General features: G+C 66.8%; 222 protein-coding genes, 7 tRNA genes and 1 riboswitch (2 of these 230 only partly in view). Of the genes, 136 read left to right on the top strand and 93 right to left on the bottom strand.

The features are described 5' to 3' along the window. The 5 genes in view from murQ to K8P10_RS14600 are tightly spaced (at most 55 nt apart) and all read right to left on the bottom strand, a layout consistent with a single transcriptional unit that may run on beyond the window. A protein-coding gene (murQ, locus tag K8P10_RS14620) for an N-acetylmuramic acid 6-phosphate etherase (protein ID WP_224779610.1) crosses the window boundary here: on the bottom strand, window positions 1–90 show its start. It extends 843 nt beyond the left edge of the window; the window shows 90 of its 933 coding nt (coding positions 1–90); it begins with the start codon at window positions 88–90; the stop codon falls past the left edge of the window. A 55-nt stretch (window positions 91–145) separates the two neighbouring features. Further along, entirely contained in the window at window positions 146–1168 is a 1023-nt protein-coding gene (locus K8P10_RS14615; protein WP_224779609.1) for an N-acetylglucosamine kinase, read from the bottom strand. Then, window positions 1165–2655: a sodium:solute symporter gene (locus K8P10_RS14610; protein ID WP_224779608.1), complete on the bottom strand. Its 1491-nt coding sequence runs from the start codon at window positions 2653–2655 to the stop codon at window positions 1165–1167. The genes K8P10_RS14615 and K8P10_RS14610 overlap by 4 nt, the downstream gene beginning before the upstream one ends. Before the next feature lie 45 nt (window positions 2656–2700). Beyond that, entirely contained in the window at window positions 2701–3867 is a 1167-nt protein-coding gene (locus K8P10_RS14605; protein ID WP_224779607.1) for an anhydro-N-acetylmuramic acid kinase, read from the bottom strand. Continuing rightward, window positions 3864–4586, bottom strand: a complete 723-nt coding sequence (locus tag K8P10_RS14600; RefSeq protein ID WP_224779606.1) for a GntR family transcriptional regulator — start codon at window positions 4584–4586, stop codon at window positions 3864–3866. Before K8P10_RS14600 ends, K8P10_RS14605 begins: the two co-directional genes overlap by 4 nt. A gap of 151 nt (window positions 4587–4737) precedes the next feature. On the opposite strand from K8P10_RS14600, the gene K8P10_RS14595 reads away from it, so the two are divergent. The 6 genes from K8P10_RS14595 to K8P10_RS14570 all read left to right on the top strand — a co-directional run bounded on the left by K8P10_RS14595 (window position 4738) and on the right by K8P10_RS14570 (window position 11744). Further along, window positions 4738–5709 carry an alpha/beta hydrolase gene (locus tag K8P10_RS14595; RefSeq protein WP_224779605.1) on the top strand — a complete coding sequence of 324 codons (972 nt, stop codon included), beginning with the start codon at window positions 4738–4740 and terminating at the stop codon, window positions 5707–5709. Next, the gene (locus K8P10_RS14590) at window positions 5706–7166 is read left to right on the top strand and encodes an alcohol acetyltransferase (RefSeq protein WP_224779604.1); all 1461 of its coding nucleotides are present in this window, start codon (window positions 5706–5708) and stop codon (window positions 7164–7166) included. Before K8P10_RS14595 ends, K8P10_RS14590 begins: the two co-directional genes overlap by 4 nt. After that, window positions 7163–7825, top strand: a complete 663-nt coding sequence (locus K8P10_RS14585) for a DUF6320 domain-containing protein (protein ID WP_224779603.1) — start codon at window positions 7163–7165, stop codon at window positions 7823–7825. The genes K8P10_RS14590 and K8P10_RS14585 overlap by 4 nt, the downstream gene beginning before the upstream one ends. Before the next feature lie 583 nt (window positions 7826–8408). Further along, window positions 8409–9464, top strand: a complete 1056-nt coding sequence (locus K8P10_RS14580; RefSeq protein WP_124091639.1) for a tyrosine-type recombinase/integrase — start codon at window positions 8409–8411, stop codon at window positions 9462–9464. Then, on the top strand, window positions 9454–9789 hold the full coding sequence (locus K8P10_RS14575) for a helix-turn-helix transcriptional regulator (protein ID WP_124091585.1): 336 nt from the start codon (window positions 9454–9456) through the stop codon (window positions 9787–9789). Before K8P10_RS14580 ends, K8P10_RS14575 begins: the two co-directional genes overlap by 11 nt. Before the next feature lie 683 nt (window positions 9790–10472). After that, window positions 10473–11744 carry a hypothetical protein gene (locus K8P10_RS14570; protein WP_224779602.1) on the top strand — a complete coding sequence of 424 codons (1272 nt, stop codon included), beginning with the start codon at window positions 10473–10475 and terminating at the stop codon, window positions 11742–11744. On the opposite strand, the gene K8P10_RS14565 is transcribed toward K8P10_RS14570, so the two are convergent. The 6 genes from K8P10_RS14565 to K8P10_RS14540 all read right to left on the bottom strand — a co-directional run bounded on the left by K8P10_RS14565 (window position 11745) and on the right by K8P10_RS14540 (window position 17720). After that, window positions 11745–12062: a hypothetical protein gene (locus K8P10_RS14565; protein WP_017884924.1), complete on the bottom strand. Its 318-nt coding sequence runs from the start codon at window positions 12060–12062 to the stop codon at window positions 11745–11747. It abuts the gene before it with no gap. Window positions 12063–12074: 12 nt separating this feature from the next. Continuing rightward, window positions 12075–14072 (bottom strand): cation-translocating P-type ATPase, encoded by a 1998-nt coding sequence (locus K8P10_RS14560; protein ID WP_224779601.1) that lies wholly within the window; start codon window positions 14070–14072, stop codon window positions 12075–12077. Continuing rightward, window positions 14030–14389, bottom strand: a complete 360-nt coding sequence (locus tag K8P10_RS14555; RefSeq protein ID WP_017884926.1) for a helix-turn-helix transcriptional regulator — start codon at window positions 14387–14389, stop codon at window positions 14030–14032. The genes K8P10_RS14560 and K8P10_RS14555 overlap by 43 nt, the downstream gene beginning before the upstream one ends. 430 nt (window positions 14390–14819) lie before the next feature. After that, window positions 14820–15140, bottom strand: coding sequence for a metal-sensitive transcriptional regulator (locus tag K8P10_RS14550; protein ID WP_031290213.1), 321 nt, complete (start codon window positions 15138–15140; stop codon window positions 14820–14822). A 23-nt stretch (window positions 15141–15163) separates the two neighbouring features. Further along, complete coding sequence (locus K8P10_RS14545) at window positions 15164–17386, bottom strand: heavy metal translocating P-type ATPase (protein ID WP_370631902.1); 2223 nt, start codon at window positions 17384–17386, stop codon at window positions 15164–15166. Window positions 17387–17459: 73 nt separating this feature from the next. After that, entirely contained in the window at window positions 17460–17720 is a 261-nt protein-coding gene (locus tag K8P10_RS14540; protein WP_031290215.1) for a YHS domain-containing protein, read from the bottom strand. 116 nt (window positions 17721–17836) lie between these two features. Here K8P10_RS14540 and K8P10_RS14535 point away from each other — a divergent pair, with 116 nt between their 5' ends. The 4 genes from K8P10_RS14535 (at window position 17837) to K8P10_RS14520 (ending at window position 20569) form a co-directional block, all read left to right on the top strand. Beyond that, the gene (locus K8P10_RS14535) at window positions 17837–18397 is read left to right on the top strand and encodes a DUF6153 family protein (protein ID WP_224779600.1); all 561 of its coding nucleotides are present in this window, start codon (window positions 17837–17839) and stop codon (window positions 18395–18397) included. Window positions 18398–18494: 97 nt separating this feature from the next. Beyond that, window positions 18495–19100, top strand: a complete 606-nt coding sequence (locus tag K8P10_RS14530) for a DUF305 domain-containing protein (protein WP_224779599.1) — start codon at window positions 18495–18497, stop codon at window positions 19098–19100. 153 nt (window positions 19101–19253) lie between these two features. After that, entirely contained in the window at window positions 19254–20093 is an 840-nt protein-coding gene (locus K8P10_RS14525; protein WP_224779598.1) for a F510_1955 family glycosylhydrolase, read from the top strand. Between the two features lie 299 nt (window positions 20094–20392). Continuing rightward, window positions 20393–20569 (top strand): hypothetical protein, encoded by a 177-nt coding sequence (locus K8P10_RS14520; RefSeq protein WP_224779597.1) that lies wholly within the window; start codon window positions 20393–20395, stop codon window positions 20567–20569. Window positions 20570–20850: 281 nt separating this feature from the next. On the opposite strand, the gene K8P10_RS14515 is transcribed toward K8P10_RS14520, so the two are convergent. Continuing rightward, window positions 20851–21000, bottom strand: coding sequence for a hypothetical protein (locus tag K8P10_RS14515; RefSeq protein WP_224779596.1), 150 nt, complete (start codon window positions 20998–21000; stop codon window positions 20851–20853). A gap of 430 nt (window positions 21001–21430) precedes the next feature. On the opposite strand from K8P10_RS14515, the gene K8P10_RS14510 reads away from it, so the two are divergent. Then, complete coding sequence (locus K8P10_RS14510; protein ID WP_224779595.1) at window positions 21431–22867, top strand: DUF4062 domain-containing protein; 1437 nt, start codon at window positions 21431–21433, stop codon at window positions 22865–22867. Window positions 22868–22884: 17 nt separating this feature from the next. Here the strand turns inward: K8P10_RS14510 and K8P10_RS15480 are convergent, their stop codons facing one another. The 3 genes from K8P10_RS15480 to K8P10_RS14495 all read right to left on the bottom strand — a co-directional run bounded on the left by K8P10_RS15480 (window position 22885) and on the right by K8P10_RS14495 (window position 26821). Continuing rightward, window positions 22885–23475, bottom strand: coding sequence for a metallophosphoesterase (locus K8P10_RS15480; protein WP_224781305.1), 591 nt, complete (start codon window positions 23473–23475; stop codon window positions 22885–22887). A 17-nt stretch (window positions 23476–23492) separates the two neighbouring features. Beyond that, window positions 23493–24275: a nucleotidyltransferase domain-containing protein gene (locus K8P10_RS14500; protein WP_224779594.1), complete on the bottom strand. Its 783-nt coding sequence runs from the start codon at window positions 24273–24275 to the stop codon at window positions 23493–23495. Between the two features lie 932 nt (window positions 24276–25207). Then, a complete protein-coding gene (locus K8P10_RS14495) occupies window positions 25208–26821 on the bottom strand; it encodes a molybdopterin-dependent oxidoreductase (RefSeq protein WP_224779593.1) in 1614 nt (537 codons plus the stop codon). Window positions 26822–27041: 220 nt separating this feature from the next. On the opposite strand from K8P10_RS14495, the gene K8P10_RS14490 reads away from it, so the two are divergent. Then, window positions 27042–27509 (top strand): SRPBCC domain-containing protein, encoded by a 468-nt coding sequence (locus tag K8P10_RS14490; RefSeq protein ID WP_224779592.1) that lies wholly within the window; start codon window positions 27042–27044, stop codon window positions 27507–27509. 41 nt (window positions 27510–27550) lie between these two features. On the opposite strand, the gene nucS is transcribed toward K8P10_RS14490, so the two are convergent. The 4 genes from nucS to K8P10_RS14470 form a co-directional block, all read right to left on the bottom strand. Next, complete coding sequence (gene nucS, locus K8P10_RS14485; protein WP_224779591.1) at window positions 27551–28243, bottom strand: endonuclease NucS; 693 nt, start codon at window positions 28241–28243, stop codon at window positions 27551–27553. Between the two features lie 63 nt (window positions 28244–28306). Beyond that, window positions 28307–28717: an ACT domain-containing protein gene (locus K8P10_RS14480; protein WP_224779590.1), complete on the bottom strand. Its 411-nt coding sequence runs from the start codon at window positions 28715–28717 to the stop codon at window positions 28307–28309. 101 nt (window positions 28718–28818) lie between these two features. Further along, window positions 28819–30078: an MFS transporter gene (locus K8P10_RS14475; protein WP_224779589.1), complete on the bottom strand. Its 1260-nt coding sequence runs from the start codon at window positions 30076–30078 to the stop codon at window positions 28819–28821. 24 nt (window positions 30079–30102) lie between these two features. After that, complete coding sequence (locus tag K8P10_RS14470; protein WP_224781304.1) at window positions 30103–31413, bottom strand: MATE family efflux transporter; 1311 nt, start codon at window positions 31411–31413, stop codon at window positions 30103–30105. Between the two features lie 103 nt (window positions 31414–31516). Here K8P10_RS14470 and K8P10_RS14465 point away from each other — a divergent pair, with 103 nt between their 5' ends. From K8P10_RS14465 to K8P10_RS14430, 8 genes are all read left to right on the top strand, one after another. Beyond that, window positions 31517–32161, top strand: a complete 645-nt coding sequence (locus K8P10_RS14465) for a CDP-alcohol phosphatidyltransferase family protein (RefSeq protein WP_224779588.1) — start codon at window positions 31517–31519, stop codon at window positions 32159–32161. Beyond that, window positions 32154–33101 (top strand): lysylphosphatidylglycerol synthase transmembrane domain-containing protein, encoded by a 948-nt coding sequence (locus K8P10_RS14460; protein ID WP_224779587.1) that lies wholly within the window; start codon window positions 32154–32156, stop codon window positions 33099–33101. Before K8P10_RS14465 ends, K8P10_RS14460 begins: the two co-directional genes overlap by 8 nt. A 1682-nt stretch (window positions 33102–34783) precedes the next feature. Further along, complete coding sequence (locus K8P10_RS14455; RefSeq protein WP_224779586.1) at window positions 34784–35428, top strand: GntR family transcriptional regulator; 645 nt, start codon at window positions 34784–34786, stop codon at window positions 35426–35428. Between the two features lie 141 nt (window positions 35429–35569). Then, window positions 35570–36385, top strand: coding sequence for a carbon-nitrogen family hydrolase (locus K8P10_RS14450; RefSeq protein WP_224779585.1), 816 nt, complete (start codon window positions 35570–35572; stop codon window positions 36383–36385). Beyond that, the gene (locus tag K8P10_RS14445; RefSeq protein ID WP_224779584.1) at window positions 36382–37053 is read left to right on the top strand and encodes a DUF2848 family protein; all 672 of its coding nucleotides are present in this window, start codon (window positions 36382–36384) and stop codon (window positions 37051–37053) included. Before K8P10_RS14450 ends, K8P10_RS14445 begins: the two co-directional genes overlap by 4 nt. Then, window positions 37050–38522 (top strand): 4-hydroxyphenylacetate 3-hydroxylase family protein, encoded by a 1473-nt coding sequence (locus K8P10_RS14440; RefSeq protein WP_224779583.1) that lies wholly within the window; start codon window positions 37050–37052, stop codon window positions 38520–38522. Before K8P10_RS14445 ends, K8P10_RS14440 begins: the two co-directional genes overlap by 4 nt. Before the next feature lie 3 nt (window positions 38523–38525). After that, window positions 38526–38891, top strand: a complete 366-nt coding sequence (locus K8P10_RS14435; protein WP_224779582.1) for a cupin domain-containing protein — start codon at window positions 38526–38528, stop codon at window positions 38889–38891. After that, the gene (locus K8P10_RS14430; protein WP_224779581.1) at window positions 38888–39445 is read left to right on the top strand and encodes a flavin reductase family protein; all 558 of its coding nucleotides are present in this window, start codon (window positions 38888–38890) and stop codon (window positions 39443–39445) included. Before K8P10_RS14435 ends, K8P10_RS14430 begins: the two co-directional genes overlap by 4 nt. A gap of 271 nt (window positions 39446–39716) precedes the next feature. Here K8P10_RS14430 and K8P10_RS14425 read toward each other — a convergent pair whose 3' ends face one another. Next, complete coding sequence (locus K8P10_RS14425) at window positions 39717–41072, bottom strand: MFS transporter (protein WP_224779580.1); 1356 nt, start codon at window positions 41070–41072, stop codon at window positions 39717–39719. Window positions 41073–41225: 153 nt separating this feature from the next. Here K8P10_RS14425 and K8P10_RS14420 point away from each other — a divergent pair, with 153 nt between their 5' ends. Further along, window positions 41226–43229 (top strand): M13 family metallopeptidase, encoded by a 2004-nt coding sequence (locus K8P10_RS14420; RefSeq protein ID WP_224779579.1) that lies wholly within the window; start codon window positions 41226–41228, stop codon window positions 43227–43229. A gap of 26 nt (window positions 43230–43255) precedes the next feature. Here the strand turns inward: K8P10_RS14420 and K8P10_RS14415 are convergent, their stop codons facing one another. From K8P10_RS14415 to K8P10_RS14400, 4 genes are all read right to left on the bottom strand, one after another. Beyond that, on the bottom strand, window positions 43256–44065 hold the full coding sequence (locus K8P10_RS14415) for a carbon-nitrogen hydrolase family protein (protein ID WP_224779578.1): 810 nt from the start codon (window positions 44063–44065) through the stop codon (window positions 43256–43258). A 79-nt stretch (window positions 44066–44144) separates the two neighbouring features. Continuing rightward, window positions 44145–45686, bottom strand: coding sequence for a bifunctional hydroxymethylpyrimidine kinase/phosphomethylpyrimidine kinase (locus K8P10_RS14410; protein ID WP_224779577.1), 1542 nt, complete (start codon window positions 45684–45686; stop codon window positions 44145–44147). Continuing rightward, a riboswitch (TPP riboswitch) is annotated at window positions 45677–45770 on the bottom strand. (Overlaps the previous gene by 10 nt.) Window positions 45771–45777: 7 nt before the next feature. Beyond that, entirely contained in the window at window positions 45778–46764 is a 987-nt protein-coding gene (locus K8P10_RS14405; protein ID WP_224779576.1) for a rhodanese-related sulfurtransferase, read from the bottom strand. A 78-nt stretch (window positions 46765–46842) separates the two neighbouring features. Beyond that, entirely contained in the window at window positions 46843–47631 is a 789-nt protein-coding gene (locus tag K8P10_RS14400; RefSeq protein WP_224779575.1) for a FadR/GntR family transcriptional regulator, read from the bottom strand. 140 nt (window positions 47632–47771) lie between these two features. On the opposite strand from K8P10_RS14400, the gene K8P10_RS14395 reads away from it, so the two are divergent. The 4 genes from K8P10_RS14395 (at window position 47772) to K8P10_RS14380 (ending at window position 50532) form a co-directional block, all read left to right on the top strand. Continuing rightward, entirely contained in the window at window positions 47772–48479 is a 708-nt protein-coding gene (locus K8P10_RS14395; protein WP_224779574.1) for a Pr6Pr family membrane protein, read from the top strand. Between the two features lie 307 nt (window positions 48480–48786). After that, window positions 48787–49290 (top strand): GyrI-like domain-containing protein, encoded by a 504-nt coding sequence (locus K8P10_RS14390; RefSeq protein ID WP_224779573.1) that lies wholly within the window; start codon window positions 48787–48789, stop codon window positions 49288–49290. Window positions 49291–49330: 40 nt separating this feature from the next. Then, window positions 49331–50152: a MerR family transcriptional regulator gene (locus K8P10_RS14385; RefSeq protein WP_224779572.1), complete on the top strand. Its 822-nt coding sequence runs from the start codon at window positions 49331–49333 to the stop codon at window positions 50150–50152. Next, window positions 50149–50532 (top strand): hypothetical protein, encoded by a 384-nt coding sequence (locus tag K8P10_RS14380; protein WP_224779571.1) that lies wholly within the window; start codon window positions 50149–50151, stop codon window positions 50530–50532. Before K8P10_RS14385 ends, K8P10_RS14380 begins: the two co-directional genes overlap by 4 nt. Before the next feature lie 220 nt (window positions 50533–50752). Here the strand turns inward: K8P10_RS14380 and K8P10_RS14375 are convergent, their stop codons facing one another. Then, on the bottom strand, window positions 50753–52186 hold the full coding sequence (locus K8P10_RS14375; RefSeq protein ID WP_224779570.1) for a rhodanese-like domain-containing protein: 1434 nt from the start codon (window positions 52184–52186) through the stop codon (window positions 50753–50755). 600 nt (window positions 52187–52786) lie between these two features. Here K8P10_RS14375 and K8P10_RS14365 point away from each other — a divergent pair. After that, complete coding sequence (locus K8P10_RS14365) at window positions 52787–53083, top strand: metal-sensitive transcriptional regulator (protein WP_224779568.1); 297 nt, start codon at window positions 52787–52789, stop codon at window positions 53081–53083. Between the two features lie 341 nt (window positions 53084–53424). Continuing rightward, on the top strand, window positions 53425–53985 hold the full coding sequence (locus K8P10_RS14360) for a YbhB/YbcL family Raf kinase inhibitor-like protein (RefSeq protein WP_224779567.1): 561 nt from the start codon (window positions 53425–53427) through the stop codon (window positions 53983–53985). A gap of 40 nt (window positions 53986–54025) precedes the next feature. Here K8P10_RS14360 and K8P10_RS14355 read toward each other — a convergent pair whose 3' ends face one another. Beyond that, on the bottom strand, window positions 54026–54475 hold the full coding sequence (locus tag K8P10_RS14355; protein ID WP_224779566.1) for an SIP domain-containing protein: 450 nt from the start codon (window positions 54473–54475) through the stop codon (window positions 54026–54028). Window positions 54476–54575: 100 nt separating this feature from the next. On the opposite strand from K8P10_RS14355, the gene K8P10_RS14350 reads away from it, so the two are divergent. The 4 genes from K8P10_RS14350 to K8P10_RS14335 all read left to right on the top strand — a co-directional run bounded on the left by K8P10_RS14350 (window position 54576) and on the right by K8P10_RS14335 (window position 58702). Beyond that, complete coding sequence (locus K8P10_RS14350) at window positions 54576–55442, top strand: serine hydrolase (protein WP_224779565.1); 867 nt, start codon at window positions 54576–54578, stop codon at window positions 55440–55442. A gap of 269 nt (window positions 55443–55711) precedes the next feature. Beyond that, window positions 55712–56722 carry an ABC transporter substrate-binding protein gene (locus K8P10_RS14345; protein ID WP_224779564.1) on the top strand — a complete coding sequence of 337 codons (1011 nt, stop codon included), beginning with the start codon at window positions 55712–55714 and terminating at the stop codon, window positions 56720–56722. Window positions 56723–56852: 130 nt separating this feature from the next. Then, window positions 56853–57911, top strand: a complete 1059-nt coding sequence (locus K8P10_RS14340) for an ABC transporter permease (protein ID WP_224779563.1) — start codon at window positions 56853–56855, stop codon at window positions 57909–57911. Continuing rightward, on the top strand, window positions 57911–58702 hold the full coding sequence (locus K8P10_RS14335; protein ID WP_224779562.1) for an ABC transporter ATP-binding protein: 792 nt from the start codon (window positions 57911–57913) through the stop codon (window positions 58700–58702). Before K8P10_RS14340 ends, K8P10_RS14335 begins: the two co-directional genes overlap by 1 nt. 9 nt (window positions 58703–58711) lie before the next feature. On the opposite strand, the gene K8P10_RS14330 is transcribed toward K8P10_RS14335, so the two are convergent. Further along, a complete protein-coding gene (locus K8P10_RS14330) occupies window positions 58712–59182 on the bottom strand; it encodes an Lrp/AsnC family transcriptional regulator (protein WP_224779561.1) in 471 nt (156 codons plus the stop codon). 181 nt (window positions 59183–59363) lie between these two features. On the opposite strand from K8P10_RS14330, the gene pdhA reads away from it, so the two are divergent. From pdhA to K8P10_RS14315, 3 genes are read left to right on the top strand one after another with little or no spacing between them, the layout of a single operon-like run. Continuing rightward, entirely contained in the window at window positions 59364–60437 is a 1074-nt protein-coding gene (gene pdhA / locus K8P10_RS14325) for a pyruvate dehydrogenase (acetyl-transferring) E1 component subunit alpha (RefSeq protein ID WP_224781303.1), read from the top strand. Next, entirely contained in the window at window positions 60434–61423 is a 990-nt protein-coding gene (locus tag K8P10_RS14320; protein ID WP_224779560.1) for an alpha-ketoacid dehydrogenase subunit beta, read from the top strand. The genes pdhA and K8P10_RS14320 overlap by 4 nt, the downstream gene beginning before the upstream one ends. Further along, complete coding sequence (locus K8P10_RS14315; RefSeq protein WP_224779559.1) at window positions 61420–62811, top strand: dihydrolipoamide acetyltransferase family protein; 1392 nt, start codon at window positions 61420–61422, stop codon at window positions 62809–62811. The genes K8P10_RS14320 and K8P10_RS14315 overlap by 4 nt, the downstream gene beginning before the upstream one ends. On the opposite strand, the gene K8P10_RS14310 is transcribed toward K8P10_RS14315, so the two are convergent. Next, window positions 62796–63431, bottom strand: coding sequence for a GNAT family N-acetyltransferase (locus K8P10_RS14310; protein ID WP_224779558.1), 636 nt, complete (start codon window positions 63429–63431; stop codon window positions 62796–62798). The two genes, K8P10_RS14315 and K8P10_RS14310, sit on opposite strands and share 16 nt — an antisense overlap. 175 nt (window positions 63432–63606) lie before the next feature. Beyond that, the gene (locus tag K8P10_RS14305; protein WP_224779557.1) at window positions 63607–64941 is read right to left on the bottom strand and encodes an MFS transporter; all 1335 of its coding nucleotides are present in this window, start codon (window positions 64939–64941) and stop codon (window positions 63607–63609) included. Window positions 64942–65124: 183 nt separating this feature from the next. Here K8P10_RS14305 and K8P10_RS14300 point away from each other — a divergent pair, with 183 nt between their 5' ends. Genes K8P10_RS14300 through paaZ form a run of 4 tightly spaced genes read left to right on the top strand, consistent with a single transcriptional unit; the run spans window position 65125 to window position 70037 of the window. After that, window positions 65125–66324, top strand: coding sequence for a thiolase family protein (locus tag K8P10_RS14300; RefSeq protein WP_224779556.1), 1200 nt, complete (start codon window positions 65125–65127; stop codon window positions 66322–66324). Between the two features lie 5 nt (window positions 66325–66329). Next, window positions 66330–67088, top strand: a complete 759-nt coding sequence (locus K8P10_RS14295) for an enoyl-CoA hydratase/isomerase family protein (RefSeq protein WP_224779555.1) — start codon at window positions 66330–66332, stop codon at window positions 67086–67088. After that, entirely contained in the window at window positions 67085–67942 is an 858-nt protein-coding gene (locus K8P10_RS14290; protein WP_224779554.1) for a 3-hydroxyacyl-CoA dehydrogenase family protein, read from the top strand. The genes K8P10_RS14295 and K8P10_RS14290 overlap by 4 nt, the downstream gene beginning before the upstream one ends. Before the next feature lie 55 nt (window positions 67943–67997). Further along, window positions 67998–70037 (top strand): phenylacetic acid degradation bifunctional protein PaaZ, encoded by a 2040-nt coding sequence (gene paaZ, locus K8P10_RS14285; protein ID WP_224779553.1) that lies wholly within the window; start codon window positions 67998–68000, stop codon window positions 70035–70037. Window positions 70038–70117: 80 nt separating this feature from the next. Here paaZ and K8P10_RS14280 read toward each other — a convergent pair whose 3' ends face one another. Further along, window positions 70118–71227 (bottom strand): IS30 family transposase, encoded by a 1110-nt coding sequence (locus tag K8P10_RS14280; protein WP_224778578.1) that lies wholly within the window; start codon window positions 71225–71227, stop codon window positions 70118–70120. Between the two features lie 471 nt (window positions 71228–71698). On the opposite strand from K8P10_RS14280, the gene K8P10_RS14275 reads away from it, so the two are divergent. Next, window positions 71699–71992, top strand: coding sequence for a hypothetical protein (locus K8P10_RS14275; protein WP_224779552.1), 294 nt, complete (start codon window positions 71699–71701; stop codon window positions 71990–71992). Here the strand turns inward: K8P10_RS14275 and K8P10_RS14270 are convergent. The 3 genes from K8P10_RS14270 to paaI form a co-directional block, all read right to left on the bottom strand. After that, entirely contained in the window at window positions 71967–72587 is a 621-nt protein-coding gene (locus K8P10_RS14270; RefSeq protein WP_224779551.1) for a TetR/AcrR family transcriptional regulator, read from the bottom strand. The genes K8P10_RS14275 and K8P10_RS14270 overlap by 26 nt on opposite strands. Before the next feature lie 64 nt (window positions 72588–72651). Beyond that, window positions 72652–73947 carry a phenylacetate--CoA ligase PaaK gene (gene paaK / locus K8P10_RS14265; protein ID WP_224781302.1) on the bottom strand — a complete coding sequence of 432 codons (1296 nt, stop codon included), beginning with the start codon at window positions 73945–73947 and terminating at the stop codon, window positions 72652–72654. A gap of 59 nt (window positions 73948–74006) precedes the next feature. Then, window positions 74007–74543 (bottom strand): hydroxyphenylacetyl-CoA thioesterase PaaI, encoded by a 537-nt coding sequence (paaI, locus tag K8P10_RS14260; RefSeq protein WP_370631898.1) that lies wholly within the window; start codon window positions 74541–74543, stop codon window positions 74007–74009. A 176-nt stretch (window positions 74544–74719) separates the two neighbouring features. On the opposite strand from paaI, the gene paaA reads away from it, so the two are divergent. The 9 genes from paaA to K8P10_RS14215 all read left to right on the top strand — a co-directional run bounded on the left by paaA (window position 74720) and on the right by K8P10_RS14215 (window position 83668). Further along, a complete protein-coding gene (paaA, locus tag K8P10_RS14255; protein ID WP_224779550.1) occupies window positions 74720–75694 on the top strand; it encodes a 1,2-phenylacetyl-CoA epoxidase subunit PaaA in 975 nt (324 codons plus the stop codon). A 46-nt stretch (window positions 75695–75740) separates the two neighbouring features. Then, window positions 75741–76046, top strand: a complete 306-nt coding sequence (paaB, locus tag K8P10_RS14250; RefSeq protein ID WP_224779549.1) for a 1,2-phenylacetyl-CoA epoxidase subunit PaaB — start codon at window positions 75741–75743, stop codon at window positions 76044–76046. Then, the gene (paaC, locus tag K8P10_RS14245) at window positions 76043–76885 is read left to right on the top strand and encodes a 1,2-phenylacetyl-CoA epoxidase subunit PaaC (protein ID WP_370631897.1); all 843 of its coding nucleotides are present in this window, start codon (window positions 76043–76045) and stop codon (window positions 76883–76885) included. The genes paaB and paaC overlap by 4 nt, the downstream gene beginning before the upstream one ends. After that, on the top strand, window positions 76879–77400 hold the full coding sequence (paaD, locus tag K8P10_RS14240) for a 1,2-phenylacetyl-CoA epoxidase subunit PaaD (RefSeq protein WP_370631896.1): 522 nt from the start codon (window positions 76879–76881) through the stop codon (window positions 77398–77400). Before paaC ends, paaD begins: the two co-directional genes overlap by 7 nt. Before the next feature lie 17 nt (window positions 77401–77417). Further along, window positions 77418–78530, top strand: coding sequence for a 1,2-phenylacetyl-CoA epoxidase subunit PaaE (gene paaE, locus K8P10_RS14235; protein ID WP_224779547.1), 1113 nt, complete (start codon window positions 77418–77420; stop codon window positions 78528–78530). A 37-nt stretch (window positions 78531–78567) separates the two neighbouring features. Then, window positions 78568–79338, top strand: a complete 771-nt coding sequence (locus K8P10_RS14230; protein WP_224779546.1) for an enoyl-CoA hydratase/isomerase family protein — start codon at window positions 78568–78570, stop codon at window positions 79336–79338. Then, window positions 79328–79750: a hotdog fold thioesterase gene (locus tag K8P10_RS14225; RefSeq protein ID WP_224779545.1), complete on the top strand. Its 423-nt coding sequence runs from the start codon at window positions 79328–79330 to the stop codon at window positions 79748–79750. The genes K8P10_RS14230 and K8P10_RS14225 overlap by 11 nt, the downstream gene beginning before the upstream one ends. A 50-nt stretch (window positions 79751–79800) precedes the next feature. Next, complete coding sequence (locus K8P10_RS14220; RefSeq protein ID WP_224779544.1) at window positions 79801–83508, top strand: proline dehydrogenase family protein; 3708 nt, start codon at window positions 79801–79803, stop codon at window positions 83506–83508. A 78-nt stretch (window positions 83509–83586) separates the two neighbouring features. Next, a tRNA-Tyr gene (locus K8P10_RS14215) sits at window positions 83587–83668 on the top strand. A gap of 52 nt (window positions 83669–83720) precedes the next feature. Here K8P10_RS14215 and K8P10_RS14210 read toward each other — a convergent pair. Both K8P10_RS14210 and K8P10_RS14205 read right to left on the bottom strand, forming a co-directional pair. Further along, window positions 83721–84497, bottom strand: coding sequence for an alpha/beta fold hydrolase (locus K8P10_RS14210; RefSeq protein ID WP_224779543.1), 777 nt, complete (start codon window positions 84495–84497; stop codon window positions 83721–83723). Between the two features lie 47 nt (window positions 84498–84544). Next, window positions 84545–84991 (bottom strand): DUF3592 domain-containing protein, encoded by a 447-nt coding sequence (locus tag K8P10_RS14205; protein WP_224779542.1) that lies wholly within the window; start codon window positions 84989–84991, stop codon window positions 84545–84547. 122 nt (window positions 84992–85113) lie between these two features. On the opposite strand from K8P10_RS14205, the gene K8P10_RS14200 reads away from it, so the two are divergent. After that, window positions 85114–85389, top strand: a complete 276-nt coding sequence (locus K8P10_RS14200; protein WP_224779541.1) for a hypothetical protein — start codon at window positions 85114–85116, stop codon at window positions 85387–85389. A gap of 30 nt (window positions 85390–85419) precedes the next feature. Here K8P10_RS14200 and K8P10_RS14195 read toward each other — a convergent pair whose 3' ends face one another. The 7 genes from K8P10_RS14195 to K8P10_RS14165 form a co-directional block, all read right to left on the bottom strand. Next, window positions 85420–85896 (bottom strand): BLUF domain-containing protein, encoded by a 477-nt coding sequence (locus tag K8P10_RS14195; RefSeq protein WP_224779540.1) that lies wholly within the window; start codon window positions 85894–85896, stop codon window positions 85420–85422. Window positions 85897–85911: 15 nt separating this feature from the next. Further along, entirely contained in the window at window positions 85912–86148 is a 237-nt protein-coding gene (locus tag K8P10_RS14190) for a hypothetical protein (protein WP_224779539.1), read from the bottom strand. Between the two features lie 132 nt (window positions 86149–86280). Further along, on the bottom strand, window positions 86281–86811 hold the full coding sequence (locus tag K8P10_RS14185; protein WP_305069233.1) for a GNAT family N-acetyltransferase: 531 nt from the start codon (window positions 86809–86811) through the stop codon (window positions 86281–86283). After that, window positions 86808–87125, bottom strand: a complete 318-nt coding sequence (locus tag K8P10_RS14180; protein ID WP_224779538.1) for a transcriptional regulator — start codon at window positions 87123–87125, stop codon at window positions 86808–86810. Before K8P10_RS14180 ends, K8P10_RS14185 begins: the two co-directional genes overlap by 4 nt. Then, window positions 87118–87576: a hypothetical protein gene (locus K8P10_RS14175; RefSeq protein WP_224779537.1), complete on the bottom strand. Its 459-nt coding sequence runs from the start codon at window positions 87574–87576 to the stop codon at window positions 87118–87120. The genes K8P10_RS14180 and K8P10_RS14175 overlap by 8 nt, the downstream gene beginning before the upstream one ends. A gap of 45 nt (window positions 87577–87621) precedes the next feature. Then, the gene (locus tag K8P10_RS14170; RefSeq protein WP_224779536.1) at window positions 87622–88410 is read right to left on the bottom strand and encodes an ABC transporter permease; all 789 of its coding nucleotides are present in this window, start codon (window positions 88408–88410) and stop codon (window positions 87622–87624) included. After that, window positions 88407–89186: an ABC transporter ATP-binding protein gene (locus tag K8P10_RS14165; RefSeq protein ID WP_224779535.1), complete on the bottom strand. Its 780-nt coding sequence runs from the start codon at window positions 89184–89186 to the stop codon at window positions 88407–88409. Before K8P10_RS14165 ends, K8P10_RS14170 begins: the two co-directional genes overlap by 4 nt. 111 nt (window positions 89187–89297) lie before the next feature. Between K8P10_RS14165 and K8P10_RS14160 the strand changes: the two genes are divergently transcribed. From K8P10_RS14160 to K8P10_RS14150, 3 genes are read left to right on the top strand one after another with little or no spacing between them, the layout of a single operon-like run. After that, window positions 89298–90437: a sensor histidine kinase gene (locus tag K8P10_RS14160; RefSeq protein WP_224779534.1), complete on the top strand. Its 1140-nt coding sequence runs from the start codon at window positions 89298–89300 to the stop codon at window positions 90435–90437. Next, complete coding sequence (locus K8P10_RS14155; RefSeq protein WP_224779533.1) at window positions 90434–91078, top strand: response regulator transcription factor; 645 nt, start codon at window positions 90434–90436, stop codon at window positions 91076–91078. The genes K8P10_RS14160 and K8P10_RS14155 overlap by 4 nt, the downstream gene beginning before the upstream one ends. Window positions 91079–91134: 56 nt before the next feature. Beyond that, complete coding sequence (locus K8P10_RS14150; RefSeq protein ID WP_224779532.1) at window positions 91135–91302, top strand: hypothetical protein; 168 nt, start codon at window positions 91135–91137, stop codon at window positions 91300–91302. Window positions 91303–91335: 33 nt separating this feature from the next. On the opposite strand, the gene K8P10_RS14145 is transcribed toward K8P10_RS14150, so the two are convergent. After that, window positions 91336–92049 (bottom strand): DUF1361 domain-containing protein, encoded by a 714-nt coding sequence (locus K8P10_RS14145; RefSeq protein WP_224779531.1) that lies wholly within the window; start codon window positions 92047–92049, stop codon window positions 91336–91338. 194 nt (window positions 92050–92243) lie between these two features. Here K8P10_RS14145 and K8P10_RS14140 point away from each other — a divergent pair, with 194 nt between their 5' ends. The 6 genes from K8P10_RS14140 to K8P10_RS14115 all read left to right on the top strand — a co-directional run bounded on the left by K8P10_RS14140 (window position 92244) and on the right by K8P10_RS14115 (window position 96947). Then, window positions 92244–92732, top strand: a complete 489-nt coding sequence (locus tag K8P10_RS14140) for a Dps family protein (RefSeq protein ID WP_224779530.1) — start codon at window positions 92244–92246, stop codon at window positions 92730–92732. A 782-nt stretch (window positions 92733–93514) separates the two neighbouring features. Continuing rightward, a complete protein-coding gene (locus K8P10_RS14135; RefSeq protein WP_224779529.1) occupies window positions 93515–94105 on the top strand; it encodes a hypothetical protein in 591 nt (196 codons plus the stop codon). A 221-nt stretch (window positions 94106–94326) separates the two neighbouring features. Continuing rightward, window positions 94327–94815 carry a YajQ family cyclic di-GMP-binding protein gene (locus tag K8P10_RS14130; protein WP_224779528.1) on the top strand — a complete coding sequence of 163 codons (489 nt, stop codon included), beginning with the start codon at window positions 94327–94329 and terminating at the stop codon, window positions 94813–94815. 85 nt (window positions 94816–94900) lie between these two features. Next, window positions 94901–95344, top strand: a complete 444-nt coding sequence (locus tag K8P10_RS14125; RefSeq protein ID WP_224779527.1) for a DUF3151 domain-containing protein — start codon at window positions 94901–94903, stop codon at window positions 95342–95344. Window position 95345: 1 nt separating this feature from the next. Then, window positions 95346–96632 carry an adenylosuccinate synthase gene (locus K8P10_RS14120; protein WP_224779526.1) on the top strand — a complete coding sequence of 429 codons (1287 nt, stop codon included), beginning with the start codon at window positions 95346–95348 and terminating at the stop codon, window positions 96630–96632. A gap of 9 nt (window positions 96633–96641) precedes the next feature. Beyond that, window positions 96642–96947, top strand: coding sequence for a chorismate mutase (locus K8P10_RS14115; protein ID WP_224779525.1), 306 nt, complete (start codon window positions 96642–96644; stop codon window positions 96945–96947). Between the two features lie 5 nt (window positions 96948–96952). Here K8P10_RS14115 and solA read toward each other — a convergent pair whose 3' ends face one another. Beyond that, entirely contained in the window at window positions 96953–98131 is a 1179-nt protein-coding gene (solA, locus tag K8P10_RS14110; protein WP_224779524.1) for an N-methyl-L-tryptophan oxidase, read from the bottom strand. A gap of 19 nt (window positions 98132–98150) precedes the next feature. After that, window positions 98151–98825 (bottom strand): HAD-IA family hydrolase, encoded by a 675-nt coding sequence (locus K8P10_RS14105; RefSeq protein ID WP_224779523.1) that lies wholly within the window; start codon window positions 98823–98825, stop codon window positions 98151–98153. A gap of 220 nt (window positions 98826–99045) precedes the next feature. Between K8P10_RS14105 and K8P10_RS14100 the strand changes: the two genes are divergently transcribed. Together K8P10_RS14100 and K8P10_RS14095 are read left to right on the top strand one after the other, a co-directional pair. Continuing rightward, window positions 99046–100116: a phosphotransferase gene (locus K8P10_RS14100; RefSeq protein ID WP_224779522.1), complete on the top strand. Its 1071-nt coding sequence runs from the start codon at window positions 99046–99048 to the stop codon at window positions 100114–100116. Window positions 100117–100182: 66 nt separating this feature from the next. Beyond that, window positions 100183–101523 carry an aspartate aminotransferase family protein gene (locus K8P10_RS14095; protein WP_224779521.1) on the top strand — a complete coding sequence of 447 codons (1341 nt, stop codon included), beginning with the start codon at window positions 100183–100185 and terminating at the stop codon, window positions 101521–101523. Here the strand turns inward: K8P10_RS14095 and K8P10_RS14090 are convergent. Together K8P10_RS14090 and K8P10_RS14085 are read right to left on the bottom strand one after the other, a co-directional pair. Next, window positions 101520–102641 carry a hypothetical protein gene (locus K8P10_RS14090; protein ID WP_224779520.1) on the bottom strand — a complete coding sequence of 374 codons (1122 nt, stop codon included), beginning with the start codon at window positions 102639–102641 and terminating at the stop codon, window positions 101520–101522. The two genes, K8P10_RS14095 and K8P10_RS14090, sit on opposite strands and share 4 nt — an antisense overlap. A gap of 47 nt (window positions 102642–102688) precedes the next feature. Continuing rightward, on the bottom strand, window positions 102689–102970 hold the full coding sequence (locus K8P10_RS14085; RefSeq protein WP_224779519.1) for a hypothetical protein: 282 nt from the start codon (window positions 102968–102970) through the stop codon (window positions 102689–102691). Window positions 102971–103236: 266 nt separating this feature from the next. Here K8P10_RS14085 and K8P10_RS14080 point away from each other — a divergent pair, with 266 nt between their 5' ends. Next, window positions 103237–104157, top strand: coding sequence for an ABC transporter ATP-binding protein (locus K8P10_RS14080; protein WP_224779518.1), 921 nt, complete (start codon window positions 103237–103239; stop codon window positions 104155–104157). 27 nt (window positions 104158–104184) lie between these two features. Further along, window positions 104185–105051 carry an ABC transporter permease gene (locus K8P10_RS14075; RefSeq protein ID WP_224779517.1) on the top strand — a complete coding sequence of 289 codons (867 nt, stop codon included), beginning with the start codon at window positions 104185–104187 and terminating at the stop codon, window positions 105049–105051. 3 nt (window positions 105052–105054) lie between these two features. Here K8P10_RS14075 and K8P10_RS14070 read toward each other — a convergent pair whose 3' ends face one another. Together K8P10_RS14070 and K8P10_RS14065 are read right to left on the bottom strand one after the other, a co-directional pair. Beyond that, window positions 105055–106041: a 3-methyladenine DNA glycosylase gene (locus K8P10_RS14070; protein WP_370631895.1), complete on the bottom strand. Its 987-nt coding sequence runs from the start codon at window positions 106039–106041 to the stop codon at window positions 105055–105057. Next, complete coding sequence (locus K8P10_RS14065) at window positions 106038–106415, bottom strand: RNA-binding S4 domain-containing protein (RefSeq protein ID WP_224779516.1); 378 nt, start codon at window positions 106413–106415, stop codon at window positions 106038–106040. The genes K8P10_RS14070 and K8P10_RS14065 overlap by 4 nt, the downstream gene beginning before the upstream one ends. Before the next feature lie 111 nt (window positions 106416–106526). Between K8P10_RS14065 and K8P10_RS14060 the strand changes: the two genes are divergently transcribed. The 7 genes from K8P10_RS14060 (at window position 106527) to K8P10_RS14030 (ending at window position 113561) form a co-directional block, all read left to right on the top strand. Then, window positions 106527–107168 carry a YigZ family protein gene (locus K8P10_RS14060; protein WP_224779515.1) on the top strand — a complete coding sequence of 214 codons (642 nt, stop codon included), beginning with the start codon at window positions 106527–106529 and terminating at the stop codon, window positions 107166–107168. A 149-nt stretch (window positions 107169–107317) separates the two neighbouring features. After that, on the top strand, window positions 107318–108799 hold the full coding sequence (locus K8P10_RS14055) for a sensor histidine kinase (RefSeq protein ID WP_224779514.1): 1482 nt from the start codon (window positions 107318–107320) through the stop codon (window positions 108797–108799). Next, entirely contained in the window at window positions 108796–109518 is a 723-nt protein-coding gene (locus K8P10_RS14050) for a response regulator transcription factor (RefSeq protein WP_224779513.1), read from the top strand. The genes K8P10_RS14055 and K8P10_RS14050 overlap by 4 nt, the downstream gene beginning before the upstream one ends. A 71-nt stretch (window positions 109519–109589) precedes the next feature. Then, window positions 109590–110756 carry a DNA polymerase III subunit delta' gene (locus K8P10_RS14045; RefSeq protein WP_224779512.1) on the top strand — a complete coding sequence of 389 codons (1167 nt, stop codon included), beginning with the start codon at window positions 109590–109592 and terminating at the stop codon, window positions 110754–110756. Continuing rightward, on the top strand, window positions 110753–112324 hold the full coding sequence (locus K8P10_RS14040; protein WP_224779511.1) for an alpha/beta hydrolase: 1572 nt from the start codon (window positions 110753–110755) through the stop codon (window positions 112322–112324). Before K8P10_RS14045 ends, K8P10_RS14040 begins: the two co-directional genes overlap by 4 nt. A gap of 177 nt (window positions 112325–112501) precedes the next feature. Continuing rightward, window positions 112502–112577, top strand: a tRNA-Thr gene (locus K8P10_RS14035). A gap of 81 nt (window positions 112578–112658) precedes the next feature. Next, window positions 112659–113561 (top strand): DUF817 domain-containing protein, encoded by a 903-nt coding sequence (locus tag K8P10_RS14030; protein ID WP_224779510.1) that lies wholly within the window; start codon window positions 112659–112661, stop codon window positions 113559–113561. On the opposite strand, the gene K8P10_RS14025 is transcribed toward K8P10_RS14030, so the two are convergent. Next, complete coding sequence (locus K8P10_RS14025) at window positions 113543–113932, bottom strand: MmcQ/YjbR family DNA-binding protein (RefSeq protein WP_224779509.1); 390 nt, start codon at window positions 113930–113932, stop codon at window positions 113543–113545. The genes K8P10_RS14030 and K8P10_RS14025 overlap by 19 nt on opposite strands. Window positions 113933–114021: 89 nt before the next feature. Here K8P10_RS14025 and K8P10_RS14020 point away from each other — a divergent pair, with 89 nt between their 5' ends. Next, on the top strand, window positions 114022–114456 hold the full coding sequence (locus K8P10_RS14020) for a hypothetical protein (protein WP_224779508.1): 435 nt from the start codon (window positions 114022–114024) through the stop codon (window positions 114454–114456). On the opposite strand, the gene K8P10_RS14015 is transcribed toward K8P10_RS14020, so the two are convergent. Then, window positions 114446–114667, bottom strand: coding sequence for a hypothetical protein (locus K8P10_RS14015; RefSeq protein WP_224779507.1), 222 nt, complete (start codon window positions 114665–114667; stop codon window positions 114446–114448). The genes K8P10_RS14020 and K8P10_RS14015 overlap by 11 nt on opposite strands. On the opposite strand from K8P10_RS14015, the gene K8P10_RS14010 reads away from it, so the two are divergent. Next, a complete protein-coding gene (locus K8P10_RS14010; RefSeq protein WP_224779506.1) occupies window positions 114660–115307 on the top strand; it encodes a thioredoxin domain-containing protein in 648 nt (215 codons plus the stop codon). The genes K8P10_RS14015 and K8P10_RS14010 overlap by 8 nt on opposite strands. Window positions 115308–115343: 36 nt before the next feature. Here K8P10_RS14010 and K8P10_RS14005 read toward each other — a convergent pair whose 3' ends face one another. Continuing rightward, window positions 115344–117635 (bottom strand): transglycosylase domain-containing protein, encoded by a 2292-nt coding sequence (locus K8P10_RS14005; protein WP_224779505.1) that lies wholly within the window; start codon window positions 117633–117635, stop codon window positions 115344–115346. A gap of 263 nt (window positions 117636–117898) precedes the next feature. On the opposite strand from K8P10_RS14005, the gene K8P10_RS14000 reads away from it, so the two are divergent. From K8P10_RS14000 to K8P10_RS13990, 3 genes are all read left to right on the top strand, one after another. Next, the gene (locus K8P10_RS14000; protein ID WP_224779504.1) at window positions 117899–118795 is read left to right on the top strand and encodes a hypothetical protein; all 897 of its coding nucleotides are present in this window, start codon (window positions 117899–117901) and stop codon (window positions 118793–118795) included. A gap of 38 nt (window positions 118796–118833) precedes the next feature. Beyond that, entirely contained in the window at window positions 118834–119181 is a 348-nt protein-coding gene (locus K8P10_RS13995; RefSeq protein WP_224779503.1) for a hypothetical protein, read from the top strand. Between the two features lie 128 nt (window positions 119182–119309). After that, a complete protein-coding gene (locus K8P10_RS13990; RefSeq protein WP_224779502.1) occupies window positions 119310–120686 on the top strand; it encodes an NAD-dependent succinate-semialdehyde dehydrogenase in 1377 nt (458 codons plus the stop codon). A gap of 126 nt (window positions 120687–120812) precedes the next feature. Here the strand turns inward: K8P10_RS13990 and aceB are convergent, their stop codons facing one another. Together aceB and aceA are read right to left on the bottom strand one after the other, a co-directional pair. Then, the gene (gene aceB, locus K8P10_RS13985) at window positions 120813–122492 is read right to left on the bottom strand and encodes a malate synthase A (protein WP_224779501.1); all 1680 of its coding nucleotides are present in this window, start codon (window positions 122490–122492) and stop codon (window positions 120813–120815) included. Window positions 122493–122546: 54 nt separating this feature from the next. Further along, the gene (aceA, locus tag K8P10_RS13980) at window positions 122547–123869 is read right to left on the bottom strand and encodes an isocitrate lyase (RefSeq protein ID WP_224779500.1); all 1323 of its coding nucleotides are present in this window, start codon (window positions 123867–123869) and stop codon (window positions 122547–122549) included. 98 nt (window positions 123870–123967) lie between these two features. On the opposite strand from aceA, the gene K8P10_RS13975 reads away from it, so the two are divergent. Together K8P10_RS13975 and K8P10_RS13970 are read left to right on the top strand one after the other, a co-directional pair. Then, window positions 123968–125461 carry an XRE family transcriptional regulator gene (locus K8P10_RS13975; protein ID WP_224779499.1) on the top strand — a complete coding sequence of 498 codons (1494 nt, stop codon included), beginning with the start codon at window positions 123968–123970 and terminating at the stop codon, window positions 125459–125461. Between the two features lie 37 nt (window positions 125462–125498). Then, entirely contained in the window at window positions 125499–126092 is a 594-nt protein-coding gene (locus tag K8P10_RS13970) for a short chain dehydrogenase (RefSeq protein WP_224779498.1), read from the top strand. A gap of 19 nt (window positions 126093–126111) precedes the next feature. Here the strand turns inward: K8P10_RS13970 and K8P10_RS13965 are convergent, their stop codons facing one another. After that, window positions 126112–127545, bottom strand: coding sequence for an L-lactate permease (locus K8P10_RS13965; protein ID WP_224779497.1), 1434 nt, complete (start codon window positions 127543–127545; stop codon window positions 126112–126114). Between the two features lie 86 nt (window positions 127546–127631). Between K8P10_RS13965 and K8P10_RS13960 the strand changes: the two genes are divergently transcribed. After that, window positions 127632–128069: an acyl-CoA thioesterase gene (locus K8P10_RS13960; RefSeq protein WP_224779496.1), complete on the top strand. Its 438-nt coding sequence runs from the start codon at window positions 127632–127634 to the stop codon at window positions 128067–128069. Here the strand turns inward: K8P10_RS13960 and K8P10_RS13955 are convergent. After that, complete coding sequence (locus tag K8P10_RS13955) at window positions 128066–128944, bottom strand: exodeoxyribonuclease III (protein WP_224779495.1); 879 nt, start codon at window positions 128942–128944, stop codon at window positions 128066–128068. The genes K8P10_RS13960 and K8P10_RS13955 overlap by 4 nt on opposite strands. Before the next feature lie 123 nt (window positions 128945–129067). On the opposite strand from K8P10_RS13955, the gene K8P10_RS13950 reads away from it, so the two are divergent. After that, window positions 129068–130180, top strand: coding sequence for a type I restriction endonuclease (locus K8P10_RS13950; protein WP_224779494.1), 1113 nt, complete (start codon window positions 129068–129070; stop codon window positions 130178–130180). Window positions 130181–130231: 51 nt separating this feature from the next. Here the strand turns inward: K8P10_RS13950 and K8P10_RS13945 are convergent, their stop codons facing one another. Beyond that, on the bottom strand, window positions 130232–130669 hold the full coding sequence (locus K8P10_RS13945) for a VOC family protein (RefSeq protein ID WP_224779493.1): 438 nt from the start codon (window positions 130667–130669) through the stop codon (window positions 130232–130234). 39 nt (window positions 130670–130708) lie between these two features. After that, window positions 130709–131506: an SGNH/GDSL hydrolase family protein gene (locus K8P10_RS13940; RefSeq protein ID WP_224779492.1), complete on the bottom strand. Its 798-nt coding sequence runs from the start codon at window positions 131504–131506 to the stop codon at window positions 130709–130711. A 112-nt stretch (window positions 131507–131618) separates the two neighbouring features. Between K8P10_RS13940 and K8P10_RS13935 the strand changes: the two genes are divergently transcribed. Then, the gene (locus tag K8P10_RS13935; protein WP_224779491.1) at window positions 131619–132902 is read left to right on the top strand and encodes a dicarboxylate/amino acid:cation symporter; all 1284 of its coding nucleotides are present in this window, start codon (window positions 131619–131621) and stop codon (window positions 132900–132902) included. A 9-nt stretch (window positions 132903–132911) separates the two neighbouring features. Here K8P10_RS13935 and K8P10_RS13930 read toward each other — a convergent pair whose 3' ends face one another. The 4 genes from K8P10_RS13930 to K8P10_RS13915 form a co-directional block, all read right to left on the bottom strand. Next, on the bottom strand, window positions 132912–133451 hold the full coding sequence (locus K8P10_RS13930; protein WP_224779490.1) for an apolipoprotein A1/A4/E family protein: 540 nt from the start codon (window positions 133449–133451) through the stop codon (window positions 132912–132914). A gap of 100 nt (window positions 133452–133551) precedes the next feature. Next, entirely contained in the window at window positions 133552–134286 is a 735-nt protein-coding gene (locus K8P10_RS13925) for a PIG-L deacetylase family protein (protein ID WP_224779489.1), read from the bottom strand. 42 nt (window positions 134287–134328) lie between these two features. Next, on the bottom strand, window positions 134329–135624 hold the full coding sequence (locus K8P10_RS13920; RefSeq protein WP_224779488.1) for a hypothetical protein: 1296 nt from the start codon (window positions 135622–135624) through the stop codon (window positions 134329–134331). Beyond that, window positions 135621–136463: an SDR family NAD(P)-dependent oxidoreductase gene (locus K8P10_RS13915; RefSeq protein WP_224779487.1), complete on the bottom strand. Its 843-nt coding sequence runs from the start codon at window positions 136461–136463 to the stop codon at window positions 135621–135623. Before K8P10_RS13915 ends, K8P10_RS13920 begins: the two co-directional genes overlap by 4 nt. 56 nt (window positions 136464–136519) lie before the next feature. Between K8P10_RS13915 and K8P10_RS13910 the strand changes: the two genes are divergently transcribed. The 9 genes from K8P10_RS13910 (at window position 136520) to K8P10_RS13870 (ending at window position 144718) form a co-directional block, all read left to right on the top strand. Further along, the gene (locus K8P10_RS13910; RefSeq protein WP_224779486.1) at window positions 136520–137074 is read left to right on the top strand and encodes a TetR/AcrR family transcriptional regulator; all 555 of its coding nucleotides are present in this window, start codon (window positions 136520–136522) and stop codon (window positions 137072–137074) included. A 176-nt stretch (window positions 137075–137250) separates the two neighbouring features. Next, window positions 137251–137487, top strand: a complete 237-nt coding sequence (rpmB, locus tag K8P10_RS13905) for a 50S ribosomal protein L28 (protein ID WP_224779485.1) — start codon at window positions 137251–137253, stop codon at window positions 137485–137487. After that, complete coding sequence (gene rpmG, locus K8P10_RS13900; protein ID WP_200114837.1) at window positions 137487–137654, top strand: 50S ribosomal protein L33; 168 nt, start codon at window positions 137487–137489, stop codon at window positions 137652–137654. Before rpmB ends, rpmG begins: the two co-directional genes overlap by 1 nt. A 2-nt stretch (window positions 137655–137656) precedes the next feature. Then, on the top strand, window positions 137657–137962 hold the full coding sequence (gene rpsN / locus K8P10_RS13895; protein WP_208236749.1) for a 30S ribosomal protein S14: 306 nt from the start codon (window positions 137657–137659) through the stop codon (window positions 137960–137962). A gap of 322 nt (window positions 137963–138284) precedes the next feature. Beyond that, entirely contained in the window at window positions 138285–139484 is a 1200-nt protein-coding gene (locus K8P10_RS13890) for a M24 family metallopeptidase (protein ID WP_224779484.1), read from the top strand. A gap of 3 nt (window positions 139485–139487) precedes the next feature. After that, complete coding sequence (locus K8P10_RS13885; RefSeq protein WP_224779483.1) at window positions 139488–140696, top strand: M20 family metallopeptidase; 1209 nt, start codon at window positions 139488–139490, stop codon at window positions 140694–140696. 55 nt (window positions 140697–140751) lie between these two features. Continuing rightward, on the top strand, window positions 140752–142182 hold the full coding sequence (locus K8P10_RS13880) for an MFS transporter (RefSeq protein ID WP_224779482.1): 1431 nt from the start codon (window positions 140752–140754) through the stop codon (window positions 142180–142182). 161 nt (window positions 142183–142343) lie between these two features. Further along, entirely contained in the window at window positions 142344–142622 is a 279-nt protein-coding gene (locus K8P10_RS13875; RefSeq protein WP_208236757.1) for an HU family DNA-binding protein, read from the top strand. A 119-nt stretch (window positions 142623–142741) separates the two neighbouring features. Next, window positions 142742–144718 (top strand): cytochrome c oxidase assembly protein, encoded by a 1977-nt coding sequence (locus tag K8P10_RS13870; RefSeq protein ID WP_224779481.1) that lies wholly within the window; start codon window positions 142742–142744, stop codon window positions 144716–144718. 44 nt (window positions 144719–144762) lie between these two features. Here the strand turns inward: K8P10_RS13870 and K8P10_RS13865 are convergent, their stop codons facing one another. From K8P10_RS13865 to K8P10_RS13845, 5 genes are all read right to left on the bottom strand, one after another. Beyond that, a complete protein-coding gene (locus K8P10_RS13865) occupies window positions 144763–145200 on the bottom strand; it encodes a DUF779 domain-containing protein (protein WP_224779480.1) in 438 nt (145 codons plus the stop codon). Continuing rightward, a complete protein-coding gene (locus tag K8P10_RS13860; protein ID WP_224779479.1) occupies window positions 145187–146710 on the bottom strand; it encodes an aldehyde dehydrogenase family protein in 1524 nt (507 codons plus the stop codon). Before K8P10_RS13860 ends, K8P10_RS13865 begins: the two co-directional genes overlap by 14 nt. A gap of 75 nt (window positions 146711–146785) precedes the next feature. Continuing rightward, complete coding sequence (locus K8P10_RS13855; RefSeq protein ID WP_224779478.1) at window positions 146786–148177, bottom strand: transcriptional regulator; 1392 nt, start codon at window positions 148175–148177, stop codon at window positions 146786–146788. Between the two features lie 67 nt (window positions 148178–148244). After that, window positions 148245–148850 (bottom strand): dCTP deaminase, encoded by a 606-nt coding sequence (dcd, locus tag K8P10_RS13850; RefSeq protein ID WP_224779477.1) that lies wholly within the window; start codon window positions 148848–148850, stop codon window positions 148245–148247. A gap of 9 nt (window positions 148851–148859) precedes the next feature. After that, entirely contained in the window at window positions 148860–149597 is a 738-nt protein-coding gene (locus K8P10_RS13845; protein ID WP_224779476.1) for a TetR/AcrR family transcriptional regulator, read from the bottom strand. Between the two features lie 83 nt (window positions 149598–149680). Between K8P10_RS13845 and K8P10_RS13840 the strand changes: the two genes are divergently transcribed. The 3 genes from K8P10_RS13840 to K8P10_RS13830 all read left to right on the top strand — a co-directional run bounded on the left by K8P10_RS13840 (window position 149681) and on the right by K8P10_RS13830 (window position 155502). Continuing rightward, window positions 149681–152473, top strand: coding sequence for an MMPL family transporter (locus tag K8P10_RS13840; protein ID WP_224779475.1), 2793 nt, complete (start codon window positions 149681–149683; stop codon window positions 152471–152473). Continuing rightward, window positions 152470–154464 (top strand): YhgE/Pip domain-containing protein, encoded by a 1995-nt coding sequence (locus K8P10_RS13835; RefSeq protein WP_224779474.1) that lies wholly within the window; start codon window positions 152470–152472, stop codon window positions 154462–154464. The genes K8P10_RS13840 and K8P10_RS13835 overlap by 4 nt, the downstream gene beginning before the upstream one ends. A 75-nt stretch (window positions 154465–154539) precedes the next feature. Continuing rightward, window positions 154540–155502 (top strand): quinone oxidoreductase, encoded by a 963-nt coding sequence (locus tag K8P10_RS13830; protein ID WP_224781297.1) that lies wholly within the window; start codon window positions 154540–154542, stop codon window positions 155500–155502. Between the two features lie 27 nt (window positions 155503–155529). On the opposite strand, the gene K8P10_RS13825 is transcribed toward K8P10_RS13830, so the two are convergent. Together K8P10_RS13825 and K8P10_RS13820 are read right to left on the bottom strand one after the other, a co-directional pair. Beyond that, complete coding sequence (locus tag K8P10_RS13825; protein WP_224779473.1) at window positions 155530–156579, bottom strand: biotin/lipoate A/B protein ligase family protein; 1050 nt, start codon at window positions 156577–156579, stop codon at window positions 155530–155532. A 50-nt stretch (window positions 156580–156629) separates the two neighbouring features. Beyond that, the gene (locus K8P10_RS13820) at window positions 156630–157484 is read right to left on the bottom strand and encodes an alpha/beta fold hydrolase (RefSeq protein ID WP_224779472.1); all 855 of its coding nucleotides are present in this window, start codon (window positions 157482–157484) and stop codon (window positions 156630–156632) included. Window positions 157485–157556: 72 nt separating this feature from the next. Here K8P10_RS13820 and K8P10_RS13815 point away from each other — a divergent pair, with 72 nt between their 5' ends. Next, window positions 157557–159191, top strand: a complete 1635-nt coding sequence (locus K8P10_RS13815; RefSeq protein ID WP_224779471.1) for an amidohydrolase — start codon at window positions 157557–157559, stop codon at window positions 159189–159191. Beyond that, complete coding sequence (locus K8P10_RS13810; protein ID WP_224779470.1) at window positions 159188–160564, top strand: APC family permease; 1377 nt, start codon at window positions 159188–159190, stop codon at window positions 160562–160564. The genes K8P10_RS13815 and K8P10_RS13810 overlap by 4 nt, the downstream gene beginning before the upstream one ends. A gap of 56 nt (window positions 160565–160620) precedes the next feature. Here the strand turns inward: K8P10_RS13810 and K8P10_RS13805 are convergent. From K8P10_RS13805 to K8P10_RS13795, 3 genes are all read right to left on the bottom strand, one after another. Further along, a tRNA-Gly gene (locus K8P10_RS13805) sits at window positions 160621–160694 on the bottom strand. Between the two features lie 68 nt (window positions 160695–160762). Then, window positions 160763–161539, bottom strand: a complete 777-nt coding sequence (locus tag K8P10_RS13800; protein ID WP_224779469.1) for an SDR family NAD(P)-dependent oxidoreductase — start codon at window positions 161537–161539, stop codon at window positions 160763–160765. A gap of 29 nt (window positions 161540–161568) precedes the next feature. Beyond that, window positions 161569–162837 carry a serine hydrolase domain-containing protein gene (locus K8P10_RS13795; protein ID WP_224779468.1) on the bottom strand — a complete coding sequence of 423 codons (1269 nt, stop codon included), beginning with the start codon at window positions 162835–162837 and terminating at the stop codon, window positions 161569–161571. Between the two features lie 102 nt (window positions 162838–162939). On the opposite strand from K8P10_RS13795, the gene K8P10_RS13785 reads away from it, so the two are divergent. Next, entirely contained in the window at window positions 162940–163956 is a 1017-nt protein-coding gene (locus K8P10_RS13785) for a biliverdin-producing heme oxygenase (protein ID WP_370631893.1), read from the top strand. A gap of 15 nt (window positions 163957–163971) precedes the next feature. Here the strand turns inward: K8P10_RS13785 and K8P10_RS13780 are convergent, their stop codons facing one another. Next, the gene (locus tag K8P10_RS13780) at window positions 163972–165252 is read right to left on the bottom strand and encodes an ATP-dependent RecD-like DNA helicase (RefSeq protein WP_224779467.1); all 1281 of its coding nucleotides are present in this window, start codon (window positions 165250–165252) and stop codon (window positions 163972–163974) included. A gap of 208 nt (window positions 165253–165460) precedes the next feature. Here K8P10_RS13780 and dnaK point away from each other — a divergent pair, with 208 nt between their 5' ends. The 5 genes from dnaK to K8P10_RS13755 are packed head-to-tail and all read left to right on the top strand — an operon-like array spanning window position 165461 to window position 170542. After that, window positions 165461–167308: a molecular chaperone DnaK gene (gene dnaK / locus K8P10_RS13775; RefSeq protein WP_224779466.1), complete on the top strand. Its 1848-nt coding sequence runs from the start codon at window positions 165461–165463 to the stop codon at window positions 167306–167308. A 2-nt stretch (window positions 167309–167310) separates the two neighbouring features. Next, entirely contained in the window at window positions 167311–167934 is a 624-nt protein-coding gene (locus tag K8P10_RS13770) for a nucleotide exchange factor GrpE (RefSeq protein ID WP_224779465.1), read from the top strand. Next, window positions 167927–168892 carry a DnaJ C-terminal domain-containing protein gene (locus tag K8P10_RS13765; protein WP_224779464.1) on the top strand — a complete coding sequence of 322 codons (966 nt, stop codon included), beginning with the start codon at window positions 167927–167929 and terminating at the stop codon, window positions 168890–168892. Before K8P10_RS13770 ends, K8P10_RS13765 begins: the two co-directional genes overlap by 8 nt. 56 nt (window positions 168893–168948) lie before the next feature. Further along, window positions 168949–169410: a heat shock protein transcriptional repressor HspR gene (locus K8P10_RS13760; RefSeq protein WP_224779463.1), complete on the top strand. Its 462-nt coding sequence runs from the start codon at window positions 168949–168951 to the stop codon at window positions 169408–169410. Next, window positions 169364–170542, top strand: a complete 1179-nt coding sequence (locus tag K8P10_RS13755) for a methyltransferase (protein ID WP_224779462.1) — start codon at window positions 169364–169366, stop codon at window positions 170540–170542. Before K8P10_RS13760 ends, K8P10_RS13755 begins: the two co-directional genes overlap by 47 nt. 2 nt (window positions 170543–170544) lie before the next feature. Here the strand turns inward: K8P10_RS13755 and K8P10_RS13750 are convergent, their stop codons facing one another. Continuing rightward, window positions 170545–171564, bottom strand: a complete 1020-nt coding sequence (locus tag K8P10_RS13750; RefSeq protein WP_224779461.1) for an NADP-dependent oxidoreductase — start codon at window positions 171562–171564, stop codon at window positions 170545–170547. Window positions 171565–171837: 273 nt separating this feature from the next. Then, window positions 171838–172146 (bottom strand): helix-turn-helix domain-containing protein, encoded by a 309-nt coding sequence (locus K8P10_RS13745; RefSeq protein WP_224779460.1) that lies wholly within the window; start codon window positions 172144–172146, stop codon window positions 171838–171840. 135 nt (window positions 172147–172281) lie between these two features. Here K8P10_RS13745 and K8P10_RS13740 point away from each other — a divergent pair, with 135 nt between their 5' ends. From K8P10_RS13740 to K8P10_RS13730, 3 genes are read left to right on the top strand one after another with little or no spacing between them, the layout of a single operon-like run. Continuing rightward, window positions 172282–173538, top strand: a complete 1257-nt coding sequence (locus K8P10_RS13740; protein ID WP_224779459.1) for an MFS transporter — start codon at window positions 172282–172284, stop codon at window positions 173536–173538. Between the two features lie 42 nt (window positions 173539–173580). Then, window positions 173581–174774: a glycosyltransferase gene (locus tag K8P10_RS13735; RefSeq protein ID WP_224779458.1), complete on the top strand. Its 1194-nt coding sequence runs from the start codon at window positions 173581–173583 to the stop codon at window positions 174772–174774. 2 nt (window positions 174775–174776) lie between these two features. Continuing rightward, a complete protein-coding gene (locus K8P10_RS13730; RefSeq protein ID WP_224779457.1) occupies window positions 174777–175907 on the top strand; it encodes a glycosyltransferase family 1 protein in 1131 nt (376 codons plus the stop codon). 11 nt (window positions 175908–175918) lie between these two features. Here K8P10_RS13730 and K8P10_RS13725 read toward each other — a convergent pair whose 3' ends face one another. Next, the gene (locus tag K8P10_RS13725) at window positions 175919–176551 is read right to left on the bottom strand and encodes a CHAP domain-containing protein (protein WP_224779456.1); all 633 of its coding nucleotides are present in this window, start codon (window positions 176549–176551) and stop codon (window positions 175919–175921) included. Between the two features lie 283 nt (window positions 176552–176834). Between K8P10_RS13725 and K8P10_RS13720 the strand changes: the two genes are divergently transcribed. Further along, window positions 176835–178319: a dicarboxylate/amino acid:cation symporter gene (locus K8P10_RS13720; RefSeq protein ID WP_224779455.1), complete on the top strand. Its 1485-nt coding sequence runs from the start codon at window positions 176835–176837 to the stop codon at window positions 178317–178319. Window positions 178320–178343: 24 nt separating this feature from the next. Here K8P10_RS13720 and K8P10_RS13715 read toward each other — a convergent pair whose 3' ends face one another. Both K8P10_RS13715 and K8P10_RS13710 read right to left on the bottom strand, forming a co-directional pair. Then, on the bottom strand, window positions 178344–178928 hold the full coding sequence (locus K8P10_RS13715; RefSeq protein WP_224779454.1) for an XRE family transcriptional regulator: 585 nt from the start codon (window positions 178926–178928) through the stop codon (window positions 178344–178346). Between the two features lie 61 nt (window positions 178929–178989). After that, on the bottom strand, window positions 178990–180054 hold the full coding sequence (locus K8P10_RS13710; protein ID WP_224779453.1) for a Ku protein: 1065 nt from the start codon (window positions 180052–180054) through the stop codon (window positions 178990–178992). Window positions 180055–180131: 77 nt separating this feature from the next. Here K8P10_RS13710 and K8P10_RS13705 point away from each other — a divergent pair, with 77 nt between their 5' ends. Further along, window positions 180132–182555, top strand: coding sequence for an ATP-dependent DNA ligase (locus K8P10_RS13705; protein ID WP_224779452.1), 2424 nt, complete (start codon window positions 180132–180134; stop codon window positions 182553–182555). 72 nt (window positions 182556–182627) lie between these two features. On the opposite strand, the gene K8P10_RS13700 is transcribed toward K8P10_RS13705, so the two are convergent. After that, window positions 182628–182715: transfer RNA gene (locus K8P10_RS13700), tRNA-Ser, on the bottom strand. A 96-nt stretch (window positions 182716–182811) separates the two neighbouring features. After that, window positions 182812–183288 (bottom strand): hypothetical protein, encoded by a 477-nt coding sequence (locus K8P10_RS13695; protein ID WP_224779451.1) that lies wholly within the window; start codon window positions 183286–183288, stop codon window positions 182812–182814. Window positions 183289–183407: 119 nt separating this feature from the next. Between K8P10_RS13695 and K8P10_RS13690 the strand changes: the two genes are divergently transcribed. The 4 genes from K8P10_RS13690 to K8P10_RS13675 all read left to right on the top strand — a co-directional run bounded on the left by K8P10_RS13690 (window position 183408) and on the right by K8P10_RS13675 (window position 186319). Next, window positions 183408–183479: transfer RNA gene (locus K8P10_RS13690), tRNA-Thr, on the top strand. Between the two features lie 34 nt (window positions 183480–183513). Continuing rightward, window positions 183514–183587 (top strand) — tRNA-Met (locus tag K8P10_RS13685). 203 nt (window positions 183588–183790) lie between these two features. Continuing rightward, the gene (locus K8P10_RS13680; RefSeq protein WP_224779450.1) at window positions 183791–185197 is read left to right on the top strand and encodes a glutamate decarboxylase; all 1407 of its coding nucleotides are present in this window, start codon (window positions 183791–183793) and stop codon (window positions 185195–185197) included. A 27-nt stretch (window positions 185198–185224) separates the two neighbouring features. Further along, window positions 185225–186319: a linear amide C-N hydrolase gene (locus K8P10_RS13675; protein WP_224779449.1), complete on the top strand. Its 1095-nt coding sequence runs from the start codon at window positions 185225–185227 to the stop codon at window positions 186317–186319. On the opposite strand, the gene K8P10_RS13670 is transcribed toward K8P10_RS13675, so the two are convergent. Beyond that, on the bottom strand, window positions 186285–186656 hold the full coding sequence (locus K8P10_RS13670) for a helix-turn-helix domain-containing protein (RefSeq protein WP_224779448.1): 372 nt from the start codon (window positions 186654–186656) through the stop codon (window positions 186285–186287). The two genes, K8P10_RS13675 and K8P10_RS13670, sit on opposite strands and share 35 nt — an antisense overlap. Window positions 186657–186759: 103 nt before the next feature. Here K8P10_RS13670 and K8P10_RS13665 point away from each other — a divergent pair, with 103 nt between their 5' ends. Continuing rightward, complete coding sequence (locus K8P10_RS13665; protein ID WP_224779447.1) at window positions 186760–187383, top strand: malonic semialdehyde reductase; 624 nt, start codon at window positions 186760–186762, stop codon at window positions 187381–187383. 55 nt (window positions 187384–187438) lie between these two features. Here K8P10_RS13665 and K8P10_RS13660 read toward each other — a convergent pair whose 3' ends face one another. Then, window positions 187439–187762, bottom strand: coding sequence for a hypothetical protein (locus tag K8P10_RS13660; protein WP_224779446.1), 324 nt, complete (start codon window positions 187760–187762; stop codon window positions 187439–187441). Between the two features lie 121 nt (window positions 187763–187883). Between K8P10_RS13660 and K8P10_RS13655 the strand changes: the two genes are divergently transcribed. Together K8P10_RS13655 and K8P10_RS13650 are read left to right on the top strand one after the other, a co-directional pair. After that, the gene (locus K8P10_RS13655) at window positions 187884–188315 is read left to right on the top strand and encodes a GNAT family acetyltransferase (protein WP_224779445.1); all 432 of its coding nucleotides are present in this window, start codon (window positions 187884–187886) and stop codon (window positions 188313–188315) included. A gap of 125 nt (window positions 188316–188440) precedes the next feature. Continuing rightward, window positions 188441–189742, top strand: a complete 1302-nt coding sequence (locus K8P10_RS13650) for a replication-associated recombination protein A (protein WP_224779444.1) — start codon at window positions 188441–188443, stop codon at window positions 189740–189742. A gap of 14 nt (window positions 189743–189756) precedes the next feature. Here the strand turns inward: K8P10_RS13650 and K8P10_RS13645 are convergent, their stop codons facing one another. Next, the gene (locus tag K8P10_RS13645) at window positions 189757–190221 is read right to left on the bottom strand and encodes a hypothetical protein (RefSeq protein WP_224779443.1); all 465 of its coding nucleotides are present in this window, start codon (window positions 190219–190221) and stop codon (window positions 189757–189759) included. A 229-nt stretch (window positions 190222–190450) separates the two neighbouring features. Here K8P10_RS13645 and K8P10_RS13640 point away from each other — a divergent pair, with 229 nt between their 5' ends. Continuing rightward, window positions 190451–191188, top strand: a complete 738-nt coding sequence (locus K8P10_RS13640; RefSeq protein WP_224779442.1) for a SurA N-terminal domain-containing protein — start codon at window positions 190451–190453, stop codon at window positions 191186–191188. Between the two features lie 4 nt (window positions 191189–191192). On the opposite strand, the gene K8P10_RS13635 is transcribed toward K8P10_RS13640, so the two are convergent. From K8P10_RS13635 to K8P10_RS13620, 4 genes are read right to left on the bottom strand one after another with little or no spacing between them, the layout of a single operon-like run. After that, the gene (locus tag K8P10_RS13635) at window positions 191193–192020 is read right to left on the bottom strand and encodes a glycosyltransferase family 2 protein (RefSeq protein ID WP_224779441.1); all 828 of its coding nucleotides are present in this window, start codon (window positions 192018–192020) and stop codon (window positions 191193–191195) included. Beyond that, window positions 192020–193054, bottom strand: a complete 1035-nt coding sequence (locus K8P10_RS13630) for a glycosyltransferase (RefSeq protein WP_224779440.1) — start codon at window positions 193052–193054, stop codon at window positions 192020–192022. The genes K8P10_RS13635 and K8P10_RS13630 overlap by 1 nt, the downstream gene beginning before the upstream one ends. Next, window positions 193051–194127 (bottom strand): glycosyltransferase family 4 protein, encoded by a 1077-nt coding sequence (locus K8P10_RS13625; RefSeq protein ID WP_224779439.1) that lies wholly within the window; start codon window positions 194125–194127, stop codon window positions 193051–193053. Before K8P10_RS13625 ends, K8P10_RS13630 begins: the two co-directional genes overlap by 4 nt. Further along, window positions 194124–195272 carry a glycosyltransferase gene (locus tag K8P10_RS13620; RefSeq protein ID WP_224779438.1) on the bottom strand — a complete coding sequence of 383 codons (1149 nt, stop codon included), beginning with the start codon at window positions 195270–195272 and terminating at the stop codon, window positions 194124–194126. Before K8P10_RS13620 ends, K8P10_RS13625 begins: the two co-directional genes overlap by 4 nt. Before the next feature lie 163 nt (window positions 195273–195435). Here K8P10_RS13620 and K8P10_RS13615 point away from each other — a divergent pair, with 163 nt between their 5' ends. Further along, window positions 195436–196542, top strand: coding sequence for a YbdK family carboxylate-amine ligase (locus K8P10_RS13615; protein WP_224779437.1), 1107 nt, complete (start codon window positions 195436–195438; stop codon window positions 196540–196542). On the opposite strand, the gene K8P10_RS13610 is transcribed toward K8P10_RS13615, so the two are convergent. Then, window positions 196532–197890, bottom strand: a complete 1359-nt coding sequence (locus K8P10_RS13610) for an 8-oxoguanine deaminase (protein WP_224779436.1) — start codon at window positions 197888–197890, stop codon at window positions 196532–196534. The genes K8P10_RS13615 and K8P10_RS13610 overlap by 11 nt on opposite strands. A 290-nt stretch (window positions 197891–198180) precedes the next feature. Between K8P10_RS13610 and K8P10_RS13605 the strand changes: the two genes are divergently transcribed. Further along, on the top strand, window positions 198181–199758 hold the full coding sequence (locus K8P10_RS13605; protein WP_224779435.1) for a nucleobase:cation symporter-2 family protein: 1578 nt from the start codon (window positions 198181–198183) through the stop codon (window positions 199756–199758). Between the two features lie 30 nt (window positions 199759–199788). On the opposite strand, the gene K8P10_RS13600 is transcribed toward K8P10_RS13605, so the two are convergent. Next, window positions 199789–200580 carry an IclR family transcriptional regulator gene (locus K8P10_RS13600; RefSeq protein WP_224779434.1) on the bottom strand — a complete coding sequence of 264 codons (792 nt, stop codon included), beginning with the start codon at window positions 200578–200580 and terminating at the stop codon, window positions 199789–199791. Between the two features lie 114 nt (window positions 200581–200694). On the opposite strand from K8P10_RS13600, the gene K8P10_RS13595 reads away from it, so the two are divergent. The 16 genes from K8P10_RS13595 to dctP all read left to right on the top strand — a co-directional run bounded on the left by K8P10_RS13595 (window position 200695) and on the right by dctP (window position 215150). Then, on the top strand, window positions 200695–201462 hold the full coding sequence (locus tag K8P10_RS13595; RefSeq protein ID WP_224779433.1) for an SDR family NAD(P)-dependent oxidoreductase: 768 nt from the start codon (window positions 200695–200697) through the stop codon (window positions 201460–201462). A 2-nt stretch (window positions 201463–201464) separates the two neighbouring features. After that, a complete protein-coding gene (locus K8P10_RS13590) occupies window positions 201465–202280 on the top strand; it encodes a sugar phosphate isomerase/epimerase (protein WP_224779432.1) in 816 nt (271 codons plus the stop codon). A 115-nt stretch (window positions 202281–202395) separates the two neighbouring features. Next, window positions 202396–203223 carry a 2-keto-4-pentenoate hydratase gene (locus K8P10_RS13585; protein ID WP_224779431.1) on the top strand — a complete coding sequence of 276 codons (828 nt, stop codon included), beginning with the start codon at window positions 202396–202398 and terminating at the stop codon, window positions 203221–203223. Then, on the top strand, window positions 203223–204155 hold the full coding sequence (locus K8P10_RS13580; RefSeq protein WP_224779430.1) for an acetaldehyde dehydrogenase (acetylating): 933 nt from the start codon (window positions 203223–203225) through the stop codon (window positions 204153–204155). Before K8P10_RS13585 ends, K8P10_RS13580 begins: the two co-directional genes overlap by 1 nt. After that, a complete protein-coding gene (gene dmpG / locus K8P10_RS13575; RefSeq protein ID WP_224779429.1) occupies window positions 204152–205213 on the top strand; it encodes a 4-hydroxy-2-oxovalerate aldolase in 1062 nt (353 codons plus the stop codon). The genes K8P10_RS13580 and dmpG overlap by 4 nt, the downstream gene beginning before the upstream one ends. Then, window positions 205210–205992: a 2-keto-4-pentenoate hydratase gene (locus tag K8P10_RS13570; protein WP_224779428.1), complete on the top strand. Its 783-nt coding sequence runs from the start codon at window positions 205210–205212 to the stop codon at window positions 205990–205992. Before dmpG ends, K8P10_RS13570 begins: the two co-directional genes overlap by 4 nt. A 25-nt stretch (window positions 205993–206017) precedes the next feature. Further along, on the top strand, window positions 206018–206485 hold the full coding sequence (locus K8P10_RS13565; protein WP_224779427.1) for a carboxymuconolactone decarboxylase family protein: 468 nt from the start codon (window positions 206018–206020) through the stop codon (window positions 206483–206485). Window positions 206486–206512: 27 nt separating this feature from the next. Beyond that, window positions 206513–207475: a VOC family protein gene (locus K8P10_RS13560; protein ID WP_224779426.1), complete on the top strand. Its 963-nt coding sequence runs from the start codon at window positions 206513–206515 to the stop codon at window positions 207473–207475. Between the two features lie 20 nt (window positions 207476–207495). After that, window positions 207496–208338 carry a sugar phosphate isomerase/epimerase gene (locus K8P10_RS13555; protein ID WP_224779425.1) on the top strand — a complete coding sequence of 281 codons (843 nt, stop codon included), beginning with the start codon at window positions 207496–207498 and terminating at the stop codon, window positions 208336–208338. A 105-nt stretch (window positions 208339–208443) separates the two neighbouring features. Further along, window positions 208444–209316, top strand: coding sequence for a shikimate dehydrogenase (locus K8P10_RS13550; protein ID WP_224779424.1), 873 nt, complete (start codon window positions 208444–208446; stop codon window positions 209314–209316). Between the two features lie 30 nt (window positions 209317–209346). Beyond that, on the top strand, window positions 209347–209826 hold the full coding sequence (aroQ, locus tag K8P10_RS13545; RefSeq protein WP_224779423.1) for a type II 3-dehydroquinate dehydratase: 480 nt from the start codon (window positions 209347–209349) through the stop codon (window positions 209824–209826). After that, the gene (locus tag K8P10_RS13540; RefSeq protein ID WP_224779422.1) at window positions 209823–210929 is read left to right on the top strand and encodes a Gfo/Idh/MocA family protein; all 1107 of its coding nucleotides are present in this window, start codon (window positions 209823–209825) and stop codon (window positions 210927–210929) included. Before aroQ ends, K8P10_RS13540 begins: the two co-directional genes overlap by 4 nt. After that, window positions 210926–211942 carry a Gfo/Idh/MocA family oxidoreductase gene (locus K8P10_RS13535; protein WP_224779421.1) on the top strand — a complete coding sequence of 339 codons (1017 nt, stop codon included), beginning with the start codon at window positions 210926–210928 and terminating at the stop codon, window positions 211940–211942. Before K8P10_RS13540 ends, K8P10_RS13535 begins: the two co-directional genes overlap by 4 nt. A 319-nt stretch (window positions 211943–212261) precedes the next feature. After that, entirely contained in the window at window positions 212262–212807 is a 546-nt protein-coding gene (locus tag K8P10_RS13530) for a TRAP transporter small permease (RefSeq protein ID WP_224779420.1), read from the top strand. A 2-nt stretch (window positions 212808–212809) separates the two neighbouring features. Further along, window positions 212810–214084 carry a TRAP transporter large permease gene (locus K8P10_RS13525; protein ID WP_224779419.1) on the top strand — a complete coding sequence of 425 codons (1275 nt, stop codon included), beginning with the start codon at window positions 212810–212812 and terminating at the stop codon, window positions 214082–214084. 91 nt (window positions 214085–214175) lie between these two features. Continuing rightward, complete coding sequence (gene dctP / locus K8P10_RS13520; protein WP_224779418.1) at window positions 214176–215150, top strand: TRAP transporter substrate-binding protein DctP; 975 nt, start codon at window positions 214176–214178, stop codon at window positions 215148–215150. A gap of 261 nt (window positions 215151–215411) precedes the next feature. Here the strand turns inward: dctP and K8P10_RS13515 are convergent. Beyond that, window positions 215412–215488, bottom strand: a tRNA-Arg gene (locus K8P10_RS13515). 100 nt (window positions 215489–215588) lie between these two features. On the opposite strand from K8P10_RS13515, the gene K8P10_RS13510 reads away from it, so the two are divergent. The 4 genes from K8P10_RS13510 (at window position 215589) to K8P10_RS13495 (ending at window position 222315) form a co-directional block, all read left to right on the top strand. After that, window positions 215589–216158 (top strand): adenine phosphoribosyltransferase, encoded by a 570-nt coding sequence (locus K8P10_RS13510; RefSeq protein ID WP_370631888.1) that lies wholly within the window; start codon window positions 215589–215591, stop codon window positions 216156–216158. A gap of 4 nt (window positions 216159–216162) precedes the next feature. Beyond that, window positions 216163–219270, top strand: a complete 3108-nt coding sequence (locus tag K8P10_RS13505; protein WP_224779417.1) for a DUF2207 domain-containing protein — start codon at window positions 216163–216165, stop codon at window positions 219268–219270. A gap of 5 nt (window positions 219271–219275) precedes the next feature. After that, complete coding sequence (locus K8P10_RS13500) at window positions 219276–221030, top strand: AMP-binding protein (RefSeq protein ID WP_224779416.1); 1755 nt, start codon at window positions 219276–219278, stop codon at window positions 221028–221030. 76 nt (window positions 221031–221106) lie between these two features. Next, window positions 221107–222315 carry a cobalamin-independent methionine synthase II family protein gene (locus tag K8P10_RS13495; protein ID WP_224779415.1) on the top strand — a complete coding sequence of 403 codons (1209 nt, stop codon included), beginning with the start codon at window positions 221107–221109 and terminating at the stop codon, window positions 222313–222315. On the opposite strand, the gene K8P10_RS13490 is transcribed toward K8P10_RS13495, so the two are convergent. After that, window positions 222312–223190, bottom strand: coding sequence for an IclR family transcriptional regulator (locus K8P10_RS13490; protein ID WP_224779414.1), 879 nt, complete (start codon window positions 223188–223190; stop codon window positions 222312–222314). The two genes, K8P10_RS13495 and K8P10_RS13490, sit on opposite strands and share 4 nt — an antisense overlap. A 110-nt stretch (window positions 223191–223300) precedes the next feature. Here K8P10_RS13490 and K8P10_RS13485 point away from each other — a divergent pair, with 110 nt between their 5' ends. Together K8P10_RS13485 and K8P10_RS13480 are read left to right on the top strand one after the other, a co-directional pair. Next, on the top strand, window positions 223301–224257 hold the full coding sequence (locus tag K8P10_RS13485; RefSeq protein ID WP_224779413.1) for a PDR/VanB family oxidoreductase: 957 nt from the start codon (window positions 223301–223303) through the stop codon (window positions 224255–224257). Window positions 224258–224289: 32 nt separating this feature from the next. Then, window positions 224290–225516 (top strand): cytochrome P450, encoded by a 1227-nt coding sequence (locus K8P10_RS13480; RefSeq protein ID WP_224779412.1) that lies wholly within the window; start codon window positions 224290–224292, stop codon window positions 225514–225516. Between the two features lie 18 nt (window positions 225517–225534). Here K8P10_RS13480 and K8P10_RS13475 read toward each other — a convergent pair whose 3' ends face one another. Next, window positions 225535–226485 (bottom strand): VOC family protein, encoded by a 951-nt coding sequence (locus tag K8P10_RS13475; protein WP_224779411.1) that lies wholly within the window; start codon window positions 226483–226485, stop codon window positions 225535–225537. After that, window positions 226482–226843, bottom strand: the 3' end of a protein-coding gene (locus K8P10_RS13470) for a 4-oxalomesaconate tautomerase (RefSeq protein WP_224779410.1). 766 nt of this gene lie beyond the right edge of the window; only the last 362 of its 1128 coding nucleotides appear in the window; the start codon falls outside the window, past its right edge; its stop codon occupies window positions 226482–226484. The genes K8P10_RS13475 and K8P10_RS13470 overlap by 4 nt, the downstream gene beginning before the upstream one ends.

Here is a 226843-nt window from a genome sequence, read left to right as displayed (position 1 = left end):
GAGGGTGTCGATGTGTGCGGTCATGGGGTTGCGTGCCTCCGTTGCGAGAGCACCGATCGCGGCACGCCCGCGTGGATCCTGGTGGTTCATGCTGCAGTCCTTTCGCAGTCGAGAAGTGATTGCCGATGCCCGCGGAGTGACTTGGTCATTCGCACGTCCACACCACACCAGTTTGCGCGCGTATGCGTTCGGCCGCGCCGAAAGCGGCGAGATGCAGCGACCCATCGAGCGGGTCGCCTGCGGCCTCGAGAATGCGAGCGTCGGGATCGTGGCGTTCGATCTCCTCGCGGAACCCGTCGATCAGCAGACTCCCCGCGCGGACAAGGCCACCAGTGAGCGCCACCGAGAGGTGATCGCCGTTCGGCAGATCCGGCGTCGCACCGGGCGCCCCGGGGAATCGGGCGCGCGCTGCGCTGATCGCGCTACGAGCGGCTTCGCGACCGGCGTCGCGCAGCAGTTCCGAGGCGGACCGGTCGCCGTCGCGGGCGACCGCAGCGATGTCTACCGCGAACTCGGCGAGGAGTCCGGCGCGATCTTCGCGCGTGTAGAACTGCGCAGGCCAAGTGGCGGGTGGCCCGAAACGACGCGCGGCAGCAGTCAGGAGTGCCTGTCCGCTCGGATCGACGCCGTCGTGGGCGCGCAGCGCGTGCGCGAGGGCGCGGCGCCCGAGCCAGGCTCCGCCGCCGCGGTCGCCGAACAGGTGGCCCCACCCGTCGGAGCGCGTCCACTCAGGAGCCCAGGTACCTTGCGCATCGGGCCCGGAGTGCGCAAGGGCGATGGCTCCGGTGCCGAGCGCCGTGATCGCACCGCCTCGGCCCCCGAGGGCACCGAGATGGGCGGTCACGGCATCGATCGCCGCGACCACGGGAATCCCGAGGCGCATCCGAAGTGCATCGAGCGCGGGTGCCGGATCCTCGGCCACAGAGGCGATGCCGGTCGACCCGATGCCGATGCCGAGGATCTCGCCGAAGTGATCCGGCCAGGCGTCGGCGGCGGATGCGATCAGCTCGTGCGCCACGCGCATGCCGGTGCTCCCGCCCGCACCGACGCCGATGCGCGGACCGGTGACTGTCGCATCGGCCGTCGCACGGCCGAGATCGTCGACCGAGCCGAGCGCCACACGGCTCCCGCTCCCGCCGATATCGACGCCCAGCACGTACCCGGTCACGAGGTGCTCACGCGTTCCCGCATGGCCGGAGCCGGGTGGCGCAAGGAGAGGAGGCCGCCGAGGACGCACGTGACGATGACGCCGAGCAGCGGGTACCACTGCCATGCGACCCAGACCTCGCCGGTCACGTACTTCTCCATGACGAAGAGGAACGCGTTGACTGCCACCGCCGCGGCGAACCCGACGTTGGCGTCGACTGCGTTCGCTCGTCGGTTGAAGATGCCGAAGATGAACGCGCCGAGCAGCCCCCCGTAGGTGATCCCGGCAATGCCGAGCGCGAGGATGACGATGCTGCCGGAATCGGATTCGAAGACCGTGGCGGGGAGAATGAAGGCGATCCCCCATCCGATCGTCGCCCAGCGTCCGACTCGGAAGCCCTGCTCGTCGGTCATCGGGGTGCGCTTCAGTCGAGCGTAGACATCGTTGACGGTGGAGGACGACAGTGCGGAGAGCGACGAGGAGAGCGTCGACATCGCTGCCGCGAGAATGCCGGCCAGCAGTAGCCCCGAGACGCCCGTTGGCAGGCCCTCGATGATGAAGAGCGGGAAGATCTCGTCGTCGCGGGTGAGGCCGAGTTCGGTCGGTGTGGCCTGGCCGTAGTAGGTCCAGAGTGCGAGACCCACGGCGAGGAAGATCGCGAACTGCACGAACACGATGAGTCCCGACCAGATCAGCGCCTTCTGCGCCTCGACCTTGGTGCGGCAGGACAGGAGGCGCTGCACGATGATCTGATCCGACCCGTGAGATGCCATGGCGAACACGGCGCCGCCGATGAAGGACGGGAGGAACGAGGCACTGGACGAAATCGGATTGCCCTCGAAGACGAAGAGGTTGGTCTTGCCTGCCTCAACCGCGTCGGTGACCCACCCACCGCCCACGGTCGCGGTGACGATGATGATCGCGAGGATGCCGCCGACGACGTAGAGCAGCATCTGTGCCACGTCGACCCACACGACGGCCTTGATGCCGCCGATGAAGGTGTACAAGATGGTGACGAGCGACAGCACGACGATGATGACGAAGTAGCTCGTGTGGATCCCGAAGCCGTCGAGGATGACCTTGAGCGGAATCGCGGCCGCGAGCACCCGCACCCCGTCGGCGAGGAGCCTGGTCACGAGGAAGGTGAGGCCGGCCGTTGTCTGCGTCGACTGCCCGAATCGCTTGCCGAGATAGGCGTACGCGGTGATCATCTCGCCGTCGTAATAGCGGGGCAGCATGAGGAACGCGACGATGACGCGGCCGAGAATGTAGCCGAAGCCCAACTGCAGGTAGTTCAGATCGCCGAGATAACTCATGACCGGGATGCCGATGACCGTGAGGGCGCTGGTCTCGGTGGCGACGATGGACAGGCAGACTGCCCACCAGGGGAGGGTGCGCCCACCGATGAAGTAGTCCTTGAGGTCTTTCTGCTTCCCGCTCAGGACCAATCCCAGCCACGCCGTTGCGACGAGATAGGCCACGATCACCAGGAGGTCGATGATCTGCATGGTGTCTCCTTCATTGAGAGTAATGGGGTGTGAAAGGCGGGGTGCTCACCGCAGTCGAAGTCGACTCGGACGTTCGCTGAGGGGCATTGGCAGGGTGAGCGGTGCAGCGCCGGGGCTGAGCCGTCCGGCGATGGTCGGACGCGTGGCGCCCGTGAGGCTCGGCTCGGTTCCGGCGAGACCGTGCCAGCTCAGCCAGCCGATCAGTGCCATGAGCAGTGCTTCCTTGCTGCCCTCGGAGAGTCCGAGAGCGAGATCGGTCGTCGTCAGTGTGACGTCGGTGCCGAGCGCTGTGTCGATGCGGTCCATCAGCACGGGGTTGCGGGTGCCGCCACCCGCGGCGATGACCGTACGCGCGCCGAAGCGGGTGCATGCCTCAGCAACGGTGCGCGCGGTGAGCTCGGTGACAGTGGCGAGCGCATCCCGCGGTGCGATGTCGTGACGCGCCAGGAAACCGTCCAGGTAGGTGCTGTGGAAGAGCTCTTTTCCGGTCGACTTGGGCGCCGGTCGTGCGTAATAGGGCTCTGCCAGCATTTCGTCGAGCAGCGCGGCGTCGATAGCGCCCTGTGCGGCCAGCGCGCCGTCGCGATCGTAGTGCAGTGCGTCGTCGGTGATGCGGCGAGCGAGGATATCGATCAGGGCGTTCGCGGGGCCCGTGTCGAATGCCACCGGAGCGAGGTTCGGGGAGATCACGGTGATGTTCGCGATCCCGCCGAGGTTGAGCATCGCGACGGGCGTATCGACGGCGCCGATGAGCATACGGTCGAGCATGCCGACGAGCGGGGCGCCTTGCCCGCCGGCTGCGATATCGCGTGCGCGAACATCGCTCAGCACCGGAGTGCCGGTGCGTTCGGCGATCCACGCAGGCTGGCCGAGCTGCAACGTCGAGGTGACCATTCCGTCCGCCACGTCGTGTCGCACCGTCTGGCCGTGGGAGACCACCAGATCGCATGTGACGCCGGCGTCGGCGATGAGGTCACGCAGACTCTCGGCGCAGCACCGGCCGAGGCGTGCGTCGACGCTGCTGACCAGAGAGAGCGGCACGTCGTCGGGCTCCAGCAGTCGGAGGATGTCGGCGCGGAGGGCGCGATCAAAGGGCACCTCCCGTTCGGCGAGCACCCGCGCCTCGAGCGTGTCACCGGAGTGAGTGAACTCGGCGATGACGAGATCGATCCCGTCCGCCGACGTGCCGGTCATGAGTCCCGCGATGATCATGCGTTGCCTCCTGGGGCATGCGGTGGCAGTGTCAACTCGGTGCGGATCTTGTAGCGGTCCCCGCGATACACCGACCGAACGAACTCGAAACGAACCCCGTCGGCTCCGCTCGATGTTCGCTCGAACAACAGTGCCGGAGAGAGTTCGGGTACGCCGAGTTCCACTGACTCTTCGGCGTTGATGAGCGTCGGCTCGATGGTCTGGGCGCTGTGCGCGAGACGAATATCGAACCGTTCGTGCAGGAGTTCGTAGAAGGACCGGTTCTCGAGGTCGGGCGCCGCGAGGCCTGGGACGAGGTCAGCGGGAACGGTGAGCTCCTCAAGAGCGATTGGCTCGTCGTCTGCCAGGCGGAGGCGGAGCACTGTGACGACCTCGGCATCCGTGTCGAGACGCAGTCGACGTGCGATGTGCTTGCCCGCGCGCGCGGTCTCGAATCCGAGCACGCGCGAGCCGGGACGCATGCCGCGCGCGAGCATGTCCGCTGTGAACGAGCTGGCGGCGAGCGGCTGATCGAGTTTCGGGCCGAGAGCGAAGACGCCGGCACCCTGGCGACGTCGCACGACACCCTGTGCGATGAGTTCGTCGATGGCGCGTCGCAGCGTCATGCGCGAGACGCCCAGTGATTCGGCGAGCTGGCGCTCCGGCGGGAACTGCTCGCCTGCGACCATGCTTTCGAGCCGGTCGAGCAGCTGATCTCGGATGGAATGGAACTTTGTCACCCCCCTATTGAGACACAGGAGTGCGTTCAGATCAAGACCATTGGTCTATTTTTGACTGGGGGGGGGCAGATGGTTGCCGCCCTGAACCGTCAGCCGCGGGCGCCTAAGCTGGGGTCATGGAACCGAGTGCCCACATCGTCCGGGCTCGCCCGTGAACCCCCTCATCCGCGCCGTCCTCAGCCTCTTCGCCGCGCCGCGGTTGAACATGCGTGAGGACTACCCGAAGGTGCGCCGGTTCCAGCGGCGCATGGCCGCGCGTCCGGTCTCGCGGTACCGCGTGTTCGACCGGCAGATCCTCTCGGAGGACGGCACGCACCGCATCCCGGTGCGCGTGTTCCAGCCGCGCGAGCGTCGTCGCGAAGAGGTGCTCCTCTTCTTCCACGGCGGCGGATGGGTGACTGGCGATATCGAGAGCTACACGCCCGCCTGCGCCGCGATGGCCGATCTCACCGGCTGCGTCGTCGCATCCGTCGACTACCGTCTCGCCCCCGAGCACCCGTTCCCTGCGGGGCTGCACGACTGCCTGAGGGTGGCTCAGGTCCTGCTCGACGATCCGCAGCGGGCCGGAATCGAGAACGCCGATCGGGTCGTCCTCGTGGGGGACTCAGCCGGAGGCAACCTCGCCGCAGTGGTCTCGCTGCGGCTGCGTGCGCTTGGGCACCCGGGCGCGAAGCGCCAGATCCTGCTCTACCCCGTCACGCACTGGGACCACGACCCGGCGACGTCCCCGTTCCCCTCGGTGCGCAACCACGGCGAGGACTACCGCCTCACGAACACCGAGGTGCAGGACTACCTGGAGCTCTACGTTCCCGACCCGGATGAGCGCCGTTCTCCGCTCGTGGCCCCGCTGATGGCGGAAGACCTGAGCGGGCAACCCGACACGCTGATGATCACCGCTGAGCTCGACCTGCTGCGTGATGAGGCAGAGGCCTACGCGCGCGCCTTGCAGGAGGCGGGGAACACGGTGCGCGTGCACCGGGTCTCCGGCGCCCTGCACGGTTTCATCGCGCTGCCGCGATTCTCTCGCGCGCTTCGCGACGCGTATGAGGTGATCAACGCGTTCCTCGACGAGGATCCCGTCGCCCGCAAGTCCGACACGGACGGGACGGAGTCGGCGGCGTGAACCGGGGGTCGTGGGTGCGGCTGGACAACGCGTCGAACGTGTTCCTCGCGGCGCGAAGCGACGTCGATCCCAAAGTCTTCCGCATCAGTGCCGAGATGGATCACGACGTCGATCCCGATGCGTTGCAGGTCGCCCTCGAAGCGACGTTCGACCGGTACCCCCTCTATCGCGCCGTGCTGCGGCGCGGGATCTTCTGGTACTACCTGCAGGACAGCGACCTCAGGCCACGGGTCGTCGCGGAGTCGCAGCACACCTGCGCCCCGATCTACCAGACCGACCGCCGCACCCTGCTCTTCCGCGTCGTCCACCACCGGAGACGGATCGCCCTCGAGGTCTTCCATGCGCTCTCCGACGGCACGGGGGCGCTCTGGTTCCTCACCGACCTCATCACGGCCTACGTGCGCCTCCGCCACCCCGAGGAGCATCCGGCGACGACCGAGCAGATCGGTGTCGCGTCCGTGACCCCGTTCGACCCGGGGCAGCTCGCCGGGCGGCGCCCCGACCCGGGGGCTGGCGATGACGACGCGCCACCGGACCCCGCGCAGGATCTCTCGGACGACAGCTTCGCACAGTACTTCAGATTGACCAGGAGGCAGCGTCGGGACGAGCGGCAGGCCGAACCGTTCCTCGATGCCGACCCGGCGCCGATCCCTCCCGAGCCGCGCGGCATCGGCCGCCTGGTGGGGGCATCGACCGGCCGCGTGCACCGCGTGCGCGGTACCCGAACGCCGGACAATCGGCCTCGCGCCGTCGAGCTCACGATGCCGGCGACTGAAGCCCTCGCGCTCGCCCGCGCCGAAGGGGTGTCGCTCACGGTGTACCTGACGGCGCTGTTCTTCGACTCCATCCGGCGCTCGACCGGCGATCTCGGGGCGGAGCGCACGCTCTCGGCATCGATTCCCGTGAACCTGCGTCAGTTCTTCCCGTCGACGTCGGCCCGCAACTTCTTCGCGACCGTCAGGGTGGAGCACACCTACGGCGATGGTCCCGAAGATCTCAGCACCGTCTGCCACGCCATCGACGCCCAGTTCCGTCCGCAGGTCACCCCCGAGGCGCTCCAGAGAAGACTGCGGCGGTTCGTGCGCTTCGAGCGGGCATTCGCGCTGCGTCTCGTGCCGAGGCCGCTCAAGGACCTCCTGCTCGGCCTCCTCAATCGCGCGAGCAACCGGGGGCTCACGGTGGCGGTGTCGAACCTCGGTCGCGTCGCCCTCCCCGAGACGGTGGACGCGCACGTCGAACGGATGCTGTTCCACGTCTCGGCCGTGCGACCGCAGTTCTGCGCGATCTCCCAAGCCGGGCAGCTCGTCGTGACGTTCACCTCTCCGTTCTCGGAGACGGGGTACATCCGGGAGTTCGCGCGGCGCCTCTCCGAGGGCGGCGTCGAGGTCAGCGTCGCGGCGGCCCGCGTGACGGAGCAGGAACTCTCCGGAGTGCGGGGTTCGGAGACGCGATCGTGAGCCGCTGCTCGGCGTGCGCCATCGGTGTCGAGGGAGAGTGGGCGCACTGCCCGCTCTGCGGTGAACCCGTGACGGGCGATGTGACGCCCAGCCCGCTCCCCGATGTTCCGCTGCAGTACTCGCGCCGTCGCGTGCTCACGGTGCTCTTCCTCGTGTCGCTCGGGGTGATCCTGGCGTCGTTCGTGGTGCAGCTGCTCCTCAGCCACGGGGATTCCGGTGTGGGCGTGCTCCGCTCCATCTGGCTCGGCGTCGCCGCCATGTGGCTCGTCGTACTGATGGCGGTGCGCAAACGCCGCAACGTCGCGAAGGGCACCCTCTACCTGCTGGTGCTCGTCGGGCTGGTGTGCGTCTACTGGGACTTCCTGACCGGCTGGCACGGCTGGGCGCTGACCTACGCCGTGCCGATCATGTGCGCCTTCGCGATCGTCGCCCTCGTGATCACTGTCAGGATCATGCGCACCGACATCGGCGAGTACATCGTCTACAGCGTCCTCACGGTGCTGCTCGGTCTCGCCCCGATCGTGTTCCTGGCTCTCGGGTGGGTGAGCACCGCGATCCCCTCGGTGATCTGCATCGCGCTCAGCGTGATGGCGCTGCCGTTGCACATCAGTCGTGCGCGCCACATCCGCCACGAGCTGGCGAAGCGCTTCCACCTTTAGGCGGGACCTGCCCTCAGAACAGGGTGTTCAGGCCGGGAACGATTGGCCGTGATTGTGCAACCTCAGTTGCCGCGGTTTCGTGCGGATTTGGTGGTTGCAAGCAGTGGGTGAGAATAGTCGCCAATCGGTGCTTCTGCGGACTCGCTGCTGACTGGGCCGCTAGCGCTTCTGGACAAGCTTCCTTCAGGGTTTGGGCGGTCGCACTTCGCCCCTTTGAGCCATGCCCGCGCGCAGCCGGACGTGAAGCGCAGCCCCGCCGGCGACCATGTGGCGATCGGTCACCGGGGGCGATGCGACCGATCACTGCAGACAGCGGTCGAGCAACTTCGAGCTGTGCGGGTCGAAGAGCGCGCGCGTTATGAACCCTCGCATGTTGCAGTGAATGCAACTGTTCACACTTGCAAACGACGTCTATTCACCAGAGAGGTGCGGATCTGCTCTGACCATAACAGCGAGATCTGGCGGATGCTGAGATCTGAGTTGACAGGGTGATGCACTGTCCCATACTTTGTTGCATCTAATGCAAGATTTTGGGGCTTCTCCAGCGGCGCTTCGGCTGATCACGTCAGCATCGAACGTCGCACTGGCGAACCCGGAAGCGCAGGTTTTCAGCGCGATGATCGATGGTTGGCGGAACCAGCAGCTGTCGCGCGGACTCCGTGAGCAGACGATACGGAACCGGACGGCGACGGTGACGCGGTTCCGTGATTTCGTGGACAAACCGCCATGGAGGTGGACGGTCGCGGATGTGGATGAGTTCACTGCTGAGTCCGGCGGTCGCACTCGGACGCTGTCGACGATGCGCGCCAACCATGGGTCTATCCGTGGGTTCTGTGATTACCTCACGAACCCGTTGTACGACTGGATGGAGATCTGCGATCGCGAGTTTGGGGAGGTCCCCTCGCAGGTGTGTCTGCCGTGGAACACGGTGGCGCATCGGTTCGAGTTTGAAGGCGATGGGAAGCGTCGCCCGTTCACATACGACGAGATTGAGCGCCTGTTTGACACGGCCGACGCTCGCGTCGAGCTGCTCGTGAGCTCCGGGAGAAAGGGTGCGCTCGGCGCGTTGCGGGATGCCCAGTTGCTGAAGACGGTCTACGCGTTCGGTCTGCGCCGCACTGAGGCGGTGATGCTCGATACCGTCGATTTGCACCACAACGCGAAGATGCGGCAGTGGGGGCGCTACGGCGCGGTTCACGTGCGATGGGCGAAGGCGGCGGGTGGTGGCGCGCCACGACGTCGCACGGTGCTGCTGGTGCCGGAGTTCGACTGGTGGGTGCCCGGAATGCAGCAATGGCTCGAGCAGGCCCGGGCCCGTTTCGCGCCCGGAGACCGCCTCGACGCGCTCTGGGTGACCGAGCGCCGTACGCGTCTGTCTGCTGGGTATCTCGACCGGAGGTTCGCAGAGCTGCGTGATGAAGCCGGCCTGTCGAAGGATCTGACGCTGCACAGCCTCCGGCATTCCTATGTCACGCACCTTCTGGAGTTCGGGTACGCCGATCGATTCGTCCAAGAGCAGGTCGGGCATATGCATGCCTCGACGACCTCGATCTACGCCTCCGTCAGTTCGGACTACAAGAACCGCGTGCTCGCCGAAGCGCTGAAGGCCCTCATCGAAGGAGAAGTTGATGACCGTTGAGCTCGACACCGGCTGGAATCTGCGCAGCGTGATGGCTTCGCGCGGGATCTTCCAGACCTCCAAGCTGAAGCCCCTGCTCGAAGAGCGCGGCATCGACCTGTCCCGGGAGCAGGTCTATCGGCTGGTGACTCAGCCGCCACAGCGGGTGCGTCTTGACGTGTTGGCGGCGTTGTGCGATGCACTGGAGTGCTCGCTCAACGATCTCGTGACGATCACTCGCCGGGAGGCCTTGGCCCCGGTGGCGGTGGGCGAGGAGGCGACACGGGGGTCGATCGGTGATCTCCGTCCTGTTCGCGCGGCGATTCGTCGGCCGCGTACGAAGTAGCCGCGGTGGCCAAGCCTCCGCAGCTGCCGCGAGTCGCTGAAGTCGTCGCTCTCGTCCACCCTCTCGTTCCCGAAATCTCTCGCGAGCGAATCGCTGAGATCGTGCATTCGGTTGCGCCAGTACCCCTCACGCAGCGGCTTCTTGAGCTCGCGCTGATCAAGCAGCCCGGAGTCCTGGAGGGGCAGCATGCGAACGTGCCGGTGACCGTTCAGGATCTGGCCCGCGCGCTGGTCGAAGAAGGGGCAAGCCGGGTGATGCTGCCGACGTGCGAGTCCTGCGGACGCGCGGTGAGAATGCCCCACAAGACGCCGGGCGGTGGTCGGCACTGCTCCCGATGCGAGCGGAACGCCCGGTCCGTCTCGTGCGCGTCCTGTGGCCGGGTCCGGCCCGTGCAGCGCACGATCGACGGACAGCGCTTTTGCCGTGACTGTTGGCGAGCCGACCCTCGATCGTTCGGCGACTGCTCGCGGTGCGGTCAGCATGCGACCATCATCGTCCGTCGCCCGGAACTGGTCTGTCTGGCCTGCTACACCGCACCGATCAAGACCTGTGGTCTCTGCGGAGAACCTGGCCGCGTCGCCTCCCACCTCGACGGACGACGAGTATGCGCGCGCTGCTACTACGCGATGCGCAGACCACAACCTTGTCCCGAGTGCGCGCGCAGGGTGTTCCTGACCGGCTTCATGAATGGCCAGATGGTCTGCGCCGACTGCGCGGGCACTCCGATCACGATGGCCTGCCCCGGATGCGGCTCGATCGAGGAGATCCGCAAACATCACCTCTGCGTCGAGTGCCGCCGGCCCGTCGCGATCCAGCAACTGCTCGCCGACGATGCGGGAGAGATCCGCGCGGACCTCCACCCCCTTGCTGACTATCTGCTCACGCACCATGGCAAGGCGGCGTCGCTCGAACGCTGGCTGCACAAGAGCAAGTGCGCGATGGTGCTCCGCGAGCTCGCGGACGGGACCCTGCCGCTCACCGCCGAGGCGATCATCACCCGAGCCCGGTCGGGACAGTCGGTCGCGTTCCTCCTCTCACTGCTGGTCCGTTCCGGCGTGCTGCCGGAGCTCGACGTCGAGGGCACGCGTTTCACCCACTGGCTCAACGACTGGCTCGATGGCATCGACCATCCCGAGGACCGGTTGATCTTGCGCCGATACTGCACCTGGGAGCTCCTCCGATCCACTCGGGCACTGCGCATCGCGTCCAGCCCTGCTTCCGGATTCCAGAGGCAACGGACTGCGCTGAAGTACTGCGCCGCGTTCCTCGGAGAGATCCGGTCGCACCAGGAGACGCTGGCGACGTTTCCGCAGCGCCTACTCGACGCGCATCTGACCGATTCGCCCAGCCAACGCGACGCGCTGGCACCGTTCACTCGCTGGCTGCGAAAGCACCGGTTGAGCACCCTTCGCGTCGAGTTTCGAGCCCATCGCCTCGAAGGGCGAGACTATGCCTCCGACCACCGATGGCAGATGGCCCGCAGGTTCCTGTCCGATGCCGACATGGACCCGAAGACCCGGGCCGCGGGTCTCCTCGTACTGCTCTACGGCATCCAGCTGACCCGCATCGTCACGATCACCCGGGCACAGGTCGATACGAGCTCGCAGCCCGTGACGCTCACCGTCGGAGCCGAGCCGATCAAGGTCCCAGAGATCCTCGGCGACGCCATCGTCGAGCTCGTCGATGCCACAAAGGGCCATCCTGAAGGATGGCTGTTCCCCGGCAGGAACCCAGGCCGCCACCTCACCCCGGGCCCACTGAGCCGTCGTCTTCGCGCCGAAGGCTTGCTTGCCGGGAGCGCCCGCACAACAGCGCTCATCGAACTCACACGGCAACTGCATCCCCGGATCGTCTCGGACCTCCTCGGCATCACGACGGCGTCCGCTGCCTCATGGTCACGTCTCGCCGGCGGTGAGTGGTCCGATTACCCGGCTCTTCGTTCCACCCGCGCCTGATCAAGCATCACCCGTCAGCGCTCGCCCGGAAATCGCCTCGCGCAACTGCTCGACGGTCGGAGACCCTCCCAGCCCGGCAGGGGTACTAAACACCCGGCAGGCGAGCCCGACCGGCGCGTGCTCGTCTGCGAAGGGATCGACCCCGTCGACGAGAACGGTCGGTGACCCGTGGAACCCGAGTCGCACAGCGTCCTCCGGGGTCTCGACCAACTGACGTGTGACGCGGACATCTGATCGGCCGTCGAGCAGCCCAGCAAGCCGACGATCGAGTATCTCCCAGTTCGGGCACCCGTCGAAGTATTGCAACGTAATCTCCATGACCAACTCCTCTCAGTTCCGACCCGCGTGGACCGCGACAGGTGAAGAAGGCGTTACCGACGACAGCGCGGGCGACTTGGCGCGCGCGGCGCGCAGGCCGTTAAGGATCACGATGACCTCAGCGATCTCGTGGACCAGGACGACGGCGGCCAGCCCCAGGACTCCGAACAGCGCGAGTGGGAGCAACGCGGTGATGATCAGCAACGACAGGAAGATGTTCTGGTTGATGATCCGCCGACACCGGCGGGCGTGGTCGAACGCCCGCGGAATGAGGCGCAGGTCGTGGCCCGTGAACGCGACATCGGCGGACTCGATCGCTGCGTCGGAACCGGTCGCTCCCATAGCGATGCCGATGTCCGCGGAGGCGAGGGCCGGGGCGTCGTTGATGCCGTCGCCAATCATCGCGACCGATCCCGCCTTCGACAGCTCACCGATTGCCGCTGCCTTGTCCTCGGGACGCAGCTCCGCACGCACATCCTTGATGCCAGCCTGTGCGGCGAGGGCGCGTGCGGTGCGGGCGTTGTCGCCGGTGAGCATGGTCATGTCGATGCCCTGATCCGCGAGCGTGCGGACGACTTCGGGAACTTCGGGGCGCAGTTCGTCGCGGACACCGATCGCCCCGACCGGGAATCCGTCCCGGTGGACGATCACGACGGTCATGCCCTGTTCCTCGAGACCCGCGACCCGGTCTCCGAGCTCCCCGGCGTCGAGCCAGCGGGGGCTGCCGACGGTGATTCTCGACCCGTCGACGGTGCCTTCGATGCCGTGCCCGGCCTTCTCGGTCACGTCTACAGCTGCCGCAATGCCCGGAGTCGCAGCGGTGATAGCGGAGGCGAGGGGATGCGTGCTGTGCTGTTCCAGCGCCGCCGCCCAGGCCAGCGCCTGTGTCTCGGTCACGCTGTTCGCGGTGAGGACGGCGGTGACCGCGGGCTCGTTGCAGGTGAGGGTGCCGGTCTTGTCGACGGCTACATGCCGGACCGTGCCGAAGCGCTCGAAGACGGCTCCGGATTTGATGATCACGCCGAACTTGCTCGCCGCGCCGATCGCGGCGACGACCGTCAGCGGAACAGAGATCGCCAGCGCACAGGGTGAGGCTGCGACTAGCACGACGAGTGCGCGGGTGATCCACATCTCCGGGTCGCCCAGCAGCGATCCGAGGATCGCGACGAGGGCGGCGAGGATCAGCACACCGGGCACCAGCGGGCGAGCGATCCGGTCCGCGAGACGAGCACGCTCGCCCTTCTCCGTCTGCGCCTGCTCCACCAGTTCGACGATCGTGGTTAGCGAGTTGTCGGTACCCGCCGCGGTCGTTTCGACCTCCAGTGCGCCGGCGCTGTTGATCGCGCCGGCCGACACCGCATCGCCGGGCTCGACCTCGACCGGGATCGATTCCCCGGTGATCGCCGAGGTGTCCAAGCTGGAGCGCCCCGCACGGACGATCCCGTCGGTCGCGATCCGCTCGCCCGGTCGGACCACCATGACCTGGCCGACCGTCAGCTCCTTCGCCTGAACCTGCACGGACACCCCGTCGCGCAGCACTGTCGCCGTCTCCGGCACCAGCTTCAGCAGCGCCCGCAGCCCTCCCCGGGCGCGGTCCATCGCCTTGTCCTCGAGGGCCTCTGCGATTGAGTATAGGAAGGCCAACGCTGCGGCCTCCTCGACGTAACCGAGAATGACCGCGCCGATCGCGCTGATCGTCATCAGCAGCCCGATCCCGAGCTTGCCCTTTAACAGCTTCCGGATCGCGCCAGGAGTGAACGTCGACGCGCCCAGCAACAGGCCGGCCCAGAACAGCACGAGCGCCGGGATCTCGAGGCCGGACCATTCAAGGATTAGACCGGTGAGGAATGCGACACCTGAAAAGACCGGCACCATGATGCCGCGGTCCTTCCACCAGGGTCGCCCCACCTCTTCATTCTCATCATCCGCCGCAGTAGCAGGCTCGTGTTCGCAGCCACACGCCGCGCTCACGCGTCCGCCCCCGTCCCGCAGCAGCAAGGTACCGTGCATGCTGAGTCCACGCAAGGTGCGTGCTCATCGACAGCCAGCGTCACGTCCACGAGGGAAACGAGCGCAGCAGCAAGGTGCGGATCTGCGATCTCGTAGCGAGTCTGGCGACCCTCAGGCTCAGCGACCACGACCCCGCAGTCGCGCAGGCAGGTGAGATGGTTAGACACGTTCGAGCGCGTCAGCTCCAACTCGCGCGAGAGCACGGCCGGGTAGCTCGGACCATCGAGCAACGTCATCAGGATCCGGGAACGCGTCGGATCCGCCATGGCACGGCCGAGCCGGTTCATGACGTCGAGGCGTGAAGCAATAGTCAGCACACGCTGAACTATACAGCACTGACTGATCAATCAGTGCTCCACCGCCAAGCGACACAGCACCCGATATCTGCTGAACACGCGATTCAACGATGCGGCTCGGCAGCGAGATCGCGACCCACAGTTGCGCCTCGATGCGTCAGCGTCTGGCATCCCGGCGGGTTCGAGCGGAAGAACTCGTCATCGAGCATTTTCGCCTGCTCTTCGGTAAGCGTCGTGCCTTGTGCGCGGAGAGGAAGATGCATGACAGTCAGCCTGCGCCAATCACGATGTTTCCCGACTCGGGGCGGCTGTGAATAGGTCGCAGCTCAACGAGGCGGCGTTTGGCACTGCGGACGCGCGCATGTATGAACGCCGCAGACGTTGTGACCTTTCGTGAAACAGGCAGTCAGAGCGTCGATCACAACCTCCGCGTGATTCCGCGGCTCTCACCTCACCGGACGAGGCGGCCGATGGCTTGAGATGCCTCTCGTATTTTCTCTTCGGCAGTGTCCCCGCCTGCGCGGACGGCGTCTGCGACGCAGTGGCGGAGGTGGTCTTCGAGGAGTCCGATGGCGACGCCTTGCAGGGCGCCGGTGAGTGCGGAGATCTGGGTGAGGATATCGATGCAGTATTGCTCGTCTTCGACCATGCGGTGCACGCCACGTGCTTGGCCTTCGATGCGTTTGAGTCGGGCGAGGTAGCGGGCTTTGTCGGTGATGTAGCCGTGCTCGCCGTGGTCACACGAAGCTGCAGGTTTAATGACGTCGGTCATCGTCTTCTCCTGATTCGTCATGGTCATCGGTCGAGGATGGCGCGAGTCGTGGTCTCAGGACGAAGGTCCAGGCGCCGCAACAGCTGCGCGTTGAGCGCGACGACGATCGTGGACAGCGACATGAGGACGGCGCCGACCGACATCGGCAGCACGAACCCGATAGGGGCGAGGGCACCGGCTGCGAGGGGGACGGAGATGAGGTTATAGCCCGCAGCCCACCAGAGGTTCTGTTTCATCTTTCGGTACGCGGCGCGGGACAGTTCGATTACCGAGAGCACGGAGCGGGGGTCGTCGCTGGCGAGGATGACGCCGGCCGAGGCGATCGCGACATCCGTGCCCGCGCCGATTGCGAGCCCGACGTCGGCTTGGGCGAGTGCGGGAGCGTCATTAACACCGTCGCCGACCATCGCGACTTTCCGACCTTCTCGCTGAAGCTCCTGGACCTTCGCGGCCTTGTCTTCTGGACGGACCCCGGCGAAGACCCGGTCGATGCCGAGATCTTGAGCGACGGCATGTGCGACGGCCTCTGCGTCTCCGGTGATCATGACCACTTGCACGCCGAGGACGTGGATCGCATCGACCGCTTCGCGCGACTCCGAACGCACCTCATCGGCGAGCTTCAACGCACCAATCACACGCCCGTCTTGAATGACGTGGAGGATGATGGCGCCGTCCGTGCGCCAGGCGTCGGCAATGGGGAGTTCGTCTGCGCCTTCCTCCGTGAGAAGGTGCGGTCCACCGACGCGGATGGTCGACCCGTCGACGGTTGCAGTGACGCCAACCGCGGGAGATGAGGTGAAGTCGCGACTTCCGGGCACCGTGAGCTTCTTCTCGGCAGCGGCACGGACAATCGCCTTCGCCAGGGGATGCTCACTGTCGACTTCCGCGGCGGCCGCCAGCGCAAGCACCTGATCCGCGTCGCCCCCGCCGGTGATCGATACTTCGGAGACGACAGGCTCGCCTTTCGTGAGAGTTCCGGTCTTGTCGAACAACACAGTGTCGACAGTGCGCATGCTCTCCAACGCCAGCCGGTCCTTGACGAGGACGCCACCGCGCGCGGCCCGCTCGGTCGCGATCGACACGACTAGCGGGATGGCCAGACCGAGCGCGTGGGGGCAAGCGATCACCAAGACGGTGATCGTGCGGATGACGGCGGCATCCGGGAATCCCACCAGGGTCCATACGAGCGCGGTGATGGCCGCAGATCCGAGTGCGAACCAGAACAGCCATCCGGCGGCGGTGTCGGCGAGTCGCTGGGCGCGGGACGAGGAGCTCTGCGCTTCGGTCACCAGGCGTTGGATGCCGGCGAGGGTGGTGTCATCACCGATCGCAGTGATCTCAACACGCAATCCCGAATCGGTGGCGACAGTGCCCGCTGTGACCGGATCACCGCTGCCGCGGGTGACCGTGCGAGATTCACCGGTGACCATGGACTCGTCCATCGACGCGCGTCCATCGACAATGCGCCCATCCGCGGGGACGCTGCCTCCGGGCCGAACGACGACAACATCGCCGACGACAAGGTCGGCGGGTGAGACGACAACGACCTCGCCATTCTCGACCCGTTCCGCCTCATCCGGGAGGAGAGCGGCCAGAGAGTCGAGGGCGGAGGTGGTCTGGGCGAGGGAGCGCATCTCGATCCAGTGACCGAGCAGCATGATGACGATGAGGAGCGCCAGCTCCCACCAGAAGTCGAGCTCGTGATGCAACATCCCTAGGGTCGCACCCCACGAGGCGAGGAATGCGACCGTGATTGCGAGGCCGATGAGGAGCATCATCCCGGGCTTTCGGGAGCGGATCTCGCTGACGGCGCCGACGAGGAACGGTTTCCCGCCCCAGACATACATCACCGTTCCCAGCACCGGAGACACCCACATGATCCCGGAGATGTCCGGGAGAGAATAGCCGAGGATCATCGAGAACATGCCCGACAGCGCAACGGTCGGGACCGCCAGGACGAGCATGATCCAGAACAACCGGCGGAACTGCCCGACATGGTCGCCGTGCCCCGCATGACCACCGTGCCCCTCGTGGGCCCCGTGAGTGTCGTGCCCTCCATCGGTGCCGTGCGCACCGTGAGACATCGTGTCGGGATGTGCATGATGCGAGGAGCCCGATGTCGCGGCATCGGCCACATCCGTATGGGCATGATGCGCCATCTCATGATGGGACTCGTGCTCCGCGGGTGTGTGGGACTCGTGATGTCCGTCGGTGTGTTTAACGCCGTCGTGGTGCGAGTTACTCATGGATCGATCCTCCTCGAAATAGTGACGCTAAACAGGGGTGTTTGGTAGCGAGTACCGCGGGGGTGGTGCGTGTTCAGGCGGCGGCAACGTACTTGGCGGGGTCCGCGTCGAAGCGGGGGCCGCATGCTGCGCAGCAGAAGTAGTAGCGGGCGCCCTCGTAGTCACGGAACAGGCCCGCGGCTTCTGCGTCTGCTTTGACGACGGTGCTGCCGACCATCACCGGGCATTCAGCGAGCTCGTCCGCGGATGGGGCGAGCAGATCCTTGCGCCCATCGGCCGCGACCGCCACGTGGCTGTTGTGGCTGCAGCAGGATCCAGCGGGGGAATCGGACATATTGTTTTCCTCTTTCAGGCTTGCGGCTCGACTCTGACACGTACAACCATATACCCCCCGAGGGTATTCCTGTAGAGTGAGCGGAACAGGCTTCACCATCATCGCGTGACGGTTTGGTGAGTGAGATCCGCTCATTGTGTCAGACCCATCACTCAACCGTCGGCGGTGGGCATCTCCCCAGGGTGTTCGTGAAGTTGGTGGTGTTAGCGTGGGAGAAGGAACGGAGGGCCGAGCATATGCAGATCACGCTACACATCGCGCGTCAGCAGCTATCGTTGCGTGCCCTGTTGCTGATCGCCGGTGCCGCACTCATGATCATGGTGGGGCTGCTTGGCATGCACACCTTCAGCGCCGACGTGGCAGGCCACGACGCCCACCATTCCGCGACAGCGTCAACAGCCCCCGAGCACTCCACCCCGATGGCGGCCACCTCTGACATCAGCGGCGCTATCGCGTGTGATGACACCTGTCTGATGGGAACCGGGCAAAGCCATTCGGACATGGTCACCGCGTGCGTCCTCGCATTGCTTGCAGCTCTTCTTCTGCTGGTTCGCCCGATGCTTCTGGAGCATCTCGGCCCGCCCCTGCGGGCGCTGGCGTCGTCTTTGCGGTTGCGGGCTGTGAGCATCCTGCCGCGCACACCCTCACTCATATTCCTTTCGATTAGTCGAACCTGATCGGTCATCGTCGGCATCTTGCCGACACCCCGGCGTCGCCCTCTGCGCGGCGCTGTGTCCACGACCCCTCATATCTACTCATTCGAAGGATCTACTCATGAAGAAGCTTCCCCTTGCCCTCGGTGCTGGCGTGTTCAGCCTCGCTCTCGTTCTCACCGGCTGCTCTGACGCATCCGCGCCGACAGGCGAGAACACTGCACCGTCGGACACCTCATCGACCGTCACGGCAAACGACGCCGATGAGATGTTCGTGACGATGATGATCCCGCATCACCAGCAGGCCATCGAGATGGCCGACATCGTTTTGGCGAAGGATGGACTCGACCCGGCCGTCGCGGAGCTCGCTCAGCAGATCAAGGATGCCCAAGGCCCGGAAATGGAGCGGATGCTCGGGTGGCTGGACGACTGGGGCGTCGAGTACGAACCCGACGACATGGGTGGCATGGACCACGGTTCAATGGACGACTCCGGCGACGGGATGATGTCCGAAGAAGACATGGCAACGCTGGAAGAGGCAGACGCGACGCAAGCGAGCCGCACCTTCCTCGAGCAGATGATCGTGCACCACGACGGCGCCGTGGATATGGCGCGCACTGCTCTCGAAGACGGTCAAAACCAGGACGTCCTTGACCTTGCCCAGCAGGTGATCGACGACCAGACCGCCGAGATCTCCACCATGCAGGACCTCCTCAACGAGCTCTGACGCACCCCGGGCGGGCCGACACTCGACACGACCCGCCCGGCCCCGTCGTAACCTCACACAGCAGGTCTCGACGCGAACCCCCTCTGCCGCGCACCCTACGACCCGTGATCTGCCGTCTCGTAGGGCCCTCTACTTACTTCTCTCGGAGCACCAATGAACCGCCTCCTGCCCCTGACCACGCTCACCGCACTCGCTCTCGTTATTACCGGATGCGCCAACACCCCAACCACCGAACCCGACGCTGCCACACCCCGTATCGAACATGTCCACGGCATCGCCGAAGACCCCCGCGGCACTGACCTGCTCGTCGCCACCCACAACGGCATCTACGCCGTCACCCCGGACGGGGAGGTCTCCGGCCCCATTGGCGGCCACGACTTCGACGCGATGGGATTCACCATCGCCGAAGACACCTTGTTCGCTTCCGGGCACCCCGGCCCCAAAACCGCCGCAGAACTCGGCGCCCCCAACCTCGGCATCATCCAAAGTGACGACTACGGCCAGACCTGGTCACCCGTCGCGCTCAACGGCAGCACCGATTTCCACGTCCTCACCGCCGGCCCCGACGGCACCCTCTACGGAATCGCGTCCAGCGACATCGAGCTCCTCATCAGCACCGACGGCGGCCACGAATGGACAGCAGGAGCATCGATCGGAGCGGCAGATCTCGTCGCCACGGACAACGGCATCTACGCCGCAGCCGAAGAAGGACTCCTGCGCAGCGACGACCACGGTATGACATTCATCCCCGTCGAGGGCGCGCCACTGTTATACATGCTCGACGCCCGCCCGGACGGCGTCCTCGTCGGCGTCGGCACGGACGGCGCTCTGTGGGAACAAGACGCCGACCAGACCTGGCAACGCCTCGAGGCCGTCGACGGTGCTGTTCAGGCCTTCGCCGCGATCGGCGATGAACGAATCGTTCTCGTCGACGATCGAGGCATCGTCGACATCATCGCAGATGACACCACCGTCCTCAGCCCCGCACGGTAGGCAACGCTTTACTCTTCGGATCGAGGCATCATGAAACAGCGAAAGAATCCTCTTAGCACCCCGGTGATCTTCATCACCGCCGCGACGATCGCCCTCATAGTCGTGGCGATCGCGAGCTACCTCGCTATCGGGGCGATGTTCCAATGACCCCCCACCTACACCCAGACGGGAGACCCACGGATTCATTGCGGCACCTCCGGCCTCTTGCTGACATCTCGCTGTCCCCGTCTGTAACGACATCGACGGTTCCACATAACGAACGGACGCACCGCCGGCTCGTGCGCCTGGGACGAGTGCTGTTGGTGCTCGGACCGGCGCTCATCATGAGCCACATCCTCAGCGATACACAGTTTGCTGGCGAGACCGCGGTGTGGACCTACACCCTGGCAAGCTACGACGTCGCTGTCGTCGTCACGATCATTGGAGCAGCACTCACCTGGCGAACCCCACCCGCCGAGCAGATGCGCAGCAGATGATCGAGCAGGCACTGGCCACTGCGATCCTCTGCGCCCGGTTATCGTCGTCGTCGTCATCTGGACTGGGGTCGGATAGTTCCCGAATTGTGCACTCTTGAACAATCGTCACTACCAGTAGAGATCATCGACAGACACTCCGCCTGCCCAGAGATCTCCTCCATCAACGAATCGTCTATCGGCGTTCGCGCCGCCGTCTCAGTGGGCCGAGTGCTGGCGGCGGACGGAGCACCGACGGCATCCGTCTTCGCGCTCGGCAAGAGCTGACGGTGAGGAGGTGATGGTCAGGCGTTGACCGTCACGAGTACCCGCTGCCATCCGCTCGAACCGTCGGGGGCAATCGGTGCGCGCTCCTCGATCTGGGTCTCGCCGTTCTTGTTGATGGCCCGCGCCTCGACGTAATGGGTTCCGGCGGTGGCCTCCCACGGCATCATCCGTTTGCTTGGGCTGCATCCGCGTTCGGAGAGGCAACCGCACGAGCCAAATTCGCTGCCGTCGGTCGCGGTGCTCGAGCCGTTGATCTCAAATCACGATCGAACCAGTAGGCTTGATAAGGCGGAATGCCTTCTGGCTCGTGTTACCAATGATCTTGACTTTCCGCGTCGGCGTCTCAGAATGTGGCAAACCAATCAAAGACATATTGCCCCTTCGTTCCAATGGGCCCGCAGACCGCCGAGCGATTGTTTTCTGTCCGAAGCTGTCACCGCAAAGACCCGGATCTGATGGTGGCGGAGAGTCACAGTGTCCGAAGTTAGACGCGATACCTCTTCCAACCAAGGTCAACCATTGCTCTCCCTTAGCTGGGGTTAGATACAGGCCAATTATGGATCGAGTTTGATTTTAGCTCGACGCTATCATCGGCTTGTGACCACCAAAGCACCGCTCCGAGTCTTTTTAGCATCGCCTGGAGACCTCATCGCTGAACGTGCGATTGTCCAAGAAGCTATCGATAGATACAACACATCACGTCGCCGTGAAGATGATCGACCTTATGAGTTGCTCGGCTGGGAGTCTAAGCGCGGCACTGCGGGACGGCCACAAGACGAAATAAACGAGCTTTTCGATCGCTCTGATTTTCTAATTGTCTTATTCAAGAGCTCTTGGGGAAGCGAGCCCGGAAGTCCTCTTGGGTACACATCCGGAACCGAGGAAGAGCTCTTCACTGGCTTACTCGAACTAGGCATCCATGAGCAACCCCTCAAAGATCTTTGGGTTGGATTTGTCGATCACCCGAGTCCCTCAAACGAGATCGAGGAGTTGAAAGCACAGCTGCAGAGAAGACATCCGTTACTCTATGAGTCGATTAAAGACGACCTCGATCTCGATCGTAAGCTGAGCGATCGGCTTGAAGGATGGCAAAAGACCGCTGGAACGAAGACACCACGATGGCTCGAACTACTTCCCCGATCGGGTCGAGACGTTCTCGGCGCAGCTCGGAAACGGCTCGAGGGGGAGAAATTGATCAAGTTGGGCCAAACTGGCCCCGGGCTTGAGCGACTTGAAGAGTCCTCCCGAATTGGGGGGCCGACCGAGCAACTTGCCTACTCGCGTGCTCTCGGGCGTCGGGGACAACTCGAGCACGCACTAAGAGTCGCGCGTGCAGCGATTCTGAAAATTCTAGATAATCCGATTGAGCTAAATTCGACGCTTGCAGGTGAGGCATTTCTAACGGAAGCTGGTCTTCTGCGAAGGCAGGGTTCGGATTTCGAAGCGATCAACCGATTAGGAACAATCTTGGGTGAGCTTGATGGCAAAGCCAGAGGTGCATGGAGAGTGAAATCTCGAATTCTTGACGAGCGCGGTTTGGCTAATCAGCGCCTTGGGAGGGTGACAGATGCCAGAGACGACTTCAGCGCCTCGCTTGAACTCCGGAGGGAGAATACCCGGAGTGTTGAAATCGCCCAGTCTCTCGTGAATCTTGTCCGCCTAGAAAGCCTGGAGAAGGATTTCCCAGCCGCTGACAACCATGCTGAAGCAATGCTCACTGTCCTCAAAGGGGCGGCGCCTTCGGATTTGCACGCCAACGCTTGGACGGCAGTCGCGCAGCTACGCCTGCGAGAGGGACGTGCCGCCGAGGGACTCCCGTATGCGCTTCAGGCTCTTCGGTTGAACGAGCAGACGGAGAATACTTCGGGCATTGCAAAGTCTCTCCTCGTGCTCACACAGTGTTCCCGCGAGGTCGGTGAGATTGGAAAAGCGCGGACTTACGCAAAACGATGCATCGAAGTGAATAATTCGATGTCGAACACTCACGGCGCGGGGCTTGCGCGTTGGCAGCTTGACCAATTGGATGCTAAATGATCAACTCGTTGAGTATCTCAACTGATCATTTTCCCGCTCGCGTCAACCTGGATATAGTCACGACTCGGCCACATAAACGCTGTGAGTCGCCCTGCCTGTTCAGAACTCCCACTTCCAGTATCAAGCTGTGCCGAATTGGTGGTGATTCTCGGCAGTTTCCCGACAGGAACGTGCGCACTGATTTGAAACCTTGACGCGTGTATCCCCGGAGGGACATGCTGAGCGACAACTTCGCCAGACTCCCAAACCGTCGGCATCTCGCGTAACGCGGATAGATGGTGGTGAGGCAGCTGACTGCGAAAATCGCTGAGCACGTCCGGACGGGCCTGGCGGCGAAGGTAGGACCGAATGGTAGTTGCCCCGCCCATTTTAAGGAATGGAGCGACGTTGCCTGTGTCCAAGGCGGACAGGAGTGCAGCCTCATGGTTCCCCGCCAGAAGAGTAGCCCTGCCTGACTGTCGACGTACCAGTAAAACCTCCAGCACATCAGCAGGAGAAGGCCCCTTGTTCACATAATCGCCGAGGAAGATTGTCCGGGAGATCTTCCGTTCGTCAAGGGCCGCAAGAAGACCCAAGAGCGCCTTCAAGTTGCCATGTATGTCGCCCACGAAGGCTAGTTGTCTCTTCACAGTAGGATCTTCTCCACTTCGGCGTAATCCGATCCTGAGCCGCTCGAACCGAGTGCCATGAAAGCCATTGACAACAAGTCACTATTGTTTCCCCATTCATTGACCACCGTAGCCTCGAGCGAACCATGTCCGTTAAGTGGAAACTCCCCGATCAGGTCTTGCAGTCGAAACAAGCAGTCGAGGTAGTCCTCATACGTCGCCTTCCGGTCTTGCCGGGAGGCGAGCAGACGCGTCAAGTTCTCATCGTCGTGGCGATTGGCTATTTCTCGCACCGAGAAGCAAGGGGAGCCATGAGCTATAGCCTTCGCGTATAAGGTGCTACGCAGTAGGTAGCGAGCTTGACGTGCGAGGCCCTGTTGGTACTTCGGCAGGTCGAGTTCGGGAGTTGTGAAGAGTTGCGACATTTCCAACACTCGTCGAAATAGTCGGTCAGTGTCGACCTGACCCATGCAACCCAGCGCTGCGGTCAGGCAACCGTCCTCGTCAAACAGAATTTTGCCATCGCGTTCGAGATGGGCCCCGAACAAGGTACCGGCACCGGTCTTAAGTTGATCAACGGTGTAAAAACTCAGACTAACTAAACCCGCATTGATTGTCGGCCGATGTGCTGCGGCTAGAGCAAGGAGGTCGAGATCCGACCCCTCCAAAGCGTCTCCTCGCGCACGGCTGCCGTAAACGACCATTCCACTGATAGATTCCGGTAAAGCAGGAAGGTCGTCAAGGATGGAGGCAGGTACGCCATGCAAGATAAGCGCGCGTATGAGATCTGGCCTGTTCACCCGTCCTAATCTAGACGTTGGGTCGTGGATTCAGGTCGTTTTCGGGTCAATGTTGACGGAACCGACGAGCCCCTCTGAGAGATGCGTCCGAGATCCCCAAAGATGTAACGTGTCTCGTCCACGACTCTCTCGGCGTGTGCACGTCTGCCCGACTTCATAGACCGAACATCAGGTTCGGAGCTACCTGAAGTTCTCCCGCCATACGTCGCAGGCACACGTAAGGACCTGCGTCGTGAGAGTGTGTTGCGAGGCGAGCTGGGCATCTCGATGACGCTACGTCTTCCAAGAAAGGCGCGAATTAGCAACACGGAGCGCGAACACGCAAGGCCGAACTTGCGACAACCAGATGCATTCTGCTTGTTGGACGATGGTTAGACGGCACCTAGCGCGACCATCCAAACCGTGATTGAAACTCTTCCAAGAGCGCTAGCCACCTGGTCCGCAGCGAGTCCGCAGGACCACCATTTAGCGCCGGTTTTCATCCCCTCCTTGCAACCGTCAGATCCGCATTAGACCGAGACAAGTGAGGATGTACAACCATGCTCATTCGGAGGAAGACACAACACGCTGTTCTGACTTCAGGTCGAATCCTGACGGGCCCTAATGAAAGGGGCTGCTGTAGGAATGGGTGAAAGGTTCGGTGCGGCGGCAAGGGCCAGGTTCTTGGTCATGATGATCTCGAATTCGACGGGCGTCAAAAGACTCAGACGAGCCTGCCTGAGTCGTTTCAGCGGGCCGAGCGCTGGCGGCGGACGGAGCACTGGCGGCATCAGTCTTCGCGCTGGGCGCGTTCACGTCGCTCCCGGAGAGCGGGACCTTCACCCGCCCGGGGGTCCAGTGCGCTGTCACTTCGTGGGACGGACCGCAACGCCGGCGTGATCATCGAAAGCGCCGTCCCCGCTCAGCAAGAGCTGACGGTGAGGAGGTGACGGTCAGGTGACCGTCACGAGTACCCGCTGCCATCCGCTCGACCCGTCGGGGGCAACCGGTGCGCGCTCCTCGATCTGAATCTCGCCGTTCTTGTTGATGGCCCGCACCTCGACGTAATGGGTTCCGGCGGTGGCCTCCCACGGCATCATCCACTGCACCCACGTGTCGGAGTTGATGGGATTCGAGAGGGTGGCGGACTGCCAGTCGCCGTCGTCGATCCTCACCTCGACGCGATCGATGCCGACGGTCTGGGCCCACGCGACGCCCGCAACGGCGACTGTGCCTGCCGCGACCGGCTCTCCGGTACGAGGCGTGTCGACGCGCGAGGCGAACTTGATGGGTGCCTGCGCGGAGTATCCGCGAGGTGTCCAGTACGCCTCGTCGGCGTCGAACGTCGTGACCTTCAGCTCGGTGACCCACTTGGTCGCCGAGACGTAGCCGTACAGGCCGGGCACGACCATGCGCACGGGGAAGCCGTGCTCAAGCGGCAGCGGCTCGCCGTTCATCGCGACAGCGAAGATCGCATCGAGCCCGTCGTCGGTGAGCGCTTCGAGCGGGGTCGATGCCGTGTATCCGTCGACGCTGCGCGAGAGCACCATGTCGGCTCCTGCTTGCGGTCCGGCCATCTCCAGAATGTCGCGGATGGGAACCCCCTGCCAGATCGCGTTGCCGACGAGCCCGCCGCCGACCTCGTTCGAGACGCACGTGAGCGTGACCGCATACTCGTCGAGCCCCATACCGACGAGGTCGTCGAAACTCAGCTCCACCCGCTCGCGGACCATCCCGTCGATCACGAGCCGCCATGTGCTGGGGTCGACCGTGGGCACCGTCAACGCCGTGTCGACGCGGTAGAAGTCGCCGTTGGGGGTGATGAGCGGTGACAGGCCATCGATCTCGAACTCGGCGCCGTCGGGGATCGTGACGGTCGTCCGCGGCGCAGGCAGTCGCAACTCGCGGCGGGCGGCGTCAATGGAGGCGCTCGTGGCGTTGAGCATGCGAGACCCGATACCGACAACCAGGGCCGCCAGGCCCACAGAGCCAGTGGCGATCAGGAACGACCGGCGGCCGACCTCGCCCGCTGCGGGAGTTTCGGCGTCAGGCGACTCGGTGTGAGTCTCGGAACTCGCGACCACGTCACCCGACCACACCCGCAGCCGGGTGATGAGCAGTATGAGCACGACGCAGCCGACGACGGTTCCCAGGACCGGCGGGGCCGCGGCGAGCACCGATGCACCGGCACGGGTGACGATCGCGGCGGTCGAGAGCCCTCCGGCGACGACAACGACGACGAGCCCGAACGGGCGCGCGAAGAACTGCAGGATGCCGCCGATCGCGGCTGCGATAGCGACCGCCAGACCGAGACTGCAGAGCAGCACGACCTTGTCGGCTTCACCGAAGGTTGCGATCGCGAACTCCTTGACCGGTTGCGGCACGATGTCGATCACGAACGACCCGACCGCGAGGATCGGGCTGCTCTCAGGGGCGACGAGCAAAGCGAGGAGTTCGGCGACGGCGAGGAACGCCGCAGCGCTCACGATGCCGGCGAGCGCGCTCCACAGTGCCCAGACCCAGCGGCGCTTCTTCGACTGGGTCGCTGGTGCGGTCGATTTCGCCATCGTCGTCGCCTCTCGATCGGTAGCTCAGTTATACCGTGCATAGTGTGTTCGTTGCCGAGCGCGCAACGGATGGGATTTCCGCCGCGCACGCTCTCCCGAGAACTCACCGACGTGGCGAGAGGGGATGCCGCGCGGTATACCGGCGCGCACGCAAGGCAGGTAGGTGATGATCCACCCTCAGAGCGTTGATCGATTGGTGCGCCGCTGCGAGACTACGACTATGGCTTCTCTTGATGTGGTGCAGCAGACAATCCATATTGAACGGCACATCGACTCTCCGATCTCCACTGTGTGGGGAGCGTATTCCGATGCCGGGTCTCGAAGCGAGTGGGGCGTGCCTGCCGGTGAAGCCATGGTCTATGAGCACGACGACCTGCGCTCCGGCGGTCAGGCGCGCCATCGCTGCGGGGATCCAGATAAGTTGCAGTTTCTCGTAGAGACCGACTACTTCTTCGTCTCGCCTTCCGAAGTGGTTGTTCAAAACGAGAGAACCTGGCTAGGTGACCAGCTGTTATCTGTGGCACTTATAACGTGGACCTTCGGCGGCTCTCATCGCGAGACAGTAGTCACGGTCACTGCGCAGGTGACGTCACTTGTGGGTCAAGAGATGCTCGATGGGACTCGAAACGGACACAACATTGCACTGGACCAGCTCGCCGAATTCTGCGGAAGCGATTCTCGAAAGTAGCTGGATTGACGCGCGCTCCTCCCGTGACCCAACCGAAAACCTCAGAACAGCGTGTTGTGGTCTTCCATGCCGCGCATCGCGTCGTAGTCGAGCACGAGGCAGCGGATCCCGCGATCTTCAGCGAGGGTGCGTGCCTGCGGCTTGATCTCCTGCGCCGCGAACACGCCCTGCACCGGTGCGAGGGCAGGATCGCGATTCATGAGCTCGAGGTAGCGGGTGAGCTGCTCGACGCCGTCGATGCCTCCGCGGCGTTTGATCTCGATCGCGACGGAGGCTCCGGAGGCGTCGCGGGCGAGAATGTCGACGGGTCCGATCGCCGTCATGTACTCGCGCCGCACGAGCTGGTGACCGTCGCCGACGAGTTCGATCTGGTCGGCGAGCAGCTCTTGCAGGTGCGCCTCGACGCCGTCCTTGATGAGGCCGGGGTCGACGCCGAGTTCGTGGGACGAATCGCTCATGATCTCGAAGAGCGAGACGACGAGCTTGTCGCCGGTCTTCGCGTGGACGACCTGCCACGCCTCCTCGATGCCGGCCTCGCGCTGCTCGTCGTCGAGCTCGAGCGTGGTCAGCGCACAGGGCGGGCTCATCCAGTTGAGCGGCTTGTACGACCCACCATCGGAATGCACGAGGACGCTGCCGTCGCTCTTCAGCATGAGCACGCGCTTCGCGCGGGGCAGGTGGGCGGAGAGCCTGCCGGCATAGTCGACGGAGCAATCAGCAACAACAATTCGCACCGGAACAGTCTAGCCGCGCGGACCTGCCCAGCCGTCAACACGTCCGGCCGGGCGCGCAGTCGATCAGGCCTCGTCGTCGATGATCGTGTGGCCCGCACCGGTCAGCGCCACCTGTGCTCGCTGAGCCTCAGCCCCTGGGACCATGAGGACATCCCCATCGAACGTGGACACGACGAACACCGGAGAACCGATGGCCGAGAGCGGGGAGACCAGTGACGTCACCACGCCCGTCATGCCGAAGGGGATGGGGCCGCCGGCGTAGAAGGCGACCCACGGTCCGTCCAACTCGGCGCCGCGAGGGGCTGCGCCCGATGAGCACACGATGGATATCTCCTGCGGGGTCCGCGTAACCGATACGAACGACCCCGCTGCGATGACCTCGCCCGCGAGCGCGTGCGCGTCTGATGATGGTGAAAAGCGGGCGATGACGTACTCGTCCGGGAGACGGTGCAGAATAACGGAGGAATCGGGCATGGAGTCACCCCTTGTACGGCGCGGAAGGCTCTGGCCGAGCCGCGAGAGTCGCGCCGTTCCACGATAGGGCATCCGCCCGGGTGCCCTGCTGCGCTGCTCGGTCAGGCGTCGTGCCGACCGTTGTCATCGGGACGACGCTCTGCCACATCGGCAACGGGTTCCCGCGCGACTCCGGCGAGCAGGGAACTCATCAGCGCGATCGCAGCGAGCAGCCAGAACGCGGTGAGCAGCCCGATGTGCTCGCCGAGAAAACCGAACGCCATTGGTCCGAGCAGCATCGCCGTGTACGCGATCGTGGAGACCGCTGCGACACTCTTGACGGCCGTGCGCGGGTTGTCCGCGGCAGCTGATATCGCGACCGGGAACCCGAGTCCGGCGCCCACGCCCCAGCACAGAGCGCCGAGCACGATGGACCACGACGCGGGGAGCAGGATCACAATGATCACCCCGATGGCGCAGAGGATCGCACCCCCGCGCAGCACCGTGACGCGGCCGAGCCTGGCGAGGATGAGCGAACCCGCGAGGCGGGTCGCGGTCATGGAGACGAAGAAGACGCCGAGGATCAGGGCCCCCGTCTCGTTCGCGACTCCGCGGCCGTCGACGAGTGCGAGCGGAAGCCAGTCCGCCGCAGTGCCCTCGGCGAGGCTCATCGCCATGGCGACGGAGCCGATGAGCAGGACGCGCGGGTCTTTCCACGGGACGTATGGACGCCGGGATCCGTCGGCGATGGCCACCGAAGCGGTATGCGCGGAGGGCGTGCGGTGATCCTCTTCGTTGCGGGGGACGAATCGGAGGGCCATCAGCAGTACCACGAGCACTGCCGCGAAGACCCCGGTGAGGTGCAGGGGCACCGCCACTGATCCAGCTTCGGCGAGCGCCCCGACGCCCATCGCGCTCACGGTGCCGAGGCTGAACCCCGCGTGGAAGAGCGGCAGACGCGGGCGTCCGAGGGCGCGCTCCGCAGCGGCTCCGCTCACGTTCATCGCGACGTCGCAGGTGCTCAGTGCGAAGCCGAAAACGAAGAGGACTGCCAGACCGGCCGGAACGGCTCCCGTCCAGATCACGCTGGAAGCCACCGGCATCGCCACCGCCTGTACGAGGGCCGCGGTCGTCATCGCCCGGCGTGGCCCCAGCCAGGCGACGGTGCGGCCGGCGAGGAGCAGCCCGACCGTCGAGCCGGCGGCAAGGCACAGGCCGTAGAAGCTCATCTCGAAGGTGCTCGCTCCGAGGTGATCGCGTACCGCAGGGAGGCGTGCAAGCCAGTTGCCGAAGCCGAACCCGATGGTGGTGAAGATGGCGAGGATCGCCCAGACCCACCGTTTGACGGCGGGGTCACCGGTACCGTTCGGGGTCGGGGTCAACGCGCGGGCTCCATGGTGCCAACTCTATCTGACCGGGCCTAGAACGATCCAGCGCCCTCCGTGTGCCCGCCATCCGAGCGTCAGGGCCCGCGCGGCCATGAAGACAAGAGCGAAGCCGGCGGTGAGCCCGACGAGAGCACCCGTTCCCGAGGGGACGATTGTCATGATGAGCCACAGTGCCGGCAGGTACACGGCGACGTTCACCAGGCTGGTCCAGGCGAGGTACCGAGCATCGCCCGCGCCCATGAGGATCCCGTCGAGCATGAACACGTAACCGGCCAGCGGCATCGATGCGCCGAGCACGATGAGAGCGGCCGGCAGGATCGCGAGTACGGATTCATCCGTCGTGAACACGCGCCCGATGAGCGGGCTTCCCGCGGCGAGCAGCAGGCCGAGTACGACCCCGAACGCGAGCCCCCAGAAGAGGATGCGGCGCACGATGAACCTCGCACGGTCCGCGTCGCGGGCGCCCAGCGCTTCGCCGACGAGCGCCTGCGCCGCGATCGCGAGCGCGTCGAGCGCGAACGCGGCGGTCGAGAAGATCGTGAAGACGACCTGATAACCGGCGGTTGCCGCGGTGCCGTGCGTGGCGGCGGCGGCAACCGTCGCGAGAACGGCACCGCGCAGGCCCGCGGTGCGGATGAAGAGCCACCAGCCGCTCCTGCCTGCGTAGCGCAGGCCGTCGCGGTGCGGGAGGAAGTCGGCACCGGCCTGACGCGAGTGACGGCCGATGACCACCAGGTAGGCGGCGACCATCCCCCACTGGGCGATGACGGTGCCCGTCGCGGCGCCCGCGACACCGAAACCGAGGCCGTAGATGAGGAGCCAGTTGAGCAGTGCGTTGGCCGTGAAGCCGACGCCCGCGACCATGAGCGGCGTCTTCGTGTCTTGCAGCCCGCGCAGGAGGCCGCTCGCGGCGAACACGAGCAGCATGGCGGGCAAGCCGGCGCTGGAGATGGCGAGATACGTGGCGGCATGCTCCGAGGTATCGCCCGCGGCGCCGAACGCCGAGACGAGCGGCGAGCTCGTCGCCCAGAGCGCGACCCCGAGCACGGCGCCGATCCCGAGCGCGAGCCACAGCCCGTCGATGCCCGCCTGCACGGCTCCCCGACGATCCCCGGCCCCCGAGCGCCTCGCGACGATCGGGGTTGTCGAGTACGCGAGGAAGACCATGAGACCCACGGCGGTCTGCAGGATCGCACTCGCGATCGCGAGACCCGCCAGCGGGGCCGCCCCGAGATGCCCGATCATCGCCGAATCGACGATGAGGAAAAGGGGTTCGGCGATCAACGCGCCGAGAGCCGGGACCGCGAGCCCTGCGATGCGACGATCCATGGTGCGCCTGCGACGGCGGGGATCTGCCCCTGAGCTCTGCGGTTCCACGTGGACCACGCTAGCGGGGTCCACGGACATTGGCGTGCCGCCTAGAGTGGGAGGCATGCCGACCGGAGCGCTCGACCATGGTGCGACCGTGATCGCGCTGGCGATCGCGGCCGGCCTGGTTCCTCCGCTTGTCGCCGCAGGTGCCCTCATGCGCCGGCGTCCGCGCTGCATCACGACCGCGGACTGGGTGACCTACTGCAGGGTGCTCCTCACCGGTGTCATCGCCTTCGGTGTCGTCTTCGTCTTCTCTGGCGCCTGGCCCGAGCGCACCTGGACGGTGGCGATCCTGGCGGGTCTTGCGCTGCTTCTCGATGCAGTGGACGGTCAGGTCGCCCGCCGTACCGGAACGGCGACGGCAGCAGGTGCGCGGTTCGACGTCGAAGCAGATGCCGCACTATTGCTCGTGCTTTCGGTTCTCGCCGCTCTGACCGTCGGGTGGTGGGTGCTCGCGATCGGACTGCTGCGATATGTCTTCGTGCTCGCCTGGTGGGTACGACCGCGGCTCCGGCGCAATCTTCCGTTCAGTCAGACGCGGCGCGTGATCGCTGCCATTCAAGGCATCGTGCTGCTCGCCATCATCGTGCCCGTCACTCCGGTTCCCGTCGCGATCGTCTGCGCGACTCTTGCCCTCGGGCTGCTCGTCTGGTCATTCGCTCGCGACATCGTGCGGCTCGAGCGTTCCGAGGTCGAGTATGCGTGACACGGTGGCCGGCGGCGACGGGACGAGGACATCAGGGAAACGCGGTTCCCGTCCCCGGTTGATCCTCATCGGCACCGCGCAGGTCGCCGTGACCGGCGGATTGCTGGCGCTCATCGTCGCGCGCTGGGGCGCTGCACCTTTTGTGCACGCCGTGGCCAGCGTCCCAGTATGGGCGTGGGTGTTCGGACTTCTGCTCGGGAGTCTCGGTGTGGTCGCTCAGGCACTGCGCTGGAGACTCGTGGCGCGTGAGCAGGGCATCCGGGTCTCCGTCGGGTCGGCGGTGGCGCGTTGCTGGCAGGCGGCATTCCTCAACAGCGTGCTCCCGGGTGGGCTCGTCGGTGATGCGCTGCGGGCAGCCGACGACAGTACCGATGCAACGGTGAACACCGGAAAACGAGCACTCGGGCGAGGGTTCGCGGCCGTCGCGGCCGAGCGACTCGCGGGCACTGCCGTGGTGTTCCTGGCGGCGGCGATTGCGCTCTGTACCCGGGTTCCGCTCGCTGCGACAGGGTGCGCACTCGTTGCCCTCGTCGCGGTCGCGGTGGCCTGGCGCTGGATTCGCCTGCTCCCGGCGCGGCATCTCACCGCGGTCGCGGCGCTCTCCGTGCTCGGCTGGGCATCTTTCCTCGGGGTGTTCGTCGTCGTCACCATGTCGCTTACCTCGGAAGTGTTGCCCGTGCAGACACCGGCGCTCGGCTCGATCGCCCTCGCAGGGATGTCGGTGCCCATCGGCATCGGGGGCTGGGGGACCCGTGAGGCGGCTGCGGGCTGGGGCTTCGCGCTCTTCGGGTACGACGCGGCTCTCGGCGTGGCGATCTCGATCGGCTACGGCGTTCTGGCGCTCGCCTCCACCCTTCCCGGCGCGGTGGTTCTCCTGCTGCGCTGGGTTCCGCGCCTGCGAGCGGCGCGTGAGGTCGGGGACCGGCGCTCCGAAAGCTGATTCTTGCCGTAGTGTCGCGCACCTAGCAGTCTGCGCGCGGCGGCATCTCGTGTGCGGAGAGTATGTGAGTCGCGAGTAGCCGTTCCCCGAAGTATGCATCGCAGCCGATGACCGAGAAAGCCAGATCCGGTTCGGATGCGAGAAACCATGACCTGTCGGTCGGCCAGAGGTAGCTGAGTTCAAGCGTCGGAGGCCCCGGCCAGTTTTCCTCTACTGATGAGAATAGCGCGTCCCGCAGAGAACCCGCGAGGAGGAAATAGGGTAGCCGCTCGTTCACCAGGTGTGCGGAAGGGTGCCCGAAACCGCGTGGTCCACTCGGGTTGTCGATGTCGGTGTATCCGCCGTAGAGCGCAAAGCAGCAAGTGAATGTCGGCGGGAACATCTCGAGAAGGAGATTCTCGAGTGACTGGGTTTGTACCTGAGAGAGTGGGGCGTCATTCGCATTCGAAGCCTGGAATGGCGGGTTTCCGCCAGGTATCGGACGTGTTCCCGGGTGTAGCAAGGCAATCTCGCGCGGGTAGCGCCGAGGCAAGAATGCATCGCCACTCGAGAGCTCGCTTCTCCTGAGCCAGGACGTGAACCAACTGCGATTCACCGGATCCATACTGTCGAACACAAGTCACATTATTGTACGGAATCAATAAATTAGGATAGGTTTCTAACAGGGGGGACTACCCGTTATGAACTGGAGAGTTCTGATGTCAACTTTCTCCCGAAACAGAGTTCTAGCCGCCGTGATGGCAGTGCTTCTGTCATCAACCGTATCTTTAACGGAGCATCGAGGCAGTAGCTCAATGACAAGCGATTTCACGCCGGAATTGACGAGCGACTCCTTTGATGAGGAAGCATTCGCTGTAATCGCTTTCAGTGAAAACGGGGTCGGGCCGCAGGCTTCGGCACCCATCCGCTGCCGCGGAGAATATGATTATCCGCATCCAGGCAAAAGTTCTCATCGAAGAGCGATAAATGCTCACATGAGTGTTTCTTGCAGAGGTGGAATGGCCGCACAAACAAGAATCCAGGCACAATCTCGAATGACTGATACTGCGGGGAGAATGGGACGCGTCAGCTCTCAATCGGGTCTGCAGAATGTCAAGGTCGGCGGCGACCTGAACTGCACCACGGATCGTCGGAACTACCGAGCTATGGCCGCTGTGAAGTTCACTTTTCCGGCTCAGTATGTTCCGCGCGTAATCACCGCGGGAGCGAAGAGCGTCGTGAGGTCTTTCCGGCTCAACTCCAATGGAATGTGTTGGTAGCTTATCCGGACTCGCGCGCTGCGGTGCAGTGAGCATCGGTTGCATTTCGGCGGGTTCCGAAGATGGCCCTGCGGGTTGCGCTCACGGCGCTCTAAAAACTGACGCTGGTCGCCGGCACATAGTCGAAGTGCGCAGACCGCGCAGGCGTCAGTTGAGGAGCTCTGTCGCTAGCAGCGGGCTGGTCGCGCTCGCCTCCACTCTTCCGGGAGGGTTGGTGCTCGTGGCGCGTGCCGCACCGCGGCTGCGAGCCGCGCGCGCTGCGTCTACGAGGCGACGCGGTCGAACTGTGGAAAGCGCGCAGAACGGGGAGTGATGTCGTGTGATGCCCACCGCTGAGGATGTGTAACGCGATGGAAACATGGTGTATACAGGGTGTGATGGCTGCGACACTTGAGTCGTCCGCTCAATGAACGAGGAGTTCCCATGGCAGATGAGATGCGAGTTGAGTCTGCCGCCCCGTCGGCTCCCGAGGTCGCTTACGAGTGGATCAAGCGGTACATCGTCGAGCTGCCGCGTGAGAAGGACGCGTTCTTGAACGAAGTATCTCTCGCCAAGGCGACCGAGACCTCGCGCACTCCCGTCCGAGAGGCACTGCTCCGTCTCGAGAGCGAGGGGATGCTCCGAAGGATCCCGCGCAAAGGGGCCTACGTGCCGCCGATCTCCGACGACGATGTTCGGGTCCTGATGGATGCCCGGTCGCTGGTCGAAACGTGGGCGGCGGATGTGGGAGGGGAAGCGATCCGAGCCGAAATGACCGGGTTGCGGCGCATCGTCGAGGAGCAACGGGCAGCGAGCGGTGACACAGCGCGCTTTATCGAACTCGACATCGAGTTTCACAGTCGCATGGTGCGGTTGGCGAGGAACCCTCTCTTGACGGAGTTCTACGATTCCCTCAGACAGCGCCAACTCCGCGTCGGAGTTCGGGCGGTTTCCCATGGAGCGGATCGACCCGGGGGTGTGCTGCGCGAGCATGCGGAGATCCTTGACGCGATCGAGCGGGGCGAAGGATCGGCCGCCGCAATCGAAGCGCATCTCCGGTCGACGCTTGTAGCGGCGATCGCCCCGTAGTCGACTCTCCGCTCGAGTGAGGCTGAAAGGCTCTGCCGGCTTCTTTCATGTAGACAGTCGGTATACAAGCAGTATAGGCTTCACCCAGACGGCGTCGACGCACGGTGCGGATCGCCGGAGGTATCAAGCAAAGGAGCAGAGATGACGCAGGTCGCGCTGGTGCAGGTCGCCAGCCCCGACGACGAGTCGCAGGCGGATCGCATCGATCGGGTGGAAGCGCTCCTGCGCGCCCATGCCGGACCCGAACTCTTCGTGCTTCCCGAGCTCTGGAGCGCGGGATACTTCAGCTTCGAAGATTACGAAGCACGAGCTGAAGCGCTCGACGGCCCGACGGTGAGTATGGCCCGCCGAGTGGCCAGAGATCTCGGTGCTGCGGTGCATCTCGGCAGCATCGTCGAACGTGATGCGGAAGGCCGGCTCCACAACACAGCCGTGCTCGTGAACCGTGAGGGCCAGGTGGCGCAGACCTACCGGAAGATCCACGTTTTCGGCTACCAGTCGCTCGAATCCCAGCTGCTGACTCCAGGCACGACCCTCAGCGTCGTCGAGAGCCCCGTCGGCTCCCTCGCGAGCACGACCTGCTACGACCTCCGGTTTCCCGGACTCTGGCAGGAGATCAGCAGGCGCGGTGCGGAAGCGGTCGTCGTGCCCGCGGCTTGGCCCGCTGCCCGCCGTGAGCACTGGCGTCTCCTCACCCAGGCGCGAGCGGTCGAGCACCAGGTCTGGATTATCGCGGTCAACGCGTGCGGGGTGCAGCACGGAGTGCAGCTCGGAGCATCGAGCCGCGTGATCGACCCGTCAGGCACCGTGCTCGGCGAGTGCGGAACCGATGAAGAGGTTCTCGTGGTCGACATCGACGAGAACCGCGTTGCCTCGGTCCGAGCGGAGTTCCCCGTCATCGGCGATCGTCTGGACGACTACACCACGATATCGAACGAGAGCGGAGCCGAACGATGAGCCTGACCTTCCGCGTCGCCGGGAGCGACGACACGATCACCTTGGGTCGGTTCACCGGCGTCGTCGCCGGGTACACCGGCCGAAACGTGGAGGCGGTGCAGCACCACATCGATGAGCTCGCGGCTATCGGCGTACCGCCGCCGCCCGAGGTGCCGATGTTCTACCCTGTCGACGCTGACACGGTCAGTACCGCGCCCGAGTTTGCCGATTCGGCGACGGCCCTCACCTCGGGTGAGATCGAACCCGTCTACATTCGGCATGACGGCGTGTACTACCTGGGTGTGGGGTCTGACCACACAGATCGCGACCTCGAGCGCACCGACATCGGCGATTCGAAGCGGGCGTGCCCGAAGCCGGTGGGAGAGACGGTGATCCGGATCGGCGACATCGCCGAGCTGGACCTCGACGCGGCTACCGCACGCTCGACCGTCGACGGTGATCAGTACCAGGAAGGCCGGCTCGACGGACTGCGCAGTCCAGCGGACGTCACCACCCGGCTGATCGATCGTCTCGAACTCGGAGACGGGGACTTCGTCTGCCTCGGCGGCACGTTACCCCTCATCGATGGAGGATTCCGCGCAGGAGCCGATTGGCACGTCGAAATCGAACTCGCCGATGGCACCCGCCTGACGCACGACTACCGGATGAAAGGACACGAAGCACGATGAGAACCGGACAGGAGTACCTGGACAGTCTGAATGACGGACGCTCGGTGATGCTCGACGGCGAGGTCGTTGAGAACGTCGGAGAGCATCCCGCGTTCGCCGGGATCAGAAAGACCATCGCCGAGCTCTACGACATCGCAGCTGACCCGGCGAACGACATGCAGTATCGCGCCGAGGAGATTGACGGCCCCGCGAATCTTGTGTTCTCGATTCCGCGCTCGCCCGAAGATCTCGCCGCACGGCGTCGTGCCGTCGAGCGATGGGCGAAGCACACGCACGGCTGGGTGGGCCGCAGCCCGGACCACGTCGGCAGCTTCTTCGCGGGCTTCGCGAGTCACCCCGAGGTGTTCGAAGGCGTCGAGGGCGATGACCGGGACTACGCCGGGAACATCCAGCGCTATTACGAGAAGATATTGCGTGAGAACCTGTACGTGACCTACGCGATCATTCCGCCGCAGATCTCCCGTGCCACCACGGCTTCGGGGTGGGAGGGCGACTTCCTGCAGGTCGGCGTCGTCCGCGAGACCGAAGAAGGCATCATCGTCCGCGGTTCGCAGATGCTCGCCACGGGCGGACCTGTCACCGATGAGGTGTTCGTCACCTGCATCAAGCCGCTCGGCCCCGACGATGAGGACTTCGCACTCAGCTTCGCCCTCCCGAGCTCGACGCCGGGCATGAAGATGTACTGCCGTCGTCCGTACGCATCGACGGCGACGAGCGACTTCGACTACCCGCTGACGTCACGCTACGACGAGCACGATGTGCTCATGGTGTTCGACGACGTGCTCGTGCCGTGGGACCGGGTGTTCATTAACCGGAACCTCGTCGCGCTGCGTCGCCAGTTCTTCGATACCGGTGCGCACGCGCTGGGCAACTGGCAGGCCCAGTCGCGGCTGACGATCAAGCTGAAGTTCATCGCCGCCGTCGCTCGGAAGGTGACCCAGGTCAACGGCACCGACAAGATCCCCGGCGTGCAGGAGAAGCTCGGCGAACTGGCGGCAGTGGTCTCCTCGGTGGAGTCCGCGCTGATCGCCGCTCAGGCGACTGCGGAGCCCGACCGCAACGGCGTGTACATTCCCGGACGCCGAGCGCTCTACGGCATCATGGGGCTGCAGTCGGAGACGTATCCCCGAGCCATCCAGATCCTGCGCGATCTCGTCGGCGGCGGTGTTATGCAGCTCCCGTCGAGCGTGAAGGATCTCCACAGCGACGTCACCCGAGGTGATGTCGAGCGCTACGTGCACTCGCCAGGCGTGCCGAGCGAGGAGCGGGTGAAGCTGTTCAAGCTCGCGTGGGACGTCATCGGTTCGGAGTTCGCCGGCCGCCACCAGCAGTACGAACTCTTCTACGCCGGTGCGCCGTTCGTGGTGAAGGGCGTGTACACCTACCGAAACTTCGGGTACGACGAGCTCGTAGCCGATCTGGATGAGTTCCTCGGCGGATACTCCGCCGACGATGAGAAGGAGGCGTAAGCCATGCCCAAGCCCGAGTACGAGTTCGGTCCCGTGGACGTTGTGCCCCACACCCCGTGCAATCCACCGATCGATGGCCTGTCCGAGCAGATCCTCGCGCGTGACAGCAACAGCGACGCCGTAACCCGCATCCTGACATTCGAGCCAGGCACTGACACCTCGCCGAACGGCGTGCTGACCCACGACTTCTGGGAGGAGGTCTTCATCTTCGAAGGGTCGTTCGTGGATCAGCGACTTGGCCGTGAGTTCAAGGCGGGCGACTGGGCCACCCGTCCTCCGGGAATGGAGCACGGACCGTGGAAGTCGGAGAACGGTGCCAAGATGTTCGAAGTGCGGTACTACTCCGCGGAGTCCCAGGAGCAGCCGTGAGCAGCCCGGAAACGGGGTCGCTGAGTAGCCGTCTCGGTGTGTGGGAGAACGCCCCGGAAGGGTCGGGGATGCGTCGAGCGATGGGGCGCTGGCTCACCGGTGTCGCCGTCGTGACGACCATCGATGAAGCGGGCGAGTATCACGGGGGAACCATCAGCTCGCTCCAGTCGATCAGCTTGGAGCCTCCGATCCTGATGCTCGCATTGAACTTCAACACGCGCACCGGTGAGGCGCTGCGTGAGAGCGGACGCTTCGGCATCTCGATCCTCGGGGGCAAGCAGGAGGCGATCGCTCGCCGGTTCGCGGTGCGCGGGGGCGAGCGCTTCGAGGGCGGCGAGTTCGAGGACACGCCGCAGGGGATCCCGGTGGTGCACGGCGCGCTCGCCCAGGCGGAGTGCTCCCTGTTCGAGCATCACGTCATCGGAGATCACGACGTCTACTTCGGCCAGGTGACGGCGTCCCGGCACCGGAGCGGCTCGCCCCTGGCTTTTCTCGGCGGACGTTTCGGCGACTTCCGTGACTTCGGTCACGAGGAGATGCCCTGGTCGTTCTGAACCTGTAATCTCAACGTCGGCTGCGGGCCTCGTCCATCTCGGGCGGGGCCCGCAGCCGTGTGCGCGGATGACCCCCGGGCGATGTCGGGCAACCTGCCAACCGACCTCCTTGCCGGCCCGCTAGAAGCGAGTGACCTGCATGGCGCACAGATTTCCGCATTGCGGGGACAGAGAGTAGTAGTGCCCCGCTGTGTCGCCAGGGCGCGTAGAAGGGGAGGGTGTGCGGTGCCGAGGCACCGCACACCCTCCCCTTGGGAGCGGAAGCCGGACCCTACTTCGAGAGGTCCACGTTCCGGGTCTCCTTCGAGATGAGCACCGAGATCAGGGAGATCGCCCCCATGACCGCGAGGTAGATGCCGATGGCGTACCCCGAACCGAACGCGTTGTAGAGCGCGAGCGCGACGATCGGTGACAGCGCGCCCGCGATCATCGAGGCGATGTTGTAGGCGACCGAGGTGCCGCTGTAGCGGACGCTGGTCGGGAACAACTCGGAGAAGAAGGCGCCGATCACCGAGCTGTATGCCGCGAAGATCAGCAACCCGCCCACGGCGGCGACGATGAAGCCCCAGAGCTCTGCCTGGTTCAGGAAGTAGAAGAAGCCGAACGCCCAGATCATGGTGGCGATCGAAGCTCCGATGAGCATGGGTCGCCGCCCGATCTTGTCGGCCCAGATGGCCATGATCGGAATGGTCAGCACGGCGACCCCCTGACCGATCATCACTCCGGCAAGTGCTTCTCCCCTCGCCTCGCCGAGGATTTCAGTCACGTAGGTGATGATGAACAGAGAATAGATGTAGAAGCCGGCGTTCTCGCCCATGCGCGATCCGATGGCGATGAGCGTGGGGCGCCAATGGTCGCGAAGCAGCTCGCCGAGGGGAAGTCGCCGCTTCGGGGCGGCTTCATGCTGCTTAGCCGCTTGCGAGGCCTTGAAGAGTGGCGTCTCCTCGACGTAGAGCCGGAGCACCAGTCCGATGAGCACGAGCACGGCTGACAGGCCGAAGGCGATCCGCCAGCCCCACGAGAGGAACGACTCCTCGGTCATCACCGCCGACAGGAGCGCGAGCACGCCCGCGGCCATCAGATTCCCGAGGGGCGGGCCGACGTTCGGGAACGACGTCCAGAACGCACGACGCGAGGACTCGTTCGCGTGCTCGCTGACGAGCAGCACAGCTCCGCCCCACTCGCCGCCGAGCGCGAAGCCCTGGATGAGTCGCATGAGCAGGAGCAGGATCGGTGCCCAAAGGCCGATACCGACCCACCCGCCCTGTGTCTCGAACGGCGGGATTACTGCGATGAGGGTGGTGGCGATTCCCATGAGGAGCAGGCTGGCGATGAGCGTCGCCCGCCGTCCAACGCGATCGCCGATGTGCCCGAGGACGATCGCGCCGAGAGGGCGTGCGACGAAGCCGGCGGCGAAGGTGCCGAGCGCGAGCATCGTGCTGACGATGGGGTCGCCGGTCGGGAAGTAGAGCTTGCTGAAGACGAGTGCCGCCGCGGTTCCGTAGAGGAAGAAGTCGTACCACTCGACCGCGGTGCCCGCGAGGCTCGAGAAGGCCACGGTGAAGATGTTGCTGTGCGTTTTTCGCTGCTTCGATGGCCGATCGGGGTATGCCGTAGCCGTGGTCATAGATATCTCCTCGTCGAGCTGTATTCCATCCAGAGCGATACCGCACTGTTGCCAATAGTGTATACAAGCAGTATTCGTGATGTCTACTGTTTGCTGACGCTTCCCGTCAGGTCGCACGGCCGTCCGGTCAGGGGCTCCCGGTAGGGTGTTCGCATGAGCTCAGCAGCGCCCACCTCAGGTATCGACAGCTCCGAACTCGACCCGGCCGTCCGGCCGCAGGACGACCTGTTCAGGCACGTGAACGGGAAGTGGATCGCGCGGACGAAGATTCCCGCCGACAAGGCGCGGTACGGGTCCTTCGCGGTCCTCGCCGAGAACGCCGAGGAGGCGGTCCGCGACATCATCACGGGAACGGATGCGCCCGCGCCCGGAGCCGGGGCGGAGACCGAGGCCGACAAGGTCGCCGCGCTCTACGCGAGCTTCATGGATACCGAGCGGATCGATGCGCTGGGTGCGCGTCCCATTGCTGACGACATTGCACGTGCGCTCGCCGTCACCTCGGTCGACGAGTTCGTGACCCTGGTCGGCGAGCTCGAGCGCGAGGGACTCGGCGGGTTCTTCGGCATGGGCGTCGACAACGATCCCGGCGACCCGAGCCGCTACATCGTCTTCGTCATGCAGGGCGGTATCGGGCTGCCCGACGAGTCCTACTTCCGCGAGGACCAATTCGCCGAGATCCGCGAGCAGTACCGCGCCCACATCGCGCGGATGCTGCAGCTCGTCGCCGCCGACACCGGATTGGATGCCGCGGAGACGGCCGATCCGGATCGCCTCGCCGAACTCGCCTACGACCTCGAGCGGCGGATCGCCGGGCACCACTGGGACAAGGTCGCGAGCCGGGACATCCAGAAGCTGTACAACCTGCGCACCTTCGTCGAGCTCCAGGAGCTCACCCCCGGACTGGACTGGAAGCGCTACCTGACGGCGCTCGGCGCTTCGGAGGACGCCTTCGCGGAGGTCGTCGCCGGTCAGCCCGACGCGCTCACCGGGCTCGCTTCGCTCCTCGTCGAGGAGGAGCTCGAGGCGTGGAAGGCCTGGCTCATCTGGCAGATCGTCCGTGGCGCCTCGGCACTCCTGTCGCAGGAGATCTCGCGTGCGAACTTCGAGTTCTACGGCACCGCGCTCACCGGTGCGACCGAGCAGCGCGCCCGCTGGCGCCGCGGCGTGTCCTTCGTCGAGGGATCGATGGGCGAGGCCGTCGGCCGCCTCTACGTCGGGCGCCACTTCGACGAGACGGCGAAGGCCACCATGGATGAACTCGTCGAGTACCTCATCGCCGCGTACCGCGAATCCATCGGCCAGCTGGACTGGATGGGCGACGCCACGAAGCAGCGCGCGCTCGAGAAGCTCGAGAAGTTCGTGCCAAAGATCGGGTACCCGGTGAAGTGGCGCGACTACTCGTCGCTGCAGGTCGACTCGGGGGACCTGCTCGGCAACTCGGCGCGGGTCGCCGAGTTCGAGCTGCGCCGCGAGCTCGACAAGGTCGGTAAGCCGATCGATCGCGACGAGTGGTTCATGACGCCTCAGACCGTCAACGCCTACTACAACCCCGGGTTCAACGAGATCGTGTTCCCTGCGGGGATCCTGCAGCCGCCGTTCTTCGACAAGCACGCCGACATGGCCGCGAACTACGGTGCGATCGGTGCCGTGATCGGGCACGAGATCGGCCACGGCTTCGACGACCAGGGGTCGCGATACGACGGCGACGGCAAGCTCACCGACTGGTGGACCGAGGAAGACCGAGCCGCGTTCGAGCAGCGCACCAAGTCCCTCATCGACCAGTACAACGCGCTCTCACCCGAGGGCGCCGACGGACAGACCGTCAACGGGGAGCTCACGATCGGCGAGAACATCGGTGACCTCGGCGGCATGGCAATCGCGTGGCGTGCGTACCAGCGCTCTCTGCATGGGGAAGAAGCACCCGTGATCGACGGGCTCACCGGCGCCGAGCGATTCTTCCTCTCCTGGGCCCAGGCCTGGCAGCAGGCGTCGCGGCCCGCCGAGACCGTGCGGCTGCTGACGATCGATCCGCACTCGCCGAACGAGTTCCGCTGCAACCAGATCGTGCGGAACCTCGACGCGTTCCACGAGACCTACGGCACGCAGCCGGGTGACGCCCTCTGGATGGACCCTGACGAGCGCGTCTCGATCTGGTAGACGACGCGCCGAACTCACCCGCAGGGTTACGCGGTGCGCGGTACGACCGTGAACCGCCGGTTCTCGAGGCTCGGGTTGGTCTTCCGCACGTCGGCGATGCGCTGAGGATCGATCCTGGCGCTCGCGACCGTCATCGCGCGCTCACCGGCAGCGGCGACCGTCACGCCCATCGGGTCGACGATCATGCTCTGCCCGGAGCAGCGCGGTGCGGTCTGCCCGCAGGCCGCGACATATACCGTGTTCTCGATCGCGCGGGCGCGCACGAGCGTGTCCCACTGCTGCTCCTTGAGCGGCCCGGCCATCCACGCGGCAGGGAGGACGATCACGTCGGCCCCCTGGTCGACGAGCCAGCGGCTCATCTCGGGGAAGCGCAGGTCGTAGCAGGTGGCAGCGCCGATACGGACCCCCTCCACATCGAAGACGAGCGGTGACTCGATGTTCGCCGGGATCACGGTGTCGGACTCGCGGAACCCGAACGCGTCGTACAGGTGGATCTTTCGGTACACGCCCGTGAGCTCGCCGGTCTTCGACAGGGCCACGAGGGTGTTGGACACTCGATCGTCGTCCGGGTCGGACTCGTTGATGCCCACGACAACAGCGATGCCGTGCTCGCGCGCCGAGTCGCGCAGCGCCGTGACGAACGGCCCATCGAGCGGCTCGGAGTGGTTCTGATCCGGCTGCGTCTTCTCGAAGTCGGCGTACATCGAGTACTCGGGCAGCACCACGAGGTGGCTCGTCGCAGCAGCTCGGGCGATGAGCTCCTGGCAGGATGCGAGGTTCTCCTCCACATCGGTCCCTGCGGCGAACTGGGCGACGGAGATGGTGGGGTCGGTCATGTCGAGGGTTCCTCTCGATCGACGGGGGTCGTGCAGGTCTCTCCCGATTATCCCGGGATGAGCGGAAAGTCGCACACCCCTACCGTGCGGGGAGCAGGCGTGATTGATCTGGTGTGACGTCCGAGGGCCCCGCGGCGATCCCCACCTGCCCGAAGAAGTCGTGCTCCCACCTGGCGGATGCGAGGAACGCCTGCCACATGCGCCCCCGAAGAGCCGGCCGGGCCTCTGACGCGAGCGTCGTCACGAGTGCGATGGCGGACTCGGTGTCCGCGGCGAAGGCCTGGTCGTCGTAGGTGGCGATCCACTCGGCGTAGGGGTGTTCGGGGTCGCGCGCGAACGCCCCGAGCTCGCCGCGGAAGAGCCGGGTGCCGATGTCGCTGTACATCCAGAAGCAGGGGAGCGCTGCCGCCGCGGCGACGGCGTACCCGTCCTCGCAGGATGCCACGAGGTGATTCGTGTACCCCGTCGTGATTGCGGATGCGGCTCCGATCGGAGCCCCGCCGAGACGGTCCCGGTGCAGTTCGAGCTCACCGATGAGGGCCCCCTGCGCCGCGTGTAGCCAGAATCGCTGCGCGGCGGGATCCGGAGCGAGGGTCGAGAGCCGCGCGAGCACCCGGGCGTATTCGCCGAGATAGATGGAGTCCTGCGCGACGTACTCCAGGAACGCGCTGCGCGGGAGGGTGCCCGCAGCCAGCCGGGTGATGAATGGCAGGGCGTCGGTCGTTGCACGAATGTCGGCGATGGCGTTCCACCACTCGGAGCGGATGTCGTCCGCGGTTCCCGCCGCCCCGTCGACGTCGCCGCGCCTCCAGAGACCGGCGAAGTGGTGAAGCGGACCGCTGCCGCGCCCGACGTCGAGGGTGTCCGATGCAGCGAGGCTCTCACGGAGCCAGATGCGAGCCTCCCCGATGGCCGCCGCCCAGTCGTCACCGCGGGCGATCCGAGTTGCGACGGCGGAGGAGAGGGAGCAGCCGGTGCCGTGGGAGTTGCGGGTGCGGATCCGCGTTCCCTCGAACGCCACGACCTCGCCCGCGGGGTCGACCAGTGCATCGGGCGACGCCGATCCTGCGAGATGACCGCCCTTCGCGAGCACCCGGACTCCGTGCAGAGCGGCGACGGCACCGGCCTGCTCCAGCATGGCGTCCCAGGACTCGGCGACGGGGCCGCCGGCGATGACCGCGAGTTCGGGGAGGTTCGGGGTGATGAGGTCGGCGAGAGGGAGGATTCGCTGGAGCGCGTCCTCCGCTTCGGTGCCGAGCAAGCGATCGCCGCTGGCCGCCACCATGACCGGGTCGATGACGACGACCGGCGGGCGGGTGCGCTCCAGCCAGTCGGCGACTGCTGTGATCACCTCGGGAGTACCGAGCATGCCGACCTTCACCGCGTCGATGCGCACGTCATCGGAGACCGCGTCGAGCTGCGCCGTCAGAAATGCGACGGGAGGAACATGCACCTCCCGCACCCCGCAGGTGTTCTGGGCGACGAGGGCGGTCACCGCCGCCATCCCGTAGCCGCCGTTCGCGGCGATGGCCTTCAGATCGGCCTGGATTCCGGCCCCGCCAGTCGGGTCGGTCCCGGCAATCGAGAGCACATTGACAACATCGACGTATGGTTCGCTCACTGCGACATCCCTCCGCTCGTCTCAACGAGATCAGGTTCGACGGGTGTGATCTCAGCCGCTGGTGCGGCACCCCGTGTCGTTGAGGGCGAGTCTAGCGCAGAGCGTTGGCCGCTGTCTCGGGGCTCGCGTCGGCGGCGCCACCGTGCTCGGTGCAGCGCTCGTCCCGGTGCTCAGGGCAGGCGACGAATCGGGCCCGGCAGGAGGGATCGGCGCAGTTCACGAGGGTGTTCGATCCGGATCCGCAGACCGCGCACCGCCCGACCACTTCGGCGGGGTCCCCCTCTTCGCCCCCGAAGTCGACGGTCTCGCGGCCGTCGAACACGGCGAGCGACCCGTGCCACAGCCCCTCGTTGCCGAACGCTTCGCCGTAGCGGACGATGCCGCCGTCCAGCTGGTACACCTCGGTGAAGCCGCGCTCGACCATCGCGGCGGAGAGGATCTCGCAGCGGATACCCCCGGTGCAGTAGGTGACGACCGGACGCCCTTTCAAATCGTCGAACGCACCGCTGTCGATCTCCTCGATGAACCCGTGCGTGCTGCTGACGGCGGGAACGACCGCGTTCTCGAAACGACCAACGGCGGCTTCGTACGCGTTGCGTCCGTCGAAGAACACGACGTCGTCACCCCGCTGCGCGACGAGGTCGTTCACCGCCTGCGGGCTGAGGTGCGTGCCGCCGCCCACCACGCCGTTCGCGTCCACCCGGGTTTCATCGGCGAGACCGAACGCCACCAACTCATCGCGCACCTTCACGCTGAGTCGAGGGAAGTCCCGCGAGCGGCGCCAGGGGGCGCGTCGGTCGACGCCGTGGAGCGGCTCAGCGGTGTCGTCGGCGAACCCGGTGCCGTCGCTCCACTTGAACTCGATCCCCGAGAAGGGGCCGTACTCGCGGGTGCGTCTTGCGTAGAGCTTGCACGCGTCGAGCTCGCCGCCTACGGTGCCATTGATGCCGTGGGGCGAGATGATGATGCGGCCCCGGAGCCCCAGCGACTCGCAGAGCTCACGCTGCCACAGCCGCACCGCCTCCGGGTCTGCCACCGGTGCGAACACGTAGTACAGCAGGATCTTCGACTCGCTCACCCGTCAATGGTATTCGCCCTGCCTCGGCACTTGCTCCGGCTCCCCGGCCGTGACGTCGACGGGTCAGTCGCCGACGGGTCAGGCGTCACTCAGCGCGTTCGCCGTGTGCTCGGAGGCGTTCGCGATGCGCTGCTGCTGCTCGGGGGTCCGGGCGAGCGGGGGCACCACTTCGTGTTCAGCGGTGACGATGACGACGTCGTGGTCGACGTGGTTGACCATCGCGTGGACGGCATCGATGAAGTCGCCGCTCTTGATGGCGTCGAGAATGAGGGCGTGATCCCGCTCCATTTCGGTGCCCGTGGCGACGTTCGCGAGCCGACCTCGGTGCTCGGGGGCGCGCAGCTGATCGTTGATGCCCGAGTAGAGAGAGGCGAGGAGTCGGTTCTTGGCCGCGTCGAAGATGAGACGGTGGAATCGGCTGCTGAACGCCGTGTCGGCGTCCTCGTTCACGAGTCCGAGCACCGGGCACCGGGTGCAGCCGAGCTCGGTGGCCGCCGCCTGCTCGAGTGCGGCGATGTCTTCATCGGTGCGGTGGAGTGCGGCCTGCTGTGCTGCCTCGACCTCGAGAGCTCGCCGGTAGCTCAGGATCTCCTCGAGCGTGAAGTCGGCGAGGTACTCGTTGAGCAGGGTGCTCGTCGGTGCGGACGAGCGCACGAACGTGCCGCGGCCCGGGAGCGTCTCGAGCATGCCGATGCTCGCGAGCGATCGCACGGCCTCGCGCACCGTCGAGCGGCCGACTCCGGTCTGCTCGGCCAGCTCGGGTTCGATCGGGATGCGCTCACCGACCGCCCACTCGCCCGTCGTGATCTTCCGTCGGAGGAACGCCAGAGTGGCGCGTGCCCGCTCAGATCCCGTGGTGATGGCCATCAACGCCTCCCGCTGCTCGTCGCCGAACCCCCAGTATAGGTCGCGCTCCCGACACTGCTCCTGGGGTTGCAGTATCGCGCTCAGGAAAGCAGGTGCGTCACAATGGCGGAATGTGCAGTCAGTCGAGCAGGGGTTGGTTCGTGGCATCCCGATGGTGGCATAGCGCGATCGCGGCCGTCATCCTGGCTGCCCTGGTGATCCAGCTGGTCCTAGTTTTCTCCGGTGGAGCGGACGCCAACTCCGGGGAGAGCGGTACAGCAGTGAGTATCCCGGTACGGCTGTGGCGCTTGTTCAGCTTCTTCACCATTGAAAGCAATATTGCCGTGCTGGTCGTGTGTCTGCTGATCGTCGCTCACCCGATGCGTCGCGGGATCTGGTGGGAAATAGCCCGATTGAACGCGCTGCTCGCGATCACGATCACCGGCATCGTCTACGCTGTCATCCTTGCGCCGCAACTCCAACTTTCCGGCTGGGCGCTCGCGGCGTCCATCGGGTTTCACTACATCTCGCCATGGGCGACCGTGGCCGGATGGCTGATCTTCGGGCCACGCCGACGCTTTCGCTGGTCGACCGTCGCCGGCGCGTTCGTCCTCCCGATCGCGTGGCTGGTCTACATCTTCACCCAGGGAGCGTTCACCGATTGGTATCCGTACCCATTCCTTGACGTCACCAAGATCGGCCTGGGAACGGCGCTACTGAACGCTGCGCTCGTCCTCGCGGTCGCTGCTGTGCTTGCACTGATCTACCGCCTCATCGACTCGAAGACGCCGAGTGCGCTTCACGACGCGCAGACAGGGGCCGCAGTTCCGTCGGTACCGTCCGATCGCAGCGGCACACCATCAGTGTGAACGGACATGCGCGCAGCTCAACGATGAGCCCACGGTAGCGCAAGCGCTACTCGTCGCCGAAGTCGATCGAGCGATTTCGCTTCCTGAGGCATGGGCGGTCAAGTCCGTGGGCGTCCCTGACGCAGCAGCGCCAGGATGAGGTACGAACCCAGCACCCATCGAAAGCGATCGTTTCCGGTCCATGCAGCGGAGTCAGTTGATCCGAATGAGGAGAGCGCTTGACCTTCCCCTTGAGGGAAGGCGTTCACTGGGTGTGAGTGTGACCAAGATCCCTCAAAAGCACACCGAAAGAAGGACGTGATCCCACATGACGCTCGATATCGCGATCGAAGATCGACAGGCAGTCCAGTACATCGGCGCTACTTTCAGCGCTCGCCCCTCGGAGTTCGGAGCTCCTGACGGCCCGAACGATGCGATCCCAAAGGTCTATCAGTGGCTGGAAGAGCACGGTATCGCGCCGCTCGGGGGCCCGCTCTACGTCCATCGGCACGTCGGGAGTTCCGATGACATCGTGGATCTCACCGTCGCAGTTCCGATCGCTGCCCCAGTAAAGCCCACCGATGGTCTTGTCCTCGGTGAGCTCCCGGCAGGCACCTATGTCATCGGTCATCACGTTGGCGCGCCCGACGCCATACCTGGAGCGCACGAGGAGATGAAGAAGTGGGCCGAAGAGCATGGGCATCGCCTCGATTGCCGAGAGGATGACAACGGGACACTGTGGACCGGTTACGCCGAGCACTTCCTCACCGATCCCTCGCAGGAACCGGACCCCACCAAGTGGGTCACCGATCTGCTTTTCAAGACAGTCTGAACGTTCTGATCCCTCGATAGGCTGTGCCACGAGGAGGGGCATGAGCGACCTGATGACGATTGGAGAGTTTGCAGCGTCAACATGGTTGTCGCCGAAAGCTCTCAGGCTCTATGACCAGAACGGGCTCCTCTCCCCGGACACCGTCGATCCTTCCAACGGCTACCGCAAGTACAGTCCCGCACAGATCGAGGTCGCACGTTTGGTGACCATGCTCCGGCGGATCGAAATGCCGCTCGAGCAGATCCGGGTCCTGCTGAGCTTGGCGGAAGACGAACGCGCCAGTTTTGTGGCGCGTTATCGTGAGGCTGAAGCTGAACAGCACGCACGGCGCCAATCTCTGGCTCGGTTCGTGGAGCATGCGGTCACACAAGGGTCTCTAGCCGGAGACGGCCAGCTCGGAGCTTCACGATTCGAGGTGTCGTTGCGAACCGTGCCGGAGTGCCCAGTCCTCGCATCAACCCGGCACACTTCCGCCCGGGACCTACCTGATGTCATTCGTTCTAGCGCGGCTCGACTCTTCCAACTCGCTGAGGGACGTGGCGGCGCGAGCGGTGGACCCTTCGTGATCTACCACGGACAAGTTGGCTGGGAGTCCGACGGACCCATCGAGGTCTGCGTGCCGCTGCACGACGCAACGCGCGCCCACCGAGTCGAGACTGAACACCTACAGCTGTTCACGCAAGTGCTCTCGGAGGACGTTCAGTTCCCGAGGATCCTCACCGCATTCGAGGCGGTCCAAGCACGTACACGCCAACTCGGTCTCTTACCCGCTGGACCGCCACGAGAGATCTACACACCAGACAATCGAAATTCGGTGCCACGGTGCGAGGTCGCGTTGCCGGTCACCACTGACGAGAGATGACCAAGCTCATGAAGACTGCCCTTCCCGCAGACTGCGGAAATGCCCCACGGATCACCATCGTCGGTGAATTCGTCACCAGCTGGGCCAAACGCGATACCGAGGCGATGCATGAATGGTTAGCTACCGACGCCGAGTGGAACGTCGTCGGACGGGGTGACGCCACCGAAGAGGACTCAGTTATCCCCTTCGTTTTGGATCACCTGCCCGACTATCTCGAAGTCACTTCGATCATCACACACGGACGACTTGCCTCCTGCGATGGCTTCATGAATGCTGGCTCACGACGGGTCCACTTCAGCCATGTGTTCAGGTTCGCAAGCACGTCGAAAACCGCCAGGATTAAGCAGGCTCGATCGTACATTCTCGAGAGCCCTGCCTGACTCTCAAGATCTACTCGGATTGAGTTGAGCAATGTCACGAGTGACCGCGCCGGAGAGCGCGCCGGAAACGAACGTTTTCGGTGCACTTATGAGGGCGCGAGCGACACCCCGAAATGTCGCGGATCTCGACCCACCGAAAGTGTCAACCGAAACCCATATGACCCGAAACCTGGCCCGTATCGTTTCCGGTTGCTCAGGGAGGGCATCAGACGCCGCGCTCCTATGCCGTGACGGACTTGTTGCCTATGGCGGTCGACCAGGCAAGGTAACTGCCGTTGAGTTCGGCGACGTCGTACCCGGCGTGGCGCAGTGCACTTGCCGCAACGCTGTTGCGGACTCCGCTTTGGCAGTAGGAAACGATCGTTCCGGCGTTTTTCGGTGGCAGCTGGTCCAGATGCCACATCACGCGGCCACCCGACAGTTGCGTCGCACCGGGAATGTGCCCATCGGCGTATTCGGTCTTGTTGCGTACGTCGAGTAGAACCGCACTGTCGAAGCCATCGAGTTCCTCGGGCTGGATGATCTTCGGGATTGCAAGCTCGAGTGTGTCGAGTGAGGTGATGAATCCTCGTACGCTGTCGATGCCGACGCGTACGAGGTGGTTACTGAACTCTTCCGCTTCTTCTCGGGAGGCTGCTAGCAGAACGAGTGGGCGGTTCTCGACTTCGGGGTTGTAGACCCATGCCCCAAAACTGGCGGCTTTCTCGACGCCCGGAATGTTGAGAGAACGTTCGACAGTCCCTCTATGGACTTCGGAGTTGTGGCGGGTGTCGACGAAGACGACAGCATTTTCCGCGAGGGCCTCGACGAGTTCCTCCGTGCGGTATTCATGAAGCGCCGGGGTCTTGCCGATAACAGCGGGGCCGACCTGGTTCTGCGTTTTCATGCGCCCGAAATATGCGTGGGCGTCAGGCTGACCGCTGAGTAGTTCATCAATGAAGCCCGGCTCGTCGTCGTTCTGCAGGTAGTTGCTCCACCACGAGAAATGGCGCTCGTAGCCGACCGTGGTGGCGGGGACCGCGCCGAGCGCCTTGCCGCATGCCGAGCCGGAACCGTGCGCGGGAAGCACCTGTACGTAGTCGGGCAGAGTGAGGAAGCGGTCGCGCAGGCTCGCGTACAGGTCTTTCGCCCCCTGGAACCGGGTGTCGATACCGCCAGCGGCTTCGTCGAGCAGGTCAGGGCGGCCGAGATCGCCGACGAACACGAAGTCTCCGGTGAGCATGAAGCCGGGCTCTGAGGTCAGCGCCCCATCTGTGATGAGGAAGGACAGATGCTCGGGGGTGTGCCCCGGCGTGTGCACCGCCTCGACGGTGATGTTGCCCAGGCGGATCAAGTGACCGTGCCTCATGCGTACGGCCGCACCCGCGGGCCCGTTGTCGAACTCTGTTCCATATGTCCAGTCGGGTCCACCCTCATCGGAGATGTAGATCGGCGCTGCGGTGCGGTGCGCGAGCTCACGGGTGCCGGAGAGATAGTCGGCATGGACGTGGGTCTCGGTGACACCGACGATGGTCATATTGTTCTTCTGGGCGAGTTCTAGATACACATCGATATCACGACGCGCGTCAACCACGATCGCCTTCCCATCGGCTTGGCAACCGATGAAGTAACTCGCCTGGGCAAGGTCCTCGTCATAGATGCGTTCCAACAGCATGATGTGTTCTCCTCTTGTTTCTCTCGGTGCACAGGGTGCTGCGCGAGATTCTTTTCGGCTCGTTGCTTGTGCACGTGGTCCATGTCGAGTTCGCAGACGTTCCGGATGAGCGTCGCGAGGTGTGGATCCGGCGGTGGCCCGGGGCCGGGAATGGCCCGGGCCGTGCGAAGACGAGGATGTCGTCGAGGGAGGCCGTCAGCGTCGGAATGGAGGTGATGCGAAAGTGAGCGGTGGCTCTTCCTGCGCCTTGGTCTCGACTCTGCCGAACGTTATACCGTGTCCTCCCGTTCCGGAGTGTGTTGTTCAGCGGCCGAAGAGGCGTGCGAAGAAGCCACTCCGATTTGCTTCGGCGGCGGCTGTTTCGCTTGCGGCGTGCTTGCCGTTGCACCATTCCGAGGACGGAACGCTTGCTTTCACCATGTCGACGTGCTGACCGCAGCCCGCCCAGGTGGTCTTGTGGCAAGTGCGGCACTTCACGGGTCGGCACATGTTGGGTCCTCTCGCTCCTGGTGTCCAAATACCCTGGGGGGTATTGTGAGGACAATATACCCCCGGGGGTACTATGGTTGTCAACCGCAGGCCAAGCGAAGAGGAGCCGGGATGAGCGTTGAAGAGCGGCATGAGACCGCAACCTACGGGCACGACCCGGAGGCTAAGCGGAAGGTTGTGAATCGGCTTCGTCGCGCGCAGGGTCAGCTGGCGGCGGTGATTGGAGCCATCGAGTCAGATGCCGACTGCCGTGAGGTGGTGCAGCAACTGGCCGCTGTTTCCAAGGCCCTTGATAGGGCCGGTTTCCTCGTCATCTCGTCCTCGCTGAAAGAGTGCCTGGCGAACCCGGACTCTGCAGATGCTCCAGGGCCTGATGAGCTTGAGAAGCTCTTCCTCTCGCTTGCTTGATCCATTTTCCTGGAGCGGCCAGTCTGATCATTTGTTTCGGGAATGAGGGAGAGTTGCGCGGAACTTCGAGTATGGGAGGAATCGCCGAGCCATCCGGAACGCGTCACTGTGCCCGGCGAGATGTCACGGAAGACCGTCGCGGTGGCCCTCCTGGATGAGCGAGCTCGGGGTCGTGCAGGTGCTCCTCTGCAGCCTGGTCGGCGGCGATCTCGAGATAGTGCGGCGGACACGGGCATTGCCGAGCGTGACTCCTCGAGGATCGACTGGCGGATAGACTGGCGCACTGGTGCTGTTCTGTCCCATTCCCTAGGCTGGGGTCACGCCACGACGAGGGAGCAGCGATGACGCAGGACCACCCAGCCCACGGACCGATCGATCCGTTCGCCGCGGTTCCCGACGCTCCGGCCTTCGAGCTGACGAGCACCGACATCGAGGATGGTGAGCCGCTTCCGGCGGAGGTCTACGCGACCGGTGCGGGTGGAGCGAATCGGTCTCCGCAGCTCTCCTGGTCGGGGTTTCCGGCTGAGACGCGCAGTTTCGCTGTGACGTGCTTCGACCCCGATGCACCCACCGGGTCCGGCTTCTGGCACTGGGCGGTCGCGAACATTCCCGCCGATGTCACGTCGCTGCCCTCGGGGGCGGGATCGCCGGGAGCGGAGGCACAACTACCCGAGGGGGCGCTCACGCTGCCGAACGAGTTGCGCGAACCCGCGTTCACGGGTGCCGCTCCGCCGGAGGGGACCGGTGTGCATCACTACTGGTTCGTGGTGCACGCGCTGAACGTCGAGCACCTGCATCTCGACCCGCAGTCGACTCCCGCTGTGCTGGGCTTCACGATGCGCGACGCCGTGATCGGTCGCGGAATCATCGTGGCGACCGGAGCGTTCGACGCCGCAGGGTGATGGAGCCGGCAGAGGCGGTCAGCGGCCGCCGAGCAGCGGCTCAGGCGTGCTCGTGGCCCGACCAGGCCTCGGTGAGCTCCCGCTCGACGCGCATCCAGAAGCTCTGCATGATGGAGCTGGATCGGGCCCCGGTCCAGATCATGCAGTGCTGGCCCGATTCGGGTTCTGCGCGGACCCACTCGTCGAGCCAGGCGTCGACCGCCGTGGCGAGCGCCTGGCCGCGGGGCACTCCGATTCCGGGTCGTGAGGAGCCGGCGAGCCCTTCGCGGCAGATCCAGGTCACGCTGACGCGGCGCGGGGTCTCGATGGTCTCGATCTGCATCGGGGCGAAGACCTCGATGAAGATCGTGCCGTAGCTGTTGGCGGGGAGCTCGGCGCACCAGGCGCGGATATCGTCGAGGTCGCTCGCGTCTCCGGCTGCGAGAATACAGTCGACGGTCTCGGGGGTGCCGAACGTCGAGATGCCGGTCGAGTGCTCACTGAATGCCACGACTCCATAATAGGCAAGCCTTACCTACGTCCGACGAAAACTCAGCCAATATTCAGGAAGTCGCGGCGGACGGCAGCGGCCATTGCGAGAGACTGCTGGGATGACTCGTGCGCAGGTTCTCAGAGACCGCATCGTCGAGCGAGTGCACGACACGGGCTTCGACGCCCACGGCCTCCAGGTGCACGTGGGCACCGACGTGGCGGAGCACCGGTGGACCCCCGACGTGCGCGAGGACATCCACTCGGCGGCGAAGGCCGTGTGCGTCCTGGCGGCCGGTATGGCGGCCGACGCCGGTCTCGTCTCCCTCGACGAGCCCGTCGCGGCGTGCTTCCCGGAAGCGCGCATGGGAGCCGGTGTCGAGCACGTCACGCTGCGGCGCTTGCTTTCGATGAGCAGCGGTATCGACTTGCCGTGGTCCGAGACCATGATGACCGACTGGCCCGATCTGGCGGTCGAGTTCCGCGGTCGGCGATCACGCGGTCGAGTGTTCCAGTACTCGAACGCGAGCACCTACACCGCGATGCGCGCGCTCGCGGAGCGGGTTGGGGACCCCGTGCGGTTTCTCGAGCCCCGACTGTTCGGTCCGCTCGGCATTGAGGGTGTCGTGTGGGATCGATGCCCGAACGGGTGGATCCTCGCAGGGGGCGGGCTCCACCTCCGCACCGCGGAACTCGCGAGCATCGGCCTGCTCATCCGCGATCGTGGCGTCTGGCGTGGCGAGCGCCTGATCTCAGCGAAGTGGATCGACGCCATGCACAGCGACTGGGTCCGTGCCGGCGAGTCCCCCGGGTACGACCGGTACGCGCTCGCGGGGTGGGGCGGGCCTGGAGACGCATGGCGGCTCCACGGCGCTCACGGGCAGCTCGTCATCTTCGCCGGGAACGCAGTGGTGACGCTCACGGCGCACGATCATTTCGGGGCGGATGCGATGGCCGAGTTCGTGGTCGAGGCGGCCGGGCAGCTCTGACGCCCGGATGGATGCCCGCGGTCGGTCCGGCGGTGTTCGCTGGACGATCGGGCACGAGAAGGCTCATGGACGCGACGATCGTTCGGTGAGCGGGGGTGCCAGAGCCGGTCTGGGCCCCGATCCGCAACCGTTCGATCACGATACGCGACGGGTGCAACGCCGGTAGGCTAGTCGCGTCTACGATGCTGAGTGACGTAGTTTCACAACGCGTTCGATTCGTACACCGTGGTACTCGCCGCGGTGATCCCTATGTTCGAAGGACATCATCCATGCGACAGACCTCGTTCCGCCGCCGCGCGCTCGCGCTCGTCGGCCTCTCCGCAGCTGCGGCCCTCACCCTGACCTCCTGCGCGAACGGCAACGATGCCGGCGACGAAGGCGCGGGCGGCGAGGGCGAGAGCTACAGCATTGGCATCAGCCAGTTCGCTCCGCACCCCGCGCTCGACGCCGCTTCCGAGGGCTTCAAGGCCGCCTTCGAAGAGGCCGGTCTCGAGGTCGAGTTCGACGAGCAGAACGCTCAGGGAGAGCAGGCGACCGCCGTCACCATCGCGGAGTCGTTCGCGAATGAGGACCTGGACCTCGCACTCGCGATCGCGACCCCGGCCGCGCAGGCGCTGGCGAGCTCCGTCTCGACCTACCCCGTCCTCTTCACCGCAGTGACCGACGCCGTCGAGGCCGATCTCGTCGATTCGAACGAGGAGCCCGGCGGCAACATCACCGGTACCAGCGACGCGGTGCCGCCGGAGGCGCTCGAGGGCCAGTTCGACCTCATCACCGAGATGGTGCCCGACGCGAAGAAGGTCGGCATCGTCTACGCCTCGGGCGAGGTCAACTCTGAGGTCCAGGTCGAGCAGGCGACGGAGGTCGCGGCGGATCGCGATCTCGAGATCGTGACGCAGACCGTCACCACCGCGAACGACATCGCGCAGGCCACCGAGGCGCTCGGCGATGTCGACGCGATCTACGTGCCGACCGACAACATGGTCGTGAACGGCATCGCTGCGCTCGTGCAGGTCGCCGAGCAGAAGCAGATCCCCGTGATCGCCGCTGAGGCCGGTACCGTCGAGGGCGGTGCGATCGCCACGATGGGCATCGACTACGAGGCGCTCGGCAAGCAGACCGGCGAGATGGCGATCGCGATCCTCGAGGGCGGCGACCCCGCCACCACCCCCGTCGAGATGGCGGCGACGCTCGCGAACACTGTGAACCCCGCTGCGGCGGAGCGCATGGGCGTCGAGATCCCCGACTCCGTCATGGAGGGTGCGGACGTCGTCGAGTAACCGCTCGGCGACTCCCGCTTGAAGTACTCGGCCGGTTCCCCGGCCCCGCGAGCCGCGGAGCCGGGGAACCGGTGGCCGAGCGGCGCCCAGGCGTCGCACTGCAGAAGGATGCGTGTAAGGAAATGACGTCATGATCGGCGCCCTCGAACTCGGAATCATCTACGGCGTCATGGCCTTGGGTGTCTACCTCACCTTCAAGGTGCTGAACTTCCCCGACCTCACGGTCGACGGCAGCTTCACCACCGGTGCCGCGGTGGCGGCGTCCATGATCACGCTCGGGCAGAACCCGTGGCTCGCCACACTGGCGGGTGGAGCCGCAGGCATCGTGGCCGGCATCATCACGGGTGTGCTCCACACCAAGGGCAAGATCGACGGGCTCCTGGCCGGGATCCTGACCATGATCGCGCTGTGGTCGGTGAACCTGCGCATTATGGGCACCACCAAAGAGGACGCCGTGAGCACGTCGAACCTGCCGCTCCTCCGTGCCGACACCGTCTTCACGCCCCTCGCCGATGCCGGCATCGCGCGCAGCTGGATGAGCATCGCCATCGTGGCGGTCGCCGTGATCATCGTGAAGCTCCTGGTCGACTGGTTCCTCTCGACGAATCAAGGCCTCGCCATCCAGGCCACGGGCGACAACGGCCCGATGATCCGCAGCTTCGGCGTCAGCACCGATCGCACCACGATCCTCACCCTGGCGCTCTCCAACGGTCTCGTCGCGCTCTGCGGCGCGCTCGTCGCCCAGTACCAGGGGTTCGCCGACATCAGCATGGGCATCGGCCTCATCCTCGTCGGCCTCGCATCGGTCATTCTCGGCCAGGCGGTCTTCGGCCAGAAGTTCATCTGGATTGCGAGCCTCGCGGCGGTGCTCGGCGCCGTGCTTTACCGCCTCATCATCTTCTTCGCCCTGCAGGTCGGTCTCGACCCGAACGACATGAAGTTCGTCACCGCCGTCCTTGTCGTCGCAGCCCTGCTGCTGCCGCGCTGGGGGTTCCTGAAACGCGTCCCCCGACTGCGGCGAGCAGCAGGCACAGTGGTCCTCGACCAGCCTGCGCCGGCGCTCGCGGCGGCTGACTCGGCCGCCGATGTCACCGGAATCGGTGACGAAGCGGGCGAGGGCCCCGATGCCGCACCGGCCGGAACCCCCGGATCCGCCCACCGCACCACGACTCAGCACCAGGGGGAGTAATGCTCGCCATCGACCAGATCTCCAAGACCTTCTTCCCCGGCACCGTGAACGAGCGCCGCGCGCTCGTCGAACTCGGTCTCCGGCTCGACGAGGGCGATTTCGTCACCGTCATCGGCTCGAACGGTGCCGGCAAGTCCACGCTGCTGAACGCGATCTCCGGGCGCTACACCGTCGACAGCGGACGCATCGAGATCGACGGCAAGCTCGTCAACCGGCTCAAGGAGTACCAGCGGGCGAAGTTCCTCGGCCGGGTGTTCCAGGATCCGATGGCGGGCACCGCACCCAGCCTCACGATCGAGCAGAACCTCGCCCTCGCCTCGCGTCGCGGTCAGTCGCGCGGTCTCGGCCCAAGTCTGTCGCGCGGCCAGCGCGAGGGCTTCAAAGAGCACCTGGCGACGCTCGAGCTCGGACTCGAGAACCGGTTGACCGCGAAGGTCGGACTGCTCTCCGGTGGTCAGCGCCAGGCGCTGTCGCTGCTCATGGCAGGGTTCACCAAGCCCCGGATCCTGCTCCTCGACGAGCACACCGCCGCCCTCGACCCGCAGCGTGCCGCGCTCGTCACCCAGCTCACCGAGCGCATCGTCTCGCAGGGAAATTTGACGACGCTCATGGTGACGCACAACATGGAGCAGGCGCTCGCCCTCGGCAACCGTCTCATCATGATGCACGAGGGGCGGATCGTCTTCGAGGCTGACGCCGAGCGGAAGCGCACGCTGACCGTGTCTGGCCTGCTCGACGAGTTCGCCAAGATCAAGGGGGCGACGCTCGACGACCGGGCGATGCTCGGGTAGGGCGCTTCCTCAGTCCTGTGCGGACTGCGAGCCGGACTCGAGGGGTGCGATGTTCGGGAAGTCCTCGAAGATGAGCAGGGTTCTCGTTCCCCGCACCGAGGGAATGGACTGGATCCGCTCCAGCACCACGCGGCGCAGGTCGCGGTTGTCGCGCGCCCGCACGAGCAGCATGACGTCGTACTCGCCTCCGACGAGGGCGATGTGCTCCACTTCGGGAATCTCGAGGAGACGATCGCGGGCGTCCTGCCAGTCGGCCTGGTCGACCGAGAGCGTGACGTAGGCGGACGAGTGCTTGCCCGCCAGTACGGGGTCGGTGCGCACCGTGAACGCGGAGATGACACCCTCCGCGACCAGTCGCTTGAACCGGGCGTGCGCACTCGCGCGCGAGATGAATACGGACTCCGCGAGCGTCGTCATCGATGCCCGGGCGTCGCGCTTCAGCACCTCGATGATCTTGAGGTCGATGTGATCCGGTTCCATGGTGCCCCTTCGCTCCAACACAACTGCGGGCGAGTTTGGACATCCGTTCGTCATCATCGCCGCAACGTACGTATTTGTACAGAGTATCAGTCGTCCGGCTGAACAGACGGCTTCTCGGCGGGCAGTATGGGAGCACATCATCTTCAAGGAGGAGGAGCGAGTGCTCAGCGCAGAATCGACGATGCTTCCACGCAGCGCCCCGGTGACGCTCATCGACGCGGAGGGTTCGTCCGTCGCCGACGACCGGTACCCCATGCCCGAGACCGACCGGCTCTCGGCCGCGTACGCCGCGCTCGTCGCAGGCCGTCGGATCAACGACCAGTGCAACGCTCTCGTCCGCCAGGGGCGTCTCGCCGTGTATCCATCGTCGAATGGGCAGGAAGCGTGCCAGGTCGCCGCGGCGCTCACGCTGGGGGAGCACGACTGGCTCTTCCCGACCTACCGTGATTCGGTTGCGATCATCACCCGCGGGGTCACCGCGGCGGGTGCTCTCGTGCTGCTTCGGGGCGACTGGCACTCGGGGTACGACCCGAACGAGTTCCGCGTAGCCCCTCAGGCGACACCGCTCGCGACGCAGCTGCTGCACGCAGTCGGGTTCGCGCACGCCGCGAAGCTGCGGGGGGAAGACACCGTCGTGCTGGCAATGTGCGGCGATGGAGCCACGAGCGAGGGCGATTTCCACGAGGCGATGAACTTCGCCGCCGTGTTCCACCTGCCGGTCGTGTTCTTCGTGCAGAACAACGAGTTCGCGATCTCGGTGCCGCTGTCGCGGCAGACGGCGGCTCCGTCTCTCGCGCACAAGGCGATCGGGTACGGCATGCCGGGGCAGCGGGTCGATGGCAATGACGTCGCCGCGCTGCTCTCGGTGCTCGACGCGGCCGTGGAGCGGGCACGTGCGGGCGAAGGGCCGAGCCTGGTCGAGGCGCACACCTATCGCATGCTTGCCCACACGAACGCCGATGACGACACGCGCTACCGCGAGCGAGCTGAGGTTGAGGCGTGGGTCGAGCGCGATCCGATCGTGCGGGTGCGCGCGTACCTGCGTCAGCAGGGGCGACTCGATGAGGCGCTCGAGAGCGAGGTCGCCGAGGCGGCCGAGCAGGTCGCCGGAGAGTTGCGGGCCGCGATGAACGCGGACGCCGACCTCGACCCCGAACAGCTGTTCTCGCACGTCTTCACCGAGCGCCCTGCCCAGCTCGACGCGCAGTGGGAACAGCTCCACGATGAACTCGATCGCACGGAGGCCGCATCATGAGCGTCGAGACGATGACGATGGCCGCGGCACTGAACCGTGCCCTCGCTGATGCCATCGAGGCGGACGATCGTGTCCTCGTCTTCGGTGAGGACGTCGGGGCGCTCGGCGGAGTGTTCCGGGTGACGGACGGACTGACGGAGCGCTTCGGCGAGACCAGGTGCTTCGATACTCCGCTCGCCGAATCGGGGATCGTCGGCACCGCCGTCGGCATGGCGATGAACGGCATGGTGCCGATCGTCGAGATGCAGTTCGACGCGTTCGCCCTGCCCGCGTTCGAGCAGATCGTGAGCCACGTCGCCAAGCTGGGCAACCGGACTCGCGGTGCGACCCGGCTGCCGATGGTGATCCGGATCCCCTTCGGTGGCGGGATCGGTGGGGTCGAGCACCACTGCGACTCCTCCGAGGCCTACTACGCCCACACGCCCGGTCTCACGGTCGTTTCGCCCGCGACACCGCAGGATGCCTATTCGCTGTTGCGCGCCGCCATCGCATCACCTGACCCGGTGGTCTTCATGGAGCCGAAGAAGCTGTACTGGTCGAAGGGTCCAGTCGACACGTCGGTCACGGCCGACCTGCGGCGTGCTGCCGTCGTGCGCGAGGGCACCGACGTCACCCTCATTGCGTACGGCCCGTCGGTTCCGATCGCGCTCGAGGCGGCCGAGGCGCTCGCGGAGGAGGGACGCAGTGCGCAGGTCGTCGACGTCCGCACGCTCACGCCCTTCGACGACGCGACGGTGACCGGAGCGGTCAGGGGCACCGGGCGCGCCGTGGTCATCGCCGAGGCGCCCGGGTTCGCCAGCGTCGCGTCGGAGATCCAAGCGCGCGTCTTCGAGCAGTGCTTCGAGTACCTGGAGGCGCCGGTCCGGCGCGTCACCGGGTTCGATACGCCGTTCGCGTCCCCGAAGTTCGAGCACTGGTACCTCCCCGACGTCGATCGTGTCCTCGACGCCGTCGACTCCCTCCACTTCGAGGAGGTCACCGCATGAGCGCCGCACAGATCTTCCACCTTCCCGACCTCGGCGAGGGCCTGACCGAGGCCACGCTCATGCGCTGGCTGGTCGCGGTGGGCGACGAAATCGCTGTCGACGCCCCGATCGCCGAGGTCGAGACGGCGAAGAGCGTGGTCGAGCTCCCGTCGCCGTTCGGCGGCGTCGTCACGGCGTTGCACGGCGCTGAGGGCGACACGATCAACACGGGGGCACCCGTACTCGAGGTCGGCGGGCAGGCCGCGGACGACAGTGCGCGAGGCTCGCACGCTGACCCGTCGGCACCCGCGGAGCACGAGGTGTACCGCGAGGAGGAGCGCGCCGGATCCGGCAACGTGCTCATCGGATACGGCACGGGCGCGGGACCGGCGAAGGGGCGCCGCAGGCGGCGAGGTGGGTCAGGGGCGGGGCTTCCGGCCGCCGCCACCCCGACGAGCTCGGCGGCACCCGTCGCTGCGGCCGTTGAGACCGTTGAGGATCGCCCCCGCACCGTGGCTGTACGCTCGCCGATCGTGCGCCGGCTCGCGCGCGAGCTCGGGATCGACCCCCGCGATGTCGACCCCACGGGAGCGGACGGAGCCGTGACGCGGGCCGACGTGCTGCGCGCTGCAGAGGCGCACACAGGGGCGGAGACCGCCGGTCGCGCCGAGATCCCGAACCCCGGAGGGTCGACGGCGCCGCACGGTCCGCTGGGCGTCCTGCGGACGGAGAAGTTCTCCCCGCTCAGAAAGGCGGTCAGCGCGAAACTCAGCCGCAGCCGCTCGGAGATTCCCGAAGCCACCGTCTGGGTCGATGCCGACATCACCGAGCTCTGGAAACTGCGGGGCAGAATGGCGAGTGGCGAGGACGAGCGTCCGCCGTCGTTCACCGCGCTCCTCGCGCGGTTCACGCTCCTCGCGCTCGAACGCTTTCCGCTGCTCGCCTCCCGAGTCGGCGAACGAGGCGATGAGCTGATCGTGTTCGACGGGGTCAATCTCGGGATCGCCGCCGACACCGCGCGGGGCCTGCTCGTCCCGGTGATCCCCCGAGCAGACACGATGCCGCTCGCGCGTCTCGACGCTGAACTGCGCACACTGGGAGCCGATGCAAGGTCGGGCAGGATCCCGCCCGAACGCCTCAACGGATCCACCTTCACCGTGAACAACTACGGGAGCCTCGGCGTGGACGGGTCCGCCGCGATAATCAACCACCCGGAGGTCGCGATCCTCGGCGCAGGCCGCGCGATCGAGCGCCCGTGGGTGGTCGGCGGCGAAATCGTGCCCCGCCGCATCGTGCAGCTCTCACTGGTCTTCGACCACCGCGTCTGCGACGGAGGCTACGCCGCCGGCTTCCTCCGGAGTGTCGTCGACCTGCTCGAGCAGCCGCTGAGCGCCTACTCGCGCGTGTGAGGGGAGGGCTGCAGGGGAGCGGCGTCACTCCCTTGCGCTGCCCGCCACTCCTCGGCGAGGAGCGCGTATCCCAGTCCGTCGACCCACCCGAGGTCGCGATGCAGGGACTCGCTCACAGTGTGGAGCTCGAGCCGCATCCCGAGGCGTTCCGCGAGCCGGCGTGACGGGGCGTTCGCCGCGAACATGTTCGCGGTGACGCGGCGGAGCCCGAGGTCGGTGAAACACAGTCGGATCGTTTCGCGGAGTGCCTCGGCTGCGTACCCCCGTCCCGACCAGTCGGGGTGCAGAGTCCAGCCGAGCTCCGCCTGCACCAGAGTCGCCTGGGTGGAGACCTCTCGTTGAGCCCAGCCATCCTCGATGCGCACCATGATGTCGCCGATCACGCGATCCTCGCGTGCGATGATCAGGTGATTGCCGTGGCGGGTGGCGAAGTTCGCATCCCAGTCGGCGCGATCCGCGGGGTGCCAGGAGGTCCAGCGTCCGACGTCTGCGAGTCGACGGTAGGCCCAGACAGCCGCTGCATCGGAGAGGTCGGCGCGGCGGAGGGTCAACCGCTCGGTGTGCACTGGCCAGGTGACGCGATCGAGCAGTGCATCGGGTGGAGCATCGGTCTCGGGCATGAGTCCAGTATCTCTGGAGCTGGTTCGCTCACTCGAGCTTCACCTGCTGATCGTCGGTGGTCAGGGATTGCGGGCTCGACCTTCACGGTGCGCTCGAAAACGACGATGCGCTCGCCCGGAACCGTGGTTCGGGACGAGCGCATCGTCGATTTCGAGGAGAACGTGAATCAGGTGCCTACTGCACCACGCCCATCACCTCGTTGGAGCGGGTGTTCAGTGCCACGCCCTTCGGTTCCTTCACGAGGGAGACGGCGATGAGCGAGATGATCGTGACGCCCAGGATGTAGAGGCCGATGGTCCACGACTGACCGGTCGCACTGAAGACGAGGTCGGCGATCAGCGGAGCGAAGGCGCCGCCGAAGATCGCGCCGATGGCGTAGCCGATCGAGACGCCCGAGTAACGGATGTCGGCGGGGAACATCTCGGCGTACAGCGCGGCCTGCGGTCCATACGAGAGTCCGAGGCCCACCGTCATGAGGAACAGTGCGAGGAAGTACATGACGATGTTGCCGGTGTCGATGAGGAACCACATCGGGATCGCCCAGATGCCGAGCAGCACGTAGCCGATCTGGAAGGTGCGCACGCGCCCGAGACGGTCGGAGATGATGCCGCCGAAGAGCGTGAAGATCAACCAGCCGAACGAGGCGAGCGTGGTGGCGAGCAGCACCGGCGGGCGGGCGAGGCCGAGGCCGCCGTCCGCTTCGGGGCGCGTCGCGTACGCCGAGAAGAACGCGATGAGCAGGTAGCCGGCCGCGTTGTTCGCGATGAAGATGAGTGCGGCGAGGATGACTTCCTTGGCGTGCTTGGAGAATAGCGTCTTGAGCGGCGCGGCCGACTCGCCCTTGCGCTGCTGCAGCTCCTTGAAGATCGGCGACTCCTCGACCGCGCGGCGGATCAGGTAGCCGACGGCGATGAGCACGATGGAGAACAGGAACGGGATGCGCCATCCCCATGCGAGGAACTGCTCCTCCGTCATGGCGGTCGTGATGACCCACATGGTGGCGGTGGCGAGGATCATGCCGACCGGAACGCCGATCTGGGGGTACGCGCCGAAGAGCCCGCGCTTGCCCTTCGGGGCGTGCTCGACCGACATGAGTGCGGCGCCGCCCCACTCGCCTCCGGCGGAGAAGCCCTGCAGCACGCGCAGCAGCACGAGCAGCACCGGTGCGGCGACACCGATCTGAGCGTAGGTCGGCAGCACGCCGATGAGTGCCGTGGCGAGGCCCATCATGATGAGCGTGAGCACCAGCATGCGCTTGCGGCCGATCCGGTCGCCGAGGTGGCCGGCGACGACAGCGCCGAGCGGGCGGAAGAGGAACGAGATGCCGAGAGATGCCCACGCGACGATCTGACCGACCGTCTCGCCCGCCGGCGCGAAGTAGAGCGTCGCGAAGACGGCGCCCGCGGCCTGTGCGTAGATGAAGAAGTCGTACCACTCGATCGAGGTGCCGACGAGGGTGCCGGCGAGGACCCTGCGCTCCTCGCGCTGGCGGACTGCGGTGTCTGACATGTGAACTCCGTCGTTCGTGAAACCAGTGCCGGCGACCCTGTGCCGACCGACCGTTCGGACAGTAAAGTACTGTACAGGCAGGAGCCGTTGCGCCACAATGGCACCGCGGCTATCGTGATATTGTTACCGAACGTTCAGTCACTAAATCAGCGCTGATCGGGTGCGACAGGGAGGTCTCAACCCATGACCGAAGCGTATCTCGTGGGCGGCGCCCGTACGGCCGTCGGCCGCTACGGCGGCGCCCTGGCGGGCGTACGACCCGACGACCTCGCAGCGATCGTCATCGCCGCAGCGGCAGACCGCGCAGGTGCTCCGAGAGACGCCTTCGACGAGGTGATCCTCGGGGCCGCGAACCAGGCTGGCGAGGACAACCGTAACGTAGCGCGGATGGCCGCCCTGCTCGGCGGCTTCCCGGACACCCTTCCCGGCTACACCGTCAACCGCCTCTGCGCCTCGGGCATGACGGCGGTTGCGAACGCGGGCCAGGCGATCCGGGCCGGAGACGCCGACCTCATTCTCGCGGGCGGCGTCGAATCGATGACCCGGGCGCCGTGGGTGCAGGCGAAACCCGGCAAGGCCTGGGCGAAGCCGGGAGACCAGTTCGACACCTCCATCGGATGGCGCTTCACGAACCCCGAGTTCCTTCGGCGCGAGAAGGCGACATTCTCCATGCCCGAGACGGCGGAGGAAGTGGCGCGCGTCGACGGCATCAGCCGTGAAGACGCGGACGCCTTCGCCGCAGAGAGTCATCGGCGCGCGCTCGCCGCCATCGAGGCCGGTCGATTCGCCGACGAGATCGTCGCGGTGGAGGCCCCGGCCGGGCGCGGCAAGACGGTGACCGTCGACACGGACGAGGGGCCTCGCCCGGGGACGACCGCCGAGGTGCTGGCGGGGCTGCGACCCGTGGTGGCGGGCGGCAGCGTCGTCACGGCGGGCAACTCTTCATCATTGAACGACGGGGCCAGCGCCGTGCTCGTCGCGAGTGAGCAGGCCATCGAGCGGCACGGGCTCACCCCGCGGGCGCGCATCGTCACCAGTGTCTCGGCGGCTCTCGCGCCGGAGATCATGGGTCTCGGTCCCGTTCCCGCGACGGAGCGGGCGCTCGAGCGCGCCGGGCTCGGCATCGACGACATCGGATCCGTCGAGATCAACGAAGCGTTCGCGACCCAGTCGCTCGCCTCGATCCGTCGACTCGGGCTCGACCCGGCACGCGTGAACGCCGACGGCGGAGCGATCGCGCTCGGCCATCCACTCGGATCCTCGGGGTCGCGCCTGCTCGTGACGCTGCTCGGACGTATGGAGCGCGAGGGATCCCGCTACGGGCTCGCGACGATGTGCGTGGGTGTCGGTCAGGGCACCGCGACGATCCTGGAACGGGTGTGATCGGAATGACGACGGAACAGACCGGACCGCTGCGCATCGAGGATCGCGGCACGCACATCCTCGCGACGCTGAACCGCCCCGAGAAGCGCAACGCGATCGATCAGGACCTCATCGACGCCCTCCACGAGCTCTGCGCCGACCTGGAGGCCGCGCCGCGCACCCTCATCATCCGCGGAGCGGGTGGCGACTTCGCGGCCGGGGCCGATATCGCGCAGCTGCGCGAACGCCGCGCCCCCGAGGCCAGGGAAGGCATCAACACCCGGGCCTTCATGCGCGTCCACGCACTCCCCATGCCCGTGATCGCGGTGCTCGACGGATACGCGCTGGGCGGCGGCGCCGAACTCGCCTATGCCGCAGACATCAGGATCGGCACGCCGACCCTCAAGATCGGCAACCCCGAGACCGGCCTCGGCATCATCGCCGCGGCAGGTGCCTCGTGGCGGCTCCGCGAACTCGTGGGGGAACCGCTGGCGGCGGAGATCCTGCTCGCCGGCCGGGTTCTCGACGCCGACGCCGCGCTCGCCGCGGGTCTCGTGACCCGTCTCGCCGACGACGGTAGCGCCGCGCTCGAGGCGGCCGAGCGGACCGCCGCGCGGATCGCGAAGCTCGACGCGGCGGCCGTGCAGGCCACCAAGCGCGTGCTTGCCGCACCGCGGGTCGCGCACCCCGAGATCGACCTCGCCGAGCAGGCGATCCTGTTCGAGAGCCCCGAGAAGGAGCGACGCATGACCGAATTTCTCGAGCGGAAGCAGGAACAGCGATGACCGAGACCGTACCCTCACGCGTCGGCGTGCTCGGCGGCGGCCGTATGGGCGCTGGTATCGCGCACGCGTTCCTGCTGGCCGGCGCATACGTTGTCGTGGTCGAACGCGACGTGGCTGCGGCTGAGGCGGCCCGCGAGCGCATCGAGAAGAGCATCGACGCGTCGATCGCCCGAGGCTTCGACGGCAGTGCGCCGCAGCTGAAGCAGGCGCTGACCGTGGCGACCGACCAGGGTGCATTCGGCGCGTGCCGGCTCGTGATCGAGGCGGTGCCCGAGTCGCTCGAACTGAAGCTCGAAGCGTTGCGCGAGATCGAGCGTCAACTGCCGCAGGACGCCGTGCTCGCCTCGAACACCTCGTCGATTCCGCTCGGGCGCCTCGCGGACGCGCTCGAGCGTCCCGAGCAGTTCATCGGTCTCCACTTCTTCAACCCCGTCCCCGCCTCCGCGCTCGTCGAGATCGTCGTCAGTGAGCACACCCACTCCGGCTTGCCCGACCGGGCCCGCACCTGGGTGGAGGCGCTCGGCAAGACGCCGATCACGGTCGCCGACGCGCCTGGCTTCGCCTCGAGCCGGCTCGGCGTCGCCCTCGCCCTCGAGGCCATGCGCATGGTGGAGCAGGGCGTGGCCAGCGCCCACGACATCGACCTCGCCATGGAGCTCGGCTATCGCCACCCGACCGGCCCCCTCCGCACGACCGACATCGTCGGGCTCGACGTGCGACTCGGCATCGCCGAGCAGCTCGAGCGCGAGCTCGGCGCGGGCTTCGCACCCCCGCAGATCCTCCGCGACATGGTCGCAGAGGGAAAGCTCGGCCGGAAGAGCGGCCGGGGCTTCTACGACTGGAACGACGCATGACCGCGGTGACACCGCATCCCGAACGCGGCGGAGCCGCACGACTGGAGGAATCCCGATGACGCGCACGCTGCAAAGCTATGTTCACGACTCCTGGTGGAGTCCCGCCGATGATGCCGAGGGCACCGAGGTGCGGGACGCTTCGACGGGCGAGGTCGTCGCACGCGTCTCGAGCGCGGGTCTGGACCTCGGCGCGGCGATGGAATTCGCCCGCACCACGGGGCAGGCGAGCCTGGGGGAGCTGACCTTCCACCAGCGCGCGGTGATCCTCAAGCAGCTCGCGCTGGCACTGACCGAGCGGAAGCGGGAGCTGTACGAGCTCTCCAGCCGCACGGGCGCCACGAAAGCCGACTCATGGGTCGACGTCGATGGCGGCATCGGAGTGCTGTTCACCTACTCGGGCAAGGGCCGTCGCGAACTGCCGAACTCCCGTGTGCAGCTCGACGGACCCGTCGAGGTGCTGGCGAAGGACGGTTCATTCCTCGGGCGGCATATTCGCACGACGCTGCCGGGCGTGGCCGTGCAGATCAACGCGTTCAACTTCCCGGTGTGGGGTGCGCTCGAGAAGTTCGCGCCGACGTTCCTCGCCGGCATGCCCACGATCGTGAAGCCCGCGACGCCGGGGGCCTACCTCGCCGAGCACATGGTGAGGATCATGGTCGAGTCGGGGCTGCTTCCGGCGGGATCGCTCCAGCTGGTATCGGGATCGGTCCGCGACGTCTTCGACCACGCGCGTCTCGGTGACATCGTCTCGTTCACCGGCTCAGCGTCCACGGCGGATCAGCTCCGCCGTCACGACGCCGTGCAGACGGGCGGCGTCCTCTTCAACGCTGAGACCGACTCGATCAACGCCTCTGTGCTCGGTCCTGACGCCGTCGAGGGAACGCCCGAGTTCGACGCGTACGTGCGCCAGCTCGTCTCCGAGATGACGTCGAAGGCGGGCCAGAAGTGCACCGCGATCCGACGCGCGATCGTTCCGGCCGAGTCGGCGGACGCCCTCGTCGCGGCCGTCGAGGCGCGTCTCGCCGAGAAGATTGTGGTCGGTGACCCGCGTGCGGAGGGCGTCACCATGGGGGCGCTCGCGTCTGCGGAACAGCGTGCCGAGGTCTTCCGCCAGGTGCAGCGGCTCGTGGAGGGCGGGGGGCGCATCGTGGTCGGAGAGGGCCAGGATCCTGCCGCGGAGGGCGCATTCGCCGAGCCGATGCTGCTCCGCTTCGACGACCCCGAGTCGCCGCGCGTGCACGACACCGAGGCGTTCGGACCGGTCTCGTCGGTGATCGCGTACGAGACTCCGGAGCAGGCCGCCGACCTCGTCGTGCGCGGCGGCGGATCGCTCGTCACCAGCGTCGCTTCGGCAGACGCGCAGTTCGTCGCCGACCTCACCCGCCGTACTGCTTCGGCCAACGGGCGTATCCTCGTGCTCGACCGTGTGGACGCGCGGAGCTCGACGGGCCACGGCTCACCCCTCCCTATGCTCGTTCACGGCGGCCCGGGTCGCGCCGGCGGCGGCGAAGAGCTCGGCGGGGTGCGCAGCGTGTTCCACTACATGCAGCGCACCGCGATCCAGGGCAGCCCCGAGATGCTCACCGCGATCACGGGCGTGTGGCATGCCGGTGCTGGGACGCGCGACGATCAGCACCCGTTCCGCAAGTCCCTTCAGGATCTCCGGATCGGCGATCAGGTCGTCTCCGAGGAGCGCGAGGTCACCCTCGACGACATTGCGCACTTCGCCGAGTTCACCGGCGACACGTTTTACGCGCACACCGACGAGGAAGCGGCGGCGGCGAATCCGTTCTTCCCCGGTCGCGTCGCGCACGGCTACCTGCTGCTCTCCTTCGCGGCTGGCCTCTTCGTCTCGCCCGCGCCCGGACCAGTCCTCGCGAACTACGGCCTCGAGTCGCTGCGGTTCATGACCCCGGTCTCGCCGGGGGACCGGATCCGCGTCGCACTGACCGCGAAGGAGATCATTCCCCGCGAGACGCACGACTACGGCGAGGTGCACTGGGACGCCGTGCTCACCAACCAGGAGGGCGAGACGGTCGCGACGTACGACGTGCTGACGCTCGTGTCGAAGACGCCGGAGATTCCGGCGGAGTAGGCGGGGTCGCCTGAGCTCGGGCTCGAGCCCCATGCACACCCCGCGAGTGAACACAGTTGGTTCTGAAGGAGTCGGCGGTTTCAGGGGGCTAGTGCAACACCGCTGATCAACTCGTCCAGCCTCTCACGCGGCGTGTAAAACCCCAACGTCTGACGCGGGCGACCGTTCAAGAGCTCCTGCACCTGGGCGATCTCCCCGTCACTGACACCATTGAAATTGGTTCCCTTGGGATAAAAATCACGGATCAACCCATTGAGGTTCTCGTTCGACCCCCGCTGCCAGGGCGAGTGCGGATCACAGAAAAACACCCGACACCCCGTCGCGACCGTGAACTCAGCATGCCGAGCCATCTCGACCCCCTGATCCCACGTCACCGTCTTGCGTAACTCCCCGGGCAACCCCTCGACCATCTCTTGCATCACCTGAACCACCGTGGCCGAGTCCCGCACCCCGGGAAGCCTGCCGATCAACGCGAACCGAGTCTGCCGCTCCACCAGCGTCACCAGTCCAGAGTTCCCCGGACCGACCACGAGATCCCCTTCCCAGTGCCCAGGAACTGCACGATCAGCAACCTCGGCAGGACGATCCAATAAGTGCGCCCCGTCCAACCACGGACGCCTCGTCCGCGCCGGCAGCTTGGACTGAGGGATGCGCCCGGTCCGTCCCGAACGGAGCGCTTTCTCGACAGTGAGTTCGTGCCGCAGGGCACCGGCGCCTTGCACGTACAGGGCTTGATAGATCGTTTCGTGCGACACCCACAACTCCGGACTATCGGGGAACTCGACCCGCAACCTGCCAGCGACCTGCTGCGGCGAACACTTCGCATTCAACCTATCGGCCACCAATGCTCGCAGGAACGTATCGTCGAGCTTTCTTGTTCGGGGAGATCTGCGCAGCAGCATCGTCCGATACTGGCTCGTCACAGCGTGATACCTAGAACCCCCGCTCCCAGCGTTCCCGTTCGGCAGGGGAGGGCGGGTCACTGGATGACGCCTCACCTCCCGAGACACTGTCGATACGTTCACTCCGAGATGCCGGGCAATCCGGCGATATGACCAGGCAGGTTCCATGCCGAGCGCGGTCTCGATGAACACCCGCTCTTCCAACCCCAGACGATGGTAAGCGCGCCCCGGGGAACGTTCCGCATCAGTAAGGTCTGCCCGGCGTGCATACCTGCGTGAGGTGTCCATGCCCGCTAGCCTGGCCCATTTCGTCACCGTGTTCCGGCTCATACCTCGCCCAGCAGCGACCGCTTCAATCGACCCGACGCGCACCACCTCGTTCAAGACAGCGGACCATGCCTCGTCCGAGTAGTTCCTCGGCACCCTTGCCATACACACCTCCATCAATGAAGGTGTTGCACTAGCCCCCTGAAACCGCCGTCCGATCTGGAACAAACTCCGTTCACTCGGCAGATACGCCTCACGGCTCTGCGTCTGCATTCGGCCCCGCGGACCCCCGCAATGGCGATGACGAAGCAGGTGACGGGCTTCGCCGGGTGGAAATCTCACGCCTACACTCGTGAGCAACCCCGGCGCAGCGCACTGATGTGTGACGGCCGAGGTTCATTTCTTCCCGGTCTTGAGCGAAACCCTCGGATCTGAACGAGGCGTCATCACAGGCGTCGCCCCAAACGCGTGCCTACGAAGTACTCTCAGAGCATGAGATTCTTGCGTGCAGTACTTTTCGTGCTCGCCACGCTGTTCACGATCAGTCTTGTCGCTCTCGGGGGGATCTCGGTAGTTAAGTTCTCCACTGAGGGGGAGAGGTTCGCCGGCTCCGAGTGGCTCGTCGGCCTGGGCTTCGGGGCGATGTGGGTGGCCCTCGCGTGTCCGGTACTCATCGCCCTGGTCGCAGTGGCGGTTGGCCTCCGGCGTCGTGCGGTGCGGACCGCAGCCGCAGCTCAACAGACGCGCGTGGCGGGTGCGATCAGCGGAAGTCGCGACTCTCGTTGACCCGCAGGCCCGAGCGAACGTAGGAGAGCACCGAGTCGGCGAGTGCCTCCGGTGTGACGGGCCCATCGGGCCGGTACCACTCGACGAGCGAGTTCACGAGCCCGAAGGTGAAGCGCGCTGCGAGCCCTGGGTCGAGATCGTCGCGCAGTGATCCCTCGTCGCGAGCGCGCGCGAAGGTCTCGCGCAGGCGGCTGGTGAGCGCGCGCCGCCGCTCCATCGAGCGCCGTTCGACATCGGAGTTGCCGTGCAGTCGGAGGAGCAGCGTCAAGTACTCGCGCCGCTCGCACGCGACGATCACGGCTTCCCTCACGATGAAGCGGATGCGCGAGACGGCGTCTCCCTCGCGAGCTTCGGCCTCATCGAAGACGCGCTCGAGCTCGCCGAGCGCGCGCTCCAGTGCGAGCTCGAGCATCTCCCCCTTGGATGAGAAGTGATGGTACACGGCGGACTTCGACAGGCCGAGGCGCTTGGCGATCATCTCGAGCGATGAGGCGTCGTAGCCGTGGTCGGTGAAGACCTCGACGATGACGGCGAGCATGCTGTTCTGGTCGTGGCCCGGCCGGCCGCGGCGCGGGGCGGGAGTGGTGTCGTTCACGTCCGGGTCCTCTCTCATGCGTCGCGCGGGCGTTCCGGCAGGGGAGCATTCCGCCGAGTACAAGCTACCGCAGGTCGTACAGCCGCTTCAGCTTGCCCTCAGAGCGGGGCAGCGATCCCGGTGCGACGATCTCGATGCCGAGCGTCGTGCCGACCCGCTCCTTCACGAGCGTGCAGAGCAGCTTGCCCGCGACCTCAGCCTCGGCGTGATCGACGTCCTCGCGGGGCTCGATCTTCACGGTGAGGTGGTCCATCGCGGCGTTCTTCGTGAGTTCCAGGATGAAGTGGCTGCTGAGCTCGGGGATCTCGAGCGCGATCTCTTCGATCTGCGTCGGGAAGAGGTTCACCCCGCGCAGGATGATCATGTCGTCGTTGCGCCCCGTGATCTTCGCGATTCGACGGTGCGACGGACGAGCGGACCCCGGGTGCAGCGATGTGAGGTCGCGGGTGCGGTATCGGATCATCGGGAACGCTTCTTTGGTGAGTGTCGTGAACACGAGCTCTCCGGTCGTGCCGTCGGGCACCTGGCGCAGGTCGTCGTCGATGATCTCGGGGAGGAAGTGGTCCTCCCAGATGTGGGGGCCGTCCTGCGTCTCCACGCACTCGTTGCCGACGCCTGGCCCCATGATCTCGGAGAGGCCGTAGATGTCGACGGCCTTGATGTCCATGCGTTCCTCGAGTTCGGCGCGCATCGCGTCGGTCCAGGGTTCCGCGCCGCAGATGGCGACCTTGAGGCTGGTCGTGCGGGGGTCGATGCCGGCCTGTTCGAACGCGTCCGCGAGGGTGAGCAGGTAGCTCGGGGTGCACATGATCGCGTCCGGCCGGAAGTCGGTGATGAGCTGGATCTGCTTCGCGGTCTGCCCGCCCGACATCGGGATCACGGTGCAGCCGAGTCGCTCGATCCCCGCGTGGACACCGAGTCCGCCCGTGAAGAGGCCGTACCCGTATGCGTTGTGCACCATCCACCCCGGGCGGACGCCCGAAGCGTAGAGGGACCGGGCGATGAGGTCTGCCCAGTTGTCGAGATCCTGCTCGGTGTAGCCGACGACGGTGAGGCGCCCCGTGGTGCCCGAAGAGGCGTGCACGCGTCGGACCTGGTCCATCGGCACGGCGAACAGGCCGAAGGGGTAGTGCTCGCGCAGGTCGCTCTTGGTGGTGAAGGGGAGCTTCTCGATGTCGGAGAGCTGCTGGATGTCCTCAGGCTTCACCCCGACCTCGTCGAACCGCTGCCGGTAGAAGGGGACGTTCTCGTATGCGTGACGCACCGTCCACTGCAGTCGCTGGAGCTGCAGTGTCTCGAGCTCCGCGCGACTCAGGCGCTCTTCGGGGTGGTAGCCCGTCTCCTCGGCTGTGGTCGTCATCGTTCGCTGTGCCTCTCTGCCGCTGCGCGTCGTGGTGGTCTCGGGGATGTCGATGATGCTCATGCGCCGGCCTCCGCTGCAGTGCTGTCGTCCGTGGGTGCGTCCGAGGGGATCGGGATCGGGCGGTTCGTCGCGAGCGATCGTCCGCGGAACTCCGCGACGACCTGCCCCTCCTGGTCGGCGACCGTCACGTCGTAGAGGCCGTTGCGGCCCGAGAGCCAGCGGCGCTCGGCAGTGGCGGTGAGGGTGTCGCCGGCGTGGCTCGCCCGCGTGAAGGTGACGTCGACGCCCGAGGCGACGACAGCTGTGTCGGCCTCGTTGCAGGCGTAGGCGAATGCCGTGTCGGCGAGGGTGAACACCATGCCGCCGTGTGTGATGCCGAAACCGTTGGCCATGTCGTCGCGGACGCGCATCGAGAGTACCGCCCGACCGCGCTCGAGCTCGTGGATCGTGATGCCGAACGCACGCTTGGTGTTGTCGGTGAGCAGCATCGCGGTCGCCGACCAGCTCGGATCGAGAGCGACTTCGTGCTCGATGCCCTCGCGGGTCTGCGTCGCGTCGGTGGCCTCTGCCTGCGTATTCGTCGGTGAATTCATGTGCGCTCCATTGCGTGCCATTTGGCCCTCGTCGGTTCCGGTCCGCGATTGCGGCCGAAGCGAAAAGCGGTATACTCACTGAATGGTCGGTAAGTAATTTCCCTCGTGAAGACTACCACCAAAAGACGGAAGAACAGCAAGACCGGATGCGCAAGTCTGACGCAAGGAGGCACCAGATGTCGATCACGGCGACCACCGAACCAGCCGAGCAGGCCGACCAGGCACACTTCGATGCGGTCATCGAAGCCGATCAGCGCATCGAACCGCGCGACTGGATGCCCGAGAAGTACCGTCGCACGCTGATCCGCCAGATCTCGCAGCACGCGCACTCGGAGATCATCGGCATGCAGCCCGAGGCGAACTGGATCACCCGCGCTCCCAGCTTGAAGCGCAAGGCGATCCTTACCGCGAAGGTGCAGGACGAGGCCGGGCACGGCCTCTATCTCTACGCGGCGGCCCAGACGCTCGGCATCACCCGCGAGGAGATGACGATGCAGCTCATCGAGGGGAGGGCCCGCTACTCCTCGATCTTCAACTACCACACGCCGACCTGGGCCGACATGGGCGCGATCGGCTGGCTCGTCGACGGTGCGGCGATCTGCAACCAGGTGCCCCTCTGTCGCGCATCCTACGGCCCGTACGGGCGCGCGATGGTGCGCATCTGCAAGGAGGAGTCGTTCCACCAGCGCCAGGGCTTCGAGATCTTGATGGAGCTCTCGAATGGCACCCCTGAGCAGAAGCAGATGGCGCAGGACGCGGTCGACCGCTGGTACTGGCCCGCCCTCATGATGTTCGGCCCGAGTGACGAGCACTCGCCGAACTCGGCGCAGTCGATGGCCTGGAAGATCAAGCGCTTCTCGAACGATGAACTGCGGAACCGGTTCGTCGGCATGTGCGTGCCGCAGTTCGAGGCGCTCGGTCTCGAGTGCCCCGACAAGGATCTCCGATTCGATGAGGAGACCGGCACCTGGATCACCGGCGAGATCGACTGGGACGAGTTCAACGCCGTCCTCGACGGGCGCGGCCCCGCGAACACGCAGCGGATCCGTCACCGGCGCGAAGCGCACGAGGCCGGAGCCTGGGTGCGCGAGGCCGCCGCGGAGTACGCGCGGAAGCAGCGCGAGCGCGATCAGCAGCCTCTCGCGGCGTAGGCCCGCCGCACACCGAGCACACGAACAGCAGACCAAGGAGACGACGATGTCGACACCCGGTGAGACCGGTACCGAGACCTGGCCCCTGTGGGAGGTCTTCGTCCGTGCAGGGCGCGGGCTCAGCCACGTGCACGTGGGGTCCCTCCACGCGCCCGACGAGGCGATGGCGCTGCGGAACGCCCGCGATCTGTACACCAGGCGCAATGAGGGCCTCTCGATCTGGGTCGTGCCCGCTGCGGCGATCACGACGAGCGACCCGGACTCGAAGGGCGTGTTCTTCGAGTCGCCCGCGGGCAAGAACTACCGCCACGCGATCTACTACACCCGCGCCGAGGGGGTGAAGCACCTGTGAGCGACACCCACCTCGATGACGTGCACGGCGATGTCCACGGCGATGTCAGCGTCGATGAACTGCAGCTCTCGGAAGAACTGCTGGGGGTCTCGGGTACCGCGTCGGACGACGTGGCCGAGTACGCGCTGCGTCTCGGCGATGACGCCCTGATTCTCGCGCAGCAGCTGGGGTGGTGGATCTCCCGCGCCCCGGAGCTCGAGGAGGACATGGCGCTCGGCAACATCGGCCTCGACCTGCTCGGGCACGCCAGGGCACTGCTCCACTACGCCGGTACCGCGTCCGGACGATCCGAGGACGACCTCGCGTACTGGCGCGACGAGCCCGATTTCCGCAGCTGCTGGCTCGTCGAGCAGCCGAACGGGCACTTCGGCGACACGATCGCGCGTCAGTTCCTGTTCTCCGCGTACCAGGCGGAGCTCTACCGGGAGCTGCTGCGCAGCGACGATCCCTCGCTCGCGGCGATCGCGGGCAAGGCCGACCGCGAGGTGAGGTACCACCTGGATCACGCGGTCCAGTGGATCCTGCGCCTTGCCGGCGGCACCGACGAGTCCCGCGGGAAGATCATCGTGTCGCTCGAGGAAGTGTGGCCCTACATCGATGAGCTCTTCACCGACGACGCGCTGACCGAGCGCCTCGCGGGCACCGTGCCGCAGCCGTCGGCGCTGCGCCCCGCCTTCGACGCGACGGTCGACGCCGTGCTCGCCGAAGCCGAGCTCGAGCGCCCGGCGAAGAAGCCCGCCATGGCCGGCGGCCGCGAGGGAAGACACAGCACCCAGCTCGGCTACATCCTGGCCGAGATGCAGTGGCTCGCGAGACGCCACCCGGGTGCGACGTGGTGACGGCGGAGCTCACGGGCGTCCGCCCCGCCGACGTCGAGGCGGCGCGGGCGTGGGACCTTGCTGCAGAGGTGCTGGATCCGGAGGTGCCTGCGCTCACGATCGAGGATCTCGGGGTGCTGCGCGAAGCGCACGTGGACGGGACCTCGGCGCGCATCGTGCTGACCCCGACCTACTCGGGCTGCCCGGCGATCGACCAGATGCGCGACGACGTGCGCGCGAAGCTCACCGGCGCCGGGTTCACCGATGTCGTGGTCGACACGACGCTCAGCCCCGCATGGACCACCGACTGGATGACCGAGGAGGGCAAGCGCAAGCTCGAGGAGTACGGCATCGCGCCCCCGAACTTCCGCTCCGCGATGCACCGCGGTCCGATCCCGGTGCAGATCGCCGTGAAGTGCCCGCAGTGCCAGTCGCTGCGCACCCGGGAGATCGCACGGTTCGGCTCGACGTCGTGCAAGGCCCTCTACGAGTGCCTCGACTGCCTCGAACCCTTCGACTACTTCAAAGTCCACTAGGCCGCGAGAGGATCACCATGGCCGCCATCAATCTCGGCAGGACTCAGCGCGCGAAATTTCACGACCTCACGGTCTCCGACGTGCGCCCGCTCACCGAGTCGAGCGTCGAGGTCACGTTCGCCGTGCCCGACGAGCTCGTCGCTGAGTACCGCTACGCCGCGGGGCAGTACCTCGCCCTCCGCACGACCATCGACGGCGAGGACGTGCGCCGCTCCTATTCAATCTGCAGGCCGCCGGCTGACGGCAGCATTTCCGTCGCGATCAAGCGCGATCTCGGCGGGGTGTTCTCCAGCTGGGCGAATGAGCAGCTGCAGCCGGGCGACACGCTGCAGGTCATGACGCCGCAGGGCGCGTTCACGTCGAACCTCGACGAGCTCGACGGCAAGCGGGTCGTCGGGATCGCCGCTGGCTCGGGAATCACGCCCGTCATCACCATGGCTCACCGCGTGCTCAGCCAGAGCGACAGCGCCAGGTTCGACCTGCTGTTCACCAATCGATCGTCGCTCGACGTCATGTTCGTCGAGGAGCTCGCGGACCTGAAGGATCGCTACCCGCAGCGCTTCGCCCTCCACCACGTGCTGTCGCGCGAGCAGCGTGCGGCGCCCATCATGTCGGGCAGGCTCGACGAGGAGAAGCTGCGCACGATCCTCACGACGCTCATTCCCGTCGGCATGGTCGACGAGTGGGTGCTCTGCGGTCCGTTCGAGCTGGTGCAGCTGTGCCGGGACCTGCTCGCCGAGTTCGGCGTCGAGTCCTCGCACATCCGCTTCGAGCTCTTCACAACGGGCGAGCCAGGCCAGGCGACCCCGACGCGTGCGCGTCCGGTGGAGGTGCAGGAGGGCGAGAAGACCATCGCGATCGACTTCCGACTCGACGGAACCTCGGGGTCTGTGGCGAGTCCCGTGAGCGCGAACGAGACGATCCTCAACGCCGCCCTGCGGGTCCGCGCCGATGTTCCATTCGCGTGCGCCGGAGGCGTCTGCGGCACCTGCCGCGCGAAGATCGTCGAGGGATCCGTCTCGATGACCGAGAACTACGCGCTCGAAGCCGACGAGATCGAGCGCGGCTACGTGCTCACCTGCCAGTCGCACCCCACGTCGGATCGCGTCTTCGTCGACTACGACGCGTGACACCCGAGCCCGACACCCGCCCACGAAGAGGAGCCCCGTGATCGACCTCACCATCGCCGACGATGTCGCCGAGATCACCCTGAACGCACCCCAGAAGCTCAACGCGCTCGACGCGGCAGCCGTCGACGAGCTCTCGAGTGCCTACGCGCGGGCCGCCGACGCCGGCGTGCGTGCGCTCGTGCTGCGCGGCGAGGGGCGGGCGTTCTGCGCCGGTCGCGACATCTCGGGCGTCGACCCGCGCGAGGACGATGTGCTCGGGTATCTCGAGGGGCGCATCCAGCCACTCATGGAGCGGATGACGGCGTTCCCCGCGCCCACCTTCGCCGTTGCGCACGGCGCCTGCCTCGGGGTCGGGCTCGGCCTGCTCATCGCGAGCGACGTGGTCTACGTCGCCGAGTCAGCGAAGATCGGCAGTCCGTTCGCGAACCTCGGTGCCACCCTCGACTCGGGCGGGCACGCGCTGTTCGTCGAGCGTCTCGGCGCGCACCGCACCCTCGACCTCATCTACACGGGGCGACTCATGTCGGGATCGGAGGCGGTGGATTCGGGTCTCTTCTCGCGGGTCCTCCCCGACGACGACGCGCTCGAAGTGACCCGGAGTGCGGCAGCGCAAGCGGCCCGAGGCGCCACCCGCGCCTTCCTCGCGTCGCGCGAACTCGTGCGCGACCTGCGCGACCGGCGCATCGGTCTCTGGGAGTCGATGGCCGACGAGAACCGCGCCCAGGCGGCTCTCTGCGATACGGACGACTACCGCGAGGGGTTCGCCGCGTTCCAGGAGAAGCGGAAGCCGGTGTTCCATGGTCGGTGACGGTCTCGAATCGGGCAACTGGGTCGCGCAGAACGGCTCGGGAGAGCTCGCCGATGCCATGGGTATCGAGTTCACGGAGTACACCGTGGAACGCACCGTCGCGCGGATGCCGGTCGCCGGCAACCGTCAGACGGTGGGGTACCTCCACGGAGGAGCATACGTCGTGCTCGGCGAATCGCTCGGCTCGATGGCGGCCAACCTGCACGCGGGGCCCGGCCGTCTCGCCGTCGGCATCGACGTGAACGCAACGCACGTGCGCTCCGCGACGTCCGGGTACGTGACAGGGGTGTGCACGCCGATCCACCTCGGTCGCACGCTCACCGTCCACGAGATCGTCGTGGAGGACGACGAGGGGCGCCGCTGCTGCACCGTGCGGATCACGAACCTCATCAAGGACGCCCCGTCCGAGTGACCGCTGCGCGTCGCCGCGGAAAACCCTGATGACCCGCCTACAGTGTGGTTATGGCAGAGCTTTCGGAAGGTGTCGGGGACGCCGCCGAGGCGCGAGTCGTCGAGTGGGCGCGGTCGCTCAGTGAGGCCCGGACTTCGGGTCGCGAGCATCCTGACCTGGTCGGTGGTGCGCGTCACGATGCGAGCGGGTTGGCGTTCACGCGGAGAGTCATGGACCTCCTCGCCGGGTCGGACGACGCCTTCGCAACGGCGTTCGGGCTGAGGGAAGCCTCCAGGGACCTGCCGCAGACGCTTCCCGTCCGTGATCGTCTCGCGGTGCGCGCCGGTGGGCTCGCGTCGCTCGGGCTTCCGTGGGCGGTCGTGCCGATCGCGCGGCGCTGGTTGCGCGACCGTGCGAAGCACCTCGTGCTCGCGGCGCGCCTGCCGAATGATCCCGAGCACCCGAACCGCGCGGCAGCACTCGCGACGGCCCTCGAGCGGCGCACCGCTGCCGGCCTCAGACCCTCGGTGCGTCTACTCGGCGATCCCGTCCACGGCCCCGCCGCAGCGGATCGCGAGGTGGAACGACTCACCGCCCTTGCAGGCTTCCCCGGCGTGACCGACCTCATCGTCGACGCCGAGCGGGTGATGCCCGGAGGGACCGACTGGTCATTCGAGGCCGATGTCTCGGATGCCGTGACGCGCCTCCGCCCGCTCCTCGGCGCCGCCCTCGCGCACGAGGTGGGCGTCACGCTCGAACCTTCGTCCTATCGCGCTGCTCGCCTCGTACCCGAGGTGATGCTCCGCGCACTCGCGGATCCCGCACTCGATCGAGTGCGGGCGGGGGTGGGGATCCTGACCGAACTGCCCGACTCCCGCGAGCTGCTCGAGCGGGTGCTCCGCTGGGCCGGACTCCGGGCTGCAGAGGGCGGGGCGCCGCTCGAGGTCGTCCTCGAGCACGGCGGCATCGTCGGTGCCGAACGCATCGCCTCCATCCACTCAGGCCTGGCGGTCCCCGCGCTTGACGAGCGCACCGAGGTCGACGCGCAGCTGCTCAGGCTCGCCGACCTGGTGCTCCGCCCCGAGCACGCCGCCGTCGTGCGCGTCGTGATCGCGAGCGATGATCCGCACCTCATCGCCGCCGTCGAAGCCATCGCGCAGGAACGCGACCTCGCAGGCATGCTCCGATTCCGACTGCGCGCCGGGGTCGGCGACGATCTCGCGGAGCATCTCGCCCGCTCTCGGGCCGGAGTCAGGATCGCGCAACCCCTCGTCCGCCCCGCCGAGTTCGGCGGCGCCGTCGACCTGCTGCTCGGGCTCGCCGCCGAGGCAGCCGATGAGACCTCAGCGCTTGCTCGCCTCGACGGCGTGCTGCGCGGCGACACTGAGGCGCTCGCCGCGGAGGATGCACGCCTGCGCGCGGCCCTCGAAGCGGCGTCAGAGCCGTTCCCGCCCGTCCGACGGACGCAGCAGCGTGCGCGGGAGTGGGATCCGAGCGAGCGCGACAGTGCGCTGTTCTACCGTGCGCCCGACGATCCGTCACCGTTCCAGACGGGTGGATTGACCGCGGCAGTGCTCGGGCTCGGGCGCGCGGACACCGGCGAGGTGCAGCTCGAAGCGATGGGCTCGCCCATCGCGATCCCCGTCGTCTCTCAGTCCGGGTTCGCCGCCGAACCCGTCACCGACGCGACGGTGCCAGCCAACCGGGAGTGGGCGCGGAAGCTGCTTGAGCGCGCGGCGGAGCACCGTGGCAACGCGGCGGCCGCACCCGCACCCGCGGAGACTGCGGCAGCCGACACTGCAGCGCCCGAGATCGAAAGGATCCTGGAGCGCGCCCGCGCCGCCGGAGATCGCTGGGCGGCGCAGAACCACACGCTGCGCGCGACCCGCCTGCGGCGCGCTGCACTCGCCACCGTCGCTGCGCGCGACCGGCTCACCGAGACCATGGCCGCCGATGTCGGCGCGCCGATCGGGGTCATCGACGCGACCGTCACCGACATCGTCGACGTCGCCAGGTACACGGGTCAGCTCGCCGAGAACCTGAACGCGGTGCGCGGCGCGAGCTTCCACCCCGACGGACTCGGGGTCGTGATCGCGGGCGCATCGGCCACCTTCGCCGATCAGGTCGAGAGCGTCGTCGCGCTCCTCGCCGCGGGCAGTGCCGTGGTGTGGGCGCTCCCCGCCGCGCATCACCGCGCCGCCGACGTGCTCATCGAGGAGTGGGCGGGATCAGGGTTGCCAGCCGACACCGTGACGACCGTCGCGCTCACCCCGGGTGATGAGCAGGATCCCGACGGTGCTGTGGCGTTCGCCCGCGCGCTGGGTGCTGCCGAGACGCCGGTAGATCGTGCCACGGTGCTCGCGAGCCCAGGGGCATCGCGGGCGATCGCGCAGCGACGGCCGGAGCTCCGGCTCGACAGCAGGTTCCCCGCGACCGGAAGCGTGATCGTCACTCCGGCCGCCGAGATCGACTCCGCCATCGCCGACGTCGTCGCCTCGGCCTTCGGTCAACCGGGGCCGCGCGAGGTCAGCCGGGTCATCCTCGTGGGCGCCGTGCACCGGTCGCGACGCTTCCGCGAGGGGCTGGCGGATGCCGTGCGCGGCCTGCGGGTCGGAGACTCCGCGGCCCCGGGTGCGAACGACCCCCTGGGGTTCCAGATCGGGCCGCTGCCCGCTCCGCCATCCGCGGCGGGGCTCCGCGCGCTCACCGAGCTCGACAAGGGCGAGGAGTGGCTCGTGGAGCCGCGGCAGCTGGACGAGACCGGCCGTCTCTGGGCCCCCGGCGTGCGTCTGGGGGTCGCGAGCGGTTCGCGGTTCTGGGAGGACGCGCGAGACCTTCCCGTGCTCGGTCTCACCCACGCCTTCACGCTCGGCGACGCGATCGCGACCCAGTCGGCGGGCGGCGGTGCGGTTGCAGGGCTCCAATCGCTCGACCCCCGCGAGATCCTCCACTGGCTCGACCGGGCGCAGGCTGCGGCGCTCGCCGTCAACCGGCCCACCACAGGTGCTCGGGTGGAGCGGCATCCCAGTGGAGCGTGGAACGACGCGGGCGCCGGCATCTCCGCGCTCTCGGGCGGGCCGCAACGCCTCCTCACGCTCGGCACCTGGCAGGTGCGCGAGGGGACGCGCAGCTCGACCCTGCACCTGCGAGGGCTCGATCCGGAGGTGCAGATCTTGATCGAGGTCGCGCAGGAAGCGCTCTCTTACGAGCAGTTCGACGAACTCAGGCGCGCGGCGCTCGCCGACGTGCTCGCCTGGCGCACCTCGCTCGGCGTCGTCCGAGACACCGTCGGACTCGGGATCGAGCGCAACGCCCTCAGACACTGGCCGGTGCCCGTGCAGATCCGGCTCTCCGAAGGCGAACCCGTTGCCGAGCTGCTGCGCGTGATCGCGGCGGCACTGCTCGTGCGTGCCCCGTTCGCCGTATCGACCGGGCACGTGCTGCCTGATCCGGTAACGGCGTTCCTCCGCACGCAGGGCATCGCGCTCTCCCTCGAGAGCGACACCGACTGGCTCGAACGGGTCGTCGTCACGCCGCCCGCCGTCGACGGCGCGCCCGTCGCCCGCGTACGCATGATCGGAGGCGATCGCGTGCGCACAGCCGAGTGGATGAGCGGTGGCGCCGACCTCGCCCTCTGGGCCGAACCCGTCACCATGGCGGGCCCGGTCGAGCTCGTCAGCCTGCTCCGCGAACAGGCGATCTCGGTGCGCACGCACCGCCACGCCATGGGAGCACCGTCCCCCGAGCTCGACGAATGGATGGCCGAGTTCGAGCGATAGCGCGCAGCGCGCGTCGTGATTTCCGTTTGCGGTGGCGAAACGGTAATGTTGGTTCTCGGCTGCGGTGACGCGGCCATTGGCGGGTTGCCCGAGCGGCCAAAGGGAGCTGACTGTAAATCAGCCGGCACAGCCTACGGGGGTTCGAATCCCTCACCCGCCACAGTAGAAGCCCCCGATCCGGTACTCGTTCCGAATCGGGGGCTTTCTCCGTCTCAGACGAGGTGATCCTCGTTCGGCCCGGCCGCTTCCTCGGTGCCGATGAACTCGAGGATCATGCCGGCCACCGGTTGCGGGCTCTTGATGACGGCCTCGTGGCCCCTGCCGTCGATCTGCCGCGACTCGGCATTCGGGAACGCACCGGCGAGCTCGTCGACCCACTCCGGCGGGCAGACCGGATCCGTCTCCCCGCGCAGCAGTAGCGTCGGAGCTTCGATGCTCGAGCAGATGTTCTCGAGCCGGTGCCTGAGCATGAACTTGAGTTTGTTGACGAACCACAGCGGGCTGGTCTTGGCGTACTGCCAGAGTCCGAGCAGCAGGACCTTCGGTCCCTCGCCCACGAGGTCCTGGACCATGCGCAGGCTCTGCTGGCGGGCCGTGCGCTCGTGCCGGTTCACGGTCGGCGCGATCAGGACGAGTGCCTCCACCAGGTCGGGGTGATTGAGTGCCACCTCCGAGACGACCTGAGTGCCCATCGAGTGCCCGACGAGAACGACTGGGTCGTGGGCCTCCTGACGGATGAACCGAGCGACGTTCTCAGCGGTCTCCTCGATACTCGTCGTGGACCCGGGTTCGGGGGAGTCTCCAAATCCGGGCATGTCGATCGCGAGCACCCGGCCGGACGAGGAGAGTTCTGCGCCCAACTCGGCGAAGACGACCCGGCCCATGCCGATGCCGTGCACGAGGACGAACACTCGGCCGTCGGGGCCAGGGGTGTCCGTGAATGCGATCTGGACGTCACCGTTCCGATGCGTGCGGTCGCGACTTTCCATGCCCACCAGAATATCGCCGTCAGCCCGCCTCGCTGCGCCTCCGGTGCCTAAGCGACGAAGAAGATGGCGAGCAGTACCAGGCCGACGGCCACGAAGATCCCACCCAGGAGCTTGATGAAGCCGCCGTTGTGCATGAACGTGTCGATGACCGCGCGGGATGGTCGCGACGGGTCGTACGCGACCTGAACCGGCACGTTCGCTCGAAGCCGCGATGTGTCACGGTGCGGGTGCACCGTGAGGACGCGGTCCTCCACCGGATACTCCACGCGCCAGTCGCCCGCGATGCCGCGCCCGCGGATCCAGCGTCCGGTGACGGTCACCCATCCGCTCCGTCGCCCGCCGCCGGCCCGGATGCCCCACAGCACGGCGATCACCCCGAGGGCGATCGAGACGAGTGCGATGAACACGAGAGGAGGGAGCGGGTCCATGAGGCCAGCGTAGTGATCGATGCCGTTGACGAGTCCGGTCTGGCTTGTAGGGTCGAGATATGTCATCGTCGACTCGCACTCGTGTGCCGGCGGCACTGATCGCCGTCGCTGCCATCGTGCTCGCAGGTTGCGCATCCGGTGAGTCGGACTTATCGCACTTTGAGCGTGCCCAATCCTCGAGAGACGTCGTGGAAGATGGAACCGGGATTCTCGACAGCGTCGATGCCGAATCCACGCGCTTCCTCGCTGCAGATGGACGGGGATCGTTCTACGCGGCGCAGCAGGCCGGGTCGCAGAACCTGTGCGTTGTCACGGTACACGCCGGATCTCGACTTCCGATGCTGAGCTGCACATCGGCTGACACCGTGGAGGTGCACCTGGGGGACGTCGTGTACGTGCTCGGCCCGCGCGCCCAGCCGGGTGAGGGCTGGGAGGAGCTCGCCGATCGGTTCTGGCGACGATAAGGAGGAGGCGGCGAACCGCCTCTCCGAGCACTAGCGCGCCCGCGCCACCCGTCGCCCGGAGGTGCGGTTCGCGCGCACCCGGAACCAGAGGTTGAGCTCGCGCGCCGCGCGCAGAGCGGCGACGGCGTCGTCCGATCCGTGCACGTCGCTGAACGAGTTGCGGAAGCCCTGCGGCAGCGCCTCGCGCGGTGCGGGGAGCGCGACGTAGCCCATGGTCCAGTCGGAGAAGCGACGCTCGACGATCGATTCCTCGTTCAGCACGCGCACGTCGGTGTGGCGCTCGTCGGCCCGGATTCGGTCCATCGCCTCGTGCACGGCCTCAGGCGTGCCCTCGAGGGTCTGGAAGAACCGGTTCTCCCGGAACAGCAGCATCCCGGTCAGTCCGTTGCGCTCGTTCGCCGCTCGGCTCTGCGCGAGGAGCGAGGAAAGCTCGGCCTCGTCGAACGTTGCGACCGCGGTGCTGGAGTACATGAGGGTGAGGAGCGGATCCTGCTGCAACGTCGTCATCACTTCCGGTAGGGGCTACTGGGCCGTCTCGAGCGGTGCCGAGGGGCCGTCGGTGACGACCTGCATGGCGGACGGAAGGTCGGCGAAGACGCCGATCTCCCGGGAGAACATGTCGCAGGCGAGAAACTCGTCGTCACTGCGCCGGTCGATGTACCCGAGAAACTCGCCGTCGCGGCTGCCGACATGAAAGCCGTCCTCAACCATCGCCCAGAGCACGCCGGGGGAGGCGAAGGGTTCGGGTGCTGCGGTCATCGGTGTCGGCCGTCCTCACATCGGGAGCCGGAAAGAGCCGCCGGCTGCGGAGCGGCTTTACTCTACCCGAGAGAGGCCCCTCGCCGGGGAGGGTTTCTTTTCAGGAGGTAATGCGATACGCGACCCAGTGGTTCAGGTGGCGGACACTGTCTCGGCAAGACTGTTCAGGGCGTCACCATCGAGTCGATAGACGTCCCACTCATCCTGCGGTTGCCCGCCGACGCTGCGGTAGAGCCCGAGCGCGAGCTCGTTCCACTTGAGTACTTTCCACTCCAGTCGGGCGTAACCGTGAGCGTCGCATTCGGCGGCGAGGGTTGCCATGAGGCGACGGCCGAGTCCCGATCCGCGCGTGGACGGCCGCACGTACAGATCCTCGAGGTGGATCCCGTGCACGCCCTCCCAGGTTGAGTAGGTGAGGAACCAGATCGCGAAGCCAGCGAGCCGCTGCTCACTCCCGTTCTCGGTTGCGGCATCGCCAGCGGGATCGGCATCGGCGACGTGCGCGAAGACGGCGGGCGAGTCGCCGAAGAGCGTCTCGTGCAGCTGCGCGGCCGTCGTCTTGACGGCGTCGGGCTCCTGCTCGTAGACGGCGAGCTCGTGGATCATCTCCAGGATCTCGGCGACGTCTTCGGGGCGGGCGGGGCGAATCGTGTGGCGGGTCACGCGTCCATCGTAGACGGGGCGCGGTCGGGAGCCTCGATGAGTTGCTGGAGTGCGGCCTTGTGCGCCGCGTAGGCTTCGCGGCCCGACGGCGTGAGCGAGAGCAGTTGGCGTGATCGGCGGTCGCGGACGATCGCCTCTTCCGTGACATAGCCCGCGTCGGCGAGTTGACCGATCTGCTTGCTCAGTGCTGACTTGGTGAGGCCGATGCGCTCGAGGATCTCCCCGAACTCGACGCCGTCCGCCTGGGAGAGCATGGCGCAGATGCGGAGCCGATGCGGAGCGTGGATGAGCGGGTTGAAGGCGGCGTCAGGCACGGCGGGTCTGCTGCCAGTAGCGGGTGCCCGCCGTCGCGAGGAGGCCGGCGAGGACGATGCCGCAGACGGCCCAGATCCAGCTGCCGACGGTGTTGGCCAGCAGTACGGGGAGGAGCGCGAGGATCGCGGCGATGATGATGCCTGGCAGCGCCCGCGTCCACCTCACGCGGACACCGCGGTACGGAGAGGGCCCGAAGCTCACGCGGCCGACGAGTACGGCGACTAGGAGTGCGCACGCGATCACGAGGCCTCCGACGATGCCGCGGACGGGCTGGTCGGGTCGTCCGAGCGCGTTGAGGAGGAACATCACCAGGAGGAGGGCGGCGAGCGTGGGGAAGTACCAGCCGGGGACCGGTCGATTGACGGTTGCCGACTCCTCCTGCTCCGCGAGGTGCAGGGACTGGCGCGCCTCTTCCGGGGTGGGCGCGGCACCCGATGCTCGTGTTTCCATGCCGGAAACTATATCACGAGTTTCCAAAGTGGCAACAGAACATCATCACTCCCACCGGAAGCAGAGCGCCGCCACGACCGCGCCGATGACCACGGTCACCGCGAGCGTCATCAGGTTCGATGCCTCGATCGGCTGGCCGGCCCACGCTGCTCCGAGCGCGTCGACTCCCGCGCCGAAGGGGAGTGCGTCGCCGATCCGTGTGATCGCTTCGGGGAGCGCGTCGCGCGGGCCGAACATGCCGCCCAGCGCGCCGAGTCCGAGAAACCCGATGAGGCCTATGGCGACGGCGGAGTTCGGCGTCGGTGAGATCGACGCGACGACCATGCCGAGGGCGTACATGGCGAGCATCGTGGCGAGCAGGACGCCGATGGCGGCAGCGATGCGGTGCGGCGGGTTCGCGCCGAATACGGCGGAGGCGACACCGTAGGCGATCCCGATCCCGATCACCGCCTGGACGAAGCTGACGGCGACTTGTACCGCGAGCACCATGAACGGTGAGAGCGGCGTCGTCGCGAGGCGTTTCAGCACGCCGGATCGGCGATAGTAGGCGAGGAAGCTCGGCATGTTGACCACCCCGATCATCGTCGCGATCATGACGCAGACGAGCGGGAGGACGTACAGGTCGAGCACCGTGCGATCGGCGACGACGACCTCGGTGCCGGCACCCGAAGCCGACATGAGCAGGATCAGGAGCGGCAGCCCGAACGGGATCACGAGCCCCGCGGTGTCGCGCGCGGTCATTTTCGCTTCGCAGACGCAGAGCCGCACCCAAGAGCGGAACCCCGGCCGGTGTGCCCGCTCGGGAAGGGCACGCGTCGGTTCGATCGTGGTCATGAGGTCTCCTCCTCCAGTTCGAGTTCCTTGCCGGTGAGCGCGACGAACGCTGCCTCCAGATCGCCCACCCCCGCGTCGCGCACGAGTTCCGCTGGCGTGCCGGTCGCGAGCACGCGCCCGGCGTCGAGCAGGACCACGCGGTCGCAAAGGCGCTCGACCTCGTCCATGGCGTGGCTGACGAGAATCACGGTGCACCCCTCGTCCCTGATCTGCGCGACAGTGCCCCACATGCGCCGTCGAGCGCGGGGGTCGAGGCCCGTGGTCAGCTCATCGAGGATGACGATGCTCGGTCGCCCGGCGAGGGCCAGCGCGATCGAGAGTCGCTGCTGCTGACCGCCCGAGAGGTTATCGAAGCGCACCCGTTGATGCTCGTGGAGATCGACGAGGTCGAGCAGATCCTGCGCCGAACGCGGGTGGGGATAGAAGCCGCGGTAGAGGTCGATGAGCTCGCGCACGGTGAGGGCACCGTGCAGCGTGGCGCTCTGCAGCTGCACACCGAGGATCTCTCGCACCCGAGCACGGTCTCGCTGCGGGTCGAGCCCGAAGACGCGCACGGTGCCGCGATCCTGCGCCCGTCGGCGCCTGAGTCCCGCGATCACCTCGACCGTCGTCGTCTTGCCTGCGCCGTTCGCGCCGAGTACGCCGAGAATCTCGCCGCGCTCCGCCCGGAAGCTGACGTCCTCGACTGCCACCCGCTTGCGGTAGCGCTTGTGGAGGTGTTCGACGAGCACGGCGGGGCCCGTCGTCTCGCCTGTCGGTGTGTGTTGCGTGTCCATGCCAGCACGCTATGAGCGCGGGCGGGGCCTTCGCGCGTGCCGACGGTCACGGATCGAACCGTGACTTTCGGCACCTGTTCCCGGGCGGCGGCCTCCCTCTACGCTGAACAGATGCGACGTTTCGATCCCGAGATCTGGGCCGGGGGCTTCATGCTCGCGGTGACCCTGGTTCCGGTGGCCCCTGTCGTCTTCGGCGCTCTGCCCCTCGAGATACCCCGCCCGGCCTGGATCGCCATCTACGTCGTCATGGTGCTCGCCATCATCGGTGCGTTCTGGGGCGTCGGTGACCGGTGGTGGCCCCGCATTTCGTTCGGGATCGTGGTCGCCACCAGCTGGGCGCTCGTGCTCACGGCGACGCACACCGGCCTGCTGCCCGTCCTCTTCGTCGTTGCGGTCGCGCTCAGCCCCTACCTCGTCCCGGTGTGGGCCGGCATCGCCCTTGTCGCGGCGAACTCGATGGTGCTGGCCATCGCGCTCCTGAATCTGCCGGGAGGCTCCGGCGGCGGTGCCGGCGGGTGGGGCGAGCTCGCGGTGGGGCTCGGGTTCTACGTCATGATTCAGGCGGCGTCGCTGCTCAGCTCGGTCGCGATGCTCCGAGAACAGCGCTCGCGTCGCGAACTTGCGGAGGCGCACGTGGAGCTCCAGGCGGCGTCGGTACTGCTCGCCGAGTCAGCGCGCACGAACGAGCGGCTGCGCATCTCGCGCGACCTTCACGATCTGATCGGGCACCAGCTCACGGTACTCACCCTCGAACTGGAGGCTGCGAAGCACCGACTCGCGTCTGGCAGCAGCACGGGTGCCGTGGTCGCCGAGCACGTGGACCGGGCGGACGGCGTCGCCCGCGAGCTGCTCTCGAACGTGCGGGAGACCGTGGGCGAGCTGCGTGCGGAGAGCGCCGACCTCACCGCGACCCTCCGGAGCATCGTGCAGGATCTGCGGGAACCCCTCGTCGAATTCGACATCGGGCCCGACCTCGAGCTCGATGAGGATCGCACCCAGCTGCTCGTACGCTCCGTGCAGGAGATCGTGACGAACACGATCAGGCACGCCCAGGCCCGCACGTTGCGCATCGAGGTGAGTGCGACCCCCACGGGTGTCGAGCTGCGGGCCCAAGACGACGGGTGGGGTGCCGGCGATATCGAGCTCGGCAACGGACTGCGCGGGCTGCGCGAGCGCTTCGAAGCGTTCGGTGGTACCGCGGCATTCGACGGATCGCGCGGGTTCAGCGTGGTCGCGAGGGCGGAACGATGACCCGCGTGGTCGTGGTCGACGACCAGGCGCTCGTCCGCCAGGGGATCGGTACGCTCCTCGAACTCGCCGGCGTCGAGGTCGTGGGCGAGGCCGCCGACGGGGCTGAGGCGCTCGACGTGATCGACGCGTGCGAACCCGAGGTCGTGCTCCTCGACCTGCGCATGCCCGGGCGGGATGGCATCTGGGCACTGCAGCAGCTGCGTGAACGAGGGAGCGAGGTGCCCGTACTCGTCCTCACCACGTTCGACGACGACGCGCTCGTGCTCGAAGCCCTGCACGCCGGCGCGCGCGGATACCTCCTGAAGGACGTTACGCTCGAGCGTCTGACGCGCGCCGTAGAGGTGCTCGCGGACGGGGGCACGCTCATCGCCCCGACCATCACCGAGCGGCTCTTACGGACCATCCGCTCCACGCCGCCGCCGCTCGGGTCTCCGGAGGCGCCGCTCGAATCGCTCACCGAGCGCGAACTCGAAGTGCTGCGCCTCATGGCCGAGGGGTACGGGAACCGTGAGATCGCCGAGGCGCTCTTCCTCGCGGAGGGGACCGTGAAGAACCGGGTTTCCGGGATCCTCCTGAAACTCGGGGCTCGGGATCGCACGAAAGCCGTGCTCCGCGCGCTGCACGAGGGGATTCTCGACTGAGCGCAACCCCCGTTATTCACGTACCGCATCCAGGCCCCATCGCCTATTCTCGGAGCATGGAAACGAAGACCGTCGACGACGTGACCTACACGCTCACGCGCCGAGACGCCCCGGAGAACGACCTCCACAACTGGTACTGGCTCGGCTCAGACGGCACCGCACTCGAACTCGACGAGGCCGAGCAGCGCGCCCTGCGCATCAGCGACGTCATCCTCGACGAGTAGCAGGGCGGGCCGCGTTCGGCTGTCTCGCGTAGTTCAGCCGTCGAGCAGGGAAGCGGTCTCGGCGAGGTGCAGTCCCCACACGAGCGGGCCGACGACGATGAGGTACATCAGTCCGAGGAAGACCGCGTAGGTCAGCGAGAACCCGGCGCAGGCGAGCTTGGTTCCCGGTTGAGAGAAGTGATCTCGCACCTTGGCGAAGAGCGCGCTCGGATGCCGCACATCCCAGCTGTTCACGCGGAGGTAGCGACCGAGATACATGCCCAATCCGACGAGGAGCAGGACCCCGCTCACGACCAGTATCGCGCTCGGGTGGGCGAACAGCACGGCCTCGTCGCCCAGCACCAGGGCGACGAAGATGAGGTGCGCGAGGAAGACGTTCACCACGGTGTTGATCACGCCTGACATCGCCAGAGTGATCACGAGGATGATGTCGAACCACATCGGTACCGGGTCATCCTCGCTGCGATGCGACTGATTCAGCTCGGTGATCAGATAGCTCGCGTTCGGCAGCATGAGCAGCCAGAGCAGACCGAGGACGATGACTGCCACCGTTCCGACGGTGCGGTTAAAGGGCAGCAGCACCGCGCTGGCGCTCGCGAGCAGCAGCAGGGCGATCGGTGCGATGGAGAGCCCGATGTTCAGCAGCATCGGTCGATACAGCTGCGTGCGGTAGACCACGGCCCGAGCCAGCACGAGTACGGTCGCGTACGCGTTCAGGAGCGCGGCGCCCACGAGTACGAAGACCATGGCGAGCAGCCTAGCGACTGAGCCGTGCGCGTCGTCGCCCGGGTGGTGTGAGGTTAGGCTCGCCAAACCTCACTTTCTCGCTCTCATCTGCATTTTTGAGACGCTTTAGGTCAGCCTAGCCTTGCTTGCGGATCCTGTTCAGAAGCGTATTCTTGAGTCAGTAGCGGGCACGAGGCCCGAAGAAGGAGGCAGATATGAAGACCGAACAGGCACAGTCGAAGACCGGTGACAACGGGTTCAACCGCCCCTCGGGTGTCGCGCAGTACCTCACCCCGGTGGTGCAGGATCTCGTTGCACTGCACGTGAACGGCAAGCAGGCGCACTGGCACGTGCGCGGCCAGAACTTCATCGGCGTGCACGAGTTCCTCGACGAGGTCGTGGCTCACGCTCAGGACGCAGCCGACACGGTTGCCGAGCGGATCGTCGCACTGGGGCTCCCCGTCGACGCCCGCATCGAGACCGTTGCGAAGAAGACCACCACTCCGACGCTGTCGGACGGCTTCCAGAAGTCGGACGTCACGATCCGCGAGATCGTGGCGCAGATCGACGCGACATCCGAGACGGTGCTCGAGGCAGTCCGTGGCCTGGAAGAGCTCGATCCGGTGAGCCAGGACATCGTGATCGCGGTGGCCCAGCAGCTCGACAAGGATCGCTGGTTCCTCTTCTCCCACATCGCCGAGTAGTTCCACTCGCTGCAACGGCCCCCGCCGCACCCTTTCGCTGGTGCGGCGGGGGCCGTTCGCGTGTGTCGCCCAGCCCTGTCCCGAGGCCGCGCTGCTTTGTGCCGCCTGCCCCCGGCTCGGTGCCCCGCCCCAGGGACCCGCATCCGCCGGGCCCGCCGCCGCACACTCTCCGTGCAGTGCGACATCTTGGCTGCAGCACGAACGATGTGTTGTCGCGAGTTGGGTGTGCCTTCGTGCAGATGTGAGCCAGTCACTGGCGTGACAAGGTGCAGCGGTTCCGCCTCGGAGTTTGTCCACAGCTCGCGAGTGCCGACGAGGTGTCCACAAAGTGTTTCGGTCAGGCGGATCACGCGGGTGGGACTGCAACGCTCGCGGGTATGAACGTCGAGAGGCGATACCGGTCGGTGCGTCAACACCTCAAGCACCGGAGCCGGTTGGAAGCCAGAGAGATGAGTTCTCGGGCGATCGCACGGGCCGTGAGCGCGGGGACGCTCGTGCGTGTGTCTCGCGGCTGGTATGTGGGCGGAAGCGAGTGGGCAAGCTGGACTCCTGAGGATCGCCACCTCGCTCAGGTGATCGCTGTGCAGGAGGATGCCCAGTCTCGTCCGCTCTTCTCGCACCTCTCCGCGGCGGTGTTGCACGGCTTGCCGATTTATGGGTTCGTCCATTCACGGGTGCGTGTGACTCAAGGGCTCGCGAACAGAGCGAGCAGCACCCCGTCGGTGCTGCGGCATCGTTCGGATGAAGCGAGTCCGGAGTGCCACGGTCCCGATGGGCTGCGGATGACCGCCCCAGACCGCACACTCCGCGATGTTGTGCGCACGGAATCGTTCGAACGATCCATCGCGGCCGCCGACGCTGCGCTTCGGCAGTTCGCGCGACAGCAACGCGTTGTAGATGACTCGGCGGTCGAACACTGGCGCGGGCGTATGCGCGAGGAGGCGCGCTTGCTTGCCGGGCGTCCGGGAGCCGCGCGCCTGCGTCGGATCGCGGCCATCGCCGATCCGCAGGCGGACTCCGTCCTCGAGAGCGTGAGCCGTCTTCAACTCTTGAGGCTGGGATTCTCCGTCGCTACTCAGGTGCCCGTGAAATCGCCGAGGGGCGGGTGGTACTTCGTCGATTTCGAGCTCTTGGATGTCGGGGTTCTGGCCGAGTGCGACGGGAAGCAGAAGTGCATCGACCCGAAGTTGCTGCGTGGCGAGTCTGCATCAGATCGCGTGTACCGAGAAAAGATGCGTGAGGACTGGATCCGCGGAGTGACCGGGAAACGTATCGTGCGGTGGAGCAGCACTGACGTTGCGACGCCGGAGCGTCTCGCTCGACGGCTCGCGAGTTTCGGAGTACCGATTCCGTCTCGCGTGGACGCCTGGTAGGGGAGCCTCGAGGGCTGCGCCGGGCGGGCGCCTGCCGCGGCACATCTTTTGTGTAGGAGCACATCGTTCGCTCGCGCAACTCGGTGTGCCCGGGTACGCATGGTGTGCCGCCGCGAAGAGCATATGCTCCGGGCACGGCGGGTGAGCCCGCGGGGCGAACCGAGTCCAGCCGCCACACCAGCGGAGTGGGCAGTCGCCGCATCGGCGGCTAGAGTATCGGCATGGCTGATTCTTCGTTTGACGTGGTGAGCAAGATCGACAGCATGGAGGTCGAGAACGCGGTCAACCAGGCCCGCAAGGAGATCGAGCAGCGCTACGACTTCAAGGGTGTGGGGGCCGACGTGTCGCTGAGCGGTGAGGCGATCCTCATCAAGGCGAACACGGAGGAGCGCGCCAATGCCGTCCTCGACGTGCTCCAGTCGAAGTTCATCAAGCGCGGGCTGTCGCTCAAGGCGCTCGACACCGGTGAGCCGTTCCCGAGCGGCAAGGAGTACCGCGTCGAGTCGAAGCTCAAGGAGGGCATCGACCAGCCCACCGCGAAGAAGCTGAACAAGCTGATCCGCGACGAGGCGCCGAAGACGGTGAAGAGCCAGATCCAGGGCGACGAGCTTCGCGTGAGCTCGAAGAGCCGCGACGACCTGCAGGACACGATCGCGCTGCTCAAGGGTGCCGACGTCGACGTGGCCCTGCAGTTCGTCAACTTCCGCTGAGCGTCGATCGACAGACCAGGGGCCGGACCCCGGCCGCGGGCTCCCCGACGACGGCCCGTGCGGCCATCCCGGGTAGACTGATCTGGTGATCGGCGAAAACCTCCTCGGCCCCGAGCCCACCCGGCTCGCAGCCGAGCCCACTGTGACCGAGGCGCTGCACGACGGCGCCGATCCGCATGGACTGGTGCGGGAGCACCCGGAGTCACCGCTCGTCTGGGCGGAGCTCGCGGATCTCGCCGACGCCGGGGGTCGTGAGGTCGAGGCGTACGCCTATGCCCGTGTCGGGTATCACCGCGGTCTCGACGCCCTGCGCAAGTCGGGGTGGCGCGGTGCCGGGCCGATCCCGTGGGATCACGAGCCGAACCGGGGTGTGCTCCGCGCGCTGTACGCGCTGCGGCGGGCCGCCGGCCGTATCGGTGAAGAAACCGAGGTCGAGCGCCTGACCGAGTTCCTGCAGGGAGCCGACCCGACCGCGATCGAGCGCATCGAAGCGCGCGCACAAGCAGAAGCAGAAGCAGAAAGAGGCTGACATGCCAGCTGTCCTGATCACCGGTGCCCAGTGGGGCGACGAGGGGAAGGGGCGCGCGACCGATCTGCTCGGAAGCCGCGTCGACTACGTCGTCAAGTTCAACGGGGGCAACAACGCGGGCCACACCGTCGTGGTCGGCGAGGAGAAGTATGCGCTTCACCTCCTCCCCTCCGGCATTCTGACGCCGGGCGTGACGCCGATCATCTCGAACGGCGTCGTCGTCGATCTCGACGTGCTGAAGGAGGAGCTCGACGGGCTCTCGGCGCGCGGCGTCGATGTGTCGAAGCTGAAGCTCAGCGCGAACGCGCACGTCATCACGGCCTACCACCGCACGCTCGACAAGGTGACCGAGCGGTTCCTGGGCAAGCGTCAGATCGGCACGACGGGCCGCGGGATCGGCCCGGCCTACGCCGACAAGATCAATCGCGTCGGCATTCGAGTGCAGGATCTCTTCGACGAGAACATCCTGCGCCAGAAGGTCGAGGCCGCGCTCGACTTCAAGAACCAGATCCTGGTGAAGATCTACAACCGTCGGGCGATCGAGGCCGACGAGGTCATCAACGACCTGCTTCAGTACCGCGAGATGCTCGAGCCGATGGTCTGCGACACCGGTCTGATGCTGCACGAGGCCATGCAGGCGGGCAAGAACGTGCTCTTCGAGGCCGGGCAGGCGACGATGCTCGACATCGACCACGGCACGTACCCGTTCGTGACATCGTCGAACGCGACGGCCGGCGGGGCGAGCACGGGCTCGGGCCTGCCGCCGCACAGCATCGACCGCGTCATCTCGGTCGTCAAGGCCTACACCACGCGCGTTGGGGCCGGCCCGTTCCCGACGGAGCTCTTCGACGAGTACGGCGAGCACCTCGCGCAGGTCGGTCACGAGTTCGGCACGACCACGGGTCGCCCGCGTCGCTGCGGCTGGTACGACGCGCCGATCGCCCGCTACGCCGCCCGCATCAACGGGGTCACCGACTTCGTGCTGACGAAGCTCGACGTGCTCTCGGGCCTTGAGACGATTCCGGTGTGCGTCGCCTACGACGTCAACGGGGTGCGTCACGACGAGGTGCCGGTCAACCAGACCGATTTCCATCATGCGAAGCCGATCTACGAGGAGTTCCCCGGCTGGACCGAGGACATCTCGGGTGCGCGTCGCTTCGAGGATCTGCCGCAGAACGCGCAGGACTACATCCTCGCGCTGGAGAGGATGAGCGGCTCCCGCATCTCCGCGATCGGTGTCGGTCCGGAGCGTGAGCAGGTCGTGGTTCGCCACGATCTGCTGGACTAGGCGGCGACCGTGTCGGATCGCACACCCCAGGAGCAGTTGGAGCGCTTGCGCTCGAGCATCGACAACATCGACGCCGCGCTCGTCCACATGCTCGCCGAGCGGTTCAAGGCGACGCAGCTGGTGGGCGAACTGAAGGCGGAGCATCGGATGCCCGCGTCGGATCCGGCGCGCGAAGCGCGCCAGATCCAGCGCCTCCGCGAGCTCGCCGAGGCGGCGCACCTCGATCCCGAGTTCGCGGAGAAGTGGTTCAACTTCGTCGTCGCCGAAGTGATCCAGCACCACACGCGGATCGCCGACGAGGCGGCGACCGAGTAGTTCCGCTATTCGGGTGCGCCCGAGAGCACGAGGCGATCGGTCGATCCAGTCGGCGACCCGAAGCGGTTCGGGTCCATGAATGCGATGTCCTCCGCCACGGGAACCCCGGTGGCGAGATCGGCTGCCGCTGCTCCGAGTGCTGGGGCCATCTTGAATCCGTGCCCCGAGAGACCGACTGCCGCGATAATGCCGTCGAGTCCGTCGATCTCGCCGAGCAGTGCGGTCTCGTCGCTCGTGTAGGCGTCGGCGCAGGGGCTGACGCGCACGGCCCTCGGCTCGACGCCTGGCAGGTAGTCCCGCACGTAGCGGGTGACGGTGTCGAGGTACTCGGGGTGCACCGCCATCGGGTGGTCGTAGGTGTCGACCGGCGGCAGGTAGACGCTGCCGGCAACCTTGATCGTCCAGCCATCGCTCGACGGGAATCCGTAGAAACTCCCGTCGGGCTCGTTGCGGAGGAAGATCGTCTGCTCGTCGGCCGAGGCGTACGCGGCCGGGTCGCGAAGCGGGAACCAGGTGAGCACCTGCGGGCGGATCTCGGTGCTCGCCCCGAGGGCTCGACTGAACTGCCTGGCACCGGTGCCAGTGGAGACGATGACCCGCGGTGCCGTGAGTGTCTCCTGACCGGTGTGCACGCTCCAGGCATTCCCGTCCCTGACGATCTCGTTCACCTCTCGCTGCTCGAGGAACGTCGCGCCGTGCCGTTGCGCCGCCTGCACAGCGCTCAATACCGCCCGCTCGCTCTTCAGGTACCCGCTCTGCGGGTCGAACAGCGCGAGCGAGCCCTCGTCGAGGCGGTGGAGCGGGAGTCTCGCGGCCGCCTCATCGCCGGAGAGGAGGTCGAACTCGGAGTCCTGATCCTGCGCGGACTCCAGGAGTCGCTCGAACGAGGGCACGCCCCGACGTCCGATCGTCACGCCGCCGCAGATGCGGAGCAGGTCCGTGCTGCTCTCCTCCTCGAGTTCGCGCCAGAGCGATACGGCTCGCGAGAGGATGCCGCGATAGTGGCTGCCTTCGCGGTAGATCGTTCGAAAGAGTCTGGACTCGCCGGCGTACGCCGAGAACGGGCCGGGGATCGTCGAGCGATCCACCGCGATGACCCGGTGACCCTGTTTCGCGAGCTGCCAGGCGGCCATAGTGCCGACCGAACCGGCCCCGACAACGATGACATCGGCGTGCATGCTCATCTCCGCTCTCGTGATCGTGTCAGGCGATGCCGAGCGCGCGGTTGACCTCGTCGAGCGATGTGACGCTGGCCGCCCCGTACTGGGGCAGGTCGGGGTCGTAGCCGCGGTCGAGGAACACCTTGTTGGTGAAGCCGAGCTTGCTCATCGGAATGTGGTCGTAGAACTGGTGCGACGCGATGTGGAGGAAGTCCGTGGGCGCCGCGTCGAGGGTGTCGAGCATGTAGTCGAAGGCCTGGATGCGCGGCTTGTAAGCGCCGGCCTGCTCAGCGGTGAGCACGGCGTGGAACGGTGCGCCGAGACGCTCGATGAAAGCGTTGAGGTAGCGGTCGTCGGTGTTCGAGAGCGCGACGAGCGGGAAGTGCTCTGCCATCTTCGCGAGCGGCGCGGGGACGTCGGCGTGCGGTCCCCACTCCGCGAAGTCGCGCAGGATCGCGGCAACGTCGTCGTCCCCGACCTCGATGCCGAAGCGCGCGCAGACTCGGCGGTATGAGCGTTCGAGTACCTCGTCGTACGGGCGGTACTCCATGATTTCGTCGTATCGGATGAAGCTGAACTGGCGGAAGAACTCTTCGAGCGTCTCCCCATGCAGGCGGTCGCTCACGATCGGCTCGACGGTCTTGCGCATCTCGAACGAGATCAGCGTGCCGATTACGTCGAAGGAAATGTACTTCGGGCGGGGGAGCTGCAGGGTCACCTGGGATCCAATCTCGAAAAATTTTGGCGTCGTGTGCGGGAGACCGTCGCATCGTTGCGGGGTGCGAATGCTCGTCGCAGTTCGAGACTAGAAGCTCCGCAGGAAGATTGTCAACAATTTACAATGAGGGAACGGCGAGTCCGAGGGGCAGGGTTTCTATATTGACTTACTGTGAGACAAAAGGTTACAGTGGCCCACATCGAGTCGAGAGGAGGATGTGATGGTGAACGCGGTATCGAGAGTTCTTGAAGACGGCGGCCTGGGAACCACCTCCCACTCTGTTCCTGAGGAACTTGTCGCGCGCACTCTGCTCGAGCACTACGACCTTGCGGGCGAGCTGACTCGTGTCGCGACGGAGATGGACGCGACATTTCGGTGTCGTGAGCTGGGCGGGGACCGCGAGTACCTGGTGAAGGTCTCGCATCCGAGCGAACCGATCGATATCGTGCACTGCCAGGCCGAGGCGGTGGAACACATCGCGGCGAAGGACCCGCGTATTCCGGTGCAGCGCGTTCGAAGAACTCGAGCGGGGAGTCTCTGGACGGCACTCGCGGGGGCAGGGGGTGATAGCCAGGGAGTGATCCGGGTGCATGAATTCATTCCGGGAACTCTGCTCGTCGATGCGACGCCCACGCTCGATCAGCTCCAGGCCGTGGGCGCCATGCTCGGCCGCGTGGATGTCGCCCTCCAGGATTTTGTGCACGTGGGAACTGAGCGTCAGTTCGTCTGGAATCTCACTCGCTTCACCGAGTTCGCGTCGCTCATCGACCTCGAACGCGACCCGCACCGTCGAGCGCTTGCGCGCACCGTGTTCGCCGCATTCAGTCAGGGCGTGGACCCCTCGGTGGACGCTGCCCGGAGCCAGGTCATCCATGGAGACTTCAGCCCGTACAACGTGGTCGTCGACCCGGAGGCGCCCGACTTCGTCATCGGTGTGATCGATTTCGGTGACATCATGCGGGTTCCTGTCGTCTTCGACCCTGCAGTGATGTGCGGAAATCATCTGGACCCTGCGGCGCCAGACCCCTGGGCGTCGTCGCGTGCGCTGCTCCGCGGATACCGGACGATATTCCCCCTCGACGAGTCGGAGATCGAACTCGTTGCGCTCGCCAGTCTCGCGAGAATCACCCTCCGCGCGCTCGTCGCATCCTGGCGCTTGGATCGAGGCACCGAGCGCGGCGAGTACATCATGCAGCACGCGCGCGACGACTGGGACCGCCTCGAGCGCGCCTTGCACGCCGGGATTTCCGCAGCGCGCCGTGCACTGCACGACGCGAGTCCCCATACCTAGAGCGTTCACGCCACCCTCGACCCGCATCCGTCCCGGCTCGCTCCGGACCCAGCTCAGGAGATCACCATGGTGTCACTCGGCGCATCGCGCTATCCGAGCCGATTTGATCCGGCAAACCTCGACGCGGTTTCCCCCGCGGTCCGCGCGAACATCGAGCGCCGACTTGAGATCCTCGGGCCGGGCTACCTGCTCGTGTACAACGACCCGGTGGCGTTCGTGCGAGGGAGCGGCGCCCATCTCTTCGATGCGGAAGGTCACGACTTTCTCGACGCATACAACAACGTCCCCGTGGTCGGGCACTGCCACCCCCACGTCGTCGAGGCCGTGAACCGGCAGGTGGCGACGCTCAACACCAACACGCGCTATGCGCAGGAGGGGCTAGTCGACTACGCCGAGCGTCTCGTCTCCTACTTCCCCGATGAACTCAGCCGAGTCACGTTCGCCTGTTCCGGGTCCGAGGCCAATGACCTGGCACTCCGTGTGGCCAAGCACTACACGGGGCACCAGGGCGTCATCGTCACGCGATGGGCCTATCACGGCATCACGAGTCAGATCGCCGAGATTTCACCGGCACTGGGCGAGGGGTCGTCGCTCGGTGCAGGCGTCCGCGAGATCGACCCACCGAACCCCTCTCTACTTCCGGACGGTGTGAGTCTCGCCGAACACATGCGCGAGGAGGTGCGCCGAGCGATCGCCGACCTCCGCAGGCACGGGTTCGGTACGGCGGCTCTCGTGCTCGACCTCTCGCACATGAGCGACGGAATCTTCCCCGAACAGCGTGACTACCTCGCGGGAATGGTCGACGAGGTGCACGGCGCCGGCGGCGTCTTCATCGCGGATGAGGTGCAGTCCGGGTTCGGTCGTACCGGGGCGCAGATGTGGGGGTTCGCATCTCACAATGTCGTGCCGGACATGGTCACGTTGGGGAAGCCGATGGGGAACGGCATCCCGCTGTCAGGGGTGGTCTTTCGCCCTGAGGTCGCTCGCGAGTTCGGCGAGCAGGTGCGCTACTTCAATACATTCGGCGGCTCATCGGTGCCCATTGCCGCGGGCGCCGCAGTGCTCGACGTCTTCGAGCAGGAGAATGTTGCGGTGCGCGCCGCGGGGGTCGGCGAGCAGCTGCGCGCCGGTCTCCGCTCGATCACCGCGGGCTCCGCGCATGTCGCCGAGGTCCGGGGGTCGGGACTGCTCGCGGGTGTCGAGATCGTGACCGACGCGGCGACTCCGACTCCTGACAAACAGCGAGCAATGCGGGTGATCGACGGGTTGCGCGAGCGGCGGGTGCTCATCAGCGCCGCCGGTCCCGAGGCCCACGTGCTGAAGATCCGGCCGCCGCTTGCCCTCACCGAGTCCGATGTCTCGCGGTTCCTCGAGAGCTTCGCAGAGGTCGCCGGCGTTCATCTCTAGCGCGGACGTCGTGTGAGTTGCTCGCGCACGTGAGACTGCGCGGCTACCAGGGCGGTGCGCGCTGCGCCTCGGGCGGTCACGTTGCTCGTTCCTTCGACTCCGACCACCGCGACGCGGGGGAGCGGGGCGATGTGCGGTGTGAGCGCTGCCTGCACATCCGGGAGCACCAGCTCCACGAGCGGTGCCAGACGGCCGAGCAGTACCACGGTGGATGCTTCTGTCCAGACTGAGATCATGCGGAGCACGGTCTCCAGTGCGTCGGTGAAGTCGGCGCGCACGTTCCTCGCCGCGACGTCCGTTGAAGAGATCTTCCACAGCTCGGAGAGGCGCTCGAAGCGCACGCCCGCTTCCCGGCAGCGTTGCTGCACTCCGGTCGTGCTGAGCAGGGATGCGCGCGAACCGCTTGCTCCGAACACGGGGAGGAGAGACAGATCGCCGAATGCGTCTGAGCGTCCGAGCACGGTTCTGCCAGACGCATCCCGCTGATCAACGGTGAGCACCGTGCTCATGCTGAGGAGGATGGAGGCTTCGTCTCGGGCGACGAAGCCCTCGTCCACGAGACCGGCATGCGCGGAGTTCGCGTCGCTCGAGATCGTCACGTCAACGCCCACCGCGCGTTCGATCTCCGCGGCGAGGTCGAGACCGTCGAGCGAGCGCCATCGCTCCGGTGGATGCTGCACCGTCCGCCCGTCGGCCACCCGGACCGGCAGGGCGACGGTGACGCGGTGGAGGGGGCCATCCGTGTTGCTCCGCGCGGTCTCCACGCGCGAGGCAAGCCACCTCACGAGTTTTGCCGGCTCATCGTACTCCGGCGTGGGTTCTGCAACGGCGTAGCGTTCGGCTCCAGTGAGATCCGCCGCCACGACGACGGTGCGCTGCAGGCCGAAACTCACGCCGATGACGTGCCCCAGGCTCAAGGGCACCGTGAGCCGTTCGGGGGGCCTGCCACGCACGTCGCCCGTCGAGAGCTCGGAAGCACCCTGCGATACGGCTGTCGACTGCGCAGCTATTGACAGAAAGCCCGAGCGCAGCAGTTCATCGACCAACCGAGCTACCGAAGCCTTGCTCAAGCCGGTGTCGTCGACGATCTCGCCTCGGGTCGATGTCCCTCGTTCCATGACGGAAGCGAGGACCGCCGAGATGCTGTGCGACTGCTCTCGTGCGCTCAGTCTGACTCCGACTTCTCGGAAGCGATGTCGCCCGAGAGCTCGTCGTCGACGACCTCTTCCTCGAGATTCCAGATGGGATCCCCGCTGTCGCTCTCGGCGAGGCGCAGTAGGAGAGCATGATGATCGGGTTCGTCGTCGCCGAGCATCTTGCGACCCCGGGCGATGACGTCGGCTCGCGAGGCGTCCGCTCCGAGCTCGGTGCGCGCGTCTGCGAGCGCCCACCGGTAGCTGTCGAGCGCGGCGTGCAGCTCGTCTTCAGTGATGTGCGTCTGGTCCATGCCCCACCTCCCTGAGCGGAGTTCCGGCCCCGACGCGGTGTCGGACTGAACCGGTTGCGCTCAGCCTAACCCCATGGCGAGGTCGGGTGAAAGTCGTGGTCTTCGGTCTGTCGCGCCCCGGACGCCGTTCCGCGGAAACGTGGTACCTGGGTACGAGGTCCGCCGCGGATGTCGGTACCTCCAGGGGATCCGGCAGCTCCCTCCCGATTCGTAGGTTGGGAGTCATCGTCGGCACCGGCGACACCGACCCCGATCCGAGGAGCATCATGATCGAGACACACGGACTCACCAAGCAGTATGGGCGGAAGACCGCCGTCGACGACGTGTCGTTCACGGTCCGTCCGGGGCAGGTCACGGGGTTCCTCGGGCCGAACGGGGCGGGCAAGTCGACCACCATGCGGCTGATCCTCGGTCTGGATCGCCCCACCTCAGGCACCGTCACGGTGCTGGGCAAGTCGTACGCCGACCACCCGGCACCCCTGCACGTGCTCGGGGCACTGCTCGATGCGAAGGGCGTGCACCCCGGCCGATCCGCCCGGAGCCACCTCCGCGCGCTCGCGGCCACGCACCGGATCCCGACGGGCCGCGTCGACGAGGTCCTCGAGATGACCGGGCTGACGGGCGTTGCGGGCAAGCGCGTCGGTGGCTTCTCGCTGGGCATGGGGCAGCGGCTCGGCATCGCTGCGGCGCTCCTCGGGGATCCGCAGGTGCTGCTGCTCGACGAACCGGTCAACGGGCTCGACCCCGACGGGGTCTACTGGGTGCGACGCCTGGTGCGGCAGCTGGCCGCCGAGGGTCGCACGGTACTCCTCTCCAGCCACCTCATGAGCGAGATGGCGCAGACCGCCGACCACGTCATTGTGCTCGGCCGCGGCAAGGTCGTCGCCGACGCCCCGATCGGGGAGTTCGTCGGCGGGGGAGGGCAGCGGGTGACCGTCGGCAGCCCCGACGCCGCGCGTCTCGCCGCGATCCTGACGGATCCCGGGGCGCATGCCGGTCTCGATATCGAGTCCCTCGGCGAGCACCGCTTCAGCGTCGCCGGCATTTCCGCTGCCGAGATCGGCCGCGCCGCGTCGCAGCACGGCATCGAGCTGCACGAACTGACTCAGGTGACGTCGAGCCTCGAGGACGCCTACCTCGCGCTCACCCGCGACGAGGTCGAGTACACGTCGCCGCAGCCCGCCTGACCCACTCCACCACGAAGGATTCCCATCATGACGACACTCACCGTCTCCGCAGCCGACCACATCAACTCCGGCAACCTCGGCCTCCGCTCTGAGCCGGGCCGCCGTGTCTCGTTCGGCGGGGTGCTGAAGTCGGAGTGGATCAAGCTCTGGTCGCTCCGCAGCATCAAGATCACGATCGCCATCACCCTGCTCATGGGGCTCGGTATGAGCGCGCTCATGGCGTTCAACCTGAACTCCGAGTACGCCGGAGCGCCGGCCGAAGCGCTCTCCGGCTTCCTGCTCTTCTCCTCGACGTTCACCGGTTCATTCGTCGCACTCGTCTTCGGGGTGCTCGGAGTGTTCACCATCACGAGCGAGTACGCGAGCGGCATGATCCTCTCCTCGCTCGCCGCTGTGCCGCGCCGCGGGCTGATCTTCGCGGCGAAGGCGCTGATCCTCGCCCTCATCTCAGCCGTTACCGCGCTCATCGTCGTCGGGGGCGGGCTCGGGATCGCAACCGCCGCGCTCCCCGAAGCCGCGAGCCGCCTCACCGACCCGATCGTGGTCTCAGGCGCGCTCGGAACGGTCGCGTTCCTGGTGCTCATCGCGCTCATGGCGTTCGGGATCGCGGCGCTGCTCCGCAGCACCGCAGGCGGCATTGCGCTCGTCGCGGGCATCTGCTTCGTCTTCCCGCTCGCCCTCAACGTCATGCAGTTCACCGGGTGGGAGTGGGTGACGACGGTCAGCGCGTACCTGCCGACGGCGCTCGGCAGCACGCTCGGCCAGGGAACGGCGCCCCTGCCTCCCGGCATGGAGGGCCCGACCTTCTGGATCGCGCTCGCCGGGATGGCGGGGTGGGCAGCGGTCGCGCTGATCCCCGCAGCGATCTCGTTCCAGCGCCGCGACGCGAAGTAGCGGTCAGGAGGGGCGGGTCGCGGCGGCTTCGGCCTCCGCGGCCCGTGCCGCGCGTGCGGCCGCGATCGCCGCGAGCACCCGGCGCCTGAGGGCGTCGCCTCGCTCCGCGAATCCGCGCTGGGTCGTCGCGTACTCGCGCTTGCCCTCCGGCGTCTCGATCGGGATCGCCGCCAACCCGTACCCGCTCACGTCGTAGGGCGAGGCGCGCATGTCGACCCTCCGGATCTCGCTCGCCAGCTGGAACGCGTCGAGCAGCACCTCACCGGGCACGATCGGCCCGAGCTTCGCCGCCCACTTGTACACGTCCATGCCGGCGTGGAGGCAGCCCGACTGCTCGAGATCCCGCTGAGTCTCCCGGGTCGGCGTCAGCTCGTTGAGCGGCGCAGCAGCGTCGGTGAAGAATCGGTACGCGTCGAAGTGGGTGCACACGATCGGGTGCGCATCGACGACGGCATCGGTCGCGGCGTGCCCGATCCGCAGTTCGAGACCGCGGTGGCGCAGCTGCTCCGGCGTCATTTGATAGACCATCGCCCACTCGTGCAGCCCGAAGCACCCGTAGCGCGGTGGCCGGTCGAGGGTGCGCTCGAGCAGCGACTCGACGTAGTCGACGGTGCCAGCCCGCTTCGCGAAGTACGCGGTGAGGTCGACCGTCGCATCGGTGCCCGCGCGATAGTGCCGCCACCCCGCGCGCTCGCTGCCTGCACCGACGAGCGAGACCCCGGCCCCCGGATGCCAGCGACGTAACTGACCGGGCGTGGTCGTGTAATAGGTGAAGAGGAAGTCCTCGATCGGGTGCGTCTCGCCCCGCGATTTCCGCAGCCGATGCGCCGCGGTCAGGGAATCGGCGCGTTCCGCGTGGACCCGCTCGCGCGACCGCCAGTCCGCCTCCGGCAGGCGGGTGAGTCGCGTCGGCTCCTCGATGTCGGGCGGCGGAACGCGCGCCGCTCCCGGGGCGAGTGCTGGGGCGATCGGCGAAGCGACACCGCTCACTCGGACTCCCGCCCTCTCAAGCGGTCGATCTCGCGACGCTCGCGCTTCGTGGGCCTGCCGGCGCCGCGGTCGCGCAGAATCGCGGCGGGGCGCTCCACCCGCGGTGGGGGAGGCGGCGTGAGGTCCTCGAAGTAGCGCGCGGCTTCTGCGGCGCTGCCGCGGCGGGTGGCGAGACCGGTCACCCGGTAGACGCGGTCGAAACCGTGCAGCCGGACCTTCACCTCGTCGCCGACGCGCACGGACTGCGATGCCTTGGCCGTGCTGTCGTTCAAGCGCACGTGCCCCGCGCGGCACGCCGCCGTCGCCTGACTCCTGGTCTTCGCCAAGCGCACCGCCCAGACCCAGGCATCGATGCGCACCGAGTCGCTCGCCATGCGCACCATGGTATCGAGTCGATCTGGGGCGCTTCGCTGCCCGCCCGCGTTCGTCCGCCTCCGTCCGCCTCCGAAGCGCGACGGCGGAATGGCATCGGGCAGAATTGGAGCGTGGCTACCGGATACGACACCATCGCCGCGACGGTGGATACGGAGATCGAGGTGACGCGATCCCGGTTTCTCACTCGGCTGGCCCGCGTGGAGACGGAAGACGAAGCCAGGGAGGTCATCGCGGCGGTCAGGGCCGAGCACCCGCGCGCCAGGCACCACTGCTCAGCCTTCGTGCTGGGTCCAGACGGGCGGGTGCAGCGATCGAACGACGACGGCGAGCCGAGCGGCACCGCAGGAGCGCCGATGCTCGATGCGCTCATCTCAGCGGGGCTCAGCGACGTCGTCGCGGTGGTCACCCGCTATTTCGGTGGAGTGCTGCTCGGTGCGGGCGGCCTCACGCGCGCCTATCGCGGTGCCGTTGCCGAGGCGGTCCTCTCGGCGCAGCGGGTTCACCGAGCCGTGCGGCGAGAGGTTGTGGTTACCAGCGGGTACGACATTGCCGGCGGTATCGAGGCGGAGGCACGTCGGCGAGGCTATGGCGTCGGCACCGCCGAGTACGGCGCAGACGTCGCCCAGATCTATCTCGTCGCCGAGGCGCAGGTCGAGGCGCTCACGGCGCTCGCCGCAGAACTGAGCGCCGGCAGCGCCAGCGTCGTGCCGGGACTCGCCGGATACGTCGATGTGGTGCATCCCGACGAGTGACGCCCCGCGGTGCCGAGCACGCCACGGACATCGTGGCACCCTGGCATGACGCGCTGCCGACGGCCGGTGCCTATTCTGGTGGGGGCGGCCTCACTGACCAGGCTGGGCCGCTCAGCATCGCCCGAGCCCGCGTGAGATGAGAGACGCCAGTGAACGATCGCAGTGAGCCGCTGCCGAGGTACTCCGGTACCGGAGGCGACGAGGTGCGTCTGCCGCGACCGCCGGGCCTGCTGCGACGGTGGGTGGCGAACCACGGTCGTGCCGTCGACATCACGATCGTCGTCGTGTACCTCTTCGGGTGCGCGCTTGCGGTGCTCCTCGACCTGATCGCGGGGACTGCGGATCCCGAGCCGTTCGCCGGGATCTTCCTGCCCGACCTCCCCGGGTACCTCACCTGGCCGTGGATCCTGGTGGCGCTCTTCCGCGCGGCAGCCGTGGCAACGGCATTGCTCTTCCGTCGGCGGTTCCCGCTGATCGGCCTCGCCGTGGTCACGGTCATGCTGTTCGGAGAGCAGGGGGCGCAGACGCTCCCGAACTCGGTCGCCATCTGGTTCATGCTCTACGCCGTCCCGGTGTACCGCAGCGTTCCCGCGGGCTGGGTCGGGTATGCGATCGCGGTCGCCGGTTACAGCCTGCAGGTCGTGATCGACGAGGTGTGGGGCCCGTTTACGCTGGCGAACCCCGGAGGGATCCTGACCGCGGAGGCGGCCGCCGCCGACCGCGACCCGATCGTGATCGCGGTCGGCATCTTCATGACGGCGCTCTGGTACCTCGCGATCGTGCTCGTGGCGATCAACCTCGGCAACCGGCGCCGCTACCTGAGCGCGATCATCGACCGCGCCCACCAACTGGCGCGTGAACGCGATCAGCTGGCGCAGCTGGCGGTCGCCGAGGAGCGCTCGCGGATCGCCAGGGAGATGCATGACATCGTCGCCCACTCGGTCTCCGTGATGATCGCACTCTCGGAGGGTGCCGCGCGCGTCGCCGGGAAAGCGCCGGACGCCGCGGCCGACGCGATGGAACGCAGCGCCGAGACGGGGCGCACCGCGCTCGCCGAAATGCGACGGCTGCTCGGGGCGCTCACGGAACCCGCCGCATCAGAAGTCGAGTACGTGCCGCAGCCGGGTGTGGACGAATTGCCCGAACTCATCCGCGGCTTCACCGATGCCGGTATCCAGCCGCGCCTCACCGTGCTCGGCAGCGCCGCGGGCGACCGGGGCCAGGACCTCGCCGTCTACCGCATCGTGCAGGAGGGGCTCACCAACGTGCTCCGCTACGCCGGTCCTGGTGCGCGCGTCGACGTCACGGTGGATCGATCTGCTGACAGCACCGACGTCACGGTGCGGGACTTCGGAGTCGTGCCAGGAGGGCCCGGCCCGCTCTCAGGCGTAGGCTCTGGGCGTGGACTCCGGGGCCTCGAGGAGCGCGTGCGCGTCTTCGGCGGTCACATCGAATCAGGGCCGGTGCCGGGCGGTGGGTGGCAGCTCCGCGCGGTGCTGCCCGTGAGCGCGGATGCCCGTGAGCGACCCAGGCCGGATGCCGTGGAGGCTGAATCGCCGGAGGCCCCCACCGGGTCGCCGGCACCGACCGCACCGGAACCGACGGTGCCGACCCAGGAGGAACCCTCATGAGCCCAGAGCCGATCCGAGTGATGCTGGTCGACGATCAGGATCTGATCCGCACGGGTTTCCGGCTTGTGCTCTCAGCGGAACCCGGGATCGACGTGGTCGGCGAGGCGACCGACGGTGCGGCCGCACTGGAGGAGCTCGCCCGCCTGCAGGGGGCGTGCGACGTGATCCTCATGGATGTGCGCATGCCCGGCATGAACGGCATCGACGCCTCCGCCGAGGTGGCCCGGCGATTCCCGCAGACGCGTGTGCTCGTGCTCACCACGTTCGACCTCGACGAGTACGCGACGGCGGCGATCCAGGCGGGTGCGAGCGGCTTCCTGCTGAAGGACGCCCGGCCGAGCGAGTTGCTCGACGCGATCCAGCGGGTGTCCGACGGTGACGCGGTCATGGCGCCGAGCGTCACGCGACGCATGCTCGAACAGATGCGCACGGGCGGTGGAACCGCCGAACTGAGTGGCGTTGCCGGCGGGGCGACCGGGCCACGGGCCGTCACGGCGGCGGATTCCGGCGCACCTGACGCCGAGTTGGCCGAGGTGCTCACCGAGCGCGAGATCGAGGTGCTCAAGCTCATCGCAGAGGGCAAGAACAATGCCGAGATCAGCGGTGAGCTGTTCCTCTCCGAGTCGACCGTGAAGACGCACGTCGGCCGCATCCTCTCGAAGCTCGCGCTCCGCGACCGGGTGCACGCCGTCATCTACGCCCGCACCCACGGTCTCTGACCCGCGGTCTGCGACCCGCTGTCCCACCGCCCGCCGTGCCCGCTGTCAGTCGTACCGGATACCCTGAAGGGGTGGATCACTGGGCAGAGATCGTCGGGCAGACCGCGGCAGTCGAAGCGCTCGAGCGCGCCGCATCGCCCGAGGGTGCCGGCGAACTCGCGCATGCCTGGCTCATCACCGGTCCGCCAGGGTCGGGGCGATCCAACATCGCCGAGCGCTTCGCCGCAGCGCTCATCGCGCGCGAGGTCGACGAGCGCGCCAAGATCTTCGATCAGGTGCGTGCGCGCACCCACCCCGACTATGCGCTGCTCACCACGCAGGCGGTGACGATCCGCGTCGATGACGTGCGCGAGTTCATCAAGAACGCCTACTACGCTCCCGCGGAGGGACGGCACAGGGTCATCGTGATCGAGGATGCGGATCGAATGCCCGAACGCACCTCGAACGTACTGTTGAAGGTGCTCGAGGAGCCGCCGGAGCGAACGATTTGGATCCTGTGCGCGCCGAGCGAGGCCGATCTGCTGCCGACCATCCGGTCGCGCACGCGCTCGCTGCGCCTCGTCACCCCCTCGACCGCCGACGTCGCGCACCTCCTCCACGTGCGCGACGGCATCGACACCGCAGCCGCCGAACGCGCAGCGCGCCTCTCGCAGAACCACATCGGCATGGCGCGGCGACTCGCGACGAGCCCCGAAGCGCTCGAGCGACGATCACGGAGCATCGCCGCGGCCCTGGCCGTCACCACGCTCGGCGACGCCATGCGGGCGGCGAGCGAACTGCTGAAGGTCGCCGAAGCCGACGCTGCCGCACTGACGGAACAGCTCGACGCCCGCGAACGCGAGGAGGCGATGCGCAACCTGGGGCTCGAACCCGGAGCGGCGATCCCGCCGCAGCTCCGCGGGCAGATCAAGGCGCTCGAGGAGGATCAGAAGCGGCGCGCGACGCGCAGTCTCCGCGACGGGATCGACCGCGTGCTGACCGACCTGCTGTCCCTGTACCGCGACGTACTCCTCACCGCGATCTCAGTGGCAGACACGACCGAGGGGTCTGCCCTCATCAACACCGAGGAGCGGGAGCGCATCGTCGAGCTCGCCGAGCGCTGGGGCCCGCGCCGCGCGCTCGCCGCCGTCGACGCGCTGGAGGAGGCGCGTCTGCGACTCTCCCGCGCCGTCACCCCGGGGCTCGTGCTCGAGGCCCTTTTCGCCGGACTCATCGTCGACCCCGCCGGTGCCGAGTGACGGACGAGGAGACGCCGCGGAGGCGCGGACCACGCGCGGTGATCGTCACGGTCGCGATCCTCGTGGTCGCGGCGTTGGCGGTGTATGGCATCCTCCCGCTGTTCATCGGCTCCCGTGATGCGACCGACCCGGAGCCCGGCCCCCTCCCGGCGGTTCCGGCCGGCACCGTCGAAGCTTTCGGAGCCCAGGAGCCCGAGTGGTGGGACTGCGCGGACGGGAAGCAGTGCGCCGATGTGCACGCACCCCTGGACTGGGCCGATCCCGCCGGGGACCGCATCACCCTGCGCCTCGTGAAGCAGCCAGCGGCCGGAGGAGACCCGATCGGCACGCTCTTCGTGAACCCAGGTGGCCCGGGTGCGTCAGGAGCGGGTTTCGTCGCCGGCGGAGTCGACGGGTCCGTGACCCAGGAGGTGCAGGCGGCGTACGACATCGTGGGGTGGGATCCCCGGGGCGTTGGTGCCTCGACACCCGTCGACTGCCTCGACGACGCCGATATGGACGCGTACCTGTTCGGGGAGGACGAGACCGAAGACCTGGAACCGGGCAGCGACGAGTGGATCGCGTCCGCCGTCGAGAACTCGACCGAGTTCGGCGATGCCTGCGCCGCTGAGACGGGCCCGCTGCTCGCGCACGTGGGCACCGACGAGACGGTGCAAGATCTCGACATGCTCCGCGCCATCGTCGGTGCGGACACCCTCGACTACATCGGGTACTCTTACGGCACGCTGATCGGTGCCCGATACGCCGACGCCTACCCCGAACGAGTCGGACGCCTCGTGCTCGACGGGGCGATGGACCCTGAGACGAGCGAGTTCGACGTGGTCCGTGAACAGACGAGGGGGTTCGAGGAGGCGCTGCGCACCTACGTCGCCGACTGCCTCGAGCGGGACGGCTGCCCGCTCTCGGGCAGCGTCGACGGGGCGATGTCGCAGATCGGCGACCTCCTCCACCGCGTCGACGAGCAACCGCTCACCGGCGATGACGGGCGCACGGTGACCGTGAACACCCTGCTGACCGCCATCATCACCCCGCTCTACTCGCCGGACTCGTGGACCGCGCTCGACGACCTCTTCGCGACGGTCGCCACCGGTGATCCGCAAGTGGCACTCAGCCTCGCCGACTTCTACTTCAACCGCGAAGACGGCGAGTACACCGACAACCAGACCGAAGCCTTCTTCGCCATCAACTGCGCCGACTACGGTAGCGACCTCGATCCTGACCGGATGCGCGAGCAGGCGGAAGAACTCGAGCGCATCGCCCCGACCATCGGGCCCTACCAGGGATACGGCGACGTCAGTTGCGCCGGGTGGCCCACCGCGGGGGAGAGCCAGCGCTCGGCGGTCACCGCAGCGGGTGCGGCGCCGATCCTCGTCGTCGGCACGACCGGGGACCCGGCGACGCCCTACCGTTGGGCCGAGGCGCTCGCCGCGCAGCTCGAGAGCGGGGTGCTCGTCACTTACCAGGGTGAGGGGCACACGGCGTACGGCGAGAACGCGTGCGTCGACCGGACCGTCGACGCCTACCTGCTGGAGGGTGCAGTTCCGGCTCAGGACCCGGTCTGCGCATAGGCGCCCCACCCCCGCCCGCCGACTCCCCGCCGAGACTGCAGTTCGTCCCACTTCGGCGGCCGGCAAGCCCGACAAAGTGCGATCTCGGCGAGGCCGCGAGCCTCACGCGGCCCGATGTGCTTCGCAGCCCGCGAGGTGCTACAGTAATCACTTGTGCGCAGCGCTGTCTGCGTGCAGGCCGCCTTAGCTCAGTCGGTAGAGCGATTCACTCGTAATGAATAGGTCGCCGGTTCGATTCCGGCAGGCGGCTCCACTGTTTTCCGTCTCTCCCCGCGCGACTGCGCACTCGCGTGCGCGCGTCAGCGCCGCGTCTTCGCCCAGTAGGCTCGCAGTCATGACGGATGCCGCTGGGTTCGACGCGAGCGGGGACCGCCAGCTCACCAGGCTCGAACGCGCCATTGATCGGGCCGCTCACCGAGTGCTCGCCGGGAAACCGGACTCCGGGCCGCGTGCCGTGCTCATCGAGTGCGCCGTCTTCCTGCTGAAGCAGGCGTGGGCGTGCATTTTCGGAGCCCTGCTGCTCGTCGTCATCGTCGCAGCGCGACTCTGGTACCCCGACGACGCGGTGCTCGCACGGAACGATGCGCTGACGATCGCGGCGATCCTGATCCAGGTCGGCATGCTCGCTTTCCGACTGGAGAGCGGCCGTGAACTCTGGGTGGTAGTCCTCTTCCACCTCACCGGGACCGCCATGGAACTCTTCAAGACCGATGTCGGGTCGTGGAGCTACGACGGGGACGGAGTGCTGCGCATCGCTGCGGTTCCCCTGTTCAGCGGATTCATGTACGCGGCGGTGGGCTCGTACATGGTGCGCGTGTACCGCCTCCACTCGCTGCGCTTCACCCGGTATCCGTCGATCTGGGCGACGACGATCGTCGCTGTCGGAATCTACGCCAATTTCTACGCCCACCACTTCATCTTCGATCTGCGGTGGGTGCTGCTCGCGCTCGTGATTCTGCTCTGGGGACGAACCATCATGCACTTCCGCGTGTGGAGGGCCGAGCTGCGCGTGCCGTTGCTCCTGGTCTTCATCGGTGTCGCGCTCTTCATCTGGCTGGCCGAGAACATCGGCACCTGGGGTGGGGCATGGCTCTACCCCGGCCAGGAGGACGGCTGGGTGATGGTCTCGCCGCAGAAGCTGATCGCGTGGTTCCTGCTCATGATCATCTCGGTGGTCATGGTGACGTGGGTGTACCCGCCGCGAGCCCCCGTGGACGATCAGGGGTCGCGCAACTGACCGAAGGTGTCCGGATTCACCGGACGGAGGTACTTGGGCAGGTTCGCGACTACGAGCAGGTACGACTCGGTGACGAGGTCGTCGAGTAGTCCCGGATCGATCGCGCCGCCGGCGCGCACGGTGATCCAGTGCCGCTTGTTCATGTGGTAACCCGGAATGATGTCGGCGTGGGATTCGCGGAGCGCCCGACCGTCGGCCGGCGCAGCCTTCAGATTCACGATCGGCACACCGTCGAGCTCGGATTGGAGCATGAAGACTTTGCCGCGCACCTTGTAGACGTTCCACTCGTCGCCGAATGGATGGGTGAGTTCCGCGCCCGGGAGCTCTTCGCTCCTCGCGGCTGTGCGCTCGTGCAGCTCTCGTCCGTCCACAGTTGTCCCCTTCCGAGCATGGGTGTGGTCACGATCGTACGCCGCCGGTTGTCAGAACGTCTCCAGGCCCCGCGGGCTACACTGCGAGAGTGATCAGCGCGTCCCGCTCCCGTCGGCCCTCGCGCACCGCTCTTCTGGTTCGCGCGCTGACCGGGCTGCTCGCCGCCCTGCTCGTAGTCGCGGCGATCAGCGCTGTCGTGCACAGTGAGCGAGGCGGCGGTGACGTCGCACACGGTCCTGCGGTCTCGGTGGTCAGTGAGATCGCTCCCTCCGTCGTGCACCCCGGGACGTTCGCCGCCGAGACCCTCGCCGCCGAACCGGACGCCGCCGCAATGATCGCCTGCGTCATCGGTGCGCTCTGCGCGATGATCGTCGTCGTCGTCCTCCGTCACCGGCTGCTCTCGGCGCCGCAGCGCGACCCTCGGCTCCGACCCCTGCCTGCACATCTGCGGGCTCTCGGGGCCGCCGACAGCGGGACCGGTCACACCCCGCTCCTCCTCCGGCTGGGAGTCCTCAGGATCTGAGCTCGGCAGGCCGCCCTTCGGCGGCGTTCGACGAGTCCAGGCGGCCTCGGCGCAGGGTCACCTGCACCGCGGTTCGCCTGGCTCGTGCCCCTGCACAGTTCACGACCACTCGGAGAAACCCCATGTCCCAGACACCCCACACCAGCTCAGCACCCGCCCAGAGGCCGACCGGATGGCGCGGCCTCAGCACGTCCACGAAAACGATGCTCATCGCCATCCCGTCGCTGCTCTTGGTGGTCGGCATCATCATCCTCGTCGCGGTATTCAACCGACCGGAAGCCGCTGCCCCCGAGAGCGCTGGTGTCAATGCGGCCCAGGCGAACTCGCACTATCTCGACGATGCGGGGGAGAATGCTCCCACCCTCGTCGAGTTCCTCGACTTCGAGTGCGGGGCATGCGGCGGCATCTACCCCGCGATGGAGCAGATCCGCGAGCGCTACGACGGGAAGATCAACTACGTCATTCGCTACTTCCCGATCGAGAGCCACGCCAACGCCATGAATGCGGCGATCGCCGTCGAAGCCGCAGCCCAGCAGGGCGAACTCGAGGCGATGTACCAGATGATGTTCGAGACGCAGACGGAGTGGGGCGGCCAGCAGGAGTCTGAAGCCGAACGCTTCCGCGGCTACGCCGAGCAGATCGGTCTCGATCTCGAGGCGTACGATGCGGCGGTCGCCGATCCCGAGACGGAGGCCAGGATCGAGCAGGATCGCCTCGCCGGTCAAGCTCTCGGCATCGCGGGCACCCCGACGTTCTTCCTCGACGGCGAGGCGCTCGAACTCGCCGTCGAGAGCGACCTCACGGACGCGCTCGATCGCGCGATCGAGGAGCGCGGCGGCGAGGCGCCCTGATCCGCGAGCCGTTTCCGGCCGCTGCGCGCTCGTGGGTCAGGGCGTCGGTGCGACGACCGGGAACGGCTCGCCCCCGTACTTCTCGTCGGCGACATTCATGATCGCCGGCCAGATCGACTGATCGGCCTGCTGGAGACCGGCGAAGTTCTGCGTCGAGACGTTGCCGCTGACGTTGCCGACCCACGTGGCGGTCGACACCTGGGTGCTGGCGCCGACGGTCCAGTTGTCGCCCTGGTCGTCGGTGGTGCCGGTCTTCGCGAGGTGGGGCACCCCGGTTGCCGACTGCGCGTGCGTGGCGAGTCCCTGGTTCACGGTGTACTCCAGGGTCGCGGCGACCCCGGCGGCGACCTCGGGTTCGATCCCCTCGGAGCACTCGCCCTGCGAGAAGGCGACATCGTTGCCCTCCGGGTCCGTGATCGACTCGATCGGTACCGGGGTGCACACCGTGCCGTCGCCGGCGAATGCACCGTATGCAGAGGCCATGGTGATGGGGGCGATCTCATCGATGCCGCCGTACACGTTCGACGGAACGCGGCTCAGCTCACGTGTGCCGAAGCTCGGCAGATCCTCGTTGGTCTGGTCGGAGGCGCGGTGGATGCCGAGCTTCTCGGCGGTGTCGAACGTGCCGCAGAGATCCATCTGCTGCTGCATGGAGACGAGTCCGCCGTTCAACGACTGCGCGATCGCGGTCTGTACCGTCTGAGTGCCGCGGACGTCCTCGTTGTCGTTCGTGAAGTCGAACGTGCCCGAACCGTATACTCCTCCGGGCATGCACGATCCCGGGAACGAACCCTCGTCGACGGTGCGGCCGTTCACATCGACCGTCTCCTGCACCGAGTGCCCGGTGCGCAGCCACTCGGCGAGGGTCACCGGCTTGAACGTCGAACCGACCTGGAAGCCCCCGGAGCCCCCGTACTCGAAGTCGGTGTTGTAGTTCACGCTCGTGTATCCGGGGTTGGCCTCGACGAACGCGTCATCCTCGCTGAACGGGCGATTCTGCGCCATGGCCCGCACCTTGCCGGTGCCGACCTCGACGCTGGAGCTCGCCGAGCCGATGTCGATCCCGTCCATCTCTGCCGGGACCGCATCTCGAGTCGCGTCGACGGCCGCGCGCTGCATGTCGGGATCGATGGTGGTCTCGATCTCGTATCCGCCGCGCACGAATGTGAAGTAGCGCTCCTCCGGGGTGTCCCCGAATGCGGGATCGTTCAAGATGTACTGCTGCACGTAGTTGCAGAAATGTCCCATGCCCTTCTCCTCGGCCGCGGAGCAGCCAGAGGGGCGGGGTGAGATATTCGGTTCGACGGGCGTTGCGATCGCCTCGTCGTGCTCGGCCTGCGAAATGCGATCCTGCTCGAGCATCGAATCGAGAATCTGGTCGCGGCGCTGCTGATTCGCCTCGATGTTCTCCTCGATGTCGATCTGCAGGTTCGACGGGTTGTTCACCATCGCGATGAGACTCGCGGACTCGGCGATCGAGAGATCCTGGGCACTCTTGCCGTAGTAGTACTGCGCCGCGGACTCGATGCCGTAGATCTGACTGCCGAACAGTGCGATGTTCAGGTAGCCGAGCAGGATGTCCTCTTTCGAGTACTCCTTCTCGATACTTACGGCGTACCGCATCTCCTGCAGCTTCCGGTCCATGTCCTGACGCATGGCGTCCTCGTACACGGCTTCTCGCTTGTCCGGGTCGGCGATCGACTCCGCCTCCTGCACCAGCACATTCCGCACGTACTGCATGGTGATCGTGGAGGCGCCTGACAGGTTCTGCCCGGCGACGTTCTGCACGACCGCGCGACCCGCGGCGAGGACGTCGATGCCGTTGTGAGAGTAGAATCGGGGATCCTCCTCGGCCACAGCGGCGTCCTTCACCGTCTGCGGGATCTCCTCCCACTCCACGGGCTCCCGATCCTGCGCGTAGAACGTGGCGATCTCTTCGCGCTCGCCGTCGTTGTCGGCGTAGAGCGTCGAGGGCTGAGCCAGTGTTCCGGGGTCGAGGTGATCAGGGAGATTCTCGAACACGTTGATCGCGGTCGTCGCGGCAGCGCCGCTCACCGCCACCACGGGGGTGACCGCGGCGGTCAGGAGGACGCCGGCGACCGCGCTCATGGCGACTGCGCCGAGCACGCCTGTGATGCGCCGGCCGGGTCGTTCGGGTTCGCCCGTCGCCTCAGCCTCCTCGGCCGGTTCGAGGCCGGAGTCCGTGCCTGGCTCCATTTCGGGCTCTGCGGCGCCGTCAGCCTCGGGCTCTGCCTCGTCGTCAGACTCGGGCTCCCGTTCGGGTTCCGCCTGGGGCTCGTCGTCGCCCGGCTCCTGTGGTTCGCTCATTCGGATGGTTCCTCCGAGGTCTTGAGTCCGAGCCCGTGATGCGGCGGGTCGGCGTTCGCTCGTTGTTCGATCGTGTGTGCTCTCCGCCTTCCAGGCTAAGCAGACCGACCTGGGAGCGACCGCAATCCCCCGGGATGGGTGACGAGTCGACGAGGTGTGCCCGATCTAGCGACAGAGTCTTGACGCCCGCTTGTCTCCATGCATATCTTGGTTCCAAGAGGGGGAAAGATTAGTTACTCATATTGATTGAAAGGCGATGAGTGATGTCTACCTCCCTGAGGATTTCCCCTGCTGTGCGTTGGATTCTTGCACTGGACTACGACTGCGGACCTTGCAGCGACTTCGGACGGCGACTTCGAGCAGAAGTCGGTGAAGAGCTCGAGATTCGCGGCCTGAAGGACCCGGACATCGTGCACTGGAGACAGGTCACGGGAGATACTCGTGACTGGACGCCAGTTCTGCTGCGAATCGAGGGGGACCGTGCTGAATCATGGACACGGCTCGGTCTTGCAACGAAGCTCATCCGACGGTTTGGTTTACGCACTTCGAGGCGCATTCTCTCGATCGTCGGCGAATCTCGGAAGGCGATTGGAGTGTCTTCGCCCGAACGCAGGATGCTCTTCCGTATTATCCCGAGCATTCTCCTCGGCGGTGCTGTAGCTGGAGCGACGCTGGGTGCGGCGAGATCTCGTGAAGCGGAGTTCGATGCCGAATGGATCCTTGGCGCAGAGGCCAACTTGGTCTGCGACGATGCTCGTCGTGACCCTGGCGTCACCCAGTTGACTCGCGAACTCTTCGAGCGCGGATTTGCCGCTGTCCCAGACCAGGATGCGGCCATTGAGAAGGAGGGTCGCACCACTGCTCTGCTCTCGTTTCGCAATGAAGACGAGAAACGATTCAGCATCCTTCGGTACCTCGCTGAAAACCCCGCGCGGACCCGCGCAGAACTGATCGACATGTCTGGAGACCGACCTATTGTCATCGAGGAACTCTTCGCCGACGACGTTGCTCCGTTGTTCAAGTGGAACAGATGGGCCGATTGTGTTGCGTTCTTCTGTCCGGCGTGCGCGGCGTTCTGCGGAGTAACGGGAGTCATCTACCCCGGTTGTCTCGTGACGTGCTGCGCCGGCGGGCTGGCGACATGCGCCTCCCTGAATTAGCCGAGGTGTAGATGAATCGCAATCAGCGTCGCCCGTCTATGGATGAAGAATTCCTCGCCCTGAGCGGCGAGGAAGAGGAAGAAGTGCGGCTCGCGGTGTATGAGGGGCGGCGCGTACGCCGCCCCGAGCTCGCATCGCTCGCGGTTCGCTATGCGGATTTCTGCGGTGATCGAGCCGGGCTGCAGCTGTACCGTTCGTGGTGGTACGTCTCTTCGGTGGTTCTCGGTGCGGCAGCAATAGTCACGAGCCCTGTGGGCTGGGTTGGTGCGATCGTGTTCACCGGACTCATGGGCATCACCCCCGCTCTCGGACAAGGAAGAGTTCGGCGAGCTCGCATCGCTGCGCGGGAGAATCGTGATCTTCTCGACGAGAGCGATCTAGCCTGAGAGCGGACACGGGTGGAGCCTCGGGCTCAGGCTCAGGCTCGGGCTCGGGCTCGGGCTCGGGGAAGTCCCGCCACGCTAGACTGTGGCCGCGCATGCGCAGAGTCTGCCAATGGAGTGAGAGGTTCGAGATGTCGCAGTACCGGGTTCAGAATCCCGCCACCGGAGAGGTCGTCGAGACCTTCGAAACGGCCACCGATCAGCAGATCGAGGAGGCCCTCGCGCAGGCGCACGACGCCTACACGGAGTGGCGCGAACGCGGCATTCAGGAGCGCGCCGCGATCGTGCGGCGGGTGGCTGAGCTCTTCGAGGAGCGGAAGCAGGAGCTGGCCGAGATCATCTCGCTCGAAATGGGCAAGCCGCTCGCCGAGAGTATCGACGAGGTCGAGTTCGCGGCGTCGATCATCGACTACTACGGCGTCTATGGACCCGGACTGGCGACGGATGTCGAGATCCCGAGCACCATCCCGGGGAAGGCGTACATCGAGCAGCGCCCGGTCGGCGCACTGCTCGGCGTGATGCCGTGGAACTTCCCGTACTACCAGGTGGCGCGGTTCGCGGCGCCGAACCTGGTGCTCGGCAACACCATCCTGCTGAAGCACGCCGAGATCTGCGCCCGCTCGGCGCTGGCGATCGAGCAGATCATGCACGACGCGGGCGTTCCGACTGGCGGCTACCAGAATCTCTTCGCCTCGCACGACCAGGTCGCCACGATCATCGCCGACCCTCGGGTGCAGGGAGTCTCCCTGACCGGATCGGAGCGCGCCGGCGCGATCATCGGTGAGCAGGCGGGCCGGAACCTGAAGAAGGCGGTGCTCGAGCTCGGTGGCATCGACGCGATGATCGTGCTCGACGCCGACGACGTGGCCGAGGTCGCCCGTGAGGCATGGGGCTTCCGCGTCAGCAACGGCGGGCAGGTCTGCAACTCCAACAAGCGCCTCATCGTGATGGACGACATCTACGACGAGTTCGTCGCGGAGCTCGAGAGGCTCGCGACCGGGCTCGAACCCGGTGACCCGCTCGACCTGGCAGAGGGGCAGTACACTCCGCTATCCACGCGCGAGGCCGCCGAGAAGGTGCACAGCCAGGTGCAGCAGGCGGTGGCCGAGGGGGCGAAGCTCCACGTCGGCGGTGTGCTCTCGGACGGGCCGGCCGCGTACTACTCGCCGGCCGTGCTGACCGGTGTGCGCCCCGACTCGGAGACATACCGGCAGGAGATCTTCGGCCCGGTCGCGACGGTGTATCGCGTATCGAGCGACGAGGAAGCGATCGAGCTGGCAAACGACTGCGACTTCGGTCTCGGCGGGTCGGTCTTCTCGACCGATCCGGCTCGGGCGAAGAAGCTCTCGGACCGGCTCGAGGTCGGCATGACGCACGTCAACACCATCGCCGCAGAGGCCGCAGAGCTGCCGTTCGGCGGAGTGAAGTACTCGGGATTCGGCCGTGAGATGGGACCGCTCGGAATGGGCGAGTTCGTGAACCGCCGCCTGCACTTCATCGCGGAGTAGCTGGCGCTCGCGCGTCACGTTCCGCTCGCTATTGAGGTTCTCCTCGTCGAAACCTGGTGTTCCGATCGAGGAGAACCTCAATAGCGCGGAGAACCTCGGCGGGGATGCTTCGCCGATGCCCCGCCTCTATTCAGCCTCCACGAGGTACCGGCTGTAGGCGGGCACGGTGAGGAAGTTCGCGAAGGTGTCCTCCAGTGCGACCTCACGGAAGACGGCGACGGCGTCGTCGAAGCGATCGCCGGCGGTGCGGTCGAGTCCGTCGATGAACTCCTCGACGAGCCCGGACACCCACTCGCGGGTCACCGGAGTGCCGTCGGCGGTCACCTGCCCCTGCTGGATCCACTGCCAGATCTGCGAGCGGCTGATCTCGGCGGTCGCGGCGTCCTCCATCATGTTGTCGATGGCGGCGGCGCCGATGCCGCGCAACCAGGACTCGAGGTAGCGAATCCCGATCGAGATGTTGTCGCGCACTCCCGCCTCGGTGACGTCGCGTCCGATGCGCACGTCGAGCAGGTGCTCTGCGGTGACGTGGACGTCGTCGCGCTGACGTGAGATCTGGTGCGGTTCGACGCCGAGCACGGCGTCGAACTCGGCGCGTGCGATCGGGATGAGGTCGGGGTGGGCGACCCAGGTGCCGTCGAATCCGTCACCGGCCTCGCGCTGTTTGTCGGCGCGCACCTGCTCCTCGGCCCGACGGGTGACCTCGGGGTCGCGACGGTTCGGAATGAACGCGCTCATGCCGCCGATGGCGTGGGCGCCGCGCCGGTGGCAGGTCTGCACGAGCAGCTCGGTGTAGGCACGCATGAAGGGGACGGTCATGGTGACCTCGCTGCGGTCGGGGAGCACGAATCGCGCGCCGCGTCCGCGGTAGTTCTTCACGATCGAGAAGATGTAGTCCCAGCGACCCGCGTTCAGTCCGGCGCTGTGGTCGCGGAGCACGTAGAGGATCTCCTCCATCTCGAACGCGGCCGGGAGCGTCTCGATGAGCACCGTCGCCCGAATGGTGCCGTGCGGGAGGCCGAGCAGCGTTTCGGTGTCGACGAAGATGTCGTCCCAGAGCTTCGCCTCCTCGCTCGATTCGATCTTCGGGAGGTAGAAGTAGGGGCCCCGGCCGCGTGCGACGAGCTCGCGGGCGTTGTGGAACGCGTAGAGTCCGAAGTCGACGAGGCTGGCGGATGCGGCACCGGAGCGGCCGCTCCGGTCGGTGTAGCGGAGGTGCTTCTCGACGAGGTGCCACCCGCGTGGCCGCATGACGATGGTGGGGGTGCGGTCGGCGGTCACCCGGTATTCGCGGCCCTCCGAGGTGGTGAAGGCGAGCTGATCCCGGATCGCGTCGAACAGCGAGAGCTGTCCGCCGATGATGTTGTGCCAGGTGGGGCTGGTGGCGTCCTCGAAGTCGGCGAGCCAGACCTGAGCTCCCGAGTTCAGCGCATTGACGGTCATCTTCGGGTCCACCGGTCCGGTGATCTCGACGCGGCGATCCTCGAGGCCCGGAGCGGGGGAGGCGATGCGCCAGGCCGCGTCCTCACGGATGTGGCGGGTGTCCTCGCGGAACTGGGGGTCCCGGCCGTTGCCGATCTCGTACCGCTTGCGCTGTCGGTCGGCGAGCCGATCGTGCCTGGCGCCGGCGAATCGGTCGTGGAGGTGCTCGACGAACGCGATGGCTTCCGGGGTGAGGATCCGATCCTCGCCGTCGATCGGGCGGGCGATGACCTCGAGTCGGGATCCGGCTGCGGCGTTGCGGGTCTCGGTCCGCCTGTGCGTTTCAGCGGGGCGGGTCGCGGTGGTGATCTGGGTGGGGGACATGACGTGGCCTTTCACGTGGGGGTCGGTGCGGGGTGCGGGGTCGGCGTCGAGGAGTCAGTGGAACTGCCCCTCTTCGGTGGAGCCGACGAGCGCGAGGGTCGAAGCCTCGGGGTTCAGTGCCGTCGAGATGGCGTCGAAGTAACCGGTGCCCACCTCGCGCTGGTGCTTGGTCGCGGTGTAGCCGCGGGCTTCATCGGCGAACTCGCGCTCCTGGAGTTCGACGTAGGCGCTCATTCCCCTGCGGGCGTATCCGTGCGCGAGATCGAACATCGACGAGTTCAGCGCGTGGAATCCGGCGAGGGTGATGAACTGGAACGTGAACCCCATGGCGCCGAGCTCGCGCTGGAACTTCGCGATGGTGTCGTCGTCGAGGTGACGACGCCAATTGAACGAGGGCGAGCAGTTGTAGGCGAGCATCTGGTCGGGGAACTCGGACTTCACGCCCTCGGCGAAGCGCCGGGCGAGGTCCAGGTCTGGCGTGCCCGTCTCCATCCAGATGAGGTCGGAGTACGGTGCGTACGCGCGTGCCCGGGCGATGCAGGGCTCGAGGCCGTTGCGCACCTTGTAGAAGCCCTCGGCGGTGCGCTCGCCGGTGATGAACTCCTGGTCGCGCTCATCGACGTCGGAAGTGATGAGCGTGGCTGCCTCGGCGTCGGTGCGGGCGACGACCACTGAGGGAACGCCGGCGACGTCGGCCGCGAGGCGAGCGGCGTTGAGGGTGCGCACGTGCTGCTGGGTCGGGATCAGCACCTTGCCACCGAGGTGACCGCACTTCTTCTCGCTCGCGAGCTGGTCCTCCCAGTGCACGCCGGCAGCTCCCGCCGTGATCATCGACTTCATGAGTTCGTAGGCGTTGAGCGGGCCGCCGAATCCGGCTTCCGCATCGGCGACGATCGGCACCAGCCAATCCTCGACACTCTGCTCGCCTTCGGCGTGCTCGATCTGGTCGGCGCGGAGCAGCGCGTTGTTGATGCGCCGCACAACCTGCGGCACCGAGTTCGCCGGGTACAGCGACTGGTCGGGGTAGGTCTGGCCCGCGAGGTTCGCATCGGCTGCGACCTGCCAGCCGGAGAGGTAGATGGCGCGGAGCCCAGCCTTCACCTGCTGCACGGCCTGATTGCCGGTGAGCGCTCCGAGGGCGTTGGTGTAACCGCCAGACGGGGCCTCCTCGGTCAGCTGCGACCACAGCTTTTCGGCGCCGCGCCGGGCGAGGGTGTGCTCTTCCTGCACCGTGCCGCGGAGGCGGATCACCTCGTCCGCGCTGTAGTCGCGGGTCGTCTGCTCCCAGCGCGGGTCGTTGTTCCACTCCCACTCGAGCTGCGTTGCTGCGTCGTTCACGGGTTCTCCTTTGATCGTGTGTTTCGGGTTGTTTTCCATTCTTGGGTGCCGTGTGCGCCGATGATCCTGAATATCCGAGAGAAATTTCCGGATTATTCTGTTTCACGGAACTCTGGTCCTGTGTCACAATGAGCGGCATGTCATCGCAGACGATCACGCAGCCCCGCACCGCCGCACCCGCTGAATCGGGTGCCGAGGCGAGCGCCGAGCCTGATGCCCTGCTGCTCGGGCGCCGGATCCGGGCCCTCAGGGCAGAGCGCGGCCTCACGCTCGAGCAGATGGCGAGCGCCGTTGATCGGGCGCCCTCGCAGCTCTCCGCAATCGAGAACGGGAAGCGCGAGCCCCGGCTTCCGGTGCTCCGCAGTATCGCGAAAGCGCTCGGCACCACGGTCGATCACCTGCTCGGTGATGAGGAGCTCGATGAACGCTCTGCGCTCGAGGTGGAGGTCGAACGGGCGCAGCGGGGGTCGGTCTTCACCTCGCTGGGACTGCCCCCGATCCGCGTCTCCAAGGGAGTGAGCGATGAGGTGCTCCGCACGATCCTCGGCCTGCATCAGGAGATCGAGCGGATGCACCGGGAACGCGCTGCGACCCCCGAGGAGGCCAGGCGTGCGAACACCGAGCTGCGTGCCGAGATGCGCGTGCGCGGCAACTACTACGTCGAGCTCGAACGCGCCGCAGGGGAGCTCCTCCAGAGCGCCGGCTACACCGGCGGGCCCGTCTCGCAAGGGATCGTCTCCGGCATCGCCGAGCAGCTCGGTTTCTCGCTGCACTACGTCTCCGACCTGCCGCACTCGACGCGGTCGGTGATCGACCGGCGCAATCACCGCATCTACCTCGGCACTGCGGTGCCGTCGCGCGATGCCAGAGCCCCGATCCTGAGGGCGATGGCGAGCATCGTGTGCGGCCATGAGGAGCCGCGGAACTACCAGGACTTTCTGCGCCAGCGCATCGAATCGAACTATCTGGCTGGCGCCGTCCTGCTGCCCGAGGAGGCCGCGGTCTCACTGCTCGCCGAGGCGAAGCGTCAGCGCCAGATCTCCATGGAGGATCTGCGGGACGCCTTCGCCGTCTCCTACGAGATGGCCGCGCACCGCTTCACCAACCTCGCCACCGAGCGCCTCGACCTCCAGGTCCACTTCATGAAGGCGCACGAGTCGGGAACCCTGATCAAGGCGTACGAGAACGACGGGGTGCGCTTCCCGTCGGATGCCCTCGGCAACCTCGAGGGGGCCACCGTCTGCCGCAACTGGACGGCCCGCACCGTCTTCGGCCAGCCGGACCGGTTCAACCCCTGGTATCAGTACACCGACATGGCGGACGGTGGCACGTACTGGTGCACGTCGCGTGTCGAGAAGGCGCGCGAGGGCATGTACTCGGTGAGCGTCGGCGTCGGGTTCGACGGCGTCAAATGGTTCCGCGGCCGCGACACTCCGCATCGCGCTCAGTCCTTCTGCCCCGACGAGGCGTGCTGCCGTCGCGCCTCCGACGATCTCACCCGCAAGTGGGAGCAGGATGCCTGGCCAGAAGCCGCGACGCCGACGAGTCTGCTGGCGGCACTGCCGACCGGCACCTTCCCTGGCGTGGACGCCCACGAGGTGTACGCGTTCCTGGAAGAGCACGAGGGCTGAGGGAGTACGATCCGTCACACATCACGAGGGGGCAAATATGAGAATTCTGATCGTCGGTGCGAGCGGGCATGTCGGGACCGCGGCGACCGAAGCGCTGCGCGCGAAGCACGAGGTCGTCGGGGTGAGCCGCAGCTCGACCCCGAGCGTCGACCTGCTCGATCCCGACTCGATCTCGCGCGCGTTCGCGGAGCTGGGAACGTTCGAGGCGGTCGTCTCGGCCTTCGGATCGGCGCCCTTCGCTCCGGCGACCGAGCTGACTCCCGAGGATCTCCAGGCAGCCTTCACCGGCAAGGTGCTGAGCCAGATCAATCTCGTCCGCATCGGGTTGGAGCACGTCAGGGACGGAGGGTCGTTCACCCTGACGTCCGGGATCCTGGCCAGGGAGCCCCTGCCGACCGGAGCGGCGGCGGCGATGGCGAACGGCGCGATCGAATCGTACGTCATCTCGGCAGGAGGGGAACTGCCGCGCGGGATCCGGCTGAACGCCGTGAGCCCCACCGTGCTTGCCTCTGCCACCGGGTACCACGACACCTTCCCCGGCTTCGAACCCGTCAGCGACTACCGGGTCGGCCTGGCGTTCCTGCGCTCCATCGAGGGGAACGCCACGGGTCGGGTGTATCGAGCCGAGTAAATGCGGCGCTCGCGGGCGGTCAGGCGAGCAGGGCGACGACAGGCGTGAGCAGCGCGATCACTCCGAGGTTCGCGAGGATTGTGATCCCGGCGGCGGTGCGCAGGTCGGCCGCGGGCTCTTCGACGGTGCGCATCGAGTTCGCGAGGGAGACCGCAAGCGCGACTCGGGCAGGCGACGCCATGACCGCTGCACCGACGCCGGCGGTCTGCGCGCCCAGGGCGAGCAGCGGGTTCGCGCCGATCGCCGTGGTGGCGTGCGTCGTGCCGAGCGCGAGCAGCGCGCCGGCGGACGTGTTCGACCCGGTGAGATAGCCCGCAAGTGTGCCGACAGCGGGCATCACGAGGAGGAACCCGAATCCGAGGCTCGCTGCCCCCGCCGCGAGCGTGCCTCCCATCCCGTTCACTGAGAGCAGGCCACCGAAGAGCACGAACAGGACCGTGACGAAGCAGACGGGCGCGAAGGTGCGCATGCCGCGCTTCAGTACCGGCAGGATCTCCGCGCGCGAGAGACGCACGAGCAGCGGGGCGACCAGGGCCGTGACGACGAGCCACAATCCCGGATTGGTGAGCACCGCCTCGAACCCGCCGAGATCGAGCACGTTCGAGAGGCCGATGACCGCGAGCATGGCGCCGACCAGCACGGCGTAGGGAGAGAACGAACGCAGCGTGGCCCGTGACATGCGCGGCAGCGGACCGGTGAACCGCGCGAGCGCGAGCAGCGCCAGTACTCCGGCACCCGCCGTGAACACTCCGGCGAGTGCTGGGGCGAGCCACAGGTTGGTGACCAGGAGCACCGGCCACATCACCGCGATGGTGATCGCGAGCTCGATGAACGCGCGCTGCCGCCGTCCGCGTTCGACGCCGACGATGGTGATGGTCACGCCCATGACGACCAGAACGGGCAGGTTGCAGATGGCGATCCAGAACCCCAGTTCGTGGATGGGCAGTTCGCTCATGCTCTGGATGAGGAGCAGGCCGGGCCCCAGCGAACCCCACGGGCACAGCGTCAGTCCGAGCAGCGATACCGTCGCCGCACGCGTCGTGTCGAGGCCCGCGCGCATGAGGAGCGGCACGCCCACGATGATGCCGACGCCCCAGCCGATGATGGACTCCACGAACGGCGTCACCGCGAAACCGAGGAGGAGGATCGCTCGCTCACGGGTCTGCGCCGCCGAGTTCAACCAGAGGCTGATGAGCTCCTGGGCGCCCGATGCGCGCAGCATCTCGGACAGGATGATCCCGCCCAGCATGATCAGCGCGAGGGTGATGGTGACCCCGCCGAACCGGGAGCCGAGCTCGGAGAGCTCGCTGATCCCCAGCGGAAAACGGAAGCTCAGAATCACCGTCACCGCCAGCGTCACCAGCACCGCCGGCAACGGTGCGACACGGAATGCGAGCAGCCCGATGAGGGTCAGAATCGGCAGTGCCGCGAGGAGAAGGTTCACAGAGGTCACGAGGTTCCCAGCCTACTCCCCAGTCGATACGCCGCTGCCACGCTCGTGACGCGGACTCGAAACACACGGCCCGTACACTCGGAGCTGTGACGAGCGAACCGCGATCGAACCATGACAACGGCATCAACTTCTACACGCGCAAGTGGGTGAAACCGGAGGATCTCAATGCCCACGGCACCCTCTTCGGAGGCAGTCTGCTCCGCTGGATCGATGAGGAGGCCGCCATCTACGCGATCCTCCAACTGGGCAACCCGAAGGTCGTCACGAAGTTCATCTCGGAGATCAGCTTCGAGTCTTCAGCACTGCAGGGCGACCTGCTCGAGATGGGGCTGACCGCCGTGGCGTTCGGCCGCACCTCGATCACGATGCGGGCGGTGGTGCGGAACATGATCACGCGCAAGACGATCCTGACCATCGAGAAGATCGTGTTCGTGAACATCGGTGACGACGGCGCCCCGGCTCCGCACGGCTACACGAGCATCACGTACCGGCGCGACCGCGTGCCCGTCGTGCTCGAGGACTAGAAGACCATCGGGCGGTCGTCGTCATCGTCGAAGGTGTCGGCGAGCAGTGACGGATCGATGTCGGCCACGACCGGCACGTGATCGCTCGGACCGTCGCCCTTCCGCTCGTCGCGTGCGATCTCTGCGCCCGTCACCGCGTCGGCGAACGCGCGAGAGCCCATGATGAAGTCGATGCGCATGCCCTCGTTCTTCTGGAAGCGCCCCGCCTTGTAGTCCCAGAAGGTGAACCCCTCAGGCGCGATCGGACGCACCACGTCGGTCACCGTCGACTCGAACGATGCGAACAGCGATCTCTCATCGGGGGAGACGTGGGTCGTGCGGCCGACCTCGAAGCTCGGGTCCGCCATGTCGCTCTCGAGCGGAGCGATGTTCCAGTCGCCCATGAGGGCGAGCGGCAGATCCGGATCCTCATCGAGCCACGACTCCGCGTTCGCGCGGAGCGCCTCGAGCCAGCGCAGCTTGTAGTCGAAGTGCGGGTCGTCGAGCGAGCGCCCGTTCGGCACGTACAGGCTCCAGAGGCGGAGGTCGCCGACCGTCACCCCGAGCGCGCGCGCTTCGAGTGGCTCGCCCGCATCATCCACGCCCTGCACACCCTCCTGGCCCTTGATCGGCTTACCGAAACCCGGCATGCCGGGGAAGCTCGTCGCCACATCGGTCATCTCGTGCCGACTCGCGAACGCGACACCGTTCCACTGGTTGAGCCCGTGGATCTCGACCTGGTAACCGGCGCGCGCGAACTCCTCGATTGGGAACTGATCGGGCCGGCACTTGATCTCCTGCATCGCCAGCACGTCGATGTCGTCGCGCACCAACCAGTCCACGACGCGACCGACGCGAGTGCGAATGGAGTTCACGTTCCAAGTGGCGATGCGCATAGATCCAGCGTAGCGGGGGAGCGCCTGAGTCGTGATCGATCGGTTACTTTCCAGCACTTGTTGTCGGACACATCTCGAATAGGCTCGGAAAGACTGCGTCTCTACCCACACGAAGGAGTGTGTATGTCTACGGAAATCCGCGAGCGACTGAATAGTCTTGCAACGAAACTTGAGCACCAGCGCGGGAATATCGAGACGGAAGAAGCGACGAAGAACGCGTTCGTGATGCCGTTCATCTCCCTCGTCCTCGGTTACGACGTATTCAACCCGAACGAGGTCATCCCCGAGTTCACGGCGGACGTCGGTATTAAGAAGGGGGAGAAGATCGACTACGCGATCGTCAAAGACGGCGACGTGCAGATCCTCATCGAATGCAAGCATGTCGGTGCGAAGCTGGATGTCAAACATGCGTCTCAGCTCTTTCGCTACTTCGCGGTCGCTCACGCTCGGATCGCAGTGCTGACGAACGGAGATGATTATCACTTCTTCACCGATCTTGATGCTCCGAACAAGATGGACGAGAAGCCCTTCTTGATGATCAAGGTGTCGGATCTCGATTCAGCGCATGTTCCAGAGCTCAACAAGCTGGCGAAAGACGCATTCGATCTCGATTCGATCATCAACGCGGCCGAGGAACTGAAGTATGTCGGTGAGCTCAAGCGGGTCTTGTCTGCTCAGTTCGCCGCTCCGGATGCGGACTGGGTGAAGGCGTTGACGGCGAGAGTCTATGAGGGTGCGATCACTCAGCGGGTGAGGGAACAGTTCTCCGGGTTGGTGGCGAAGGCGATGACGCAATTTCTCGGGGATCGGGTCAACGACAGACTGAAGGCGGCTCTTGGTGGACCTGTGGGGCTGAGCAATGACAACACTTCAGTGACCTCCCCCGAAGCGAGTGAGCATGTCGCTGAGGCGTCGGTCGAGGCAGCGGGCTCGGAGAAGAAGGACGGTATTGAAACGACTCTCGAAGAGCTCGAGGGTTACCAGATTGTGCGAGCTATCGCATGCAGTGAAGTCGCGCCCTCCCGTATCGCGCACAGAGACGGACAGACCTATTTCGCTATTCTGCTCGATGACAACAACCGGAAGCCCATCGTCCGCCTTTGGTTCAACACATCGCAGAAGTATCTCGGCCTGTTCGATAGGGAAAAGAATGAGACTCGGCACCCGATCGAGGGCCTGGAAGAGATCTACGAGTACGCTGACCATATCCGCGCGACGGTTCATAACTATGACTAGAGGCGAATCCTCGCCTTCCCGAACTATGGTCCCGCCGGCGACGAGCCCCACTCAGTGCTTCGTCAGATCCTCCGCGAACATCACGATGATTCCGCTCGGGCCTCGGAGGTACGTCAGCTTATAGACGTCTTGATAGTTGGCGACGCCCCGGATCGGGTAGCAGCCGTGCTTCGCTGCGATCTCGAGCGCGGCATCGATGTCGTCGACCGAGAACGCGACGCGGTGCATGCCGATCTCGTTGGGCAGCGTCGGTTCCGTCTCGATCGCGTCGGGATGGATGTACTCGAAGAGTTCGATCTGCCCGTGACCGTCGGGTGTCTGCAGCACGGCGATGCGGGCGTGGTTGCCCTCGAGCCCGACCGCCGTGTCCGCCCACTCACCACTCACGGTGTCACGACCGAGAACGGTGAGCCCGAGGTCGGTGAAGAACGCGATCGCCGCCTCGATGTCGCGGACGGCGATCCCGACATTCTCCAGTCTGATGTTCATGCCCGGATCGTACCCCCGCGCTGTGTAAGCGTCCACGGTTCAGCCGGTCGGGTCCGCTCCCGCTGCACGACGCGGCTCGACCGTCACCCAGTCCGCGAACTTGGCAGACCGGCCGTCACCGCTCGAGCGGCCCGTCAAACGCCGTTTCACCCATGGGAGCACATGCTCCCGGGTGTATCGAAGCTGGTCCCGACGTGAGGGCGGCGGGGTAGGTTCGGCATCGAGCATCCAGTCTTCCGGATGCGTGTACCCGAGTCCGCGGAGTACGTTCGCGGCGACGCGATGGTGCCCGACAGGTGCGAGGTGGAGGCGGTCGGTCGACCAGAACTGTCGCTGAGGCAGTGCGCGGTCGCTCCAGTTGTCGACATAGGTCACGTCCAGCCGCTTTGCGAGATCGGCGGTGGCGCGCAAGAGCGCATCACCCTTGGCGCGAATGCGCTCGCCGCGGGGAAGCCCGCCCGTCGGGTTCGGACCCGCGAGCAGCACCGGGCGTGCGCCGCCGTCCATGATGCGGCGGAGTGCGAGTTCGATGGCATCGCAGATCTGCGGAATGTTCGTGCCGGGTCGCAGCAGGTCGTTGCCGCCACCGTTGAGAGTAACGAGCGTCGGCTGGAGGGCAATCGCAGGTTCGAGCTGTTCGGCGATGATCGGCCCGAGGAGCTTGCCCCGGATCGCGAGGTTCGCGTACTGAACCTGCTCGCCTTCGGCGTCGGCGATCCCCTGCGCGACGAGATCCGCCCAGCCCCGCACGGAGCCGTCGGGCTGCTCATCGCCGACACCCTCGGTGAAACTGTCGCCGATAGCGACGAACCTGATCCGCTTGCGATCCTCTGCCACCTCTCCACCCTAACCGGGCAGCACCGCGCAGTTGGTTCGTGACTCACGGAGCGCTTACCATGGCCGGGACGCGAGGCACGGTCTCAGGAACGCGTCGGAACGAAGGGCTCACATGCATCTCCTCCGGAGGATCCCCCTGCTCGGGTGGGTCATCGTCGCGATCGTCCTCGGTATTGTCACGGGACCCGTGATGCCGCAGTGGCTCGGCAACGCCTTCCTCACCTACAACTCGATCTTCTCCGGGTTCCTCGGATTCGCGGTGCCTCTAATCATCGTCGGATTGGTCACCCCGGCCATCGCCGAGCTCGGCAAGGGCGCGGGCAAGTGGCTGGGGATCACCGCGGGGGTCGCCTACGGTTCGACGGTCCTCGCCGGTCTCCTCGCCTACTTCGTAAGCCGGTGGCTCTTCCCGCCGTCACTGTCGGGTGGGGGCATGATCTCTCTCGGCGGTGATGGGGCGTCGGCCTTCTCGCCGTATTTCTCGGTCGTCGCGGAGGCCGGAGACTCGGCCACCGAGATCGTGCTTGCGCCCGTGGTGGATGTGATGTCGGGACTCGTGTTCGCGTTCGTGGTGGGGATCGGCCTCACGGCGTTCCACAGTCGTGTGATCTTCCGCGGTGCCGTCGAGTTCCGCACGATCATCGAGGCGCTGATTCGTCGGATCATCGTGCCGGCGCTGCCGCTGTTCATCTTCGGTATCTTCACGGACCTCTCGCACAGCGGAGCCGCGGTCGAGGTGGTCACGAAGTTCCTGCTCGTGGTCGTCGTCTCGTTCGCGCTGACGCTCGTCGTGCTGCTCGCCCAGTACTCCGTCGCGGGTGCGATGACCGGGACTAATCCACTCAAGGCGCTGTGGAACATGCGCGACGCGTACTTCACCGCACTGGGCACCTCGTCGTCGGCGGCCACGATCCCGGTCACGCTCGCCTCGGCGAAGAAGAACGGAGTGTCGGACGCGGTTGCGGGGTTCGTGGTGCCGCTGTGCGCCACGATCCACCTCTCGGGGTCCATGGTGAAGATCACGTGCTTCTCGATCGCGGTGCTGCTGCTCACCGGCGGTGACGTGTCGTTCGCGAGCTACTTCCCGTTCATCCTGATGCTCGGTGTGATGATGGTCGCCGCTCCCGGAGTTCCGGGTGGCGCAATCGCGGCCGCGGCTGGTCTGCTGGTGCAGATGCTCGGGTTCGGGGAGGTCGAGGTGGGGCTCATGTTCGCGGCATACATCGCACTCGACAGCTTCGGCACGGCGACGAATGTGACGGGTGACGGTGCGCTCGCGATGATCCTGAACAAGCTGTCGCGAGGTCGCCTGGGTGCGCAAGCGCAGGATGAGAGCGATGAGGTCGTCGAGAAACTCGATGAGGCTCCAGGTGCCGCGGAGGCTCGCGAAGCCTGAGTTTCGTGCTCACGCCCGCATCACCCGAGTAGGGAACCGCAAGTGCCCGAGCTGGTGCACGCGCTCGTCGAGTACGAACACGTGGGTTGCAATGGCGTCGATCTTCTGGTCGAGATGAGCGAATCCGGCGGTGACCCGCGCGTCAACGGTGTTGATCTTGACTGAGAGCGCTGTTTCGACGGTGTCGGTCTTGGTGGACAGCTGCGTCTTGACGGTGTCGATCTTGTCCGAGAGCTGTTTTTCTACGGTGTCGATCTTGGTGCAGAGCCGCGTTTCGACGGTATCGATCTTGGTGGACAGCTGCGTCGTGACGGTGTCGATCTTGTCGGAGAGCCGCGCATCAACCGCATCGATTTTCTCGTCGAGCCCTCCCACTCGCTGATCAAGCCCTCCCACCCGCTGATCGAGTCCTGCGACTCGTTGGTCGAGTCCCGTCACACCTGTCTCCACCGAGATCACGCGCTTCTCGAGCCTCCGGTTCCCGCTGAGCATCATGAGACCGAGCGAGCCGAACCCGACAGCGGAGGTGATGAGAGTTGCAAGATCCATGTGACATACCCTAGCGGGGCGAGAACACTCGAAGCGGGCGGATCCCTACATCTCGGGACAAGTAGGGCGGTGTAGTTGCTGTGGACGAAGTGCGAATATCTCAGCGCAGCTGGTGGGCCGCGAAGCCGAACGCGTAGCGAACCCCTGCGGCCTCCCCGTGATCCGAGAGCATCTGCGGGATGAAGTCCCGGGGCGCCGGGTGATCCGGAAGATCGGCGAGGTACGCCTCGTGGCAGCCGAGCGACGTGACTGCGAGGTCAACGTCGACGTCGGAAAGTGCGACGTAGTGCGTGGGATCGGTGCCGGTGAGCAGGAGCCAGGTCGCGCCCCACGGCGCGAGATCCTCATCGTGCAGCAGCTCCGGGAAGACCCACCGGTTGTCGGCGTCGCGCACGGCATCGATCGTCGCGATCCCGGCCGCCCGATGATCGGCGTGATCGATACCCCACGGCACGAAGAGCGCTCCGGACCCGGTGATCACCGCATCGGGCTCGAACGCACGGATCTCCCGTGCGATGGCACGGCGGAGGTCCAGGCTGGTTTCGAGCGTGCCGTCCGGAAAATCCAGGATCGTGAGTCGCTCGACCCCGACGGTCTCGCAGGCCCTCTGCTGCTCGTCGGCGCGGAGCGGGCCCGCTTCTTCTGGTGGGCGCTGCATTCCCGCCTCACCTGCGGTCAGAAGAAGATATGCGACCTCGATTCCCTGAGCGGTCCAGTGCGCGACGGCTGCAGAGGTGCCGTACTCGGCGTCGTCGGGATGCGCGACGACGACCAGCACCCGCCGTACTCCGTCACTGTCGAAGGGTTCGAGGGTCGGGGTGGCTGCTGCGCTCATACATCGAGCGTAGACACCGATCCTCAACGACGCCAGGGGCGTTCACGCAGCAGGACTCGTCCAGCCGAACACGATCGCCGGGTGGGTGAACCGCCACCAGAAGTCGGGCTCTTCCACCGCATCGTCGGTGACGACGCGCACCTGTTCCTTCCCCGTCGGCGTCGCGACCGTGATGCCGCCGACGACGCTTCCGGCTGGGTCGGCTGAGAGTGCGCCGAGCTCGGTCGTGAGCGTCGCGGTTTCTCCGGGAATCAGCACCGCGGTGGCACCCGCTGCGCTCACGAGCGGGACTGCGGTCCCGTCCCACACGACGACACTGCCGACGATCGTTCCCGAGGTGAGCAGTTCCGCCTGCTGCACCGTCGACAGCGCCTCATCGAGCATGGTGCGTGAGTCGGCGGCACGGGCGTCGTCGTCAGCTCTGCCGAGCGCCACTGAGACCGCCGTGACCGGGCGGCCGTCGACCGTCGCCTCTCGTGCGGCCACCAGGTTGAACCCCGCCGTTGTCGTCGTCCCCGTTTTCACGCCGACGACGCCCTCATCGCCCAGGATCGGATTGCTGTTCTCGATGGGCCCGACGCCGGGAACGCCCACCCAGGACTGGGCGACGATCTCGGCCACCACCGGGTGCTCGAGGGCGAGTCTCCCGAGCTGCACGAGGTCCGCCGCGCTCGCGAGATTCTGCTCGGAGAGTCCTGTCGGATCGACGATGCGCAGGCTCTCCAGGCCCTCCCGCTCGGCCCACGCCGCAGCGGCCTCGACGAACGCGGCTTCGCTGCCGAACACCCACTCGGCGTAGCTGATCGCGTAGTTGTTCGCGGACGGCATCAGGATCAGCTCGAGCATCTGGCGGGCCGTGAGCTCGAGACCCGCCGGCGCATCCTCGACGACGCCGTTGTCCTGGAGTACTCGATCGCGAATCTCGTCATCGGCTTCGGTCACGGTGTAGGTGGGACCCGTCTCGCCCGCGGCGATCGGCTGCTCCTCAAGGCCCACGAGTGCGGTGACGAGCTTGGTGAGGCTCGCGATCTCGTGCGTTTCATCGTCACTCGCCCACGACAGGGCGCTGTCGACGAAGCCGACGCCGCTCGGTGCCTCCTGACCGTCGGCGACGGCCGAGACGGCGGTCTCGTCGGCCGAGATCTCTTGCTCGGCTGGGACCGCGAGCGTCGGCTGCAACTCTGGGAGCGGGGCGAGCCCTACCGCGCCAGAGTAGGCGCCGACCAGGATGATCGCGGTGGTCGCAGCGGCGACCGCTCCCCATCGCCTCCCGGTGCGATGGCCGGCTGCGCGTCCGTTCGATGCCGCCTCGGTCTTCGGGAGGGGCTGTTCGCTCACGATTCCAGCGTAGTCTCCGCGGCGGTGAAGCGCGGGTCACGCGCATAGTCGCCGCGACGCGCCGCGAGGGCGGCAGCCACCTGTTCGGGGGCGTCGTCCCCGAACAGCACGCGAAGTCGTCGGTCGTCACCCCGAGAGACGTGGGCCAAGATTGCAGTCGCGGCGAGTGCGGGATCGGCGCCCCTCGCAGCGTCGGCCTCCGGCCACGGCACTGCGGCCGTGCCGAACAGGCGCGTCCTGAGAGTGTCATACGGCGGCTTCGGGGCGCTGAAGCGCATGCTGGCACCGGCCCAGTCGGTATCGAGCGCCCCTGGCTCGATGAGTGAAACCCGGATGCCGAACTCCGCGACTTCGGAGGCCATGGCCTCGCTGAACCCTTCTAGCCCCCATTTGCTCGCGTTGTAGAGGCCGAGCGTCGGCATGGTGCCCACCGCGCCCACGGTGGAGATCTGCACGATGTGCCCCGATCCGCGGTCGCGCATGACGGGGATGACTGCCTGGCTGAGCCAGAGCGGACCCAGCAGGTTCGTGTCGATGATGTCGCGAGCGTCGTCCTCGCTGGCCTCCTCGGCGGTGCCGATGAGACCGTACCCGGCATTGTTGACGAGCACGTCGACGCCGCCGTGCTGGGCGGTGGCACGTTCGACCAGGGCTCGGGCGGCGTTCCGATCGCGAACGTCGAGCTGCTCGACCGTGAGGCGGTCGTGGGTCGGGAGCCCGTGTGCGGTGTGTCTGGCGGTCGCCACCACGGTGTGTCCAGCGTCGAGCGCCGCGAGCGTCAGCGCTCGACCGAGGCCGCCGTTCGCTCCTGTGATGATCCAGACCGCTGAGTCGCTCATACGAACAGCCTAGCGGAAACTGGACGTTCCGTCTCGTTTGGGGATAGAGTGAGTGCATGGCGCGGCGGACGACGGTGGTAAAGGTGCACGAAGCGATCGCGTTTCTGGCTCGAGAGCAACCCGTCGCGGCAATCACTATGGAGGGCATCGCTGAGCGGGCGGGCGTCAGTAAGCAGACCCTCTACCGCACCTGGCCATCGACGGGCGCGATTCTCTGCGATGCGCTACTTGCACGCAGTCTCGATGCAAGCGGGGCGGTCGTGGTGCCCGATTCGGGGGACCTCTGGGAGGATTTGCGATCCCTGGGGGCGGCGATGGTGGACGAACTGCTCGATCCGGATCAGGGTTGCCTCCTGCGCGCGGTGACCGCTGAGATGCTGTCGGATGCGCGCCTCGCCGACCACGTGCGGGACGGGCTGCTCCTCCCGCAACTCCGGGCCATCGCGCAGCGTTTTCGTGCGGCGGGCGTTCCGGGCCCTGAGGACGCCGCAGAGCTCTTCGTCGGACCTATCTTCCATCGGTGGTTGCTCGGCACACGCCTGTTTGAGGATCGCTGGATGGAGGAGCATGCGTCACGGGTCGTGCGCGCAGTTGCTCCCGTTCGCGCGTGACCGTGCGGAGCTGCCCGGACGGAACAGAGTTGCGCCCGGGCGTGTCTCGGGTCTAAGCTTGATATTTGGCTGTGCGAAGTCCCATCGCGCAGACCGCGAGCGCATGTTGTACCGGTGCTTGCAGACAAGAAATCTTGGGTGGGGTCGTCCGATCCCACGGTATGAGAGGAAACACCATGGCAGCAGTGTGCCAGGTGACCGGCGCCGTTCCCGGCTTCGGTCACAACATTTCACACTCGCACCGTCGCACCAAGCGCCGGTTCGATCCGAACATCCAGAAGAAGACCTACTACGTGCCCTCGCTCGGCCGCAAGGTGACGCTCACCCTGTCGGCTAAGGGCATCAAGGTGATCGACGCTCGTGGTATCGAGTCCGTCGTCACCGACCTGCAGAAGCGTGGGGTGAAGCTCTAATGGCAAAGCAGCAGGACGTACGTCCGATCATCAAGCTCCGTTCGACGGCGGGCACCGGGTTCACGTACGTGACCAAGAAGAACCGTCGCAACACCCCTGATCGCCTCGTGCTCAAGAAGTACGATCCGGTGGTCCGCAAGCACGTCGACTTCCGAGAGGAGCGCTAATCATGGCGAAGAAGAGCATGATTGCCAAGAACAAGCAGCGCCAGGCTGTCGTCGCCCGCTACGCGGAGCGTCGTGCCGAGCTGAAGAAGGCCCTCATCGACCCCAACGGGTCGGACGAGAGCCGCGAGGCCGCGCGCGTCGGCCTCCAGAAGCTGCCCCGCGACGCATCGCCGGTGCGCGTGCGCAGCCGCGACGTCATCGACGGCCGCCCCCGCGGTGTCCTGACGAAGTACGGCGTCAGCCGTGTGCGGTTCCGCGCCATGGCGCACCGCGGCGAGCTGCCGGGCATCACGAAGTCCAGCTGGTAAGCCACTCGCTTTCCTGACAGCGGGCGCATCCCCTCGGGGGTGCGCCCGCTGTGCTGTTTCCGGGTTCGGCCTGGCCCTGGCCCTGGCCTCACGCACGGCTCGAAATCGAGGTTCTCCGCGACGCTGGGCCGGGAATACGACGAGCTGAAGCTCGATCTCGAGCTGACGGCGACGGGTGGCGAGGGCGGGGTGACGGCGACGGGGAGAGGCCGACGACGCGCACCCGGCCGGCACCCGAGGATTGTGTGCGCGCCCCGCGCAAAGATAGCGTGTGATCAGTGCCGAGAGCAGAGTGGTGAATGGCGGAAAGAGGGGACGTCTCGTGGCGGAGATCGTGGTGCAGCGGGCGGAGTACGAAGCGCGGATCAACCGAGTCCGGGAGGCGCTCGTGAGAGGCGGCTTCGACGGCATCCTCGTCGTCGATCCGGCGAATCTCTACTACCTCACCGGTTATAACGCCTGGTCCTTCTACATGCCTCAGGCGCTCTACGTTCCTGTGGGCGGGGACGTCACGCTGATGATGCGCGAGATGGACGCCGTCGGCGCGCACCGCACGGCCGTGGTCGGCGCGAGCTGGGTGCTCGGCTACCCCGAGACCTACGTCCATCAGCAGGATCGCCACCCCATGACCTGGTGCGCCGAACAGCTGGTCGCGACGCACCGGATCGTGCCGGGGACGCGGCGCATCGCGTACGAGGGTGATGCCCACTTCTTCTCGCCGCGCAGCTTCCACGCGTTCGCCGATGCCGTGTCCGCGGCGATTCCCGGTGTCGAGCTTGTCGACAGCCATGAGCTGGTGAACTGGGTGCGGCTCGTGAAATCGGACACCGAGGTCGAGATCATGCGGCGTGCAGGCAAGATCGCGAGCGAAGCGATGCGCGTCGGCATCGAGGCGATCGACGAGGGGGTCTCGCAGGCGGAGCTCGCGGCGCTGATCCTTGCGCAGCAGGCGCGGGGTGTGCCGGGGAGCGAGGGCGACTACCCCGCGATCATGCCGATGCTGCCCATCGGCGAGGGCGCGGACACCCCGCACCTCACGTGGACGGGCAAGCCACTGGTGCGCAACGAGGGCGTGTCGATCGAGCTGGCCGGCGTCTACCGCCGATATCACGCTCCGCTCGCCAGGACGGTCTCCCTCGGCAAGCCGAGCGATGAGCTCGACCGGGTCGCGAAGGTGACCGTCGAGGGGCTGCAGGCGGCACTCGACGCGATTCGTCCGGGTGCGACGGCGGCGGACCCGGTGCTCGCGTGGGAGCACGTCATCGCCCAGCACGGTCTTGAGAAGCGCTCGAGACTCGGGTATTCGGTGGGCGTCGGGTATCCGCCGGACTGGGGCGAGCACACGGTGAGCCTCCGTGCCGACGACACCACGGAGCTGCAGGAGAACATGACGTTCCACATGATCGCGGGCATGTGGATGATCGGTTACGGCTATGAGCTGTCGGAGACGATCCGGGTGAGCTCGGACGGCGTTGAGGTGCTCACCGACGCGCCGCGTCGCCTGATCGTGCGGGGTGACTGAGCGATGGTGCCGCAGACCGAGCTGGAGGCTTTGGCGAACCTCGATCTCGACCGCATCGTGTCGGACACCTGTGACTTGATCCGTGCTGGCGGGGAGAACCCGGGCGAGACCGAGGAGCGCTCGGTGCGTCGGTTGCGGGAGATCGCCGAGCGATACGGGGCAGAGGTCACGCTGCAGGAGGTCGCGCCAGGCCGTGAGAACCTCCGGGCGACGATGGGCCCCGCGGGCGCACCCTCCATCCTGTTCCTCGGTCACAGCGATGTGGTGCCAGCGGGGGAGGGGTGGACCGGGGCACCCTTCGACCCACGCGTCGATGATGGTCGCGTCGTCGGCCGCGGGGCGACGGACATGAAAGGGGGACTTGCGGCGGTGCTCGCCTCGATGGCCGCGGTGTCCCGGGTGGAGCCCGGGATCCGGCTCGAGCTCCTCTGCACCGTCGATGAGGAGGATCGGGCCACCGGAGTTCACGCGGCCCTCGCCGCTCTCGACATGCCCGAGGCGATCGCGTGCATTGTCGCCGAGCCCACCGATCTCGACGTGGTCGTCGCCTGCCGGGGCGCGAGCAACCTGATCGTCGACATCGTCGGGGCCTCCGCTCACGCCGGTCGCCCCGAGGAGGGCGCGAGCGCGATCGCCGCGGCGAGCCGTCTGATCGAGCTCATCGGTGCGCGGCACGCAGATGCGCGGGCCGCAGATCCCGACCCCCTGCTGGGCAGCGCCAGCTGGAACGTCGGCACCATCACTGGCGGCAGCGGGACCTCGATGGTGCCGCGGCAGTGCACCGTCACGATCGACCGCCGCACGATGCCGGGTGAGGATCCGGCGGCGATCCTGGATGAGCTCCTCGACGCCGTCCGCGCCGACCTCGCGACATCGGCGATCGCGGGCGCCGATCGCATTGAGATCGCCGGGGAGGTCGACATGGTGATGCCGGGATTCCGCACCTCTCCGGACGCCGCCGTCGCGACGATCGCAGCGACCGCGCTGCAGCAGTTCGGCGCGCCCGGGCGCCCCACGGGATGGACCGCGGCGTGCGAGGGCGGATTCATCGCCGAACGGCTCGGGGTGCCGACCATCATCCTCGGCCCTGGAGACGTGACGACGCAGGCGCACCAGCCGGACGAGTTCGTGCCCGTCGCGCACCTGGAGATCGCGGCGCAGACGTACGTGCTCACCGCACTGAGGCTGTTGCAGCACACCGAGGTGCGTTAGTCTCCAACGCATCGAGCGCTCGGAATCGGGCCCGGAGAGAAGAGGTGCAGGCATCATGAACGAACGACCCACTGAGCTGCCGCCCATCACGCGGGACATCGACCTCACGCCGATGCAGCGCAGCAGAACTCGGAAGTCGGTCGCCGGTTCGGCCATCGGCAACGCGATCGAGTGGTTCGACTACGGCGTCTACGGCTATCTCGTCATCTACGTCTCGGCGCTGTTCTTCGACTTCGGCGGCGACCAGGGCAGCGCGATGCCGAGGATCCTCGCCTTCGCGACATTTGCGATCTCCTTCCTGGTGCGCCCGCTCGGCGGCATCATCCTCGGGCCGCTCGGCGACCGGGTGGGGCGCCGGACGGTGCTCATGGCGACGATCCTGATGATCAGCGTCTCGACGGCCGCGATCGGGATCCTGCCCACCTACGAGACCGCCGGCGCCTGGGCGCCTCTCCTGCTTGTGCTGTGCCGCATGGTGCAGGGCTTCTCAGCCGGCGGCGAGTACGCAGGAGCCGCCGTGTTCATGGCCGAGCACGCGCCGGACAACCGGCGCGGATTCTACGGTTCGTTCCTCGAGTTCGGCACGCTGGCAGGGTTCTCGGGAGCCGCGATCCTCGTTACGACGATGACCCTGATCGTCGGCGAGGACGGCATGATGGACGGCTGGTGGCGTCTGCCGTTCCTGCTGACGCTGCCGCTCGGGCTGATCGCGGTCTGGCTCCGTCGCAGCACCGACGAGCCAGACACCTTCACCGAGGACGTCGCGGGAGCCGACGCCGGTCAGACGCAGACGGCGCGCGCCGCACTGGCGAGCCTGCTGAAGAACTTCCCGACCCAGGTGCTGAAGCTCGGCGGCTTCGTGATCCTCATCAACGTGGCGTTCTACCTGGTGCTCACCTACATGCCGAGCTACCTGTCGAGCACGCTCGGTCACGGAGCAGCTGAGGCGAACTTCGCACTCGTCATCATTCAGCTGATCATGATGGCGGTGATCGTGCCGTTTGGGGCGCTCTCCGATCGGATCGGACGGAAACCGCTGCTCCTCGCCGCGAGCCTCGGCTTCACCATCTTCTCGGTGCCGGCCATCATGCTGATCCAGATCGACACGCTCTGGGCGCAGCTCGCGGGCATCGGACTCCTAGGCCTCTTCCTCGTGATGGTCATCTCGAACATCTCGGCGACACTCCCCGCGCTGTTCCCCACTTCGGTCCGGTACTCGGGCTTCGCGATCGGGTACAACCTCTCCACCGCGATCTTCGGCGGAACCGCGGGTGCCGTGAACGAGACGCTCATCGATGCGACCGGAAATGTCCTGATCCCGGGCTGGTATCTGGCGGCCGCAGGCCTCATCGGGTTCCTTTCGATCCTCACGTTCAACGAGACTGCCGGGCGGTCGCTCCGCGGCAACGTGCTCCCGGGCAGCGACGACGCGCTGCGCCGTGCACAGGGCGAGCACCTCATCGGCGGGAAGCGAAGCGGCAACTGATCCGGTGACCTCCCTGAGAAATCTGTGAATGAAATCCGCAGAATTCCGCCAGTGTGAGGTAGATTCGTACCGATCAACCGATCGCTCCGCCCACCCGGGGGAGCAGTAGAACACGATCAGAGGCGTGACCCGAAGCGGTCGCCGCCTTGAAAGGACAAGAGATGTCACTGAACAAGACCGAGCTCGTCGCCAAGATCGCCGCTGAGACCGGCCAGAGCCAGGCAGCCGTTTCGAGCGTTGTCGACGGCCTCTTCGCCGCCGTGTCCGAGACCGTCGCCGCGGGCGAGAAGGTGTCGATCCCGGGCTGGCTGACCTTCGAGACCGCCACCACCGCTGCACGCACGGGCCGCAACCCCCGCACCGGTGAGACCATCGAGATCCCCGCCGGCAAGCGCGTCAAGGTCTCCGTGGGCTCCAAGCTCAAGAGCGCGGTCAAGTAAGACCTCTTTTCTCGACAACCCCCGTCCGGCATCCGCCGGGCGGGGGTTGTCGCGTTTCGGCGTGCCAAGGGCAGCGGTGCGCAGCGCGCGTCCACCTCGGACACCGTAGGCTGGAACCCGTGCCTCGTCATCTGCGCATCCTCGCACCCGCTGCGCTGCTGACCGCTACCCTCGTCGCGCTGATCGCGGGTCTCTCGATCGGCGGCGCGGGAGCCGAGCGTGCACTGCTCGACCCGGGAACCGTGGTCCGCTACGGCAATCCGATCGCCCGTACGCTCGTCAATATCTCGATGGCGGGGCTGATCGGCTCGCTCGTCATGGCCGTGTGGGCGCTCGCATCAGAGAAGCGGGAAGCCCGGATCGCCATGGACTTCGCCGCCGGGTCGGCAGCGGCCCTCACGATCTCGAGCGGTGCGGTGCTCATGTTCACCTACGTGGACATCTCGGGGCTCAGCTTCTCCGGAGACGCTGCGTTCGGGGCGGGACTCGCGCAGTTCGTCACCGAGGTCGAGCTCGGATCGCTCTGGCTGATCGAGTTGCTCCTCGCCGCGGTGACGACGGTGCTCTGCTTCGCGATCCGCGAGCGCAGACTCACCCTCGTCGTGCTCATCGCGGCGCTCGCCACCGCGCTCCCGCTCGCGCAGCAGGGTCACGCGGCCGGCGCCTCCGGCCACGCGCAGGCCGTGAACTCGCTGCTCGTGCACCTGGTCGGAGCTTCGGTGTGGCTCGGCGGGCTGCTCGTGCTGGTGTTCATCGCGTTCGCGGTGGACCGCAAGCGTCTCGCCGAGATCGTTGCCCGGTACTCCACGCTCGCGCTGTTCGCCTTCATCGGGGTCGCGGCCTCGGGTGTGGTGAGCGCGTGGCTCCGCCTCGGGCAGCCGAGCGAGCTGTTCACGACCGGCTACGGGCAGCTCGTCATGCTGAAGACCGCCTCGCTGCTGGTGCTCGGGGTGCTCGGCGCGCTGCAGCGGCGACGCTTGATTCCGCGCATCGCGACGGCGAACGGTAGCCGCGCATTCGCCTGGTTCGTGACCATCGAGCTCGCGGTGATGGGCATTGCCAGCGGCGTCGCCGGCGCGCTCGGCCGCACGGAGACTCCGGTCTCCCTCGAGCCCGCGAGGGATCAGGGAACAGCCATCAGCCCCGCCGAGTGGCTCACGGGCGACCCGTTGCCGCCCGAGCTGACGACGATGAGCTACTTCACCGAGTGGAAGTTCGATCTCGCTTGGACGCTCGTGTGCGCCTTCGGTGCTGCGCTCTACCTCGCCGGAGTCTGGCGGTTGCGACGCCGCGGCGACGCCTGGCCGGTGGGGCGGACGGTGGCGTGGCTGCTCGGCATGGCGCTGCTCTTCTATACGACCAACGGCGCTCTCAACGCGTACGAGCAGTACCTCTTCAGTGTCCACATGCTCGGGCACATGATGTTCACGATGCTCATTCCGCTCGCGCTGGTGCTCGGTGCCCCGGTCACCCTCGCCCTCCGCGGAACCGAGAAGCGACGAGACGGCTCGTGGGGCGGCCGCGAGTGGATCATGTGGGGCGTGCAGACCCCGTTCTCGAAACTCGTGACGCACCCCGCGTTCGCTGCCGTGAACTTCGCCGGCTCGCTCTGGCTCTTCTACTTCACCGGCATCGTGCGGTGGGCCGCGGTCGAGCATCTCGGGCACCAGTGGATGATCATCCACTTCCTGATCTCCGGCTACCTGTTCAGCCTGTCGATGATCGGGATCGACCCCGTGCCGTACCGCTTCCCGTACCCGCTGCGCATCGTCACGCTCTTCGCGACGATGGCCTCGCACGCGTTCTTCGGCGTCACCATCATGACGGGGGACAACCTCATCCTCGCCGACTGGTACGGCGCCATGGGCCGCACCTGGGGTGCGCCGCCGCTCGAGGACCAGAACACCGGCGGAGGCATCGCGTGGGGCATCGGCGAGTTGCCGACGCTCGCGCTCGCGCTCATCGTCGCGATGCAGTGGTCGCGCACCGACGCCAAGGAGCAGAAGCGACGGGACCGAGCCGAGGACCGCTCCGGCGATGCCGAGCTGCAGGCGTACAACGATATGCTCGCGGCGCGAGCTCGTCGTAGGCCGTAAGCCGGAGCCACCGGTCGCTGGCCGTGGCACGGACGGCCATGGCGCTACGCGTGCAGCAACCGAGACCGGATCAGGAACCGCTGACCCTCTGGCGCCTCGAGGGAGAAGCCGCTGCCGCGCCCCTGCACCGTGTCGACGGTGAGGTGAGTGTGCGCCCACAGGCGGAACTGCTCGGCCGACATCCAGAACGCGATCTCACGGGGCTCGTCACCTGAACCGTCGAGCGGCGGGAGTTCGAGGGTGCCGAGCAGGATGTCCTGTCCGCCCGTCCGGAACTCGCCCGCCTGGTAGCACATCGGCGAACTCCCGTCGCAGCACCCGCCTGACTGATGGAACATCAGCGGACCGTGCAGGTTCCACAACCGGTCGATCAGGTCGATGGCAGCCGGGGTGAAGGCGAGACGGCTCTCCGTCTCGCCCTCCACCTCGGGCCGGGCGGGGACTACGTCCCCGCCCGCGACCGGCGGCTCAGAAGAAGCCATCTGCCGTCTCCCGGTAGCTGACCAGCAGGTTCTTGGTCTGCTGGTAGTGGTCGAGCATCATGAGATGATTCTCGCGGCCGATGCCGCTGGACTTGTACCCGCCGAACGCCGCGTGCGCGGGGTAGGCGTGATAGTTGTTCACCCAGACCCTGCCCGCTTCGATCGCGCGACCGGCCCGGTAGGCGATGTTGCCCGTTCGGCTCCAGACGCCGGCTCCGAGCCCGTAGAGGGTGTCGTTCGCGATGCGGATCGCGTCGTCGAAGTCGGTGAACGTCGTCGCCGAGACGACGGGGCCGAAGATTTCCTCCTGGAAGATGCGCATCGAGTTGTCGCCCCGGAAGATGGTCGGCTGAATGTAGAAGCCGTCCGCGAATTCGCCGTCGAGCTCTTCGACGCCTCCGCCGATGAGGATCTCGGCTCCCTCCTGACGTCCGATGTCGAGGTACGACTTGATCTTCTCGAACTGGTCGTTCGAAGCCTGGGCCCCGATCATGGTGTCGGTGTCGAGCGGGTTGCCGCGCGTGATGCTGCGGGTCCGTTCGACGACAGCGTCGAGGAAGTCGGTGGCGATGGATTCCTGGATCAGGGCTCGTGACGGGCAGGTGCAGACTTCGCCCTGGTTGAGGGCGAACATGGTGAAGCCCTCCTTCGCCTTGTCGAAGTAGCCGTCGTCCTGGGCCATGACGTCCTCGAAGAAGATGTTCGGGCTCTTCCCGCCGAGTTCGAGGGTGACGGGGATGATGTTGTCCGACGCGTACTGCATGATGAGGCGCCCCGTGGTGGTCTCGCCGGTGAACGCGATCTTCTTGATGCGCTTGTTCGAGGCGAGCGGTTTGCCTGCCTCGGCGCCGAACCCGTTCACGATGTTGAGCACACCTGCCGGGAGCAGATCGCCGATGAGTTCCGCGAGCACCATGATGGACGCCGGGGTCTGCTCCGCCGGCTTGATCACGACGGCATTGCCCGCCGCGAGTGCCGGAGCGAGCTTCCAGGTCGCCATGAGGATGGGGAAGTTCCACGGGATGATCTGACCGACGACGCCGAGCGGCTCGTGGAAGTGGTAGGCGACGAGATCCTCGTCGATCTGCGAGATGCCGCCCTCTTGCGCCCGGATCGCGCCCGCGAAGTAGCGGAAGTGATCGACTGCGAGCGGCAGGTCGGCGTTCAGGGTTTCGCGCACGGCCTTGCCGTTGTCCCAGGTCTCCGCGACGGCGAGCATCTCGAGATTCTGCTCGATGCGATCCGCGATGCGGTTCAGGATCTGGGCTCGCTCCGCTACCGCCGTCCTGCCCCAGGCCGGGGCGGCCGCGTGCGCCGCGTCGAGCGCCGCCTCGATGTCTTCGGCGGTTCCGCGAGCGATCTCGCAGAAGGCCTTGCCGGTGACGGGGGTGACGTTCTCGAAGTACTGGCCCTTCACGGGGGCGACCCAGTCGCCGCCGATGTAGTGGTCGTACCGGCTCCGGAACTGGACGAGCGAGTCCGGCTGCCCTGGTGCTGCGTAGGTGGTCATCTGCGATCTCCTTCGACGTCGTTGTCAGGTGGGGCAGAGTCTACGCCCGAGCACGTTGCACTGACGTTGCACTCGTCAGTCGATCGCCTCCAGCCGTGCCACGGCTCTGGCCCGCCTCGGGGAGTGCGGTGGAAGGAGCTGCAGGAGCGTCTCCCAGACCTCGCGGTCGTCCGGGGCCCACGCGAGCGCGTAATCGAAGAGCGGATCGGTGGCGGCGCTCTGCAGCATGGCCTCGCGAAGTGTGGCATCGGTCTCGTCCCGCAATTGCACCGCGATCGGCGCGGTCGACCCCGGAATGACGGGCCCCTCGTAGGAGGCGAGCGCCACCCGGTGTGCGCCTCTGCCGAGGGTGGCGAGCATGTCGCGCGCGTCGACGCGGAGCGGCGTGCTGAGGCGGTAGGGGCGCGTGCTGATGGTGACGCCCGTGTCGTACGCTTCGAGCCACTGCCTGAGTCGCAGCACTTCGGGCCGCAACGTCGTGGCGCGGGCGCGGTCCCCGTACACGAGCTCGGCGAGCGCCGTCGCAGAGTGCCCGCCCGGTGCCTCCGCGAGGGCGAGCAGGATCTCGGCGTGCCGAGTGGTGAGCCGGTGGGTGCCCGAGGCGGAGGCGAGCAGGGGCGTGTGGTGACCGAGCGTGAGGAGCCGAGGTGCTGACGCCTGCGGGGCACTCCGCTCGTGTGCCCGTGACCGTGCGCCGGGAAGCGGGCCGCCGGCGCTCCTGGCCTGATCAATGCGCGCGGTGAGCGCGGCGACCTGCAGCTCTGCCTCGACCGCGGCGAGGGTGGCCTCTACGAGGGGCAGCAGGTGGGGAGCCGCGGCCTCATCACCACCAGTGATGTCGACGACGCCGATGATCGAGCCGTTCTCCGGGTCGTGCACTGGTGCCGCGGTGCAGCTCCACTCGTGTACGGCGCGCGAGTAGTGCTCGGGACCGAGCACTTGGATGGCGTGATCGAGGGCGAGAGCGCTCCCAGGAGCGCTGGTGCCGACGGCGGCTTCCGACCAGTCGGCCCCGGATCGGAACCCCATGTCCTCGGCGCGAGCGCGGAGCCGCGAGTCGCCGTCGACCCAGAGCAGGCGGCCAGCCGCATCGCCGATCGCGACGATGAAGCCAGACTCGGAGGCCTGCTCGAAGAGGAGGCGCCGGAGCACGGGCAGCACCCGGTCGAGTGGGTGGGTGCGGCGGAGCTCCGCGAGCTCGTCGGCATCCACGATCGAGCGCACGGCGCCGCGATCCGGATCGACCGCGCGAGAACGGAACCAGGAGTCGAGCACGACGGACCGCGGTGCCTCACGCGATGGGCCGTCGGCGTACCGGGCGTCCGCGCCGCAGTCTGACCACCGGGCGGTCGTCGAGGCCGAGGAGTGTGCGAACTCGGCGATGAAGCGCTCGTGGGCGCGCTCGATCACGCGTCGTCGTTCGAGCGGGGATTCGCCCGGACGCAGAGCCTGCCACACCGTCGTCACGCTCCGACCTCCTCATCGCGGTCGATGCGTCAGAGCCTACCCGTGTCGGCGGCTCGCGGCCAGGGCGCTACCCTCCGAGTTGACCGGCGTCGGTGCCCGTGACATCAGCGCGGTGGAAGTTCAGATGCGAACGCGATGCCGTGGGCCCGCGCTGCCCGAGGTAGCGCGAGTGGGTCGCACCGGAGCCGTAGGGGCGTTCCGCAGGCGACGAGAGCCGGAAGAAGCAGAGCTGCCCGATCTTCATACCTGGCCACAACCGGATCGGTAGCGTCGCCATGTTCGACAGCTCGAGCGTGACGTGCCCCTCGAAGCCAGGATCGACGAACCCTGCGGTGGAGTGGGTGAGAAGTCCGAGGCGGCCGAGCGAGCTCTTGCCCTCCAGCCTGGCGGCGATGTCATCGGGCAGCGTGACCTGCTCGAACGTCGACCCCAGCACGAACTCGCCCGGATGAAGGATGAACCCCTCGGCGGGGTCGACCTCGATGAGCCGGGTGAGTTCCGGCTGCTCCTCGGCCGGGTCGATGACGGCGTACTTGTGATTGTCGAAGAGCCGGAAGTACCGGTCGAGGCGCACGTCGACGCTCGACGGCTGCACCATCGAGGGGTCGCTCGGAGAGAGGGCTACACGGCCGGACTCGAGCTCGGCGGTGATATCGCGATCGGAGAGCAGCACCGTGTCAGTCTACTGCGTGTCAGCGGGATTCATCGTGCGCTGCGGAGGGCTCGCCCCGTCGTCGGCGCCAGGTGGGGCACTGCCGAGCGGCTCGGTGATGGCGAAGAGGAGCTCGGCGATGCGTTCGCCCAGCTCATCGGTGTACTCCGAAGTGCCCGGGTTGAGGGCTCGAAGGCGATGCGAACGCTCGTACAGCGAGCTGAACGCGGCGACGGCATGGTCGACCGGAATGCGGAACCGGCGGCCCGCCGCGGCGACGAGCCCCTCGACCACGGTGACGACGGATGCCTCGAAACGGCCGAGAAACGCCGTGAAGCCAGGGGCGAGGTCGGCGTCACGAGTGGCGAGCAGCACGAACTCGGTCTCGAGAAGGAACCAGTCGATCGTCGGAGCGGTCGGGGCGAGGAAGTCGGTCACGTAGGCGGCCAGACTCTGGCGGTCGAGCGGGGCGCAGAGGGTCTGCAGGTGAGGCCCGAGCTCGGATGCCTGTGCGCGAAGGCTCTCGATGCGCAACTCGTACTCGTGCGTGAGTGCGGCAAGGAAGAGTTCTTCCTTGCTTGAGAAATTGGAGTAGAACGCGCCCCGGGTGAACCCGGCGCGCGAGCAGATCGACTCGACCGATGCCCCCTGCAGGCCCTCTTCGACGAACACCTCTGCGGCCGCGTCGATGAGGCGAGCGCGGGTCTCGAGTCGTCGCGCGGTGGGCGCTGCCTCGTGAGCCTGGTCGGGTGTCGCGGATTCGTTCACCTGATCATTGTGGCATGTCGGGAGCCAGTTTTCGGTTCCTGGGAGGATTCTCGATACATCAGTGTATCGAGTCGGATACACTGATGTATCGAACCCAACGCTTCGTCGATGCCCCGCCGCATCGCGTCACGCACCCACTCGACTGGAAGGCACCGATGTCGACGTTCCTCTACGCCCTCGCAGAGTGGTCGGTGCGCGCGCGAAAGCTCGTGCTCATCATCTGGATCGCCGTGCTCGCCCTCCTCGGAACGGGCGCCGCGCTCTTCGGTCAGGGCGCGAACGCGAGCATCTCGATCCCCGGTACGGAGTCGCAGGACGCGCTCGACACGCTGAGCCGCACCTTCGGCGAGGTGAGCGGGACCAGCGCGACAATCATCGTGGTCGCCGCTGAAGGCGATGAGGCGGACGACGATCCCTATCGGAGCGCCATCGAGGGAGTCACTGCCGACCTCGAGACCGCGACGGACGTGACGGCCGTGAGCTCGCCGTTCACCGATCCCGCCTCCGGGCTCGCCGATGACCGCAGCGCTGCACTCATCACGATTCAGATCGAGGGGACTGCGGACGCCGTGCCGGACGCGACGGTGGAGGCGATCGAGGCGGCCACCGGGACATTGACGAACGAGTTGCCTGGCGGCACACAGGTCTCCTACGGCGGTGAGGCGTTCTCCGTGGCGGTGCCCGGCGTTTCACCGACCGAGGCGGTGGGCGTCGTGATCGCGTTCGTCGTGCTCATCGTGACGCTCGGGTCGCTCATCGCCGCCGGGATGCCGATCCTCATCGCCCTCATCGGCGTGGGCGTCTCGATCGCCGCCCTCTTCACGGTGACCGCTTTCATCGAGCTCACTTCGACGACGCCGATGCTCGCGCTCATGCTCGGTCTAGCGGTCGGCATCGACTACACCCTGTTCATCGTGAGTCGCCACCAGGAGCAATTGCGGTCGGGTCTGGGAGTTGACGAATCCATTGCTCGGGCGACGGCGACGAGCGGCTCCGCCGTGGTCTTCGCCGGCCTGACCGTCATCATCGCGCTCGTAGGACTCTCGGTCGCCGGTATCCCGTTCCTCACCGCGCTCGGCGTCGCCGCGGCCGGGGCGGTCGCTATCGCGGTGCTCATCGCCGTCACGCTGACTCCCGCCATTCTCGGCATGGCGGGAATGCGGATTCTGCCGCGCAAGCAGCGGAACGCCGCGCCTCAGGCCGAGCCCAGCGCGGGATTCTCCGAACGATTCTTCGGCCGCTGGGTCGATGGGGCGACGAAGCGTCCCATTGTCACCCTGCTCGCGGGTCTCGCCCTGCTCGGAGTGGCCGCGATCCCGGCGCTCGACCTCCGTCTCGCGCTCCCGAACGCGACCTCGCTTCCCGAGGACGATCCGGCACGCGTGACCTACGAGCTCACCGGTGAGCACTACGGGGAGGGCTTCAACGGACCGCTCCTGCTGACCGGCTCGATCATCACCAGTGAGGACCCGCTCGGTCTCATGGACGATATCGCCGATGCGGTGCGCGAGGTGCCCGGCGTCGCCGACGTGCCGCTTGCCACGCCGAACCCGGGCGCTGACACCGGCATCGTCCAGATCGTGCCGGAGGACGGCCCGCACGCCGAGAGCACCGCCGACCTGGTCCAGGAGCTGCGGGATCACCACGACGAGTGGGAGGACGAGTTCGGGGTGAGTCTCGCCGTGACCGGGTTCACCGCGGTCGGCATCGACGTCTCGAACATGCTTCTCCACGCGCTCATCCCGTTCGGCGCGTTCGTGGTCGGGTTGTCGCTCATCCTGCTCGCGGTCGTCTTCCGCTCCGTTTGGGTGCCGATCAAGGCGACCCTCGGCTTCCTGCTGTCCGTCGGGGCGGCGTTCGGCGCGGTCGTGGCGGTCTTCGAGTGGGGCTGGTTGCAGGATCTATTGCACGTCCCCTCCACTGGGCCTGTGCTCAGCTTCATGCCGATCATCCTGATGGGCGTGCTCTTCGGCCTCGCGATGGACTACGAGCTGTTCCTCGTCTCGCGAATCCGGGAGGAGCACGTGCACGGGGCGGACGCGAAGACGGCGATCCGGCGCGGCTTCATCGGCTCAGGTCGTGTCGTCACGGCGGCAGCGCTCATCATGTTTGCCGTGTTCGCCGCGTTCGTGCCCGAGGGGGACCCTTCGATCAAGGTCATCGCGCTCGGCCTCGCCGTCGGCGTCTTCGTCGACGCGTTCATCGTGCGCATGACCCTCGTGCCCGCGGCCCTCGCCCTCCTCGGGGAGCGGGCCTGGTGGATGCCGCGGTGGATGGACCGCGTGCTTCCATCCTTCGACGTCGAGGGCGAGGGCATCGCGCGAGAGCTGGCGCACCGTGGCTGGCCTGACGACATGCCGGAGGCGCGGATCGCTTCTGAAGGCATGGCAGTCGCCGGGCACTCCGTCGCCGATCTCCGCGTCGCTCCGGGGGAGGCATTGCTGCTCGACCCGGCGAGCCCCTTTACCGAGCCGCTCGCACGCGTGCTCACCGGTCGCCTCGCACCCGAGAGAGGCACCGTCACCGTCACGGGGCTGCTGCTGCCCGAGCGGGCCGGCTCGCTCCGGTCGCGTGCCGCGGACGCCTCGCCGGCAACGCTCCGCGCTGCACTGCGCGACCGCCCATCCCTCCTCGTGCTCGACCTGCGGTCGGCGCTTGCCGCACCCGAGCTGGCCGGCATTCCCGCACTGCGGTCGGCGCTCGAAGGCCGGGCCGTCGAGGCCGAGCGCGGGAGCGCCCCCGCCGTGACCGTCGTCCTGGTGGGCAGCCGCGAGCTCGCGGAGCGTGTCCTGCCCGCCGGAACCCGGATCCGATCCGCCACCGAGGAGCACACCCTCACCGAACGTTCGTCCGAGGAGCAGGGAGCCGTCCGATGACCTCACGCACCCCATTCCAGTTGCAGCGCCGCGGGGGCCGCCCCGCCCGATGGAGCACCGTGCTCGGCGTGATCCTCGTACCGCTCACCATCGCCGGTGTGCTGCTGTGGGGCCTGTGGAACCCGCAGGATCGCCTCGAGAGCGTTTCCGCAGCGGTCGTGAACCTCGACGAACCGGCGGAGATCGATGGCCAGCCGGTCCCGCTGGGGCGACTGCTCGCCGGAGAACTGATCGGCGACGCGAGCGGGGAGGACGAGCAGAACTTCACGTGGCAGCTCACCGATGAGGACGACGCTGCGGCCGGCCTCGACGACGGCCGGTACGCGACCGTCGTCACGATCCCCGAGAACTTCTCGACCGCCGCGACCTCGCTCTCGACCGATCCCGAGCAGCCCGAGCAGGCGCGCATCACCGTCGACTCCAGTGAGCGCGGGCGACTCATCGACAACGCCCTGACCAACGTGGTCACCGAGACGGCGACCTCGCTGCTGAATCAGCAGCTCGGCGAGCAGTTCGTCGGCGGCGTTTTCGTCGGCATGAACGAGATCGGGAGCGGCGTCGGCGAAGCAGCCGACGGTGCGCGCGCGCTCGCCGACGGCGGCACTCAGCTGGCCGGAGGGGCGTCCGAACTCGCTGACGGCACCGAGCAGCTCGCGACCGGTACCGGTGAGCTCTCGCAGGGGGCGAACCAGCTGGCGGGAGGCGCGAACGAGGCGGCCGCGGGCGTGCAGCAGCTGGCCGGCGGAATGTCGGAGTTCGCCGCGGGCGTCGGCGAGTACGCCTCAGGCGCCCGCACGGCGGCGACGGGGCAGCAGCAGCTCGCCGATGGCGTCCGCGACTACACGGGCGGCGTGAATCAGGCGATCGATGCGATCGCGCCTGGTGCCGCCGAGATTCAGGAGCAGCTCGGGAATCTGATCGCCGCGATCGAGGGCGGAGCGATCCCGATGCCGGAGGAGCAGCGGCAGCAGGTGCTCGCGGAACTGCGAGCCGCGCAGTCCGAACTCGGTGACGGCGTCGGGCAGCTCGGTGCGCTGCGCAGCGCCGGCACGCAGCTCGCGGCAGCGGCGCAGCAGTCAGCTGACGGCTCAGCCGAACTCGCTGCGGCGGCCGAGGGGCTGGCGGGAGGCGCGAACGAACTCGCTACCGGTGCGCACACCGCCGCAGGAGGCGTCTCAGAACTCGCCGGCGGTGCAGGTACTCTCGCCGGCGGCGTCTCCCAGCTCGCCGAACAGACCCCCCAACTCGCCGAGGGGGCATCGCAGCTCGCCGACGGGACGCGTGCTTCGGCTGAGGGAGCCGGTGACCTCGCCGACGGACTGGTCGAGGCGCGAGACCAGATCCCCGACTACTCCGAATCCCAGCGCGACCGGATCGCCGAGACGGCTATCACTCCGGTCACGGCCGAAGGGGGAAGCAGCGATCTCTTCACGGCCGCCGGAGCGCCCTTGTTCGCGGGGATCGCGCTGTGGGCAGGTGGTCTTGCGATGTTCCTGCTGCTGGCGCCGCTGTGGCGCCGCACCCGGGCCGCCGCGCTCGGCGTCGGCAGGATCACGATGCACAGCATCGCCCCGACGCTCGCCCTCGGGGCCGCCCAGGGAGCCATCGCGGGCACGGTGCTGCCAGCTGCCCTGGGGTACGACCCCGGCCAGGCGTTGCGATTCACCGGGCTCGCGCTCCTCGCGGGCATCGCGTTCGCTCTCGTCAATCAGGGCCTGTCTGCGCTGCTCGGCGGATTCGGAAGGTTCGTCTCGTTCGTGATTCTCGTGGTGACGTTCGCCGTGGGCGTCGTCGCCACGGTGCCAGGGCCGCTGCAAGCGATCGGCGGGGCCAGCCCGGTCGGTGCGGCGCTTGACGGATTCGGTGCGGTCGCCACGGGCGCTTCGGGTACTGGGCTTGCCGTGTTCCTGCTGTTCCTCTGGGGGTGCGCCGGCACGCTGCTGACCGCGCTCGCGGTGGTGCGGGAGCGTCGAACGACCCGGCCGGTGTGACCTGGCGGCCGGCCGGGAACGCCGCACCAGGGGGATGCCGAGTCGGCCCGAATTCCCTAGGCTCGGGGTATGAGCATGCGAGCGATTGTTGCGAATGAGACCGGCGGCCCCGAAGTGCTGCGCTGCGAAGAACGAGACGTCCCGGCTCCCGGCGCCGGGCAGGTGCTCGTGCGCACCGCCGCAACGGGTGTGAACTTCATCGAGACGTATCAGCGGTCCGGCATCTACGACGTGCCGCTGCCCTTCACTCCTGGCGCGGAGGCGTCAGGCACGGTCATCGCCGTCGGCGACGGGGTGACCGAGTTCGGCGAGGGGGACCGCATCACCACCGCCGAGGCGTCTGGCACCTATGCCGAGCAGTTCGTGGTTGACGCGGCGAAAGCCGTGCGCGTGCCCGACGACCTACCACTCGACGTCGCCGGAGCGCTGCCGCTGCAGGGGGTCACGGCGCACTACCTCGCGACGTCGTCCGCCCACCCCGAATCCGGGGAGACGGTGATCGTGCACGCCGGAGCCGGCGGGGTCGGACTCCTGCTCACCCAGCTCCTCGCGGCACGCGGGGTGCGCGTGCTCACCACCGTCTCCACCCCCGAGAAGGCAGAGCTCAGTCTCGCCGCGGGCGCGAGCGAGGTGCTCGGGTACGACGACTTCGCCGATCGGGCGAGGGAGCTCACTGACGGCGACGGCGTGGCGGTGGTGTACGACGGCGTGGGGGCGCGCACGTTCGACGACTCGCTGCGTGCGCTCCGGGTGCGGGGCGAGCTCGTGCTGTTCGGCGCGGCGAGCGGACCCGTCCCCGCGTTCGACCCGCAGCGTCTGAACGCTGCGGGATCCGTGACGCTGACGCGGCCGTCGATCGGACACTTCCTCCGCACGCCCGAGGAGCGGGCGTGGCGCTACACCGACCTGTTCGACGCCATCGCGGCCGGGCATCTCGACGTGCGGATCGGTGCGCGCTTCCCGCTCGCCGAAGCCGCCGAGGCCCACACGGCCCTCGAGGGGCGACGGACCACCGGCAAGGTGATCCTCGAACCGTAAGGCGTCCGGGCGGATCCGCCGGGTCGCCTACGGCACCCGGCGGATCCACTCCTCCGTGCTGAACTTCCGCTCCACCAGGCGCTCAGCCGCGTCGTACTCGGTCTCCGTGACCTCGCCCATGACGCCGCCGTGCCTGGCGCGGAAGACCTCGATCATCTTCGCGATGATGTCCTCGCGACTCAGACCGGTCTGGCTGCGCAGCGGATCCACGCGCTTCTGCGCGCTTGCGGTCCCCTTGTCGGAGAGCTTCTCGCGACCGATGCGCAGCACTCGCGCCATCTTCTCGCCGTCCATGTCGTAGGCCATGGTGACGTGGTGGAGCACGGCACCTGAGGCGAGGCGCTTCTGTGCGGCGCCGCCGATCTTGCCGTGGGGGCTGGTGATGTCGTTCAACGGCTTGTAGACGGCGTCGATGCCGAGCGCCTTGAGCGCCTCGAGCACCCACTCGTCGAGGTAGGCGTACGAGTCGGCGAAGCTCATGCCCCGCACGAGCTCGCCCGGCACGTACAGTGCGTAGGTGATGCACTCCGCCGGGTCCATGAGCATCGCGCCACCACCGGAGATCCGACGGACGATCCCGAACCCGTTCTCGGCCGCGGCCTCCTCGTCGACCTCGTTCTTCACAGACTGGAAGCTGCCGATGAACACCGCGGGCGCGTTCCACTCCCAGATGCGCAGGGTGGGACCGCGCAGTCCCTCACCGACCGCGGTGGCGAGCACCTCGTCGAGCGCGGCGTTCAGCGCCGGGGCGACGGGGGGCTCGTGCAGGATCTGCCAGTCGTAGTCGCGCCAGTGAGCTGCACCGGTCACGGCGCGTCGCACCGCGATGGCCACCGACTCGGGAGTGAAGCCGAGCAGGTGAGCGTCAGCGGGCAGCGCGGCGGAGATCGCGCCGGCGATCTGCTCGAGCGTGCTGTTCGGGCTCAGTCCCGTCACGGCGCGGTTGATGTCGAGGAGCACCTCGTCCGGTTCGAGGAAAAAATCGCCAGAGAGCTGGAAATCCTGGATCAGGCCCTCCACGATCTCGAAATCGACGACCACGAGTTTTCCACCCGGGACTTTGTATTCGCCGTGCATGCTCGCCTCCCGTTCGCTGTTTCCCCCAAGCGTACTCCGCTTGCGGGAGCTCAGTCCTCGCCGATTCGATCGAGCATCCAGGTGATGAGGTCCGCCGTCACATCCTCACGATCGAGTTCGTTGAGCAGTTCGTGGCGCGATCCCGGGTAGACCTTCACCGTCACGTCGCGCACGCCGCGGCGCCGATACGCATCGGCGAGGGCCTGCAGGTTGCGTTCGCCCCGATGCAGCGGATCGTCGGCTCCCGAGACGATGTGGATCGGCACATCCACGGCGAGGCCGGCGGACGGAGCGCCGTACAGCCGCAGCGCATCGGAAACCCCGAACAGCTTCACGAGGTTCGCCTCGAAGCACAGCGGGTCCTCCGTGAACGCGCGGGCCACCTCGCCGTCGCGGCTCAGCCACGCGAATCCCGTCTCGTCCTCGTGCGCCCACCTGGCATTCAGCTTGCCGCTCTCCATGCCGCGGGGCGTCCGATGCGCCGTGCCCGACAGCACGAGTGCGCCCCACTCCCGCGGATGATCGTTCAGGATCCGCTGCGCCATGAGCGACCCCCACGAGTGCGAGAACATGACGATCGGCAGTCCGGGGTGGCGATCTCTGATGAGCGCCGTGAGCTGGCGGATCGCGGCCTCCGTCGCACGGAGCCCGCCTGGACCGAGCCTGCCGAGACGCGAGAGATCGCCGTTCCACTGCCGTTTCCCGGTTTCCCCGTGGCCGCGATGATCGTCGGCGTACACCGTGAACCCCGCCGCACGGAGCTGCTCGGCGAACGCCGCGTACCTGCCCGAATGCTCGCCGACTCCGTGAGCGATCTGCACGACCCCGACAGGGTCCTGTGCCGCCCACTCCCGCGTCCAGATCTCCACCCCGTGGGCGTCGGTGTACGTGAAGTGTGCGCTCATGTCCCCATTCTGTCTGGCGCGCCTGCGCATGGCCACCACGATCCCGGACGAGTGAGCCCTACGATTGAGGCCATGACCGACCTCATCATCCACAACGCGCGCATTCGCACCATGGCCCCGGACGCCGAGGTCTCGGCGCACACCGCGGTCGCCATTGCCGACGGGAAGATCTCGGCCCTGGGCAGCGACGCCGAGATCCTGAGCCTCGAGAGCGATGCGCTCGAGGTCGTCGACGCACGCGGCGCCACGCTCACCCCCGGCCTGATCGACTCCCACCTCCACCCGGTGTGGGGCGCCGAACTCACCGTCGGCGTCGACCTCGGCGGGCTCACTGACATCGCAGACGTGCGGCGCGCGCTCGCCGCAGAAGCGGAGCGGCGGGGAGCCGATGAGTGGGTGCGCGGCTGGAACCTCGACTACAAGGTCTTCAGCAGCGGGGGACTCGACGGGAGCATCCGCGGCGACCTCTTCGACGACGCCGTCGATGGTCGTCCGCTGGCGCTCGTCTGCTACGACCTCCACACCGGTGTCGGCAATGCCGCAGCGCTCGCCGCCGCAGGCATCGACGGCTCCGAGCGCTTCGATGACGCGAGCGAGGTCGTCACCGGCGCGGACGGAAAACCGACGGGCGAGCTCAGCGAGATCCCGGCCTACATGATGCTCCTCGACCGCATTCCCGGAGCCGATGCCGCGACGATCGCGCAGCGCACCCGCGGCGTGCTCTCGGCCATGGCGGCCACCGGGGTCACTGGCGCAGCGGTGATGGATGGACGCGAGTCGACCCTCGACGTGCTCGAGACCATCGAGCGCGATCTCGACGGGCTCCCGGTCCGGCTGCACATCGCGATGTGGCACCAACCGGGAGACGGCGACGACCGGGTGGAGACGCTCACCGGGATGTACGGCCGGCGCGGCGACCGCTACGCCGTCTCGATGATCAAGATCTTCATCGACGGCGTCATTGATACGGGGACGGCGTGGCTGCACGAGCCCGACTCGTCCGGCGAGTCCCGCACCCCGTTCTGGGGGTCGATGGAGCGGTACGCCGAGGTCGTCCGCGCCTATCACTCTGCGGGATACCAGGTCGCCACCCACTCATGCGGCGACGCGGGCGTCGCGGCCGTCGTCGAGGTGTACCGGTCGCTCGACGGGCCCTCCGCCAACGGGGCACCGCACCGGATCGAGCACCTCGAGACGATGACCGACGACGACGTCGATGCCGTCGTGGAGAGCGGGGTCATCGCCTCGATGCAGCCGCTCCACATGCAGTGGCGCGAGGGCGATGCCTCGGACTCCTGGGCGGTCCGACTCGGCCCCGAGCGCATGCACCACGGGTTCCGCGTTCGCGACGTCATCGATCGAGGCGGCCACGTGGTGCTCGGCTCGGACTGGCCGGTGGCGCAGAACGACGCCAGGCTGGGCATGGCCTGGGCGCGCCTCCGCCGACTCCCCGGTGATCCGGACGCGCCCGTCTTCGAGGCGGACCAGCGTCTCAGCGCGGAGGAGACGCTCCTCGCGTACACGCGGTGGGCGGCTGAAGCGCTCGGCAGGGACGACCTCGGCATCATCGCGCCAGGGGCGGTCGCCGACCTCGCTCTGTGGGGCGACGACCCGATCGCCAGCGACAGCGACCGGCTCACCGACATTCCCGTCCTCATGACCACCATCGCCGGTACACCGGTCCATCGAGAGGAATCACCAGCGTGAGCGAGTCAGCGCATCCCCCGACCTCCCCAGCCCCGCTCGGCGTGAACGACGTCGGACTGAAACGGGTGCTCGGGCTCCCGTCGACGGTCTTCTTCGGCCTCGCCTACATGGTGCCGCTCACGGTCTTCACGACCTACGGCATCGTGACCACCGTGACCGAGGGCCACCTGCCGATGGCGTACGTCTTCACGCTCGCCGCGATGTTCGTCACGGCGCTCGCCTACGCGAACATGGTCAAGGCATTCCCGGTCTCCGGATCCGCCTACACCTACACGCAGCAGTCTTTCGGCGCGGCGCCCGGCTTCATCGCCGGCTGGTCGCTCCTGCTCGACTACCTCTTCCTGCCCATGATCAACTTCATGGTGATCGGGCTGTATCTCAACGCCGCCTTCCCCGCGATTCCGACCTGGGTCATCATCCTCGCGACGATCGTGCTCGTCACCGTGATGAACGTGATCGGGATCCGCGTAGCGGCGAGCTTGAATGCGGTGCTCATCGCCGTCCAGGTCGTCTTCATCGCGGTCTTCACCGTCATGAGCGTGCTCGCGCTCTCCGGGCAGGCGGCGGCGGTGCATCCGCTCGATCCATTCATCGGCGGGGGCTTCGACTTCTCCGCGATTGCCGCAGGCGCTGCGATCCTCTGCCTCTCGTTCCTCGGGTTCGATGCGGTTTCCACCCTTTCGGAGGAGACGAAGCATCCGAGGAAGACGATTCCCAGGGCGATCGTCATCTGCACGCTCGTCGCCGGTGCCCTCTTCGTCCTGCTGTCGTGGCTCGGGCACATGACGTTCCCCGACTTCACGCTCTTCACCGACCAGGACACGGCGGCGGTCGACGTGATGGAGCACGTGGGCGGCGCGTTCCTGACCGCGTTCTTCACGGCGGCCTACGTCTCGGGGGCGATCGCGTCCGCCATCGCTTCGCAGGTCTCGGTCTCGCGCATCCTGTTCTCGATGGGGCGCGACGGAGCGCTGCCGCGGCGGGTCTTCGGTATCGTGCACCGTCGATTCCAGACGCCGTACGTCGCCGCCATCATCGTCGGCGTGGTCTCCCTGCTCGCGCTCGTCATCCCGCTCGACACCGCGTCATCCATGGTGAGTTTCGGAGCGCTCATCGCCTTCACCTTCGTCAACCTCAGCGTGATCAAGCACTACGCCGTCGACCAGGGCCGCCGATCGGGGTACGACGCGATCAAGTACATCGTGCTCCCGGTGATCGGCGTCCTGCTGTGCCTCTGGTTGTGGACGTCGCTCACGGGCACCACCTTCGTCATCGGCATCTGCTGGGTCGTCGTCGGCCTGATCTGGCTCGCGTGGCTCACCCGCGGCTTCCGCCGACCGGCGCCGAAGCTCGACCTGAGCGACGCCGCGTAGACGACGCGCGTCAACGGCAACGGGCCCCTCCTGACGAATCAGGAGGGGCCCGTATGTGGAGGGGATGACGGGAATCGAACCCGCGCTATCAGCTTGGGAAGCTGAAGTTCTACCATTGAACTACATCCCCGCAGTGGGATGTCGTGGCCTGCGGCCGCCGACGCATCCACACTAGCAGAATCCTCGACGGCGAGACGATCAGTGCACCGAGAACCCGCCGTCGACGGCGATCGTTTGTCCGGTGATGTAACTGGCTGCCGGCCCCGCGAGGAAGACGGCGGCGCCCGCGAAATCCCCGGGAACACCGTTGCGGCCGACGAGCGTCCGCGCCGCGAGCGCCTCGACGGTCGCGGGGTCGGAAGAGAGACGCTCGTTCAGCGGCGTCTGCACGAAGCCGGGCATGAGCACGTTGGCCGTGACGCCTCGGGCCGACCAGGCTTCGGCCTGCGATCGGGCGAGAGCTTCGACGCCGGCTTTCGAGACGCCGTACGCTCCGCTCGAGGCGAAGGGACGGTGCGCCTGCTGCGAACTGAGGTGGATGAGTCTGCCGTACCCGCGTTCCGCCATGGCTGGCGCGAGACGCTGCCCGAGGATGAAGGGCGCGGTGAGATTGACGGCCATCGTCGCGTCCCAGGTGTCCTCGTCGAGCTCATCCATGGGTGGCCGAAGATTGATACCTGCGGAGTTCACGAGAACGTCGACGCGCCCGGCGGCGTCGGCGAGCGCGTGCACGCCGGTGCGTGTCGAGAGGTCGGCTGGCAGCGCGGCGACCCGACCCCCGGCGGCGGTTGCCGTTGACACCACCTCGTCGAGGGTGTCGGCCGTGCGTGCGGCGACGATGACCTCGGCGCCGGCGGAGGTCAGCGCCAGCGCTATCGCGCGCCCGATTCCGGAGCTGCCGCCGGTGACGAGCGCACGGCGGCCGGCAAGGCCGAACATGCGCGTCAGCGCCGACGGGGTGTCCGCGGATGGCATCCGATGCTCCTCGTCTGCCCTGATGTCGCCTACTGGCAGACGGCCGCTTCGCTGAGCACGTCGGCCTGCCCGTCGACGGTCCACGGAACCTCCATGGCGACACCGTTCTCGGCGCTGATCGATGCGAGCTGGAAGGCGAGGTTCCGGGCGAATCCGCCGCCTGCACTCGAGTTGTTCAGTGCGACGACCACGGTGTAGCCGGTCTCCGGATCCTGGAATGCCGCGCTGATCGTGCCGGGCACTGCACCCGCCAGCCCGTAGAGCGGACCCACGTTCTCGACGCCGAAGCTCCAGCGTTCCTGGGTGGGGGTCGCCTCGGGCTCGTCGCCGACGGGATCGCCGTTCTCGTCGCGCTCCGGATTCTCCGTCGGCACCGCGTCCGTGAGCAGCGGCGTGGTCTCCTCGGTCCCGAAGGAGCCCGCGAAGTACTGGTCGTAGAAGTTCTTCATGTCGGTGACGGTGGTCACGGTCGACGATGCGGTGCCCAGGATCGTCGGCGACACCTCGGTCATATCGATGGGGTCGACATCGCAGACCGGGTCGCCGCCCGACAGCGGGTACGACTTGCCGACGAGCGCATCGCCGCGCACCTCGAGCTCATTGTTCGCAGGCACGTAGCTCGATCCCATGCTCGCGGGTTCGAACACGCGGTCTCGCATCATGTTGGCGACGCTCTCGTGCTGCCCCACGTTCAGCGCCCGTCCGAGCAGGAGTGCATTCGCGTCGGAGCGATGGATGTCGAGGCCGGGCCAGGAGAGCGGCGAATTCACGAGCGACTGCGCGAGCAGTTCGCGATCGGTCCACGGGCGCGTGGGGTTGTCGACGTTGATGTTGCGGAAGGCGCCCTTGAAATCGGCGAGGCCAGAAGTCTGCTTGCAGAGCTGGGCGTACGTCGTGTCGCCGATCCCGACCTGTCGGGTGAGGTCGTCGGCCACCTTCTCGTCGAGCTCGACGTTTCCATCGGCGACGTGGGAGAGCAGGAGGGCGCACATCAGCGGCTGCGAGGTCTGCGCGGCGCGGAAGCGGGCGCTCGAATCGAGCTCCTCGTCGCCGTAGGCGCGGACGTACTCGCCGCTCTCGGGGGTCCACACGCCGACGATGGCGCTGTCGGAACGACTCAACTCCATCGCGGTCGCGATCGCATCATCGATGCTCCCTGCGAACCCGTCGCTGACCGTCGCGACGTCCGTCGAACCGCCGCCGCCACCTCCCCCGGTGCATCCGGTGAGGGCAAGTCCCGTGATGGCAATCGCGGCGATCGCTCCCGAGCGCGCGCGTCGTCCGAGTCGTGGGATCACTGAACCGCCAATCGTCGACAGGGTATGGGCTCTCGTGAGTCTACTGCGTCGCAGGTGAAAATTTCCGCCCCGCGCGGGGCCGCTCGACAGTACAGTGGAGCCGTGAAGAGTTTTGACCCGACCATTGTCGCGGGTGTCACGGGCCATATGAACGGTGATCATCCGGAGGACAACCTGCTGATCGCTCGAGCCTTCGGCGCCCCGGAGGCGGTCGGCAGCGAGATGATCGGCGTCGAGGAGTCCGCCGGCGTGTGGCGCATCAGCGAGGCGGACGGAGCCCGCGAACTGCGCGTCGCCTGGCCGGGTGGGCGCATCACGGAGCGCCCCCAGATCCGTCGCGAGGTCGTCCGTCTGTACCAGGACGCGTGCGCGAAGCTCGGGGTCGCCCCGCGCGACGAGCACGGATCTACCTCGGGTGCCGCCGCTGCTGCGGTGACGGAGGCGCCGGAGCCTGCGACGCAGTCGAGCGATGAGCGCCCGTTCTCGAGCGTGCTCCGAGAGGGCACCTGGGCGGATCACTCGGACAGCGAGGGCGCGGGCTTCATGGAGCGGATCATGCGCGGGACCGCGCCGCTCAGCGACTACGTCGCGCTCGTCGCCCAGCACTTCTTCATGTACGAGGCCATCGAATCCGAGGCGGCCCGCTTCGACGATGAACCAATGCTCGCCGAGATCCACCCTGCGGGTCTGGCTCGGCTCGCGGCCATCGAGGCCGACCTCCAGCACCTCATCGGTGAGGACTGGCGGCACCGCATCGCCGCGCTGCCCGCCGTCGAGCGCTACGCTGACCGCATTCGCGAGGTGGCGGCATCTGGGTGGTTCCCCGGCTATGTGGCGCACCACTACACGCGGTATCTCGGTGACCTCTCCGGCGGTCAGATCATCGCCAAGCGGGTCGCCCGGCAGCACGGCATCACGGGGGCCGGTGTCGAGTTCTACGCGTTCCCGCTGATCGGGGATCTCCCCGAGTTCAAGGATCGATACCGCAGTGCGCTGGACCGGCTGGGCGAGGGGCTCTCGTCTGACGAGCGCGAGCGGATGATCGCGGAGGTGCGCGAGGCCTACCGGTTCAACACCGAGGCGTTCGTCGATCTTGCGCGGGCGACCAGCCTCGCGTGACGCCTTCGCGCCGCTTCACTCGCTGAGCGATGCCAGGCGCGACTGCATGAAGCGAGTTACGTTGGGGTCGACGATCACATCGCGCGGCTGGAGCGGACGACGCATGAAGAGCCCGTCGAGCGTGCGCACCCGGCTGAGCGCGACGTACGTCTGACCGGCGCTGAAGGCCCGGGGACCGAGGTCGACGGTCGCTGAGTCGTAGGTGTGGCCCTGCGACTTGTGGATCGTGACGGCCCACGCGAGTCGCAGCGGGAACTGCTCGAACTCGGCCACCACCTCCTTCTCGAGCTTCTTCGTGTCGGCGTCATAGCGGTAGCGATACCGCTCCCACACCGTCGGCTCGACCTCGAACTCCTCGTCTCCGACCTCGACCCAGACGGTGTCCTTGAGTCGGGAGACCGTGCCGATCGTCCCGTTGACCCAGCGGCCGTCGGAGTCGTTGCGGAGGAACATGACCTGGGCTCCGGGCTTCAGCTCGAGCACCTCGTCGGCCGGGTACATGTTCTCCCGGAACTCGCCGGTGATGTCGGCCACGGCGCGGAGCGACGACCCTCCGATTCCCGCCAGCCGCTGCTGGTTGATCCGGTTCACCGTCGCGTTGGTCGTCGCGAGGGTGAGCACATCTTCGGGGGGCGTGCGGGATCCGGCCGCATTCAGCTCCTCAGCCATGTCGGCCGTGACCTCGCCGAAGCGGACCGCCCCGAGGATCTGCTTGAAACGATCGTCGCGCTGGCGATGGACCTCCGTGAGCTCGACCACCGTCATAGGAACCCGGCTCCAGACCTTCGCGTCGAAGAACCAGAGCGAGCGGTAGGTGTCGGCGAAGAAGGCTCGCTCGTGCGGATCCCGCGGCGGCACCGGTGGCAACTGGTACGGATCGCCGAACATGATGATCTGCGCGCCGCCGAAGGGGTCGTGCTTCTTGCCCCGCGCCTGGCGGAGAGCCCGGTCGATCGCGTCCATGAGATCGGCGGACACCATCGAGATCTCATCGATCACGAGGGTGTCGATCGAGGAGAGCATCTTCTTCAGCTCGCTCGGCTGATCGAGGTCGTGGTCTGCGATGACCCCGGTCGGCAGACGCAGCAGCGAGTGGATCGTCTGCCCGCCGACGTTGAGCGCCGCGACGCCTGTCGGTGCGCAGACCGCGATGATCTTGCTCGTGTTCCAGGAGAGGTGGTTCAGGATCGTCGACTTGCCCGTTCCGGCTCGCCCGGTGACGAAGAGGTGCTCCCGTGTGTGCTCGATGCGCTCGTAGACGGCGAGCTGCTCGGGGCTGAGTTCGGGGCGGGGCACGCGCCCATGTTAGCGTCCGTGGGCTCCAGCTGAGAGTTGAGTGAGACTGACTCAACTTTTCCGCCGCTGGCTTGACGCGGCTGGAGCGGCGACTAAACTTGAGTGCATGAGGCTCAACTCGGGTTGAGAACCGATCCGGGGAGCCGCACGGACCCGGGCCTCGCACGGCGAGCGCCCCGCAGATATACGCAGAGAGCAAGGAGAACACATGTCACGTGCAGTCGGCATCGACCTCGGAACCACCAACTCGGTGGTGTCGGTCCTGGAGGGCGGCGAGCCCACCGTCATCGCGAACGCCGAGGGGCTCCGCACGACCCCCTCGATCGTCGCATTCACCAAGGACGGGGAGGTGCTCGTCGGTGAGACCGCGAAGCGCCAGGCCGTCACCAACGTCGATCGAACCATCTCGTCGGTCAAGCGCCACATGGGCACCGACTGGACGACCGAGATCGACGGCAAGAAGTACACGGCGCAGGAGATCAGCGCACGTATTCTGCAGAAGCTGAAGCGCGACGCGGAGACCTACCTGGGCGACAAGGTGACGGACGCCGTCATCACTGTTCCCGCCTACTTCAACGATGCCGAGCGTCAGGCGACGAAGGAGGCCGGTGAGATCTCGGGCCTCAACGTCCTGCGCATCATCAACGAGCCCACGGCAGCCGCACTCGCGTACGGTCTCGACAAGGGCAAGGAAGACGAGCTGATTCTCGTCTTCGACCTCGGTGGTGGCACCTTCGACGTCTCGCTCCTCGAAGTGGGCAAGGACGAGGACTTCTCGACCATCCAGGTGCGCTCCACGGCCGGCGACAACCGCCTCGGTGGCGACGACTGGGATCAGCGCGTGGTCGACTGGCTCGTGCAGCAGTTCAAGAGCTCCACCGGTGTGGATGTCTCGAAGGACAAGATCGCTCTCCAGCGCCTCAAGGAGGCGGCCGAGCAGGCGAAGAAGGAGCTCTCGACCTCGACGAGCGCCCACATTCAGCTGCCCTACCTCTCGCTCACCGAGAACGGTCCGGCGAACCTCGACGAGACGCTCAGCCGCGCGAAGTTCGAGGAGCTGACGAAGGACCTGCTCGAGCGCACGCGCAAGCCGTTCGAGGACGTCATCAAGGAGGCCGGCATCAGCGTGAACGACATCGCGCATGTCGTCCTCGTGGGCGGATCGACTCGTATGCCCGCCGTCACCGAGCTCGTGACGAAGCTCACCGGTGGCCGCGAGCCCAACAAGGGCGTGAACCCCGACGAGGTCGTCGCCGTGGGCGCAGCGCTCCAGGCCGGCGTGCTGAAGGGCGAGCGCAAGGACGTCCTGCTGATCGACGTCACCCCGCTGTCCCTCGGTATCGAGACCAAGGGCGGCATCATGACGAAGCTCATCGAGCGGAACACCGCCATCCCGACCAAGCGCAGCGAGACCTTCACCACCGCTGAGGACAACCAGCCCTCGGTCGCGATCCAGGTCTTCCAGGGCGAGCGCGAGTTCACCCGCGATAACAAGAACCTCGGCACCTTCGAGCTGACGGGCATCGCACCCGCCCCGCGCGGCATCCCGCAGATCGAGGTCACCTTCGACATCGACGCGAACGGCATCGTTCAGGTCGGCGCGAAGGACAAGGGCACCGGCAAGGAGCAGACCATCACCATCTCGGGCGGCTCCAGCCTGTCCGAGGAGGACATCGAGCGCATGGTCAAGGACGCCGAGGAGCACGCGGCAGAGGACAAGAAGCGTCGCGAGAGCGCCGAGCAGCGCAACAACGCTGAGCAGCTGGCCTACTCCGTCGAGAAGCTCATCAGCGAGAACGAGGACAAGCTGCCCGAGGACGTGAAGTCCGAGGTGCAGAACGATCTCGACGCGCTGAAGCAGGCACTCGCAGGCGATGACGATGAAGCCGTAAAGACCGCAGCCGACAAGCTGGGCGAGAGCCAGGGCAAGCTCGGCGAGGCGATCTACCAGGCCGCGCAGCAGGAGACCCCCGAGGGCGAGCCCGCAGCGGAGTCATCCAACGATGACGACGTGGTGGACGCCGAGGTGGTCGACGACGACGAGGAGCAGAAGTAACCATGACGAACGAGCACAAGGACTCGGGCGAGGAATTCCCCGAGAACGGTGCTCCTCGCTCGGGGCCGGAGTCGGCGGACTCCGGCCCCGAGCCGCAGGGGGACCAGACGCACAGCGCCGAGAACGGTGACGAGCCCGAGGGCGAAGGCCTGACGGTCGAGGACATCCTCGAAGCGGAGCAGACCGGCGACGCCGCAGCGGCCGACGCTGACAACCCGCACCTCGAGGATCTGCGCCGCTTGAGCGCCGAGTACGCGAACTACCGAAAGCGCACCGAGGCGAACGCCGAGCGCGACAAGCAGCGCGCTACGGCATCCGCCGTGATGCCGCTGCTCGGGGTGCTCGACGATCTCGACCGTGCCGAGAAGCACGGCGACCTCGTAGAGGGCACAGCGTTCGCGACCATCGCGCACAAGATCCGCACGGCTCTGCAGCGCCTCGGCGTCGAGAGCTTCGGTGAGGCCGGAGAGCCGTTCGACCCGGCGCAGCACGAGGCCATCGCTCAGGTGCCGACTCCCGGCACGGAGCGCGACACCGTGCTCGATGTGGTGGAGCGGGGCTACCGGATCGGCGATGTCGAGCTGCGCCCCGCCAAGGTAGCGGTGGCGGTGGGGGCAGATGGCTAGTCAGGACTGGTTGGAGAAGGACTTCTACCGCACCCTCGAGGTGTCGAAGGACGCGTCCGAGGCGGAGATCAAGAAGAGCTACCGCAAGCTCGCACGGAAGTACCACCCCGACTCGAATCCCGGGGACGAGGCTGCCGAATCGAGGTTCAAGGAGATCAGTGAAGCGTTCTCCGTGCTCTCCGATCCCGAGCAGCGCGAGGAGTACGACCAGATCCGAGCCATGGGCGCCGGCGGGGCCCGCTTCTCCGCAGGCGGCACCGGCGGTCAGGGCTTCGACGACGTCTTCGGCGGTATGTTCGGCGGAGGCGCGGGCCGAGGCGGTCACCAGTTCACCTACCAGCAGGGCGGTGCGACCGGTTTCGAGGACATCTTCGGGATGTTCGGCGGCGGAGGCGCTCCACGCGGGCCGCAACCGGGCCGCGACATCCAGGCCTCGACCACGCTGGACTTCGAGACCGCCGTGAAGGGCAACACCATCACGCTGCAGACCCCGTCTGGCAACGTGAAAGTGAAGATCCCGGCCGGTGTCAGCGACGGCAAGCGCATCAAGGTCCGCGGCAAGGGCGAGCCGAGTCCGAACGGCGGACCGCAGGGTGACATCATCTTGACGGTGCACGTGCGCAAGCACCCGGTGTTCGAGCGCGACGGCGACAACCTCCGGTTGACGCTGCCCGTGACGTTCACCGAGGCGACGCTCGGCGCGACGGTGGAGGTGCCGCTGCTGGGCGGCGGCACCGTCAAGCTCAAGGTGCAGCCGGGCACGCCGAGCGGCCGCGTCCTGCGGGTCAAGGGGCGCGGTGTGCAGACGGCGAAACGCGTCGGCGACCTCCTCGCAGAGGTCCAGGTCGTCGTTCCCACGCACCTGAGCGACGAGGCGCGCGCAGCGCTCGAGGCGTTCAGGGAGATCGAACCGAAGGAGAACCCCCGCGACGACCTGATGGCGCGCGCCCGGGGCTGATCGCCGACTTCTGAAGCAGCGAGAGAGAGGGGAGAGTGATGGTACGAGGACCGCAGATGGACCGGTTCACACCGGTGTTCGCGATCGCGGCGGCTGCCGACCTCGCGGATATGCATCCGCAGACGCTGCGGCAGTACGACCGCATCGGCCTGGTGTCCCCGCAGCGTACCAGCGGCAACACGCGCCGCTACTCCCTTCACGATGTCGAGCGCCTGCGCGAGGTCTCCCGGCTCTCAGCCGAGGGGCTGAGCCTCGAAGGCATCAGGCGTGTGCTCGAGCTCGAGGACCGGGTGCGTGAACTCGACGCCCGCGTTCGCGAGCTCGAGCGCGCACTGTCGACCGAGATGCTGAACCGCCCCGATCGGCGCGTCTTCGCAGCCGGGGCGGCGGGCGAGGTCGTGACGCTCAAGCGGGGCACCCGCGTGCGGCGCAACGCTGACGTGGTCGTCTGGCGGCCGCTCGGCCGCGGCGATGGCGGCGAGCACCGAGGGAACGGCAGCGAGCACCGTGGAGGATGATCGGGATCCCGAGGAACTGTTCCGGTCTCTCTCCCGGTACCCCGATTTCGATGCGGTGGAGCTGGAGGCGTACGACGCCACCGACCGCCTGCTGCTCGACACTGCCGAGGCCGCGATCGCGGATCTCGCTGACGGCGAGCTCGTTGTTATCGGGGACCGTCACGGCGCGCTGACCATCGGTGCCCGTGCGCTCCTCGGTGCCACGGGGATCCGCGTGTTCCAGGACCCGCTGCTCGGGGAGCGCGCACTCGCCGCCAACGCGGAGCGTCTCGGTGTCGACGACTTCAGCTCGCGTCCACTCGACCGGTCACTGCTCGACGGGGCTCGGGTGGTGCTGCTCCAGCTGCCCAGGAGCCTCGACGCCCTCGACGAGATCGCGCGCGCGATCGCCGACTGGGCGGATCCCGCGGTGCAGGTGTTCGCTGGCGGGCGCGTCAAGCACATGACGCTGACCATGAACGAGGTCCTCGGCCGATCCTTCACGAGCGTGAGTGCCGGCCTGGCCCGGCGTAAATCACGCGTCTTGAGCGCCTCGGGTCCCAGGGCCGGCGAAACACGTTTCCCGGTGTGGGGCGAGGACCCGGACCTCGACTTCCGTGTCGCCGCGTTCGGGGCGACGTTCGGGGGTGCGACTCTCGACCACGGCACGCGCCTGCTGCTCGCAGCGGACGGTACCCGTGACGCGATCGCCGGCGCGCAGCGCGTCGTCGACCTCGGCTGCGGGAACGGCGTCCTCGCGACGGCGGCGGCGCGTGCGAACCCGCGCGCCGAGGTGATCGCCACCGATCAGTCCGCAGCCGCCGTGGCTGCCACCCGCCTGACGAGCGAGGCCGCGGGCGTGGCCGATCGCGTGCGGGTGCACCGCGCGGATGCGACGGAGGCCGTGCCCGACGGCTGGGCCGATCTGATCCTGCTCAACCCGCCGTTCCACTCGGGATCGACGGTGCACGCCGAGGTCGCGCATCGACTCATCCGCTCGAGTGCCCGCGCTCTCGCGCCTGGCGGAGAACTCCGCCTCGTGTTCAACACGCACCTCGCCTACCGCCCGCTCGTGGAGCGTGTCATCGGCCCGGTTGAGCAGGTGGCGCGCACCCGCACGTTCACAGTGCTCGCGGCACGGAAACGGCGCTGAACCTAGCCGGACACCTCGATGATCGTCTTCCCGAAGTTGCCGCCGTCGAGCATGCTCGTGAAGACCTCGGGGGCCCGATCCAGACCTGCGGTGATGTCCTCGCGGTACTGGATCTTGCCCTCGCGCACCCAGGCGCCCATGTCCCTCAGGAAGTCCTCGAACATGGTCGGCACGAACTCGTTCTGAATGAAGCCGCGCAGCGTCAGCGACTTGCGCAGGACCAGTCCCATGAGCGCGGGAGCCCGGTCGGGACCCTCGGGCAGCTCGGTGGCGTTGTAGCTGGCCGCGAGACCGCAGACCGGCACGCGCGCGAACGTGTTCAAGCGCGGCAGAATCGCCTCGAACACCGCGCCGCCCACGTTCTCGAAGTAGACGTCGATGCCACCCGGAGCGGCACTGCGCAGTTGCTCGACCAGGTCGCCCGACCGGTGGTCGAGCGCCGCGTCGAAGCCGAGCTCCTCCAGATAGGCAACTTTCTCAGGTCCGCCGGCGATCCCGACGGTCCGGCATCCCTTGAGCTTCGCGATCTGGCCGACCGCACTGCCGACGGGACCGGTAGCTGCAGCGACGGCGACGGTCTCACCCGGCTGCGGGTTCCCGATCGCCAGGAGACCGGCGTAGGCCGTGAACCCGGGCATGCCGAGCACGCCCAGAGCGGTGGTGACCGGCGCCTCGTCGGGATCGAGAGCCCGGAGCGTGCTTGCACGCTCAGTGCTGAACGTCTGCCACCCGCCGTAGCCGAGGACCGTCTGCCCGGGCTCGAAATCCGGTGAGCGAGACTCGAGCACCTCGGACACCGTCGCCCCCACCATCACGTCGCCGACCTCGACGGGTTTCGCGTAGGATTCGGCGTCGGACATGCGACCGCGCATGTACGGGTCCAGGGAGAGATAGCGGGTGCGGAGGAGCACTTCGCCATCGCGGGGCTCGCGTACGGACTGTTCGTCCCAGAGGAAGTTCTCGGGCTTCGGTGCGCCGTGCGGGCGGGACTGGAGGCGCCACTGCTGGCTGGTGTACGACATTCGTGCTCCTTCCGGGGTGATGATCGCTCCGTTGCTCACACCACCCTAGGGGTCGGGCCTGGACGCACCCGCCACGCTTCGGCGCCCAGGGTCGCGGGGCGGTCACACCCCGCCGAGATCGCACTTCGTCACGCTTCAAGCGCTCTGAAACCCGACAAACTGCAACCTCGGCGGGGCGCGGGGCGCGGGGCTCGGGTGCGAGGCTCGGGCGCGGGGCTCGGGGCTCGGGCTCGGGGCGCGGGGCGCGGGGCGCGGCGCGGCCGCACCCGCCCATCAGCGGTCGAGGCGTGCGCGGTTCCGCGCCTCGATGAACTCGCGGGCGGTGAGCTGATGATGCCGTGCGGGGTACGCATCGGCGGTGATGCCGCGGATGAACGCTCCAGCGTCGACCTCGAGCGCCGTGGCGAGCCTGATGAGCGTCTCGGTGGTGGGGCTGGAGACGCCGCGTTCGATCTTGCCGACGCTCGTCCAGTTCACATCCGCGAGCTCTCCGAGGTTCTCGAGTGAGATGCCGAGGTCCTGACGGGCGCGACGGATGCGCTGGCCGATGAGACGGGCGGCTTCGGAGTGAATTCTGGGCACGGTTCTAGCGTGCAGGCACGGGGAATGGGAGTCCAGTCACTCCAGGTACTGTGCCGTAACCTCCTGAGACATTTTTCTTTGCATTCACGGCTAGAACTGATACCGGTTCAGGGCGGGCGTACAGTTGAGATCGCCATGACTGACTCCTCGCGACGGCTGCTCCTGCGGCTCGCCCCCATGATCTACGGGCCGTCCGCCCTGTTCGGACTCGGCAAGGGGTGCATCGTTCCGATGGTGCCGGTCGTTGCGACATCGCTCGGCGCAGATCTCGGCCAGTCGGGTGTGATCGCCTCGTTGCTGGTGGTGGGTCAGCTCGTCGGCAATCTGCCGGCCAGCTGGATCGTGTCGCGCGCGGGCGAGCGCATCGGCATGCTGGCGGCCTCAGTCGTGGCGCTCGCCGGCGCGGTCGGGCTGGCGCTCGGCTCGAGCCTGGTGCTGCTCGCGGTCTGCGTCTTCGCGATCGGCGTGAGCACCGCGACGTACAACCTCGCAAGGCACGCCTTCATGACGACGCGGGTGCCGGTGCCGTTCCGGGCACGGGCGCTCTCGCTGCTCGGGGGAACTTTCCGTCTCGGCGCGTTTGCCGGGCCGTTCGTCGCGGCTGGCATGATCGCGCTGACGGGGGATCCGCGCAGTGCGGCCTGGGCGTTCGCCGTCGCGCTCGCTCTGGCGGGCGCGCTGATCGGGTTCGGGCCGGATCCTGAGCGGGCGCTGGCGCGCGAAGCTACCGGAGGCAACGGAGCGAGTCGACCCGGCGACCCCGCTCAGCCCCTTCCCGGCGTGTGGCGCACCGCGGGCGCGTACCGAGGCACCCTCGCCACGGTCGGGGTCTCGGCCGCGCTCCTGTCGGGATCGCGCACGGCCCGCGATGTGCTGCTGCCGCTGTGGGGCGTCTCGATCGGCGCCGATGCGTCGCAGATCGCGCTGGTGGTCGGGGTCTCCGGTGCGATCGATTTCGCTCTCTTCTACGTGAGCGGTCAGGTAATGGACCGCTTCAGCAGGCTCTGGGCTGCCGTGCCATCGTTGATCGCCATGTCGGCAGCGTTCATCACGCTCTCGTTCACCCACGATGTGTCGGGTGCGTTCGCCTGGTTCGTGGGGTGCGCGGCCGGACTCGGGCTCGCCAACGGGCTCTCGAGCGGGATCATCATGACGGTCGGCGCCGACCTCGCACCGATCGATCACCCGGCGGCGTTCCTCGCCGCGTGGCGCACGCTCGTCGATACCGGTGGGGCGCTCACGCCCGTCGCGGTGTCGGCCATCGCCGCGCTCTCCCTGCCGGTCGCCTGCGGCGTCGCCGGAGCCCTGGCGCTGTGCGGCGCGGCGGGGTTCTGGCGCTGGTTGCCCCGGAATCCGCCGCCTGTGCAGGCTTTCCCGGAGACCTCGCCCTAAGCTGGGAGTGCCTGTTCCCGACACGAAGGACCCGCACACGCCGTGACTCCGAGCGACTCCGACTCCCACCGACCGCTGCGCATCCTCATCGGCTGCGACACGTTCTCACCCGACGTCAACGGTGCCGCTCGGTTCGCCGAACGCCTTGCCGCGGGCCTCGTCGAGCGCGGCCACGAGGTGCACGTGATGGCGCCGGGGCGGCGCTATCGGCGCACGCCGGCCGCCGTCGAGATCGTGGAGGGGCAGCCCGTGATGCTCCACCGCCCGCCTTCGGTGCGCTGGCCGCCGCATGACTGGTTGCGTTTCGTCTGGCCGTGGCGCGCGAAGCACTATGCCCGGAAGGTCGTCGATGCGGTGCAGCCCGACGTGATCCATATCCAGTCCCACTTCGTCATCGGGCGCGGCCTCTCCCGGGTCGCCCGGAAGCGCGGTATCCCGATGATCGCGACGAACCACGTGATGGCCGAGAACATCCTCGACTTCACCGTCATGCCGCCGCTGATGGACAAGCTGGTCATGAAGGGGCTGTGGGCCGACGTGACGCACACGCTCGGCATGGCTCGAGCGGTGACCACGCCGACCCGCCGCGCAGCCGACTTCCTGGAGGGGACGAGCGGGATCCGCGGCGTGATCCCGATCAGCTGCGGCATCGACCGGTCGCACTACCGACCCGACCCGACTCCGCGCACGGAGCATCGGCTGCTCTTCGTCGGTCGCCTCACGACGGAGAAGCGCGTCGATGTCACGCTCCGCGCGATCAAGCGGCTCGATCCGGCGCTCGACGTGAAGTTCGACATCGTGGGCGGCGGCGATCAGCTGAAGCACCTGGAGCAGCTCACCGAGGGTCTGGGCCTGCAGGATCGCGTCACATTCCTCGGCCGCATCGACGACGCGGAGCTCGTGGAGACCTACCGCCGCGCCTCGGTCTTCGTCATCTCCTCGATCGCTGAGCTCCAGTCGATTGCCACCCTCGAAGCGATGGCCTCTGGCCTGCCGATCATCGCGGCCGACGCGGTCGCGCTGCCGCACCTGGTGCAGAACGGCGAGAACGGGTACCTGTTCGAGCCCGACAACGATCAGCAGCTCGCGGCGCGGATCACCGACGTGCTCACCGCCTCGCCGGAGGAGTGGCAGCGCATGCAGCAGGCTTCGCTCGACGGCGCGGCGGTGCACGACATCACGCGCACCCTCGACACCTTCGAGGCGCTCTACCGCGACGAACCGCTGCCGGAGTGACCGTGCGGCTCCTCTTTGACGCGCGCTACATCCGCACCGACTTCCACGACGGCATCAGCCGGTTCTCCGCCGAGCTGGCGCGGGCTGTCACCGAGGAGGCGCCGGCGCACGGCGTCGAGGTCGCCTTCCTGATCCACGACCCCGCGCAGGCCGCGCTGCTTCCCCCGGGAGCGCGCACCCTCAAGATCCACGCGCCGACGTCGGCGAAGGAGCCATTCACCGCGCTGATCCTGAACCGGTACAGGCCCGACGCCGTCTTCTCGCCGATGCAGACGATCGGCTCGCTCGGGCGGCGCTTCCGCCTGATCCTGACGCTGCACGACACGATCTACTACCGGCACCGGACGCCGCCGCGCGACCTCGGCTGGGCGGTCCGCCTGGGGTGGCGCCTGTTCCACCTGAGCTACGTGCCACAGCGCCTCGTGCTCAACCGCGCCGATGTCGTCGCGACCGTGAGCGAGACGAGCGCGCGCGAGTTCGCTCGGGTGCGGCTCACGCGGCGGCCAGTGGTCGTCCTCGCGAACGCGCCGCAGCGGCTCGCCGAGATGCTTCCCGCCGACCGGCGCGATGGAGCAGACCCGGTGGAGCATCGACCGGATGTCGCGCCCCGCAACATCGTCTACATGGGGTCGTTCATGCCCTACAAGAACGTCGAGACGCTCGTGCGCGCGATGCGGGATCTGTCGGACCACACGCTCCATCTGCTCAGCCGCATCACGCCCCAGCGGGAGCGCGAGCTGCTGCAACTCCGCGAGCCAGGGGGCGGCGAAGTCGTGTTCCACCACGGCGTGAGCGACGAGACCTACGCCGCACTGCTCGACGACCGCGCGCTACTCGCCACGCTGAGTCTCGACGAAGGGTACGGATTGCCGATCGCCGAGGCGCTCGCCTTCGGAGTTCCCGCCGTGGTGAGCGACCTGGAGATCTTCCGCGAGGTTGCGGGCGAGGGGGCCCTGTATGTGCCCCCGACCGACCCGGGTGCGTTCGCGAGCGCCGTGACGCAACTGGACGACCCGCTCACGCGATCGCGCACCATCGAGTCGGGACTCGCGCATGCCCGGCGCTTCTCATGGGAGCGCACCGCCCAGCAGCTGCTGCGGACGGTGCGCGAGGGGGACGCCGAAAGCGCCTGAGCGTTCTGCGCTCAGAAGCGCCAGACGACCGCCTGGAAGCCCTCGGGGGGCTTGGGCGTCCAGTGCTCGTCCTTGCTGACGAGTCCGGATCCGCCGGGGTTATTCGACTCGATGATCTCGAAGGTGCCGTCGTCGTTGACGCCGGTGATCATCAGTGTGTGCACGCCCGTGACCCAGGAGGTCGGGGATGCGAGGTGCTCGTACTGCACGATATCGCCCGGCTGCGCGTCCTCGATCGTGAGGCGGGTCGCACCCTCGTAGTTCGAGACGGGGTTGCCGCTGCCGTTCCAGGCGCCGTCGCCCGCCTTGATCCAGCGCTGAGCCGACATGATGCACTCGCCTGGCTGGCTCCAACCCGTGGGGCGGCTCGTGCCGACCTCTTCTTCGGCCGCAGCGATCGCCGCATCGACGTCGAAGCCGGCCGGCGTGGAGCCGGCGCTGCTCGTCTGCAGCATGGCATCGAGCACCTCGACGTTGTCGGTCTCGCTGGTGTCGAGTGTCTGCGAGATGTTCGCGAGCGGAGCGACTGCTGCGGGTGCCGAGAAGTCCTCTACCGGTGCCGTTGCGTGCGCCGGGGTGGCGGTGAGGGCGAAAGTTACGCCGGAAATCAGCGCCACAATAAAGGTCTTAGCGGGGATCTGCACTCGGGCTTCTCCTGGGTTGGGGACAAAACTGACGTCATCTCGAACGAGCGGGGAGGGTGAACTTCACCGTGTCTCGAACAAGTAACGAACCAACCCAGTATGCGTTACTGAACCGTTACCTTGCAACCCTCGGTCGAAAATCGCCGGTTCGCTGAGGCTATCAGTGCCTCTCCTCGGCGTGTCGGACAGCCTGACCGGTGACTCGGAATAGTTATGGCTGGCATCACGTTCCTGAATGTCAGTGCTATCCTGAATGCTTGTGCCTGAAAGGAATGACGGACGAATGACAGCAACTGAGACGTCGAACTCGAGAAGCTCCACCGAGAAGCGGCGAGTCCTGCCGAAGTGGATGACCTCGTTCGGGTGGCAGATCCTGATCGCCCTGGTCCTCGGCATCGCGCTCGGCGCCGTGGTCCTGTCGATGGGCAGTGACCCGGACAACCCCAACGGCCTCCATGCGACGCTCCAGGTGATCGGCTCCAGCTACGTGAGCCTGCTCCGTGCCGCTGTCGTGCCGCTGATCTTCACCGCGATCGTGTCGAGCATCGTCGGCCTGCGCAAGGTCACGAACGCCGCGCGTCTCGCGGGTCAGACGCTGCTGTGGTTCGCCATCACGGCACTCATCGCCGTCTCGATCGGTCTCGTGCTCGGCACGGTGCTCCAGCCGGGTGCCGGCACTTCCAGTTCCACCGATCTCCAGACCGGCGATCCGTCGAGCGTCGGCGGCTGGTGGGACTTCCTCCTCGGACTCGTGCCCGCCAACTTCCTCGGCCTCGAGGTCGGCACGCAGGTCGTCGACGGCGACGTGTCGGCCAGCCCGAGCTTCAACGTGCTCCAGGTCATCGTCATCTCCGCCGTCATCGGTATCGCCGCGCTCAAGGTGGGGGAGAAGGCGGAGCCGTTCATCCGCATCACCGAGTCGGCGCTCGCCGTGATCCAGAAGGTGCTCTGGTGGATCATCCGCCTCGCCCCGATCGGCACGCTCGGCCTCATCGGCAACGCCGTGGCCTCCTACGGCTGGGCCACCATGGGGTCACTCACGCGGTTCGTCGCCGTCCTGTACTTGGGCCTCGCGCTGGTGCTCTTCGTCGTCTACCCCGTGCTCATCAAGACGCACGGGCTGTCGATCAAGCAGTACTTCTCCGGGGTGTGGCCCGCGGTGCAGCTGGGCTTTGTGAGCCGCTCATCGATCGGCACGCTCCCGCTGACGCAGAGCGTCACCGAGCGCAACCTCGGCGTGCCGCGCGGATACTCGTCGTTCGCGGTGCCCTTCGGTGCGACGACGAAGATGGACGGCTGCGCGGCTGTCTACCCGGCCGTGGCGGCGATCTTCGTGGCGCAGTTCTTCGGCATCGAGTTGACGGTCTTCCAGTACCTGCTCATCGCACTCGTCGCCGTGGTCGGTTCCGCGGCGACCGCGGGCACGACCGGTGCCACCGTGATGCTCACGCTCACGCTGTCGACCGTCGGCCTCCCCCTCGAGGGCGTGGGCCTGCTCCTCGCCATCGACCCGATCATCGACATGGGCCGCACGGCGGTCAACGTCGCGGGCCAGGCACTCGTGCCGACGATCGTCGCCAAGCGCGAGGGCATACTCGACCTCGACCTGTACAACGCCTCTCGACGGGGGCGCGCGTTCAACTTCGACGATGACGCCGACGAGGCGCCCACAGATGCCGAGTCGGTCAGCGACGGCACGGCGGAGGGCGACGGGCACGTCACCGCGAGCGACACGACCACGTCGATCGGCACCGGCTCCCGCGCGTAGCGGCGAGGCCGGCCCGCCCCGACCTCAGGCTTCGGGGCGGGCCGGCGGCTCGAACACCGCGAGGCTGAACCGCGCCGGGACGGTCGAACTGTTGCGGTAGGCGTGCGCCGCATCACCGGGGAACGCGACGGCGTCGCCTTCCTGAAGCGTGGACGCGTGGCCGTCGCACTCGACGACCACGGTGCCCTCGAGCACCTGCAGCAGTTCTCGGGTGCCGGGTGTGTGCGCGTCGCTCTCGTGCGCCTCGCCGGGCATGAGCGTCCAGTCCCAGAGCTCCATGATGTCGGGGCGGGGTGCGTTCGCGACGAGGACCCCCCGTCCCCCGTGCTCGCCCGACCAGAGCCGCGGACCGTCTCCGTTCCGCGTCACCTTCACCGAGCGGGGCGCGGGAGGCTCCACCAGCTCGGGGAGCCCCACGCCGAGCGCTTCGCTCAAACGCAGGAGGGTGCCGACGCTCGGGTTCACGGCGCCCTGCTCGACGTTCACCAGCATCCGGCGGCTGACGCCAGCCGCTCCCGCGAGTCGGTCGAGCGTCCATCGGCGCGCGTTGCGCTGCTGCTTGACGCGTGCGCCGATCGCCCGAGCGAGCGCCTCGGTGTCCGATGTCATGCGTGCAGCATAGTGCACTTGGCCGCGTCGTTCGCAGGGGCGGTCGTTCTAACGGGACGGATCAGGACGCCTGCCGCGACGACCGCTTCGTGCCCGTACCCGTGCCGGAGGACTTCGAAGACTTCGCGGACTTCGTGCCTCTGCCAGCACTCGACGACTTCGCCTTCCCTCCGGACTGTGCCTTCGCGCCGGACTGTGCCTTCGCGCCGGACTTCGCCTTCGCGCCGGACTTCGCAGTCGAACCCGATGAACCCTTCTTCTTCGATGGCCTCTTCGACTGCGACGCCGACGACGGCCGCGACCCTGACGAGCGCGACCCTGACGAGCGTGATCCTGATCGAGACGCCCGCGACTTCTTGACGCTCGCGCGCAGCGCTTCCATGAGGTCGATGACCTCGCCTCCCTCGTCCTCGTCGGCCTCCCCGAACGTGGCGTCGGTGTCGAGCGCGTCCCCCTGTTCGAGTTTCGCGTCGATGAGGGTTCTGAGCTCCTCCTGGTACTCGTCGCGATACTGCTCGGGGGTGAAGTCGGCCGAGTAGCTCTTCACGAGCGAGGCGGAGAGCTGCAGCTCCTTCGCCGAGATGCGTACGGTCTCGTCGAGGGCGGGGAAGTTCGGCTCCCGCACCTCGTCGGCCCAGAGCAGCGTCTGCACCGTCAGCACGTCGTCCCGGATCCGGAGTGCGGCGAGCCTGGTCCGCTGCCGCAGGGCGAACTGGACGATGGCGGTGCGTTCGGTCTTCTCGAGCGTGCGCCTGAGCAGCACGTACGCCTTGGTGGACTTGCCCGCCGGTGCCAGATAGTAGGTGCGATCGAACAGGATCGGATCGATCTGGTCGCTGGGCACGAACTCCACGACCTCGATCTCCTTGCTGCGCTCCTGGGGCAGCGCGTCGAGTTCGTCGCGGGTGAGGACGACCGTCTCGTCGTCCTCGACGTAGGCCTTCTCGATGTGGTCGAAGGGGATCACCCGCTCGCACACGTCGCAGCGCCGCTCGTAGTGGATCCGGCCCCCGTCCTCATCATGCACCTGATGGAGGCTGACATCATGGTCCTCGGTCGCGCTGTACAGCTTGACGGGGACATTCACGAGTCCGAAGGTCACGGCTCCGTTCCAGATCGCTCTCATGCACCCCAGTAGAGCGTGCTCGAGGTGCGATCCGCCACCCCTTGCGCCCAGCGGAGCTGTGGCGCGACGATGGGGGCGTGGCGTCGAAGCAGCAGACCGTGACGGTGGAGGGTCGGCGGGTGCGGGTGTCGAATCTCGACAAGATCCTCTACCCCGAGACCGGAACGACGAAGCGCGATGTCCTCGAGTATCTGCAGGGGATCGCGCCCGTCATGCTGCCGCACTGCCGGGACCGCGCCGCCACCCGCAAGCGGTGGCCTGACGGCGTCGAGGGGCAGATGTTCTTCCAGAAAGACATCGGCGAGGGCGCCCCCGACTGGGTCGAGGTCCGAGCGATCGAGCACCGCGACCACGTGAATCACTATCCGCTCGTGAACGACCTGCCGACTCTCGTGTGGCTCGGGCAGCTCGCCGCGCTCGAGATCCACGTGCCCCAGTGGCGATTCGGCAGGGGTGACGCGCAGCAGCACCCCGATCGGCTCGTGCTCGATCTCGATCCTGGTCCGGGCGTCTCGCTCCGGGAGTGCGCCGAAGTCGCGACCCTCGCCCGGGGCATCCTCTCCGATATGGGGCTCGCGGCGGTGCCGGTGACGAGCGGAAGCAAGGGGATCCACCTGTACGCCGCCCTCGACGGATCGCAGACCTCGGACGAGGTCTCGCAGGTCGCGCACGAGCTCGCTCGGGCCCTCGAAGCCGATCACCCGGAGGAGATCGTGAGCTCCATGAAGCGCTCGCAGCGGGAGGGGCGGGTCTTCATCGACTGGAGCCAGAACAACGCGAGCAAGACGACGATCGCGCCCTACTCGCTGCGCGGTCGCACCAGGCCGACGGTCGCGGCGCCCCGCACCTGGCGGGAGCTCGGATCCCCGCACCTGCGGCAACTCGAATACCACGAGGTGCTCGAGCGGATCGAACGTCGGGGTGATCCGATGGTCGCCGTCACCGACGTGGAACAGTCGGTAGGTGCGGGGGAGGCACCGCGCGACCGGCTTGAGATCTATCGATCCAAGCGGGATCGGCGCAAGACGACCGAGCCCATGCCGTCGGCGGTGGGAGGTGGGTCGGAGACCGGGGGACCCGTGTTCGTGATCCAGAAGCACGCCGCCCGAAACCTGCACTACGACTTCCGTGTCGAGCACGACGGGGTACTCGTGAGCTGGGCGCTGCCGAAAGGCGTGCCGACGAATCCGAAGCAGAACCGGCTCGCGGTGCCCACCGAGGACCACCCGATGGACTACCGCTTCTTCTCCGGTACCATCCCGAAAGGCGAGTACGGGGCCGGCACGGTCGAGATCTGGGACACCGGTGCGGCGGACATCGAGAAGTGGCGCGACGACGAGATCATCGTGACCCTGACGGGTGCCGAGGACGGTGGCCTCGGCAGACCTCGTCGGTTCGCGCTCTTCCGCACGCGGGACGATCCGAAGAAACCCCAGTGGATGATCCATCTGATGCAGGATCAGGACCCCTCGCCGATTTCCCCTCCGGCCAAGGGTGGTGATGCTCGCAGGCGCTCGGGTCCGGGCGCCGGGGAACGTCTCTCGCCGATGCTCGCGACGCGAGGCCGTTCGGGTGGGCTCGCAGCGCTCGAGGAAGACAAGTGGGCGTTCGAGATGAAGTGGGATGGCATGCGCGCCGTGATCGCTGTCTCACCCGAGGGGGTGCGGATCAGGAGCCGCACGGGGAAGGACGTCACCGCTTCGTACCCCGAGCTGGCATCGATCGGGACGGCACTCGGTGCGGATGACGCGGTACTGGACGGTGAGATCGTCGCGTTCGACTCCGGCGGTGCGGCAAGCTTCTCCCGTCTGCAGCGGCGCATGAACGTCGTTGCGGAGCGCGAGATCTCTGAGGCGCAACGGGAGGCACCGGTATCGTTCGCGGCATTCGACGTGCTCCGGGTGAATGGGCGCCAGACGACCGATCTGCCCTACCGCGACCGTCGCGAACTACTCGAGGAGATCGTCGATGAGGTTGCCGGGGTGCCGATCTTCGCACCGCCCGCGTTCGAGGGGGACGCCGCTGCCGCGGAACGCGCGAGTCGCGAGCTCCGCTTCGAGGGCGTCATGGCGAAGCGTCTCGACAGTGTCTACCGGCCGGGCAAGCGGACGAGCGACTGGCTGAAGTTTCCGCACGGGAACGCGGCAGAGGTGATCGTCATCGGGTGGCGCGCGAGCGAGACCGAACCGGACGGTCTCGCGTCGCTGCTGCTGGCCGTGCCAGGCGCGTCGGGCCTCGAGTACGTGGGGCGCGTGGGCACAGGGTTCTCGAACGCCGACCGCACGCGCATCCGCGAGCAGCTCGCACGCATCGAACGCAAGACTCCGCCCGCGTCATCGGTGCCGTCCGCCGATCGTCGCGATGCCACGTGGGTGACGCCGAAACTGGTGGGAGAGGTGTCGTTCCGGGAGATCACCGAGGAGGGGCGGCTTCGCCAGCCGGTGTGGCGCGGGTGGCGACCCGACAAGGCGGCCGGCGACGTCGTGGCGCCGGGGGCGTAGCACTCGGCACCCGGACGCAAAAAAGTCCTGAGCCGCGACATGTTCGTCAACGATGTCGCGACTCAGGACAATTGGCGGAGCATGTGGGATTTGAACCCACGAGGGCGTGAACCCAACACGCGTTCCAGGCGTGCGCCATAGGCCGCTAGGCGAATGCTCCTGAGCCGACTCGAAAAAGCCAGCGTCATCTATCCTAGCCTGTCGCGCGGCGCAGCGCACACCGGCTCACGCTGCCCGGCACCCAGGCCTCAGCGGCTCAGGCGAGCGGGTGCTCCACCATGGCCCGCCTGGCGTCGTCGATTTCGTCCTCACTGGGGCGGGGGTCGCGTCCGTCGACGGCGGCGAAGGCGATCGCGGCGATCGTGAGGGCGAAGGCGAGGATTCCGAACGGGTTGCAGAGTGCGATCGACATCTCGTTCCACACCGGACCGCCCCACAAGCCCGCGAGGGAGAGGAGGCCCTGGTTTGACAGGTCGGGCACCGTGAGGCCGAACGCGATGGCGTTGGCCCACGAGAGGATCAGCGTGACGAACACCCGTCGCCGGGTGCGGCGCCCCTTGCGGTGCGTGAGGGTCATGCGGCGCGCCGTCCACCACTGCAGCCAGACGTAAGCGATACCGATAGTCGGGACGTACCAGATGGAGAGCGTGCCGCCTATGCCGAACAGCCAGCGCCCGAGGGTCATCCAGAGTGCCAGGACGATGCCGATCAGGGTGATCAGGTGCGGTTTCACGGGGCGTTTTCCTCTGCGATTGAAGCGATGTTTTCGGGGTATGACGACCAGCCAACCAGAATTCGCGCGGCGTCGCGAAAACTGCTATTCTCGAACGGTTGCTTCCGCTGGGAAGCCGCGCCCCGATAGCTCAGTGGTAGAGCACTTCCATGGTAAGGAAGGGGTCGCCAGTTCAATCCTGGCTCGGGGCTCTGACTCTCTGGCTCGCCTCGTGCGGGCCAGTTTGGCTGAGTAGCTCAGCTGGTTAGAGCGCACGACTCATAATCGTGAGGTCGCGGGATCGAGCCCCGCCTCAGCTACAGAGAGTCACGAAGAAACCCCCTCATCTGAGGGGGTTTCTTCGTTGCCGGGACTTCCGAGTTGCCGATGGTCCGTTCAGCAAGCCGCTGCGGAACGGGCAGTGCTTGAGTTGCCGTAACTCTCGACAGGGCACCCCTGCTGTGAGATGTTGGTGACCGAAGGTGGTTGTCGCCGGCGCCCGGTTCGGAGAGAGGCGGAGTTCATGACGCATCGGTTCCCGGATGATGGATACGAAGGGCACGCTGACGCAGCGCTCAATATCGATCCGGTGTTCACGCGGCCGGGCGAGGCGACCTCTATGCCGAAGTACCAGTTCCCAGAAGAACTCATGCAGTCGGACACGGCGTACCAGATCGTCCACGATGCGGCGATGCTCGACGGGAACGCGCGCCTGAACCTCGCGACGTTCGTCTCGACCTGGATGGACGAGAACGCGCAGAAGCTGTACGCGCAGGTCGCCGACAAGAACATGGTCGATAAGGATGAATACCCGGCGACCGCAGAGCTCGAAGAACGCTGCTGGCGGATGCTCGCTGACCTGTGGCACATCGCGGATGCCGATGACACGATCGGAACGTCGACGGTCGGCTCCTCCGAAGCCTGCATGCTGGGTGGACTGGCATTGAAGCGTCTGTGGCGGGAGCGCAGACTCGCATCAGGGCTGCCCGCGGACCGACCTAACCTCGTCCTTTCGGCTGGGGTTCAGGTCGTGTGGGAGAAGTTCTGCAACTACTGGGAGGTGGAGGCCAGATACGTGCCCATCTCCGAGGAGCACCTCGGGCTCGACGGCTCCGATCTTGAGCAGTACGTCGACGAGCACACGATCGGCGTGGTGGCGATCCTCGGTCAGACCTATACGGGCATCTATGAGCCGGTTCAAGAGATCGCGGCGAAGCTCGACGAGATCGAACGCGATCGTGGCATTGACGTGAGGATCCACGTCGACGGCGCCTCGGGTGCGATGGTGGCACCGTTCTGCCAGCCCGAACTGGTCTGGGATTTCCGCATCGACCGTGTCAACTCCGTCAGCACGTCGGGGCACAAGTACGGCCTCGTGTATCCGGGAGTCGGGTGGGTCGTCTGGCGCGATCGTGCCGCGTGTCCGGAGAGCCTCATCTTCCATGTGAGTTATCTCGGCGGCGACCTTCCGACACTCGGGCTGAACTTCTCTCGTCCTGGAGCGCAGGTGCTGTTGCAGTACTATCAATTCCTTCGACTCGGCTTCGCGGGGTATCGACGCATCCAGCAGAACTCCCTCGACGTGGCGCAGTACCTCTCGGGCGCTATCGCTGACATGGGGCCGTTCGCCCTGGTGACTGCGGGGGACACGATCCCGGTGTTCGCCTGGAGGCTGGTGGAGGGGTCTTCGAGGAATTGGAATCTCTACGACCTTGCGGACCGTCTGCGCATGCGGGGATGGCTGGTACCGGCCTACCCGCTCCCGGAGCACCTGACTGAAGTGGTCGTGCAACGCATCGTGGTACGTGCGGGGTTGAGCCGCGATCTTGCGGGGTACCTGCTCGACACGATCCGTGAGGAGGTGTCGTTTCTCGAGTCCTTGGATGCACCGATGCCTCGGCGTGCCGGGGGTGGCGGATTCGCCCATTGAGGAGGCGACGAGTGAGGAGTGGTATCGATGTGTACTCGGGTGCTGTGGCCGGATGCCGGCGGCTCGGTGGTCGTCGGGCGGAATATGGACTTCCATATGGACCTGTTGACGAATCTCTGGAAGATGCCGAGGGGAGTCAATCGGTCGGACGGAGCGGGCGGAGAGCTGACGTGGAGCGCGAAGTACGGCAGCGTGGTCGCGACGGCGTTCGACCTCATCGCGACCGATGGGATGAACGAAGCGGGCCTCGCCGGGCATGTACTGTGGCTCACCGAGTCGGAGTACGGGAGCCCTGATAGTTCCAGGGTGCGGCTCAGCCAAGCGGTGTGGCTCCAGTACTACCTCGATATGTTCGGCACCGTCGCCGAAGCGGTCGACTGGACGGAGCGCACGCAGGTCCAAGTCGTCGAGCTCTTCGATCCCACGGGGCATCTCGTGCCGAAACTGCACCTCGCCCTGAGCGATGCGTCAGGCGATTCCGTGATCATCGAGTACATCGATGGTGTGGCTCGCGTGCACCATGACGCCGGGTATCGGGTCATGACGAACTCGCCCCCCTATGAGCAGCAGATCGCGGCGTGGCGGGAGTTCGCCGAAGCCGGGACACCGTCAGCACTCCCGGGCTCCACGCTGGCGAGCGACCGGTTCATCCGTGCATCGTACTATCTCGAGCAGCAGCGCACTCCGGAGTCCGCGGCGACCGCGATGGCGGCCATGTTCAGTATCATTCGGAATGCGGCTCAGCCGTTCCGAGCCCCGGAGCCCGGAAAGCCGGAGGCGTCTCAAACGATCTGGCAGGTCGTTGCTGATCAGACGCGCTTGAGGTACGCATTCGAGTCGACGACGAGACCCAACATTGTCTGGGTCGACTTCGTCGAACTCGATCTCAGTAGCGGGTCACCGGTGATGAAGCTCGACCTCGTCGGCCGTCTCGCGTTGGAGGGTGGGCTCTCCGGGAACGTGAGCTATCAGTTCACAGAGGTCGATGAGGCGGAGACACGGGTGGTGGAGGCCGGGATGCAGGCGCTTGAGTTCGTCGCGCAGAAGCGCGACGAGTTCGCACGACTCGTCGCGATGGTGAACCAGGCTACGCGCGGGGCGTCGCGCACGCCTCCTCGCTGAGGTTCTCCCTGGCCCAGTCGCCGAGGGAGAAGAGTGCGGGGAGGAGCGCCCGGCCGGATGCAGTGAGGCAGTATGTGACGGTCGTCGGGGGGCCGGGATCGACGCTGCGCTCGATGAGGCCCGCTCGCGCGAGCTCCGTGAGGCGGTCGGAGAGCATGGAATCGCTGATGCCGAGCGCGCGCTTGAGCGTGCTGAAGCTGGTGGGGCCGTCGGCGAGCACGCTGATGAGCATGCCGTTCCAGCGCTTGCCGAGGAACTGGAACGCTCGCGTGAGTGACCCGTCGCAGGCCCGGTGGTCCTCCGCGACGGGCTCGAGCGGTTCGCCGGCGGTCGCCATAACAGTCATGATACTCCACTTCGAACTTGACTGTAACTACGGTTTTAGGAGTAGCATTGGAATCCGTAGCCATAACAGCGCAACAAGATTTGGGAGTACATCCGTGACCACTACCGCACCGATCGCACTGGAGACGCTCGACACCCCGTCGCGCGAACTGCTGTTCACCGACGCCCGGACGGCGAACTCGTTCACTGACGAGCCCGTCACCGATGCAGAGCTCCAGAGCATCTGGGAGCTCACCCGCTACGCGCCGACGATGGCCAACGGCCAGCCCCTGCGCGTGCTGTTCGTCCGCACCGACGAGGGCAAGGCCCGTCTCCTGCCCCACATCGCCGAGGGCAGCAACCGGAACAAGGCCGAAGCTGCCCCGGTCGTCGCCGTGCTCGCCTACGACGCTGACTTCCACGAGCAGTTCCCCGTGACGTTCCCCGATCGCGGCGAGATGTACCGCGAGAACTTCGGCAGCATGCCGTCGGAGGCGCGCGAACCCATCTCGAAGTACAGCGCTGCCCTCGCAACGGGTCAGTTCTTCCTCGCCGTCCGAGCGCACGGCCTCGCCGTCGGGCCGATGGCCGGGTTCGACACCGACGGCATCGACCAGGAGTTCTTCGCCGGTACCTCGTGGAAGAGCCACCTCGTCGTGAATGTGGGGCACCCGGGCGAGAACCCCTGGTTCCCGCGTCTGCCCCGCGTCGCTGTCGAGGACGCCGTCGCCTGGGCCTGACCCGCGGCCGAGTTTCGAGGCCCGGGCGATCCGATGTGGATCGCCCGGGCCTCGCTCATGCCCTGAGCCGCGCGGGGGTACGCTCGGGCAGCCGCCGGACGACGATGGAGCCGGCGATGAGTCCTCCCGCGAGGGGCATCAGACACAGTTGCAGCATCGTGCCGAAGATGCTGACCGCGATCATGAGATCGAGGAAGTACTGCTGCATCTGGGCGGAGAAGAGCTGGAAGGAGACGTTGTAGAGCAGGCCGAAGATCAGGATCGCGATGCCCCAGATCAGCATGCGCTTCGCGACCGCCGCGTTGTCGAGCCGGATCTGGTGCGGTGGGACCTCCTCGGGAATGTCGGGGTCGTCCGGGCCGATCAGGTTCTCCGTCATCGCGAACTCCTTCGCTACATTTGTAGTGCACGTCTCTCCCACCGTCCCAACCGACGACGCGCGGCGTCAATCGCTGGCGACGATCGTTACTTCTGCGTTGCCCGGTTGATAACCTCGGCGCATGTCGATCGTGATTCGCCCGCTGGCCGACGAGGACATCCCGGACGTGGTGCATCTGTGGCACGACGTCGGGCTGACGAGACCGTGGAACGACCCGCACGAGGATATCCGGCGTGCCCGATCGGTCTGGCCAGATCTGCTGCTCGTCGCCGAGGACCGGCCGGGAGCCGGACTCGTCGGCACCGTCATGGCGGGCTACGACGGGCATCGGGGGTGGCTCTCTTACCTGGCGAGTGCTCCCGGGCGTCGCGGGGAGGGGATCGGGCGGGCGCTCGTCGCCGAAGCGGAGGTGCGGCTCACCGCGCTCGGCTGCCCGAAGGTCATGCTCATGGTGCGGGCCGAGAACGACGCGGTGATCGACTTCTACCGCGCTGACGGTTACGCGGTGAATGACGTGGCGGTGCTCGGCAAGCGGCTGATCCCGGACGAGTGATGCCGCGCCGTTCCGCTCGATGAGGTGACCCGACTCCAGAATGTCGGAGGCGGCGCGTAGTCTGACGCTGCGCATCTCGCGGCACATCGGAGTGCCGCGCGGGCCGAGCGGAGGGAGCCGCACCGATGCCGAACACTCAACCGTCGCTGTTCGAACCCGATGAGGCGGGCCGGCCGCTCGCTGACCGCTTGCGCCCCCAGTCGCTGGAGGCGGTGGTGGGGCAGCAGCACCTCCTCGCCCCCGATGCGCCGATCGGCCGGATGGTTGCCGAGCACCGGCTCATCTCGATGGTGCTGTGGGGACCGCCGGGGTGCGGCAAGACGACGATCGCACGGTTGCTCGCCGAGCGCACCGACCTCGTGTTCGAGCCGCTCTCCGCCACGTTCTCGGGTGTCGCCGATCTGCGCAAGGTCTTCCAGGCTGCGCAGAAGCGGCGGGAGGTGGGGCAGGGCACCCTGCTCTTCGTGGACGAGGTGCACCGGTTCAATCGCGCGCAGCAGGACTCCTTCCTGCCCTACGTCGAGGACGGCACCATCGTGCTCGTCGGCGCGACAACCGAGAACCCCAGCTTCGAGCTGAACGCCGCGCTGCTGTCGCGTTGCCAGGTCTTCGTCCTTCGACGCCTCGACGAGCCGGCACTGACGACACTCATCGACCGTGCCACAGCGGTGGCGGGGAAACCGCTCCCGCTCGATGAGGAGGCGCGTCACGCACTGGTCGCCATGGCCGACGGCGACGGTCGGTATCTGCTCAATCTCATCGAACAGCTGCAGACGGTCACCGGCACGCTCGACGTCGCCGGGCTGACCCGATTGGTGCAGCAGCGCGCCCCGCTCTACGACAAGTCGCAGGAGGGGCATTACAACCTCATCTCCGCGCTGCACAAGTCGATGCGAGGCTCCGACCCCGACGCTGCGCTCTACTGGCTCGCCCGAATGCTCGAGGGCGGGGAGGATCCCCTGTACATCGCGCGCAGAATCGTACGATTCGCGAACGAGGACATCGGGATCGCCGACCCCGGCGCCGTGCAGCAGGCGCTCGCCGCCTGGGATGTCTACGAGCGTCTCGGTTCGCCCGAGGGTGAACTCGCGATCGCGCAGGCCGTCATCTACCTCGCGACGGCCCCGAAGTCGGTATCGGTCTACCGCGGCCTCGGGGCGGCGCGACGACTCGCGAAGCGGACGGGCTCGCTGATGCCCCCTGCGCACATCCTCAACGCTCCCACTGGATTGATGAAGGATCTCGGGTACGGGGAGGGATACCAGTACGACCCCGATGCCGAGGGCGGATTCTCGGGCGCCGACTACTTTCCGGACGGGCTCCCGCGTGAAACGGTCTACCGGCCGACGGGCAACGGCTTCGAACAGGTCGTTCGGGATCGCGTCCGGGAATGGCAGCGCCTGCGAGAACGGAAACAGCGCTCCTGACGCGACTCGACGGCTCAGAGAATTGCCTGCAGAATTCCTGCGGCGACGAGCGCGACGAAGAGGGTGTTGAAGATCGCGGTCGCGATACCCGAGATGAGCACGATCGTGCGGTTCAGCCCTGCGGCACTCATCACGAACGCATTGATTGCCACGCTCACCAGAAACCCGCCGATGAACATGGCGATCGGAATGCCCCACTTCTCCACCCGGGCCATGATCTTGCGCTCGCGCTCACCCTTTCGGCGTTTGTCGCCGATGCGCGATCCCCAGGCGACCGCTCCGAGGGTCGTCAGCACGGTGCCGCCGGCGCCGACGAGCACGGTCAGGAGCCACGGAACACCTGCGACGATCCCGATCGCTGCCGCTACGTCGCCCTCGAGTGCTGGCACCATCCCGATGACGAGTACCGCGATCACCTGCAGGGCCAACGGCAGCGTATCGACGAACTCCTGCAGCTGGGTGATCAGATCGGCGAACATGAGGACCCTCCGTTCTCCCGGTCTCGCGCGGTGACCGCCGGGACTCGTGAATGCAGTGATTCGAGTCTTCCGAAAGACATCTGCGCGAAGTAGTCCCGCCGGGTCACGACCCGATGTGACACCGCGTCACGGCTGACCGTCCGCTGAGAGGAGCGACCGTTTCTGGACGGGATGTCCGGTCTGATGGTGTAGCGTCGCGGGTTCCGACCTCTTGAGGAGTTTTTTGCCTATGCCGATCAAGCGCATTCTCGCCGCCGTCTCTCTCGTCGCCGCTCTGGCGCTCGCCGGATGCTCCTCTGCGGACGGTGCGGCGGATGAGACGGACACGTCCGCCGGAGCGGAAGCAGGAGTGCCAGAAGCGGAGCTCGACGGGCTGCCCGACGTGGTGGCCGAGGTGAACGGCGACGAGATCTCGCTCGACGAGTTCACCCGCAACTACGAGGGGCAGCTGCAGCAGGCGGCGATGCAGTCGCAGACCACTGGCGAAGCAGTCGACCAGAATGCGCTCAAGGAGCAGGTCGCCAACCTCCTGGTCGACAATCACTTGCTCACGCAGGCGGCCGCGAAGGCCGGGATCGAGCCCACCGACGCGAACATCGACGACGAACTCACGGGTCTCGCCGAGCAGAACGGCATGGAGTCGGGTGACGACGTGCTCGCCGCGCTCAAGGAGCAGGGTCTCAGCGAGGACGAGGTCCGCGAAGACCTCGCAACGCAGTACCAAGTGACGGCGTACATCGAGCAGGAAGCCGATATCGCCGACCCGAGCGATGCCGAACTCAAGGAGCAGTACGACGCGCTGGTCGAGCAGCAGAGCGCTGCTGCCGACGCCGGCGGCGAGATGCCGCCCTTCGAGGACGTCAAGGAGCAGCTCGCCGAGCAGTCCAAGATGCAGCAGCAGAACGAGGCGGCCCAGGGGATCGTCGATGACCTGCGCGAGGGCGCGGACATCACCATCCACCTGTGATCGGTCACCGCACCCGCACGTAGCCGCCCGATCCGTCGGTGTCGACCCACCCCAGGTCGATGAACGCATCGATCCACCCGCGCATGGGCCACCAGCCCCACCGCTCCGCGAAGCGGGCACCGTTGCGGAGGATGTCGTCAAGGTGCTGGATCGGCGGATCCTGCACGGGGTGGTGCTGGTGGTAGGCCCTGGCGTCGCCCACCCAGACGAGGTCGACTCCGGCGGTGCGGGCGCGCTGACCGAAGTCGGTGTCTTCGCCCCCGTAACCTGCGTAGCCCTCGTCGAATCCGCCGATGCGCTCCCACGTCGACGTCTCGAGGGCGAAGGACAGGGACCAAAAGAGCTCGTGGCTGCCTCCCGTCACGGTCTGACCGTGGCCGGGCGCGGGGCGGGCCGGGTGCGGGGCGTCGAGCGCGGGCAGGTCTGCGAGGTCGTACCCCTCGGGCCCAGACGGTTCGAGATACGTGACAGGCCCGCAGAGCAGGTGTCCGCGGGAGTTCGCAGCGAGAGCCGCGTTCCGGTACCCGGCCACGAGGCCGGCTCCGGGAATGCAGTCCACGTCGAGGAAGATCAGCAGTTCGGCACCGTCCTCGATCGCCGCTGCCGCACCGAGGTTCCTGGCGCGGGCGAGGGGCAGGCGAGCCGGATCTCCCTCCAGGCGCATCGTGCGCAGCTGGGGCGCGTGCTCGTCGACCGGCAGTCCGGGATCCGAGATCGCGACGAGCACGTGGCGGTCCGCGAGTGACGCGTGCGTCCCTCCGCTGAGTGCTGTGCGCTGCATGCGCCAGTGGTCGTGACGCCCGTGGGCGATCGTGATGACGGCGGTGCGCATCAGCGCATCCCCCGTTCGGCGGGGCCGTCAACTCCGTCGACCCCGTGAAGCCCGGCGAGCTGGGCGATCGCGGCCGCCGCGCGAGCGGCGCCTCCGCCGTCGTTCCAGCTCGCCCACTGTGCCCCATCGAGTGCGCTCGCCCGCTCCAGGAGCTCCTGCCACCCGCTCGTGACACACCGATCGAGCACGAGGGCCGGCCAATCGCCAGAGCGCAGCGCACGCGCCGTCGCGAGTTGCTCGTCGTGCGGGCGAGACTGCGGAATCACGATAGCGGGCCTTCGGGCCGCGGCGACGTCGGCGAGCGCTCCCTGGCCGGCGTGCGTGATGACGACGCTCGCGGTGTCGAGGCGCGGGCGCACGTCATCGACCCAGGCTCCGGAGCCCCCGAGGTGCTCCCAGGTCCACTCTGGCGCCGAGCGCTGCGCGCGGAGCACCGCGGCAGCGGTGAAATCGTCTCCTCCGCTGCCGGCCAGCACGAGAGCCCTGCGCGGGAGGGGCGCGGACCGCAGCTCCTCGCCCCGCTCAGGAAGGGTGCCGCCGATCGCCCCCACCGCCACGAGCCTGCGAAGGGCCGCAGGCGACAGGCCGCGAATGACATCGGCGGCCTCGGGTGGCCACGCGGCGAGGACCACCGACGCGATCTCGAAGCCGAGCCGATGGGCCTCGTCGTCACGTGTTCCCGGCAGTGCGACGACTGCGATGGGGACCCCGTGAAGGCGGCCGAGCAGTGCCACCTCGACGGAGACGTCCACGACAAGTGCCCGTGGCCGGGCGGAGGCGATCCACGACGAGACCCTCGCCGTGCGGTCCCGGAGTCCCTCCGATCCGAGCGGCACCCAGTGCAGGCGGCCCTGGGCGCGCGCATCGTCATCGGCGTCACCCGAGTCCAGAGGGAGCTGCACCCAGTCGCCGGGCCACGCGGAGGGGCGGGGAAGCGAAGAGAGCCCCGTCACCGGTTCGTCGAGCTCTCGAGCGATCGCGGTGGCGCGCGATGCGTGACCGCTGCCGTGGTGGTGCACGTAGTAACCGATCACGCAGCCTGCCTCACGCCCGCGACTCGCTCGAACATCGTGACGTAGTCGTCGATCATGCGGGCGCTCGAGAGGCGCTCCTCGGCGTAGGCGCGGACCGCAAGGCGCGACATGCGCCGAGCACGCCCGATCTCACGGGCGAGCGCGCCCACATCCCCTGGCGGGCTCAGCACCCCGCCGGGATGAGCGACCACTTCGCCGAGCCCGCCGCGCGCGAACGCGACCACCGGCGTACCGCAGGCCATCGCCTCCGCAGCGACGAGACCGTACGGCTCGTCCCAGACGGGAGTGACGAGCGCGACCGCTGACCCGCCGACGAGCCGGCAGAGCGCCTCGGTGTCGAGGTGTCCGAGGTACCGTGCATCTGGTCCGAGACGCGGAGCGATCTGCGCCGCGAAGTAGTCCTGGTCGTAGGAGGGGCCGGCGAGATCGATCGGGATCCCCGCCAGTTTCGCCGCGTCCATCGCCAGGTGCGGCGCCTTCTCGGGGACGAGCCTGCCGGTCCACACCGCGCGCTCGCCACCGGGGCCTGCGACCCACCGGTGCGTGTCCACGCCGTTGCGGATCACCTCCGGCCGCGTCACCGACCGCCAGTGCTCGGCAGTGGCGCGGCTCACCGCGACGAAGCGCGATTCCGGCGCTGCGAATCGCAGTGCCGATTCGAGCCAGGGTGTCGGCGGGGTGTGCAGGGTCGTGACCATCGGAACGGCGATGGACGCGGCCATCGCCACCGGAAGATGATGCAGGCTGTTGTTGTGCACCACGTCGAATCGGTCGGCTCCCGAACCGGCGAGCGCGAGCATGAGGGAGAGGTAGGCGTGGTGCTCGCGCATCCAGAGTTCGGGCGGCGCTCCGACGTCGGCTCTGGCATGGTCCGACGGGGCGTAGGGCGCCACGTCGAGGGTCGTGATGCGGAGCCGCTCATCGGATCCGGGCGCCGCGAAGACGCTGACGTCGTGCCCCCGCTCGAGCAGTCCGGTCGCCAGCGAGTGGGTGTGCGCTTCAAGACCGCCGGCGAACGGTTCGCGGATCGGGAAGCGGCTCGAAGCGATGATGCAGATGCGCAGCGGGTTCACCGCAGCAGCCGTTCGTAGAGCAGTGAGTGCGCCGCGGCGACGCGCTCCCGTTCCGCGCGGCGCGTCCGAATGGACGCGGTATCCGGTCGTCCGGCGTCTCTGGCCCGCCGCAGTGCGCGCGTGAGCGATTCGGCGTCGAAGCCGTGTTCGTCGTGCGTGTACTCGAAGACCGGTCCCTGATCTCGGAAGTACCCGCAGGTCGGTGCGACGACAGCTGTCCCGAGATCGCGGCAGGCCTCCAGCCACCCGGAGTGGGTGCCGAACCGGTAGGGGAGCACCGAGACGTCGAGCGAAGACAGATACTCCCACAGCTCGGCGTCGCTCAAGAAGTCGTGGATGCGGAGGTCGAGCGATCCGTGCGCGGCGGCAGTCTGCAGAAACTCCGCCAGAGGGGCGTCGTATCGTTCGCCGTCGGCGTCGAGCACGTCGCGGTGACCGTTCACCTGCACTTCGAGGCCCGGCCACTGCTCGGTCGCGGCGCAGATGGCACGGATCACCGGCAGGGGGTCCATGCTCGCGCGCAGGCTCTTCACGTGCACGCCGACTCGAAACGTCGAAGCATTGCGGGGACGCTCCGCGTGCTCGGCCATGGTGGCGAAGTCGACCACGTGAGGGTGGGGGAGGACGTGGGCCTCGCGCCCCCAGCGTTCACGGATCTCGGCCGCAGCACCGCGGGTGAGGGTGATGAGTGCGTCCGCTTGCGGCACGATGACGTCGAGCTGGGCGTCGTGCAGCCGACGGTCGAGATGATGCGGGTTCCGCAGGTCGTGAACGGTGTAGACGAGCGGGCGGCCGGTCTCCCGCAGCGCATCGATCCACTTCTGCAACTGTTCGGGCGTGCGGGCGTCGAATCCGAACTGGAGGTGCATGACGTCGAACTCCGGGTGCTCGCGCACCCACTCGGCCTCGAGCATCACGGGAGGCCACCACCGCGACTGCGCGGGGCGGACGGGGTCGTCGGGGTCAGGGTCTCGGAGGCGCTGCACCACCGGCATACCCGGCAGGTCGCGCTCGGGAGCGAGATGCCGCACGTAGACGTGGTCCTCGGGAATCGAGGCGACGCGGATTCGCGGGAACTTCTCCGGAGTGCGATCGTGCTCGAGCAGGGCGGGCCCCGACGGGCCGGTGGCGTCACTGTTGCGCATTGATCCTCATAGAGACCATTAGGTGTCCTTGAGCCCTCGGTGAGTAGGGCCTTGCAGTGTGCCTCATCCGGGTGCTACGCGAGCACGGCAGCGCCACCCCGTCGACGGGGGCGTCGCCGCCCCCTACAGTGGTCTCACCCGCCCCCTCGAAACGGAGCAATGCATGAGCGCAGCAGGACACCCGGAACCACGCACGTTCGGCGTCGAGGAGGAGTACCTGCTTCTCGACAGCTCCACCGGTGAGCCGAGAGATCGCGCTGCCGCGCTCCTGTGGTCGGACGCCGAGCTGGAGCGGCGTGCGGATCGCGAGTTCTTCTGCAGCCAGATCGAGACCGCAACCCCCGTGTGCACCACCGGCGCAGAGGCGGATCGCTCCCTCGCCGACTTCCGCGCCCGCGCGGCCGCAGCCGCCGAAGCGCAGGGGATCCTTATCGCTGGCACCGGACTCCCACCGGTCGGCGGCGAGGTCGCCGGTACGATCACTCCGAAACCGCGGTACCGCGAGATCGCTGCGATGTTGCGCCACGCAGCTGCGCACCAGTACGTCTCGGGAACCCACGTGCACGTCGAGGTGCCCGATCGCGACGCGGGCATCGCCGCGATCGCGGCGCTCTCGCGCTGGTCGCCGGCGCTCCTCGCGCTCACGGCGAACTCGCCGATCTGGGATGGCACCCCGACCGGGTTCGCGAGCTGGAGGCACATGGTGATGCTGTCGTGGCCGCTCGCTGGTTTTCCGCACGGCTTCGTCTCCGGCGAGGAGTACACGGCGGGTGTCGAGCGCCTCGTGTCAGGCGGCATCATCATCGATGCGGGCATGCTCACCTGGGTCGCGCGGCTCTCGGAGCAGTACCCGACGGTCGAGCTGCGCATCGCGGACGCGCAGCTCGACCACACGCAGGCCGTGAGCTTCGCGCTCCTCGTCCGGGGGATCGTCGAGCGCAGTCTCAGCGAGTGGTCGGCCGGGCAGCCCGTCGCCTGGCCGGCGCGCGCCGACATGATCGACGGTGCCCTGTGGATGGCGGCTCGGGACGGCCTCTCCGGGGCGCTCATCGACCCCGCGACCGCCGAAGTGCTGCCGGCGCGCGACCTCGTAAGGCGGATGGCGGAGTACGCGGCGCCCGGTCTGGAGCGGGCGGGTGACACGGCCCGTGTGACCGCGTACCTCGAGCATCGCCTTGCGGTCGGGAGCCCGGCGCAGGAGCAGCTCGACCGCTTCGCAGCCGAGGGCGTCGCGGGCCTCCTGCCGCTCTACGCCGGGGTCACCCTGTGACGAGCTTGCGCGCCTCCTCCCGGTGGGCGGCGATGAGCGCCTCAGTGTCCAGCCCGGACACCCGCCCGTCGATGACCCGCCACTGACCGCCGACCATCACGCGGTCCGCACGCTCGGCCCCGCAGAGGACGAGCGCGGCGAGCGGATCATGGGCCCCGGAGAATGCCAGCCCATCGAGGCGGAACAGTGCGAGGTCGGCCTGCATGCCGACTTCGATCCTGCCGATGTCGCTTCGACCGAGCGCCCGAGCCGACCCGGTGGTCGCCCAGTCGAGCACTCGAGCGCTCGTCACTCGCTCAGCCCCGTACCGCAGACGCTGCACGTAGAGCGCCTGTCTCACCTCGCGGATGAGGTTCGACGCGTCGTTCGATGCCGACCCGTCGACCCCGAGTCCGACTGGCACGCCCGCGTCCTCCAGCTCGACCGACCGCGCGATGCCGGACGCGAGGCGCATGTTCGAGGTCGGGCAGTGCGCCACCGCGACCCCGGCGTTGCCGAGTCGCGCGATCTCGTCGTCGTCGAAGTGGACGCCGTGCGCGAGCCAGGTGCGGTCGGTCAACCAGCCCACCGAGTCCAGATAGTCGACGGTGCGCAGACCGAAGCGCTCGCGGCAGAAGTCCTCCTCGTCCAATGTTTCGGCGAGGTGGGTGTGCAGGCGGACGTCCAGTCGCTCGGCCAGCGCCGCGCTCGCCGCCATGAGCTCCGTGGTGACCGAGAACGGGGAGCAGGGCGCGAGCGCGATCTGCGTCATGGCTCCGGCGCCGCGCTCGTGGTAGCGGGAGACGAGCCGCTCGGAATCGGCGAGGATCGTCTCCGGATCCTGCACCGTCTGCTGCGGCGGGAGCCCGCCGTCCGCTTCGCCGAGCGACATCGACCCGCGGGTGAGCACCACGCGCATGCCGAGCCGGCGCGCGGCCGACACCTGAGTGTCGATCGCGTCGTCCATGCCGTCGGGGAACAGGTAGTGGTGGTCCGCGGCGGTCGTGCAGCCCGACTCGAGCAGCTCGGCCATCGCGACGGTGCTCGCCAGTTCGAGCGCCCGCGGGGTGAGACGCGCCCACACCGGGTAGAGGTTCACGAGCCACCCGAACAGCGGCAGATTCGCGACCGGAGCCCAGGCGCGGGTGAGCGTTTGATAGAAGTGGTGGTGCGTGTTGATCAGCCCGGGCGTGAGCACGTGCGCGCTCGCGTCGAACGTCTCGTCTGCTGCCGGCTCGACGCCGGCCGGGACGAGTTCGACGATCGTGCCGAGCGTCGTGTCGACGACGATGCCGCGGGCCGCTCGGCTCGCATCGGTATCGCGCCCGAGGTGGATCGCGAGCGGGTCGCGGAACCAGATCCTGGTCATGGTGTCGCCTCTCCGCTGGCGACACGAACCGGAGGCGGATGCCGCCAGCTCAGGTATTCCGGCGTCTGCTGCTCCGCCGACCGGCGTGCGTCGCCGATGCGGGGAAGCGTAACACGGGGGGCGCGTCCGACGTCAAGCGTGGAATATCGGGTCTTGCCGTTCTCGAATCCGTGACCTACGATCGCTCACAGAAAGTTTGTTGCCACGATGCGGAATGAATGTTCCGTCGTGGGGGAGGGCGCCGTCCGGCGATCCGCCCGGCCCATGAACCTCGATGGAGAGCGTCATTCATGTCTGCACCGAAGAAGAACACTCCTGCCGCACCGCTCCGCCCCGAAGACGAGCGCCTGCCGTTCGGCTCGCTGCTCGCCTACGGCATGCAGCACGTCCTCACGATGTACGGCGGCATCATCGCCGTTCCGCTGGTGATCGGCAACGCCGCGGGGCTCGAGTCGGCTGAGATCAGCCTGCTCATCGCCTCGTGCTTGTTCGTCGGCGGCCTGGCGACGATCCTGCAGTCGTGGGGCTTGCCGTTCTTCGGATCGAAGCTGCCCCTCGTGCAGGGTGTCTCCTTCGCCGGCGTGGCGACCATGACGGCGATTCTCGCCGGCGGCGAGGGGCTGCAGGGCGTCTTCGGATCCGTGATCGTCGCCTCCCTCATCGGCCTGATCGTCGCCCCGTTCTTCGCGAAGATCGTCCGGTTCTTCCCGCCCGTCGTCACCGGCACCGTGATCACGACGATCGGGCTGTCACTCATGCCCGTAGCGGCGGGCTGGGCGATGGGGAGCAACCCCGACGATCCCGAGCACGGCGGGCTCCGGAACATCCTGATCGCCGTCGGCACCCTGGCGCTCGTCCTCATCCTGAGCAAGGTCGGATTCGCCGTCATCTCACGGCTCGCCATCCTCCTGTCCATCGTCATCGGCACGGCGGTCTGCGCCATCTTCGGCTGGGCGGACTTCTCGAGCGTGACCGAGCGCGGTTTCTTCGCGGTCCCCGAGCCCTTCGCCTTCGGCTGGCCCACCGTGTCCGTGGCAGCGGTCATCTCGATGTTCATCGTCATCATCGTGACCATGACCGAGACCACGGCCGACATCATCGCGGTCGGTGAGATCGTCGGCACGAAGGTCGACTCGAAGCGGATCGCGGCCGGCCTGCGCGCCGACATGCTTTCATCCGCCGTGTCACCCGTGTTCAACTCGTTCACCCAGTCGGCCTTCGCCCAGAACGTCGGGCTCGTCGCCATCACCGGCGTCAAGTCGCGCTTCGTCGTCACGGCTGGCGGGTTCATCCTTGTGGTGCTCGGCCTGCTCCCCGTGGTCGGCGGACTCGTCGCCGCCGTCCCTTCCCCGGTGCTCGGCGGCGCGGGCATCGTGCTCTTCGGCACCGTCGCGTCCGCGGGCATCCGCACTCTCGCCAAGGTGAACTACGAGGGCAACATGAACATGATCATCGTCGCCGTGTCGCTCGCGTTCGGCCTGATCCCGGTCGTCGAGCCCGCGTTCTACGACGCATTCCCGAACTGGGTCGGCATCATCCTGCACTCCGGTATCTCGTCGGCCGCCATCATGGCCGTCGTACTGAACATCCTGTTCAACCACATCGGCGGAAAGTCGGGGGAGCGCTCGGCCTTCATCCCCGGCACCGGCCGCGTCATCCGGGAGGAAGACCTCGCCCGTCTACTCGTCGGCAAGTCCGTCCTCGCCGAGGGCGACACCATCAAGGACGGCAAGATCGTCGACGCCAGCGGTGAGGAAGTGCCCGTGGTTACCGCCTCCCAGGAGGTCATCGTGCAGGATGCCATCAAGCAGGGCAAGATCAAGAGCCGCGACGACGTGCGGCGGGTGATCCTCGAGAACGGGGAGTAGGAGAAGGGCACGGAGGGTCTGGACGGTGTGTTATTCCTCGCGCTGCGTGCTCTGCTGAAAGAGATTCGGGCGACGGGCGACATTCCGGGCAAGTGCCAGAGCGGCGGTCTGGACGGCTGGGCCGATCCGCTCGAGATTGACTGTGCCGACTTGTGCACTGACCGATATTGCTGCCACCGCGTGACCATCCGGCGCGAGGATCGGCGCGGCCACACAGCACACGCCCGTCCGCGATTCCTCGTATTCATAGGAGATCCCAGCCGACCTGACATGCAGCAGTGATGCGCGGAACTGCTCTTCGTCGATAATGGTCCCTGGTCCCACCTCGTGAAGGCCCGCGGCGATCCTGCGTTCGACGACGGATTCACCAGAGAATGCCAGGAGAGCTTTACCGACACCCGTAGCATGCGCTGGCATGCGGCCGCCGACGCGCGAAGGAAGCGGTGGGGCGCTCTTACTGCGCAAGATCTCGATGTACACGACCTCGACAGCCTCAAGCACGGCGAGATGGATGGTTTGACCGGTCGCACTGCGTAGATCAGTCATGTGTGCAAGCGCAAGGCGCTTCAGGTCCTTCGGCTTCGTCGCGAGTTCCCCCAGTTCGAACAGACGGAGACCGAGCTCGAATTCGTCGCCTCGACGCTCGAGGAAACCGTGCTCGACGAGCTCGCTGCCGATGCGCGAGACGGTCGATTTCGCGAGACCAGTACGACGTGCGATCTCGGAAACGCCGAGACTGCGGTCGGTGGCCCGGAATGCGGATAAGACGAGCTTTACCCGCCCGATCATCGATGGCGGCGTGTTCCGCTCAGTGGTACGCATGATGGAAGTATCGGGGAATCGGATTGACACTGTCAAAGTGTCGGCGCCGGGAACCGGAGCGGCGCCTCGGTGCTGGAAGTCAGGGCACCGCTTCGAGAATGCTCAGGAGGGGTCATGCGAAGACGAGAACCTGTGGCAGTCGTAACCGGCGGAGGAGGGGGTCTCGGAGCGGCCATCGCTCGCGGGCTCGCTGTTGATGGATTCCACTTGGCCCTCGTGGACCGAGACCTGAAGTCGATGGAGCGGGTCGCAGCGGAACTCAGTGAGCAGGCTGGCATTGCGACGATACCTCTCGAGGTTGACATCACTGACCGGGAATCGGTGAACCGTTGCGGCGAGCGCATCCGTCGAGAGTTCGGGCGAGCTGATGTGCTCGTGAACAATGCCGGTGTCGAGCCCGCGATGACTCTGGAGACCGTCACTGAGAGTGCTTGGGACCTCACGATGAACGTCAATCTTCGCGGGGCCGCGCTGATGACTCAGGTCTTACTCCCTGTATTCGAAGATCAGGGATTCGGCAGTATCGTCAATATCGCATCACGAGCACATATCGGCGGCTCGCGAAATCCTGCCTACTCGAGTTCCAAAGCGGGACTCGTGGGGTTCACTTTGTCGTGCGCCGTTGAACTCGGTCCGTTGGGGGTGCGCTCGAACGCCGTCTCGCCGAGCTTCGTCCGTACCTCGTTCAGTGATCAACGGAGCGATATCCCTGACATGGAGCAGATGGTGGAGCGATATCGATTGCATTCGCCGTTGCGGCGTCTCATCGATCCCGATGACGTCGCCCAGGCAGTGGCATTTCTCGCATCTGAGCGGGCTCGGAATATCACCGGGCAAGTGATCCACGTCACGGCTGGTTCGCACCTGCCGCCGATGGTGTGAAGATGTCAGCGAATGCCCTGCGCCGCCTGTCGCTTTCGCCGTTGACCCTGATCGATGTCTCGCCACCTGAGCTGGTCGTGCATGCTGCCGAGGCAGGCTTCGATTCGGTCGGGATTCGAGTCTTTCCGGGGGGCACTGACACTGCGTGGCCCATGCTCGGCGGCGGTACGCCCATGATGCGGGAGACGCTGCGACGACTCGAGGACACCGGAGTACAGGTGCTCGACGTCGAGGTGCTGCGTCTCAGGCCGGAGCCGGACCTCGCGGAGGGCTTGCAGATTCTCGATGCAGCGGCAGAACTCGGTGCGACGTACGTCGGCGTGAACTGCAACGACCCAGAGCGGTCGAGGCTGATCGGAAGGGTTGCCCGACTGTGCGAGGAGGCCCAGGCGCGGAACTTGAGCATCGGCTTGGAGTTCATGATCTTCTCCGAGCTCGTAACATTGGCCGATGCGCTTTCGGTAGTCGAGGCAGTCGATCACCCGGCGGCAACGATCCTGTTGGACTCGCTCCACCTGCAGCGATCGGGAGGGACCTGGGAAGAACTCGCACAGGTGCCGCCCCGTCTGCTCCCCTACGCTCAGCTGTGCGACGGCCCGGTCGAGCCCGTTCTTGCATCGCCTGAAGCAGCGCTTCTGGAAGCACGGACGGGACGACTTCTCCCCGGAGACGGCGACATCCCTGTGCGCGAGATTGTGGCGACTCTCGATTCCTCTGCATCACTGTCGGTAGAGGCGCCGTTCGCGGACGCTGCGGCGCGACCGCCGCTGGAACGGGCAAAAGCTGCCTTTCGCTCATTGCATCAATTCGTCACGTGAAGCTGCCGCTTCGAGTGAAGTTCTTGTTCCAGTGAGTGGCACATGGCCTGGAACTTCGTCGGAGTTCTCGCCACACTTGCGGCAGAGCCAATTCGTCATCGACAGTGAGGTCCGAATGAATGATCAGCGAGTCGCCGAGGTCGTCGATGGCCTCTTGGACGCATATCGCACAGGAACCCCGGTCGCGCCGCCCACAGAGACGCATGCAGGGTTCACTGTTGATCAGGCGTACGAGGCGCAGCTCGCGCAGGTCACTGCCTGGCGAGCGCAAGGGCGCGTCGTCCGGGGACACAAAGTCGGTCTGACATCGGTCGCCATCCAGCGTCAGCTCAATGTCGACAGTCCCGACTACGGGCACCTACTCGAGGATATGTTTATACCGGACAGCACACCGATCCCGGTGGACCGCTTTATTGCTCCTCGGGTTGAGCCGGAGATCGGCTTCGTGCTCAAGAAGACCTTGTCCGGCCCTGGGGTCACCGCGAGCGAGGCGATCGGAGCGGTCGACTACGCCGTGGCGGCGCTCGAAATTATCGACTCCCGGATCGAAGACTGGCGCATCACCCTCGCGGATACTATCGCCGACAACGCATCCTCAGGCGGCATCATCCTGGGTTCCCGACCGCTGCCTCTCGATCAGATCGATGTGAAGAACACAGGAGTCGTCCTCTATCGAAACGGCGAAATCGTGCAGACCGGAGCGGGAGGCGCTGTGCTGGGGTCGCCCATCAACGCGCTCGTCTGGCTCGCGAACACCATTGGCGCGCTCGGAGTCACTCTCGAGGCAGGTTCGGTCGTGTTGCCCGGTGCGCTGACGGCGGCAGTCCCCGGCGAGCCGGGTGACACCGTCACGGCGGAGTTCGCAGGACTGGGAACGGTGACCGCGCAGTTCGCGTCATCGGATGCGACCGATGTGACCAACAACAGACAGGCGATGAATTAATGAGCCCCACACAGCAGGCCAAGCCCACTGCAGCTATCGTCGGCCCGGGCAACATTGGCACGGATCTTTTGATCAAGCTCAAACGACGAGACGTTTTCGATGTCACTCATGTGATCGGCGTGGATCCGGAATCGGACGGACTCGCGCGCGCACGCCGACTCGGTGTCGAGACGAGTGCCGAGGGCGTGGATTGGCTATTGGCGCAGAACGATCTTCCCGACTTCGTATTCGAAGCGACCGCCGCTCGACCGCACCAGGCTAATGCGCCCCGGTACGCCGAGGCCGGAATCCGTGCCATCGATCTGACTCCGGCCGCCGTAGGCCCGTTCGTGTGTCCCGCGGTGAATCTCGGAGACCACGTCGATGCGGAGAACATCAACATGATTACCTGCGGCGGACAGGCGACGATTCCGATCGTGCACGCGGTCTCCCGAGTCGTGGATGTTCCCTACGCCGAGATCGTCGCCTCGATCTCATCACGTTCGGCCGGTCCTGGTACCCGCGCGAACATCGATGAGTTCACGGAGACGACGTCGCACGCGATCCAGTCCGTTGGGGGCGCTGAACGCGGGAAGGCCATCATCATCCTGAATCCCGTCGAACCGCCGCTCGTCATGAGGGACACCGTATTCGCGGCTATCCCGGACGGGGCCGATCGCCACGCGATCGAGGAATCGATTCATCGTGCCGTCCGCGAGGTCCAGGAATACGTTCCTGGTTATCGGCTCAAGGCTGACCCCCAGTTCGACGACCCGAGCGAACTCTGGCAAGGCAACGGTCGGGTTGCGGTGTTCCTGGAGGTGGCAGGCAATGGCGACTACTTGCCCGAGTGGGCCGGGAATCTCGACATCATGACCGCGGCTGCGGCGCGCGCCGGAGAACTTCTCGCGAACCTACCTCAGACCTCTGCAGAGGAGACGATCGCACGATGAATGCCACTGATAAGGCTCCGGTCCGGATTATTGACACAACCCTGAGGGATGGCTCGCATGCGGTGCGCCATCAGTTCACTATCGAGCAGGTACGAGCAGTCGCCGGAGCACTCGACAGTGCCGGGGTGCCGATCATCGAGGTCACCCATGGCGACGGTTTATCCGGGTCGACGTTCAACTATGGGTTCAGTGCAGTTTCCGAGCTGGAACTCATCGCCGCTGCCGCTGACGCGGTGGAGCAGGCGAGGATCGCCGTGCTTCTGCTCCCCGGCCTGGGGACGGTTGCCGATCTAGAGGAAGCCTCCCGGGCCGGAGCTCGTGTCGCACGTATCGCGACTCACTCGACCGAAGCGGACGTCAGCGTGCAGCACTTCGGAGCGGCGCGCGAACTCGGGCTCGAGACAGTGGGATTTCTGATGCTCTCGCACATGACCGAGCCCGACGCCCTCGCCGCTCAGGCGCGGATCATGGCGGACGCCGGCTGCCAGTGCGTGTACGTTGTCGATTCTGCCGGAGCGTTGCTTCCCGAGGGAGTCTCTTCACGGGTGACCGCGGTAGTGCAAGAACTTGGTGAAGATGCGTCGGTGGGTTTCCACGGGCACCAGAATCTCTCACTTGGCGTCGCGAACTCGTTTGCGGCATACGATGCTGGCGCCCGATCGATCGACGGCACGCTCAGAGCACTGGGAGCAGGCGCCGGAAACACGCCAGTCGAGGTGCTCGTCACTGCTCTCGACGCGTACGGGGTGCCGACCGGGGTGAGTAATGAAGGGATACTCGCGGCTGCCGAGGAAGTGCTGAAACCGATGATTCCGACGATGCCCGTCGCGGATCGCGCCGCTATCGTTCAGGGTCGATACGGTGTTTACAACTCTTTCCTGCTTCACGCGGAACGTGCTGCAGACCGGTACGGCGTCCCGTCGTATGAAGTGCTGAAGCGAGTGGGTCAGGCTGGATACGTCGGCGGACAGGAAGACATGATTATCGATGTGGCGATCGAGCTGCGCAACGAATTGCAGCGCGAGTCCCAGCATCAGGAGCAGGAGAATCTGGCATGACTGCATGGACCATCGATTCGGCCGCTGACGTGCTGCTCACGGCAGAACGCGAACGTCAGGACCGTGGCCCACTCAGCGACGAGTGGGCTGACCTCGATCTCGACACCGGATATCAGGTGCAGGACGCGCTCATCGCGAAGAAGGTGGAGGCCGGCGAAAGCGTTATCGGGGTCAAACTCGGGCTTACTTCTCGTGCCAAGCAGGAACGGATGGGAATTTCCTCCCCCTTGACTGCCGTGCTGACCGACGGGTACATCCTCCCGGCCGACGTTCCGATTCCGATGTCGGAGCTCATTCACCCGCGAATTGAACCGGAAATTGTCTTCGTGATGCAGGAACGGCTGAGCGGCCCTGGCGTTACATCAGCGACAGCGATGTCAGCGGTCGGAACCGTGCACGCAGGATTCGAGGTCATCGATAGCCGCTACACCGACTTCAAATTCACGCTCCCCGATGTCGTCGCGGACAATGCTTCGTCGGCTCGCTTCGTCGTGAGTGGGCGCGGTGTATCCCCTGCGGAGCTCGATCTCGTACTGGAGAGTGTCGTCCTCTCCGTCGACGGCACGGTAGTCGACACTGCCACCGGTGCCGCGGTCATGGGGCACCCGGGTGAAGCGCTCGCGCTGGCAGCGAACGAGCTCGGGCGCCGAGGGAAGGCCATCGAGGCCGGGGATATCGTACTGACCGGTGGCCTGACCGATGCGGTTTTCGTGCATCCCGGCTCCCAGATCTCGGCCGAGTTCAGCAGTCTCGGTTCGCTGTTCGTCACAGCGCGCTGAGCCGACCTTCACCTAAGGAGCAACTATGCATTCGCCTGCGGAGCACCCCTCACGATCCGATGTGCTGTCGGGAGCAGCCACGACTGAGGAATCGATCGAATACTATCTGTCAACGTACCGAGAGCTCGTCGGCTTTGTCCCCCCGAGGATCCAGGCCCGATTCGACAACCTTCGGGAGAGCAATCCCGAACTTCTCCTGGCCCAGGAGAAGACTCGGAACCTCATCTCCTACACGGACGAGCTCGATCAGCAGACAGTGCAACTCGTATTATTCGCGATATTGAGCGTTCAGTTGCGTGACGCAGCGCGAATTCACGGAGCGGCGGCACGCCGAGCCGGCGCGACCGAGCCGCAACTGCAAGCCGTGCTAGACCTCGCGTACCTGTTCGGCGGAACGTCGATCACGAACCACGCCCCGGCAATCCTCGAAGGGGTGCGTGAACTGATGGCACGGGCAGACGCCGCTGCTGGTGGCGAAGAGGCAGGCGCCTAGGTGGCGACGAATCAGGAGTTGAATACCATGACGAATCCCGAACCGATCTACGACGTCGCCCAGCTCGGGCACACGGAACTTCTCACGCCGAACCTCGATGAAAGTGTTGCCTTCTTCACTGATGTCTACGGCCTGTACCTCGTGGGTGAGGAACCCGGTGCCGCCCACCTCCGCGCGTGGAACGACGACGTCCTGACGTCATTGAAACTGACGGCTTCGGATCAGGCGGGTCTCGGTCACGTGGCGTGGCGCGCGACAAGCCCTCAGGCGCTCGAACGGAGAGTCGCGGCGCTGGAGAAGCGGGGAGTCGAAGGGCACTGGCATGACGGAGACTTTGGTCACGGCGCCGCATTCAGGTATCGCGGGCCCGGCGGGCACCAGCAGGAGATTTACTTCGAAACGGAAAAGTACCGTCCCACAGAGGAGACGCGTCCGCACTTACCGAATCAGCCTCAGAAGTTCGATCCTCAAGGCGCTGCCGCAGCACATATCGACCACATCAACCTACTGGTACCGAACGTCTCCGAAGCGAGTCAGTTCCAGCAGGAGACCCTTGGCTTCAAGCTGCGAGAACGACTCGTGCCTGCCGAGAGAGACGAAGTGGGTGCGTGGCTCAGTGTGATGACGAAGGCTCACGACCTTGCTCTGACGCGGGAGCCCGCGCCGACTGAAGGACGATTGCACCACCTGGCGTATTCCGTTCCCGAAACGAGTGACGTGATCCGGGCGGCCGATATCTTCATGGAGAACGATGTCTTCATCGAGTTCGGACCCGCAAAACACTCCCGCACGCAGGGGTTCTTCCTCTACGTCTACGAGCCGGGTGGTAACCGCATCGAAGTATTCACCGGTGGGATCCATATCTTCTCTCCTGACTTCGAGACCGTCACGTGGACTACCGAGGCTGGCGGCCGTGGAACCGCATGGGGGACAGCGGTGCCCGAGTCGTTTCACACGCACGCCACTCCCACCTTCCCCGCGACTCAGTAGCGATCGAGAGCAGGGCACTCATGTCGGCGCCATCGGACTCCGCGGCTCCCGAACTGACCGTCAGCTACGTAACGCTGCACGGCGCTGGATGGGCTGAGCCCGCGCGCAACTCGTTTCCCGCACGAGCGGCGGCGGCTGCTGCGGCTGGTTTCACCGGTATTGGCAGTCAGCTCCGCGATGTCTTCGAGTGCGCGGGGGGTCCTGCGCAGGTGAGCGCCGCAGCGGCAGAATCGGGTCTTCAGATACGCGAATGCGAGTTTATCGACGGATGGGCGCGGCCAGACGAAGAGATGCGGTCGTCCGTGTCGATCAAGCGCGTCGGGGAATTCGCGCAGCAGACCGGACTCCATCACGTCACCGCCGGAGAGTTCAGTGCGTCACCGCTGATACTTGACACCGCGAGTGCTCATCTCGCGAAGATCGCCGCAGAACTCGATTCCTACGGTGTCAAGATCGCGGTAGAACCGTTCCCCTGGGGAACGATCTCGGACTACCCGACTGCGCTTGAAATCGTGCGGAGGAGCGGGGCGGCAAACGTCGGCATCATGATCGATATCTGGCACTACTTCAACACCGGTGGACATATCGGGTGGCTCGACGATGTTGATCCCGGAGAGATCACCGCAGTGCAGCTCAACGACGGCCCCAGGGTCTTCCGAGATTTCCTTCATGCCGCCAGAACGACGCGAGCGTTGCCCGGTGACGGGGAACTCGACGTTCGCGGACTACTGCAGAAGCTCGACGACCGCGCATACGGGGGCCCATGGTGCGTGGAAGTCAATAATCCCGAGTTTCGAGAACTTCCTGTCCAGGCCGCCGCAGATCGTGCGTTCGCTGCGGCAAGCCGAGTGTTCACAGGTTGAGTATTCGGCTCGCGCATTCCGTCCACGACGGATATCAGCGCGGCGAACATGGTCACCTTCTCGGGAAGATTCCGGGCGGGGAACTGAATGAAAGGTGAGTGGAAGATGAACGTACCGAACTTCTCGGTCGGTCTCATCGGTGCGGGGATCGGCGAGTCACTCTCTCCGGCACTGCACCTTGCTGAGGCCGAGCGGTTGGGCGTCAATTACGACTATCAACTCTTCGATCTTGACCATCTCGCGAGCGACACGGCAGAGACGCTGCGGACGGCGAGGGAGCTGGGACTGCAGGGAGTGAATGTGACTCATCCCGGCAAGCAGGCGGTTATTACGGAACTCGACGAGCTTTCGGAAGACGCCAGGCAGATCGGGGCCGTGAATACCGTGCTCTTCACCGAGGCAGGCGCGGTCGGCCACAACACTGACGCGTACGGGTTTGGGGAACTTGCGCGACGCTCGCTCTCCGAGGAGGCAACACGTCGAGTCGTGCAGTGCGGTGCGGGAGGCGCGGGGGCGGCTGTCGCGCACGCTCAACTCTCCGGGGGAGTCGAACATCTCGACATCGTTGATGTAGATGAGCGGCGGGCGCACCTTCTGGTGCAGGACTTGAAGCACCGGTTCGGGGCGGATCGAGTGGACGTGCACCCCTGGGGGCGCGCCGCGAACCTCGTCGCCGAAGCTGATGGATTCGTCAATGCGACCCCGATGGGTATGGCCGCGCATCCTGGTGTGCCCATCGACCCCTCAGTCATCACTGATCGACACTGGGTCATCGACATCGTCTATATGCCCGTCGAGACTGAACTGATGCGGGCTGCGCAACGACGTGGCGCACGTGTCACTGGCGGAGCAGGGATGACCGCATTCCAAGCCGCGGCGGCCCTCGAGCTGTTCACGGGCGTCCAACCCGATCGCGAGCGCATGCTCGTTCATGTGCACGAGCTCGTCGCCGAGAAGCTTCGGAATCAGACCTCCTAACCCTCACGACAGATGCGGAGAATACCCTTGGTGGAGCGACCTCATATCCTTGTCCTGAACGGACCGAACCTCAATCTCCTGGGCACGCGGGAGCCCGGGCTGTACGGTACAGTCACACTCGCAGATGTCGAGAGTCTCGTGCGTCGGCGAGCCGAAGAGCTGGGCTACGACATCAGTTTCGCCCAGAGCAACCACGAAGGCGAATTGATCGACCGCATCCACGCCGCCAGAGGTATCTCGGCCGGTGTCGTGATCAATCCCGGCGCATACACCCACACGTCGATCGCGATTCGCGACGCATTACTGGGTACCCAACTTCCGTTCGTGGAAGTACACGTGACAAACGTGCACCGAAGGGAGTCGTTTCGCCACCACTCATATCTGTCGGACGTCGCCGAGGCCGTGCTCGTCGGAGTCGGAACCCGAGGATGGGTGTACGGCATCGAGATCATTGCCGGCCTCGACGCCGCAGACCAGACATCATCCATGACGCAGAAGGAAGGTGCGTGAACGTGAGCACTACTGGTCCCTCGCAAATATTGAGAGTCGGTATCGTTGGCTGCGGAAAGATCGCCATCAATCATGCCAAGGCGTTGAACGCGATCCCTGAAGTCGCCCTGGCGGCGGTCTGCGACGTCGACCAGACTCGGGCCGAAGCGTTTGCGGAGGCATTCGGTGCGTCGAGAGCGTACTCCGACCTTGAGGAGATGCTCGCGTCAGGACTCGACGCGGTCATGATCTGCACACCGCATCCGATCCACGAGCAGGGTGTGCTCGCCGCCGCGCGGCACGGACTCCACGTGCTGTGCGAGAAACCGATCGCCGTCTCGATCGAAGAAGCAGACCGTATGGTTGCTGCGACCGAGGCAGCTGGCGTGAAGTTCGGCGTGGTGTTCCAACGGCGCTTCTGGCCGGCTGCACAGCGCGTTCGAGATGCTCTTGCGGCAGGGAAACTGGGTACTCCTGCGGTCGGTTCTCTGACGGTCCGCCTCGGCAGAGACGCCGAGTATTACAGCGAGCCGTGGCGCGGCAGGTGGGACACCGAAGGCGGCGGTGTTCTGATCAATCAGGGCGTGCACTACGTTGACATGCTGCTCTGGCTCATGGGAGAGCCGACTCGCGTTTACGGCACGACGCGCACGGTCAAGCACGGTGCATACATCGAAGTTGAAGACACTGCTGTCGCGGTGATCGAGTTCTCCTCCGGTGCTGTGGCCACGCTGCAGGCCGGCACGACCTTCGCGCCTGGCCTGGGAACGAGCGTGTTCATCAGTGATGCCCGCGGGCGAGCGGTGACCGTGACGGAGCATCCGGAGGGCGCTCCGGGGATCAACGATATCTGGACGATCCCCGGTGAGACGGACTACCAATCCTATTTGGCGACGGACATCGAAGCAGATCCTCCGCTCGCCTCGATTCACGAAGGGCTCGCTCCTTTCCACGCCGAACAGATCGAGGAGTTCGTGCAGGCCGTCGCGCAGGATCGCGACCCACTGGTCACCGGCGCTGATGCGCTCCGAGCGCTGGAAGTGATTCTTGCCGTCTACGAGTCGTCGCGTAGCGGCGAGGCAGTCGACCTCGCAGAGTGGCGCATGAGTCGAGCCGGCGGATGATCCGAACTGCGCTCCTGGGACATGGAATTGGAGGGAAGTACTTCCATGCCCCGTTTCTCTCACACCACCCGGCGTTCTCGCTCGACGCCATCGTGTCGGCGAAACTCGCTGACACGTCGGACGAAAAGGAGTATCCGGGGTGTGCGCTCTTACGAACTCCCGCTGAACTCTGGGAACGAGCGAACGAGTTCGACCTCGCCGTGGTCACCACACCGACTCGTACTCACGCAGAGATTGCCGACAGAGCTCTCGATGCGGGCCTGAACGTACTCATCGACAAACCGATCGCCACCTCATCACGCGAAGCGCGCCGCCTGGCTGAGAAAGCCTCCGAACGGGCGTTGAAGCTCTCCGTCTACCAGAGTCGGCGGTTCGACGCCGAGGTCCGCACGGCTCGATCGATGATCGAGGCCGGAACTCTGGGAAGGATCGTTCGCCTCGATGTTTCGTTCGAGCGCCGTATCGATCCGGAGCGCTCCGGATGGCGCGAACAGCTCAGCGGTGAGGAGGGTGGCGGTGTGACCTACGACCTCGGGAGCCACGTGCTCGACATCGCTCAGTTCCTGCTCGGACCGATCGCCCGCATTAACGGGCTGAGCCGAACCGCCAGCCCCCAGCGGGCGGCGGACGATGAACTCGTGGCCTTCGCCGAGCACCTGAGTGGCGCTGTCACCCGATTGGTGTGCAGCTGGACCGCTGAGCAATCGCTTCCGCGCATCAGGCTCATCGGAAGCGCGGGGACCTACGAAGTGAACGATACGGACCCGCAGGAGCGAGCACTGAAGCAAGGGGGAACGGTCAGCGACCCTCACTGGGGTGTCGTGCCTGAATCGGAATGGGGAACGCTTATCGACGCATCAGGTGAGCGAACCCCTGTCCCCACGATTTCAGGAGATTACCGCCTGTTCTACTCACAACTCGCCGTCTACCTGACAGATGGAGGGCCGAACCCGGTGGCTCCGGATGAAGCGATCCGAACCACCGAACTCATCGAGCATCTCCTTCGGTCCTGAGGTTCGACCAGACGCAACCTCAGGATCGAGCGAGTAGGTGATAGCGAGCGAATTCTGCTGTTCCACTGAGCGGGTCAAAGGTGGTTCTCGGGGTCAGGCCGCGTGCTACCGTTCACGAGATTCAACGTTGAAGGGCAAGGGATCTCCTGCTAGATCCCTCTCCGCAAAGGTGAGGAGAATACGGTCTTGTTACCCAATTTCTGGAGGGCTGGGCTCTCATTGATCAGGGGCCGCGTGCGGCTTCACCGTGTGGCGCCTGAGTCTGCGTGGCGAAGCTCTGAGGTCCGCGCGACTGGTCACAGTGGGAATGCGGTGTCTTGTGGCTGAAGTCGATTCGACCGAACGTGCGCCGTCGCCGCCACCTGAGCCCGCCGTACTGCGCTGGCTCTCCAAATTCGAACTGGCCCTCGCGGTGTTCTTCCTCGCGATGATCTTCATCGGTGTGATCTGGCAGGTCCTCGGGCGCTACATCGGGGAAGTCAACTGGCCGGGAGCCGGCGAGATCGCGCGCTACTCCCTTATGGGGCTTACCTTCATAGTCGTGGGCTACCTGATCGGGAACAACGGTCAGATCACGGTCGCGGTCATCGACTCCGTCGTCACTTCCAGGCGTGGTCGGATGGTCGTACGACTGGTGTCCTCCGTTCTTCTCACGATCGTGTGCGTCTGGCTCGCTTGGGAGGCGTTCTCGCTGGTGGACGGAGGCTTCCGACGCACGACCGCCGTGCTCCAGATCCCGATGGGGTATCTGTTCCTCATACCGCTACTCGGATTCCTCTCAGGCACGGTTCGCTCTGTGGAGCGGATCGTGCGAGCTCGCTACGAGCAGACCGACGCCATCACTATCGAAGACGCCGAGGAGTAAAGATGGAACTCGCACTGATCGCCGTTGGCGTCCTGATCCTGCTCTTCCTCCGCGTCCCCGTCGCCTTCGCGATCATGGGCCCCTGCCTGGTCTACTTTACGGTCAATGGGCAATCGGCAGGCATGGCGTTGAAGACCGTCTTCGACGCGACGAACTCATTCCCGCTGCTCGCAGTGCCCCTCTTCATCTTCGTCGGAGTGGTGGCAAACAAGCTCGGTATCGCGGAGCGCCTGTTCGAGTTCTGCATGTCGGCGATGTCCCGTGTTCCAGGAAATCTCGCCTACGTGAACGTCGGCACGAGCGTCGGCTTCGCCTGGATGAGCGGTTCCGCTCTGGCCGACGCGGCGGGACTCGGCAAGGTGCAGGTTCCGGCCATGACCCGGGCAGGGTATCCGTTCAGATTCGCGGCGGGCCTCACGGCTTCGTCCGCGCTCATCAGCCCGGTCATGCCGCCGAGTATCCCCGCCGTCATCTTCGCGGCAACAGCCACGATCTCGACCGGCGCACTCTTCGCAGCTTCAATCGTTCCGGCATTCATGATGGCGGCGGGACTTTGCGTGTACATCGCGATCTGGGTGGCACGCCATCCCGGTTTCGAGAGCGCACCGTTCGATGCCACGCGCTTTCGCAAAGCAGTCGTTCGGGTGCTCGGACCGCTTGGCGCACCGGTCATCATTCTCGGCGGGATCATTGGTGGATACTTCACCCCGACCGAGGCGGCAGGCATTGCCGGAGTGTACATGCTCGTGCTCGGTCTCTTCATGCGCACCGTTACGTTCCGCGTTCTTTGGGAGGCTGCCAAGGAAACAGTCTTCCTGACGGGCGGAATCATGCTGATCATCGGCGCCGCTGGCATGTTGGGCCAAGTCATGGCGCGAGAGCGAGTGGCTACTCATCTCTCGGATTGGATGACGGATTTCACCTCGAGTCCGCTGATGTTCCTCCTCCTCATCAACCTGCTCCTCATCGTGCTCGGGATGCTCATCGACGCGACCGCCGTAATCCTGGTCACCGTTCCGGTTCTGCTCCCGTTGGCGACGAGTTTCGGCATCGACCCGGTGCACTTCGGGGTGATCGTGGTGGTGAACCTGATGATCGGACTCCTCACCCCGCCCGTCGGGAGTGTGCTCTACGTGATGGCGTCGGTGACCGGGCGGTCGGTCGACGAGGTATTCAAAGGCATTGTCCCGTTCCTCGTGCCGATGCTCATCGTTCTCGCGATCATCACCGTATTCCCGCAGGTCGTCATGTTCGTGCCGAACCTGCTCGGCTTCTAACGCGCCCGTGAGCGCTTCCCCGTTCGACTATCCGCAGAGTAAGGACATACCCATTATGAATCACACACGAGTTGCCACGACAACCTTCGCGATGGTGGCCACAGCCGGTCTCCTCACCGCCTGCGCGGGCGGCGGGGGTGGTGAGGGCGGAGACGACATCACCATTCAGTTCTCGAGCACACAGGCAGAATCAGCCCCGAACTTCTACTGTGGCATGGAGCTCTTCAAGGATCGCATCGAGGAGAAGGATCTGGGGATCACCGTCGATCTGTACCCCTCGAGCCAGTTGGGCCCCGATGCGGAGCGTGTCGCCGGATTGCAGGCCGGCGACAGCGATATGGATCTGCAGGAGGCAGGACTGGCGTCGGTTTATCCGCAAGCCGGTATTCTGGGGGCTGCCTACGTGTTCGACGATGTGGACCACGCGTTCGACTGGTTCGACAACGACTCCGAAGAGTTCCGTGCATCCTTCAATGAGGAGACAGGGCTCACGATCATCGATGGCTGGTACTACGGCACCCGAACGTTCAGCGCAAAGGAGCCCATTCGTTCGCCTGAGGATCTGCGGGGCATGCAGATCCGATTCCCCGATACGCCGCAATACCTCGCGAACGCGGAGGCAATGGGTGCCAATGCGGTCGCAGTTGCCTCGGAAGAGGTCTACGTGGCTCTCCAGCAGGGCATCGCTGATGGTCAGGAGAACCCTGTGGTCGGAACGAAATCCGAGAGTTACGACGAACTCCTCGACTACGTCAGCCTCAATGATCATCAGCTCAGCATCCACTGGGTGACAATCGCTGACCAGACTCTCGACGCGATGACGGAGGAGCAGCGCGAGGCCGTGTTTGAAACCGTCAAGGAGATTCGTCCTGAGAACCGCGAATGCGTTGAGCAGGAGACACAGGAGATCCTCGACGAGTGGAAATCGAGCGGGGAACTCGAGGTCATCGAGGACGTCGATCGGCAAGCGTTCATCAGCATGGCTGAGGAGTACTTCAACGACTACTACACGGGAGACGATCTCGAGTTCTATCAGAGCATCCGCGCCACGGCTGGAAGTAACTGACTGATATCTCGGTAGACGATCCAGGACGGCGCCTCGCACGGAGGGCCAGGGGGCATCAGGCTCCCTGGCCCTCCGTGCTGACGGTGCCGGGACTGAGCCGGGCGCCCACTTCGCCGCCCCGCCGGCAGCGGCGCGAGAAACCACTCGAATCTAGACGGTGGCAATGATCGGTGGCCATGGAGGCCATGGGCGGGGGTTGGGAGGCAGTCACAGGGCGATCTCACAGCAGAACCCCCGCCGCTATTGCGACGGGGGTTCCGGTGGCGCGCCCCGAGGGATTCGAACCCCCGACCTTCTGATCCGTAGTCAGATGCTCTATCCAGCTGAGCTAGGGGCGCTTGCCGTTGTTTCCAACCAGAGAAACATTACAGCAGTTCGGGGCGAAATGGAAATCGGGCCGACCGCGCTGAGGGGGGACCCTGCGGGTAGGCTGTTCGCGTGCCAGAAACGCCTGATCCGCAGCTCTCCGCGGACCTCATTGCAGACCCTTCGACGGACCTGGAGCGCGCCGCGTCGCTCATCGCTGAACTACCGGACTACCCGGCTCCCGGCATCGTGTTCCGCGATATCACTCCGCTGCTCGCCGACGGGCCGGCACTCCGCGCGACCGTCGACGCGCTGATCGAACCGTTCGCGGGATCGTTCGACGTGGTGGCGGGGCTCGAGGCGCGAGGCTTCCTGCTCGCGAGTGCGGCCGCGTATGCGACGGGTGCCGGACTCATGCCGATCCGGAAGGCGGGCAAGCTGCCGAGGCCGGCGGTCTCGGTGGACTACGAGCTCGAGTACGGCACCGCGACGGTCGAAGCCCACGACGATCTTCCAGAGGGCAGCCGCGTACTGCTCCTCGATGACGTGCTCGCGACAGGAGGCACGCTCGTCGCCGGTCGCGATCTGCTGCACCAGCTCGGGTATCACGTCGCCGGGGTCGCGGTGCTCTTCGAGATCGAGGGCCTTGGTGGGCGCGAGTTCGTGAACGATCCGGGCCTGCACACCGTCTTCCACAGCTGAGTCGATGGCCGAGCAGCAGCCGCTCAGCTCCGGGCGCATCCCCGATCCTCAGCCGGAGCACACCCCGCTGTTCCGGTGGCTGGCGCGGGTGTTCCAGGCGGTCGAGACGAAGCTCCGCGCGCGGGGCGGGCGCGGTCTGCGATCCGGGATCCGGGTGTTCTGGGCACTCATCGCGGCGACCGGCGTCTTTCTGCTCGTCGGTCCCGTCCTGAATCAGCCGCTCGATTTCGACGACGTGCTCGACGCTGCGGAGATCGACGAAGTCGACTGGATCGCGACCGATGTTGCGATCGACTACGAGGTCGGAAGAGACGAAGAGGATCGCTTCGCAGCCGAGGCCGAGGAACGGTTCACCGCGAACTTCACCAACGGACCCGAAGCGACGATCGAGCGCGCGTTCGTGACCGAGTTCAGGGGCCACGACGCCCGCTTCGAACTGCATGAGGCGACGATCGACGGTGAGCCCGCCGACGTCGACGTGCGTCGCGGTGCGGCCACCACCCGCGTCACGATCGAGCGACCGGACGGAGCAGATTTCGACGGTCAGCACGAGGTGGTGCTCTCCTACGAGTTCCACGACCTCGTCACGACGGTCGAAGATGAGGCCACCGGCGCGGATATCGACCAGTGGGGTTGGCCGCTGCTCGGCCCTGCCTGGCCGCAGGCCACGAAGGGCGTCGAGGTCTCGCTGACGCTTTCGCCGAAGATTGACGAAGCGCTCGTGCGCCCGCCCCGCGCATACGTCGGTTGGCTGCTCGTATCCGGCACCAGCTGGCTCGAAGCCGAGTCCACGACTTCCGAGGGGGTGCGGTACGCCTTCTCGAACGACGACACCCTCCCGCCGCACCCCGACCTCGATCTGACCGTGAGCTTCGCATCCGGAACGTTCGCGCAGCCCCCGACCACTCCGCTGTTCTGGGTGCAGACGTGGGGCCCGCTGATCCCGCTCGCCCTGCTCGCCGTCTTCACGCTCTTCTCGTTCGTCGCCCGTCGCGTGGTGTGGGCCGATAGTGCTGGGCGACCCTGGTACGTCGCGCGCGACGAGCCTCCCGCCGACCTGTCCCCCGACGCGGCAGCGCGGCTGATGGGGCGACCCCGGCACGCCGAGCTCGTCGAGGCGCTCGCCACCGCGCCCACGGTCAGGGCTCGTGCCGACGGGAAACGTCGCAAGTGGGGGAAACGACGCGCGGCCCCCGTGCGGCCATCGCCTCTCACGCATCGCGCTCGCGAGCGCTGGTTCCGTGCCGTGGCCCGCGCCGGAATGCGTGCAGGGCGCTGGGGCAACTTTCCGAGCGTGGTGCGGCGCCGGCTCGCCTGGGCTCGGCACGACCTCCCGGTCGAGCGCGGCCTCCGCTGGGTACCCGATAGCTATCTCCGCGACAGCTTCATCTGGGGTTCACTGGCGCTCGTCCTGCTGCAGTGGGGCCTGCTGCGGCAGCTGTCGCACCAGGTGATCCTCACCGTCGTCTGGTGGCCTGCGCTCTTCGTGCTCGGGTCCACGCTCCTCGCGATGCTCGTGTGCTGGGCGGTACGGCGCCCGCGTCCACTGACGCCCGAGGGTGCGCTCGCCATGCAGGAGCTCAAGGGGATCGATGCGTGGGCGACGACCACGCGGCTTCGGGATCGGGGCCCGGTCGACGACGCGCTGCTGCCGTACGCCGTGCTCTTCGAGGGGCCGAGGCGTGCGGGAAGGCGCATGGCCCAGCTCGCCGGGCGGGAGACCGGCGACGCGAAACCGGGGAGGGGCTGGCGCACTGAGCATTTCGTCTCTGCTCCGGCACTGCTTGCGCTCGCCGCCGCCATCGCGGTCTTGGCGGGCGCGATCGTGACCGTTTCCGTGCGCCCGGCCCCGTATGGCGAAGCGGAATTCGTCACCGAGTACCACCGCGACATTCCCGCGCTCACCTTCTCGCAGGTCGAGGGCTTCGAGGTGGACGCTGAGCTGGTGCGCGAGAAGGATGGAACCGCGCGCATCGACGTTGTCGAGCACACCCAGGTGCGCTTCACCCCGAGCGGAGGCCGGGTGCCGCAGTTCGGCCGCGAGTGGCCGCGCGAGCGGCTCGGGCAAGACCTGGGACTCGATGTGGGCGACGTGACGGTCGACGGCGATCCGGTGCCGACGCAGCAGGTGGAGGGAGCCCGGACCACGGCGATCGTCACGCAGCTTCCCGAGGTGCTCGACGGGGTGCACGAGGTCGAGGTCGAGTACTCGCTGACGTCACCGGTCGTCGACGCGCCCGATGACGCGGGCGCGTCGCAGCAGCTCAGATGGACTGCGTGGCTCGGGTTCTGGGAGGACACCTACTACACGAACATCGACAACGCGTTCGACGGTACCGCGCCCGTGCGTCCGCTGCGGGTCTCGCTCGAAATCGCGCCGGACCTCGCCGGCGAGGTCGCTTCGGGCGGCTGGATCGACACCGACGTGGACCTGCCTCGGGTGCCCTACGAAGACGGCAACACCTTCAAACCCTGGGTGGGGGAGTCCCGCGTGTACGACGACTCCGAACGCTCCTACGAGCTCCGCATCGGGTCGGAGCAGCGGGCCTCGGACGGCACGGTGACCGTGACGATCGACGCGGACGCGGTCGAGTCGCGGGAGATCGACCGCGAGACGCAGGAGCCGACCGGTCCTTTCGTCGTCGACGCCGAGGTCAACGCGTGGCTCGAGGAGTACGAACTCGATCTCTCGGACGATCTCGGAGTCGTCCTGAACTTCCCTGCGGCAACATTCGAGAGCGTCGAACAAGGAGCGTATAACCGATACGAGACCTCGTACTGGCTGCCGTACACCGCGACGCTGGTTCTCGGCGGCACCGTGACGCTCGCGGCGGCGGCCGCGATCCTGCTCGTGACCCGCACCCGTCGCAGCTCCCGCGCATCGGCCGCGAGCATCGCGCTGTGGGCGGTCCCGCTGGCTGCCATCGGCCAGAGCGTGCTGTGCTGGTGGGTCGTGGGGCCGATGCCAGGTGGCAACGCAGCCGGAGCGTGGGCGCTCTGGTTGGGGGCCCTGATGTGGGCCGCCGTCGGCGCGGAGTTCGTGCTCGTCGCGCGCCGGCTGCGGAGGTCGGGGACGGATGCCGCAGATTTCCCGAAGAATGCGAGAGACTGATCACCATGACCGAGTACGCCGCCCAACCCAATGAAGCCTTCTTCGCCGCACGCGACCGTCTGCTGGAGCTCTCAGGCGACCCGGCCCGCGCCCGCAGCGAGTTCGTCTGGCCCGACGTCGGCGACTCCTTCAACTGGGCGCACGACGTCTTCGACGCGATCGCCGAGGGGAACGACACCACCGCACTCTGGATCGTCGAGGAGGACGGCAGCGAGGTGAAGCGCACCTTCGCCGAACTGCGGCGGCGATCCGATCAGGTGGCGAACTGGCTGCGCGGCATCGGTGCGAAGCACGGCGACGTCGCGATGCTCATGCTCGGCAATCGCGTCGAGCTGTGGGAGATCATGCTCGCGGCGATGAAGATCGGCGTCGTGCTTCTGCCGACGTCGGTCGTGCTCGGGGCGAACGAACTCGCCGACCGCGTCGAGCGGGGGAGCGTTGACTTCGTCTTCGCCGGCCCAGAGGATGCCGCCAAGTTCCGCGAAGTTCCGGGCTCCTACCGAGGTGTGGGCGTCGGCCTCGACGCCGGAACCCGTGACCAGCGGGCCCTCCTCTACGACTGGCTGCGCTACGAGGAGTCGACCGCGGCGTCGCAGGCCCCCGTACCGAAGCGCACCACCAGCCAGGACGCCGCACTGCTGTACTTCACCTCGGGCACCACGAACCTCCCGAAGATCGTCGTGCACTCGCACACGAGCTACCCCGTCGGGCATCTTTCTACGCTGTCGTGGATCGGGGTGCGCCCCGGTGACGTCCACTCGGTCATCAGCGCGCCCGGGTGGGCGAAGCACGCCTGGTCGAGCTTCTTCGGCCCCTGGCACGTCGGAGCCACCATCTTCGTCGTGAACACCGCGCGATTCGACGCCGAGCACCTCGTCTCCGAACTCGACCGCGCGGGGGTCACCACGTTCTGCGCACCGCCGACGGTCTGGCGCATGCTCATCCAGAACCGACTCGAGCGGAAGCCGCGCGCATTGCGCGAGGTCGTCTCGGCCGGCGAACCCCTGAACCCCGAGGTCATCGCGCGCATCAAGGAGTGGTGGGGGCTCGAGATCCGCGACGGATACGGGCAGACCGAGACCACTGCGCTCATCGGCACGATCCCCGGAGACCCGCTCGTCGCGGGCGCGATGGGCCGGCCGCTGCCCGGCATCGATGTCGCGCTTGTCGACCCCGTGAGCGGTGCCGAGACCGAGGAAGGCGAAATCTGCCTGCGTATGGCTTCGCCCAGTTCGGGCGGCGGGCGGCCCACCAACCTCATGACCGGGTATTTCGGCAATGACGAGGCGACCGCGAAAGCCACGGCGAACGGTTACTTCCACACCGGCGACGTTGCCACCCGCGATGAGAACGGGGTACTCACGTTCATCGGCCGCACCGACGACATCTTCAAGTCCAGCGACTTCAAGGTGTCCCCCTTCGAGGTCGAGAGCGCACTCCTCGAGCACGCGCACGTCGCCGAGGCCGCGGTCGTCGGTGCACCAGACGAGACGAAGCTCAACATCACGAAGGCGTACGTCGCGCTCGCCGCAGGTGTTGCAGCCGATGGGGAGACCGCCCGCGCGATCCTCGCCCACGCACGAGAGGCGCTGCCGCCCTACATGCGCGTGCGACGCGTCGAGTTCTTCGAGCTGCCGAAGACGACGTCGGGCAAGATCCGCCGCGTCGAGCTGCGGGTTCGCGAGGAGGAGGCGCATGCCGCCGGCCACCGCATCGAGACCGAGTGGCGCGAGGAGGACTTCCCGGGGCTCAAGAGCTGACCGTCGCCGCGGAGGATCGTGTCATACGAGGTCACCCGACTGGGACCCAGGCGCGATCCTCACTAGTCTCGCCTGCATGACCACCATCGAGACCACCACCGCCGGAAGCCTGCCCCGCACCGAAGCCCTCATCGCGGCGAATGCCGCTCGCGAGTTCGCCGACGACGGGTTCACGCTTCGCGAGACGCCGGAATTCACGGCGCTCGTGGCGGAAGCCGTTCGCGACGTCGTCGACCGGCAGCGGCAGATCGGGATCACGCAGCCAGGCGACGGAGAGTTCGGCAAGGCCATGTCGAACGCCGTCGACTACGGGGCGTGGTGGACGTACTCGTTCCAGCGCACGTCAGGGCTCGAACTCACCGGGCAGGACATCTTCAGCCAGACGCCGGTGCGGTCGGAACCCGGCGATATCAGACTCACCTCGTTCCCGGACCGCCGTGACTGGACGGCGTTCGCCGAGGCGTACCAGGATCCAGGCAGCGGCATCTCGGTCGGCAAGAACGCGACCGCGTTCCCCGCGACGACCGGCCCGATCCGCTACACGGGTCAGGGCGCGGTTGCCGCGGACACGCGCAACCTGAGTGCCGCCCTCCGCGAGGGCGAGCGCGGATTCCTCACGGCGATCGCGCCGGGATCCGCCGCCCGGATCGAGAACGCCTACTACGACACCGAGCAGCAGCACATCGACGCCTGGGTTGCCGCTCTGCGTGAGGAGTACCGCGCCATCACCGATGCGGGCCTCATCGTGCAGCTCGACGACCCGTCACTGGCCGAGAACTGGGATCAGATCAACCCGGAGCCCTCGGTGGAGGACTATCTGGCGTTCACGCAGATCAGGATCGATGCGATCAACGAGGCGATCCGAGGGCTGCCGAAGGAACAGGTGCGCCTGCACCTGTGCTGGGGTTCCTGGCACGGACCCCACACCACCGACATCGAACTGCGCCACATCCTGAAGACGGTACTCGGCGCCAACGTCGGCCAGATCTCCTTCGAGGCCGCGAACGCGCGTCACGAGCACGAGTGGGCCGTGTGGGAGGAGCAGCGGGACCTCATTCCCGACGACCTCATCCTGGTGCCGGGCGTCGTCGGCCACTCCACGAACCTCGTCGAGCACCCCGATCTCGTGGCGCAGCGCATCGAGCGCTTCGCGAAGATCGTCGGCCCCGAGCGGGTGATCGCCGCCACTGACTGCGGTCTCGGGGGTCGCGTGCACGAGCAGATCGCCTGGGCGAAGCTCGAGTCGTTGGGCGAAGGGGCGCGCCGAGCGGCGAAGCGGGTCTAGCGGATCGTCTCGGAGTGGCGCTCCCGGTGCATGCGCCGGTGCTCGACGTCTTCGTCGGCGTCGAGCGTTGCGAAGTATTCGAGTGAAGCCCGGGACGTGGTGAGGAGGGGTTGGATGCCCGTCTCGGTCGAGAGCAGTGCCTGAGAGATGCCTTTCGCTGCGCCCTTGAGCAGCTCTACGGTGCCGAGCACGGGAGTGTCGTCGCGCGCGACGACCACACCGAGCGCAGCTACTGGCGCACCATACTGTCCCATGACCGGGACCGCGATGCCGCGGGACTGCTCGTGGATGAACCCGTCGCAGACCGCGTGCCCGCGTGCGTGCGCCTGACGCAGGAGCTGACGGAGCTCGGGTCCGTCAGCCGGTGTCTCGCGCGTCGTTCGGGGCCACCCCTCGGCGATCACGGCATCGACGAGATTCTCTTCCGCGTGAGCGAGCAGAACGATGCCGCTCGAGCTCAGGGGAACGGGGATGCGGCCACCGATCAGCGTCGCATTGACGACCGCGTCGCGTGTGGACTGCCGGTCGATGAAGAGAACCTCGTGGCCGCGGAGCACGGCGAGTTGGGTGTGCTGGCGCACTCTCACGTGCACGGCATCGAGCCAGGGCCGGGCAAGTTCGCGCAGTCCGAGCGCACCCGGGGTGCGGGACGCGTACTCCCAGAGGCGGGTGCCGAGCCGGTATAGACGCCCCGGCGCTCGCTCGACCAGGCCTTCTTCGAGGAGTTCTTTGAGGAGTCGATGCGTCGAGGAGGTCGCCAGGCCGGTGATTCCGACGATCTCGGTGAGGGTGAGCTCCGGACGTTGGGGCTCGAACGCGTCGAGGATGCGGAGGTGTTTGCCGAGCACCGATTCACCATCGGACTTTCTCGCCATCGGCACCTCCAGGCCCCATTGCCAGATGTCGAATCCACAGATATGCAGCGTGGATTCCGTTCAATGGAATAGTAGCCCACCCGGGCATGTCGGGAACTCAGAATGTGGGCATGAGCCACACCCTTTCCACCGCTCTGCGCGTCGCGCGCAAGCGGAGCGTCGCCGAGGATGTCGTCGAATTCGTGCTCGAGAGCGTTGACGGAGGGCGACTGCCGGATTGGGCGCCTGGAGCGCACATCGACATCGTTCTCCCGCGCAGCGGTGCGGTCCGGCAGTACTCTCTGTGCGGGGACCGGTGGCGGGCTGATGCATACACGATCATGGTGCAGCGGGATGCTGCGGGCAGGGGCGGTTCCGCCGAGCTCCACGACGAGGTGGGGGAGGGCGAAGTCGTAGCGTTCGGGGGTCCGCGGAATCACTTCCGCATGGCACCCGCGGAGGAGTACCTCTTCGTGGCTGGCGGCATCGGCATCACGCCGATACTGCCGATGATCGATCAGGCGCGTCGCCTCGCTGTGCCCTGGCGGCTGCTGTACCTCGGGCGCAGCACCGCGCGTCTCGCGGCGCTCGAGGAGCTCGAGTTGCTCGCGAGCGAACAGAATTTCGTTGCGGTGCACGATGCGGGGAGGCTGGGGCGCGCCCGTCTCGATGAGTGGCGCCCTCGTGATCCCCGCATTCGGGTGTTCGCGTGCGGCCCCGCGCGCCTCCTCGATGAGATCGAGAATTGGGGCGCCCTCCCGGGCGGACTCCCGCCGCGCATCGAGCGTTTCACGGCCGAGATCCAGGGGAGCACGATCTCGACCCCGTTCGAGGTGGTCGCGTCTCGCAGCGGGGTTACAGCCACTGTCGATCCTGCGGAGAGCGTCGCTGATGCGCTGCGCAGATCGGGGGTCGATGTGATCACCTCCTGCGCGCAGGGGGTGTGCGGCACGTGCGAGACCGGGGTGCTCGCCGGAGACCCCGACCACCGCGATTCCCTGCTCGATGACGACGAGCGGCAGCTGGGCACCTGCATGTTCCCCTGCGTGTCGCGCAGCCGGAGTGCCCGGCTCGTTCTCGACCTCTGACATCCGAGCACACGCAGCCAATGGAGGCAGCCATGCATGACCGCACCCCTGCAGCACGCACCTCGACATTGACCGAGGCGCCGCCGCTCGATATCGATCCGTTCTCGGAGGCGTTCCTCGCCGACCCGATGCCGTTCCACGAGGAGCTTCGTGAGACGGCACCCGTGACGTTCCTCGAACCGTACGGCGTCTACGCGGTCGCGCGTTACGACGAAGTGCATCGCGCACTCACAGACTGGCAGGGGCTGCAGTCCGCAGCTGGAGTCGGCCTTGCCGACTTCACACGAGAGGCGCCCTGGCGTCCGCCGAGCGTGCTGCTCGAGGCGGATCCCCCTCGGCACGACGCGCCGAGGTCGGTGCTCCAGAAGCTGCTCTCCCCTCGGAGGCTCCGCGCTCTCGAGGAGCAGTGGAGATCCGATGCCGTCGAAGTCGTCGACGAACTGCTCGCGCACGGCCGGGAGTTCGATGCCGTATCCGACCTCGCGGAGGTGTTTCCCCTGCGGGTGTTCCCCGACGCAGTGGGGATCGGCGCAGAAGGGCGCGAATACCTGCTCCCGTACGGGGACTTCGCGTTCAACGCGTTCGGGCCGCAGAACCGACTCGTCACCGACGCCCAGGCTCGGATCGGCCCGGCGGTGGCGTGGGTGGGGGAGCAGTGCGCACGCGAACGCTTGACGGCAGGGAGCATCGGTGCGCAGATCTGGGGTGCAGCGGATCGGGGCGACATCACCCGGGAGCAGGCCCCCCTCGTGGTGCGCTCTCTCCTGACGGCGGGCGTCGATACGACCGTCACCGGCATCGCCGCGGTGCTGCGTGCGATGGCGGATCGGCCCGAGGACTGGACCCGTGTGCGTGAGCAGCGGTCGCTGCTCCCTCGTGTCTTCGAAGAGGCCGTGCGTCTCGAGTCCCCCGTGCAGACCTTCTTCCGCACCACGACGAGGCCCGTCGAGATCGCGGGCGTGCACATCCCCGAGGGGGAGAAAGTCCTGATGTTCCTGGGGGCGGCGAACCGCGATCGGCGTCGCTGGGACGAGCCGCACGCGTTCGATCTGGATCGCGACCCCTCAGGTCATGTGGCGTTCGGTATGGGGTTGCACCAGTGCGTCGGCCAGCACATCGCCAGGCTCGAGGCGATCTCCGTGCTCGATGCGCTGCTCGACCGGGTGACCGCCCTGGAATCCGCCGGTCCGGTCCGCCGACACCTCAACAACACGCTGCGCGGTTTCGAGTCGCTGCCGATGCGACTGACCGTCGCTTAGCGGACCCCCTGCGGCGGCTTACACCACCGGGGTCCCGTGGGTGTGGAAGCTCTCGATCGTCTTCATACCCCAGGCCTGGCCCTTCTTCCGCTCCTCCTCGCTCCACTCGACGACCGGCTGGTCGGGGTCGAGCAGCAGGCGCGCTCCGGCGTTCGCGAATTCGATGCGATTGCCTCCTGGCTCCCAGACGTAGAGGAAGAACGTCTGGTTGATGGCGTGCTTGTGGGGGCCCGATTCGATGTAGATGCCGTTCTCGAGGAAAATGTCCGCGGCTTTCAGGATGTCTTCACGAGTGTCGGGCGCAAACGCGATGTGATGCAGGCGGTTTCCGTGCTTCTTCCAATCGTCGCTGTAGACGACATCGTACGATTTCAGGCCGAAGTGGAACCACCAGGCTGCGAACTTTCCGCTGTCGAGGCGGATCCGCTCGCTCTCGCGCATTCCGAGCGCCTGGGCGAGGAACTCGCCGTTGGCCTCCACGTCCTTCCCGAGGTAGTTGATGTGATCGATGCGGCGCGCGTTGACGCCGCGTCCGGGGAATGCGGACGCCTGGTTCTTCAACGCGGGCCGGTCCTCGTCGCCGGCGACATAGCGCTCTGTCTCGTAGTAGAGCGCCATCGAGTGGCCGTCGGGGTCGCGGAACATGAACGTCGGCCCCGTGCCGACCTCGCCGTCGACCCATCCCTCGCCGAGCCCGAGGGCTTCGATCGCGGCGACGCGGCGTTCGAGCGCCTCCTGGCTGGCCGCCCGGAACGAGGTTCGGCCCACCCCCGCTGCATCGGAGGCGGTGAGTTTGATCGTGTATCGCTCGTAATCGTCCCAGGTACGGAGGTAAGCGACGCCGTCGGACTGCTCGACGACCCGCATGGCGAGCAGGTCTCGGAAGAACCAGAGGCTCTCCTCGAACTTGGGCGTCAACAGCTCGACGTTCGCCAGGTGGGCGACGTCGAAAGCGGTCGAATCGGTCATGGTGCGGTCCTCTCTGACTGCGTGCGATGGAGATGGACGAGCGGCCGACGCGGTCTGGGGTAGACGCGGCCGTCGAAGAGTTTGCGTGCGGTACGCAGATTGCGGGAGGAGACGGCGACGAAGCCGATCCCAGGGCGATCCTCGACCTCGACGATCGCCTCGAACGCGCCGGTCGGGTGCTCGATCGTCACGGTGTGACGATCGGCAGCTCGGGCGGCGACGTGGCCGACGGAACCCGGAATCTGGGTGGACGCGGCGACGGATGCGGCCATGAGGACCCCGATGGAGGTGTGCACCCGGTGCGGGATGAACGATCGGGTCGAGATGGTGCCGCCGTGCCGAGGGGGTGAGACCAGGA

Origin of the sequence: Leucobacter sp. Psy1 (assembly GCF_020096995.1) — a bacterium.
Taxonomy (GTDB): domain Bacteria; phylum Actinomycetota; class Actinomycetes; order Actinomycetales; family Microbacteriaceae; genus Leucobacter.
The sequence above is the reverse complement of the archived record's forward strand: the minus strand, read 5'-3'. Positions and strand labels throughout refer to the sequence as shown.

Coding starts and splice junctions, on each gene's coding strand:
- K8P10_RS14610 (WP_224779608.1), bottom strand. CDS start 2,655: ATGCAGATCATCGACCTCCTGGTGATCGTGGCCTATCTCGTCGCAACG.
- K8P10_RS14605 (WP_224779607.1), bottom strand. CDS start 3,867: ATGATCATCGCGGGACTCATGACCGGCACGTCGGCGGACGGGATCGAT.
- K8P10_RS14575 (WP_124091585.1), top strand. CDS start 9,454: ATGACCGTTGAGCTCGACACCGGCTGGAATCTGCGCAGCGTGATGGCT.
- K8P10_RS14570 (WP_224779602.1), top strand. CDS start 10,473: ATGAATGGCCAGATGGTCTGCGCCGACTGCGCGGGCACTCCGATCACG.
- K8P10_RS14565 (WP_017884924.1), bottom strand. CDS start 12,062: ATGGAGATTACGTTGCAATACTTCGACGGGTGCCCGAACTGGGAGATA.
- K8P10_RS14560 (WP_224779601.1), bottom strand. CDS start 14,072: ATGCACGGTACCTTGCTGCTGCGGGACGGGGGCGGACGCGTGAGCGCG.
- K8P10_RS14550 (WP_031290213.1), bottom strand. CDS start 15,140: ATGACCGACGTCATTAAACCTGCAGCTTCGTGTGACCACGGCGAGCAC.
- K8P10_RS14545 (WP_370631902.1), bottom strand. CDS start 17,386: ATGAGTAACTCGCACCACGACGGCGTTAAACACACCGACGGACATCAC.
- K8P10_RS14540 (WP_031290215.1), bottom strand. CDS start 17,720: ATGTCCGATTCCCCCGCTGGATCCTGCTGCAGCCACAACAGCCACGTG.
- K8P10_RS14530 (WP_224779599.1), top strand. CDS start 18,495: ATGAAGAAGCTTCCCCTTGCCCTCGGTGCTGGCGTGTTCAGCCTCGCT.
- K8P10_RS14525 (WP_224779598.1), top strand. CDS start 19,254: ATGAACCGCCTCCTGCCCCTGACCACGCTCACCGCACTCGCTCTCGTT.
- K8P10_RS14515 (WP_224779596.1), bottom strand. CDS start 21,000: ATGATGCCGTGGGAGGCCACCGCCGGAACCCATTACGTCGAGGCGCGG.
- K8P10_RS14495 (WP_224779593.1), bottom strand. CDS start 26,821: ATGGCGAAATCGACCGCACCAGCGACCCAGTCGAAGAAGCGCCGCTGG.
- K8P10_RS14490 (WP_224779592.1), top strand. CDS start 27,042: ATGGCTTCTCTTGATGTGGTGCAGCAGACAATCCATATTGAACGGCAC.
- K8P10_RS14480 (WP_224779590.1), bottom strand. CDS start 28,717: ATGCCCGATTCCTCCGTTATTCTGCACCGTCTCCCGGACGAGTACGTC.
- K8P10_RS14470 (WP_224781304.1), bottom strand. CDS start 31,413: ATGGATCGTCGCATCGCAGGGCTCGCGGTCCCGGCTCTCGGCGCGTTG.
- K8P10_RS14465 (WP_224779588.1), top strand. CDS start 31,517: ATGCCGACCGGAGCGCTCGACCATGGTGCGACCGTGATCGCGCTGGCG.
- K8P10_RS14460 (WP_224779587.1), top strand. CDS start 32,154: ATGCGTGACACGGTGGCCGGCGGCGACGGGACGAGGACATCAGGGAAA.
- K8P10_RS14455 (WP_224779586.1), top strand. CDS start 34,784: ATGGCAGATGAGATGCGAGTTGAGTCTGCCGCCCCGTCGGCTCCCGAG.
- K8P10_RS14450 (WP_224779585.1), top strand. CDS start 35,570: ATGACGCAGGTCGCGCTGGTGCAGGTCGCCAGCCCCGACGACGAGTCG.
- K8P10_RS14445 (WP_224779584.1), top strand. CDS start 36,382: ATGAGCCTGACCTTCCGCGTCGCCGGGAGCGACGACACGATCACCTTG.
- K8P10_RS14440 (WP_224779583.1), top strand. CDS start 37,050: ATGAGAACCGGACAGGAGTACCTGGACAGTCTGAATGACGGACGCTCG.
- K8P10_RS14435 (WP_224779582.1), top strand. CDS start 38,526: ATGCCCAAGCCCGAGTACGAGTTCGGTCCCGTGGACGTTGTGCCCCAC.
- K8P10_RS14425 (WP_224779580.1), bottom strand. CDS start 41,072: ATGACCACGGCTACGGCATACCCCGATCGGCCATCGAAGCAGCGAAAA.
- K8P10_RS14420 (WP_224779579.1), top strand. CDS start 41,226: ATGAGCTCAGCAGCGCCCACCTCAGGTATCGACAGCTCCGAACTCGAC.
- K8P10_RS14415 (WP_224779578.1), bottom strand. CDS start 44,065: ATGACCGACCCCACCATCTCCGTCGCCCAGTTCGCCGCAGGGACCGAT.
- K8P10_RS14400 (WP_224779575.1), bottom strand. CDS start 47,631: ATGGCCATCACCACGGGATCTGAGCGGGCACGCGCCACTCTGGCGTTC.
- K8P10_RS14390 (WP_224779573.1), top strand. CDS start 48,787: ATGACGCTCGATATCGCGATCGAAGATCGACAGGCAGTCCAGTACATC.
- K8P10_RS14385 (WP_224779572.1), top strand. CDS start 49,331: ATGAGCGACCTGATGACGATTGGAGAGTTTGCAGCGTCAACATGGTTG.
- K8P10_RS14380 (WP_224779571.1), top strand. CDS start 50,149: ATGACCAAGCTCATGAAGACTGCCCTTCCCGCAGACTGCGGAAATGCC.
- K8P10_RS14375 (WP_224779570.1), bottom strand. CDS start 52,186: ATGCTGTTGGAACGCATCTATGACGAGGACCTTGCCCAGGCGAGTTAC.
- K8P10_RS14365 (WP_224779568.1), top strand. CDS start 52,787: ATGAGCGTTGAAGAGCGGCATGAGACCGCAACCTACGGGCACGACCCG.
- K8P10_RS14360 (WP_224779567.1), top strand. CDS start 53,425: ATGACGCAGGACCACCCAGCCCACGGACCGATCGATCCGTTCGCCGCG.
- K8P10_RS14350 (WP_224779565.1), top strand. CDS start 54,576: ATGACTCGTGCGCAGGTTCTCAGAGACCGCATCGTCGAGCGAGTGCAC.
- K8P10_RS14345 (WP_224779564.1), top strand. CDS start 55,712: ATGCGACAGACCTCGTTCCGCCGCCGCGCGCTCGCGCTCGTCGGCCTC.
- K8P10_RS14340 (WP_224779563.1), top strand. CDS start 56,853: ATGATCGGCGCCCTCGAACTCGGAATCATCTACGGCGTCATGGCCTTG.
- K8P10_RS14335 (WP_224779562.1), top strand. CDS start 57,911: ATGCTCGCCATCGACCAGATCTCCAAGACCTTCTTCCCCGGCACCGTG.
- K8P10_RS14330 (WP_224779561.1), bottom strand. CDS start 59,182: ATGGAACCGGATCACATCGACCTCAAGATCATCGAGGTGCTGAAGCGC.
- pdhA (WP_224781303.1), top strand. CDS start 59,364: ATGCTTCCACGCAGCGCCCCGGTGACGCTCATCGACGCGGAGGGTTCG.
- K8P10_RS14320 (WP_224779560.1), top strand. CDS start 60,434: ATGAGCGTCGAGACGATGACGATGGCCGCGGCACTGAACCGTGCCCTC.
- K8P10_RS14315 (WP_224779559.1), top strand. CDS start 61,420: ATGAGCGCCGCACAGATCTTCCACCTTCCCGACCTCGGCGAGGGCCTG.
- K8P10_RS14310 (WP_224779558.1), bottom strand. CDS start 63,431: ATGCCCGAGACCGATGCTCCACCCGATGCACTGCTCGATCGCGTCACC.
- K8P10_RS14305 (WP_224779557.1), bottom strand. CDS start 64,941: ATGTCAGACACCGCAGTCCGCCAGCGCGAGGAGCGCAGGGTCCTCGCC.
- K8P10_RS14300 (WP_224779556.1), top strand. CDS start 65,125: ATGACCGAAGCGTATCTCGTGGGCGGCGCCCGTACGGCCGTCGGCCGC.
- K8P10_RS14295 (WP_224779555.1), top strand. CDS start 66,330: ATGACGACGGAACAGACCGGACCGCTGCGCATCGAGGATCGCGGCACG.
- K8P10_RS14290 (WP_224779554.1), top strand. CDS start 67,085: ATGACCGAGACCGTACCCTCACGCGTCGGCGTGCTCGGCGGCGGCCGT.
- paaZ (WP_224779553.1), top strand. CDS start 67,998: ATGACGCGCACGCTGCAAAGCTATGTTCACGACTCCTGGTGGAGTCCC.
- K8P10_RS14280 (WP_224778578.1), bottom strand. CDS start 71,227: ATGGACACCTCACGCAGGTATGCACGCCGGGCAGACCTTACTGATGCG.
- K8P10_RS14275 (WP_224779552.1), top strand. CDS start 71,699: ATGAGATTCTTGCGTGCAGTACTTTTCGTGCTCGCCACGCTGTTCACG.
- paaK (WP_224781302.1), bottom strand. CDS start 73,947: ATGACGACCACAGCCGAGGAGACGGGCTACCACCCCGAAGAGCGCCTG.
- paaI (WP_370631898.1), bottom strand. CDS start 74,543: ATGAATTCACCGACGAATACGCAGGCAGAGGCCACCGACGCGACGCAG.
- paaA (WP_224779550.1), top strand. CDS start 74,720: ATGTCGATCACGGCGACCACCGAACCAGCCGAGCAGGCCGACCAGGCA.
- paaB (WP_224779549.1), top strand. CDS start 75,741: ATGTCGACACCCGGTGAGACCGGTACCGAGACCTGGCCCCTGTGGGAG.
- paaE (WP_224779547.1), top strand. CDS start 77,418: ATGGCCGCCATCAATCTCGGCAGGACTCAGCGCGCGAAATTTCACGAC.
- K8P10_RS14225 (WP_224779545.1), top strand. CDS start 79,328: ATGGTCGGTGACGGTCTCGAATCGGGCAACTGGGTCGCGCAGAACGGC.
- K8P10_RS14220 (WP_224779544.1), top strand. CDS start 79,801: ATGGCAGAGCTTTCGGAAGGTGTCGGGGACGCCGCCGAGGCGCGAGTC.
- K8P10_RS14210 (WP_224779543.1), bottom strand. CDS start 84,497: ATGGAAAGTCGCGACCGCACGCATCGGAACGGTGACGTCCAGATCGCA.
- K8P10_RS14205 (WP_224779542.1), bottom strand. CDS start 84,991: ATGACATATCTCGACCCTACAAGCCAGACCGGACTCGTCAACGGCATC.
- K8P10_RS14195 (WP_224779540.1), bottom strand. CDS start 85,896: ATGACGACGTTGCAGCAGGATCCGCTCCTCACCCTCATGTACTCCAGC.
- K8P10_RS14190 (WP_224779539.1), bottom strand. CDS start 86,148: ATGACCGCAGCACCCGAACCCTTCGCCTCCCCCGGCGTGCTCTGGGCG.
- K8P10_RS14175 (WP_224779537.1), bottom strand. CDS start 87,576: ATGGAAACACGAGCATCGGGTGCCGCGCCCACCCCGGAAGAGGCGCGC.
- K8P10_RS14170 (WP_224779536.1), bottom strand. CDS start 88,410: ATGACCACGATCGAACCGACGCGTGCCCTTCCCGAGCGGGCACACCGG.
- K8P10_RS14165 (WP_224779535.1), bottom strand. CDS start 89,186: ATGGACACGCAACACACACCGACAGGCGAGACGACGGGCCCCGCCGTG.
- K8P10_RS14160 (WP_224779534.1), top strand. CDS start 89,298: ATGCGACGTTTCGATCCCGAGATCTGGGCCGGGGGCTTCATGCTCGCG.
- K8P10_RS14155 (WP_224779533.1), top strand. CDS start 90,434: ATGACCCGCGTGGTCGTGGTCGACGACCAGGCGCTCGTCCGCCAGGGG.
- K8P10_RS14150 (WP_224779532.1), top strand. CDS start 91,135: ATGGAAACGAAGACCGTCGACGACGTGACCTACACGCTCACGCGCCGA.
- K8P10_RS14145 (WP_224779531.1), bottom strand. CDS start 92,049: ATGGTCTTCGTACTCGTGGGCGCCGCGCTCCTGAACGCGTACGCGACC.
- K8P10_RS14140 (WP_224779530.1), top strand. CDS start 92,244: ATGAAGACCGAACAGGCACAGTCGAAGACCGGTGACAACGGGTTCAAC.
- K8P10_RS14135 (WP_224779529.1), top strand. CDS start 93,515: ATGACCGCCCCAGACCGCACACTCCGCGATGTTGTGCGCACGGAATCG.
- K8P10_RS14130 (WP_224779528.1), top strand. CDS start 94,327: ATGGCTGATTCTTCGTTTGACGTGGTGAGCAAGATCGACAGCATGGAG.
- K8P10_RS14120 (WP_224779526.1), top strand. CDS start 95,346: ATGCCAGCTGTCCTGATCACCGGTGCCCAGTGGGGCGACGAGGGGAAG.
- solA (WP_224779524.1), bottom strand. CDS start 98,131: ATGAGCATGCACGCCGATGTCATCGTTGTCGGGGCCGGTTCGGTCGGC.
- K8P10_RS14100 (WP_224779522.1), top strand. CDS start 99,046: ATGGTGAACGCGGTATCGAGAGTTCTTGAAGACGGCGGCCTGGGAACC.
- K8P10_RS14095 (WP_224779521.1), top strand. CDS start 100,183: ATGGTGTCACTCGGCGCATCGCGCTATCCGAGCCGATTTGATCCGGCA.
- K8P10_RS14090 (WP_224779520.1), bottom strand. CDS start 102,641: ATGGAACGAGGGACATCGACCCGAGGCGAGATCGTCGACGACACCGGC.
- K8P10_RS14085 (WP_224779519.1), bottom strand. CDS start 102,970: ATGGACCAGACGCACATCACTGAAGACGAGCTGCACGCCGCGCTCGAC.
- K8P10_RS14080 (WP_224779518.1), top strand. CDS start 103,237: ATGATCGAGACACACGGACTCACCAAGCAGTATGGGCGGAAGACCGCC.
- K8P10_RS14075 (WP_224779517.1), top strand. CDS start 104,185: ATGACGACACTCACCGTCTCCGCAGCCGACCACATCAACTCCGGCAAC.
- K8P10_RS14065 (WP_224779516.1), bottom strand. CDS start 106,415: ATGGCGAGCGACTCGGTGCGCATCGATGCCTGGGTCTGGGCGGTGCGC.
- K8P10_RS14050 (WP_224779513.1), top strand. CDS start 108,796: ATGAGCCCAGAGCCGATCCGAGTGATGCTGGTCGACGATCAGGATCTG.
- K8P10_RS14030 (WP_224779510.1), top strand. CDS start 112,659: ATGACGGATGCCGCTGGGTTCGACGCGAGCGGGGACCGCCAGCTCACC.
- K8P10_RS14010 (WP_224779506.1), top strand. CDS start 114,660: ATGCTCATCGCCATCCCGTCGCTGCTCTTGGTGGTCGGCATCATCATC.
- K8P10_RS14015 (WP_224779507.1), bottom strand. CDS start 114,667: ATGAGCATCGTTTTCGTGGACGTGCTGAGGCCGCGCCATCCGGTCGGC.
- K8P10_RS14005 (WP_224779505.1), bottom strand. CDS start 117,635: ATGAGCGAACCACAGGAGCCGGGCGACGACGAGCCCCAGGCGGAACCC.
- K8P10_RS14000 (WP_224779504.1), top strand. CDS start 117,899: ATGTCTACCTCCCTGAGGATTTCCCCTGCTGTGCGTTGGATTCTTGCA.
- K8P10_RS13995 (WP_224779503.1), top strand. CDS start 118,834: ATGGATGAAGAATTCCTCGCCCTGAGCGGCGAGGAAGAGGAAGAAGTG.
- K8P10_RS13990 (WP_224779502.1), top strand. CDS start 119,310: ATGTCGCAGTACCGGGTTCAGAATCCCGCCACCGGAGAGGTCGTCGAG.
- aceB (WP_224779501.1), bottom strand. CDS start 122,492: ATGTCCCCCACCCAGATCACCACCGCGACCCGCCCCGCTGAAACGCAC.
- aceA (WP_224779500.1), bottom strand. CDS start 123,869: ATGGAAAACAACCCGAAACACACGATCAAAGGAGAACCCGTGAACGAC.
- K8P10_RS13975 (WP_224779499.1), top strand. CDS start 123,968: ATGTCATCGCAGACGATCACGCAGCCCCGCACCGCCGCACCCGCTGAA.
- K8P10_RS13970 (WP_224779498.1), top strand. CDS start 125,499: ATGAGAATTCTGATCGTCGGTGCGAGCGGGCATGTCGGGACCGCGGCG.
- K8P10_RS13955 (WP_224779495.1), bottom strand. CDS start 128,944: ATGCGCATCGCCACTTGGAACGTGAACTCCATTCGCACTCGCGTCGGT.
- K8P10_RS13950 (WP_224779494.1), top strand. CDS start 129,068: ATGTCTACGGAAATCCGCGAGCGACTGAATAGTCTTGCAACGAAACTT.
- K8P10_RS13945 (WP_224779493.1), bottom strand. CDS start 130,669: ATGAACATCAGACTGGAGAATGTCGGGATCGCCGTCCGCGACATCGAG.
- K8P10_RS13935 (WP_224779491.1), top strand. CDS start 131,619: ATGCATCTCCTCCGGAGGATCCCCCTGCTCGGGTGGGTCATCGTCGCG.
- K8P10_RS13930 (WP_224779490.1), bottom strand. CDS start 133,451: ATGGATCTTGCAACTCTCATCACCTCCGCTGTCGGGTTCGGCTCGCTC.
- K8P10_RS13925 (WP_224779489.1), bottom strand. CDS start 134,286: ATGAGCGCAGCAGCCACCCCGACCCTCGAACCCTTCGACAGTGACGGA.
- K8P10_RS13915 (WP_224779487.1), bottom strand. CDS start 136,463: ATGAGCGACTCAGCGGTCTGGATCATCACAGGAGCGAACGGCGGCCTC.
- K8P10_RS13910 (WP_224779486.1), top strand. CDS start 136,520: ATGGCGCGGCGGACGACGGTGGTAAAGGTGCACGAAGCGATCGCGTTT.
- rpmB (WP_224779485.1), top strand. CDS start 137,251: ATGGCAGCAGTGTGCCAGGTGACCGGCGCCGTTCCCGGCTTCGGTCAC.
- rpmG (WP_200114837.1), top strand. CDS start 137,487: ATGGCAAAGCAGCAGGACGTACGTCCGATCATCAAGCTCCGTTCGACG.
- rpsN (WP_208236749.1), top strand. CDS start 137,657: ATGGCGAAGAAGAGCATGATTGCCAAGAACAAGCAGCGCCAGGCTGTC.
- K8P10_RS13885 (WP_224779483.1), top strand. CDS start 139,488: ATGGTGCCGCAGACCGAGCTGGAGGCTTTGGCGAACCTCGATCTCGAC.
- K8P10_RS13880 (WP_224779482.1), top strand. CDS start 140,752: ATGAACGAACGACCCACTGAGCTGCCGCCCATCACGCGGGACATCGAC.
- K8P10_RS13875 (WP_208236757.1), top strand. CDS start 142,344: ATGTCACTGAACAAGACCGAGCTCGTCGCCAAGATCGCCGCTGAGACC.
- K8P10_RS13865 (WP_224779480.1), bottom strand. CDS start 145,200: ATGGCTTCTTCTGAGCCGCCGGTCGCGGGCGGGGACGTAGTCCCCGCC.
- K8P10_RS13860 (WP_224779479.1), bottom strand. CDS start 146,710: ATGACCACCTACGCAGCACCAGGGCAGCCGGACTCGCTCGTCCAGTTC.
- K8P10_RS13840 (WP_224779475.1), top strand. CDS start 149,681: ATGTATCGAACCCAACGCTTCGTCGATGCCCCGCCGCATCGCGTCACG.
- K8P10_RS13835 (WP_224779474.1), top strand. CDS start 152,470: ATGACCTCACGCACCCCATTCCAGTTGCAGCGCCGCGGGGGCCGCCCC.
- K8P10_RS13830 (WP_224781297.1), top strand. CDS start 154,540: ATGCGAGCGATTGTTGCGAATGAGACCGGCGGCCCCGAAGTGCTGCGC.
- K8P10_RS13825 (WP_224779473.1), bottom strand. CDS start 156,579: ATGCACGGCGAATACAAAGTCCCGGGTGGAAAACTCGTGGTCGTCGAT.
- K8P10_RS13820 (WP_224779472.1), bottom strand. CDS start 157,484: ATGAGCGCACACTTCACGTACACCGACGCCCACGGGGTGGAGATCTGG.
- K8P10_RS13815 (WP_224779471.1), top strand. CDS start 157,557: ATGACCGACCTCATCATCCACAACGCGCGCATTCGCACCATGGCCCCG.
- K8P10_RS13800 (WP_224779469.1), bottom strand. CDS start 161,539: ATGCCATCCGCGGACACCCCGTCGGCGCTGACGCGCATGTTCGGCCTT.
- dnaK (WP_224779466.1), top strand. CDS start 165,461: ATGTCACGTGCAGTCGGCATCGACCTCGGAACCACCAACTCGGTGGTG.
- K8P10_RS13770 (WP_224779465.1), top strand. CDS start 167,311: ATGACGAACGAGCACAAGGACTCGGGCGAGGAATTCCCCGAGAACGGT.
- K8P10_RS13765 (WP_224779464.1), top strand. CDS start 167,927: ATGGCTAGTCAGGACTGGTTGGAGAAGGACTTCTACCGCACCCTCGAG.
- K8P10_RS13760 (WP_224779463.1), top strand. CDS start 168,949: ATGGACCGGTTCACACCGGTGTTCGCGATCGCGGCGGCTGCCGACCTC.
- K8P10_RS13755 (WP_224779462.1), top strand. CDS start 169,364: ATGGCGGCGAGCACCGAGGGAACGGCAGCGAGCACCGTGGAGGATGAT.
- K8P10_RS13750 (WP_224779461.1), bottom strand. CDS start 171,564: ATGTCGTACACCAGCCAGCAGTGGCGCCTCCAGTCCCGCCCGCACGGC.
- K8P10_RS13740 (WP_224779459.1), top strand. CDS start 172,282: ATGACTGACTCCTCGCGACGGCTGCTCCTGCGGCTCGCCCCCATGATC.
- K8P10_RS13720 (WP_224779455.1), top strand. CDS start 176,835: ATGACAGCAACTGAGACGTCGAACTCGAGAAGCTCCACCGAGAAGCGG.
- K8P10_RS13715 (WP_224779454.1), bottom strand. CDS start 178,928: ATGACATCGGACACCGAGGCGCTCGCTCGGGCGATCGGCGCACGCGTC.
- K8P10_RS13710 (WP_224779453.1), bottom strand. CDS start 180,054: ATGAGAGCGATCTGGAACGGAGCCGTGACCTTCGGACTCGTGAATGTC.
- K8P10_RS13680 (WP_224779450.1), top strand. CDS start 183,791: ATGACGCATCGGTTCCCGGATGATGGATACGAAGGGCACGCTGACGCA.
- K8P10_RS13675 (WP_224779449.1), top strand. CDS start 185,225: ATGTGTACTCGGGTGCTGTGGCCGGATGCCGGCGGCTCGGTGGTCGTC.
- K8P10_RS13670 (WP_224779448.1), bottom strand. CDS start 186,656: ATGGCGACCGCCGGCGAACCGCTCGAGCCCGTCGCGGAGGACCACCGG.
- K8P10_RS13660 (WP_224779446.1), bottom strand. CDS start 187,762: ATGACGGAGAACCTGATCGGCCCGGACGACCCCGACATTCCCGAGGAG.
- K8P10_RS13655 (WP_224779445.1), top strand. CDS start 187,884: ATGTCGATCGTGATTCGCCCGCTGGCCGACGAGGACATCCCGGACGTG.
- K8P10_RS13650 (WP_224779444.1), top strand. CDS start 188,441: ATGCCGAACACTCAACCGTCGCTGTTCGAACCCGATGAGGCGGGCCGG.
- K8P10_RS13645 (WP_224779443.1), bottom strand. CDS start 190,221: ATGTTCGCCGATCTGATCACCCAGCTGCAGGAGTTCGTCGATACGCTG.
- K8P10_RS13640 (WP_224779442.1), top strand. CDS start 190,451: ATGCCGATCAAGCGCATTCTCGCCGCCGTCTCTCTCGTCGCCGCTCTG.
- K8P10_RS13635 (WP_224779441.1), bottom strand. CDS start 192,020: ATGCGCACCGCCGTCATCACGATCGCCCACGGGCGTCACGACCACTGG.
- K8P10_RS13620 (WP_224779438.1), bottom strand. CDS start 195,272: ATGCGCAACAGTGACGCCACCGGCCCGTCGGGGCCCGCCCTGCTCGAG.
- K8P10_RS13615 (WP_224779437.1), top strand. CDS start 195,436: ATGAGCGCAGCAGGACACCCGGAACCACGCACGTTCGGCGTCGAGGAG.
- K8P10_RS13610 (WP_224779436.1), bottom strand. CDS start 197,890: ATGACCAGGATCTGGTTCCGCGACCCGCTCGCGATCCACCTCGGGCGC.
- K8P10_RS13605 (WP_224779435.1), top strand. CDS start 198,181: ATGTCTGCACCGAAGAAGAACACTCCTGCCGCACCGCTCCGCCCCGAA.
- K8P10_RS13600 (WP_224779434.1), bottom strand. CDS start 200,580: ATGCGTACCACTGAGCGGAACACGCCGCCATCGATGATCGGGCGGGTA.
- K8P10_RS13595 (WP_224779433.1), top strand. CDS start 200,695: ATGCGAAGACGAGAACCTGTGGCAGTCGTAACCGGCGGAGGAGGGGGT.
- K8P10_RS13590 (WP_224779432.1), top strand. CDS start 201,465: ATGTCAGCGAATGCCCTGCGCCGCCTGTCGCTTTCGCCGTTGACCCTG.
- K8P10_RS13585 (WP_224779431.1), top strand. CDS start 202,396: ATGAATGATCAGCGAGTCGCCGAGGTCGTCGATGGCCTCTTGGACGCA.
- K8P10_RS13580 (WP_224779430.1), top strand. CDS start 203,223: ATGAGCCCCACACAGCAGGCCAAGCCCACTGCAGCTATCGTCGGCCCG.
- dmpG (WP_224779429.1), top strand. CDS start 204,152: ATGAATGCCACTGATAAGGCTCCGGTCCGGATTATTGACACAACCCTG.
- K8P10_RS13570 (WP_224779428.1), top strand. CDS start 205,210: ATGACTGCATGGACCATCGATTCGGCCGCTGACGTGCTGCTCACGGCA.
- K8P10_RS13565 (WP_224779427.1), top strand. CDS start 206,018: ATGCATTCGCCTGCGGAGCACCCCTCACGATCCGATGTGCTGTCGGGA.
- K8P10_RS13560 (WP_224779426.1), top strand. CDS start 206,513: ATGACGAATCCCGAACCGATCTACGACGTCGCCCAGCTCGGGCACACG.
- K8P10_RS13555 (WP_224779425.1), top strand. CDS start 207,496: ATGTCGGCGCCATCGGACTCCGCGGCTCCCGAACTGACCGTCAGCTAC.
- K8P10_RS13550 (WP_224779424.1), top strand. CDS start 208,444: ATGAACGTACCGAACTTCTCGGTCGGTCTCATCGGTGCGGGGATCGGC.
- K8P10_RS13535 (WP_224779421.1), top strand. CDS start 210,926: ATGATCCGAACTGCGCTCCTGGGACATGGAATTGGAGGGAAGTACTTC.
- K8P10_RS13525 (WP_224779419.1), top strand. CDS start 212,810: ATGGAACTCGCACTGATCGCCGTTGGCGTCCTGATCCTGCTCTTCCTC.
- dctP (WP_224779418.1), top strand. CDS start 214,176: ATGGTGGCCACAGCCGGTCTCCTCACCGCCTGCGCGGGCGGCGGGGGT.
- K8P10_RS13505 (WP_224779417.1), top strand. CDS start 216,163: ATGGCCGAGCAGCAGCCGCTCAGCTCCGGGCGCATCCCCGATCCTCAG.
- K8P10_RS13500 (WP_224779416.1), top strand. CDS start 219,276: ATGACCGAGTACGCCGCCCAACCCAATGAAGCCTTCTTCGCCGCACGC.
- K8P10_RS13495 (WP_224779415.1), top strand. CDS start 221,107: ATGACCACCATCGAGACCACCACCGCCGGAAGCCTGCCCCGCACCGAA.
- K8P10_RS13490 (WP_224779414.1), bottom strand. CDS start 223,190: ATGGCGAGAAAGTCCGATGGTGAATCGGTGCTCGGCAAACACCTCCGC.
- K8P10_RS13485 (WP_224779413.1), top strand. CDS start 223,301: ATGAGCCACACCCTTTCCACCGCTCTGCGCGTCGCGCGCAAGCGGAGC.
- K8P10_RS13480 (WP_224779412.1), top strand. CDS start 224,290: ATGCATGACCGCACCCCTGCAGCACGCACCTCGACATTGACCGAGGCG.
- K8P10_RS13475 (WP_224779411.1), bottom strand. CDS start 226,485: ATGACCGATTCGACCGCTTTCGACGTCGCCCACCTGGCGAACGTCGAG.